Origin of the sequence: Pyrococcus sp. ST04 (assembly GCF_000263735.1) — an archaeon.
Lineage (GTDB): Archaea > Methanobacteriota_B > Thermococci > Thermococcales > Thermococcaceae > Pyrococcus.
Genome location: NC_017946.1, coordinates 1,137,163 through 1,362,232 on the forward strand (window position 1 = coordinate 1,137,163; position 225,070 = coordinate 1,362,232).

The 225,070-nt window shown below is 40.9% G+C and carries 238 protein-coding genes, 7 tRNA genes, 1 rRNA gene, 3 other RNA genes, 2 pseudogenes and 1 riboswitch (2 of these 252 running past the window's edge); of the genes and pseudogenes, 113 read left to right on the top strand and 138 right to left on the bottom strand.

The window, feature by feature from the left end; genetic code table 11:
* The 6 genes in view from PY04_RS05890 to shyB are tightly spaced (at most 53 nt apart) and all read right to left on the bottom strand, a layout consistent with a single transcriptional unit that may run on beyond the window.
* Window positions 1-1,093 carry the 5' portion of an MATE family efflux transporter gene (locus PY04_RS05890; RefSeq protein ID WP_014734226.1) on the bottom strand. Its footprint begins 257 nt before the window's first position, so only the first 1,093 of its 1,350 coding nucleotides appear in the window; its start codon is at window positions 1,091-1,093; its stop codon lies off the left edge, out of view.
* Window positions 1,094-1,146: 53 nt separating this feature from the next.
* Complete coding sequence (locus tag PY04_RS05895; RefSeq protein WP_014734227.1) at window positions 1,147-1,602, bottom strand: alanyl-tRNA editing protein AlaX; 456 nt, start codon at window positions 1,600-1,602, stop codon at window positions 1,147-1,149.
* Window positions 1,603-1,649: 47 nt separating this feature from the next.
* Window positions 1,650-2,888 (bottom strand): NAD(P)-dependent hydrogenase/sulfhydrogenase 2 subunit alpha, encoded by a 1,239-nt coding sequence (gene shyA / locus PY04_RS05900; RefSeq protein WP_014734228.1) that lies wholly within the window; start codon window positions 2,886-2,888, stop codon window positions 1,650-1,652.
* Between the two features lie 3 nt (window positions 2,889-2,891).
* A complete protein-coding gene (locus tag PY04_RS05905) occupies window positions 2,892-3,605 on the bottom strand; it encodes a hydrogenase (protein ID WP_048056221.1) in 714 nt (237 codons plus the stop codon).
* Window positions 3,606-3,610: 5 nt separating this feature from the next.
* Window positions 3,611-4,477, bottom strand: a complete 867-nt coding sequence (gene shyC / locus PY04_RS05910) for an NAD(P)-dependent hydrogenase/sulfhydrogenase 2 subunit gamma (protein WP_014734230.1) — start codon at window positions 4,475-4,477, stop codon at window positions 3,611-3,613.
* Window positions 4,474-5,478, bottom strand: coding sequence for an NAD(P)-dependent hydrogenase/sulfhydrogenase 2 subunit beta (gene shyB / locus PY04_RS05915; protein WP_014734231.1), 1,005 nt, complete (start codon window positions 5,476-5,478; stop codon window positions 4,474-4,476). Before shyB ends, shyC begins: the two co-directional genes overlap by 4 nt.
* A gap of 154 nt (window positions 5,479-5,632) precedes the next feature.
* Between shyB and PY04_RS05920 the strand changes: the two genes are divergently transcribed.
* The 5 genes from PY04_RS05920 (at window position 5,633) to PY04_RS05940 (ending at window position 9,829) form a co-directional block, all read left to right on the top strand.
* A complete protein-coding gene (locus tag PY04_RS05920) occupies window positions 5,633-6,469 on the top strand; it encodes a sulfide/dihydroorotate dehydrogenase-like FAD/NAD-binding protein (RefSeq protein WP_048056044.1) in 837 nt (278 codons plus the stop codon).
* Complete coding sequence (gene gltA, locus PY04_RS05925; protein WP_014734233.1) at window positions 6,470-7,897, top strand: NADPH-dependent glutamate synthase; 1,428 nt, start codon at window positions 6,470-6,472, stop codon at window positions 7,895-7,897.
* Window positions 7,898-7,960: 63 nt separating this feature from the next.
* Window positions 7,961-8,527 carry a thioredoxin family protein gene (locus PY04_RS05930; protein ID WP_014734234.1) on the top strand — a complete coding sequence of 189 codons (567 nt, stop codon included), beginning with the start codon at window positions 7,961-7,963 and terminating at the stop codon, window positions 8,525-8,527.
* A gap of 63 nt (window positions 8,528-8,590) precedes the next feature.
* Window positions 8,591-8,794, top strand: coding sequence for a hypothetical protein (locus PY04_RS05935; RefSeq protein ID WP_014734235.1), 204 nt, complete (start codon window positions 8,591-8,593; stop codon window positions 8,792-8,794).
* An 81-nt stretch (window positions 8,795-8,875) separates the two neighbouring features.
* Window positions 8,876-9,829: an inorganic phosphate transporter gene (locus PY04_RS05940; protein ID WP_014734236.1), complete on the top strand. Its 954-nt coding sequence runs from the start codon at window positions 8,876-8,878 to the stop codon at window positions 9,827-9,829.
* Here PY04_RS05940 and hflX read toward each other — a convergent pair.
* Genes hflX through PY04_RS05960 form a run of 4 tightly spaced genes read right to left on the bottom strand, consistent with a single transcriptional unit; the run spans window position 9,821 to window position 12,469 of the window.
* On the bottom strand, window positions 9,821-11,092 hold the full coding sequence (gene hflX, locus PY04_RS05945; RefSeq protein ID WP_014734237.1) for a GTPase HflX: 1,272 nt from the start codon (window positions 11,090-11,092) through the stop codon (window positions 9,821-9,823). The genes PY04_RS05940 and hflX overlap by 9 nt on opposite strands.
* A 31-nt stretch (window positions 11,093-11,123) precedes the next feature.
* Complete coding sequence (locus tag PY04_RS05950; RefSeq protein ID WP_048056045.1) at window positions 11,124-11,411, bottom strand: DUF3216 domain-containing protein; 288 nt, start codon at window positions 11,409-11,411, stop codon at window positions 11,124-11,126.
* 2 nt (window positions 11,412-11,413) lie between these two features.
* On the bottom strand, window positions 11,414-12,049 hold the full coding sequence (locus PY04_RS05955) for a class I SAM-dependent methyltransferase (protein ID WP_014734238.1): 636 nt from the start codon (window positions 12,047-12,049) through the stop codon (window positions 11,414-11,416).
* Window positions 12,050-12,052: 3 nt separating this feature from the next.
* Window positions 12,053-12,469, bottom strand: a complete 417-nt coding sequence (locus tag PY04_RS05960; RefSeq protein ID WP_014734239.1) for a DUF2240 family protein — start codon at window positions 12,467-12,469, stop codon at window positions 12,053-12,055.
* Between the two features lie 58 nt (window positions 12,470-12,527).
* On the opposite strand from PY04_RS05960, the gene PY04_RS05965 reads away from it, so the two are divergent.
* Window positions 12,528-12,917: a PaaI family thioesterase gene (locus tag PY04_RS05965; protein ID WP_014734240.1), complete on the top strand. Its 390-nt coding sequence runs from the start codon at window positions 12,528-12,530 to the stop codon at window positions 12,915-12,917.
* On the opposite strand, the gene rlmD is transcribed toward PY04_RS05965, so the two are convergent.
* The 8 genes from rlmD to PY04_RS06005 form a co-directional block, all read right to left on the bottom strand.
* On the bottom strand, window positions 12,903-14,129 hold the full coding sequence (rlmD, locus tag PY04_RS05970; RefSeq protein WP_014734241.1) for a 23S rRNA (uracil(1939)-C(5))-methyltransferase RlmD: 1,227 nt from the start codon (window positions 14,127-14,129) through the stop codon (window positions 12,903-12,905). The genes PY04_RS05965 and rlmD overlap by 15 nt on opposite strands.
* Window positions 14,130-14,150: 21 nt before the next feature.
* A tRNA-Gly gene (locus PY04_RS05975) sits at window positions 14,151-14,228 on the bottom strand.
* Window positions 14,229-14,269: 41 nt separating this feature from the next.
* The gene (locus PY04_RS05980; RefSeq protein ID WP_048056046.1) at window positions 14,270-15,619 is read right to left on the bottom strand and encodes a DNA double-strand break repair nuclease NurA; all 1,350 of its coding nucleotides are present in this window, start codon (window positions 15,617-15,619) and stop codon (window positions 14,270-14,272) included.
* A complete protein-coding gene (gene rad50, locus PY04_RS05985; RefSeq protein ID WP_014734243.1) occupies window positions 15,619-18,255 on the bottom strand; it encodes a DNA double-strand break repair ATPase Rad50 in 2,637 nt (878 codons plus the stop codon). Before rad50 ends, PY04_RS05980 begins: the two co-directional genes overlap by 1 nt.
* A 2-nt stretch (window positions 18,256-18,257) precedes the next feature.
* Window positions 18,258-19,535: a DNA double-strand break repair protein Mre11 gene (gene mre11 / locus PY04_RS05990; RefSeq protein WP_014734244.1), complete on the bottom strand. Its 1,278-nt coding sequence runs from the start codon at window positions 19,533-19,535 to the stop codon at window positions 18,258-18,260.
* Window positions 19,536-19,545: 10 nt separating this feature from the next.
* The gene (locus tag PY04_RS05995) at window positions 19,546-21,219 is read right to left on the bottom strand and encodes an ATP-binding protein (RefSeq protein ID WP_014734245.1); all 1,674 of its coding nucleotides are present in this window, start codon (window positions 21,217-21,219) and stop codon (window positions 19,546-19,548) included.
* A 34-nt stretch (window positions 21,220-21,253) separates the two neighbouring features.
* Window positions 21,254-22,426 (bottom strand): cation:proton antiporter, encoded by a 1,173-nt coding sequence (locus tag PY04_RS06000; RefSeq protein ID WP_014734246.1) that lies wholly within the window; start codon window positions 22,424-22,426, stop codon window positions 21,254-21,256.
* Window position 22,427: 1 nt separating this feature from the next.
* The gene (locus PY04_RS06005; RefSeq protein WP_048056047.1) at window positions 22,428-22,676 is read right to left on the bottom strand and encodes a DUF131 domain-containing protein; all 249 of its coding nucleotides are present in this window, start codon (window positions 22,674-22,676) and stop codon (window positions 22,428-22,430) included.
* Window positions 22,677-22,727: 51 nt separating this feature from the next.
* Here PY04_RS06005 and PY04_RS06010 point away from each other — a divergent pair, with 51 nt between their 5' ends.
* From PY04_RS06010 to PY04_RS06040, 7 genes are read left to right on the top strand one after another with little or no spacing between them, the layout of a single operon-like run.
* Window positions 22,728-23,414 (top strand): HAD family hydrolase, encoded by a 687-nt coding sequence (locus PY04_RS06010; protein ID WP_014734248.1) that lies wholly within the window; start codon window positions 22,728-22,730, stop codon window positions 23,412-23,414.
* Window positions 23,398-24,009: a diacylglycerol/polyprenol kinase family protein gene (locus PY04_RS06015; RefSeq protein WP_014734249.1), complete on the top strand. Its 612-nt coding sequence runs from the start codon at window positions 23,398-23,400 to the stop codon at window positions 24,007-24,009. Before PY04_RS06010 ends, PY04_RS06015 begins: the two co-directional genes overlap by 17 nt.
* On the top strand, window positions 24,006-25,154 hold the full coding sequence (gene mfnA / locus PY04_RS06020) for a tyrosine decarboxylase MfnA (RefSeq protein WP_048056048.1): 1,149 nt from the start codon (window positions 24,006-24,008) through the stop codon (window positions 25,152-25,154). Before PY04_RS06015 ends, mfnA begins: the two co-directional genes overlap by 4 nt.
* A complete protein-coding gene (locus PY04_RS06025) occupies window positions 25,151-25,978 on the top strand; it encodes a radical SAM protein (protein ID WP_014734251.1) in 828 nt (275 codons plus the stop codon). Before mfnA ends, PY04_RS06025 begins: the two co-directional genes overlap by 4 nt.
* Window positions 25,963-27,120, top strand: a complete 1,158-nt coding sequence (locus PY04_RS06030) for a magnesium transporter (RefSeq protein ID WP_014734252.1) — start codon at window positions 25,963-25,965, stop codon at window positions 27,118-27,120. Before PY04_RS06025 ends, PY04_RS06030 begins: the two co-directional genes overlap by 16 nt.
* Window positions 27,121-27,156: 36 nt before the next feature.
* A complete protein-coding gene (rbcL, locus tag PY04_RS06035) occupies window positions 27,157-28,419 on the top strand; it encodes a type III ribulose-bisphosphate carboxylase (protein WP_014734253.1) in 1,263 nt (420 codons plus the stop codon).
* A 40-nt stretch (window positions 28,420-28,459) separates the two neighbouring features.
* On the top strand, window positions 28,460-28,666 hold the full coding sequence (locus tag PY04_RS06040) for a PCNA-inhibitor (protein ID WP_014734254.1): 207 nt from the start codon (window positions 28,460-28,462) through the stop codon (window positions 28,664-28,666).
* Window positions 28,667-28,675: 9 nt separating this feature from the next.
* On the opposite strand, the gene PY04_RS06045 is transcribed toward PY04_RS06040, so the two are convergent.
* The 8 genes from PY04_RS06045 to cobB are packed head-to-tail and all read right to left on the bottom strand — an operon-like array spanning window position 28,676 to window position 33,142.
* Window positions 28,676-30,142, bottom strand: a complete 1,467-nt coding sequence (locus PY04_RS06045; RefSeq protein ID WP_014734255.1) for a proton-conducting transporter membrane subunit — start codon at window positions 30,140-30,142, stop codon at window positions 28,676-28,678.
* A complete protein-coding gene (locus tag PY04_RS06050; protein ID WP_014734256.1) occupies window positions 30,139-30,411 on the bottom strand; it encodes an NADH-quinone oxidoreductase subunit K in 273 nt (90 codons plus the stop codon). Before PY04_RS06050 ends, PY04_RS06045 begins: the two co-directional genes overlap by 4 nt.
* A gap of 2 nt (window positions 30,412-30,413) precedes the next feature.
* Entirely contained in the window at window positions 30,414-30,797 is a 384-nt protein-coding gene (locus PY04_RS06055) for an MnhB domain-containing protein (RefSeq protein WP_048056049.1), read from the bottom strand.
* Window positions 30,794-31,252, bottom strand: coding sequence for a hydrogenase subunit MbhD domain-containing protein (locus PY04_RS06060; RefSeq protein ID WP_014734258.1), 459 nt, complete (start codon window positions 31,250-31,252; stop codon window positions 30,794-30,796). The genes PY04_RS06055 and PY04_RS06060 overlap by 4 nt, the downstream gene beginning before the upstream one ends.
* Window positions 31,233-31,547 (bottom strand): monovalent cation/H(+) antiporter subunit G, encoded by a 315-nt coding sequence (gene mnhG, locus PY04_RS06065; protein WP_048056050.1) that lies wholly within the window; start codon window positions 31,545-31,547, stop codon window positions 31,233-31,235. The genes PY04_RS06060 and mnhG (PY04_RS06065) overlap by 20 nt, the downstream gene beginning before the upstream one ends.
* Window positions 31,540-31,812, bottom strand: a complete 273-nt coding sequence (locus tag PY04_RS06070) for a monovalent cation/H+ antiporter complex subunit F (protein WP_014734260.1) — start codon at window positions 31,810-31,812, stop codon at window positions 31,540-31,542. The genes mnhG (PY04_RS06065) and PY04_RS06070 overlap by 8 nt, the downstream gene beginning before the upstream one ends.
* Window positions 31,788-32,393 carry a monovalent cation/H+ antiporter subunit E gene (locus tag PY04_RS06075; RefSeq protein ID WP_014734261.1) on the bottom strand — a complete coding sequence of 202 codons (606 nt, stop codon included), beginning with the start codon at window positions 32,391-32,393 and terminating at the stop codon, window positions 31,788-31,790. The genes PY04_RS06070 and PY04_RS06075 overlap by 25 nt, the downstream gene beginning before the upstream one ends.
* Window positions 32,390-33,142: an NAD-dependent protein deacetylase gene (gene cobB / locus PY04_RS06080; RefSeq protein WP_014734262.1), complete on the bottom strand. Its 753-nt coding sequence runs from the start codon at window positions 33,140-33,142 to the stop codon at window positions 32,390-32,392. Before cobB ends, PY04_RS06075 begins: the two co-directional genes overlap by 4 nt.
* A 101-nt stretch (window positions 33,143-33,243) precedes the next feature.
* Here cobB and PY04_RS06085 point away from each other — a divergent pair, with 101 nt between their 5' ends.
* Together PY04_RS06085 and PY04_RS06090 are read left to right on the top strand one after the other, a co-directional pair.
* A complete protein-coding gene (locus PY04_RS06085; protein ID WP_014734263.1) occupies window positions 33,244-33,771 on the top strand; it encodes an ASCH domain-containing protein in 528 nt (175 codons plus the stop codon).
* Window positions 33,772-33,999: 228 nt separating this feature from the next.
* Window positions 34,000-35,202: a V4R domain-containing protein gene (locus tag PY04_RS06090; protein ID WP_014734264.1), complete on the top strand. Its 1,203-nt coding sequence runs from the start codon at window positions 34,000-34,002 to the stop codon at window positions 35,200-35,202.
* On the opposite strand, the gene PY04_RS06095 is transcribed toward PY04_RS06090, so the two are convergent.
* Both PY04_RS06095 and PY04_RS06100 read right to left on the bottom strand, forming a co-directional pair.
* Window positions 35,195-35,668, bottom strand: a complete 474-nt coding sequence (locus PY04_RS06095; RefSeq protein WP_014734265.1) for an LEA type 2 family protein — start codon at window positions 35,666-35,668, stop codon at window positions 35,195-35,197. The genes PY04_RS06090 and PY04_RS06095 overlap by 8 nt on opposite strands.
* The gene (locus PY04_RS06100; RefSeq protein WP_014734266.1) at window positions 35,658-36,116 is read right to left on the bottom strand and encodes a single- stranded DNA-binding family protein; all 459 of its coding nucleotides are present in this window, start codon (window positions 36,114-36,116) and stop codon (window positions 35,658-35,660) included. The genes PY04_RS06095 and PY04_RS06100 overlap by 11 nt, the downstream gene beginning before the upstream one ends.
* 58 nt (window positions 36,117-36,174) lie before the next feature.
* Between PY04_RS06100 and PY04_RS06105 the strand changes: the two genes are divergently transcribed.
* Genes PY04_RS06105 through PY04_RS06115 form a run of 3 tightly spaced genes read left to right on the top strand, consistent with a single transcriptional unit; the run spans window position 36,175 to window position 38,981 of the window.
* Complete coding sequence (locus tag PY04_RS06105) at window positions 36,175-36,837, top strand: adenylate kinase (RefSeq protein ID WP_014734267.1); 663 nt, start codon at window positions 36,175-36,177, stop codon at window positions 36,835-36,837.
* Between the two features lie 42 nt (window positions 36,838-36,879).
* On the top strand, window positions 36,880-38,631 hold the full coding sequence (gene tgtA / locus PY04_RS06110) for a tRNA guanosine(15) transglycosylase TgtA (protein WP_048056051.1): 1,752 nt from the start codon (window positions 36,880-36,882) through the stop codon (window positions 38,629-38,631).
* Window positions 38,632-38,681: 50 nt separating this feature from the next.
* Entirely contained in the window at window positions 38,682-38,981 is a 300-nt protein-coding gene (locus PY04_RS06115; RefSeq protein WP_014734269.1) for an FUN14 domain-containing protein, read from the top strand.
* Here the strand turns inward: PY04_RS06115 and PY04_RS06120 are convergent.
* A complete protein-coding gene (locus tag PY04_RS06120; RefSeq protein ID WP_014734270.1) occupies window positions 38,978-40,087 on the bottom strand; it encodes an alkaline phosphatase family protein in 1,110 nt (369 codons plus the stop codon). The genes PY04_RS06115 and PY04_RS06120 overlap by 4 nt on opposite strands.
* A 99-nt stretch (window positions 40,088-40,186) precedes the next feature.
* On the opposite strand from PY04_RS06120, the gene PY04_RS06125 reads away from it, so the two are divergent.
* The 3 genes from PY04_RS06125 to PY04_RS06135 all read left to right on the top strand — a co-directional run bounded on the left by PY04_RS06125 (window position 40,187) and on the right by PY04_RS06135 (window position 44,243).
* Complete coding sequence (locus PY04_RS06125; protein WP_014734271.1) at window positions 40,187-41,200, top strand: radical SAM protein; 1,014 nt, start codon at window positions 40,187-40,189, stop codon at window positions 41,198-41,200.
* Window position 41,201: 1 nt separating this feature from the next.
* The gene (locus tag PY04_RS06130; protein WP_014734272.1) at window positions 41,202-41,543 is read left to right on the top strand and encodes a DUF192 domain-containing protein; all 342 of its coding nucleotides are present in this window, start codon (window positions 41,202-41,204) and stop codon (window positions 41,541-41,543) included.
* Window positions 41,544-41,651: 108 nt separating this feature from the next.
* Window positions 41,652-44,243, top strand: coding sequence for an ATP-dependent helicase (locus PY04_RS06135; RefSeq protein ID WP_014734273.1), 2,592 nt, complete (start codon window positions 41,652-41,654; stop codon window positions 44,241-44,243).
* A gap of 138 nt (window positions 44,244-44,381) precedes the next feature.
* Here PY04_RS06135 and PY04_RS06140 read toward each other — a convergent pair whose 3' ends face one another.
* Genes PY04_RS06140 through PY04_RS06150 form a run of 3 tightly spaced genes read right to left on the bottom strand, consistent with a single transcriptional unit; the run spans window position 44,382 to window position 45,993 of the window.
* Window positions 44,382-44,813, bottom strand: coding sequence for a CoA-binding protein (locus tag PY04_RS06140; protein ID WP_014734274.1), 432 nt, complete (start codon window positions 44,811-44,813; stop codon window positions 44,382-44,384).
* Between the two features lie 33 nt (window positions 44,814-44,846).
* A complete protein-coding gene (locus PY04_RS06145) occupies window positions 44,847-45,296 on the bottom strand; it encodes a hypothetical protein (protein WP_014734275.1) in 450 nt (149 codons plus the stop codon).
* The gene (locus PY04_RS06150) at window positions 45,286-45,993 is read right to left on the bottom strand and encodes a hypothetical protein (RefSeq protein ID WP_048056052.1); all 708 of its coding nucleotides are present in this window, start codon (window positions 45,991-45,993) and stop codon (window positions 45,286-45,288) included. The genes PY04_RS06145 and PY04_RS06150 overlap by 11 nt, the downstream gene beginning before the upstream one ends.
* Before the next feature lie 59 nt (window positions 45,994-46,052).
* Here PY04_RS06150 and mtnA point away from each other — a divergent pair, with 59 nt between their 5' ends.
* Window positions 46,053-47,123 (top strand): S-methyl-5-thioribose-1-phosphate isomerase, encoded by a 1,071-nt coding sequence (gene mtnA, locus PY04_RS06155; RefSeq protein ID WP_014734277.1) that lies wholly within the window; start codon window positions 46,053-46,055, stop codon window positions 47,121-47,123.
* A 74-nt stretch (window positions 47,124-47,197) separates the two neighbouring features.
* Entirely contained in the window at window positions 47,198-47,923 is a 726-nt protein-coding gene (locus tag PY04_RS06160; protein ID WP_148266020.1) for a hypothetical protein, read from the top strand.
* A 72-nt stretch (window positions 47,924-47,995) separates the two neighbouring features.
* Here PY04_RS06160 and PY04_RS06165 read toward each other — a convergent pair whose 3' ends face one another.
* On the bottom strand, window positions 47,996-49,873 hold the full coding sequence (locus tag PY04_RS06165; RefSeq protein ID WP_014734279.1) for a threonine--tRNA ligase: 1,878 nt from the start codon (window positions 49,871-49,873) through the stop codon (window positions 47,996-47,998).
* A gap of 119 nt (window positions 49,874-49,992) precedes the next feature.
* On the opposite strand from PY04_RS06165, the gene PY04_RS06170 reads away from it, so the two are divergent.
* From PY04_RS06170 to PY04_RS06180, 3 genes are all read left to right on the top strand, one after another.
* Window positions 49,993-50,505 (top strand): KH domain-containing protein, encoded by a 513-nt coding sequence (locus PY04_RS06170; RefSeq protein ID WP_014734280.1) that lies wholly within the window; start codon window positions 49,993-49,995, stop codon window positions 50,503-50,505.
* A gap of 26 nt (window positions 50,506-50,531) precedes the next feature.
* Complete coding sequence (locus tag PY04_RS06175; RefSeq protein ID WP_014734281.1) at window positions 50,532-50,951, top strand: hypothetical protein; 420 nt, start codon at window positions 50,532-50,534, stop codon at window positions 50,949-50,951.
* 96 nt (window positions 50,952-51,047) lie between these two features.
* Window positions 51,048-54,068, top strand: coding sequence for a glycoside hydrolase family 38 C-terminal domain-containing protein (locus tag PY04_RS06180; protein ID WP_014734282.1), 3,021 nt, complete (start codon window positions 51,048-51,050; stop codon window positions 54,066-54,068).
* On the opposite strand, the gene PY04_RS06185 is transcribed toward PY04_RS06180, so the two are convergent.
* Entirely contained in the window at window positions 54,040-54,510 is a 471-nt protein-coding gene (locus tag PY04_RS06185) for a type II toxin-antitoxin system VapC family toxin (protein WP_014734283.1), read from the bottom strand. The genes PY04_RS06180 and PY04_RS06185 overlap by 29 nt on opposite strands.
* Window positions 54,507-55,874: a serine--tRNA ligase gene (gene serS, locus PY04_RS06190; protein WP_014734284.1), complete on the bottom strand. Its 1,368-nt coding sequence runs from the start codon at window positions 55,872-55,874 to the stop codon at window positions 54,507-54,509. Before serS ends, PY04_RS06185 begins: the two co-directional genes overlap by 4 nt.
* Before the next feature lie 132 nt (window positions 55,875-56,006).
* Here serS and PY04_RS06195 point away from each other — a divergent pair, with 132 nt between their 5' ends.
* Window positions 56,007-57,104, top strand: coding sequence for a 26S protease regulatory subunit (locus PY04_RS06195; protein ID WP_014734285.1), 1,098 nt, complete (start codon window positions 56,007-56,009; stop codon window positions 57,102-57,104).
* On the opposite strand, the gene for is transcribed toward PY04_RS06195, so the two are convergent.
* Window positions 57,096-58,955 carry a tungsten-containing formaldehyde ferredoxin oxidoreductase gene (for, locus tag PY04_RS06200; protein ID WP_014734286.1) on the bottom strand — a complete coding sequence of 620 codons (1,860 nt, stop codon included), beginning with the start codon at window positions 58,953-58,955 and terminating at the stop codon, window positions 57,096-57,098. The two genes, PY04_RS06195 and for, sit on opposite strands and share 9 nt — an antisense overlap.
* A gap of 164 nt (window positions 58,956-59,119) precedes the next feature.
* Here for and PY04_RS06205 point away from each other — a divergent pair, with 164 nt between their 5' ends.
* The 3 genes from PY04_RS06205 (at window position 59,120) to PY04_RS06215 (ending at window position 59,824) form a co-directional block, all read left to right on the top strand.
* The gene (locus PY04_RS06205) at window positions 59,120-59,617 is read left to right on the top strand and encodes a DUF2118 family protein (protein ID WP_014734287.1); all 498 of its coding nucleotides are present in this window, start codon (window positions 59,120-59,122) and stop codon (window positions 59,615-59,617) included.
* A 47-nt stretch (window positions 59,618-59,664) separates the two neighbouring features.
* Window positions 59,665-59,742 (top strand) — tRNA-Glu (locus PY04_RS06210).
* A 4-nt stretch (window positions 59,743-59,746) separates the two neighbouring features.
* Window positions 59,747-59,824: transfer RNA gene (locus PY04_RS06215), tRNA-Ile, on the top strand.
* A 63-nt stretch (window positions 59,825-59,887) separates the two neighbouring features.
* Here PY04_RS06215 and PY04_RS06220 read toward each other — a convergent pair.
* The 4 genes from PY04_RS06220 to PY04_RS06235 form a co-directional block, all read right to left on the bottom strand.
* Window positions 59,888-60,895 (bottom strand): histone deacetylase family protein, encoded by a 1,008-nt coding sequence (locus PY04_RS06220; protein ID WP_014734288.1) that lies wholly within the window; start codon window positions 60,893-60,895, stop codon window positions 59,888-59,890.
* A 289-nt stretch (window positions 60,896-61,184) separates the two neighbouring features.
* Window positions 61,185-61,436, bottom strand: coding sequence for a 50S ribosomal protein L14e (locus PY04_RS06225; protein ID WP_014734289.1), 252 nt, complete (start codon window positions 61,434-61,436; stop codon window positions 61,185-61,187).
* Window positions 61,437-62,015, bottom strand: a complete 579-nt coding sequence (gene cmk / locus PY04_RS06230; protein ID WP_014734290.1) for a (d)CMP kinase — start codon at window positions 62,013-62,015, stop codon at window positions 61,437-61,439.
* An 11-nt stretch (window positions 62,016-62,026) separates the two neighbouring features.
* Window positions 62,027-62,296 carry a 50S ribosomal protein L34e gene (locus PY04_RS06235; protein WP_014734291.1) on the bottom strand — a complete coding sequence of 90 codons (270 nt, stop codon included), beginning with the start codon at window positions 62,294-62,296 and terminating at the stop codon, window positions 62,027-62,029.
* Window positions 62,297-62,391: 95 nt separating this feature from the next.
* Here PY04_RS06235 and PY04_RS06240 point away from each other — a divergent pair, with 95 nt between their 5' ends.
* Entirely contained in the window at window positions 62,392-62,637 is a 246-nt protein-coding gene (locus PY04_RS06240) for a hypothetical protein (RefSeq protein ID WP_014734292.1), read from the top strand.
* 1 nt (window position 62,638) lies between these two features.
* Here the strand turns inward: PY04_RS06240 and PY04_RS06245 are convergent, their stop codons facing one another.
* From PY04_RS06245 to PY04_RS06255, 3 genes are all read right to left on the bottom strand, one after another.
* Window positions 62,639-64,489, bottom strand: a complete 1,851-nt coding sequence (locus PY04_RS06245; RefSeq protein WP_014734293.1) for a prolyl oligopeptidase family serine peptidase — start codon at window positions 64,487-64,489, stop codon at window positions 62,639-62,641.
* A 91-nt stretch (window positions 64,490-64,580) separates the two neighbouring features.
* Window positions 64,581-65,270, bottom strand: coding sequence for a diphthine--ammonia ligase (locus PY04_RS06250; protein WP_014734294.1), 690 nt, complete (start codon window positions 65,268-65,270; stop codon window positions 64,581-64,583).
* Window positions 65,271-65,330: 60 nt separating this feature from the next.
* Window positions 65,331-65,528, bottom strand: a complete 198-nt coding sequence (locus PY04_RS06255; protein ID WP_014734295.1) for a C2H2-type zinc finger protein — start codon at window positions 65,526-65,528, stop codon at window positions 65,331-65,333.
* Window positions 65,529-65,626: 98 nt separating this feature from the next.
* Here PY04_RS06255 and PY04_RS06260 point away from each other — a divergent pair, with 98 nt between their 5' ends.
* Window positions 65,627-66,280, top strand: coding sequence for an MBL fold metallo-hydrolase (locus tag PY04_RS06260; RefSeq protein ID WP_048056053.1), 654 nt, complete (start codon window positions 65,627-65,629; stop codon window positions 66,278-66,280).
* Here PY04_RS06260 and PY04_RS06265 read toward each other — a convergent pair.
* On the bottom strand, window positions 66,277-66,678 hold the full coding sequence (locus PY04_RS06265) for a NifB/NifX family molybdenum-iron cluster-binding protein (RefSeq protein ID WP_014734297.1): 402 nt from the start codon (window positions 66,676-66,678) through the stop codon (window positions 66,277-66,279). The genes PY04_RS06260 and PY04_RS06265 overlap by 4 nt on opposite strands.
* 113 nt (window positions 66,679-66,791) lie before the next feature.
* Here PY04_RS06265 and PY04_RS06270 point away from each other — a divergent pair, with 113 nt between their 5' ends.
* Together PY04_RS06270 and PY04_RS06275 are read left to right on the top strand one after the other, a co-directional pair.
* Complete coding sequence (locus PY04_RS06270) at window positions 66,792-67,373, top strand: NifB/NifX family molybdenum-iron cluster-binding protein (RefSeq protein WP_048056223.1); 582 nt, start codon at window positions 66,792-66,794, stop codon at window positions 67,371-67,373.
* Window positions 67,374-67,378: 5 nt separating this feature from the next.
* Window positions 67,379-67,609 (top strand): hypothetical protein, encoded by a 231-nt coding sequence (locus tag PY04_RS06275; RefSeq protein ID WP_048056054.1) that lies wholly within the window; start codon window positions 67,379-67,381, stop codon window positions 67,607-67,609.
* Here PY04_RS06275 and PY04_RS06280 read toward each other — a convergent pair.
* Genes PY04_RS06280 through sufC form a run of 3 tightly spaced genes read right to left on the bottom strand, consistent with a single transcriptional unit; the run spans window position 67,562 to window position 70,267 of the window.
* Entirely contained in the window at window positions 67,562-68,164 is a 603-nt protein-coding gene (locus PY04_RS06280; RefSeq protein WP_048056055.1) for a class I SAM-dependent methyltransferase, read from the bottom strand. The genes PY04_RS06275 and PY04_RS06280 overlap by 48 nt on opposite strands.
* Window positions 68,165-68,190: 26 nt before the next feature.
* Window positions 68,191-69,531, bottom strand: a complete 1,341-nt coding sequence (locus PY04_RS06285) for a SufD family Fe-S cluster assembly protein (protein WP_014734300.1) — start codon at window positions 69,529-69,531, stop codon at window positions 68,191-68,193.
* Window positions 69,524-70,267, bottom strand: coding sequence for a Fe-S cluster assembly ATPase SufC (sufC, locus tag PY04_RS06290; RefSeq protein WP_014734301.1), 744 nt, complete (start codon window positions 70,265-70,267; stop codon window positions 69,524-69,526). The genes PY04_RS06285 and sufC overlap by 8 nt, the downstream gene beginning before the upstream one ends.
* Before the next feature lie 133 nt (window positions 70,268-70,400).
* Here sufC and PY04_RS06295 point away from each other — a divergent pair, with 133 nt between their 5' ends.
* Together PY04_RS06295 and PY04_RS06300 are read left to right on the top strand one after the other, a co-directional pair.
* Window positions 70,401-70,820: a NifB/NifX family molybdenum-iron cluster-binding protein gene (locus PY04_RS06295; protein WP_014734302.1), complete on the top strand. Its 420-nt coding sequence runs from the start codon at window positions 70,401-70,403 to the stop codon at window positions 70,818-70,820.
* Window positions 70,814-71,620 (top strand): MBL fold metallo-hydrolase, encoded by an 807-nt coding sequence (locus PY04_RS06300; protein ID WP_014734303.1) that lies wholly within the window; start codon window positions 70,814-70,816, stop codon window positions 71,618-71,620. Before PY04_RS06295 ends, PY04_RS06300 begins: the two co-directional genes overlap by 7 nt.
* Here PY04_RS06300 and PY04_RS06305 read toward each other — a convergent pair whose 3' ends face one another.
* The 3 genes from PY04_RS06305 to PY04_RS06315 form a co-directional block, all read right to left on the bottom strand.
* On the bottom strand, window positions 71,621-72,037 hold the full coding sequence (locus tag PY04_RS06305) for a translation initiation factor IF-5A (RefSeq protein WP_014734304.1): 417 nt from the start codon (window positions 72,035-72,037) through the stop codon (window positions 71,621-71,623). It abuts the gene before it with no gap.
* 61 nt (window positions 72,038-72,098) lie between these two features.
* Complete coding sequence (locus tag PY04_RS06310) at window positions 72,099-73,472, bottom strand: sodium-dependent transporter (RefSeq protein ID WP_014734305.1); 1,374 nt, start codon at window positions 73,470-73,472, stop codon at window positions 72,099-72,101.
* 109 nt (window positions 73,473-73,581) lie between these two features.
* A complete protein-coding gene (locus tag PY04_RS06315; RefSeq protein ID WP_014734306.1) occupies window positions 73,582-74,256 on the bottom strand; it encodes a 16S rRNA methyltransferase in 675 nt (224 codons plus the stop codon).
* A gap of 61 nt (window positions 74,257-74,317) precedes the next feature.
* On the opposite strand from PY04_RS06315, the gene PY04_RS06320 reads away from it, so the two are divergent.
* The 5 genes from PY04_RS06320 to PY04_RS06340 are packed head-to-tail and all read left to right on the top strand — an operon-like array spanning window position 74,318 to window position 77,785.
* Window positions 74,318-74,887 carry a metallophosphoesterase gene (locus PY04_RS06320; RefSeq protein WP_014734307.1) on the top strand — a complete coding sequence of 190 codons (570 nt, stop codon included), beginning with the start codon at window positions 74,318-74,320 and terminating at the stop codon, window positions 74,885-74,887.
* Complete coding sequence (locus tag PY04_RS06325; protein WP_014734308.1) at window positions 74,887-75,792, top strand: hypothetical protein; 906 nt, start codon at window positions 74,887-74,889, stop codon at window positions 75,790-75,792. Before PY04_RS06320 ends, PY04_RS06325 begins: the two co-directional genes overlap by 1 nt.
* Window positions 75,793-75,830: 38 nt before the next feature.
* Window positions 75,831-76,151: a hypothetical protein gene (locus PY04_RS06330; protein WP_048056056.1), complete on the top strand. Its 321-nt coding sequence runs from the start codon at window positions 75,831-75,833 to the stop codon at window positions 76,149-76,151.
* A gap of 13 nt (window positions 76,152-76,164) precedes the next feature.
* On the top strand, window positions 76,165-76,854 hold the full coding sequence (gene rpiA / locus PY04_RS06335; RefSeq protein WP_014734310.1) for a ribose-5-phosphate isomerase RpiA: 690 nt from the start codon (window positions 76,165-76,167) through the stop codon (window positions 76,852-76,854).
* Window position 76,855: 1 nt separating this feature from the next.
* On the top strand, window positions 76,856-77,785 hold the full coding sequence (locus tag PY04_RS06340) for an RsmB/NOP family class I SAM-dependent RNA methyltransferase (RefSeq protein ID WP_014734311.1): 930 nt from the start codon (window positions 76,856-76,858) through the stop codon (window positions 77,783-77,785).
* On the opposite strand, the gene PY04_RS06345 is transcribed toward PY04_RS06340, so the two are convergent.
* Together PY04_RS06345 and PY04_RS06350 are read right to left on the bottom strand one after the other, a co-directional pair.
* Window positions 77,782-78,516 (bottom strand): hypothetical protein, encoded by a 735-nt coding sequence (locus PY04_RS06345; RefSeq protein WP_048056057.1) that lies wholly within the window; start codon window positions 78,514-78,516, stop codon window positions 77,782-77,784. The two genes, PY04_RS06340 and PY04_RS06345, sit on opposite strands and share 4 nt — an antisense overlap.
* Before the next feature lie 156 nt (window positions 78,517-78,672).
* Entirely contained in the window at window positions 78,673-80,232 is a 1,560-nt protein-coding gene (locus PY04_RS06350; protein WP_048056058.1) for a sodium-dependent transporter, read from the bottom strand.
* A gap of 209 nt (window positions 80,233-80,441) precedes the next feature.
* Between PY04_RS06350 and PY04_RS06355 the strand changes: the two genes are divergently transcribed.
* Window positions 80,442-81,611 carry a pyridoxal phosphate-dependent aminotransferase gene (locus tag PY04_RS06355; protein WP_014734314.1) on the top strand — a complete coding sequence of 390 codons (1,170 nt, stop codon included), beginning with the start codon at window positions 80,442-80,444 and terminating at the stop codon, window positions 81,609-81,611.
* On the opposite strand, the gene PY04_RS06360 is transcribed toward PY04_RS06355, so the two are convergent.
* From PY04_RS06360 to PY04_RS09680, 8 genes and pseudogenes are all read right to left on the bottom strand, one after another.
* A complete protein-coding gene (locus tag PY04_RS06360) occupies window positions 81,603-82,595 on the bottom strand; it encodes an ABC transporter permease (RefSeq protein ID WP_014734315.1) in 993 nt (330 codons plus the stop codon). The two genes, PY04_RS06355 and PY04_RS06360, sit on opposite strands and share 9 nt — an antisense overlap.
* Before the next feature lie 4 nt (window positions 82,596-82,599).
* On the bottom strand, window positions 82,600-84,807 hold the full coding sequence (locus PY04_RS06365) for an NEW3 domain-containing protein (protein ID WP_014734316.1): 2,208 nt from the start codon (window positions 84,805-84,807) through the stop codon (window positions 82,600-82,602).
* Window positions 84,804-85,727, bottom strand: coding sequence for an ABC transporter ATP-binding protein (locus tag PY04_RS06370; protein WP_014734317.1), 924 nt, complete (start codon window positions 85,725-85,727; stop codon window positions 84,804-84,806). Before PY04_RS06370 ends, PY04_RS06365 begins: the two co-directional genes overlap by 4 nt.
* A gap of 6 nt (window positions 85,728-85,733) precedes the next feature.
* Entirely contained in the window at window positions 85,734-86,705 is a 972-nt protein-coding gene (locus PY04_RS06375; protein ID WP_014734318.1) for an ABC transporter permease, read from the bottom strand.
* A gap of 146 nt (window positions 86,706-86,851) precedes the next feature.
* Window positions 86,852-88,000 carry an FAD-binding oxidoreductase gene (locus PY04_RS06380; protein ID WP_014734319.1) on the bottom strand — a complete coding sequence of 383 codons (1,149 nt, stop codon included), beginning with the start codon at window positions 87,998-88,000 and terminating at the stop codon, window positions 86,852-86,854.
* A gap of 4 nt (window positions 88,001-88,004) precedes the next feature.
* Window positions 88,005-89,483, bottom strand: coding sequence for an FAD-dependent oxidoreductase (locus tag PY04_RS06385; RefSeq protein WP_048056059.1), 1,479 nt, complete (start codon window positions 89,481-89,483; stop codon window positions 88,005-88,007).
* 99 nt (window positions 89,484-89,582) lie between these two features.
* Window positions 89,583-91,199, bottom strand: a pseudogene (locus PY04_RS06390) (sodium/proline symporter).
* Window positions 91,196-91,363, bottom strand: a complete 168-nt coding sequence (locus PY04_RS09680; protein WP_167884985.1) for a hypothetical protein — start codon at window positions 91,361-91,363, stop codon at window positions 91,196-91,198. Before PY04_RS09680 ends, PY04_RS06390 begins: the two are co-directional and overlap by 4 nt.
* 110 nt (window positions 91,364-91,473) lie before the next feature.
* Here PY04_RS09680 and PY04_RS06395 point away from each other — a divergent pair, with 110 nt between their 5' ends.
* The 4 genes from PY04_RS06395 to PY04_RS06410 are packed head-to-tail and all read left to right on the top strand — an operon-like array spanning window position 91,474 to window position 94,456.
* Window positions 91,474-91,932, top strand: a complete 459-nt coding sequence (locus PY04_RS06395) for a hypothetical protein (protein ID WP_014734322.1) — start codon at window positions 91,474-91,476, stop codon at window positions 91,930-91,932.
* A gap of 28 nt (window positions 91,933-91,960) precedes the next feature.
* On the top strand, window positions 91,961-92,239 hold the full coding sequence (locus tag PY04_RS06400; protein WP_014734323.1) for a hypothetical protein: 279 nt from the start codon (window positions 91,961-91,963) through the stop codon (window positions 92,237-92,239).
* Entirely contained in the window at window positions 92,240-92,506 is a 267-nt protein-coding gene (locus tag PY04_RS06405; protein ID WP_014734324.1) for a hypothetical protein, read from the top strand.
* 21 nt (window positions 92,507-92,527) lie between these two features.
* A complete protein-coding gene (locus tag PY04_RS06410; protein ID WP_014734325.1) occupies window positions 92,528-94,456 on the top strand; it encodes a molybdopterin-dependent oxidoreductase in 1,929 nt (642 codons plus the stop codon).
* Here PY04_RS06410 and upp read toward each other — a convergent pair.
* Both upp and PY04_RS06420 read right to left on the bottom strand, forming a co-directional pair.
* Window positions 94,425-95,123, bottom strand: coding sequence for a uracil phosphoribosyltransferase (upp, locus tag PY04_RS06415; RefSeq protein ID WP_014734326.1), 699 nt, complete (start codon window positions 95,121-95,123; stop codon window positions 94,425-94,427). The genes PY04_RS06410 and upp overlap by 32 nt on opposite strands.
* 5 nt (window positions 95,124-95,128) lie before the next feature.
* Window positions 95,129-96,412: a uracil-xanthine permease family protein gene (locus PY04_RS06420; protein WP_014734327.1), complete on the bottom strand. Its 1,284-nt coding sequence runs from the start codon at window positions 96,410-96,412 to the stop codon at window positions 95,129-95,131.
* A 153-nt stretch (window positions 96,413-96,565) separates the two neighbouring features.
* Here PY04_RS06420 and PY04_RS06425 point away from each other — a divergent pair, with 153 nt between their 5' ends.
* From PY04_RS06425 to PY04_RS06455, 7 genes are all read left to right on the top strand, one after another.
* Entirely contained in the window at window positions 96,566-97,012 is a 447-nt protein-coding gene (locus PY04_RS06425) for a hypothetical protein (protein WP_014734328.1), read from the top strand.
* A gap of 58 nt (window positions 97,013-97,070) precedes the next feature.
* A complete protein-coding gene (locus tag PY04_RS06430; RefSeq protein ID WP_048056060.1) occupies window positions 97,071-97,829 on the top strand; it encodes a sulfide-dependent adenosine diphosphate thiazole synthase in 759 nt (252 codons plus the stop codon).
* Between the two features lie 125 nt (window positions 97,830-97,954).
* Window positions 97,955-98,962, top strand: a complete 1,008-nt coding sequence (pdxS, locus tag PY04_RS06435; protein WP_014734330.1) for a pyridoxal 5'-phosphate synthase lyase subunit PdxS — start codon at window positions 97,955-97,957, stop codon at window positions 98,960-98,962.
* Window positions 98,963-98,995: 33 nt separating this feature from the next.
* Window positions 98,996-99,589 carry a pyridoxal 5'-phosphate synthase glutaminase subunit PdxT gene (pdxT, locus tag PY04_RS06440; RefSeq protein WP_014734331.1) on the top strand — a complete coding sequence of 198 codons (594 nt, stop codon included), beginning with the start codon at window positions 98,996-98,998 and terminating at the stop codon, window positions 99,587-99,589.
* Between the two features lie 137 nt (window positions 99,590-99,726).
* A complete protein-coding gene (gene fdhF / locus PY04_RS06445; protein WP_014734332.1) occupies window positions 99,727-101,688 on the top strand; it encodes a formate dehydrogenase subunit alpha in 1,962 nt (653 codons plus the stop codon).
* On the top strand, window positions 101,685-103,253 hold the full coding sequence (locus tag PY04_RS06450; RefSeq protein WP_014734333.1) for an iron ABC transporter permease: 1,569 nt from the start codon (window positions 101,685-101,687) through the stop codon (window positions 103,251-103,253). Before fdhF ends, PY04_RS06450 begins: the two co-directional genes overlap by 4 nt.
* A complete protein-coding gene (locus PY04_RS06455; RefSeq protein WP_014734334.1) occupies window positions 103,247-104,236 on the top strand; it encodes an ABC transporter ATP-binding protein in 990 nt (329 codons plus the stop codon). The genes PY04_RS06450 and PY04_RS06455 overlap by 7 nt, the downstream gene beginning before the upstream one ends.
* Here PY04_RS06455 and PY04_RS06460 read toward each other — a convergent pair.
* Entirely contained in the window at window positions 104,226-105,281 is a 1,056-nt protein-coding gene (locus PY04_RS06460) for a thiamine ABC transporter substrate binding subunit (RefSeq protein WP_014734335.1), read from the bottom strand. The two genes, PY04_RS06455 and PY04_RS06460, sit on opposite strands and share 11 nt — an antisense overlap.
* Window positions 105,282-105,416: 135 nt before the next feature.
* Between PY04_RS06460 and PY04_RS06465 the strand changes: the two genes are divergently transcribed.
* The 4 genes from PY04_RS06465 (at window position 105,417) to PY04_RS06480 (ending at window position 108,340) form a co-directional block, all read left to right on the top strand.
* Complete coding sequence (locus PY04_RS06465) at window positions 105,417-106,418, top strand: formate--phosphoribosylaminoimidazolecarboxamide ligase (protein ID WP_014734336.1); 1,002 nt, start codon at window positions 105,417-105,419, stop codon at window positions 106,416-106,418.
* The gene (gene guaA / locus PY04_RS06470) at window positions 106,419-107,345 is read left to right on the top strand and encodes a glutamine-hydrolyzing GMP synthase (RefSeq protein WP_014734337.1); all 927 of its coding nucleotides are present in this window, start codon (window positions 106,419-106,421) and stop codon (window positions 107,343-107,345) included.
* Between the two features lie 42 nt (window positions 107,346-107,387).
* Window positions 107,388-107,954, top strand: coding sequence for a GMP synthase subunit A (locus PY04_RS06475; RefSeq protein ID WP_014734338.1), 567 nt, complete (start codon window positions 107,388-107,390; stop codon window positions 107,952-107,954).
* Between the two features lie 116 nt (window positions 107,955-108,070).
* Window positions 108,071-108,340, top strand: coding sequence for a hypothetical protein (locus PY04_RS06480; protein WP_048056061.1), 270 nt, complete (start codon window positions 108,071-108,073; stop codon window positions 108,338-108,340).
* On the opposite strand, the gene PY04_RS06485 is transcribed toward PY04_RS06480, so the two are convergent.
* The 12 genes from PY04_RS06485 to PY04_RS06540 form a co-directional block, all read right to left on the bottom strand.
* The gene (locus tag PY04_RS06485) at window positions 108,295-109,017 is read right to left on the bottom strand and encodes a DUF2101 family protein (protein WP_014734340.1); all 723 of its coding nucleotides are present in this window, start codon (window positions 109,015-109,017) and stop codon (window positions 108,295-108,297) included. The two genes, PY04_RS06480 and PY04_RS06485, sit on opposite strands and share 46 nt — an antisense overlap.
* Before the next feature lie 24 nt (window positions 109,018-109,041).
* A complete protein-coding gene (locus PY04_RS09390; protein WP_014734341.1) occupies window positions 109,042-112,248 on the bottom strand; it encodes a DUF2341 domain-containing protein in 3,207 nt (1,068 codons plus the stop codon).
* A complete protein-coding gene (locus PY04_RS06495; protein ID WP_048056062.1) occupies window positions 112,248-114,410 on the bottom strand; it encodes a hypothetical protein in 2,163 nt (720 codons plus the stop codon). The genes PY04_RS09390 and PY04_RS06495 overlap by 1 nt, the downstream gene beginning before the upstream one ends.
* Window positions 114,407-116,119, bottom strand: a complete 1,713-nt coding sequence (locus tag PY04_RS06500) for a hypothetical protein (RefSeq protein WP_014734343.1) — start codon at window positions 116,117-116,119, stop codon at window positions 114,407-114,409. The genes PY04_RS06495 and PY04_RS06500 overlap by 4 nt, the downstream gene beginning before the upstream one ends.
* Window positions 116,116-116,568, bottom strand: a complete 453-nt coding sequence (locus tag PY04_RS06505) for a hypothetical protein (RefSeq protein ID WP_148266021.1) — start codon at window positions 116,566-116,568, stop codon at window positions 116,116-116,118. The genes PY04_RS06500 and PY04_RS06505 overlap by 4 nt, the downstream gene beginning before the upstream one ends.
* Window positions 116,569-116,581: 13 nt before the next feature.
* Complete coding sequence (locus PY04_RS06510; RefSeq protein ID WP_014734345.1) at window positions 116,582-117,037, bottom strand: hypothetical protein; 456 nt, start codon at window positions 117,035-117,037, stop codon at window positions 116,582-116,584.
* Window position 117,038: 1 nt separating this feature from the next.
* Window positions 117,039-117,656: a class III signal peptide-containing protein gene (locus tag PY04_RS06515; RefSeq protein WP_014734346.1), complete on the bottom strand. Its 618-nt coding sequence runs from the start codon at window positions 117,654-117,656 to the stop codon at window positions 117,039-117,041.
* Window positions 117,657-117,745: 89 nt separating this feature from the next.
* A complete protein-coding gene (locus PY04_RS06520) occupies window positions 117,746-118,339 on the bottom strand; it encodes a hypothetical protein (RefSeq protein ID WP_014734347.1) in 594 nt (197 codons plus the stop codon).
* The gene (locus PY04_RS06525; RefSeq protein WP_048056228.1) at window positions 118,332-119,426 is read right to left on the bottom strand and encodes a tubulin/FtsZ family protein; all 1,095 of its coding nucleotides are present in this window, start codon (window positions 119,424-119,426) and stop codon (window positions 118,332-118,334) included. The genes PY04_RS06520 and PY04_RS06525 overlap by 8 nt, the downstream gene beginning before the upstream one ends.
* 26 nt (window positions 119,427-119,452) lie before the next feature.
* A complete protein-coding gene (locus PY04_RS06530) occupies window positions 119,453-121,516 on the bottom strand; it encodes a prenyltransferase/squalene oxidase repeat-containing protein (RefSeq protein WP_014734349.1) in 2,064 nt (687 codons plus the stop codon).
* A 61-nt stretch (window positions 121,517-121,577) separates the two neighbouring features.
* Window positions 121,578-123,668: a hypothetical protein gene (locus PY04_RS06535; protein ID WP_048056064.1), complete on the bottom strand. Its 2,091-nt coding sequence runs from the start codon at window positions 123,666-123,668 to the stop codon at window positions 121,578-121,580.
* A 69-nt stretch (window positions 123,669-123,737) separates the two neighbouring features.
* Window positions 123,738-126,479, bottom strand: coding sequence for a DEAD/DEAH box helicase (locus PY04_RS06540; protein ID WP_014734351.1), 2,742 nt, complete (start codon window positions 126,477-126,479; stop codon window positions 123,738-123,740).
* A gap of 52 nt (window positions 126,480-126,531) precedes the next feature.
* Between PY04_RS06540 and hjc the strand changes: the two genes are divergently transcribed.
* The gene (gene hjc / locus PY04_RS06545) at window positions 126,532-126,900 is read left to right on the top strand and encodes a Holliday junction resolvase Hjc (protein ID WP_048056065.1); all 369 of its coding nucleotides are present in this window, start codon (window positions 126,532-126,534) and stop codon (window positions 126,898-126,900) included.
* On the top strand, window positions 126,897-128,462 hold the full coding sequence (locus PY04_RS06550) for a CARDB domain-containing protein (protein WP_014734353.1): 1,566 nt from the start codon (window positions 126,897-126,899) through the stop codon (window positions 128,460-128,462). The genes hjc and PY04_RS06550 overlap by 4 nt, the downstream gene beginning before the upstream one ends.
* Here the strand turns inward: PY04_RS06550 and PY04_RS06555 are convergent.
* The 4 genes from PY04_RS06555 to PY04_RS06570 are packed head-to-tail and all read right to left on the bottom strand — an operon-like array spanning window position 128,442 to window position 130,248.
* Window positions 128,442-129,038 carry a DUF447 domain-containing protein gene (locus tag PY04_RS06555; RefSeq protein ID WP_048056066.1) on the bottom strand — a complete coding sequence of 199 codons (597 nt, stop codon included), beginning with the start codon at window positions 129,036-129,038 and terminating at the stop codon, window positions 128,442-128,444. The genes PY04_RS06550 and PY04_RS06555 overlap by 21 nt on opposite strands.
* An 8-nt stretch (window positions 129,039-129,046) precedes the next feature.
* Window positions 129,047-129,325: a PRC-barrel domain-containing protein gene (locus tag PY04_RS06560; protein WP_014734355.1), complete on the bottom strand. Its 279-nt coding sequence runs from the start codon at window positions 129,323-129,325 to the stop codon at window positions 129,047-129,049.
* Window positions 129,326-129,369: 44 nt separating this feature from the next.
* Window positions 129,370-129,822 carry a 30S ribosomal protein S19e gene (locus PY04_RS06565; RefSeq protein WP_014734356.1) on the bottom strand — a complete coding sequence of 151 codons (453 nt, stop codon included), beginning with the start codon at window positions 129,820-129,822 and terminating at the stop codon, window positions 129,370-129,372.
* A gap of 3 nt (window positions 129,823-129,825) precedes the next feature.
* A complete protein-coding gene (locus PY04_RS06570) occupies window positions 129,826-130,248 on the bottom strand; it encodes a YhbY family RNA-binding protein (protein ID WP_014734357.1) in 423 nt (140 codons plus the stop codon).
* A gap of 105 nt (window positions 130,249-130,353) precedes the next feature.
* Here PY04_RS06570 and PY04_RS06575 point away from each other — a divergent pair.
* The 3 genes from PY04_RS06575 (at window position 130,354) to PY04_RS06585 (ending at window position 130,666) form a co-directional block, all read left to right on the top strand.
* Window positions 130,354-130,430: transfer RNA gene (locus PY04_RS06575), tRNA-Thr, on the top strand.
* A gap of 59 nt (window positions 130,431-130,489) precedes the next feature.
* A tRNA-Ser gene (locus PY04_RS06580) sits at window positions 130,490-130,576 on the top strand.
* 15 nt (window positions 130,577-130,591) lie between these two features.
* A tRNA-Cys gene (locus tag PY04_RS06585) sits at window positions 130,592-130,666 on the top strand.
* 58 nt (window positions 130,667-130,724) lie between these two features.
* Here PY04_RS06585 and PY04_RS06590 read toward each other — a convergent pair.
* Window positions 130,725-131,921: a pyridoxal phosphate-dependent aminotransferase gene (locus tag PY04_RS06590; protein WP_014734358.1), complete on the bottom strand. Its 1,197-nt coding sequence runs from the start codon at window positions 131,919-131,921 to the stop codon at window positions 130,725-130,727.
* Between the two features lie 70 nt (window positions 131,922-131,991).
* On the opposite strand from PY04_RS06590, the gene PY04_RS06595 reads away from it, so the two are divergent.
* Together PY04_RS06595 and PY04_RS06600 are read left to right on the top strand one after the other, a co-directional pair.
* Entirely contained in the window at window positions 131,992-133,014 is a 1,023-nt protein-coding gene (locus PY04_RS06595) for a transglutaminase-like domain-containing protein (protein ID WP_014734359.1), read from the top strand.
* A gap of 20 nt (window positions 133,015-133,034) precedes the next feature.
* Window positions 133,035-134,114 carry an NOG1 family protein gene (locus PY04_RS06600; protein ID WP_014734360.1) on the top strand — a complete coding sequence of 360 codons (1,080 nt, stop codon included), beginning with the start codon at window positions 133,035-133,037 and terminating at the stop codon, window positions 134,112-134,114.
* Here PY04_RS06600 and PY04_RS06605 read toward each other — a convergent pair.
* Together PY04_RS06605 and PY04_RS06610 are read right to left on the bottom strand one after the other, a co-directional pair.
* Entirely contained in the window at window positions 134,082-134,648 is a 567-nt protein-coding gene (locus PY04_RS06605; protein ID WP_014734361.1) for a DUF996 domain-containing protein, read from the bottom strand. The genes PY04_RS06600 and PY04_RS06605 overlap by 33 nt on opposite strands.
* 63 nt (window positions 134,649-134,711) lie before the next feature.
* Window positions 134,712-135,173, bottom strand: a complete 462-nt coding sequence (locus PY04_RS06610; RefSeq protein ID WP_014734362.1) for a DUF2284 domain-containing protein — start codon at window positions 135,171-135,173, stop codon at window positions 134,712-134,714.
* Window positions 135,174-135,243: 70 nt separating this feature from the next.
* Between PY04_RS06610 and gcvH the strand changes: the two genes are divergently transcribed.
* Window positions 135,244-135,648, top strand: a complete 405-nt coding sequence (gene gcvH / locus PY04_RS06615) for a glycine cleavage system protein GcvH (protein ID WP_014734363.1) — start codon at window positions 135,244-135,246, stop codon at window positions 135,646-135,648.
* Here the strand turns inward: gcvH and PY04_RS06620 are convergent.
* Window positions 135,645-135,848: a 30S ribosomal protein S17e gene (locus tag PY04_RS06620; RefSeq protein ID WP_014734364.1), complete on the bottom strand. Its 204-nt coding sequence runs from the start codon at window positions 135,846-135,848 to the stop codon at window positions 135,645-135,647. The genes gcvH and PY04_RS06620 overlap by 4 nt on opposite strands.
* Window positions 135,849-135,924: 76 nt before the next feature.
* Here PY04_RS06620 and PY04_RS06625 point away from each other — a divergent pair, with 76 nt between their 5' ends.
* Complete coding sequence (locus PY04_RS06625) at window positions 135,925-136,575, top strand: PHP domain-containing protein (RefSeq protein WP_048056067.1); 651 nt, start codon at window positions 135,925-135,927, stop codon at window positions 136,573-136,575.
* Here the strand turns inward: PY04_RS06625 and PY04_RS06630 are convergent.
* Both PY04_RS06630 and PY04_RS06635 read right to left on the bottom strand, forming a co-directional pair.
* The gene (locus PY04_RS06630) at window positions 136,561-137,109 is read right to left on the bottom strand and encodes a hypothetical protein (RefSeq protein ID WP_048056068.1); all 549 of its coding nucleotides are present in this window, start codon (window positions 137,107-137,109) and stop codon (window positions 136,561-136,563) included. The two genes, PY04_RS06625 and PY04_RS06630, sit on opposite strands and share 15 nt — an antisense overlap.
* A 59-nt stretch (window positions 137,110-137,168) precedes the next feature.
* Window positions 137,169-137,837, bottom strand: a complete 669-nt coding sequence (locus PY04_RS06635) for a TIGR00703 family protein (protein ID WP_048056069.1) — start codon at window positions 137,835-137,837, stop codon at window positions 137,169-137,171.
* Window positions 137,838-137,925: 88 nt separating this feature from the next.
* Between PY04_RS06635 and PY04_RS06640 the strand changes: the two genes are divergently transcribed.
* Complete coding sequence (locus tag PY04_RS06640; RefSeq protein WP_048056070.1) at window positions 137,926-138,849, top strand: tRNA 4-thiouridine(8) synthase ThiI; 924 nt, start codon at window positions 137,926-137,928, stop codon at window positions 138,847-138,849.
* On the opposite strand, the gene PY04_RS06645 is transcribed toward PY04_RS06640, so the two are convergent.
* Both PY04_RS06645 and PY04_RS06650 read right to left on the bottom strand, forming a co-directional pair.
* Complete coding sequence (locus tag PY04_RS06645) at window positions 138,830-139,234, bottom strand: DUF555 domain-containing protein (protein ID WP_014734369.1); 405 nt, start codon at window positions 139,232-139,234, stop codon at window positions 138,830-138,832. The two genes, PY04_RS06640 and PY04_RS06645, sit on opposite strands and share 20 nt — an antisense overlap.
* Window positions 139,235-139,244: 10 nt before the next feature.
* Window positions 139,245-139,538: a DUF357 domain-containing protein gene (locus PY04_RS06650; protein WP_014734370.1), complete on the bottom strand. Its 294-nt coding sequence runs from the start codon at window positions 139,536-139,538 to the stop codon at window positions 139,245-139,247.
* 57 nt (window positions 139,539-139,595) lie between these two features.
* Here PY04_RS06650 and PY04_RS06655 point away from each other — a divergent pair, with 57 nt between their 5' ends.
* From PY04_RS06655 to PY04_RS06685, 7 genes are all read left to right on the top strand, one after another.
* Window positions 139,596-139,994 carry a ParB N-terminal domain-containing protein gene (locus tag PY04_RS06655; RefSeq protein ID WP_048056071.1) on the top strand — a complete coding sequence of 133 codons (399 nt, stop codon included), beginning with the start codon at window positions 139,596-139,598 and terminating at the stop codon, window positions 139,992-139,994.
* A gap of 102 nt (window positions 139,995-140,096) precedes the next feature.
* Window positions 140,097-140,174: transfer RNA gene (locus PY04_RS06660), tRNA-Lys, on the top strand.
* Window positions 140,175-140,197: 23 nt separating this feature from the next.
* Complete coding sequence (locus PY04_RS06665) at window positions 140,198-140,893, top strand: metallophosphoesterase (RefSeq protein ID WP_014734372.1); 696 nt, start codon at window positions 140,198-140,200, stop codon at window positions 140,891-140,893.
* Between the two features lie 105 nt (window positions 140,894-140,998).
* Window positions 140,999-141,120 (top strand): 5S ribosomal RNA (rrf, locus tag PY04_RS06670).
* 164 nt (window positions 141,121-141,284) lie between these two features.
* Window positions 141,285-142,025 (top strand): Rossmann-like domain-containing protein, encoded by a 741-nt coding sequence (locus PY04_RS06675; protein WP_014734373.1) that lies wholly within the window; start codon window positions 141,285-141,287, stop codon window positions 142,023-142,025.
* Between the two features lie 138 nt (window positions 142,026-142,163).
* Entirely contained in the window at window positions 142,164-143,852 is a 1,689-nt protein-coding gene (locus tag PY04_RS06680; protein WP_014734374.1) for a methylmalonyl-CoA mutase, read from the top strand.
* A 239-nt stretch (window positions 143,853-144,091) separates the two neighbouring features.
* A complete protein-coding gene (locus PY04_RS06685) occupies window positions 144,092-144,418 on the top strand; it encodes a PadR family transcriptional regulator (protein ID WP_014734375.1) in 327 nt (108 codons plus the stop codon).
* On the opposite strand, the gene PY04_RS06690 is transcribed toward PY04_RS06685, so the two are convergent.
* The gene (locus tag PY04_RS06690) at window positions 144,419-144,574 is read right to left on the bottom strand and encodes a 50S ribosomal protein L40e (protein WP_014734376.1); all 156 of its coding nucleotides are present in this window, start codon (window positions 144,572-144,574) and stop codon (window positions 144,419-144,421) included.
* A gap of 85 nt (window positions 144,575-144,659) precedes the next feature.
* Between PY04_RS06690 and PY04_RS06695 the strand changes: the two genes are divergently transcribed.
* Window positions 144,660-144,953: a hypothetical protein gene (locus PY04_RS06695; protein ID WP_014734377.1), complete on the top strand. Its 294-nt coding sequence runs from the start codon at window positions 144,660-144,662 to the stop codon at window positions 144,951-144,953.
* A gap of 3 nt (window positions 144,954-144,956) precedes the next feature.
* Here the strand turns inward: PY04_RS06695 and PY04_RS06700 are convergent, their stop codons facing one another.
* On the bottom strand, window positions 144,957-145,607 hold the full coding sequence (locus tag PY04_RS06700) for a serine/threonine protein kinase (RefSeq protein WP_014734378.1): 651 nt from the start codon (window positions 145,605-145,607) through the stop codon (window positions 144,957-144,959).
* 62 nt (window positions 145,608-145,669) lie between these two features.
* Between PY04_RS06700 and PY04_RS06705 the strand changes: the two genes are divergently transcribed.
* On the top strand, window positions 145,670-146,821 hold the full coding sequence (locus PY04_RS06705) for an alanine--glyoxylate aminotransferase family protein (protein ID WP_014734379.1): 1,152 nt from the start codon (window positions 145,670-145,672) through the stop codon (window positions 146,819-146,821).
* Here PY04_RS06705 and PY04_RS06710 read toward each other — a convergent pair.
* Entirely contained in the window at window positions 146,813-147,397 is a 585-nt protein-coding gene (locus PY04_RS06710) for an ATP-binding protein (RefSeq protein ID WP_048056072.1), read from the bottom strand. The genes PY04_RS06705 and PY04_RS06710 overlap by 9 nt on opposite strands.
* A 112-nt stretch (window positions 147,398-147,509) precedes the next feature.
* Between PY04_RS06710 and PY04_RS09785 the strand changes: the two are divergent.
* Window positions 147,510-147,641, top strand: a pseudogene (locus PY04_RS09785) (RNA-guided endonuclease TnpB family protein); the annotation flags it as partial.
* 98 nt (window positions 147,642-147,739) lie between these two features.
* Entirely contained in the window at window positions 147,740-148,891 is a 1,152-nt protein-coding gene (locus PY04_RS06720; protein ID WP_014734381.1) for a radical SAM protein, read from the top strand.
* Here the strand turns inward: PY04_RS06720 and PY04_RS06725 are convergent.
* From PY04_RS06725 to gatD, 5 genes are all read right to left on the bottom strand, one after another.
* Window positions 148,881-150,158: a dicarboxylate/amino acid:cation symporter gene (locus PY04_RS06725; protein ID WP_014734382.1), complete on the bottom strand. Its 1,278-nt coding sequence runs from the start codon at window positions 150,156-150,158 to the stop codon at window positions 148,881-148,883. The genes PY04_RS06720 and PY04_RS06725 overlap by 11 nt on opposite strands.
* Before the next feature lie 314 nt (window positions 150,159-150,472).
* Window positions 150,473-150,527, bottom strand: an RNA gene (locus PY04_RS09510) — C/D box small nucleolar RNA.
* Window positions 150,528-150,553: 26 nt separating this feature from the next.
* Window positions 150,554-152,446, bottom strand: a complete 1,893-nt coding sequence (gatE, locus tag PY04_RS06730; RefSeq protein ID WP_014734383.1) for a Glu-tRNA(Gln) amidotransferase subunit GatE — start codon at window positions 152,444-152,446, stop codon at window positions 150,554-150,556.
* Between the two features lie 67 nt (window positions 152,447-152,513).
* Window positions 152,514-152,678, bottom strand: coding sequence for an antitoxin AF2212-like protein (locus PY04_RS06735; protein WP_148266023.1), 165 nt, complete (start codon window positions 152,676-152,678; stop codon window positions 152,514-152,516).
* 244 nt (window positions 152,679-152,922) lie between these two features.
* Window positions 152,923-154,239: a Glu-tRNA(Gln) amidotransferase subunit GatD gene (gene gatD / locus PY04_RS06740; protein ID WP_048056075.1), complete on the bottom strand. Its 1,317-nt coding sequence runs from the start codon at window positions 154,237-154,239 to the stop codon at window positions 152,923-152,925.
* Between the two features lie 61 nt (window positions 154,240-154,300).
* Between gatD and PY04_RS06745 the strand changes: the two genes are divergently transcribed.
* The gene (locus PY04_RS06745; protein WP_014734385.1) at window positions 154,301-156,025 is read left to right on the top strand and encodes a glycogen debranching N-terminal domain-containing protein; all 1,725 of its coding nucleotides are present in this window, start codon (window positions 154,301-154,303) and stop codon (window positions 156,023-156,025) included.
* On the opposite strand, the gene PY04_RS06750 is transcribed toward PY04_RS06745, so the two are convergent.
* Both PY04_RS06750 and PY04_RS06755 read right to left on the bottom strand, forming a co-directional pair.
* Window positions 156,006-157,454 carry an L-fucose/L-arabinose isomerase family protein gene (locus PY04_RS06750; protein WP_014734386.1) on the bottom strand — a complete coding sequence of 483 codons (1,449 nt, stop codon included), beginning with the start codon at window positions 157,452-157,454 and terminating at the stop codon, window positions 156,006-156,008. The two genes, PY04_RS06745 and PY04_RS06750, sit on opposite strands and share 20 nt — an antisense overlap.
* A gap of 11 nt (window positions 157,455-157,465) precedes the next feature.
* On the bottom strand, window positions 157,466-158,485 hold the full coding sequence (locus tag PY04_RS06755; RefSeq protein ID WP_014734387.1) for a TrmB family transcriptional regulator: 1,020 nt from the start codon (window positions 158,483-158,485) through the stop codon (window positions 157,466-157,468).
* Between the two features lie 62 nt (window positions 158,486-158,547).
* Here PY04_RS06755 and PY04_RS06760 point away from each other — a divergent pair, with 62 nt between their 5' ends.
* Window positions 158,548-159,483, top strand: a complete 936-nt coding sequence (locus tag PY04_RS06760) for a carbohydrate kinase (RefSeq protein WP_014734388.1) — start codon at window positions 158,548-158,550, stop codon at window positions 159,481-159,483.
* Here the strand turns inward: PY04_RS06760 and PY04_RS06765 are convergent.
* The 4 genes from PY04_RS06765 to tes are packed head-to-tail and all read right to left on the bottom strand — an operon-like array spanning window position 159,469 to window position 162,592.
* Window positions 159,469-159,996: a GNAT family N-acetyltransferase gene (locus PY04_RS06765; RefSeq protein WP_014734389.1), complete on the bottom strand. Its 528-nt coding sequence runs from the start codon at window positions 159,994-159,996 to the stop codon at window positions 159,469-159,471. The two genes, PY04_RS06760 and PY04_RS06765, sit on opposite strands and share 15 nt — an antisense overlap.
* Window positions 159,977-160,528 (bottom strand): nitroreductase family protein, encoded by a 552-nt coding sequence (locus PY04_RS06770; RefSeq protein WP_014734390.1) that lies wholly within the window; start codon window positions 160,526-160,528, stop codon window positions 159,977-159,979. The genes PY04_RS06765 and PY04_RS06770 overlap by 20 nt, the downstream gene beginning before the upstream one ends.
* Before the next feature lie 34 nt (window positions 160,529-160,562).
* Window positions 160,563-160,823, bottom strand: a complete 261-nt coding sequence (locus PY04_RS06775) for a DUF3213 domain-containing protein (protein WP_014734391.1) — start codon at window positions 160,821-160,823, stop codon at window positions 160,563-160,565.
* Window positions 160,824-160,828: 5 nt separating this feature from the next.
* Entirely contained in the window at window positions 160,829-162,592 is a 1,764-nt protein-coding gene (gene tes, locus PY04_RS06780) for a tetraether lipid synthase Tes (RefSeq protein ID WP_014734392.1), read from the bottom strand.
* 243 nt (window positions 162,593-162,835) lie between these two features.
* On the opposite strand from tes, the gene PY04_RS06785 reads away from it, so the two are divergent.
* Genes PY04_RS06785 through nuoI form a run of 13 tightly spaced genes read left to right on the top strand, consistent with a single transcriptional unit; the run spans window position 162,836 to window position 172,486 of the window.
* A complete protein-coding gene (locus PY04_RS06785) occupies window positions 162,836-163,342 on the top strand; it encodes a Na+/H+ antiporter subunit E (RefSeq protein WP_014734393.1) in 507 nt (168 codons plus the stop codon).
* Window positions 163,339-163,593: a monovalent cation/H+ antiporter complex subunit F gene (locus PY04_RS06790; protein WP_014734394.1), complete on the top strand. Its 255-nt coding sequence runs from the start codon at window positions 163,339-163,341 to the stop codon at window positions 163,591-163,593. Before PY04_RS06785 ends, PY04_RS06790 begins: the two co-directional genes overlap by 4 nt.
* Window positions 163,590-163,961 (top strand): monovalent cation/H(+) antiporter subunit G, encoded by a 372-nt coding sequence (mnhG, locus tag PY04_RS06795; protein ID WP_014734395.1) that lies wholly within the window; start codon window positions 163,590-163,592, stop codon window positions 163,959-163,961. Before PY04_RS06790 ends, mnhG (PY04_RS06795) begins: the two co-directional genes overlap by 4 nt.
* Complete coding sequence (locus PY04_RS06800; RefSeq protein ID WP_014734396.1) at window positions 163,958-164,242, top strand: DUF4040 domain-containing protein; 285 nt, start codon at window positions 163,958-163,960, stop codon at window positions 164,240-164,242. The genes mnhG (PY04_RS06795) and PY04_RS06800 overlap by 4 nt, the downstream gene beginning before the upstream one ends.
* Window positions 164,243-164,244: 2 nt before the next feature.
* Entirely contained in the window at window positions 164,245-164,952 is a 708-nt protein-coding gene (locus tag PY04_RS06805) for a Na(+)/H(+) antiporter subunit B (RefSeq protein WP_014734397.1), read from the top strand.
* Window positions 164,949-165,293, top strand: coding sequence for an NADH-quinone oxidoreductase subunit K (locus PY04_RS06810; protein WP_014734398.1), 345 nt, complete (start codon window positions 164,949-164,951; stop codon window positions 165,291-165,293). The genes PY04_RS06805 and PY04_RS06810 overlap by 4 nt, the downstream gene beginning before the upstream one ends.
* On the top strand, window positions 165,290-166,771 hold the full coding sequence (locus PY04_RS06815; protein ID WP_014734399.1) for a proton-conducting transporter membrane subunit: 1,482 nt from the start codon (window positions 165,290-165,292) through the stop codon (window positions 166,769-166,771). The genes PY04_RS06810 and PY04_RS06815 overlap by 4 nt, the downstream gene beginning before the upstream one ends.
* Complete coding sequence (locus tag PY04_RS06820) at window positions 166,768-168,624, top strand: proton-conducting transporter membrane subunit (protein ID WP_014734400.1); 1,857 nt, start codon at window positions 166,768-166,770, stop codon at window positions 168,622-168,624. Before PY04_RS06815 ends, PY04_RS06820 begins: the two co-directional genes overlap by 4 nt.
* Before the next feature lie 3 nt (window positions 168,625-168,627).
* The gene (locus PY04_RS06825) at window positions 168,628-169,557 is read left to right on the top strand and encodes a respiratory chain complex I subunit 1 family protein (protein WP_014734401.1); all 930 of its coding nucleotides are present in this window, start codon (window positions 168,628-168,630) and stop codon (window positions 169,555-169,557) included.
* Window positions 169,558-169,567: 10 nt separating this feature from the next.
* Window positions 169,568-170,146, top strand: coding sequence for an NADH-quinone oxidoreductase subunit B family protein (locus tag PY04_RS06830; protein ID WP_014734402.1), 579 nt, complete (start codon window positions 169,568-169,570; stop codon window positions 170,144-170,146).
* Complete coding sequence (locus PY04_RS06835) at window positions 170,143-170,667, top strand: NADH-quinone oxidoreductase subunit C (protein ID WP_014734403.1); 525 nt, start codon at window positions 170,143-170,145, stop codon at window positions 170,665-170,667. The genes PY04_RS06830 and PY04_RS06835 overlap by 4 nt, the downstream gene beginning before the upstream one ends.
* A gap of 11 nt (window positions 170,668-170,678) precedes the next feature.
* Window positions 170,679-171,854, top strand: coding sequence for an NADH-quinone oxidoreductase subunit D (locus PY04_RS06840; RefSeq protein ID WP_014734404.1), 1,176 nt, complete (start codon window positions 170,679-170,681; stop codon window positions 171,852-171,854).
* Window positions 171,855-171,859: 5 nt separating this feature from the next.
* Window positions 171,860-172,486 carry an NADH-quinone oxidoreductase subunit NuoI gene (gene nuoI / locus PY04_RS06845; RefSeq protein WP_014734405.1) on the top strand — a complete coding sequence of 209 codons (627 nt, stop codon included), beginning with the start codon at window positions 171,860-171,862 and terminating at the stop codon, window positions 172,484-172,486.
* Here the strand turns inward: nuoI and coaBC are convergent.
* Window positions 172,475-173,683: a bifunctional phosphopantothenoylcysteine decarboxylase/phosphopantothenate--cysteine ligase CoaBC gene (gene coaBC / locus PY04_RS06850; RefSeq protein ID WP_014734406.1), complete on the bottom strand. Its 1,209-nt coding sequence runs from the start codon at window positions 173,681-173,683 to the stop codon at window positions 172,475-172,477. The two genes, nuoI and coaBC, sit on opposite strands and share 12 nt — an antisense overlap.
* A 74-nt stretch (window positions 173,684-173,757) precedes the next feature.
* On the opposite strand from coaBC, the gene PY04_RS06855 reads away from it, so the two are divergent.
* Both PY04_RS06855 and PY04_RS06860 read left to right on the top strand, forming a co-directional pair.
* Window positions 173,758-174,102 carry a DUF4870 domain-containing protein gene (locus PY04_RS06855; RefSeq protein WP_014734407.1) on the top strand — a complete coding sequence of 115 codons (345 nt, stop codon included), beginning with the start codon at window positions 173,758-173,760 and terminating at the stop codon, window positions 174,100-174,102.
* A 49-nt stretch (window positions 174,103-174,151) separates the two neighbouring features.
* Window positions 174,152-176,065, top strand: coding sequence for a S16 family serine protease (locus PY04_RS06860; RefSeq protein WP_014734408.1), 1,914 nt, complete (start codon window positions 174,152-174,154; stop codon window positions 176,063-176,065).
* Here PY04_RS06860 and PY04_RS06865 read toward each other — a convergent pair.
* The gene (locus PY04_RS06865) at window positions 176,052-177,335 is read right to left on the bottom strand and encodes a phosphoadenosine phosphosulfate reductase family protein (protein WP_048056229.1); all 1,284 of its coding nucleotides are present in this window, start codon (window positions 177,333-177,335) and stop codon (window positions 176,052-176,054) included. The genes PY04_RS06860 and PY04_RS06865 overlap by 14 nt on opposite strands.
* 80 nt (window positions 177,336-177,415) lie before the next feature.
* On the opposite strand from PY04_RS06865, the gene PY04_RS09515 reads away from it, so the two are divergent.
* Window positions 177,416-177,473, top strand: an RNA gene (locus tag PY04_RS09515) — C/D box small nucleolar RNA.
* Here the strand turns inward: PY04_RS09515 and PY04_RS06870 are convergent.
* From PY04_RS06870 to PY04_RS06935, 14 genes are read right to left on the bottom strand one after another with little or no spacing between them, the layout of a single operon-like run.
* Window positions 177,464-177,877 (bottom strand): 4Fe-4S dicluster domain-containing protein, encoded by a 414-nt coding sequence (locus PY04_RS06870; protein WP_048056076.1) that lies wholly within the window; start codon window positions 177,875-177,877, stop codon window positions 177,464-177,466. The two genes, PY04_RS09515 and PY04_RS06870, sit on opposite strands and share 10 nt — an antisense overlap.
* Complete coding sequence (locus PY04_RS06875) at window positions 177,874-178,839, bottom strand: respiratory chain complex I subunit 1 family protein (protein WP_014734411.1); 966 nt, start codon at window positions 178,837-178,839, stop codon at window positions 177,874-177,876. Before PY04_RS06875 ends, PY04_RS06870 begins: the two co-directional genes overlap by 4 nt.
* Window positions 178,836-180,128 (bottom strand): nickel-dependent hydrogenase large subunit, encoded by a 1,293-nt coding sequence (locus PY04_RS06880; protein ID WP_014734412.1) that lies wholly within the window; start codon window positions 180,126-180,128, stop codon window positions 178,836-178,838. Before PY04_RS06880 ends, PY04_RS06875 begins: the two co-directional genes overlap by 4 nt.
* Window positions 180,125-180,646: an NADH-quinone oxidoreductase subunit C gene (locus PY04_RS06885; RefSeq protein ID WP_014734413.1), complete on the bottom strand. Its 522-nt coding sequence runs from the start codon at window positions 180,644-180,646 to the stop codon at window positions 180,125-180,127. The genes PY04_RS06880 and PY04_RS06885 overlap by 4 nt, the downstream gene beginning before the upstream one ends.
* The gene (locus PY04_RS06890; RefSeq protein ID WP_014734414.1) at window positions 180,643-181,164 is read right to left on the bottom strand and encodes an NADH-quinone oxidoreductase subunit B family protein; all 522 of its coding nucleotides are present in this window, start codon (window positions 181,162-181,164) and stop codon (window positions 180,643-180,645) included. Before PY04_RS06890 ends, PY04_RS06885 begins: the two co-directional genes overlap by 4 nt.
* A 4-nt stretch (window positions 181,165-181,168) precedes the next feature.
* Window positions 181,169-181,516, bottom strand: a complete 348-nt coding sequence (locus tag PY04_RS06895) for a hypothetical protein (RefSeq protein ID WP_014734415.1) — start codon at window positions 181,514-181,516, stop codon at window positions 181,169-181,171.
* Between the two features lies 1 nt (window position 181,517).
* Window positions 181,518-183,050 carry a proton-conducting transporter membrane subunit gene (locus PY04_RS06900; RefSeq protein ID WP_014734416.1) on the bottom strand — a complete coding sequence of 511 codons (1,533 nt, stop codon included), beginning with the start codon at window positions 183,048-183,050 and terminating at the stop codon, window positions 181,518-181,520.
* Window positions 183,047-183,400, bottom strand: coding sequence for an NADH-quinone oxidoreductase subunit K (locus PY04_RS06905; RefSeq protein WP_014734417.1), 354 nt, complete (start codon window positions 183,398-183,400; stop codon window positions 183,047-183,049). Before PY04_RS06905 ends, PY04_RS06900 begins: the two co-directional genes overlap by 4 nt.
* Window positions 183,397-183,843 carry a Na(+)/H(+) antiporter subunit B gene (locus PY04_RS06910; RefSeq protein ID WP_014734418.1) on the bottom strand — a complete coding sequence of 149 codons (447 nt, stop codon included), beginning with the start codon at window positions 183,841-183,843 and terminating at the stop codon, window positions 183,397-183,399. Before PY04_RS06910 ends, PY04_RS06905 begins: the two co-directional genes overlap by 4 nt.
* Entirely contained in the window at window positions 183,833-184,135 is a 303-nt protein-coding gene (mbhE, locus tag PY04_RS06915) for a hydrogen gas-evolving membrane-bound hydrogenase subunit E (protein ID WP_014734419.1), read from the bottom strand. The genes PY04_RS06910 and mbhE overlap by 11 nt, the downstream gene beginning before the upstream one ends.
* Window positions 184,132-184,389, bottom strand: coding sequence for a DUF4040 domain-containing protein (locus PY04_RS06920; RefSeq protein ID WP_014734420.1), 258 nt, complete (start codon window positions 184,387-184,389; stop codon window positions 184,132-184,134). The genes mbhE and PY04_RS06920 overlap by 4 nt, the downstream gene beginning before the upstream one ends.
* Window positions 184,379-184,750 (bottom strand): monovalent cation/H(+) antiporter subunit G, encoded by a 372-nt coding sequence (mnhG, locus tag PY04_RS06925; protein WP_014734421.1) that lies wholly within the window; start codon window positions 184,748-184,750, stop codon window positions 184,379-184,381. Before mnhG (PY04_RS06925) ends, PY04_RS06920 begins: the two co-directional genes overlap by 11 nt.
* The gene (locus PY04_RS06930; protein WP_014734422.1) at window positions 184,747-185,001 is read right to left on the bottom strand and encodes a cation:proton antiporter; all 255 of its coding nucleotides are present in this window, start codon (window positions 184,999-185,001) and stop codon (window positions 184,747-184,749) included. The genes mnhG (PY04_RS06925) and PY04_RS06930 overlap by 4 nt, the downstream gene beginning before the upstream one ends.
* Window positions 184,998-185,501: a monovalent cation/H+ antiporter subunit E gene (locus tag PY04_RS06935; protein WP_014734423.1), complete on the bottom strand. Its 504-nt coding sequence runs from the start codon at window positions 185,499-185,501 to the stop codon at window positions 184,998-185,000. Before PY04_RS06935 ends, PY04_RS06930 begins: the two co-directional genes overlap by 4 nt.
* Window positions 185,502-185,736: 235 nt before the next feature.
* Between PY04_RS06935 and trxB the strand changes: the two genes are divergently transcribed.
* The 7 genes from trxB to PY04_RS06970 all read left to right on the top strand — a co-directional run bounded on the left by trxB (window position 185,737) and on the right by PY04_RS06970 (window position 193,802).
* A complete protein-coding gene (gene trxB / locus PY04_RS06940; protein ID WP_048056077.1) occupies window positions 185,737-186,729 on the top strand; it encodes a thioredoxin-disulfide reductase in 993 nt (330 codons plus the stop codon).
* Window positions 186,730-186,824: 95 nt separating this feature from the next.
* Window positions 186,825-188,189 carry an acetyl ornithine aminotransferase family protein gene (locus PY04_RS06945; RefSeq protein ID WP_014734425.1) on the top strand — a complete coding sequence of 455 codons (1,365 nt, stop codon included), beginning with the start codon at window positions 186,825-186,827 and terminating at the stop codon, window positions 188,187-188,189.
* A 252-nt stretch (window positions 188,190-188,441) separates the two neighbouring features.
* Window positions 188,442-189,716 carry an ABC transporter substrate-binding protein gene (locus PY04_RS06950; protein WP_014734426.1) on the top strand — a complete coding sequence of 425 codons (1,275 nt, stop codon included), beginning with the start codon at window positions 188,442-188,444 and terminating at the stop codon, window positions 189,714-189,716.
* A 12-nt stretch (window positions 189,717-189,728) separates the two neighbouring features.
* Window positions 189,729-190,607, top strand: coding sequence for a carbohydrate ABC transporter permease (locus PY04_RS06955; protein WP_014734427.1), 879 nt, complete (start codon window positions 189,729-189,731; stop codon window positions 190,605-190,607).
* Window positions 190,604-191,449, top strand: coding sequence for a carbohydrate ABC transporter permease (locus PY04_RS06960; RefSeq protein WP_014734428.1), 846 nt, complete (start codon window positions 190,604-190,606; stop codon window positions 191,447-191,449). Before PY04_RS06955 ends, PY04_RS06960 begins: the two co-directional genes overlap by 4 nt.
* Before the next feature lie 12 nt (window positions 191,450-191,461).
* Window positions 191,462-192,700 carry a glycosyltransferase gene (locus PY04_RS06965; protein ID WP_014734429.1) on the top strand — a complete coding sequence of 413 codons (1,239 nt, stop codon included), beginning with the start codon at window positions 191,462-191,464 and terminating at the stop codon, window positions 192,698-192,700.
* Window positions 192,701-192,716: 16 nt separating this feature from the next.
* The gene (locus tag PY04_RS06970) at window positions 192,717-193,802 is read left to right on the top strand and encodes an ABC transporter ATP-binding protein (protein ID WP_048056078.1); all 1,086 of its coding nucleotides are present in this window, start codon (window positions 192,717-192,719) and stop codon (window positions 193,800-193,802) included.
* On the opposite strand, the gene PY04_RS06975 is transcribed toward PY04_RS06970, so the two are convergent.
* Complete coding sequence (locus PY04_RS06975; RefSeq protein WP_048056079.1) at window positions 193,799-194,485, bottom strand: phosphoglycolate phosphatase; 687 nt, start codon at window positions 194,483-194,485, stop codon at window positions 193,799-193,801. The genes PY04_RS06970 and PY04_RS06975 overlap by 4 nt on opposite strands.
* A 117-nt stretch (window positions 194,486-194,602) precedes the next feature.
* A riboswitch (Fluoride riboswitch) is annotated at window positions 194,603-194,686 on the top strand.
* Between the two features lie 20 nt (window positions 194,687-194,706).
* Here PY04_RS06975 and PY04_RS06980 point away from each other — a divergent pair.
* Genes PY04_RS06980 through PY04_RS06995 form a run of 4 tightly spaced genes read left to right on the top strand, consistent with a single transcriptional unit; the run spans window position 194,707 to window position 197,287 of the window.
* Entirely contained in the window at window positions 194,707-195,570 is an 864-nt protein-coding gene (locus tag PY04_RS06980) for a prenyltransferase/squalene oxidase repeat-containing protein (RefSeq protein ID WP_014734432.1), read from the top strand.
* A complete protein-coding gene (locus PY04_RS06985; protein ID WP_048056080.1) occupies window positions 195,561-195,875 on the top strand; it encodes a hypothetical protein in 315 nt (104 codons plus the stop codon). Before PY04_RS06980 ends, PY04_RS06985 begins: the two co-directional genes overlap by 10 nt.
* On the top strand, window positions 195,872-196,276 hold the full coding sequence (locus PY04_RS06990; RefSeq protein WP_014734433.1) for a hypothetical protein: 405 nt from the start codon (window positions 195,872-195,874) through the stop codon (window positions 196,274-196,276). Before PY04_RS06985 ends, PY04_RS06990 begins: the two co-directional genes overlap by 4 nt.
* A gap of 9 nt (window positions 196,277-196,285) precedes the next feature.
* Window positions 196,286-197,287, top strand: coding sequence for a class I SAM-dependent methyltransferase family protein (locus PY04_RS06995; RefSeq protein WP_014734434.1), 1,002 nt, complete (start codon window positions 196,286-196,288; stop codon window positions 197,285-197,287).
* On the opposite strand, the gene fen is transcribed toward PY04_RS06995, so the two are convergent.
* The 19 genes from fen to amrS form a co-directional block, all read right to left on the bottom strand.
* Window positions 197,274-198,299 (bottom strand): flap endonuclease-1, encoded by a 1,026-nt coding sequence (fen, locus tag PY04_RS07000; protein ID WP_014734435.1) that lies wholly within the window; start codon window positions 198,297-198,299, stop codon window positions 197,274-197,276. The two genes, PY04_RS06995 and fen, sit on opposite strands and share 14 nt — an antisense overlap.
* Before the next feature lie 6 nt (window positions 198,300-198,305).
* An RNA gene (locus PY04_RS09520) (C/D box small nucleolar RNA) lies at window positions 198,306-198,363 on the bottom strand.
* 29 nt (window positions 198,364-198,392) lie between these two features.
* On the bottom strand, window positions 198,393-198,773 hold the full coding sequence (locus PY04_RS07005; RefSeq protein WP_014734436.1) for a phosphate-starvation-inducible PsiE family protein: 381 nt from the start codon (window positions 198,771-198,773) through the stop codon (window positions 198,393-198,395).
* Between the two features lie 27 nt (window positions 198,774-198,800).
* A complete protein-coding gene (locus PY04_RS07010) occupies window positions 198,801-199,781 on the bottom strand; it encodes an ABC transporter ATP-binding protein (protein ID WP_014734437.1) in 981 nt (326 codons plus the stop codon).
* 11 nt (window positions 199,782-199,792) lie between these two features.
* A complete protein-coding gene (locus PY04_RS07015) occupies window positions 199,793-200,773 on the bottom strand; it encodes an ABC transporter ATP-binding protein (RefSeq protein ID WP_014734438.1) in 981 nt (326 codons plus the stop codon).
* On the bottom strand, window positions 200,766-201,917 hold the full coding sequence (locus PY04_RS07020) for an ABC transporter permease (protein WP_014734439.1): 1,152 nt from the start codon (window positions 201,915-201,917) through the stop codon (window positions 200,766-200,768). Before PY04_RS07020 ends, PY04_RS07015 begins: the two co-directional genes overlap by 8 nt.
* Window positions 201,918-201,928: 11 nt before the next feature.
* Window positions 201,929-202,927 (bottom strand): ABC transporter permease, encoded by a 999-nt coding sequence (locus tag PY04_RS07025; RefSeq protein ID WP_014734440.1) that lies wholly within the window; start codon window positions 202,925-202,927, stop codon window positions 201,929-201,931.
* Between the two features lie 107 nt (window positions 202,928-203,034).
* Complete coding sequence (locus tag PY04_RS07030) at window positions 203,035-205,185, bottom strand: ABC transporter substrate-binding protein (protein ID WP_014734441.1); 2,151 nt, start codon at window positions 205,183-205,185, stop codon at window positions 203,035-203,037.
* Window positions 205,186-205,455: 270 nt separating this feature from the next.
* Window positions 205,456-206,133, bottom strand: a complete 678-nt coding sequence (gene pyrH, locus PY04_RS07035) for a UMP kinase (protein ID WP_014734442.1) — start codon at window positions 206,131-206,133, stop codon at window positions 205,456-205,458.
* Window positions 206,134-206,147: 14 nt separating this feature from the next.
* Window positions 206,148-207,467: a pyridoxal-phosphate dependent enzyme gene (locus tag PY04_RS07040; RefSeq protein ID WP_014734443.1), complete on the bottom strand. Its 1,320-nt coding sequence runs from the start codon at window positions 207,465-207,467 to the stop codon at window positions 206,148-206,150.
* Between the two features lie 4 nt (window positions 207,468-207,471).
* A complete protein-coding gene (locus PY04_RS07045; RefSeq protein WP_048056081.1) occupies window positions 207,472-209,418 on the bottom strand; it encodes a beta-CASP ribonuclease aCPSF1 in 1,947 nt (648 codons plus the stop codon).
* A 15-nt stretch (window positions 209,419-209,433) separates the two neighbouring features.
* Window positions 209,434-210,057, bottom strand: a complete 624-nt coding sequence (gene psmB / locus PY04_RS07050; protein ID WP_048056082.1) for an archaeal proteasome endopeptidase complex subunit beta — start codon at window positions 210,055-210,057, stop codon at window positions 209,434-209,436.
* A gap of 81 nt (window positions 210,058-210,138) precedes the next feature.
* Window positions 210,139-210,747, bottom strand: coding sequence for a tRNA (pseudouridine(54)-N(1))-methyltransferase TrmY (gene trmY / locus PY04_RS07055; RefSeq protein ID WP_014734446.1), 609 nt, complete (start codon window positions 210,745-210,747; stop codon window positions 210,139-210,141).
* A 3-nt stretch (window positions 210,748-210,750) separates the two neighbouring features.
* Window positions 210,751-211,647 carry a hypothetical protein gene (locus PY04_RS07060; RefSeq protein ID WP_014734447.1) on the bottom strand — a complete coding sequence of 299 codons (897 nt, stop codon included), beginning with the start codon at window positions 211,645-211,647 and terminating at the stop codon, window positions 210,751-210,753.
* A gap of 32 nt (window positions 211,648-211,679) precedes the next feature.
* A complete protein-coding gene (locus PY04_RS07065) occupies window positions 211,680-212,504 on the bottom strand; it encodes a peptidylprolyl isomerase (RefSeq protein ID WP_014734448.1) in 825 nt (274 codons plus the stop codon).
* Window positions 212,505-212,569: 65 nt separating this feature from the next.
* On the bottom strand, window positions 212,570-213,325 hold the full coding sequence (locus PY04_RS07070) for a hypothetical protein (protein ID WP_014734449.1): 756 nt from the start codon (window positions 213,323-213,325) through the stop codon (window positions 212,570-212,572).
* Window positions 213,326-213,381: 56 nt separating this feature from the next.
* On the bottom strand, window positions 213,382-215,217 hold the full coding sequence (locus tag PY04_RS07075) for an S-layer protein (protein WP_014734450.1): 1,836 nt from the start codon (window positions 215,215-215,217) through the stop codon (window positions 213,382-213,384).
* A 187-nt stretch (window positions 215,218-215,404) separates the two neighbouring features.
* Complete coding sequence (locus tag PY04_RS07080) at window positions 215,405-216,208, bottom strand: hypothetical protein (RefSeq protein WP_014734451.1); 804 nt, start codon at window positions 216,206-216,208, stop codon at window positions 215,405-215,407.
* Window position 216,209: 1 nt separating this feature from the next.
* Window positions 216,210-217,256, bottom strand: coding sequence for an AmmeMemoRadiSam system radical SAM enzyme (amrS, locus tag PY04_RS07085; RefSeq protein WP_014734452.1), 1,047 nt, complete (start codon window positions 217,254-217,256; stop codon window positions 216,210-216,212).
* A gap of 64 nt (window positions 217,257-217,320) precedes the next feature.
* On the opposite strand from amrS, the gene PY04_RS07090 reads away from it, so the two are divergent.
* The 3 genes from PY04_RS07090 to PY04_RS07100 are packed head-to-tail and all read left to right on the top strand — an operon-like array spanning window position 217,321 to window position 219,774.
* Window positions 217,321-218,238 (top strand): 2-dehydropantoate 2-reductase, encoded by a 918-nt coding sequence (locus PY04_RS07090; RefSeq protein WP_014734453.1) that lies wholly within the window; start codon window positions 217,321-217,323, stop codon window positions 218,236-218,238.
* Window positions 218,216-218,854: a TIGR00153 family protein gene (locus tag PY04_RS07095; RefSeq protein WP_014734454.1), complete on the top strand. Its 639-nt coding sequence runs from the start codon at window positions 218,216-218,218 to the stop codon at window positions 218,852-218,854. The genes PY04_RS07090 and PY04_RS07095 overlap by 23 nt, the downstream gene beginning before the upstream one ends.
* 5 nt (window positions 218,855-218,859) lie before the next feature.
* A complete protein-coding gene (locus tag PY04_RS07100) occupies window positions 218,860-219,774 on the top strand; it encodes a D-2-hydroxyacid dehydrogenase (RefSeq protein ID WP_014734455.1) in 915 nt (304 codons plus the stop codon).
* Here PY04_RS07100 and PY04_RS07105 read toward each other — a convergent pair.
* A complete protein-coding gene (locus tag PY04_RS07105; RefSeq protein WP_014734456.1) occupies window positions 219,763-221,661 on the bottom strand; it encodes a 1,4-alpha-glucan branching protein in 1,899 nt (632 codons plus the stop codon). The two genes, PY04_RS07100 and PY04_RS07105, sit on opposite strands and share 12 nt — an antisense overlap.
* A 181-nt stretch (window positions 221,662-221,842) precedes the next feature.
* Between PY04_RS07105 and rqcH the strand changes: the two genes are divergently transcribed.
* The 3 genes from rqcH to PY04_RS07120 form a co-directional block, all read left to right on the top strand.
* Entirely contained in the window at window positions 221,843-223,783 is a 1,941-nt protein-coding gene (rqcH, locus tag PY04_RS07110; RefSeq protein WP_048056083.1) for a ribosome rescue protein RqcH, read from the top strand.
* Window positions 223,780-224,223 (top strand): hypothetical protein, encoded by a 444-nt coding sequence (locus tag PY04_RS07115; protein ID WP_014734458.1) that lies wholly within the window; start codon window positions 223,780-223,782, stop codon window positions 224,221-224,223. Before rqcH ends, PY04_RS07115 begins: the two co-directional genes overlap by 4 nt.
* Window positions 224,224-224,362: 139 nt before the next feature.
* Window positions 224,363-225,070 carry the 5' portion of a hypothetical protein gene (locus tag PY04_RS07120; protein ID WP_148266024.1) on the top strand. The gene runs 66 nt beyond the window's last position, so the window shows 708 of its 774 coding nt (coding positions 1-708); it begins with the start codon at window positions 224,363-224,365; its stop codon lies off the right edge, out of view.

Consider the following 225,070-nt stretch of genomic DNA (forward strand, 5'->3'; position numbering starts at 1 on the left):
CAAAATACTTAACAACCTTTTCGCTCTCTCTTAATATTCCAGGGTCATGGGTAAACACCATAAAGATTTTCTCCCTGAAAACTATGAACAGTATTGTTCCCGTCGATAATATTGCAAAGTTAATCAGCATGGCCTTTTCAGCAATTTTCTTGGCCCTTTCATATTTTTCAGCTCCAACGTTTTGCCCAATCATAGTTCCCATTGCCTGACTTATCCCATTTGCAAAAGCGAACATGAAGTTTGTTAGCCTATTTGTAATTGTATAGGTAGCAAATGCTACTGTCCCAAACTCATATATTATCCTAGTTAGGAGAACAAAGCCAAACGAGTTGGCAGAATCCCCAAGGGTTGCCGGAAGACCTATCTTGAAGGTTTTCCAGTAGAGGCCAAGATCTGGCTTCATATCCTCTAGGGTCAGATGGACACTTACCTTCCCTGTAAAGAGAAGGTAACCTCCTATGACTGAACCTACTCCCTCAGAAACAACGGTTGCTAATGCAGCCCCAAGCACTCCAAGTTTCAGGGGAAATATGAATATCGGATCTAAGACCATGTTGAGTATTATTGTTAATATGTTCACTGCAACAGGAGTTTTAGTGTCCCCGACAGCTCTCAAAATGAAATTGAAAGCGTAAAGTGTGAGTGCTATGGGAATTCCTGCAAATACTATCCTCATGTATCTCAGGGCAAATGGATAAACTTCTGGGGTCACCTTAACAAACCTAAGCGCATATGAAGAGATTAATATCCCAAAAACTGCCAGAATCGATGACAAAACTAGAAGAAGAGCATAGAGAGAACCAGCAACTCTGCTCGCCTTTTTGAAGTCTCCAGCACCCACATATTGGCTCACCATTGCAAACCCAGCAACGACAAAACCGCTTCCAAGGCTTGTCATAAACCAGAGAAGAGGCCAAACGGTTCCGGGAGCGGAAAGTTCAGCTCTACCAAGCTTTGCTAACCAGAACGTGTCAGCAAGGTTATACATAACCTGAACTAAATTGTTAACTATCAGAGGGAATGCAAGCTTTAAAAGTGTCTTCTCAATGCTCCCGTGAAGTATCTCCTCTCTGGCCTTTTGAAGAGTTGACATCAGATATCCATCGAAGCGTTATAATAAAAAGTTTATTATGGGAATAATAACCATCACAGAACATCAAAGCTTATCTCAAGGAGCCCTTTGCTTTTTCTAAATCTAACCTTTCTAATTCTTATCTCTCCAACTTCTCCCGTCGTCATCGTGTGCTCCTTATTGCAAGCATTAATATTCCACCCTTTTATTTCAACGACTTTCAAGATCTTAATGTCATCTGGAACCGGGAAAAGATCGTACATATCTTCACCAAACATTTCCTCAGCCTTTTCTCTCGGAAGCTCATGCACAATTATTGGAACGTTCTCCCTAACCTTTTCATTCGCAAGTCTCTCGATCTTTCTGATTTCCTCTTCCGTTGGCTTTCTATTGAATTTAACAACAAGAACTCCTCTGTTTCCCTTGACATAGGTTGAAGCTGTCCATTTAGCTTCTTTCCCAAGAACTTTAACAACAGCTCCCTTAACTACATGAAGGGCAGTATGCGCTCTTACTTCTTCTGCTGTCATGCCTTATCTTAAGTCTTATCTGAGATATAAAGTTTAAAGGAAAAACACTACATTTTAACGAAATGAACCGAGCATGAGATGCAAGGATCGAAAGCTCTAATGACCTCCTCAAGTTTTGCTTTTAATGAATCCTCGGGTAGTGAACCATACATTCTCCTTGCATCCTCAAGAAGACTAAGCTCCATTATTCCCTGATTGAAAGCCGTGGGCGTTATTGTGTTGGACCACACAATTTTCCCATCCTCTATCCTGTAGTGATGAACTAGAACTCCTCTCGGTGCTTCCACGTATCCTACTCCTTCCCCCTCCTTCTCCTCAGGCTCAACTATCACTTTCTCAATGCCCTCACATAACAATTCCTCACAGATCTTAGAAACTTTCTCAAGGGCATAGACAAGTTCTATCGCTTGAGCTAGATTATTATAGATAACATACCTGCTCTCAATTTTCTCCCTATGTTCCCTTAACAATCTCTCAGCTTCTCCGGATTCAGCAATGCCCTTCAAGAGCACTCTAGCTAGTGCACCTACAAAGATAGGGCTCCCTTTATAATATGTGTGTTTAGCAAAGCTATAACTGACTGGCACTTCCTCTAGATCTTCATACTGAATCCTTTCTCCTTCAATAATTAATTCATCACCCCATAGGTATTCACTAGTCGTCATTGCTGTTTCAGCTTTTGCACCCCTGGGTTCCTGGGATGCAAATATTCCAACAACTCTCCTAGCGAACCTGACAAGAGACCTTGCATGTTTCGCTATGTTCTCAAGCTCCGCCTCACTTGGGTACCTACCAAATCCCCCTGGCTTTACGTTTATTCCATGTATCTCTCTTCCTCCTATCACCTCTCTAATCGTGTTTCCCAATGCCTTAATTGCTAATCCCTCTTTGATAATCTCTCCGTGCCTTTGAACCATTGAAATGGCATCAGGGTACCCTAGAACATCTGGAAGTGCTAGGAGGTACAGGTGTAGAGAATGGCTTTCAATGATCTCCCCCCAAAGACCAAGTTCCCTGAGTTTATTTACGCTCTCAGGTACATCAATTTTAAGAGCATTTTCTATGGCTCTAACCGATGCTATTGAATGGGAGAGGTAACAGATTGCACATATCCTAGCTTCTAAATCGGGCACATCCCAGTAATTCCTTCCTAAAGTTAAAACTTCGAAGAATCTTGGTCCTTCTAGTATTTTAACCCTTGCCTCTTTTATTGTCCCGTTCTCCACTACTATCTCAGCTTTTCCCACTCCTTCAACCCTCGTAAATTCATCCAATTCTATAATCATCACTCACCACCTTGCAAAAGTCCTAAGCTTTTTGCTAATCTCCTCTTCTGGAAGGATATTTTTCAGAACTTCAACCATTCCTGGAATGTTAGCATCCATAGAAGGGCCCCTACATCCAATGCATCCTAACCCCAACGCCGGACATTGGGCATTGCATCCACCAGCAGTTACAGGACCAAGACATGGGATGCCTTTCTTTAAGAGAACACACTCGTACTCATTAAGCTTACATTCTAGGCACACGGGATAGTCCTTTGCAACTGGTTCGACTCCTCTTGCTAGTTCCATGAGAACTTGAAAGAGCTCCTCCTTGTTATACGGGCATCCGGGAATAGCAAAGTCCACTGGAACATGGTCTACAACAGGTCTTGGGTCAAATACCTTTGTTGGACCTCTTATATCCCCATAAATTCTCCGAAAGGCTGCTTTGGTATCATCTACGCTCCCCTGAACGCTTCCATGTGTTGCGCAGGTTCCTAGAGCTATTAAATATTCGCTTCTGTTTCTAGCATCTTTAAGAACCTCCAAATCCCTCTGAGTTGAGACCGTTCCAGTAACTATTGCCACATCAAGCTTTTCTCTGCTCCGAGATGAACTTGCCATATGGAATTCCGTTATCTCGTAGAACTCAAGAATGTCGAAGAGTTTTTCGTATAAGAACAGTATGTTGAGAGCACAACCTCCGCAGTCGGTAAGCTCAAAAACTCCTAGTTTCATCTTCATCATATCAACCCCCTCGTAGAAAGGGCATCCCAATACGTGAAGACGGGACCGTCTTTGCAGATATATTTCATAGAGACGCTGGTTCCAACGACGCAATGCCCGCACTTTCCAATTCCGCACTTCATCCTTCTTTCTAACGTCATGTAAATTCTCCCGGGGGAAAGACCCCTGTCCAAGAGCTCTTTTATCACGAACTTGTACATAACAGGCGGGCCACATATGAGGGCATAAGAATTCTCCACATTGAACTCTTCACCCCTAAACAAATCCGTGACAACTCCTTTACACACTTTTTCTGAAAATCCTTTCTCGAGGTATATACATGAAGGGGTTTCAACTTCGTACGCAAGCTTAACGTGGCAGTTTAGCTTCTCTCCATGCTTAAGCAGGTATATTATCTCATCACGAAACAGAATATCTTCGTAACTCTTTGTTCCATAGAACAGGTAGATTCTCTCAAATTTTCCTGTATCTATGGCATACCATAGGACAGAGCGAAGAGGGGCCATTCCGAGACCGCCAGCTACTAGAATAAGGTTTGATCCTTCCATCTTCTCAAGAGGAAACCCATTTCCATAGGGGCCCCTTATTCCTATACTATCACCTTCGTCGAACTTGTGAATTAACCTCGTTAGTCTCCCAACCCTCCTTATGCATAGCTGAATAGGCTTTCTTGTAGGAGGAGAGCATAGGCTTATTGGAAACTCTCCATAGCCCCTCAAATCAACAATGACAAACTGACCAGGCTTAAATGTGAATGTACTCTCAAGTTCTCTATCGGTAAATCGAAGTGTGAAGAGTTTTTCTCTGGAAGTTAGTTCCCTAATTTCAATTATCTTCGCTTCATAACTCTCATAGGGGTTCATATTAACCCCTCCCTAATCTCCTCGAGAACCTTAACGTGTTCTATCCTGGCGGGACAGAACTCATCACACCTTCCACACCCAACGCAGTTAAAGCCGGCAGATGGATCAAAATAGCTCTTACAGTAGTAGCGATGCCTAAAACGGTCTAATCGAGTTGGTCTAAAGTTATGACCCCCCGCAACTAAGCCATGAGTTGGCATGAAGCATGAGTCATATCTTCTTTCTCTTACCGCCTCATATGCCCTTGTCCAGTTATCACAGACCTCGTAACATCTACACGTTGGACATACAAGTGTACAGTTCCCACAGCCTAAACATTTCTCAGAATATTTCTTCCATACGGGGCTATTAAATGCCAAGTCAAGTATATCTGCCAGACCTTCTCTATTTATTTCTCTTTTGAATGCCTTTGCCCTTTTTTCTTCAAATTCCTTGAAGTTCTTGAGATCTTCATCGGTAACTTCATCAAATAATTCTTGATTCTCCCACACGATCTCATGTCCTTTTATGCTTCCTACCCTCACTAGCCAGCCGTCTGGAAGCTCGTGAAGGAAAAGGTCAAACCCATCCATTGCAAAGTCTGTACCTAGACTCTTACAGAAGCAGTATTCATCAGGCATACAGCTAATTCCCACAATGAAAGCGTTATCTCTCCTCGCTTTGTAATATGGGTCTATAGGATCCTGGAGGTATACTCTGTCAAGTATCTTTAATCCGTGAATATCACAGGAATGCACTCCAAACAATACGAATTTTTCTACATCCTTTACTTCCTCCCATGTATTCTGCTTCAGCCTGAATAACTGATCTCTCGGTTTGACAAAGAACTTTTTTGGTGGAAGTATTGTTCTCCTGTACTTGAGTGCTAAATCTTTAACATTGTCAACATGTTCAAATGTATACGTTGAGTTATGCTTCACTGGACCATATATTTTGCCAATCTCCTTTAAGCTCTCAAAAAATTCAGAAAAGTTTTCGGATGAAAGCTTAACGTATCTCATGAATCTTCCCTCCTTGATATTTTGTAATGATAAAATGAGGTGATAAGAATTTCCAAAACGCCATTTTGACAACTTAAAGTTTTGAACAAATGGTGGAATACATCGAAAGAAATTTTTATTATACCCAAAATAGAAATTTACCAAGGTGATGCCAGTGTACAAAATTTTACGGAAAGAACGACTCGCTCCTGGCATTAATCTTTTTGAGATAGAAGCTCCCAGAGTTGCAAAACATGCAAAACCAGGACAATTTGTGATAATTAGGTTACATGAAAGAGGAGAAAGAATACCCTTGACAATTGCCGACGTTGACATAAGTAAAGGTTCAGTTACAATAGTTGCCCAAGAGGTAGGAAAGACAACACATGAGCTGGGAACTTACAATGAAGGTGATTACATACTTGATTTTCTAGGTCCCCTGGGAAAGCCAAGCCATATAGACAAATTTGGAACAGTTGTAATGGTGGGAGGTGGGGTTGGAGTTGCAGAGATATACCCCGTTGCAAAAGCCATGAAGCAAGCTGGAAACTATGTGATATCGATTTTAGGATTCAGAACCAAGGAACTAGTCTTCTGGGAGGACAAACTCAGGGAAGTAAGTGATGAGGTAATAGTAACTACAAATGATGGAAGTTATGGAATGAAGGGATTTACGACACATGCACTTCAAAAACTAATAGAAGAAGGAAGAAAAATCGATCTTGTGCATGCAGTTGGCCCAGCAATTATGATGAAAGCTGTAGCAGAGCTAACAAAGCCTTATGGAATAAAAACCATGGCAAGCCTCAATCCCATTATGGTAGATGGAACGGGAATGTGTGGTGCCTGCAGAGTGACTGTTGGGGGAGAAATAAAGTTTGCATGTGTTGATGGGCCTGAATTTGACGCACACTTGGTTGATTGGGATGAGCTTATGAAGAGACTCACATACTATCGCGACCTTGAATTGATAAGCTTTGAAAAATGGAAGAGGGAAAGGGGGATGGTTTGAATGCCCAAGCTTATCAAGGAGAGGGTTCCTACTCCTGAGAGGCCTGTTGAGGAGAGGGTTAGGGATTTTGGTGAGGTTAATCTTGGTTATACTTGGGAGTTGGCTTTGAAGGAGGCTGAGAGATGCTTACAATGCCCAAAAGAATACGCACCCTGCATCAAAGGATGCCCAGTTAACATAGACATCCCAGGATTCATTGGAGCATTGAGGAAATATAGAGATGATCCAGATAAAGCAGTTAAAGAAGCATTAAAGATAATTTGGGCTTGTAATTCTTTACCCGCAATTACTGGTAGGGTTTGTCCTCAGGAGGATCAGTGTGAGGGTGTTTGTGTTGTCGGCAAGGTTGGAGATCCAGTAAACATTGGAAAACTCGAAAGATTCGTAGCAGACTACGCAAGAGAAAAAGGAATAGAAGATGAACTTCTCAGAGAACAAGTTGGTGAAATTAAAAAGAATGGGAAGAAGGTGGCTGTTATTGGTGCTGGGCCTGCAGGCTTAACCTGCGCAGCAGAACTAGCAAAAATGGGCTACGAAGTAACAATCTTCGAAGCCCTCCACAAGCCTGGGGGGGTTCTCATTTATGGAATTCCTGAATTCAGACTACCAAAGAAAATCGTTGAAAGAGAATTAGCTAAGCTCAAAGAGCTTGGAGTAAAGATAGAAACTAATGTTCTTGTTGGAAAAACGATAACCTTCGAAGAGCTTAGAGAGGAATTTGATGCAATATTTATAGGAACTGGAGCTGGAACTCCTAGGATATTCCCCTGGCCAGGGGTCAATCTTAATGGCATCTATTCAGCTAATGAGTTCTTGACTAGAATTAATCTCATGAAGGCTTACAAATTCCCAGAATATGATACCCCCATAAAAGTTGGGAAAAAAGTAGCAGTTATTGGAGCAGGTAACACAGCAATGGATGCTGCTAGATCAGCATTAAGACTTGGAGCTGAGGTGTGGATTCTTTACAGAAGAACAAGGAAAGAAATGACTGCGAGAGAAGAAGAAATAAAGCACGCTGAAGAAGAAGGAGTTAAATTTATGTTTTTAGTTTCTCCAAAGAGATTCATTGGGGACGAGAACGGCAATTTAAAAGCCATTGAACTTGAAAAGATGAAGCTTGGAGAGCCAGATGAAAGTGGAAGAAGGAGGCCAATACCAACTGGAGAAACATTCGTAATGGAATTTGATACTGCAATTATAGCCATAGGCCAGACCCCCAATAAGACTTTCTTAGAGACGGTTCCTGGACTTAAAGTGGACAAGTGGGGAAGAATAGTTGTTGATGAGAATTTGATGACTTCTATTCCTGGGGTTTTTGCTGGTGGGGACGCAATCAGGGGAGAAGCAACAGTAATCCTAGCAATGGGAGACGGAAGAAAAGCAGCAAAAGCAATCCACGAATACCTAACACGAGAGGCCTCTTAACTTTTCATATTTTTTGGGAAAACTACTTAAAAGATCAATTTCTGGAGATTATAGGTGGATTAAATGAATAGAGTTCCCATAATCCTACTAGTCTTTGTGCTCCCAATTGTCATCTCGGGGTGCATATCTTCACCACCTTCAACACAGACAATTTCTCAGCACGCCTCAACGACTCCAACCTCCCATCAATCAACGACGATAACAGAAGATTGGTTGGAGGGGCTGGATAAATCAAAGTTCCACTTCTACATCTATGGACTGGACACATGCCCTCACTGTCAAAGAATGAAGGAGTTACTGCCGGAGTATTTTGGTGAGGGAAGTCTAACCTTCTATGAGGTAAGAAAATCTGAAAAAAACTTTGAAATTTACCAGAACTTCTCTAAAATGATTGGAGTTACTGGAGTTCCTCTAATAGGAGTGTTCTATTCTGGCAAACTATATGCTATAATCGAGGGTGAAATAGATCCAAAAGTAATCCCTAAAATTGTCAAAACGGCAATGGAACACAATAGTGTTATACTAATTTTAAGTTCTGGCCAGTATATTTTGCCATTAAACAACACAAAAGCTGAAAGCGCAGTTACTAACATGACGAAGTGGTTCCTTATGGGACAACCAGAACCTTAAATGGACACTTATGTCCAAAAATATTAATTAACCTCCGCTTCAATTTATTATTTGGTGTTCTGCATGCATTCCAAGGAGTTTGTGTATAAAATTTTGGCCACAAAGAAGAAGGCCGTGAGTTTAAAGAAGTTGAGTTCTGAGCTTGAGACTTCTATGCCAAGGCTTCTCCAAACATTAAAGCAACTTGAAGATGATGGTCTTGTTGAAATTTCATATAAGAGTGAAATCACAGTTAGGGCAAAAACTCTCGAGGATTATGGGAGCTAGTTGCCTCAAAATTTATTAACTCTTTTTTGCCTTTTCTTAATGTTGTCTAAATATGCTATATAGAATATATAGGTGATAGCAATGATTGGCATTGTCTTACTAGCGATGACCTTTTACATAGCGTGGAACATTGGGGCTAATGATTCAGCAAATGCCATGGGAACCGCAGTTGGTTCAGGAGTTTTAAGCTTTAGACAAGCAACACTAACTATCGCAATATTTACACTTTTGGGAGCATATTTTCAGGGATATAAGGTCATGAAAACCGTTGGAGAGGGAATAATCTCAAATCTAACTCCTGAAATGGTACTCATAATAATGCTAGCCGCAGGAACATGGGTCACGATAGCTACTATAAAGGGCCTCCCAGTTTCAACCACCCAGTCGATAATTGGAAGCGTTGTTGGGGTTGGATTAGCCCTAAATAAGCCAATAAATTGGGGAGTTTTTGAAAAAGTAGTTTCTGCTTGGATTATCTCGCCTCTACTAGCGGGTCTCCTTGGATTTTTATTGTACAATCTATATTCGAGGATATTCAGACGAATTAAGAGTGTAAGGACGATTGAACTCCTATATAAATGGATGGCGATAGCTGGGGGCTCTTATATGGCATTTAACTTTGGAGCAAACGAAGTAGCAAACGCAGTAGGGCCACTTGTAGGTGCTGGAGTCATGGATCCTCAAAAAGCAGGAATATTCGGAGCAATTAGCTTAGCTATTGGGAGCCTAACATTCAGTTACGCCGTGATGTATACGGTTGGAAAGAAAATCACCGCTTTGGGACCATTAACGGCGTTTTCTGCACAATTTGGCTCTGCAATTTCAGTAAGTCTTGCAAATTATCTGGGCTTTCCAGTAAGCTCAAGCCAAGCCATAATTGGGGGTATAGTTGGCGCAGGTCTTGCAGTTGGCGAGAAAGTGAAGAAAAAAACGATAGCCGAAGTAGTTCTAGGGTGGATCGCAACGCCGATAATCGGGATAATCCTAGCTTACATCGTGGCAATGTTGTTCTTCTATGTGGGAATGCTATCCTAGCCTCCTCACCTCAACACCTAACTTTGTTAGCTCCTTAATGAGACCCGTCTGAATGTAGGCTTTAATTTTGGTTTCCTCCTGGAATTCAACATCTAGAAGCTCTCCCATTGCATGTATCATAGCCAAGACCTTTCCAACTTTCCCTGGATCTGTGACTTTAATCTCAAATCTCTGAAACTTTGGTAAGTACTCTATAGCCCTTTCAATGGCATTATACAGCTCATTAAGCGTTTTAGTTTTTGCCGAAATCTTCACAATCTCAACGATATTTGCCCTACCATCAACGAGTTCTCTAAGTAGGATTGCTTTTTTCTCTATATCTTCTCGATTCGTAAGATCCATCTTATTTAGAGCAACTATCATTGGCCTATCTAGTGCCTTAAGTTCCCTTAACACATCAAGAGAAGCAAAGAACTTTCTTCTAATTTCTGGCCAAGGTTCACTAGCATCGAGAACTAGGATTATCACATCTGCCTTTACGATCTCTTCAAGAGTAGAGTGAAAGGCTTCAACTATGAAAGGAGGAAGATCATCAATAAAACCAACAGTATCAGTTATCAACATTGTCTTTCCTCTAACTTTGAACCTTCTCGTCGTTGTGTCTAGGGTCGTAAACATCTGATTCTTAGCATCTATACTCTCACCAGTCAGAGCATTTAAGAGCGTTGATTTTCCAGCATTTGTATAACCTGCAAGGGCTATTAACACAAATCCCTCTTCTTCTCTTTTTTTCCTCCTAATTTCTCTTTCAGCTCGTATTTTCTCAAGCTCTTCCCTTATCTTCCCCATTCTATATCGGATGTGTTTGAAGTATTGATGAACCTGATACTCACCCATTCCTTTGAATCCCGCTCTATCACCCATCTTTATCCTTCTAATTGCCTCCTTGACTAAAGGTAGTTCATACTGCAAATTCGCTAGCTCAACTTGCAACTTTGCTTCCTTTGAGTGGGCTCTCTTTTCAAATATCTCCAAGACAAGCTGCCACTTATCTATTATGTCTACTCTAAGTTCTTTCCACAGATTATAAGCCTGTGAGGGGGTGAGCTTGTTAGCAAAAACAACCTTATCAGGATTAAGCTCCTTCACGAGTCTCTTTATTTCTTCAAGTTTTCCTGGCCCTATGTTGTATCTCGGGTGCTCTTCTCTAACCTGCTCAACTATTGCAAGAACTTCGTACCCCGCACTCTTTAACAGTTCTTCAAACTCCTCCCTACTCACCCTCTCTCGCCTTGACTTTCTAATTACCCCAATTGCTCTCATCATGATAAGCTTTATATGTGAGGTTTATAATCTATTGGCCTTCTGCTATTGGAGGTTTAGCTTTTCGTAAATATACCTCCTCTCTGGATCTAGCCTCTCTAACAATCTCTAAAAGCGAATTAACTTTCGGATTATTGTACTTGAGCTTGAGGGTAGTTAGTATGCCTTCAAGAAATCCATAAATCCCAGCCTTAGCAAAATGCTCTCCTCTTGTTTTTTCAATACCCTTGTTGAGGAGGATGAACCTATCTATCGCCTCTACTAGGGAATTTTCGTTTAATTCTTTACACAATTTTTTGACTTCTTCAACTAAATCCATTCTTACCTAACCTCCTTTATAGCCCTGATAACCACAAAGCTCCCTTCTCCCCACCCTTCTTTTACTGGCTCAATCTCTTTAATTTCTTCGAGCCTGTGAAAGAGTGTTTGAACGACCTTGTCGATTTTGAATCCAACTCTCTCCAAAAGTTTGATGAGTTCCTCAGTTGAAAAGAAGTTTGCATCTTTGTAGAAGACGCTTTTGTCCTTTTTCCTCTCATATTCCCTACCTATTGGGCTTTCCTTATCAACAAATCCTATTATTACAAACCCTCCCGGTTTTAAAACTCTGTGAATCTCCTTAAGCGCTTTTTCAGGATCATCAACAAAGCATATAGTCGTTACCATTAAAATACACTCTACAGAGTTATCTTCAAAAGGCAGATCTTCAGCTACTCCTGGAATTACCTTTATTCCCCTCTTTTCTGCAATTTCTGCCATTCTTCTTGAAGGCTCAACCCCAACCTTTATCCCAAGAGGAGCTGCAAACCTACCAGTTCCGACCCCAACCTCAATGCATTCGTTATCTGGAAGAACAGCCTTTACAGCGTTGAGTTCACTTTGATAAGCATGCCAGTTTCTCTCAAACCACATTTCATACCTGTCCCTATGCTTCTCAAAAGGTTCAACTTTCGGCATTATTTAACCCTCCAGCTCGTCTTTAAACCTGGCCATGTCAAGACCTTTTTCAAGTCCATAGAGATAAGCGAGAATTCTCTTATCAAGATTACCGTACCTGTTTCTAAGTTTCTCTATCTCTTCAAGTACTTCTATTTCACTAATTCCCAAATTCTTTGCTATGTATTCGACCATTTCACCCAATATATCCTTCTTTTGCTCTTCGTCTTGGATCAAATCAACGTGAACAATTAACCCATCAGGGGTTTCCTCAATTATTCCTTCTTCCATAGCATCTTCTATTAACTTTTTAGCTTCAGACACGGTGAGCTCACCTAAGTTGTATGCGAGTATTCCGATAATTTCGCTCTTAGTTGCAAACACCTCGCCACCCTTAAGCTTGACAGCATCGAGGAGGGGCTTATACTTTCCCAAAGCCATCCCCAAGATACATTTCCTTTTTTAAGCTCAAAAGCTTTATCTACTTTTGGTGAACGAAATGGAGCAGAGAACACATAAATTAACATCCGAAAGACTTGTTGGAAAACCAGTAAGGATAGAGCCGGGATACGCGGAAGTAGAGCTTATAACCACAGAGGAAATGAAAGTTGATGAATTTGGTCTTGTTCATGGCGGATTCACGTTTGGATTAGCAGATTATGCCGCAATGCTTGCCGTGAATGAGCCAACAGTTGTCCTTGGAAAGGCAGAGGTAAGATTCACAAAACCCGTAAGAGTTGGGGATAAATTACTTGCAAAGGCAAAAGTTTCTGAAGACTTGGGAAGGAAGAAAATAGTTGATGTCAAAGTGTATAGAGGGGATGAAGTAGTCTTAGAAGGAACGTTCCATTGTTATGTCCTGGAGAAACATGTTTTAGAGTCTCCTTAGCTTGGCAACAAGCTCAACATGCGGAGTGTGAGGGAACATGTCAAGTCCAATTATTTCTTCAATTCTATAATTATTTAATTCAACGATGTTTTGATGAAATGTCTTTGGATTGCAGGAGACATATACAATATACTCAGGCCCTCTCTCGTTAAGCCTCTTTATTAGCTTTGGATGAAGCCCTGCCCGTGGCGGGTCAACTATAACGGTATCATATCCGGAAATCTCAACATCTCTATCTGTCCCCACAAAGAATTCTGCATCAACGTTGTTCAAAGCAGAGTTTTTCCTCGCCATCTCAATCGCGAATTCATTTGAATCGAATCCTGTAACTTTAGCTCCTTTCTTTGCTATATATATCCCAAACGTTCCTACCCCAGCGTACATATCAAGAATCCTATCCCCTTCCACATAACTGGCTACAAACTTAACTAAGTTGACAGCCTGATAGCTGTTTGTCTGAAAGAATGAATTTGGATGAATCAAATATTTAACACCATCAAGCTCTTCCATTATATACTCTTTTCCCCAAAACCTTTCTACATCTCCATAGGATACGTCACTTTTACTTCTGTTTATGCTCCAGTATATGGAGGTTGCAAAATCGAAATACCCTTGAGGATTCGGTAATGTCCCTTCCTTGGTTACCAGGTTCACCATGACTTCTCCAGTAAACTTACCTTCTCTAAGAACCATATATCTCATAAATCCAGAGTCCTGCCTTATGTTCCATACGGAAATGTTCTCCTCTTCTATGAACTCTCTAAGCCTTTTTATAGCTTTCTTGGAAGTCTTGCCAAAAACGGGGCACTCGTCTATATCTACTACTTTCCACCATTTTCCTCTCTCTCTAAACCCAATCCCCTCCACTGTTACAGCCAGATCAATTCTATTTCTATGACCGAAGATTCTTGGAGAAGGAATGACCTTTACTGATATACCAAGAATTTTTTCAAGTTTTTCTTCTTTGAACGTAATCTGATATGAGTAATCTAAATGCTGGAGAGTACAACCTCCACATTTTCCAAATACTTTACATCTCGCCCCTACTCTAATAGGAGAAGATCTTAAGAGCTTCCATTTAGTTGCTATCCTTGTCTTTTTCCTTTTATCTACGTTTTCTATTAGAACTTCATCCCCAGGAGCAGAAAATGGCACAAGAACTCTGCCCACAACACCAAATCCATCGTCATTAAGTTTCTTAATTGTTACCATCTTTTAATCCCTCAAAAATTGTGGTGCGGTGGCCGGGATTTGAACCCGGGTCGCCGGCTTGGGAGGCCGGCGTCCTAGACCAGGCTAGACTACCACCGCACTTCCAAAGTTTAGGAATAAATGGGTCTTTAAAAACTTTATCATTCTAAGGGGGCCCTTCCATATTTTACAAAAACTTTCAACGCAGGCTCTTTACTTCTTAAAGAATTTACTAATATATCAAGGTTCGTTCTGGCTTCTTTGTAGCTTATCTTGACTCCATGGTGGGCTAGTTGGAGCGGTCTTATATAACCCCCAGCCTTATGGGCGAGAATTAGTGGAAGAACGTCACTTATGTTCCTTTTTGACTGAACCATATAAATTACATCGCCCCTCTCAAACCTGACATATGCCATGTAGATACCTTTTTTCACGAGATTCTCTATGTTTCTGAAATGTTTGAGCAGATACTCGGGAATCGTATGAGATGGTGTGATTGGTTCAGTGAATTCCAAGTATCCTTTCTCTTCCACTCCAAGAGCCTTCCTCATGACGGCATCCAACAACGCCGTGTCGACGATTGGCAGGCCTAATTCAGATGCTAATTTTTTAGTGTAAAAGCTTTTTGCAATATAAACAACGTTCTTGTGAGTTAGGAGCTTGTCGAGGGAATATAGGTATTCAACATATGCTAGAATAACGTGAATGGCGTCTTCTATATCATCTCTGCTGACCTTGACTTTTAACCTGTCTTCTTCAAAATCCTTTAATACCTCCAAGGCACTCTTTCCTTCCTCTGCGGCCTCTCTCAAAACACTCAGTGGTATACCTTCCCTTTTTACAAGAGATCTTGGAAGTTTTACCTCTATTTTTTCGTTTAAATATCCCAAAAGCATATTATCTAAGTATTTACTCCTAAATTCTTCAGCGAACTCGTCAGCTAGAATAGGAGCACTATGCTCTTTTTTCCCTTTGAGTGCATCACTTACCCTTGAATAGTGTGATTTCAACTTAGTAAGAAACTCTAAGATTAGCTCTTCAAAGTTATCCTCCCCAAGAATATATCTTACCGTCTCTATACTTTGGATATCCTTTGGATAAACGGGCGGCCTTATTATCGAGCCTGTTAATGTTCCGTCCATTAGAATTAGTTTCTCTTTACCGTTTAACTTCTCACCTGCTAGATATCCAAGCATGTTTTCAAGGGTTTCCATCTGCATTCTTATAAGCTGATCAGAGATGTCGTAGTTGTATTGCATTGCATTTGCGTAATTTAGCCTGTATGATTTCCCACTCCCCACTGCGTAGGAGGAGAGAAAGTAAATTATCGTTCCACTAAGCCTCGACGTAGCCCTGCTACCATCAACTGCATAAACCTTTGAGGGCTTTTCTGGGGGTAAGGGTTTCCAAAGAGACATTATTTTGTTTAAATCCACCTGGTTTAGCGTTTCCTGGAAATTTTTCATTAGAATACTCCCAATTCTTTCCAAGCTCTCACGAGAAATCGCCATTAGGACACCACCTCCACTTTGGAGGCACCGTTCTCGAGGTTTATTCTTATCACGTAATCTGCGGCATCTTTAAGCTCCTCATCGTGAGACACTATTATTACCTGAGATATTTTCCTTAAATGCCTCTCCATTATTTCAACGAGTTTTCTTCTTCTCTCATCATCTAAATAGGGGGTTGGTTCGTCTAATATCAGCAAGCTCATTCTTCCCGTTAGATACATAGACATTGCAAGTCTGAAAGCTAGTCCGAGGGCTATCTTCTCACCACCACTCAAGAATGTTAGAGGTCTCCTTTTTCCATCATATACGACATAGAGCTTAACTTTCTTTTCTTCAGCTTCTACCACAACTTCAGAGTACTTTCCATCTGTGAATTCTGAGAATATTTCACTTGCTATCTCACCTATTCTCTTTAAAGCATCTTCTCTAATTAAGGCCATATACTCTTTTATCTTGTTTTTAAGCTCCTCTGCGTTCCTTAGGGCTCTTTCTAGTCTTTTTATCTCTTCTTTAGCTCTCTCGACTTCATCCCTTTGTTTTTTCATTTCCTCAATTGATTCCCTTAGGTCAGCTTCCCTCTTCTCAAGCTCCCCGAGTCTGGCCTTGAGCTCACTCAGTCTTTTCTCTGCTTCAATTATGTCCTCTTGCCTCCTCTCATGCAATTCAGGGTCGTATTTTTCCTTTAGTTCTCTTAGTTCTTTGTTGACATCTTCGATTTGATCTTCGACTTCCGCAAGTTTTTCAAATGTATCGTCTAGCTCTTTTCTTTCCAAGTTGACCTGGTTTTCCAACATTTTAAGCTCGGCGTTTGCTTCTTTAATCCTAACGTACTCATTGTGAATGTTTTCCAGCTCTCTTATCCTCGCATCTAGTTCCTCAATGGACGAGAAGCCTAGAGACTGTAAATTATTATCTAATTCATTAAGCAGTCTTGTTATTACCTTTTCCTTTTCTTTTAAGTCATTTAACCTTTTCTTGTAATCCTCTAACGCTTTTACATCTGTTTCAAGCTGGTGAATTATTCCGAGGAGTTTATTTAGTTCCCTCTTTGTATCTTCGTATTCTCTCTTCTTTTCTTTGAGCTCCTCTATATTTACATCCTTTATTTTCTCCTCAAGCTCCTGCAACTGTCTGGCAATTCCCTCAAGTTTTGAGAATTTTCTGAGCTGGATATCAGCTCTAGATATTTCATCACTCAGTTTCTTTTCTTGTTCCTTTATCTCTATGTATCTTCTTTCTATCTCCACTATCTCTTTTGAGTATTTTTCAATGAGGGATTTCTTGTGCTCTTCAGTTAGTTCCCTTCCACAAACTGGACACTTTCCTCTGGCCCTTTTTAACTCTGCTATTGCTTTCTCCCTATCCTTTCTCTTTTGTGAAAGCTCTCCAATCTCCCTTCTAACTTGAGATAACTCTTCTTCGAGCTTTTTCTTTTTCTCAACTAGCTCATTTATCCTTATGTAAATTTCTTCAGGTTTTTTACCTTCCAGCTTGTCCTTTAACCTTTTAATTTGCCCTAAAATCGCTTCAACATCTTCAAATTTCTTTGCATACTTTTCCAGCATTTCAAGAGTATTACGAAGTTCTTTTTCTTCCTCTTTAAGTTTTTTGAGTTCCTCTTCCTTGTTCTCTAATTCTTGTATCTTCTCTTCGATTTGAGTTATTTGATTCTGAATACTGAGGAGTTTCTTCTCTAGCTCATGTCTCTCCCTGATATATTTGTCCCTGAAACCTTTCAGTTTCCTAAACTCGTACTCCTCCTTCTCGAGCTCTGGAAGTTTTTCTACCTCCTTTTTTAGTTCTCCAATTCTCTTTCTTTTTTCTTCAATGCTTCTTTCTAGGTTTTCTATCCTTTCTTCAAACCTCGCTTTTTTTGATTCTAGGCTAGCTAAGATTTTCTCCAGCTCATTTATTCTGTCTCTTATTTTCTCAAGTTCCTTTAGCTCCTCCTTTATCTCCTCAACTTTTCTCTTGGCATCAGGGAGTTCTTTATTGACTTCTTTTATTTCTTTGATTACATCAACGAGCTTCTTCTCAAAATCTCTAATTTTTTCTTCAATTCCCTCATATCTTGTAACGAATTTCTTCTTTTCCTCTCTTCTTCTTTTAATATCTCGAATTACTCTACCTAAATTGTCTAGGGCTCTCTCATATTTCTCTATGTTAAGTATCTCTCTGACCAGCTTTCCTCTGGCCTCATCGCTCTCTAGTATTGCATCTATTTCTCCTTGTCTCACGTAGACTGCATTAACGAAAACGTCAAAGGGAATTATCCTCTCCATGAAAGATCTAACAGCTAAAGAGGTAGGTTCACTTGCATGTTTCCAAGTCCCGCTTTCTAGCCTTTTTATAAAAGATACGTCCCTGGCAAAGTCCCTTACAACCCTATACTTTGTTCCGTCATGTTCAAACTCAATTTCAATTCTAGCTCCTCTGCTCCCATCCCTTGTGAATTCTTCTTTTCTAAGGCCGATTCTACCCCTAATTGGCCAGTATAAGCCTACTAAAATTGCATCTAAGAGGGAACTTTTCCCTGACCCATTTTGCCCAATTATAAGGTTTATTCCATTTTCGAACTTTACTTCAGTATCTTTATGAGAGCGAAAGTTGTGAACAATGACTCTTTCTATTTTCATCCTTACTCACCTCTAATCCAGGCCAATAGATCCCCACGCTTCTTTGGTAGTTGTTTTAATTTTTTCTTAGCTTTATTTTTCTCTCCATTCTCTGTTGTCTTGACAACAGAAAAGCCAGCCTCTTTTTGGGTTTCTTTCTTATACTCTCCCGAGAGAAGAGATATCACGAGTTCTAGATTCTCGATGTCATTTTCACTCAGTAGCTCTATTATTTCTTTCTCAACTTCTGTGAAATAGTTTTCAAGTTTTGTTCTAGCAACAACTTTATCCTCGCTTGCCTCTGTTTCAGTATGGATTCTCACAAGTTCTGACTTTATAAAGTCCTTGATCCAGTCAACATCAAACGGCCTTCTCCACTTTATCACTATTCTCACATAGGCCTCTTTTGGAATTGGTGGAGTATAACCCCTAATCGCTTTCTTTATCTCAGACTCAGAACCTTTGATATGGATATCTATGAAGGGCCTCACTTTCAAGGGGATGAACTTAGGCTTGAAGTTCTCAACTATATAAAATCCTTTATCCCACCCTTCTATTCTCTTGAACTTTACTCCATCCCAAATGTACCTAACTTCAAAATCCCCAAAATCCCATCTCTCCAGTGATCCAGGGTATACTACAGGAGATTTTTCATAGGTAGTTTCATATCTCTTATGAATATGGCCCAGTGCATAGTAAGCGTGACCGCGAGGTAAATCTGATAGGGAAAGTTCACTCGCAGCTGAAGAGTACATAACGCTGTCCTCAATTTCTCTTATTCCCTGATGGAGAACTAGAATTGAATTCCCTGTACCCGAGAATATTCTTTTGAATTTTTCCAAATTTGCCTCAAACCATGCTCCCGTCATATACTTCATTCCAAAGATCTCAATTCCACAACATTCTCCATAAGAGAGCCACTGATCTCCGACGTTTCTACTCGTTATATATTCATTCTCAAATTTTTCCTTTCTTAATCCCAAAACGTTAAGTAAGCCAAGATCTTCCAGGAGATTAAGAATTGACGGTCCTCTCTGGGTTCTGTCGTGATTCCCCTCTATTGCGAAAACTGGAATATCATTATCTTTTAGAATTTGAAGTATCCTTATTGCTTGCTTTATAGTTCCGGGAGAAGGTCGGCTTGTATTAAAGAGGTCTCCTGCAATTATGACAAATTCTACTTTCTCTTCAACACTCTTCTCAACGGCTCTCCTAAATGTTTCAGCAAACTCGTCCATCCTCTTAGGTCTACCAAACTGCTCATAACCAAGATGAACATCCGCCATATGGGCAAACTTCATGATTCCACCTCTAGAAATCTATCTCATAATCAGGTTCATAATTCGAAGAATTCATTTCTTCCCATCTCTCCACAATGCTAATGTCCTCTCCTCCATACTGGCCCTTTCCTGCTTTACCTTCAAGTTCCTTGAAGTTATATATCCTAACAAGAGCGGGAAGCTTTACTGCCTGACCTACTATCACCGCTTCACCTTTTCCGAGGCCAGCGATGTCTTCCATTAAATCGCTACTGATCTGTTCACTAGCTTCAAGAACGTACCTCTGATCTCTTGGATTGATTATCCTCAGAATTATCTTAGTGTTCATCTGGCTCAATATGTCCTCGTTAAGCTTGCTAGGTCTTTGGGATACCACCCCTAGGCCAACTCCAAACTTTCTTCCTTCTCTTGCGATTCTACCCATTATCCTGGCCGTTTCATTGTGCTCCCCCTGGGGAGCAAAGATATGGGCTTCCTCAACTATTATGAGAATTGGATATGCAAGAGCTGGATATCTTTTCTCGATATCTTCCATAATTTTCTTGTACTCCTTGTTTCCAGTTCTTGAGAGATTCTTTCTCGCTTTTTCATACCCAACCCTGTTCTCAAAAACCTCTTGGAGGAATTTACCAACAATTACCTTCATCTGAACTTCATCTAGTGGTCCAAGGTCTATGACGTTGACCATTCCTGGCTTTATTGAGGCTAGTAGATCCTCACTTGTAACAAACTCGCCATAATTTCTAAGGAATCTTCTTATCCTGAATATTAGCCCTCTCACGGTCTCGGTTCTTTCGCTTTTTAATTGTTCGGTAACGTATCTTTCTTTTTTCTCATCCCAATAAGTTATTGATCTTTTTCTTATCCAATCCTGCAACTTTATTTCAAGCATTTCTAAAAGAGCAGCGCCTCCAACTTCTTTATTTTCCCTTTTCACTGTTTCCCAAGCTCTTGCTAAGAACTCTCTCTGAATTGAAGCATTTGGATGAACCTCTAGAAGATTTGCCAACTCCTCAGAGTCCAACTCGTCAATTTTTATCCTAGCCTCAATTATGTTAACTTTTTTATCTCCCGTATCGGGTAGTCGCAGATTCACATAGTCACCGTGGGGATCGAGGACAACTACTGTCCCTCCTATATCTTCAACAATTCCCTTAAGCATTACGGCAACTGCATTGCTTTTTCCAGCTCCGGTAACAGCAAGAACAGCAAAATGCCTCAAAACAAGCTCATTTACGTTTAGCTTTATTGGAACGTTTGGCCTCAATAATAACGTTCCAATTTCTATACTTGCTCCCTCTGGCTCATAAATGGTTTTCAGTATTTCATCTGGAGCCCTATAGACTACTTCTCCATTCCTAATTGGAACCCTATTTGGTTGGAGTTCGCCGTTTGCTACCTTCCCCAAAATCTTAACCGTCGCAACTATCTCCTCATTTTCAGCTAAGCTCTCTCCATATTCTTGGATATCTAAACTGAGAGAATTAAAATTGCTTTTTGCACTTGTCAGAAGCCAATTAACATTTTCTACGCCCCTCACGATTCCAAGAACAAGCTCGCCAGCTCTGTTCTTTGTTACAACGAACTCACCAAATGAGATTTCAGCATCAGGGTTAACAGAGAATTCAAATGTTGCATAGCTTGCCTCTCCTCTTACTATACCCAGGGGATCCTCTGATATTGGAATCTCCTCTCTTCTCGCCATATTCCAACCCCAAACACATTATTAATGACTACCCTTAAGAAAGTTTTCTAACGGCATGTCTAAAGAATATAGGGGTTGTGAGAGCTGTAAGCATTGAAACAATGACTATCATTGCAAAAAGGCCTTCGTCTATTAAACCGCTCTCAAGACCAAACTTCAATATTGCCAATTCGAGACTTCCTCTTCCTCCCATTCCTATCCCAACAAGAATTGCATCCCTCCAAGAATTTCCAAAGACTTTCATTCCAAGACCACATCCAATGAGCTTTCCTAACACGGCGGAAGCATATAGCGTCATTATCATTGGTATACTGATTTCAGAAATTTCTGGATTAAACATTAGACCAACGAATATAAAGAACAAGGGAATGAAAAACTCTGTAAGCACTATTTCAAGGTCATTTATTAGTTCATTAAGCTTTATTCTACTTATTATCAGCGGATCTTTTCTTTCTCTAAGTCTACTTATTGTTAGTCCCGCCAAATATGCTCCAATTATTTGATTGAGTCCTATATTTTCTGCTATAACAGCAAGAGCAAATGTTAGAACTATTGTAAATGTGAAAAATATGTGAAGGTCTTTAATCACTTGATAAAATCGTTTTGAGCGTTTAAATACGAACTCAGATAAAAGGAGAACTCCCAGGATAAATACCACTATCTTGAACGTCAAAATGAGCATGGGAATCAATGAAAACTCTCCCTGAGTCAACCCAGTCAACAGACCTATGAGGTAAACTGCAATTATATCATCAGCAAATGCCGCACCCATGAGGACAGATGAAACCTCTCTCTTGACCCTCTCCCTTACCAGAACACCACTTGTAACTTCAATTGCGGTATTTCCTAGCGTTATTCCAACGAATAGGGCTGCTGTAACTCCTTTACCAAAAAGATACACAGTTAAGAATCCCAAGATAAAGGAAAAAGCCACCCCAAGAGATGCAACTACAGTAGCCTTTAACTTGTTTTGGGCTATAGCAGAGAAATTGCTCGTTAGTCCCATATACAGCATCATCATTAAAAGCCCAAACTCACTCAAAACCCTTAGATCTTCAGTTGGCTCAACGATTCCCAGAACGAAAGGGCCAAGAAGTATTCCTGTAAGTATGTGAGCTATTATTGGATGAATATCTTTTTTCTCAAATACCCACTCGAGTATTTTCGCCACAACGAGAAGAATCGATAGGTGGAGAATGTAGCTCATCTCATGCCCTCCTTAGTAGGGCCAGGATTACCCAGAGAGCCATTAGTACTATTGCAAGTATCATCGCCAAAGTTGCCCCCTTCTTTGTTCCAAAGACTATTGGAATTGGTCCTATCATAATAACCCCTCCAGCTTCAACGTCGCTTTCGGAGGGGTGGCTAAAGCTCATGATTATTGTACCAAGGAAAACAAGCATGAAGCCTATTATTATCATTGCTATGCCAACCATTATTAAGAGCTCTCCCCTCATGGTAGGAAGTTAGAGGAGGCTTTATAATAGTTTGTCTCTTCATACCTCTCGATGCTCGTGATAATTGACCTTGATGATACTCTTTGCAACACATGGGATGCTGCTAGAATAGCTGTTATCAGGTTAATCCCCACAATGCTAAGGCTAAGAAAGTTTAGGCTTTTTGCATATATAATAACCCAAAGGTATCGGGAACTCGAGGAATTGAGAGAGTTCCATTTAATGGACTTTGAGGAAATGTTTGATAAGATTTTGCAGAAAATTTACAAGAATGTTGAGAGGGAAGAACTAGAAGAGATGACTAATCTCTTTGATAGGACATTTTTTGCAAATTTAAAATTGTATCCCGATGTTCTTCCATTTCTGAGTAGTCTTAGAGCTATGAACGCAAAGTTAGTTTTGGTTACAGATTCTTCATCTACATGGCAGAGAAGAAAGCTCGAGGTTCTTGGAATTCAGAGATTCTTTGATGAGGTGATAATAAGTGGAGAGACAGGACACAGTAAGCATGAACCTTACAACTTCTTCTTGGCAAGGAAGAAGTTTCCCAAGGAAGAACCAGTTTTTGTTATAGGGGATAGAGACGAAACTGACATGAAAGGCGGAAAGGCTATACATGCAACGACGATACTTGTGAGAAGGGGATACTTCAAGGGTAGAAGGGCTAAATATGCCGATTATGTAGTTAATGATCTTTTTGAAGCTTTAGAGGTGATAAAAAATGAGCTTAAAGCTTGAAATTAAAAGAAAGGCTCTCCACATGACGGGACTTTCTGTTCCTCTTGTATATCTCCTCTTCGGGAAAGAGATTGCACTGATCTTTGTCACTACATTCCTAGTAATATTTATACTCCTTGAACCTTTCAGGATTGTAGAGGATCTTAGAAACAAAGTTAAGAAAAAACTTGGTCTTCCAAATGGCGTTGTTGAAAGACTTGAAAAAGAAATCGACAGCATAACAAGAGAGCATGAAAAAAGAAACATTGGAGCCCATATATACTTTACAATAGCAGCCTTGTTGATAGTCTTTTTCTTTCCAAAGGAGGTTGCTATAGGTAGCATAGCCGTGGCAACGCTAGGAGATGCCATGGCCGCAATCATAGGGAAGCCCTTCGGAAGGCATAGGTTTAAAAATGGAAAGAGCATTGAAGGAAGCTTAGCATACTTTTTAACTGGTTTGGCAATTTTAACACCCCTAATCGGGATTAAAATGGCCGTCTTGGGTTCTCTTGTGGGGACACTTGCAGAACTTTATGAGTTGCCCCCTGATGATAATTTTTCAAACCAGCTCGCTATAGCTATAGCCCTTTATCTTGCGGGGGTGAGAGGGTGAAGTTTCCTAGAGAAGGACGCCCAAGGGAAGAAGTGCTAGAAATGCTCGAAAATATAACATCAATTGACCTATCATTCTCCTCAGATAGGATACTCGGATCAATGTGCACCATGCCACATCCTTTGGCCATTGAAGTGTTTTGTAGATACATAGATAGAAATCTCGGAGACCCTGGCCTTCATCCTGGGACAAGAAGAATAGAGAAAGAAGTAATTGAGATGCTCTCTGATCTCCTACATCTTGAGAAAGGCTATGGGCATATAGTATCTGGAGGAACTGAAGCAAACATACTCGCTGTAAGGGCATTTAGAAATCTCTCCGACTCTGAGAGGCCTGAGCTAATACTTCCGAAAAGTGCTCATTTCTCCTTTATAAAAGCTGGGGAGATGCTCGGAGTTAAGCTTATTTGGGCAGAGTTGAACCCGGATTACACCGTAGATGTAAGGGATGTTGAGGCCAAAATAAGTGACAACACAATAGGGATAGTTGGGATAGCCGGAACTACAGGACTTGGAGTTGTTGATGACATTCCCGCTCTAAGTGATTTAGCAAGAGAATATGGAATACCCTTACATGTCGACGCAGCTTTTGGAGGCTTTGTTATCCCCTTTGCCAAAGCCTTGGGATATGACATTCCAGACTTCGATTTCAAACTAAAGGGAGTAGAAAGTATAACGATAGATCCCCATAAAATGGGGATGGCTCCAATTCCGGCTGGGGGAATAGTATTCAGAAGGAAGAAGTATCTAAAAGCAATAAGTGTGCTGGCCCCTTATCTAGCTGGTGGAAAAGTTTGGCAAGCGACTATTACTGGAACAAGACCGGGAGCAAGCGTTCTCGCAGTTTGGGCCTTGATAAGACACCTAGGGTTTGAGGGATATAAGGAGATAGTCAGAAGAGCAATGGAATTATCGAGGTGGTTTGCGGGAGAAATTAAAAAAATGCAAAATGCATGGCTTGTGAGAGAGCCTGTACTGAACATAGTGTCTTTTAAAACTAAAAACCTTTCAAGAGTTGAAAGGGCACTCAAGGCAAAAGGATGGGGGATAAGTGCTCATAGAGGATACATAAGGATAGTTTTTATGCCCCACGTGACAAAAAGCATGCTTGAAATGTTCTTAAAAGACCTGAGGGGAGTTTTATGAGAAAACTAAAAATCTACATCCCAGGTATTAAGTTTCCTTCGATATCGGTTACTGGGAATTATTGCTTTTTGAACTGTGCCCATTGTGGAAGGCACTATCTAGAAGGAATGATGAAGGTAACAAAAAGGAACATATTTGAAAAGTGCTTGGAAATGGAGAAAGAGGGGTATATAGGATGTCTTTTAAGCGGAGGAATGGACCACAGACTCAAAGTCCCCCTAGATAGGTACAAAGAGGAGATAAAAAAGATTAAGGAGAGAACAAACCTAAAGCTTAACGTTCATGTAGGATTTATTGACGAGAGTGATCTAGAGTGGCTTAAATACGTGGATGTTGTATCTCTGGATTTTGTGGGAGATGATGAGGTAATAAAGAGGGTTTATAAGATAAACAAAACAGTAAAAGACTACCTAATGATTCTTGACATTCTGACATCCAATGGTATAGCCGTTGCTCCTCATATAACGATTGGTCTAGATTTCGGTAAAATACATTGGGAGTTCAAAGCAATAGACATGCTTATAAAGTACCCAATCAAGGTTCTCGTCCTTGATGTATTAATTCCGACTCCAGGAACTGAAATGGAAAGCGTGCCTAAAGTGCCCGTAGAAAAAGCCCTTGAAGTTGTAAAATATGCAAGAGAAAAGTTCAACGGGGAGCTAAGCATAGGATGCATGAGACCATTTGGAAAGTGGAGGGAGGAATTCGATAGGGGGGCTATATTGCTAGGTGTTGACAGAATAACCAATCCCCCAAGAAAGGTCATCGAATGGGCAAAGACGATTAGAGATGTAGAGGTGTACTATGAATGTTGCGTGATGTAACTAGAGAGGAGCTCGCTGAGATAATAAAGGAGGCTGCTCTAGTCTCACTTCCTGGGTTAGTTTTTGCCATGTTCATTGATTTTTTTGCAGGGATTTTCATGGGGAAGTACTTTGAGGATTTAATGAAGTATGCCGTGTTGCTTGTAATTCTTCCAGGATTAATGGGACTGAGGGGGAATATCTTCGGGGCTTTAGCTTCAAGATTCACAACAATGCTCCACTTAGGTGAAATGGAGCCAAGTTTAAAAGATAAAAATGTCAGGAAGAATGTTATACTCTCAATAATTCTCTCGATGATTCCTTTGTTTATCCTTTGGACAATAGGAGCTCTTAAAATTCGAGATCACGCCCTTGCTTCCCTGGCTGTTGTTGTAACATCTACCTTATTCGCAACCTTAATCCTAGCATACACCACAGCAGGGGCCACGATAATTCCATTTAAAAAGGGAATAGACCCAGATGCCATAGCAGTTCCCCTCGTAACAGCAACTGCAGACCTAATCACCATCCCTCTCTTAGTCACGTTTCTTTATATCTATGAGCACGACAAGCCAATATTTTTGGTGTTATCTCTCCTGGGTATCTTCTTATCCACAGTCGTTGGTATTAATGTTAGATACAGCAGGGAAGATCTTGACCTGATAAGGGAGATCCTCGGAGTGATAGGAGCTCTGGCAATGATTTCAAGTATAACTGGTTCACTTCTCCAGACATACAGTTCGAGAATCCAAGGAACCGTATTCACAATAATGTACCCAGTAGTCCTAGCGAGTTTGGGAAATATTGGCTCTATAATTGGCTCAAAGACATCCACAAGAGTTCATCTCGGAGAGATTGAGGGATTACTTGATCTAAAGACGCTCATTGAGATTGTAGTATACTCAGGCTTGAGCCTACCTCTTGCAATGCTAATGAGCATTGTAGGAAAATATCTCTTCACATTCACAACAAAACAACCAGGAGAGATATACTTTAGATTTATACTTTCATATCCGTTGGTTGCCATGGGCGTAATGTTCCTTGCATACTTCCTAACAAGAAGCTTTGAAAAGATGGGACTTGATCCAGATAACGTAACCGTTCCCACGATAACGACACTCTCGGATATAATTTCAACTCTCTTTATTGTCGCGATAATCTAATTAGTATCCATGCCCTAGAGATAGTTGGTGTCCTAAATGAAAGTGGAGTGGTATCTTGATTTTGTTGATTTGGAGTATTCCCCAGGTAGAGACGAGCTTATAGTTGAATACTATTTTGAACCAAACGGGGTTTCACCAGAAGAGGCCGCTGGAAGAATAGCAAGTGAAAGTTCTATAGGGACATGGACAACTCTATGGAAAATGCCCGAAATGGCAAAGAGAAGTATGGCGAAGGTATTTTACTTAGAAAAGAAAGGGGATGGATATATAGCGAAAATCGCATATCCATTAACTCTTTTTGAAGAAGGAAGCTTGGTTCAGCTTTTTAGTGCCATAGCAGGCAACATATTTGGTATGAAAGCCATAAAGAACTTGAGGCTCCTAGACTTTCATCCCCCTTATGAGTACCTGAGGCACTTCAGAGGCCCGCAATATGGAGTCAATGGAATTAGAGAATTCATGGGAGTTCATGATAGGCCACTCACGGCAACCGTTCCAAAACCGAAAATGGGATGGAGTGTTGAAGAATATGCCGAAATAGCTTATGAACTCTGGAGCGGTGGAATAGACCTTCTAAAGGATGATGAAAACTTCACGAGCTTTCCATTTAATAGGTTTGAAGAGAGAGTGAGAAAGCTCTACAGAGTGAGAGATAGAGTGGAAGCTGAAACAGGAGAAACTAAGGAGTACCTAATAAACATAACAGGTCCAGTTAACGTCATGGAGAAAAGGGCAGAGATGGTGGCCAATGAGGGAGGCCAGTACGTCATGATAGACATTGTAGTGGCTGGATGGAGTGCTCTGCAATATATGAGGGAAGTTACAGAGGATCTTGGCCTAGCAATACATGCTCACAGGGCTATGCATGCTGCATTCACTAGGAATCCGAAGCATGGCATTACAATGCTTGCGTTGGCAAAAGCCGCCAGAATGATTGGAGTGGATCAGATACATACGGGAACTGCCGTAGGGAAAATGGCCGGCGATTACGAGGAAATAAAAAGGATAAACGACTTCCTCCTAAGCAGATGGGAGCATATAAGGCCCGTATTCCCCGTCGCTAGTGGAGGGCTTCATCCTGGACTGATGCCTGAATTGATAAGGCTGTTTGGAAAAGACCTCGTTATTCAGGCTGGAGGAGGAGTTATGGGACATCCGGATGGCCCTAAAGCAGGTGCTAAGGCTCTCAGAGATGCTATTGAGGCTGCAGTAGATGGAATAGACCTAGAAGAGAAAGCGAAATCTAGTCCAGAGCTGAGAAAAGCCCTGGATAAGTGGGGTTATCTTAAGCCAAAGTGAGCGAAAATTACTTTAACCACTTTCCCTCTTATTTTCCCTCATGGACAGAAAGCTCGATGACTTCTTTGAATTAGGGCCTAAGAAACGAAATAACAACAAAAGTAATAATTCAGACAGCAAGAAATCCAGAAAGAAACTGAAATCAACGAACTTAGATGAATTTTTGCCAGAGGAGCACATAAACTTTTTCAAAAATTTAAGGATTGGATCAAAGAGAATAGCAAGAAAAAAGATCGAAGAAGTGTAGAATTTACTGTCATACAAAGAATATTACAAAAGATAGCACCAGAGAGAAAATAGCAACTGCATCACCAATCTCCAGGCTTAACAACTTGTCTTTCTTTGGTAGAATATCTTTTATCAGGAAAAATATTGCTATGCCTCCAATTATAAGGAGATCACTCACGCTTGGCTTACCTCCTAAAAGCAATCCAGTTAGTGTAACTAGGAGAGCCTGAATTGCCGATGGGAGTATGGAAGAACTCCTCGGCTCAACTCCATACCCCCTCCAAAGGTAGTAATTCAGCTTTGAGAAAGATGTTGCAGTTCCCAGGGATACTCCATATATGAACACTTTATCGATAATGTCCTTCCCAATCATCCCCTTTGCAACACCACCAATTGTGACGCCAAGCCCGGCTATGGCAAGGCTTAGTGTGGCTATTACTAATAAAAGGAGCGGTCTATCCCTACATCCGAGGAACTCTAACTCCTTCTTTTTTCGTACGTCCACTATAGACCCAACTCCAAGAAACAGGCCGGACTTAAAGAGAGCATGAGCCAAAGAATATATAGCAGCTCCAAAGATTGATGAATTTGAAACGGCCAGTAGAACGTACCCCATCTGGCTCACGGTATGATAGGCAAGCAATCTTTTTGCATTCCTCTGCATTATTGCCATTATAACTCCAAACACCATGGAAGATAGTGCGAATGCCTTGAGAAAAGACAAATCTCCCAAGGTAGAGATTAGCAACAGTCCATATATAGGAGCTTTTACTGAGATTCCTGAAAGAATCGCACTAATATGGGTTTCTGCCTTTGAGTGTGCATCAGGTAGCCATACATGGAAAGGAAATATTCCCGCCTTTACTATAAGAGCGAGAGCTGCTACCTTTATTGGAAGGGTGTTTTTAACTCCCTTACTTGCAGCTAGCTCAACATTAAGATACCCCGTTTCAAAATATATCATCCCCAGAGCTACTATTAGGAGATATGAAGCCACCATAGATAACATTAAATATTTGAACGCAGCTTTTCTACTTTCTTTATCCCTTGAGAGGGCTATTAAGCCAATTGAGGAAACAGTAGCAAGCTCCATAAAGACATAAAAGTTGAAGAAATCCTTTGAAATAAAGGCACCTATTAAACCCGAGTGCATAGTTAAAAGTAAGGAAAGCTCCTTCCAATTCGTTGCTTTGGTTATTAGATACAAAGAAGAAGCTCCGAATACAGAAAACTCTGCCAATAGAAAAACTGTTGAAACTTTATCAATCCCAACTTCAATTCCCAGGATTCTGGGATAACCTCCTACAACTCCCCCTTCTGCTTTGGGAAATATTATCATTGGAATAAAAACTCCCAAAAGATACAGGACTTTAATTTCAAGTGTCAAAGGAAGTCTAAACCTAGCTCTTAAGCTCCCTTCGATTTTTAGGGCTCCAACTATATATATTAACGCAGAGAATACCAAAGGAACTAAGGAGAGCAAAGATGCGTTCATTCTTCACTCCCTCCTATGAGAAGACCCAAAGCCAAACCAGTGACTGCCACATCAACTACTAAGGTAGTCAACATTAAAACGGCAGGTAGAGGATCAACGGGTCTAATAAAACCCTTGAGTGGAGGTTCACTCCCCATTAAGGAACCTGTCCTGATTAGGAATAGTACAACCCCCAGAGCCATTACATTAAGTGATAGCACCTGTTTTAGTCGGGACTTATTCACGATGATCCCTAGTAATCCAATTGCAATGAGAATTATCCCTATCATACTCAGTCCCTCTCCATAAACGCTGTAAGGGAATAAAATATCAGAGTAAATGCTGAACCCACCTTTATCCCTACAAAAATATTAAACGGTAGGGTTATGCTCTCGGATGGAAGAGGGGTAAGTATAATTGCTATCCCAAGAATTAACGATATTATAACTCCTGAAAATCCTTCAAGTCCGCTAACAAGTTTCTTCTTGAATCTTTTTCTCACCCTCTTGTACCCATGAGATGTTATTAGAAGGATTATAGCAACTCCAAGTATAACTCCAGCTTGAAATCCTCCTCCTGGAGAAACTGAACTATAGAGAATAAGGTAAGCTGCATATGTGACTAAAAATGGACTTATGAGCTTTGTAGTCGTTCTTGCAACTATGCTCATCCTCACCTCCTTCCCCTCCGCAAGGCTATGCTAAATCCCAATGCCGCTGCAAATAAGATGAAAGCTTCTCCAATGCTGTCATAAAGTCTCCATCCTGCGAGTATTTCTGTGACTAAATTCCCCATACTCCAGACAGATAGATACGCCCTATAAGTTTCTGATGAAATTCCCATACTGTTTGTCGCTAAGGCAAATAGAAGTGGTAATACTGTGAATCCTTTTAATAGAGAAAGCTCAACATTTTCGTTAAGTTTCTCATGGGCAAATATAAAAAGCCCTGTTATCAGAGCTCCAACCACAATTCCCGAAAGGGCAACGTCTGGAGCCTTATACATCAAGAGAAGAAGAACAAAGACAAGACCCACTAACCCATACAAAATAAGCGAAGCCAGAAAATCCTTGTGAAACACTACAAATAATGCCAGCCAGATGATCGTTATCTCAAGGATTATCCCAAGCATACATGTCCACCCTAACCTCTGGTTTTACTCCCATTTTATATGCTCCTCGAGCTATTGCATGGCTTATCATTGGATTTATCAGGGCAATGAGGACAAGAAGAAATAAGAGCTTAGCTTTTACAATATTTGGGACGTAATTCATAAGAATCAAACCAAAAACAATGCCCATTATTCCGCCAGTATCACACTTCGTTGCCGCGTGAAGCCTAGTATAGACGTCTGGAAATCTAATCACGCCTAATGATCCAAAAAACATTATCGAATATCCAAAAAATAAAGGGATTATCTCAATCACTTTTTCCCCTCCTTTCCATATATTTGGCAAGTATTAATCCACTTACGGAGTTTACCATTAAAAGGACTATAGCAGCGTCAATTAAGTACCATTCCCTCCACAGCACTGCCAATATTGCTATTATTCCAACTACCTTGGTCGTTACAGTATTAAGCCCAACTACCCTGTCAGCTAAGCTTGGTCCAACAATAACCCTGTAAGTTGCCATTAGAGCAGTTATTAACAGAACTCCTATGCCAGCTACCAGAATACTTTCTTGAGCCATTCTTCTATATCCCCCTTAATTATTTCCCCAGCTTTTTCAACGTTTAAAGTTTCAACGTCTATCCAATGAACATAGAGATATGTTCCGTCTAATTTTTTCACAACGTCCAAGGTTAGTGTTCCTGGAGTTAGGGTAATTGAGTTCGCCAGTATAGTAACCCCTGTATTGGAGTGAAGGTCTGTCTTTATCCTTATAATCCCCGGATTTATGTCCATTAATATAGCATGTTTAGCTACCTTTAAGTTACTCTCAAGCAGCCTGAAAGCCATTATTATTAAATACTGAGGGAGATAAATGAAAGCAAAATACAGAACCTTCCAAGCCAGATGTTTTGAGTGTCGAATATCATCAGTTAGAAAGTCTTTCATATATGTTGATATAATCCCAGTAGTTATCATTCCAAGAAGAAAACCCCTCAAACTAAAATCCCCTGATATGCCAAGCCAAAACACAAATAGAATAATCCAAGTTAGCACTATTCTCTCCCACACAGGTAATTTCTGTCTCTCATATATCTCATATAGGTACCTTTCTCTAACCTCTTCAAGCCTCTTCCTTAAATAGAGGTGAATCCTTGTCATTCAATAATCCTCCTCACTTCATCAACAAGTTTTGGAAGTATTACCCCAGCTTTCCCTCTTAAGAAGAAATCCGCTATCGGTGTTATTCCAGACTCTTGAACATTAATTTCAATTACAGTTCCATTGTTCTCCTTTACAATATATGGGATGTAGGCTGCTGGATATACTACTCCACTTGTTCCGACGACTATCACTACATCCGCTGTCTCGGCTAGCTTGAATGCTTTAGAGAGAACTTCTTCAGGAAGAGGTTCTCCAAACCAAACAACATCTGGTCTTAAATAGGCACCACATTTTGGACACCTTGGAATATCCTCTTGCAAGACTTCCTCTATTCTACCACTTTCTTTCAAGTACTCCTTATAATTACAGGATGTACATCTAACCCTGAAAATATTTCCATGTAATTCAAGTAAGTTTTTGGTGCCAGCTTCTCTATGAAGGTCATCAACATTCTGAGTTATAACAGCCTTCAAGATCCCCATTTTTTCCAACTCTACTAGCGAGTAATGAGCTGGATTTGGCTTTGCCTCGAGTATTTTCTTGATTCTCCACTTATAGAATTCCCAAACGAGCTTTGGATTTGTTCTAAAAGCTTCTGGAGTAGCAAGCTCCTCAGGTCGATATCTCTTCCATAGCCCATCTCTTCCTCTAAATGTTGGGACTCCACTCTCCGCACTTATCCCTGCACCAGTAAATGCTATGGCACTCTTGGAAGATGCAAGAACTCCAGCTACCTCGGCTATCATCGAATACTATCTAGACAATGGTCATTAAAAACTGTTTCTGATCTGCCCTCAACACTTTTATAACTTAACAATTGATGTGTTGAGGGAGGTTGAGGGATGCCATGCAACACGTCATAGCACTTCATCAAGTGTATGGGGAATTAATATTCAGAGGGCTTAAGTGGCATGAGATAAGGAGGAGCAGGGTGTTTGAAGAAGGAGACATTGTGTTCCTTTATATAGCGAGAGGTGACCTTTATACACTTAAGAAGACAATGAGAAGACTTGGGCTCACTGAAGAACAAACTTTGACAAAGAGAGGTACAATTGCTGGTGGATTTGAAGTGGGAGAAGTTATAAAAGCTGATTTTGAAACACTTTGGGAACTTACAAAGGATACTAGCGGATTAACATTTGTTCATGGAGAAAATGAGGGAAAGAAGTGGCTTAAGGGATATATAAATGAATATGGATATGCCTTTACAATAGAGAAGCCATTCTTATTTAAAGATCCTGTAACTAAAGAAGAACTTAAAGAAAAGTATGGCGTCCACGTTGAGGGAATAATACATCTTTCTTTAAGAACAAGGAGGCCTTGGGTAAAAGCTCTTCTTGAGGATCTTATGACAAGGGAATTTGAGTATATTTGACGTTTTGTTTGTTCTTGTCTTTCACTCTTCAGTAGTTTAGTCACTAACCTTTTCTCTGCCCTAAAGGGGAGGCTTTCAAAAGAAAAAAGTAATTATAAAAAGTAATTGTTTTGAAAATCCTGACATTCATACCTCACTAGGAGTGTCACATTACTAGTAGTATTTGGTTATAGTTCAAGAGCGTTTTAGTAAAATTTTTTAAGAAATACTTTCAGCATATGTGTTGATATGCCACTCAGAAGTAATATTACTGTACTTGATCAAATTTTAGGAGGAGGATTCGAGAAAGGACACAACATTGCCCTAGTTGGTGGTATTGATAATGACTATGTGTTACTTCTTCATCAACTAGTTATGTCATTTTTAAACCAGGGGCTAAAAGTCCTTCTGATAGAGTTCAGACAAGATGTTAGTACCCTAGTGAAATGGTTAGCCTCTTATGGAATTGACTACTCTAAGTATATTGAGAAAGGAAAATTAAAAATACTTGACGGTTTCTCAAACCTCTATTCCCCAACACATGTATCTGGAACAAACATCCTCCCAAATCCGATGGACTTAAGTATAACAACAGCTATAATCAGAGATAGCGTCGTTAAGGAAGCTTACGACTTTGTCGTTATTGACGACCTTAGTTCGCTGTATGCCCTTCAAACGGACCAGAAGGCATATGTGAGAATCATAGTCAGGTTAATAAACTCCATAAAAAGAATGGGAGCTTCCTCTCTTGTCGGCATAAATTCAGACGTTTTAACAATCCAGGATCTCTCTATGATGCTAATTCCATTTGAGTACCTCTTCGAAATAAAAGATAGTCAAATTAGAATAATTAGATCACTGAGGCCACTAATGATAAACCAGAGAACGATTCCATACCTTAGAACGAAAACTGGTATTATCCCGATGGAGGACGCGTTTAAGAACATAGAACATGTAAAAGGGGCACTAGTACTTGATAAGAATGGAGTCCTCTTAATGGGAAATGTTAGAGTTCAGATAATCGAAGAATACTCAGAATCAGCCCTCATTGAGTTTATATACAACTTCCTTGGCCCCGAAAAAGGAAGGGAGTTCCTATATAACTGGGGAAAATATGAAGTAGGAAGGCTACAGATAGAGAGAAGCTTATTTGAAGGACTTTCTCAAGAAGAGGCTATGAAAAAGATCTTAGAAGACTCTTTTGAATTTACAAAAGCTACCGGAGGGGGAGAGCTTAAGATAGTGGAAATAACAAAGGATAGAGTTGTCATAGAGGGAAAGAATCTATTTCCCGGTTTGAGAAGTTTTCCTTATCCAGTTCACATGAATTATGCCGGAGCATTTGCTGGGCTATTAGAAAAGATCACTGGAAAAACGTGGAAAGGAGAAGAAATCCAATGTGAAGGGCAAGGACATAGAAAATGTGTATTTCTACTTAGGGTAGCTACCTAAATGAAGCCTCAAATGGGACTTCCAGCGTTCCAAAAATTGAATTTGCATATAACCCTCCCCTGATTGTCCAGTTTACTTTAGTTGTTTCATTTTCTATCAATATTCTCACGAACTCCGTTGGAATGTTCGAATAGTAAATTGTAAAGTTTATTGGTATTGTAATATACTTTCCGGCTTCCAAAGTTATGGTCTTGTTTACTGAGAACTCTCCAATATATACATCTCCAGCATATATATCCATTCTTACCCCATCCATCTTGACGGTCTTTTTTGTGGGATTGTGAATTTGAATAGTGAGAACAACATCAGCACTATCAGTTCTCATTTCCTTTACATAGACATCAAGTATTTTAACCTGACAGTCATTTAAGGGTCCTAGAGCAATATACCTAAATATAAAGTACCCGAGATTGAAGAGAGGCACCGAAATCAAAAGTAATATGAGTATTGTAACGCTACGCCTCATGATGTTCCACCTTTAACTTTAATCCTGTGTGCTCTTGTTTAATTCTTTCAACGATGTTTATTATGCCGTCCGTCACCTCTTTCAGTTTATTTGCAAGCTCTTCCAGTTCTTTCACAACCTCCTCAAACGTCTTTTCCATAACTTCAATTTCTTCCATTGCGAGAGCAAGCTTTTCTTCCTCTTCTTTCCTATACACTTCAATTGATAATGAATTTAAATCCCATTTTATTTTTCCATCTTCAATCTCAAAATCCACAGTCACTCTGATAACGTCCTCTTTTTTCACATTTAGCTCTTGGAGTTTTTCAAAAATAAGCTTATTGATTTCTGCACTCGCTCTCACAACCTCTTCTGGATCAACTTTTCCTCTCGTTGCTGCAAATAGTACTCGCCTAACTTTATTTGCATATCCACTCGCCCTCACGAATCCTGTCATAAGTCTTGGCATAAAGCTCACCGTATTATTTTTAGTCTTTTGAGATATAAATCCTTGTTGGTGTTCTAAGATGAATATCCTCATATTTGGCCCACCTGGCAGTGGTAAGTCAACACAAGCAAGGAGAATAATAGAGAGGTACTCCTTAACCTATATAGCCTCCGGAGATATCATAAGAGCCGAAATTCAGGCAAGAACTCCTCTAGGAATTGAAATGGAATCTTATCTCTCTAAAGGGGACTTAATTCCAGATACAATCGTTAATACCCTTATAATATCAAAACTAAGAAGGGTAAGGGAGAATTTCATCATGGATGGCTATCCAAGAACTCCAGAACAAGTGATAGCCTTAGAGAACTATCTCTACGATCATGGGATAAAAATAGACGTTGCCATTGACATATACATAAGCAGAGAAGAGAGCATAAGAAGAATATCGGGTAGGAGAATTTGTAAGAAATGTGGGGCTGTGTATCATGTAGAATTCAATCCCCCTAAAGTTCCTGGAAAGTGTGATATATGTGGAGGAGAGTTAATCCAGAGAGAAGATGATAGACCAGAAATAGTCGGAAAAAGATATGATATCTATGTTAAAAATATGGAACCAATCATAAAGTTCTATCAGAAGCAGGGAATATATGTGAGAATAGACGGGCACGGGACAATAAATGAGGTTTGGGAAAGGATAAGACCTCTCTTAGATTACATTTATAACCAAGAAAAACGGCGATGATTTGACTCCGGAAAATCTGAGTGATGATGAAGTCCAGCCCGAATGAGCCGAGGTGATTTTATGTTCCGGTTTGAGATAAAGGCTAGAGACGCAGCAGGTAGAATAGGAAAGCTAGAAGTCAATGGTAAGAAAATAGAAACCCCTGCAATAATGCCAGTCGTTAATCCAAAGCAACTGATAGTAGAACCAAAGGAGTTAGAGAAGATGGGTTTCGACATAATAATCACAAACTCATACATAATATACAAGGATAAAGAACTCAGAGAGAAGGCCATTGAAATGGGAATACATAAACTATTAGATTACAACGGGATTATAGAGGTGGATTCTGGCTCATTTCAGCTAATGAGGTACGGAAACGTAGATGTTTCTAACAAAGAGATAGTCGAGTTTCAGCATAAAATTGGGGTTGATATAGGAACATTCCTAGACATTCCAACCCCTCCCGATGCCCCCAGGGAGAAGGCCGAAAAAGACCTAAAAATAACCCTAGAGAGGGCTAAGGAAGCAGAGGAAATAAAGGAGATTCCAATGAACGCAACAATTCAAGGCTCAACATACACTGACCTAAGAAGAAAAGCTGCCAGAATATTAAGTGGGATGAACTTTGAAATTCACCCGATAGGGGCAGTAGTTCCTCTTCTAGAATCATATAGGTTTAAGGAACTAGTTGATATCGTCATCTCTTCCAAAGTTGGACTGAGACCAGATAGGCCCGTTCATCTTTTTGGAGCAGGTCACCCAATAATTTTCGCACTAGCAGTTGCGATGGGGGTAGATTTATTCGACTCAGCGAGCTATGCATTGTATGCAAAGGATGACAGATACATGACCCCTAACGGAACCAAGAGGCTTGAGGAGCTTGAGTACTTTCCTTGCTCTTGTCCAGTTTGCTCAAGGTATACCCCTCAGGAACTTAGAGAAATGCCAAAAGAAGAGCGAGCCAGACTTTTGGCTATCCACAATCTCTGGGTGATCAAGGAGGAAATTAATAGAATTAAGCAGGCAATTAGAGAGGGAGAGCTTTGGAGACTAGTTGATGAAAGAGCTAGAGCTCATCCTAAGCTCTATGCAGCCTATAAAAGGCTATTAGATCATTATTCCTATCTCGAAGAGTTTGAACCCATAACAAAGAAATCTGCATTTTTTAAGATAAGTGAAGAAAGCCTAAAGTGGCCTATAGTAAGGAGGGCACAAGAAAGGGCACGGAGAGTGAAGGAGAAGTTCCCTGAGACAATTAAGCATCCAATATTTGGAGACATACCGAGATACCTAAGTCTTACTTATCCATTTGCCCAAAGTGAGGGGGAGGAAGACTTTCCAATAGAAAAGCCCACAAATGAAAATGCCCACCTTTACATCCAAGCCATAGCTGAATATCAGTTTGGGAAGGGCTCTAGCGAGGCATTTAAGGATGTTAAAGTTGAGATATCAAAGACAGGAATGCCAAGGCAGGTGAAAGTGAATGGAAAAAGAGTAGCCACTGTAAGAGCAGAAGATGGACTTTTAACACTTGGAATTGAGGGAGCAAAGAGGTTACACCAAGTACTTCCATATCCTAGAATGAGAGTTGTCGTCAATGACGAAGCTGAACCCTTTGTAAGAAAGGGGAAGGATGTATTTGCTAAATTTGTGACATTCGCTGATCCCAACATAAGGCCATACGATGAAGTTCTCGTTGTAAACGAAAATGATGAGCTTTTAGGAACTGGACAAGCCTTGCTTTCTGGAAGAGAAATGATAGTTTTTCAAGTTGGAAGAGCAGTAAAAGTTAGGAAGGGTGTTGGAAAATGAACCGCAACTGTTTTATCTCCCTGGACTTAGACATCGAGGGGTGAACCGTTATGGATCTCAACATTGCTGGGATAACTGGAGATGTTGGTGTTGGCGCAGTTGTTGGTTTTATAGTCGGATACGCCTTAAAGAAATTAATGAAAATAGTTATAGCCCTTATAGGAGCATACGTGTTGAGCTTATTCTGGCTTCAGCAAAAAGGTGTCATCACAATAAACACTGACGCTCTCTTCAACTTAACAAAACAGGCGACTACAGCAACACTAAGCTTGGCAGATAAAGTCATGGGAATACTTCCAGGAAGTGCAGCCTTTGTAGCAGGCTTCTATTTGGGGTTCAAGAAGGGTTAAATTAGTGATATACCCTTCATTTCCGCTCTTTTTTGTATTCCAAAGAACTCCAATATAGTTGGGGCAATATCATAAAGGGTAGCTTCGTCCCTCTTAACATCCAACCCCCATATTATCAGGGGTACCCTCAAAACCTTCTCGTTCAGAGAGCCATGCATACCCTTAACCCAATAGCTTTTACCCTTTATACCCCTGCATTCTCTATGATGGCAGAACCAGTAGCCTTCCTTAGCTGAAACTATTAGATCGCCACTTACAGGAGCATTCAAATGAGGTAAATCCTCCCTAAAAAACACGGCCTTTACTCCTGGTGCTCTTCTTAATAAAAGGTATGCATCTTCGCTCTCATTAGGATCTTTTAAATAAACATGAACGCCTCCACCAGAGGAGATCCTCAGAACTTCAATTCCATGAGACTTTAGGTATTCCCTGAGGTTAACCCATGTGTGAACTTCCTCCTGTCCATGATCTGCAAATATTATGAAGGCATATTCCCTTTTTAACCTCTCCCAAAGAGTTCTAATTGCTGAATCGACAGTTTCAACAGCTTTTAGGGCCCCCTTGCTTTCTGGTCCATGATCATGTTGCATTCCATCAACAGATGCAAAGTGAATGAGAAGCAAATCTGGCTTACACTCTTCATACAGATATAGAGCAGAGTTCAGAACCCAAATATCCTTCTTCCAATCCCTACCATGCTTCCTATAAAGCTCGTCTCCAGAGAAAAAGGGAGGAAATATTCTAACATCAACATTGCTGAATGGTGGCATCGTATATCCCGAGACGCTCGCTATTCTAACTCCCTTCTGTCTTAATAAGTCCTGAATCAATGGTGCTTTTATCACCCTATGCGGGTTAAATGCAACTTCATACTCGTAAAACTTAACTCTCACTCCACTAAGCCTATCATAATACCCGTTCTCAACAACCCAGTGAATTCTTGGCTCCACACCAGTCATGACTGTTGTATGAACTAAATCCGTAAGAGTGGGAAATATTGAATCAACAACAAAATAGTGTCCTTCCTCCGCGAGTTCACTCAAGAAGGGCATATGCTTAAGATTGTAAACCCCATTTCCATCGATGCTAATCAGAGCCAGCTTCATGTTTCCACCTCAGCCGGTAGGTGGCTCATCACTCTTCAGCCGGGAGTAGCTCATCATCGACAGGAAAGAATATATTGGGCTACTCTATAAACTTAACCGATGGGGGCAAGGGAGGCATTACCGAAATACTTTGCAATTTTAGAGGGAGAAGATATACCAAACTTCTTCATTACTCGGAGAATAAAGCTTAATTTTAATGAAAACTTAGACTTAGCAGATCTATGGAACATCCATGATGAAGGAATGGATAAGCTTAGAGAGAATGATCTTGACGGAAGTGGGCATAAAAATTTGCTTGATCTAAAGGCTGTAATAGCAGATAAAATTCTCGAGAACTGCCATCTTTGTGAGATAAGATGCGGGATAAATAGGAAGAAAAGTATAGGATACTGCAGAGTTAAGGAAAGCCTCATTGCAAGTGATTTCCTCCACTATGGAGAAGAACCAGAGCTCGTACCATCATACACAGTATTTTTCTCAGGATGCAATTTCAGATGTGTGTTTTGCCAGAATTGGGATATAAGTCAATTTAGAGTGGGAGTAGAGATTATTCCAGAATATATGGCTCTCAAAATTGAACGTGCATATAGATTCGGAGCAAAAAATGTTAATTTTGTTGGAGGAGAGCCCACACCTAACTTACCCTTTATCCTACAAACGCTTAGACATGTAAATGTTCCAATCCCAGTTATCTGGAACTCAAACATGTATATGAGCACTGAAGCAATGAAACTCTTGGATGGAGTTGTTGATATCTACCTTGGGGACTTCAAGTATGGAAATAACGAATGCGCCAGAAAATACTCAAAAATTCCAAGATATTGGGAAGTTGTGACTAGAAACTTTCTTCTGGCAAAAAACCATTATAGGGCCGAATTTCTGATCAGGCATCTTGTTATGCCGAACCATTTGAAATGTTGCACAAGACCAGTACTCAGATGGATTGCAGAGAATCTTGGAAAAGACGTTAGGATTAATGTAATGTTCCAATACCGACCAGAATACAAGGCAATGGAATACCCAGAGATAAGCAGAATGCTGACATTGGAAGAGATGGAAGAAGCTGAAAAAATTGTAAAGAATATGGGATTTAAAAATGCTTTGGTGGGTTAAAATGCTAAGAAACGTCACAAAAGGGAAGATTTGGAAAGGAGAAGTAAAGTTTGCCGATACATTTGTAAAAAGATTTCTCGGTCTAATGTTCAGGAAACCAAAGTATGCTCTAATCTTTATTCTACCGACGGAGACAAGAATCAATGCTTCAATTCATGGCTTTTTTATGAGGGAATCAATCGATGTTATATTTTTAAACTCTTCTAAGGCTGTAGTAGACTTTACAGTGCTAAAGCCTTGGAGGATTTACATCCCCAAGAGTCCCTCAAAATACGTAATAGAAGGACCTAGAGGGCTCAAAGAAGACCTTGACATTCAAATTGGAGATATAATTGAATGGTAGATAATTATGTAATTACTTAATTACCTTTTTAATTAGCGAAAATCACACCTTTTATATTTGTATATCAAACCAAATAGTTTAAAAATTTGAATCATCCATGCTAAGGTGATGGAAAGGATTAGATGGGCTGAGAGGGAGTATAGTGACGAAGAAATATATGAGATTTTAGATCCGTTGGTTAGAGCGTGGTTTAAGAGAAAGTTTAAATCGTTTACACCTCCTCAAAAGTATGCAGTCGTTGAAATCCATAAAGGGGAAAATGTTCTCATTTCTTCACCAACAGGATCTGGAAAAACTCTCTCGGCATTTTTATCAATAATAAGCGAGCTAATTTCACTAGGAAGAAAGGGGAAGTTGGAAGATAAAATATACTGCATCTACATATCCCCACTCAGAGCACTCAATAACGACATAAGGAGAAATCTAGAAGAACCACTTGAGGAGATCAAGAAACTTGCTAAGGAAACTGGAGAGGAATTGCCAGAGATAAGAGTTGCAGTAAGAACAAGCGATACCAGTAGCTATGAAAAAAGCAAAATGATAAAAAAGCCTCCCCATATTTTAATCACAACGCCAGAAAGTCTTGCAATAGCTCTAAATGCACCAAAGTTTAGAGAAAAGCTAAGAGACGTCAGTTGGGTCATCGTTGACGAAGTTCACGCACTTGCTGAAAACAAGAGAGGATCCCATCTGGCTCTGACTTTAGAGAGGCTTAGAGAACTAACAGGAAGAGAGTTCGTAAGGATTGGACTAAGCGCCACAATCCATCCACTGGAAGAAGTTGCGAAGTTTGTATTCGGATTTGATGAAGAAGGAAAACCAAGGCCAGGTGTTATTGTCGATGTCAGCTTTGCTAAAAAGACAAAAATAACAGTTGAAAGCGTCGTTGAAGATTTAATATACACACCAGCAAATGTCCTAAGTGAGGCTCTCTACAGGAGGATAGGGGAGCTAGTTCGCAACAGAAAGACAACACTAATATTTACAAATACAAGGAGCGGTGCTGAGAGGGTAGCGTATCACCTTAAGAAAATGTTCCCGGAGTGGGAGGATAAGATAGAGACACATCACTCATCGTTATCCAGGGAGGTTAGACTTGAGGTCGAAGAAAGGCTGAAGAAGGGAGAACTAAAGATAATAGTCAGCTCAACAAGTCTAGAGCTCGGGATTGATATAGGAAGCATAGATTTAGTGATCTTAATAGGTTCTCCAAAAAGTGTCAATAGGGCCCTACAGAGAATTGGAAGAGCAGGACACAGACTACACGAGGTAAGTGAAGGTGTAATTCTTGCCCTAGACAGAGATGATCTCGTTGAAGTCACAGTTCTTGCTCATAATGCAAGAAATAGGAAACTTGACAGGGTAAAGATACCAAAAAACCCGCTAGATGTTTTAGTTCAGCATGTTTTGGGAATGGCTTTGGAGAGGGTTTGGGATGTAAAAGAGGCTTATAAGGTGGTTAGAAGGGCGTACCCTTTCAGAGATTTGCCATTTGAAGACTTTATGAACGTGCTTAGATATCTTGCCGGCGAATATGTGGGGTTAGAGGAGAGAAAGGTGTATGCAAAAATATGGCTTGAAGAGGGTAAATTTGGTAAGAGAGGAAAAATGACAAGAGCAATTTATTATATGAACACAGGAACAATACCAGATGAAGCCAAAATTGACGTGTTCACAGTTGACAAAAAGTATATTGGCACTGTAGAAGAAGAGTTCGCAGAGCATTTAATGCCAGGAGATATTTTCGTCCTTGCAGGGAGAACATATGAATTTGTAAAGAGCAGAGGAAACAGAATATATGTAATTCCAAGAGAAGGGGCCAAGCCAACGATTCCCTCCTGGTTCTCAGAAATGTTGCCATTAAGTTTTGATTTAGCACTTGATATCCAAAAGTTCAGGGGAGAGTTAAAGAAAATTCTCAATAGCAAGAGAGCAAAGAGATTTTTGATGCAAAAATACGGAATCGACGAAATAACGGTAAAGGCAATAATTTCATATTTTAGAGAGCAGGAGAAATACTCAACTATTCCAGATGATGAAACTGTCCTCGTTGAAATAGTTAGAGAAGGAAACACAGTAAAATACTTCTTCCACACCCTTATTGGAAGGAGAGCTAACGATGCCCTAAGTAGGGCTTTTGCATACCTTATAAGTAGAAAAAAACGGTGTAACGTAGGGGTCGCGATTACTGACAATGGCTTTATGCTCAAAGTTCCTTCCGATAAAGCCTTAACGAAAGAGGATATACTGGAACTTTTCAACATCGAAAACTTTAGAGAAACTTTAAGAAATGCTCTAGACAACACGGAGCTCCTTAAGAGGAGATTTAGACATGTAGCAAATAGGGGGCTACTTGTCTTAAGAAGATACATGGGAAGGGAGAAAAGCCTAAGCAAACAGCAAATGAACGCCCAAACTCTGTTGAATTTCCTGAAAAGGAATTATCCCGACTTTCCACTTTTAAAAGAAGTGTACAGGGAGATAATGGAGGATAAGATGGATGTTGAAAGTGCAGAACTATTCCTCTCATGGGTCAGAGAAGGTAAGGTTAAGATAATCATTGAAGAACATAGCTATCCAAGCCCATTCGCATTCAATCTCGAAGTCGTTGGAGCGAGTGACGTAGTTTTGATGGAAGACAGAAGAGAGCTTATAAAGGAACTACACAGAAAGATCATGGCAATAATAAAGGCAACGTAACCTTCTCACCTTAAAAAGGGTTTCCAGCACGCAAAATGTTATGAAAAAGTGTCCCCTCCCCGACCGCCCCCCGTTCACTTCTCGCGGGGGTGTGAGAGGGGAGGGGCGTTGATATAGTTGGCATTTGAATTTTAAAACCTATCTGCCAAACAACCTCTCATGTTCCCTCTTTATACATCTGTGAGCAACAGCGATTAAACCTGCATCTTTAGCTTTTCTAAATGCTTCTCTATTGTAGGTGTTGAATTGAAACCAGACAACTTTGGCCCCTTTCTTTATTGCCTGCTCAACGTACTCCATAGTGAGCTCCGGCCTGACAAACAAATCTACGATCTCAACATCATCCGGAATATCGAGCACACTTGGATAGCACTTTCTCCCAAGAACTTCATTATATTTTGGGTTTACAGGATAGACTTCATACCCATGCTCTAGAAGATACCTCATAACGTCATTTGAATCTCTTTCGGGTTTTGGAGAGGCACCAACAAGTGCTATCTTCTTATATTTGGTTAGGATTTCCCTAATATCATCGTCACTTAACCTATCAACGGGCATTATCCTTACCATTTGGCAACACCCTTTTCTACTCTACTTTGATCCTTAAGAAGCTTTAACATATCCGATTATTAGATACTGTATTAGTTTCGAAACGTTCATTAGAATCAAGAATATGAGAAGTAAAACAGCAGTTGCAGTCCAAAATGAAGACCTTTTTATAAAGCTTAACATTGAGTACAAGAGAAACGCTGTGATTAAAGCCATTATGAGATGTATACCTTCTTCCGCCTTTTTACTATAGATAAGTCTCCAAAGCCCACGTGCATCTTTAACCCAATAAACTTCTCCAATATAAGCACAATCCTCGGACAATAGTATTTTTCCTTCGCATTTAATGAGACATAATTCCTTTCTGAACTCCAGAAAAGGTTCTATCTTGAGGTAAATATCATATTCATCCCCACTTATTTGAACATAGCTTCCCTTGACTAATTCCCCACAAGGCTCATTTATATCTAGTACTTTTACAAGGTATTTCCCCCTAAACATCATTCCAGACACCTTTGACTGGGAATCCTCCCTGGAAACTTCCAGGAATAGGTGTTAGAAGTGACTTTTCTAGCTTAATTTCAACATTGTTGATGTTCTTAAGAACAGGATAAATTGATTCATAAAAATCTTTCATCCATTTTCCGTCTCTCCTCGCTATTATATGGTATCCTCCTTTCGTTTCGGAAATCCAAACGACTGGAACCGAATATTTCCTCAATTGTTCAGTTATATATTCAATTAGGGAATTATCCTTCGAGTCAACATCAATTAAGAAGTAGGGCTTTCTGCTAGGAGATTTTTGCAAGTTAGAAAGCATTATCCTACAAAATCCTTTAAATTTAGAGCTATCATTTTCAAATGCTAAGATTCTTATAAACTTCTCAATCGTCTTGACTACTCCTTTCTTGATATCTTTGGGGATTATATCAACGTATATTGCCATTGCACTCTTTGGAATACATTTGCCACCTCTGCTCGTATAAGCACAATCTTGTGGGATTAACCTAAGGACAGCACTGTAGAATTCTTCAAAGGAGCTCTCTTTCACTACTTCATAATCAAGTAGTTCATAGTTTGAGGGCAATTCCTTAAACCATTTTCTTCTGGAGATAAGGAAGAGAGTATATACCTCATTTTCCCCTAAAGATTGCACCACCCTCTCAAAGAACTTTTTCATGATATCAGTATCATATATCATGGAAGAACTTACGAGAAAACTAATTTAAGGGCTTCGGTGAATCAAAACTGGTGAAGCTAATGGAAATCAAGTATAAACCTGAAGAGCTTACAAAGCTTCCAAGAAGCGTGGACTATAAAAACGGAAAGGTTTACATGATTGACCAGAGGTTACTCCCCAAGGAATTTAAGATAGTGGAATTCACGAAAGTAGAGGACGTAGCTACGGCAATAAAAAATATGACAGTAAGAGGAGCCCCAGCTATTGGAGCTGCGGCTGCATTTGGATTAGCTCTTTATGCAGAGACAACGAAGGCAAAGACAAAGGAAGAATTCTTTGAAGGATTTGAAAAAGCTTATGAAACCCTAAAAAACACAAGACCAACAGCCGTCAACCTGTTTTGGGCACTGAATAGGATTAAAAAACTCGTAGAAGAAAACAGGGAAAGCAGCTTGGAAGAGATAAAAAAGCTGATCGTTGAGGAAGCGAAGAAAATAGCAAATGAAGATGTTGAAGCAAATCTAAGAATGGGCCATTATGGAGCTGAAGTTCTCCCTGAAGGTAACTTACTTACACACTGCAATGCGGGAAGTCTAGCTACAGTACATTTAGGAACTGTAGGAGCTGTAGTAAGAGTTATGCATAAGGAGGGAATCCTCAAATTGCTTTGGTTAGACGAAACTAGACCAGTTCTCCAAGGTGCTAGGCTTTCTGCATGGGAGTACAGTTATGATGGATTGAATGTGAAGCTAATTGCCGATAACGCGGCAGCATTTGTTATGCAACAAGGCATGGTTGATGCAATTATAGTAGGGGCAGACAGAATAGTTGCCAATGGAGACTTTGCGAACAAAATAGGCACATATATGCTTGCAGTTTTGGCAAAGGAACATGGTATACCCTTCTTTACTGTTGCCCCGCTATCAACTATAGACATGAATTTGAAGAGCGGAAGAGAGATACCAATTGAAGAAAGATCTCCCGAGGAAGTTCTCACATGTGGGGGCTGTAGGATAGCTCCAGATGTGCCGGTATACAATCCAGCATTTGATGTCACTCCTCATAGATATTTGACCGGGATAATCACTGATAGAGGGATTGTTTGGCCTCCATTTAAAAGGAATCTCAAAAAATTGTTCTCCTCTCTTTAATTTGAAATTTTTACAATATTTTCAAGCTAATTTTGGAAAAATTTTAAATTTTTTGATAATAACAAAATTACTAGATGATCCCCATGGAAACATTCAAGATAGTTCCAAGTGACGGAGCAGTTGTGTCAATAATTTACGATACATACTCCTCAGGGTGGCAACTGTTCTTTGGTGCGATAGCTGAGCTACTAGAGCAAGGGAAATTTGTTGTCTTGTCAAACTATAATCAGCCATTACGTACACTTTTCAAATTAGCATCGGCGGTAGGAATTGACATTGAAGAAGAGCTGAAAAACGATAATATGGCTATAATAGATGTTTTTGGTTCAAAATATGAGACCTACTTTGATATCCCCAACGTCTATTACCTTCAAGGAGTTGTGGATGTTGACACTATAAATCCGAAAATTCTCCTAATATTTGAGAAACTTGAGCCTAAATTTAAGAAAAGAGGATTAGTTAGGGCAATATATGCCCTTGAAGGAGCAACGTTCATGTTTGGGGAGGAAGAGACCCTTAAGCTCCTCAATGCCGACTTAGCTCACAAATCAAGATACCATCCAGACACGATTTTCATGTTTCTAATGAACAGTGATATACTTTCTAGAAAGTTTATAGCATGGGTCTCCGAGGTCAGCGACTATGTAATAGTAACAAAATCAAAACTTGAGCCTGATGGAATTATTGAAAGACTATATGTAGTTAGAAGCCCTGATGAAGGCTTTAGGCCATTAGCCTTTAAGCTCCACATTTCAGACGAGTTAACAAAGGAAAGAATCAAGATAGAAAAAATAATCTAGAATATCCTCATTTCTAAACGTAAATTTTTCTATGTGAAACTTCATAAGGTATAAAATAAAGGTTAAAGAGGCTCAGCCACGGAATTTTGGTCTCTGGCTCAAGAGTAAAGGTAGAGGCCTTGGCTTGTAAGGGAAGCCCTCTGTTTTTGCTTTTATCTCTTTTACTAGCTCTTCAATTCTTGTTTCATACTGTTTTCCATCCTCCCTTCTTCTTACCGTTATTGTCCCTGTTTCTTTTTCCTTTGCTCCTACGACAACAATATAGGGTATCCACTCCTTCTCAGCTCTTCTAATCTTCTTGCTTAGTCTCTCGTCCTCGTCATCAACATCAACTCTTATCTTGGCACCTTCAAGCTTCCCAGCGACATATAGGGCGTAGTCAAGGAACTCTTCACTAACTGGAATAACCCTAACCTGGATTGGGCTCAGCCAAAGTGGGAACATTGGCTTCTTTCCTTCCTGCATAAGCTTTGCCTGCTTTTCAAGGATGGCATACATTACTCTCTCAATAGCTCCACTTGGAGAGCAGTGAAGAATTAGTGGATATTTTTCCTCACCGTTTTCGTCGTAGTAAGTTATTCCAAATCTTTCAGCATTTTCAACATCAATCTGAACAGTGCTCAAAGCGGCAGCTTTGTCAAGGTTGTCAACGAAGTTGAACTCAAACTTTAATATGAAGTAGAAGAACCTCTGCTTCCACATCTCGATTAGAACTGGTTTTCCAATTAGCTTTACTAGCTCTATTATGAAGTCTTTGTGTTCTTTCCAAAAGTCCTCTGTAAATCTTATAGCGACCTCATAGTCTTCTGGATTCAGGCCAACACCTGCAAGGACTTCCATACTGAGTTTGAACTGTTTTTTGAATTCATCTTTTGCCTGCTCTATATCTTTTGCTAGGGTGTGCATATCGGGCATTGTGAATGCCCTTAATCTTCTAAGCCCTGATAATTCTCCCCTCTTCTCTCTTCTAAATGAGTACCTCGTCAGTTCATACATTCTAAGGGGCAAGTTCCTGTAACTTATTATGGCATCTTTCTTTATCATGAACTGGCCAAAACATGCCGCAAACCTAAGGAAGTATCTTTTATCACCGCTTAGGACTATGTACTGTCTAGCTGGGAATCTGTTGAGATACTTCTCGAGAGCAGGATGCTCGAAGTCATACATAATAGGTGTTTCAACCTCCATTGCTCCGTATTCTATAACTTTCTCGGTAACGTACTGCTCAAGGAGGGACTTTATGAGTCTTCCCTTTGGATAGTATCTCAGGTTTCCAGGATCACTTCCGGGCTCATAGTCCACTAACTCATGCTCAAGCATTAGTCTAACGTGAGGAGGTTCCTTGTCAGCTATTCTGTTCTTTGCTATCTCATAATTTACGAACTTCTTTAAGTTTTCATAACCTGTAAAGTCGAACTTGTCAACCTCAATCAGCTCTCCTTCTGGAGTTAAAATATACCAGTAGCTAATGAGCTCTGTCTCTTCTTTCTTCAGAGCCTCGGGAACTTCTTCTTCCCTGGCTGCCTCTGGGACTATGGTTCTGCTGAGCTCTGCTAAGGGATGGCCCTTACAGCTTATCTTAAAAGCTTTGTAGTAACCGAAGGGTGCTCTCCCAACGTTGTATCCTTTTTCCTTTATCTTTTCATAAATCTTCTTTAGAACATCCAATGCAACTGAAGGCTTTGCAAGTTCGCTACTTAAATGAGCGAATGGGTAAATGAATATGTTCTCGGCTTTAACTTGTTCAGCAACATTAGTTATTTCATCAACCGCCTTTTCAACGACTTCATCTGGATTCTTTTCATCTACTTTCTCAACGCTTATAAATGCTACAAGAACTTCTTCCATCCTTCCTTTTTTCATATCCTCAGTTATTGGCTCGGGATTCTTGAGGGCCTTGTCCTTAACTTCGTACTCAATATAGTCGCTGTGTATTAGGAGAACCCTCATGCTATCACCTCATTAGACTTCTAAAGCTTCTGCTTATAAGGTCTTTTATAAGGATAAGGTTTTTAAATAATCTCCTGTAAGAGCTCTTAGCTTTCATTTCGAATTCTGGAGGTGAGAGCATGAAGGCCCCGATCTGTGAGGTTTGTCTTAAAACAGATGGCATTCTCTGTCCTGCTGATGAAAAAAAGCTTGAACAGGGAATTATTACTGAACTAGACGTTAAAATATCAAGGATGCTTTACAAATTGCTTGGAGATGCAGATGTTGAGTTCAAGAAGGCAGTTGAGGCTGGAGACCTTGTAGTTCTCATAGTGGGAGAAGGGGATGTGCCATTAGTAATAGGCAAGGGAGGAAAGAACATAAAGTTCCTTACTAGGGAACTTGGAAAGAGGGTGAGGGTAATAGAAGGGAGAGATATTAAGGGAACAGACGACGTAAAGAAATTAGCAATGGATCTACTTTACCCAGCAGGAGTATTTGGTGTGAACGTAGTTTACAAGCCTGAGGGTGGCCAGTATTACAAGATTCTCGTGTTCAGCAGGGATAAGAATAAGTTGCCTGAGAAGGCAGAAGTCCTTGAGAGCATACTCTCTCAGATTACTGGTGTTGAGACAAAAATCTTTTTCATCTGATTTTTATACCCTTTTGTTGGTGTACAATGATTAGGGTAGTAATAAAGCCCAACAAGGGATTTGGGAAGATTAAAGCTGAAATTAGTAAAGACCTTTATTCTGAAATCCTAAGTATATCTGAAAAATTTGGAGTTTCTCCTGAAGAAATAATTATCCTTGCACTCAAAGGTAACTTTAAAAAACCGGAAAATGTCGATCTAGAAAAGCTTGAGAAAGAAGTGCAGAACCTCGAAAAAAAGGTTTGGGAGCTAGAAAAAAGATATGCTCCCTTGAAATTCAAAGCGTACAACTTATTTGAAGAAAACAAACTGCTTGCAATAGAGCTTTCAGGATTGATAGCAGAGAATGTCCAGCTGAGAAGATTCTTAAGAAAGAAGGTTGAAGTGAACAAAGAGCTTAGGAAAATAGTGAACTACTACCTAGGATTGGGGGCGGATGATGAGTAACTCCTGCTGAATATGATGTTGATCCCTATGAGCGCTGACGCTCTCCACCCGAAATTCTCATATTCTAGTGTAATTAAAACTCTAATGGGGAATACCATGTTAAGTCTTGCTGAGGTAGAGAGAAAAGCTTTTGATTTAATGGCGACTTCAATTAGAAAGCACAAAACCATTTCTTCATGGGAGCTTGAAGGGAAGAAAATATCCCTCCCCCTTCTCCTTGAGGCAAAGCCAGGAGATCTTATAGTACTCAAAACGAGAATAGAAGTCCCAAAGGACGGACTGAAGTGGTTTTTAAAAGTGTGTATGGAGGGAAATGCCCTTGTAAGACTCGATGGAATGGCTTATGGAACCATAGACGATGTCCACACTTACATTCCAATTCGACCAGGGAAACATGAACTTGAGCTCATAATTTCACCCTTAACTATGTTCGGATATCACAAATGGAGGATAAAAGTTGACTACACGATGCTCGTTGGAATAATGTGGGAACCCTATGTCCTGGCTCAGAGGCTTCTTGACCTTGTAAGCTTCATAGAGGTTATAAAAGAAGAGGACCTCAAAGAAGCTTTGTTAAAAGAGCTTTCAAACATCCTTATATCAGTTAAAACGGTGCCAAGTTTGAGGCAGATAACTCTTCTAAGGATGCTTCTTTACGATGGTGGTTTGGGTATTAAAGAATTAAAACTCGGCAGGTTTGACGTAAGAGAGGTAAGAACCGATTATATGTTCCTTTCTGCTGTTTACGGAATCGGGGAGATGAAAGGCATAGTGCACGATATTCCAAAGCCGACTAAGGAAGAGTATTTAGAGGAAATTAAAAGAGTCGAAAGAGATTTGGAGAGGGCTTTAGCTAGATTAAGAAAGGCATTTCCAAAAGTTGGAAAAGCATACGCTTTTGCACACTCCCATATAGATGCAGCATGGCTTTGGACTTATGATGAGACTAAGCAGAAAATTCTGAGAACATTTTCAACAATAGAGAGACTAATGAGAAGATATGGAATAACCTACGTTCAAAGTTCTGCCCAATATTATGAGTGGTTGGAGAGCCTCGATAGGGATCTCTTTGAGAAAGTTAAGAGATTCATTGAGGAAGGAAAGTGGATAATAGTTGGTGGAATGTGGGTCGAAAGTGATGTCCAGCTAGTCGATGGAGAATCAATAGCTAGACAATTTCTTTATGGTCAAAGATATTTTTACAAAAAATTCGGAAGAACGGCAAAAATTGGATGGCTACCAGATACCTTTGGATTTCCAGCTTCTTTGCCTCAGTTTTTAAAGAAAAGCGGAATAGAAATGTTTGCAACGTACAAACTTCTCTGGAATGAGCGGAATGAATTTCCATACCATGCTTTTATATGGAAAGGAGTCGATGGAACAGAGATACCAGTGCATCTAATGATGAGCTACAAATCTTCGATGACTGCAAAAAGCCTATACAAGCAATGGAAAAGATACAAGAATAAGTACGAGGTCCCATTCCTCCTCTACGCCTATGGATATGGAGATGGAGGAGGAGGGATAACCTGGGAAATGGTTGAAATGATGAAACACATGAATAAAGTACCCTATATCCCGAAACTCGTCAAAGGAACCGAAGAGGAGTATCTAAGAGAACTAAAGGCACATATTAAAGATATGCCGACTTGGGAAGGAGAATTATATGTTGAGGTTCATAGAGGGACTTACACAACAAATCTAAGAGTCAAAAAGCTTATGGCAGAAGCGGAATCTATACTGAGAAGTGCCGAGATATGGGCATCGATAGCACATTCCCTAGGGGTTATGGAATACCCCAAGCAGAAACTTGATAACCTATGGAAGAGAATCCTTCTTCATCAGTTTCATGACGTTTTGCCAGGTTCTTCGATAAGAGAAGTATACGATGAGGTCGAAAAGGACCTAAATAAGGTAATCGAGGAAGCAAATTCAATAGTTGAAGAAGCCCTCCAAAAAATTTCACAGGGAGAAGCACTTGTCTTTAACGATCTCCCATGGGAGAGAAAGGAAGTAATTGAGATTGATGGTAGACCCATGCTTATCAAAGCGGAACCTCTTGGATGGAAACCGATTGAAGAGATAAAAGAGGGATACATAAATGCTCAAGAGAAAAATGGGAAGATAATTATTGAAAATGAGTTAATTAGTGTGATTATTAATGAGGAAGGTGAGATAATATCGCTGTACGACAAAGAAAGTAAATGGGAAGCAATAAGAAGCCCCAGTAATGTGATAATGGCCCACATAGACACTCCAGGAACATGGGATGCTTGGGACGTCAATGAAGACTTCTTAATTCAAGGGCAAAAGCTCGAAACAATTGAGAAGGCAAAGATAACTAGAAACGATGGTTACATAGTTGAAGTTGAAGTTAAAAAGAAATACGGGAATTCAAGGCTAACTCAAAAAATAAGGGTCAAAAGAGGATCTAAGCTAGTGGAATTCCATACAGCTGTTGATTGGTGGGACAAAGAAGTCTTCCTCAAAGCCTGGTTCAACTTTAACACTCATAATTGGAGTGCCTACTATGACATACCCTATGGAGTTGTTAGAAGACCTGCAGTTAGAAATACTCCATGGGAGCAAGCAAAGTTCGAAGTCCCAGCCCTTAGGTGGGCAGACGTCAGTGATGGAGAGCATGGAGTTGCTATAATATGCCCATCTCGCCATGGATATACGAACTGGGATTCAAAGATTGGGCTGAGCTTACTAAAATCTCCAATATATCCTAACCCCTGGAGTGATACAGGAAAGGGAGAGTTTTCGTACTATCTATACCCCCACACTGGCTATTGGTTCGAAGGGGAGGTATACAAGAGAGCTCTTGAAGTCTGGTCTCCCCTCAGAATAACTCAAGGAAAGAAGGGCAAAAAGAAATTCTCACTGATGAGAGGAGATGCCGTTATTGGAGCAATAAAGCTATCAGAGGATGGAGATGGCTATATAATAAGATTGTATAATCCTTCCAAAGGAAGCCTAACGATAAAGCTACCGGAAAGTGGTGTTGAACTGGACATTCCAGAGCTTAATATTCTTGGAAAAGTTGGAGAGGTAATAAAACTAAACGCTTTCGAGATAAAGACTGTTAAAGTTTCCTCCTTGGTAAAAGCTTGAGTGGGCTACCGCAATCGGGACAAACTCCTCCAGGAGGGAGTTCCTTAAACTTCCTACCACAACCTATGCAGACATATACCCACTTAATTTTCCTCTTTATCCCCCTCTTCGTTGTTTTAAACTTAAGACCAAGAAAACTTGCAACATTCTGAACGTTGTAATCATCTGAGAAAACAATTGCCCTAAGCTCATACGCTAGTGCAAGAACCTCTATGTCAGCCTCACTAAGTTCCTCAAGTTCACCAGTTTCTCTTGCTACTGACTTAACTTTCTTAACAGACTCTTTTGATGGTTCAACAATTTTAACCTTTCCAGATGCTATTAGCCCTTCTAGGAAGACTCTAGATTCCCTATCTTTAATCTCCTCAACGACCTTTGGTGTAGTGTATCCCTCGACATCAATACCTTGAATAAAAACTGAAGAGTCAAGAACGAGAATCAAGTCTTACAACACCCCTCTTTCTTATCAACCGGGACAATCTCCTTGAATCCCGTGTACTTCCAAAGAACCTTCGGTATTTTTACTGTCCCATCTTCTTGCTGATGATTTTCCAATATTGCGACAATTGCCCTCGAAGTTGCTATTGCCGTTGAGTTCAAAGTGTGGACGTACCTTGGCTTTTCATCAGTTCTGTCCCTGAATCTTATATTAAGTCTCCTAGCTTGCCAATCTGTACAATTACTTGCAGACACTACTTCTCTAAATCTCCCTTGACCTGGCATCCATGCTTCTATATCGTACTTCTTTGCCGCAACATATCCAAGATCCCCAGTACATATATTAACGACCCTATAAGGTATCTCAAGCTCCTGGAATAGTTCTTCTGCATTTCTTATTATTCTCTCATGCCACTCCCAACTTTCTTCTGGTCTTGAGTATACGAACTGCTCAACCTTGTGGAACTGATGAACTCTGAATATCCCCTTCGTGTCTTTTCCAGCGGTGCCTGCTTCTTTTCTAAAGCATGGACTGAAGGCCACATAGAGAAGGGGTAAATCTTTTCCGTCAAGAATCTCGTTCGCATGAAGGCCAGCTAATGGATGCTCTGCCGTTGGAATGAGATATAGATCTTCACCCTCAACCTTGTATATTACATCCTCAAAATCCTCAAATGTCGTTGCACCTTCTTCAACGAATCTCCTAACCATGTAAGGAGGAATAACTGGCGTGAACCCCTTCTCTATAAGCCTATCAAGGGCAAATCTTATGAGGGCCAGGTCAAGGATCACTATCTCATTAAGGAGATAGTAGAATCTTGAACCACTAACTTTGGCCGCTCTTGCAAAGTCGGCCCCTCCAAGGATCTCCAAAAGATCAACATGAAGCTTTGGTTTCCATTCAAGAACTTCATACTCCATTTTTCCTTGGCTCTGCTCTAAAAATCTCTCCAAATGACCTTTCCAAACTCTAGCCTTTCCCCAGAACCTTATTGGAACGTTGTCATTTTCGTCCTTTCCAACAGGAACACTCGGATGTGTTATGTTGGGCAGTCTCCAGAGATAATAATCTATTCTCTTCCTCAGCTCTTCAACTTCTTTTTCTAGTGTTTCTATCTTTCTGACTATTTCTTTACTCTTAGCCAAGAGATCATCAACAGGTTCTCCTGCCTTTCTTCTCTTCCCTATCTCAATTGCTATCTTGTTTCTTTCATGTCTCAGCTTGTTGATTTCTTTCAACTTTGTTCTCCACTCTGCATCAAGTTTTAGTATCTCATCTATCCACTTAACTTTCTCAAGCTCTCCCCTCTTTATCAGATCGTTCTTCACTAACTCTGGCTTCTCACGTATAAGCTTGATATCTAGCATGACTATCCCCTAAACCTCAAAGCAGCTTTTACTTAAAATAGTTGCTCTTGTGGTCACCAAACAATTTAAATTAGAGTACCTTTATAATATTCTCTTGGATGTCAGAAAATTTCCAAGGAGGATGAAAAATATATGGATAGGCTGCAACTTCTACAAGTTCAGAAATGCGAAGAAGAGTTTGAGAAGGCCCTCGCATTAGGGCAGTATGATAAGGCTAGGCTAATAGCTCTTAGATGCTCAGAACTTTTGAGAAAACTAGCAAGTGAGAACCTATCATTGTCCCATATACTCCTTGAACAGGCCAAAGATTGGGAAAAGAAAGCAAAAAATGTACATAAAAGAAAGGCCAAGGGAAAAGATGAATACATTGAAAGGATAAAGCTGTTAATAAAAAGAAGTAATGTTACGTGGAGTGATATTGGAGGGTTACATGAGGCAAAGAAAATGATTTCACAAGCCGTTGGTATAAGTATTGCAAAAGCTCCAATAGAGCCTCCCCAGGGAATTCTACTTTTTGGCCCTCCAGGAACTGGTAAAAGCCTACTTGCAAGTGCTGTAGCTAGTAGTTTGAATGCCACATTTTTCAGTGTAAAGGCTAGTGACTTGCTAAGCAAATACTTTGGTGAATCTTCAAAGCTTGTTTCAGCGTTATTTTCTCTGGCAAGACAGCTAAGCCCAAGTGTCGTGTTCATAGACGAAGTTGACTCACTAACGATCAAAAGATCTTCTCTCGATGATGCTGCGAGGAGAATGATAGGAACTCTACTTGCTGAAATTGATGGGTTCAAGGAGAGTAGAGGTAAGGTAATTCTGCTAACGACAACTAATGCACCTTGGGATCTTGATGAAGCAATGCTTTCTAGGCTACCTATAAGGATCTACGTGCCACTACCAGATACTAAAGCTGCAGAAGAAATTTTCAAAATTCACCTAAGAGGGATACCTTACCGTCTAAACTTGACAAAATTAGCTAGAGAGGCTGTGAAAAGGCTTTATTCGGGGAGAGAGATAGCCAATGTGGTAAAAATTGCAACGATGAAAATGCTTGAAGACATGAACCCAGAGCTAAGTGACCCTCTTAGAGTTTCAACACTCACTGGGAAGAACTTGGCAATGAGGCCACTGGATCTTAATGACTTTAAAGAAGCTTTCAAGAAAATTAAGAGCCCAATCACAAAGACAGACATAAGGAAATATGAAAAATGGGCAAAAGAGTTTGGACTAAGTTAATTTGGTAACCTTTTCGAGTTCTGGAATAACGAAGTCAAGGCCAAGCTTTTCAAGTGTCTCTTTCTTGGGAATTCCTCTTTCATCCCATCCTCTGAGCTTATAGTACTCTGAAAGTAATGCATCATACTTCTCCTTGTCGAGGTGTTGTCCTTTGTATGGACCGCTCTTAAGTCCCTCAATGAACCACCTCTTGGGTGGATAATCCTTTGTTCTATCCCAGTTCCCGTTGAACTCTCTAACCCAATAGGCTCTGATGAGGGCATAAACTCTGTCTGCTGCCGTGTACAAGTCATCCCATGTGTAGTTAACTCCCGTAATTGCCTTGAGGAGCTTTGGATAGTAGTCCAAGCTTAATCCTATCTCGACCCATGGTAACCTACATGCAGTAAGCATCTCGAATAGACCGCCTCTCAACCTCTGAAGCTCAACAACCTTTTGGGCCTTTATGGGGTCATAGGTTATCTTGTACTCTACTTTCTTTGCCTTCTCCCCCTCTATGGGTGCGGTACCTATCTCCCACGCTATGACCCAAGCTTCTTTATGGTGAGCACCTATTGAGCTCGTTCCATATGCGAGTGCCATTGCTGGGTAGATATAGCTGTTATAACCGCTAACTTCAAGGCCCTTGACATGCATTGCAAAGCTGTCGTCACCCAGCTTCTCAGCCATCCTCATAACTCCCTCAGCCGCAAAGTTTCCAAGCTCTCCTCTGCGGTAAGCTATGTCATAGGCAAGCTCTCTAGCTCCCTTGAAGTCTCCAAACTCTGGGCCCTCCTTAAGTAATCCTCTCTCTTTGGCTTCCATGACAAAGCCTATGGAGACACCAAGGCTTATCGTATCCATTCCCATGTCGTCAGCTATCCTGTTAAGAACTGCGACCTCGTTAAGCTTCCCGATTCCAAGATTTGAACCGAGCAAAGCGACGTTTTCATAATCAAGTTCACTCTCCTGACCCTCAGCGTCAAGGACTACGTTTCCACAAGGCATGTTACAATAGGGACAGCCTCTCTGCTTGATTTTCATTCCTTCTAGCGTGTATCCATCAATTGATCTTGCAAATTCGAACTGGCCATCCTGGAAGTTTCTTGTTGGAAGTGCATAGTTCTCATTTGTCCATTCTACTGCTGCCATAGTTCCCTGTCTCTTCCAGAATGGATATCCTGGAGCATTGAGTATTGCCTCATAGGCTTCCTGGCTAAGCTTTCTGAGTTCTTCCTTGTCTGCAACTGGAATTTCTTTCGTTCCCCTGATTACAACTGCTTTTAGCTTTTTACTTCCCATAACTGCTCCCATTCCTGGTCTTCCCGCAGCTCTTCCTTCTTGGGACATTACAACAGCGTATTTGACTAAGTGCTCTCCAGCAGGCCCTATGCTTAGAATTCCAACGTTCTTTCCATGTATCTTTTTGAGCTCCCTTTCAGTCTCAAAGGTTCCTTTGCCCCACAGCCCTTCAGCACTCAATATGCTAACGTTGTCATCCTCAATATAAATGTATACAGGCTTCTTAGCCTTTCCTTCAACGACGAGAGCATCGTATCCAGCTTTCCTTAAATGTACAGTGGCCATTGTTCCAAGGTTCCCATCACCGTAACCGCCAGTGAGTGGACTCTTCGCAGCAACTACCATTTTTCCACCACTAGGGGTTGGAAGACCATTAAATGGACCAGATGCAAAGACTAGCTTGTTTTCTGGACTTAGAGGATCTACGCCTTTGACTTCATTCCACAGAATCCACGCAGCTAGTCCTCTTCCTCCAATGAACTTTTTGGCGATTTCTGGAGAATATTCCTGAACTTTAACTTCCCCCGTGGTCAAGTTAACTCTAAGAATCCTTCCCCACCAGCCTTTCATTGCAATCCACCACTTGACGTTTGTTAAAGAATTCTAATAAATGTTTTGTAGTCAGAAAATATTTACAATTGAATAGAGTTTTAAATGTAGTTGTTTACTATGGCAATATCAGGCACATTTAAGCTTAAAAGTGTCAAGAGGTTTTCCGTGTAATGGTGGACAAAATGGCAAGGATCCCTCAACTTTTCGTTGAGGCAACATATGAAGAGTGCTTTGATGATAATGGTAAGGCAAAGTACGATTGTATTGTAATACAGGGAAACATAGAAGTTAAGTTGAAAAAAGGGGACAAGTTGCCAGAATTCATTGAGAAGGAAAAGGCAAAGTTTTTAGCAAAAGAAGTCTATGATAGGTTTCACTTCTATGTTGACCAGTACGAACACAAAATGAGGGTAGACGCCATAATAATATACCCAGATAGAAGGACTAGGATTGAGCTGAAGAAGGGAGATGAACTACTCCTACTACCTGTCGAGGGATACGTCGTAACTTTAATTGCAGATGTTGGAAATAGGGTCAGAAAGGGGGATGCATTTGCTGCAGTAACAACCAAAAAGGGGGAAGTACACTATATGAAGCCTCCAAAACCAGGAACAGTCGTTTACATTGACGAATTTACTAATAGACCAAACTACGTCTACTATATCCTCCCAGAAGAGTGAACCGAAAATTTTATAAAAACCATTCTCTCCCTCAATATCGGCGGTAAGCCCCGGTGGTGTAGCCCGGTCAATCATGCGGGACTCTCGATCCCGCGACCCGGGTTCAAATCCCGGCCGGGGCACCAGCATGGGCCCGTGGCTCAGCCTGGTTAGAGCGCCCGCCTGATAAGCGGGAGGTCCGGGGTTCGAAGCCCCGCGGGCCCACCAGAATTCTTATTAATTAGTTAATTATTAACAAGCCAAATACTCAAATTACATGTTTTTAAGAGCTTAAAAAGGCCACCAAGGACTCAAAATATCCTTAACAGACTCAACTAATTTCAAAGTTTCATAGCTTGGGCTACCATCGTCCCTGATCTTTTCATCCGAATACCCTCTTATAAAGGCAGGAAAACCTTTTCTAAGCCCAATATCGTACCCTCCCTCCAAGATAAAGGCTATGGGATATTTTCTTAATGTAGCACCTGCATAAGAGAAGAACCTTTCTGTTAACTTCAGTGTAGTTAGACCATCCCCCTTGAATCCATCAAAACCTGCAGAAATAACAATAACTTTTGGCTTAATTCTATCTAAAATAGGAAGAACAATTTCATTCCATACATATATATAGTCAGGATCTTCTGAATAGTGAGGCATTGGGAGATTTATTTTTGTCCCTTTAGCTAATCCCCCACCAATTTCCGTTTCATAGCCAGTCCAAGGATAAATCTCCTTTTCATGAAGGTCTATATGGATAACGTGCGGGTCTTCCCAGAATATTTCCTGTGTACCATTACCATGATGAGCGTCAAAGTCTATCACAACAACATTCTCACATCCTTCTTCTTTTAGTGCAATAACGGCAGAAGCAGCATTGTTGAATATGCAGAATCCCAATGTTGGAGCTCCCATAGCCCTACCATTTTTTCCTGCATGATGGCCAGGAGGTCTCACAAGGGCCATATTGAGACCTCCATAATGTAAAGCCGTAAGTGCTGTCTGCCTAGCCGCACCAAGAGCTAGAAGGGCTGCCTCCCAAGTACCTGGAGAAACATATGTGTCAGGATCTAGATATCTTCTTCCCTCTCTCACTGCATTTTTAACTAAATCTACATATCTAGGATCGTGGATCTTCCTCACATAGTCCTCGTCTACTGGATGAGGCTCTAAAATATGGTTATCTAGGCCGAGATCTCTAATAGCTGTTATTGCTACCCATAACCTCCCAGGATTCTCTGGATGATATGTCGATGGTCTATGTTCAAGGAACTTTCTTGAGTAATATATTTCCCCTATCATAAAAGCCCCCTCACGAGAATTAAAACCTAAGGAATTCATTGAAAAACTAACTTATAAGAGTTTTGAAGGGAACAATATTAGGAGAGTACTATCCCACATACTCATTAATTGTGTGTAGAATTTTGTAATGGATAGAGATCTGCCCCTTCTCCTTCATTGGGTAGCTTTTAAGGGAATAGTTTCTCTTGTCCTCAAGAGCTTCAATGCACCAAAGGTGACAAAACTTAGTACCTTTGACCATTCATAGAATTAGATCATAAGGAATTTAGAAAACAATATTAAAAGGGGGTTAGGCAAGGCTTATCCCTGCTTGCTCAAGAGCTTGCCTAACTTCTTCGTCGCTTGCTCCCCTTGGGATGTTAATTTTCTCAGGGAGTGGCTCAATGTGCTTTATGTTCATTCTTCTTCTCTTTACCTTATTAAGGCCAGCCCCAGTAACTAAGACAAAGTTCTTGTCAATTATGTCAACAACGACTACCTTCTGCCCAGCTCTTCTTCCTGCAATTACAACAGCAATTCTACCAACCTCTATAGCAGGCATTCATCCCACCTCCTTCTCCTTTTTTGACCCCGCGTCGCCGACGGGGTCCAGGTGGTCTATAGCGGCCTTCACAATTGCGAAGACCCCATCCGGCGACCATTTAGATGTGTCAATTATTAAATCATATATTGAAAGGTCGTTAATGTCGATACCATATAGGTTTAAATATCTTTTCCTGTTCTGCTTTTCTCTTTCGGCTATCTTCATAAAGGCCTCTTCAACACTAATTCCTTCCCTTTTTGCAACTCTTTCAGCCCTAACCCTTATTGGAGCATCAAGCCATATCTTAAGATCGGCGTTTTTTACCATCCACCCTGCCAATCTCCCCTCAATTACAACATTACACTCCTTCGCAGCTTCAATTTGTCTCCTATCAACTTCCCTATCAATCTCCGGATGAAGTTCAGCGTATTTCTGGAATTCTTCGAGCGTCATTCCCATTTCCTTAGCCATTTGTCTAAATATCAGCCCTGCATAAATATGCTTTAGCCCATAATGTTGGGCAAGCTTTCTACACAAAGTGGTTGTCCCCGAGCCTGCAAGGCCACTTACAGTAATAACGAGGCACCCCTTTGGCATGGGGCACCCCTTCAGGCAAGCTGAGATCTAATCTGCTCCTTCATAACCCTGCGCATACACCTTGGACAGAGGTGTGGCATTGGCCTCTCCGGTCTCTTCTTAGTCTTTGGAAGCTTTCTCATTTCAACAGGTCTCCCCCTTGGAATACCATTTAGGGGTCTTCCGCAGATGGCACAGTGGGCTATTTTTGGCTTTCTTCTCTCAAAGTGCACAACGACTCTTCCACCAGGGGTTCTAACGTACTTCCTTCTCCATGACCTTGACCTGTACATTGGCTTCATTCTCTCCACCTCGCTTTAGGCATAAAAAAGAGCATTTTTAAATTTAACCAAGGCTTAACTTTAAAAGCATGCACTCAAACTGGTGGCTGATGGAGATGGAACCCAGACCAATGATACTTGATAGTGATCCCGAAATACCAGCGGGAGGAGAGGAAGAGGTCGAAGCCGGAGAGGAGACTGTAGAACAGTTCTTTGCCCATAGTAAGGGTAACACCGTATACGTGTCGTTTGCGACAACGGATATGAAAATAACAATAGGGATAACCCATGACAAAGCTAGTCTTGAAGAACTCGTAAAGGCAGTTAAAGAGCTGCTAGTAGAGGTAAGAAAAAGAAAATGAATCAGGATAAAGTTTTCAAAACAAAGGCTAGCAAATCAGTTATTTCCCTCGCCCTAGTTTCAGGAGAAGCCCCCATGTGGCCACTCTTCATTTCAACTCTTAAATACACCGAAGCCCCGACCTCCCTGAGTTTCATGAAGAACTTCAAGGCATGGGCAGGATGGACTCTGTCATCGTGGAGACCTGTATATATAAGGGTAGGAGGATAATTCTGAGGTTTCACATTGTGGTATGGGCTATATTTGAGTAGGAACTCCCTATCCTTTGGATCGTCTGGATTTCCATACTCTGGAATCCACACACTGCCTATGTATAACTTATGGAACTTCAGCATATCTATTACAGGATATCCTATCAATGCTGCATCCATAACATCTGGTCTTTGAACGAGAACGGCAGAAACTAAAAGTCCCCCATTGCTTCTACCCCATGCCGCCACCTTATACCCCTGGGACTTGAGCTTACTTAAAACGGCTATGAAGTCATCAAAGACGTTCTGCTTGTTCTCTCTCATTCCAGCCTTATGCCACTCTTCTCCGTACTCACTTCCACCCCTGAGATTAGCCATGACAAAAGTGCCACCTCTCTCCAGAAAAGGAATCATCTGTGGGAAAAATCTTGGAGTTAGTGAAACATTGAAGCCACCGTACCCAAAAACCCATGCTTTCTTCTCATCTTTTTCTCCTTTGACTATGAAGTAGTGAATCTTTGTCCCATCTTTTGATGTTGCAAAGTCTTCTTCAATCCTAAACTCTCCCTCCACTACCCTCTCTTCAATCACTCTAAGCTCTTCATTGGTAATTTCATAGATTCTGTAGGGAACAGTAAAGCTTTCGTATCTGATAATGGCTCTTTTATCATTCTTGTGCAGTGGGTACACACTTCCTGGAACTTTAAACGTAATTTCCTTGAGCTTTCTGCCTTCGAGGGAGTAAATTTCTATCTTGTGGCTTGCATGAACAAGCCTTCCAGCTATTATCTTATTGTCAACTATTATCGCCCACTCGAGAGGAAACTCCCCTTCTGGGACTATCTCCTCTTTTCCATTTTCTCCAACCCTAATTATCTTTCCAAGACCCCTTCCTTCTTTTGTTAGAACATAAAGATATCCATCAATGAAGTCTATTGGCTCTACTGGAACCTCTGCAGAATAAATCTTCTTCCATTCTTCGGGGGAATCTATGGGACCAAGCCACACCTCTCCCTTATTCCACCCATAGGTTACTGTTACTATGGCAAACTTTTCATCAGAACTCTTGAATAAAGACATGAAATATCCCGACTTAAGGCCCTCTCCAAAGACCATTCTCTCTCCATCTTTATCCTTCCAGAAAAGCCTTTCTGCAGGGGGATCTACGCCATCAGGTGTCTTCTCTTTCCTATAGAACCGTGCAAAGTAATAGCCATCCTTGTGGAAGACTATGTTCCATATGGATGGTTTTATCTCCTCCAATATTTCCCTAGAGTCAACATCGATAATCCTCGTTATTCCCTCATCAGCACCGCCTATGGAGAAGCTGTAGGCCAGTTTCTTACCAGTTTTATCTGTCGTGAACCCCTGAAGTAGAACTTCATCTCCTACCTCTTTTTCAAGCTCCTTTGAGTCAACTATGACATCTCCATTAAGCCACTTTATAACTTGTCTGTCCTTCTCTCTTAAGGCAACTATAATTCCCCTTTCGGTTATTCTTGCCTGATAAATTGTTGGTATTGAGAAGTACTTCCAGACTTCGGGAAACAGTTCCTCGCTGAGTTTGCCGATGAACTCTCGAAATCTTCTATTTTCGTCTTCAACGAGCTTCAAAACCCTCTCATCATTGAGATTTTCCATCCATTCATAGGGATCATGCATAGAAAACCACCATTTTAACGTTAAAACTAGGATTTTTATAAAAGTTGTTGCTCTCCTTTTTCAGAGTATCACCTTCAGAAGGAGGAGAAAGTCATTTTCTTTCAAGATGGGCCTCTTTTATTATAAGCCTTCCAGAATTTGTGTAGGGATCCCATATTTTTTCGGCTTTGTCTATAACTATCTTGTATTTGAACAATGGCATATCAAGGACAAATGTCTCAAACTCTCCCCCTTCCCCAGCAACATGAATACCAAATTTATTTTTAAGCTCTATAAGATCTTCAATTACTTTCTCATCAATCCTTCTTCCAAGCCAAGTTTCATCTAATCCATAAGCGGAAACCCCAACAAATATAACTTCAAATCCTAAGTGGACAATATCTCTCATATACTCCTCTGGATCCCTTCCCCATGCAGGGGCATAAACCCTTAGACCAAGCTCCCTAGCAACTTTTTCAATTCTATCTTTTTGGTATCTACTGGCTAAGGCGCCTGCAACTATTCCCTCTATTTTCAGACTTTCGAGGACTTTTTTTAAGTCCTCAACTTCTTCCTCTTTTTCTCCCCTTGTAAATCCCTTAATAATGGGTATACCAAGAGATTTGGCCTGGAGATCTGTCAACTCTATGTTTGGAGTATGATACATGTAACTCTCTTCGTTCTCGCTTACCATAGAAACAAGATAACGAACGTTAAACCCGCTCTTAATCGCCCAATAAAGAGCATAATTCGAATCTTTTCCACCAGAATAGAGAACCACTACATCAGCTAAGCCCACCATTCATCATCCCATTCAGGGTCCTGGCTGTTTCATCATCAAAAATAATTATGAATCCAAGATTCACTTAGAAAGCTTCTTTGCATACTTCTTTTGAAGTCTCTTACCCTTGGGCTTACCCCTGCCAAATAGCCATCCATGAGCCTTGTTAACGTGCTTTATGTAATCCTTTCTTCTTTTGAATACCATACCACATCTGGGGCATCTAAGGAATTCCTCACCATCTCTATCTCTAACGATGATCGCCCTAAGCCTCACCATTTTCCTCCCTCCGATGGTTGAGAAATTGGGCACTTTATAAACCTTTTTATGGTCTCATGCATAACCTTTTAAATATTAGGTCACCCTAATCCCTTTTCATGAGGTTGGTAGTTCTAAATGATAATGTCCCCGCTAGAGGATTAATTAATGAGTGGGGATGGAGCATTCTAGTGGATCGCGTGATATTCGATGCCGACACGAATCCCCTTGTTCTAGCCCACAATGCAAGGATCCTTGGGGTGAGTCTAAAAAATATAAAGTTCGCTTTCCTAAGCCACTGGCACTATGATCACTATGGGGGAATGCCATATATAGCTGAGCTTAATCCTGGAATAAAGTTGTATGCTCCAATAGAAGGAATGGCCATGGCTATGAGATGGGGATTTGAACCGGTTCCAGTAAGGGACGGAGGAAAGATTGAAGATAAGTTCTATACCTCAGGTGTTTTAGAAGGTATTGAGCATGCAATGGGCGTTGAAACTAGTTCTGGTCTTGTGATAATCGTTGGCTGTAGCCACCCTGGAGTTGACAGGCTTGTGGAAGAAGTTTTGAAAGTTTCTGGCAATGAAAAGGCATATTTGGTAATTGGAGGATTTCACTCTCCTCCCATATGGAGATTGAACAGACTTGCAGAACTATCTGAATTAATAGCACCTGCCCACTGTTCCGGAGATGTAGCAAAAGACTACATAAAGAAAAAATTTCCAGATAAGTTCGTAGAGGTCAGGACTGGAACAATAATTGATGTTTAGTAGGACATATTAGCTTTTTTCTTTTCTTGAACTTGTCTCCACAGCTCATCAAAGTTTTCTAAAACCCTTTGAAGGGCCACATTTAGATCTCTAGTTCTCGTAAAAAATGCAACTTTATCGCTCTGATCTCTTATTCTAAGAAAGTTGGGCCCCATTCTAAACGCTGCAAGAACATCAACGTCTTTTAAGAGTTCGATTATTGCCCTGAACTTCCTTGGATCGCCATGACCCTCATCTTCTTCCTCCATATCTCTTGCTTTATTGTGCCTTTTCTCTAATAATCTGACCTCTCCATTTTCACAAACTTCATATATTGCAAAGAAATTTGAATCACCGTAGTGAGCGTCTATTAGCTTATCATCACTTTCCATGCCGAAAGCAACTTTCAAACACCTCATTTTTCCCCACCTCCAAGTTAGGCTACCCTAAAATATTTATAAAGATTGGCGTTAGGCTAACCGAAAAGTTTATATTTATGAGCATATGCACAAAATATTGGTGAGGGAGTATGGTGAGGGTTGCTGTTCCGACAAATGGTGGAGGATTAGAAGACACCGTTGCCCCCGTATTTGCAAGAGCTCCGGCATTTTTAATTGCTGACATAGATGAAAACGGGAACATAACGAGCACAAAAATCATTCAGAACCCAGCTGCAACAGCTGCTGGCGGAGCAGGCCCACTTGCTGTGCAAACGCTCATAAATGAAGGTGTTGAGGCAATAGTTGCTCCTCAGGTTGGACCGAACGCGTTGGGTGCAATACAGGCCGCAGGAATAAGACTATACACAGTTGCACCCGGGACTAAAGTTGAAGATGCAGTTAAAGTTGTCACCCAAGAAACTCCAACACCATCACAAGTTCCAAGAGTATTTGGTCCAGCGGTAACTGCCCCAGTTGCCCCGCAAACTCCAGTTGTACCTGCCTACTATTGGGGGCCAGGATGGGGATGGGGAAGAGGAAGAGGCTGGGGCAGAGGTTGGGGACGTGGTTGGGGAAGAGGTGGAAGAGGCTGGGGAGCAAGACTCGGCTACTGCCCATGGACTGGAATGCCAAGTAGAAGAACCTTAAGATGGCTTTATGGCTGGTGGTGGTGAAGTAATTGCCCAGAGGTATGGGAAGAGGGTACGGCAGAAGATTTTCTCCCTTTTATCCCTTTGGAGGAAGCCTCTTCTGGCTACTTGACATACTCCTATTGCTAGCAATGCTTTACATACTCCTCAAGCTGTTTCTTGTTGCCGCACCCTATGTGATTGCTCTTATCGTAATAATGATTATTAGAGCCCTAATAAGGCCTAGAGGGCCAAGAATGTGGTTTCCTCCCTATTATTAACCTCACAACTCCCTTGTAATGTTTTTCTTCTTTTTCAACTTCAAAGAATTTTCTCACAAGCTCATGGGTCTTTCGCGTTGTCTCATCATCAAGAAGAGGCTTTAATAGGAACTCTAAGGGCCTTAAGAGTAAGTTATTTATAGCTTTACTGTCGCTTAAAGTGTGCTCTAGGAATATAGCCCTTCCACCAGGTTTAAGAACCCGTTTAATCTCAAGCATACCTCTTTCCGGATTTGGAACAGTACAAAAGACGAAAGAAGAAACGACATAATCAAAAACATTGTCGGGAAAAGGAAGGTTCTCAACATCTGCATGGAAAAAGTTCACATTAATTCCCAAGCTTTCTGCCTTTTTCTTAGCTATTTCAAGCATTTTAATACTTCCATCTACTGCGTAAAGTTCTATGTTTTTTGGATAATACTTCAGAGTCTTTCCAGTTCCTATTCCAACCTCAAGAACTCTGCTTCCAGGTTGAATATACCTTATGGCTTTTTCTCTAAGCTTTTCAAAAAATTTGTCAAGGGGAATTTCGAGTAAGTCGTACTTTTCTCCTATTCTATCATATTTTTCCCTGTACGTAACTACATCCCCCCACTCACTGCGAGCTCTATTATCTTTCTTATCTCTACAAGGAACTCAACAGGAATGTCCTTTAGCATGGGCTCAAGGAAGCCCTTCACTATAAGTTGAGTTGCCTTTTCCTCGCTTAAACCCCTTGACATTAAATAGAACAGTTCTTCTTCCCTGATTTTTCCTATAGCAGCCTCATGACTAAGTTCTGCATCATCAACGAGGCTTACTAATCCCGGATATGTTTCCATCCTGGCTTTATCACTCATTAATAAAGCATCACAGCTTATATGACCTTTTGTTTTCGGAGCAATGGCCACTATCTTTCCCCTAGTGATGACAGTGGACTCATCCATTATGACGGATTTACTTGCATTTATGCCTTTAGACCCTTCCCCCTCAAGGTACATCTCACCGCCCAGGTCTATGTACCAGTCCTTTTGACCCAGGATTATTCCATTTAACTCCACGTAACCACCTTCCCTTACCCAATACTTTGGATTGGCAATATTGCTTTTTCCGGCTCCAAGACTTACTGTCGTGTTCAAGAATTGGGCATTTTTTCCGACCTTGGCCCTTGTCATGGGTCTCGTATGAACGTATTCAGGCCAATTCTGAAGAACCGTGAGCCTGACCTTTGATCCCTCATGGAGATAGGCTTCAGTCATGTCAAGATGAAGCGAGTGTCTAACCAGTATTGGAGCAGTACATCCTTCAATTAGGTGAACTTCACTATTCTTTTCGGCAATTATAACGATATGAGGAGCTTGAGCCAGAGAGCTCTCCTGAATTAAGAAGAATAAATGAAGTGGGAAAGGAACCTTTAAGTTCTCCTTTAGATAAAGGAAAATTCCACCATTCCACACTGCTGTATGATATGCAGTTAACTTATTCTCACCAGCCTTGAAAAGTTTTAGGAAGTGCTCTTTCATGACCTCAGGGTATTTCCTTACGGCTTCTTCAGTTGGCATTACAATGAGACCCTTCTTAGCCCACTCCTGAAGAAACTGGTTATATATAACTCCTGTATCAGTTTGAACGGCTAAACCTGCTATATACTTTTGCTCAACTTCTGAGATCCCAAGCCTGTCAAGTAAAGCCTTCATCTCAGGTGGCAAGTCATCTAAACTTTCAATTTTCTCAGGAAGACCTTCAACCTCAGGCTTTGCTATGAACTTCAGAAGAGACTCTTCATCAATTATTGGATCAACATGAGGAGCCTTCATAAATTCATCGAGAGCTTTGTATCTTAGTCTCGTCATCCATTCAGGCTCTCTATTTCTTTTTGCTAGCTCCTCTATTTGATTCTCAATTATTGATCTTGCATCCATCAAAGTTAGGGTTTCACTCATTAGAATCACCTCCAAGAACAGCCTTAAATCCCTCGGCTTCAATTATATCCACAAGCTCGGCTCCACCACTTTTTATTATCCTTCCACTCTCCATTACATGAACAATGATGTTCTCTCTGTCTATATGCTTCAGTATTCTGCCGTAGTGAGTTATCAGGACTATTGATATCCCCTTCTTATGAAGTTCTTCAATTTTTCTGCTTATTACGCTTAGAGAGTCCACATCCACTCCACTATCCGGTTCATCAAGTATCAGAACCTTTGGTTCGATCAAGAGAGCCTGAAGAAGTTCTAGTCTCTTTCTCTCACCGCCCGAAAAACCTACATTTATGCATCTCCTTAGATCTTCTTCTTTGAACCATAGTTCCTGGGCCTTCTCTTTGATAATATCGTACGCCTTCATTACATCTATTCCTTTAAGTTCGCTGAGAACTTGGGTGAGGAAGTCTATTATTCTAACCCCTTCAACTTCAGGAGGAACTTGAAATGCTAGGAATATTCCTCTTTTAGCCCTCTCATCCGGGGGTAAATCTGTTATGTCTTCACCATTTAGCTTTATCTTTCCTCGAGTGATCTTATACTTTGGATGACCTGCTATTGTAAGTGCAAGAGTTGATTTTCCTGAGCCGTTAGGGCCCATAATTATATGGAACTCGCCAGGGTTTACGGTTAGATTTACTCCCTTAAGTATCTCCTTCCCACCAGCACTCACATGGAGATTCTCAACTTTGAGCATTAGACCACCTCCGTGTGTATCTGAAAGGTTCATTTTTTAAGCATTTTGGGACATTTATGTGGAATGCAATATTCTTTATAGGTTACTTAAGGTTTAAATTAGGTTCGCCTAATTGTTACTGGAGGTGAGGTAAATGAGATTCATAGTGGCAACTGTTAGAGGGGGACTTGACGATAGGGTAAATCAAGCCTTTGGAAGAACCCCAACGTTCACCATAGTTGATGTAGACGAAAATGGAAACATACTCAACGTGCAAGTTGTTGAGAATCCTGGCTACTCACAGCCAAGAGGAGCAGGAGTAACTGCGGCCCAGTTCTGCATTGACCAAGGAGCTGACGTGGTGATAGCTGGTCAGTATGGTCCAAACTCCTACGGAGTTCTCCAGGCGGCAGGAATGAGGTTCGTCTCAGCTCCGCCAACGATGACCGTTAGAGAGGCCATAGAGGCCTACCTAAGAGGAGAGCTAACACAGGCCATCATGGGCCAGGGTGGAGGAGAAAGAGGTATGGGCAGAGGAATGGGTAGGGGAAGAGGGTGGGGGAGAGGATGGTGAGGGTTGTTATAGTATTTGAAAATCATGCTGGGTACAGAAAGGGGCTTATAGGATATCATGGCTTTTCAGCATTAGTTGAGAACAATGGATATAGAGTCCTTGTCGATACAGGAACAGATGGAAATATTTTACTGAACAACATGAGAGAGCTCGGAATAAATCCAGATTCCATAGATGCCCTATTCATAACACATGGTCACTATGATCACACGGGAGGATTAAAAGCTCTCTTAGAAGCCAGAGAAAAGCCCTTAGATATCTATGCCCATCCCCAGATTTTTGAAAAGAGGATAGCCTTGAAGCCAAGGAGAAGGGACATTGGAATACCCTTCGAGAGAGAGGAGCTTGAGGAGCTAGGCGCTGTCTTTCACTTAAGTGAAAAGCCAAAAGAGTTCTTACCAGGATTCTTAAGTTCCGGAGAAATTGAAAGAACAACATGGGACAGAGCCGTTGGATACTTCCCTGATGGAAGAAGGGATCCCGTTAAAGATGACATGGCTTTAATAGTCGATGCAGGAGATGGATTGGTTGTTATAAGTGGATGCGGACATAGCGGGATAATAAACATTGCTAGACACGCAATTAGGATTGCTAACAAAAGGATTGCGGCTTTAATCGGGGGATTCCATCTAAAAGGCGCGAGTAGGGAAATATTGGAAGATGTAGTTGATGAAATGAAGAAGCTTGAAGTTGAAAGGCTATACCCTGGGCATTGCACTGGAATAAGAGAATTTGCATACCTCTACAGCAAACTCGGAAACGTGGAAGAAATATATGTAGGAAAGGAGATAAAGATTTAGCTACTCTCCCTCCCCCTTTATCCTCATTATCTTGATTCTTCCAAGGGTCTCCCAGTATTCTACGTTTATTCCTTCTTTGAGCTTGTCCCTTATTTCCTCGTCAACACCAGTGTCTAAGGGAACTTCGAACATCTCATAAGTTTCCATGTCCATTATCTGAACGGTGTCTGGGGTTATTGCGATAACTTGGGCCGTTTTCTTGTCTATTATTGGAACGTCAACTTCAGCGCTTGTTGGCTTAACTATGCTCCTAACTTTTCCATCAAATATTCCTACTGCCTCAATTCTTGCCTTTGCTGATCCGTGCTTCCCTGGGGAGGAGACGGTAATGTTTACAATCCTGCATGGCTCATCGTCAATAATTATGTATCTCCCAGGCTTAAGCTTGCTCACCTGAACCTTTGTCTTGTCGCCCATTTCGATCACCCCTTTCTCTTTTTCGTGGGGTTTTGAGGGGTTTAACTTATTAGTTTTTTCATCATCTTGTTGTTTTTGCAAACATCCTATTAAATGCCAGTGGTACTAAGAGCATAAGTCCCACTATAATCCCAAGTATCTGAACGTCTTTTCCGCTCTGTATTCCCATGAAAACCATTGGTATCCAAACGATTACCAGTATAGCAGAAAGAACTAACACCCATATTCTTTTCTCTTCCGCAACTCTAGCTATTGGGAATAGCTCAACTAAAGCATAGAGAGGTACCATTAGAACTATCGTAGCAAGAAGTGTTGCCCTAAGGGGGCCCAAATATGAGAGACCAGCCAATATTGACGATATTAAGCTGATCATTATTAGACTATTTTTCCTCGTTGTTTGAAATACATCCATCGCTAGCTGAGCTCCGCTTTCTAATAATACGAGAATCGTTGTAAATCCTGCAAAGAATATTGAGAGCATAAGAGCTATAGTAAAGCTGTACCACCCTTTAACCTTAAGCTTGGCAAGTATTTCTGGTATTCCAAATACTGTCTCTATTAAAGGCTTGACGTCTATGTCCTCTGGCGAAGTATACTCTCTCCATAATGGTCTGAAGTATTTATTGTAGACATCCATAGCTTCCATAGCTTTACCACTTTCAAATGCTGTCCAATAAGCTTGATGGGAAATTCCAATTGAATAGGTTATTATCAATGCCGAGAGCATTGATAAAACAATCTGGAGCAATATTACTACAAGTAGAATTCTTTTCATATCAACGTTTATAGCTGCAAGGGAAGATCCAATTACATAATAGAAGCCCACTCCTAGCCCAAATATCAGTAAAGTTACCAAAAATGTTTCTACTACTATGGTAACTGGAATGTTTGTTTGGAAAGAGTGTAGTTTATCGAGTGTTGTTGAGATGAACTGATAGGATGACTCCTTAGTTACAAACTCCTCTGCCTTTGAACCAAGGAAAAACGCTGCAAATACAGTTAGTATTATCAATAATATCGAAAAGATTACAATCAGGTCTAATGATTTTGATTTTGCTAACAGTAATAGGCCTAAGGCTAATAAAACAGTTATTATTCCAATTCCTGGTATAGAAATTCCAAATATTTTCTCAAGGGCAATTCCAGTGTAGTGGCCAATTATTCCAGTCATTATAAAGAGGAATACTAACATTACAATCGAGACAGTTGGCATTCTGCCTACTTTCGTCATGAATTCATGAACTCTGTATCCTCTTCTAGATATTTCTCCTGCTTCAAATACTATCATAGCACCAACAATTCCTGAAAAAATCAGCATCATTCCGAGGCCTGTCAACCCTGTTGTCATTAGGATCTTTGGAACCAAAGAAAATGTCCATATTCCAATCGTGTATGCAATTAAAATGAACACAAAGTATAGCGTTCTCCCCCTCATTACATCCTTCCCCCATTAATGTTTTAGCCTTTTATTAGACTGTGAAAGAATATAATTATAAATTTACCCCATCTCTAACAAAACATCAGACATGAATTCATGAGAGATGTTAATCAATAACTTCCCACTCATAAGGGATTATTACCTCATTGACTATCGTCCAAGCCATAAGAGGTTCCCCATAAAGGCTAATTTTAATTCCATCAATTTCACTCCTGAAATCTCCATGTGGAAATCCGCCAACTACAACTACAGGTCTTTTGAATTTAGAGAGTAGTTTACCAAAATGCTTAGGAATCATAAATTCCCCCTTCTCATGCATTATAAATACGGCATCTGGATTTATTTCTGAGATTAACTGGTTAAGCGTCTTCTCTTCTAATCTCAAAAGTTGCAAATCTTCTGGTACTACCTTTTTCTCAAACAACCTCTCCATTAATCCAATAAAACGATTATAATTCCTAGGGAGTCTAGTTTCAGGTTTTATGTATATTACATAATCATTCCTTGTATGGACATAAACCCTTAATCTATCTTTTTTATTTAATATGCTCTCAAGGGCGTTTAAAAGGCATAAATGTACTATATCTGGCCTACCTCTTCTATCACCATCCTCAAGCTGCCTTAAAGCTGCATGATGATAAGTAGAGTCCAAAATTACCTGCTCAGGTTTTTTCTTCCTCCTCCTCGCATAGTTGACTATTGCAGGATGATCTACTATTTGTTTTGGAACTAATTCTAGCTCTGAATCTGCAATTATAAGATGTAGTCTTTTCTTTTCCATTCTTTACTCCCCTCATAACCATGGAAACATTTTATAATAAAAACGTTAACTCTCTAGCAAAATGTTGTGGCCATTCAAAAGAAAAATAGACTTACCAAGAGAAGCCCTTGAGCCCAAGAAAAAGATACTTCACATAAGTGACACCCCTGAAAGCATCTATAACTTTATTTTTGAACTTGTCCAAACTATAGAACCGAGTATAATAATTCATACGGGAGACCTAGTAGACAATTTAAAACTAGAAAGGAAGCCATGGCTTAGAGATAGTTACGAAAAAGCAGTCCGAAAGCTTCTCAAATTGGCATCATACAGTACACTCTACATAGTTCCTGGGAACGAGGATGATGAAGACATAATAAAGCGGATATTTGGAAATTTTGCTATAATAGTGAGGCCTGGAAGTGTAATGAGCATCTGTGGAAGAAAAATAGCCTTAGGACACAAGCCAGAAGATGTGAAAGGAGTTAAAGCAGATTTATACATGTATGGTCACGATCCAAAATCCAAATTTGGGCTTAACGGAATACATTTTGCTTACATAATCATATGTCCAGATTGGAAGATATATAAAGTTCCGTATCCACCCGGAACAAACTTTGACAGGGGATACAAAATGCTGAGGGGATTATGATGAGATTGTTACGACTGGGCCCAGGAATATTTTTTGCTAAAGGCAAACTCATACTTAAAAAAGGAATTTCAATGGAACCTGAAAAGGCCTTTGAAGAAGCACAAGAACTTGATACAATAATTATTCATGATGATGGAGCAATTTTAATCAAAGAACACCCTTGGAAAGTTCTCTCGGAATTAATAAATTCAAACCAAAACATCACGATAAAACCCTCAGCTCCTCTAATTTTAATGAGATCCCCTAATCCAAGAAAAATGCTCGAGCTAATTAAGGATAGAGTTGAGGGAAGAATACTAGATCCAAAATCAGCAATATTAAATTCTACACCAGATGAAACAGTTATTCTAACAACTAAATCCCCTCTGAATAGGCCAGTCCCTTTTACAGCTATAGAGGGCGGGATAATAGTTGAAAAGGAGTTTCAAGATGTTTACAGGTTTCTGATTCTTGAAGCACCAATGTTAATCTCGGAAATAGAACCTCACTGGAACGAGATTACAATAAAACTTTATGATTCTACCAACCATTACAAAGAAAACATAGAGAGACTAATAATAACAATAGAAGATTTAGACATTGGGTTCATAGTATCCGAGGGATGGGATTGGGATTATCCTAGACCCTTACTGAGAGTTCCAGTATATAGGCTTAAGCTCTTAACATGGGAAAGTCCAGAGAGAATAAAGTTTCTCCTCAAAGGACTCGAATACTCAAATTATAAGAGACTGTGCGATATAGACGTTATAGTGGAAGGCAGAAAAATTGGATGGTTTGAAGTTGGAAAATTTAAATCAAAGTTTGAGATAGCTAAAGCCGCCCGAAAAGAGTTGGAAGAACTCTTAAGCGACACCACCCTTGCAAGACTAAGGGAGATCGAAGAGAAGCTAGCAAAAACTATTTAAAATGAATTCCAAAATTTGCTGCAGGCTGGTGAGGAACAGTGAATCCAGAAAACAAAATGATGCTAATTGCATATGGGATATTTACACTCGCTGGGATAGTGAGTGGTATCCTTTCAGCTTATGCTCCTTTAGGATGGATCGTTGGATGGGCAGTTTACATAATCTCACCAAAGATATTGATAAACGCCGTCAAAGATATTCCAGAAGAATTAAAAAACGAGAGAGTTCTACTAAAGAAAACATTTTGGAGCTTTTTCTTCTTCTGGCTGTACTTCACGGGAATGACATATACAGTAGTTACCAACTTCCAGCCAGTCGCGTACTATAATGGGACAATTTACTATAATATGACAAGGTAGTGGGGGCTTAAGGATGAACATTGAAGATATGAAGAAAGCTGTCGCAAAAGAGGCCCTAAAATATATAGAAGATGACATGGTGGTTGGGTTAGGGACAGGGTCAACTACGGCATATTTCATCAGATTTCTAGGTGAGAAAATCCAAAAAGGAGAACTTGAAGAGATATATGGCGTTCCAACCTCCTATCAGGCAAAAATTCTTGCAATGGAAAGTGGAGTTCCAGTGTTAAGCCTAGACCAAGTTGATGCAATAGACATTGCAGTCGATGGAGCGGATGAAGTAGACCCAAATTTAAACCTGATTAAGGGAAGAGGAGCAGCGCTCACAATGGAGAAAATAATAGAGTACAGAGCCGGGACATTCCTAGTCCTAGTTGATGAAACCAAACTTGTTGAGTATTTGTGCCAAAAAATGCCAGTCCCAATTGAAGTAATTCCTGCAGCATGGAGGGCAATTCTCGAGGAACTTAGCATATTCAATGCAGAAGCAGAGCTAAGAATGGGCAAAAAGAAGGATGGCCCCGTGGTAACTGAAAACGGAAACTTCATTATAGATGCAAAGTTTCCTAGGATAGAAGATCCCCTCGATATGGAGATAGAGCTTAACACAATTCCGGGGGTCGTTGAAAACGGTATATTTGCAGATATAGCTGACATAGTTTTGGTAGGAACGAAAGCTGGAGTAAAGAAAATGGAAAGGTAAAATGCTAGAGAAATTAATCTCCCTAGGCTATTCTAAAACTTTTGCAGAGAGATACTACGAGCTTTGGGGCGAAAGAGCCGTAAAGATAGCAGAAGCGATGGAAAAGCCTCTTCCAAGGTGCTTTAGGGTAAACACCTTAAAGACAAGCATAGCAGAACTGACTAAGAGACTCATGAAAAAAGGTTTTCAATTTAGAAAAGTTCCATGGGCAAGAGAAGGCTTTTGCTTAACACGGGAACCCTTTTCCATAACTTCAACTCCTGAATACTTAACGGGTCTGATTTACATCCAGGAAGCTAGTTCAATGTATCCTCCCGTTGCCCTAGAGCCGAGGCCAGGAGAAATCATAGCAGATATGGCGGCAGCCCCTGGAGGAAAAGCGAGCTACATTTCCCAGCTTATGGAAAACAAAGGTATTATTTATGCATTTGACGTTGGGGAAGAGAGGCTAAAAGAAACGAGGCTCAATTTGTCAAGGCTCGGAGTTATTAATACAATACTAATTCACAAATCTTCTCTATATATCTCCGAACTTGGTATTGAATTTGACAGGATACTCTTAGATGCTCCTTGCACTGGTAGCGGAACGATTCACAAAAACCCCGAGCGAAAAAGCAACAGAACTATGAAGGACGTTAAGTTCTGTCAGGGTCTTCAAATGAAAATGATAGAAAAAGCACTTGAAGTTCTCAAACCCGGGGGCATTTTGGTCTATTCAACTTGCTCTCTCGAACCCGAGGAAAATGAGTTCGTAATCCAATGGGTACTCGAAAATTTTGATGTCAAGTTACTCCCCCTCAAATACGGGGAACCCGCTTTGACAAGACCCTTCGGAGTAGAACTTAGTGAGGAAATAAAAAATGCAAGAAGGTTTTATCCAGATACTCACAGAACGAGCGGTTTCTTTGTTGCAAAGATAATGAAAGTCTAGAGAAATGCATGTCTGTGCTTTGTTAAAGCGTAGATCCCATAAGTAAGGAGGACAAAATCAACTATCGACAGAATTATAACTATGTAACTGTAAGCCACAACAAAACTCTCGCTTTTCCCAAGTAACTCTGCCGCCTTCTTTATGGCCTCTGGGTTTGTTACAACAGAATAGAACATCCTAACGAGCATTGCGCTTTGGATTATAGGTATTGGAGCTACTGCATATGCGAGCATTAATCCTGTGTATCCTCTTCTCTGAAGGCTCAACATTGATAATATCGCAGGAATCGCTAAGATTAGTGCCGTTATGGCAAGCTCAGGCCTAGTTGACAAACCAGCAAGAACAAAGTATAAAGCCATCCCATAAATGAACATTCTATACGCTTTTTTAAGCTTCTTAAGCATCGTAGGTTTGAAGTCATAGAATGCAGTCTTTGAATATAAGTTCATCCTCTCAATATCTTTTAGATACTTCTTCTCTCCAATCCTTTGAATTACTCTGTCGCTAGTGTTGTTTTTTATCTCAACTGACCTTTTCCTCAAAAACTCTGCCATCTCAACGTTATCTTTCTCGACTTCCCCACTAAGTTTTAGAAAATTTTCTGAGGCTTCATTCAGCAGTTTTATTGCCTTTTCCTTTTTCTTTGGGTCAAGGATCTTAACCTTAGTGAGCATGTCAGAGGCTCTCTTTAAGTTTTCAGAAACCTCTCTAAGAATATCAGGACTCTTCACTTCAGCACCCCCAAGGTTAAAAGAAAAGAGAAGGGGTATAAAAACTTCAAGTCTTAGCCTGTTCAGCCTTGAGTAACTTGTTTATGCTCCACCCCATCATGATGAAGATTACCAGCCATGCTATTATCATGTATACTGCCCACATTTTTTGTCACCTCAGACTCTTATGATTACCTCGTTCTTCTCTAACTCCTCTCCGTACTTCTTCTTAATGGCATAGTATGTTTCTATTGCTCCAATGAGGAGCATTGAAACAATTGCTATTTTTGCAGGAGCTTCTAGGGTCTTGCTAACAAGGTCGCTGAAAGTTCCAAAGAGTGGAAGAGCTATGAATATTGGTGCAATTATTACAGTAATCCACTTGTAGATTGATGGGACATTTATGTATGCGCCCTCGTGGAGCTCTCTCCAGAAGTTGTCTGGCTTGAAGAGCCATACTCCAACTATGATGTCAAATAGCGCCAAGAGTGCTAACTGGAAGCTAATCCATGCATCTACTTGGTCAAGGTAGCCACTTATGTATACGACCGGTATTCCAAGGAGGAAGTATATGACAAACACTATCCAGGTTCCAGTCTTCCTTGGAATTCCTAGGTCTTCTTCAAGTAATGCTGTTAGGTAGTTGTACATTGCTATTGCCGAGGTGAATCCAGCGAACCATAATAGGAGGAACCACAAGGCTCCAAAGAATCTTCCTGCAGCTCCCATTTGAACGAATATGTTTGGCAAGCTCGTATATGAGAATCCAAGACCAAAGTTCTTTGAAATCCACTCTAGTGCAGCATCACTGCCCTTTGCCAAGACATCTGCTGGAACGATCTTTGGAGCATAAGCTACTGCAAGTGGGACTGCAATTGAACCACCAAGGACAACTTCAGCAAACTCGTTGAGTGAGACTGTGGCTAGTCCCGAAAGGGCTACATCATCCTTTGGACCCAGATAACTAGCATAGTTCTGAATGATACCCATTCCAAGGGACAGAGTGAAGAATATCTGACCACTTGCAGCAAGCATGACCTTCCAGAGGTTCTGCTTGAGGTATGCCCAGTTTGGAGACCATATGAACTCAAATCCCTTTATCGTTGACCAGTTCGGGTCTCCCAGTGGTGAACCCAGCGTGAACACGTAAATCACTAGGATTATTGCAAACACGTACAAGAGGGGCATCATGACCTTGACCCATCTCTCGATACCCTTACTGACACCCTGACCGACGGCTATTCCAAGCAACACTACCGTTATACCCCAGAACAGGAATACTAGTCCATGGTTGCTTAAGTACTGACTGAAGAACTCACCGGTGTTCTTTCCAAAGTAAGCACCTGTTATGCTAAACCATGAATATGCTGCTGACCATCCTATGAGGTGGAGGTAGTAGCTGTTAAGCAAGGTTGTCGTTGCGAAGGCTAACGCACCACCAATGAGTCCGAATATTAAAGCCGTCCTTGGTTTAAGCGATTCTCTTGCCATGAGGTAGAACGTTGGACCAAGTGTACCGTGACCGTACTTACCTCCATACCTTCCCTGAACCCATTCGACCCACATCACTGGAATTCCGAGTAGGAATAGTGCCAAGAAGTATGGAACCATGAATGCTCCTCCACCGTTTCCGGCTACCTGGGTTGGAAATCTGACGAAGTTACCGAGACCAATGGCATTTCCTGCCATCGCTAAAATCAATCCAATTTTAGTTGCCCATTTTTCTCTTTGTTCCATATCGATGTCACCTCCAGTTTAATCCTATTTTAAAAACTAAAAACACATTTACGGATATATTACCAAGTCTGAAATTTATAAAGGTTATCTGTGGCTGGAATGAACAATTGCCAAACAAAAACATTTACAAGCTTGTAAAACATAAAGAATTCATTTGAATATAAATTATTAAACATTTCAATGCAAATTTTAATGGGGGTGATTGGTGAATGGCCCTTAGTGATAGACTTAATCTTGTAAATCCTTCAGAGATAAGAAAGCTTTTTGACATTGCTGCTGGAATGAAAGACGTAATATCTTTGGGGATAGGAGAGCCGGATTTTGACACTCCGGAACATATAAAGGAATTCGCTAAAGAGGCACTAGACAAAGGCCTAACACATTATGGTCCGAACATAGGACTCCTTGAGCTTAGGGAGGCCATAGCTGAAAAATTGAAGAAGCAAAATGGGATTGAAGCAGATCCAAAAACGGAGATAATGGTTCTAGTTGGAGCAAATCAGGCTTTCTTAATGAGTCTTGCAACGTTCCTCAAGGATGGAGAGGAAGTTCTCATACCAAGTCCAATGTTCGTTAGCTATGCCCCCGCTGTAATCCTTGCCGGGGGTAAACCCATTGAAGTTCCAACATATGAGGAAAATGAATTCAGATTGAGTGTAGATGATTTAGAGAAGTATGTTACCGAAAAAACAAGGGCTTTAATAATAAATTCACCTAATAATCCAACAGGAGCTGTTTTGACAAAGAAAGATCTCGAGGAGATAGCAGATTTTGCAGTAGAGCATGACTTGATTGTTATAAGTGATGAAGTTTATGAGCATTTCATATATGACGATGCAAAGCACTACAGCATAGCATCACTAGACGGCATGTTTGAGAGAACGATAACAGTAAACGGATTCTCCAAAACGTTTGCGATGACAGGATGGAGACTCGGATTTGTCGCGGCTCCTTCCTGGGTAATAGAGAAGATGGTAAGATTTCAAATGTATAACGCTACATGTCCAGTAACTTTCATCCAGTACGCAGCTGCCAAGGCATTGAGAGACGAGAGGAGCTGGAAAGCCGTTGAAGAGATGAGAAAGGAGTACGACAGGAGAAGAAAACTTGTATGGAGAAGGCTAAACGAAATGGGCCTTCCAACGGTAAAGCCAAAAGGAGCGTTTTACATATTCCCAAGGATAAGAGACACGGGGCTTACAAGTAAGGAGTTCAGCGAGCTAATGCTAAAAGAAGCAAGGGTAGCAGTAGTTCCGGGGAGTGCGTTTGGAAAAGCCGGAGAAGGCTATGTAAGAATAAGCTATGCAACCGCCTACGAGAAACTTGAAGAAGCAATGGACAGAATGGAGAGGGTATTAAAAGAAAAAGGCCTAACGTAAGTCGGTTGTCATGAATCTGGCATAAGCTACTGAGAATGGAAACAGTAACTCTACGATGAGAATTGCTAGGTCATTAATTCCATGGGCCAAGCTTTCGCCCAGTGGAAGATAGCTATGTCCCCCTTCCTCACCGCTAAAAGTATATATCATCAGCTGAGCGAAGTGTGTTGCAGGATTCAGTATGTTTATCCGCCTTTCCCACATCCTTTTCTTTTCACTCCATTCTTGATATATTTCCTCACAGTGTTCCATGGTTGTCTCAGTAACTCTGACGACTTTCCCGTTAATGACTTTCTCTTCGATGATTGTAACTGGGCTACATTCAGGAGGTTCTCCTACTATGGACTCGGAAATCATGCTGGAGACTATTGGATATAGAATCGCGAAAAACACCGCTACTCCAATTGCCACAATTATCGCTGTTTCTGGGCTTTTTAAGAGGGAAGAAATCATTATTCCAAGGCTAAGAAAAACCAAGGTATACAGGAGTATTAATAGGGAAAGCACTAGCAACCGAACTACAGAAAGACCTTCCATTGGAATCCCAACTATAAGCATCATCGCTATTGTGAATGCAAAGCCTATGAACACTACTATCGCAAGTGCAATTGCATTCCCCAAAAACTTTCCAAAAACCACTTGATCCCTATAAATTGGGTGACCTAGGAGAACTTTGATAGTCCCGTCTCTAACTTCTCTGTTTATAGAATCGGCTCCAAGTAAGATCCCTAGAAGGGAACCAAAGAATATCCATAGCATTGAATTTCCCATGAATATCATTGCAACGGGAGTCATGTACACCCAACCACTTGCTCCGAACATGCTTTGTCTCCCCACACTAGGACTTTCGTATAGTGCAGAGTTTTTACTGAAGTAAATAGCAAGCCCAAGGAAAATTAAATAAATTGAAAGTAGGATTATGAATCTTTTGGTCTTTACTGCTAGATACAGCTCTTTTGAGGCTATGTTCCACTCTTTTTCCATGAACCTACCTCCTGCCTATTCTTCTCATCATATATATCACGATTCCAAATGCCAAAACAAGTATCAGAAGGCCTATGTATGCCGAAGTAGACTTTTGCTTTACAACGACCCTAATACTATCCTGCCACTCCTGCTGGTCAGACTTTACCTGTATCCTTACCCTGTAGTCCCCGGCTGGAGTTCCCTCGGGAACTTTGATCGTTATCATAACCCTCACACTATCCTTTGGATCAAGGATCGGTATTGAGGGTTCAGATACCTTAATATCCCATCCCTGGGGACCTGAAGCTGTTATTTTGATATTCGTAATTGGAGCCGTTCCAAAGTTGACAAGGGCTATAGTAGTGCTCTTTTCTTCTCCTGCCGTTATTGACATTCTATAGTTGGGGATGTTAACGCCCAAGCGGTACGAACCTATTAGCTTGACCTTAATTGGAACTCTCTTGATTATCCCACTAGAGCTCTGGACTACTATTGTCAAATTATAAATCCCTGGCTTTGAGTTCAAGGAGGGATAAATCCTTAGGTATACGTTTTCTGCCTTTCCTGACTCTACCCTTATGGTCGTTATCTCTATTGAACCCTCAGGGGTTTGGCTAAACATTGCATTCCACGCTTCAGGCAGGTTCTCAACCTTTAGCTTATACTCATCATCATTTCTTCCTAAGTTCCTAATTGTGACCGTGAGTGGTACTGACACTTCTCCGAGAACTATTGAGTACACATCTGACTCCGTTTCAACATCAAAGTAGTAGGCCTCTTTAATAAGCATGACTTTCAACTCTTTTATTTCTCCATCTTCTAGCTTTACTATTTCTTCCTTCTTTTCGTATCCCTCCTTGCTTACTGCTATTCTGTATTCTCCAGGATCAAGTTTTACCTCAAGCATCCCATTACTATCTGTTCCGTAGGTCTCCTCATTTATTTGAACATTTGCTCTTGGAACCGGCATTCCTGACTCATCCACAACAATAAGTTTCAACGTTGCTTTTTCTCCTTTATAAGTCTTGTATATGTTGACCCAAAACTCCTTAGTTATTGATTTGAGAAGAGTTCCATCAGTATCGTAGAACTTTAACTCAACTGAAACCTTATGACTACCGAGTTCGGCATTCCTGGGCACTTCTACTTCAATGCTCAAGGATCCAGCCTGACCTTTGTTGAGCATTATCTTGGAAACCCTAACTCCTTGGTATAGAGCGTAACCTCTCCATCCCTCTGGAGCTTTCACGCTTATTGTTACTAGAACATCCCGCGGAGGAAGAACTACCATAGGAAACGTTAGTAAGATCCCTGCTTCAGCTTCTTGGGATAAAATTGGTGTTTCAATTTTGAATTCTTCAGCTTTCTCCGGTTTGTGTTTAACGTCTATTTCTAAGGTGACTACCTCACTATTTATTGTAAAAGAAACATAATGTCTTCCCTCTGCCTTTTGAGGAATTGAAACAGTAAGTAACAACGTTATATAGGATTTTGGCTCAATTTCAAGACTCCCAACCTCAACATTGTTGTAAGTAAAAGTTGCATTCCAACCTTCTGGAATAGAAAGGGGTGACACCGTTATTACCGTGGAATTCGTCCCATTATTGAATATTGTCAATGGAAGAACAACAGACGATCCAGGATTTGCAAAAATCTCCTTGTATGGAAACTTAACGACAATATACCCTTCAGATTTTTCACTCCTTAAGAGAGACACTGTTGGAAGTCTATAGACGTAGATGTAGTCACCGTCAAATTTCAGAAGATATCCATTTATCCTAATGCTTCTGTTTGTTGGCAATTTTATGACGTTCCCATTATATTTCAGCTCTACTGATGTGTTTGTGACAGAGAATATTGAAAATCCTTCAAAGTAAACTCCACTTTTTGCTTGATACCTCTCTCCTTCAACCTTATAAGTTACAACAAGGAAGAGGCCCTTATCGTCAAAATACCTGCCAGTTATCACATTGACACTTCCAAGGACCAGTTTAAGGCCAAAATCTGCCCTAGCAAAATTTCCACCTTCTGGACCTTTAACGAATAGATATGGATAACCATCAACACCTATTTTCACTTCAATTTTATATTCGTCAACCTTTAGAGTCTCACCCGGTTTTAGGTATCCGCTGTATACAGTTATTTCTTGAACGATTTCATTTGAGAATACGAAAGTAGGAATTAGGGAGATCATAAGGATAAACAAAACTGGAACTGCTATTTGCCTCATTCTTCTTCCCTCCTGTATATGGTCTTTAAAAACACATCCTCAAGACTTGGCTCTTCAATTTCTAAGCTGAGAATAGTTATACCTTTAGAGGAGAGAACTTCACTAATATCTTCTCTTATATCCTTCTTTGCAAAGATGATTGCCTTATTTTCACTAACTTTTTCCATCCTTATGATCTCAGGGTGCTCTATCTTCGGAATTGGTTGCTTTGTCTCAAGCTTTATCTCATACCCTTCAAGCTCCATAAACTGTTTCTTTATATCCTCAAGGGTCCCCACTGTTCTTAGTTTTCCCTTAACTATTATCCCAACTTTATCGGCAAGTTCCTCAACTTCACTTAATATATGAGATGAGAAAAATATTGTCTTTCCCTCTTTTCTCTGCTCTTTTATTATGTTTTTGACGAGATAGGCCCCCTCGGGATCAAGTCCGCTAGTTGGTTCGTCTAATATTAAAAGTTCCGGATCATTTATGAGGGCTTGGGCTAACAGAAGTCTCTGCTTCATTCCCTTAGAAAACGTCTTAACCCTTCTATATCTCACATCCCAGAGGCCCACAAGCTTTAATAGTTCTTCAATCCTTCTCTCCTTTTCTTGTCTTGGCATGTTATAAAAACTCGCAAAGAAATCCAAATTTCTCCAAGCCGTAAGGTCTTCATATATTGTGGCATTTTCGGGAAGAAAGCCTAGTCTCTCCTTTGCCTTTATTGGTTCTCTGAATATATCATAGCCAAGTATCCTTATACTTCCGCTATCGGGAATTATCAGCCCCAACATACTCAGGATAGTCGTTGTTTTTCCAGCTCCATTTGGCCCTAAAAATCCAAAAACTATGCCCTTTTCCACTTCGAGTGTTAGATTGTCAACGGCTTTAAGTCTTCCATAACTTTTTGTCAAATTTTCAATTTCAATGACATTCATATCATCTCACCTCAAATCAATCTTTGCAAACTTTACATAGCTTGGAACTAGGAAAAGGAACAACCCGATGAGCAATACAACAATATCATTCACAACTAGACTTAGTGACTCGAGTATTGACCTATCCTCGACAAAGCTTATTTCATTACCGCCACTCTCTTCAATCACCCCCGAAAGAGATGAGAGTATGTCCTCAGTTGTTTTCCTGCCAAATATCATCTCACATATCTCTTCAAAATGGTATGGCAATGAGATCGCAATTACCTTGATATAGGCAGAATAATACCTATCCATCCACTGTTGGTATTCCTGACTTTCCAATACTGTAGTTGAATTATCCATAGGGGCCTCACTGAAGTGAGGAAGTCCTGCTATTGCAAGTGCTATAATTGGAGCTATGATGGAGGGAATTATTATAGCCAAGAATAAGAATGCAAATATTCCTGCTAAGAGGCTGTTTGTTGGACTTTTTATTATCACAGAGAATAATAGGCCCAGAGAGTACATGACTATGCCATAGAGGATTGTAAAAGGGTATATCACCAAAAGCCTCGAGATATCATATGACGTAATAGGTTTTCCAAAGATAAGAGCTAAAGCAATCATGAAAGCATAGAACAATCCAACTACAAACGCTATTGAAATGACTCCCCCAAGAACTTTCCCAAATATAATCGTATCCCTATATATAGGCTTTGAATACAGAACCTTAATTGTCCCATCCTTTATCTCCTGATTTATCGCCGTTGCCCCCAAGAGGATTGCAAATAAAGATAATCCATAATTAAAGGCCGTAGAGAGTGAGGAGAAGAACAATGCTTGGAAGGGTGTTTTATAACTTCCAACCTCCTCAACAAAGACACCCATCATTTTTGTCATAACCACCGCTATCACAAGAAATAGTGCTAGGGTTGCATAAAACCTCTTTGTCCTTACACCAACTTCAAACTCCTTTATTGCTATATTCAGTAAGCTCATTTTATTTCACCTTGTGGAAAATGTTATAACAAAGTTAAAAATCTTCCTATACACAATGTTGTTAAACTAAATGTTAAGGAGACTTTACCTTGTTTTGAAAAAATATGAAAAAAATCAGGAATACTGAATTAGAAAAAATTCAAAAATCAGCCCATCTGAAGAGCAGTACTTCTGAGTTCTCCTCTCTCAAACCTATAGGGATCATACCACTCCACTGGTAGCTTTGACTTTCCTTTAGTTATCAAATCAGCCACCATTTCAGCAACCGCCGGAGCCATCATAAATCCATGCCCAGAAAAGCCTGCAGCTATGTAATAATCGCTTATCTCCTCTATCCTTCCAATAGCTGGATTGCTATCGGGAGTTTTTGCATAATAGCCAGCCCACGTTCTAAGAATAAGCAGATCTTTAAGGGCTGGAATTATTTTTGTGAAGTAATAACTGACTTCGCGAAGGAACTCATACGTTGATTCTAAATCGTAAGTTGGTCCAACTTCATAGCCAACCCCGCCAATCACACCTCCATGAGAAGTTTGAGTGAGATATGCATGTCCATACTTAAATGAGATAACCATGGGCTTTATTGTTCCCCTCTTTATCGGCTGTGTTATAACGGCTTGATGTTTGTAAGGTTCTATCGGAATGTCTATAGGAATCCCTATCATAGCATTAATGAGCTTGGCCCATGCATTTGTCGCATTAACAACTATACCAGTCTTTATTATTCCTCTGTTTGTTTTAACTCCCCTAATTTCGTTGTTTTCAACAATGAACCCTTTTACCTCAGTATACTCCATTAGTTTTGCCCCATATTCCCTCGCCTTTAGGGCAAAAGCTGTTGTTGAAGCAAAGGGATCAGCCTTACCGTCTGTTGGATTCCAAGATGCAGCAATTACTTCGCTGATGTCAAGGAGAGGGACTATCTCCTTCGCTTCCTCTGGAGTTATAAGCCTTGTAGGAACACCAAACTTATTTTGGATCGCTATATTCTTTTTGAACTCCTCAACTTCTTCCTCATCGTACAGCAAGAACAAGTATCCGGTCTGCTCAAATGAAAATCCATACTCCTCACTGTACTTCTTCCACAGCTCTACAGATCTTTTCATGACCTTAACATTTGCTTCATCATTGAATTGCTGTCTAATTCCAGTTCCACAACGGAAAGTTGAGCCTGAACCTATGAACCTCTTCTCTAAGAGTGTGACGTCTTCACCCCTCTTGGCAAGCTCATGTGCAATAGTGACTCCTACAATTCCTCCACCAATAACAACAATCTCACTTTTCTCGGGAAGCATAATATCACCTCCTAGCAAGAACACCCATTCTAACGTTCTTAATCGGGGGTCTGGCTACTGGAAGATCTATCTCACTGAGTTTAACTCCAGTTCTCTGTGAAACGACTACTGCCCCATTGAAGAGACAGTATCTCCCTTGACAGAACCCCATTGCTAGGTGAGTCAGCCTCTTTATTATCTGTAAGTCCTTTATTCCCCTTCTAACAACATCATCAACCTTCTTCAAGGAAACATCACAACCACAAATTTGAACATCCGCTAGATTGAACTTTTCAAAGGGGATTTTTGGAACCTGCAGAGCCTCAGGCTCAAACTCTTTGAGCTTCTCTTCATAAACACATGGTTCTGATTCAAAACCAAACTCCCTAAGGATATAAGCTCCAGCTAGCCTTCCCTCAATGTAATTCGCATAATGTGGCTTTATACTCACGGCACTTCCAGCTACATAAATCCCTTCCTTTATTCTGTGAAGTGAGTCAATAACAGGTCTGTAATATCCTCTCCTGAAAAAGAGCTTTCCTCCTGCCTGTGTTATCGGATTTATATCGGGTCTTCTCCCATCAGAGAATATTAAGGCGTCAACTTTGTATTCATTTCCGTTCATGTCTATTACCTTTTCCACCTTTTCACTTCCTTCAACTCTTTTAACATTTGGAATATGGACATAGTCTATTCCCCATCTTTCTAGCTCGATTATGACTTCCTCTGCCTTACTTCCCGTTACAGCCACGTTCCATCCTGGGGCAACTTCCCATACATTCATGACTTCAAGGGCGAAGTCTCTCCTAAACACACCAGGCATATCATTGTTCTCAAAGAGCATTATGCTATCGACTGCCCCAGTTGCCAATATAACTCTCTTAGCCATTATCTCAATTAGCTCATTTCCCCTAACCGCAGGCACTAAGAAATACTCTCCCTTTTCAAATACTCCCAGAGCTGAGGTTCCTAAGAATGTAGTAACATTCTCATTGAATTCTGAGGTCAACTTTTTGATTACTTCTTGAGGACTTCCCTTAAATCCTTCCTGCTCAACCCCCTTAATCCACATATCTCCTCCTAGCCAGCCCTTTTCTTCAACAAGGGCTACAGTTAAGTAATCCTGAACCTCCAATGTTGCCCCGATTCCAGCTGGACCTCCTCCAACTACTGCCACATCAACCACAACTTGTTTCGGTTTACCTGAATATTCTCCCACTGGTTCTTCTTGGAATTCACCATACCTCTGCCTCTCAACCTTCATGCCTTCCCTAACTTTTGTCTTTCTGGCGTCAACGTTTTTGATGCCGTCAACTACCATCGGTACTGGGCCGAAGGTAAATGCTCCCCTCTTTCTACCTTCTGTGCTCGTTGTTAGCCAGTAGATTCCATTTGCCAGGAGAGCAACGGTAAGCTTTTCTCCTTCATAAGCTTCGAGCTTCTTACCTTCGAAGAATATTTCCACTTTCTTACCTTTCTTTTCTGTTAAATCAAGAGGCCTCAAACCTCTCACCCCAGAATAATAGTTTACATGCATAAAACTGAAACCAATGCTTATAAAATATTAGGTTTACCAAAAAATGTTTGAAACAAAATGTGAAAATCAAATAAGGCCCGAGGAAAGTGCATGTTCAAAGACGTTTTCAACTTGGCTCTTTGCTCTGACCTCCCTGACTTCTTTCTTCCCTTCCTGAATAGGGACTTTCCTGAATAACTCCTCATGAAGCTTAACAACGTCTTCTGGAGGTTTTGTCAAGAGACTAACTATTATTATGATAAACAGTGTGACGAAGAAGTTTATGAAGAATACTGGAACCCCTTCAAATATCCTTCCCAAGGTTCCAAAGAATCCTGGAGCGTTTGGATTAAATGCCCAACCATAGATCTTCGCCTCGAGGATAACTTCACTAAACAGGCCATAAGCCATTCCAATTATTCCAGCTTCTTTAGTCACTCTCTTCCACCAGAGACTTAGGGTCAAGATTGGACCGAATCCTACCGCCAAGCCTCCCCAAGCCGTGGCCACCATCTGATATATAACACCTGGCCCCTTGATGGCAAACACTAGCGCAACAAGGGCAACAGCTGCAACAACTATTCTGGAGATGTTGACCATTTGCTTCTTCCCTAGTTCCTGGCCAAGAACCTTATGATAAATATCCCTGGCTATTGCCGAAGAGGCTACCAGAAGTTGTGAGTCCGCAGTACTCATGACTGCTGATATGATACCCGCTATTACAAATCCCGCAAGCCATCCTGGTAGGAAGTGAACTGCCATTGCCGGAACTATCTTTTCTGGATCATCTACCTTTATCAAGCCCTTAACAACCATTGCATACCCTAAGAAACCTGCAAAGAATGCTCCCCAAAGGACTATCGTTGTCCAAATTCCGCTAATAAAGATTCCTGGTCTCCTAAGCTTTCTCGGATCCTCAACGCTCATGTATCTGGTTACTATATGAGGCTGGCCCAGATAACCAACAATCCATGAAGCGTACCCTATAGCAAAGATTAATGCAGCAAATCCCGTTTTACCTCCAAATGGATGGAGTTTTGTGGGATCAACAGATGCTATTGCAGCAGTTGCTGAATCTAGTCCTCCTACTTCGATTAATGCTAATATTGGAACTATTATCAGAGTCATCAGCATAAACATCGCTTGAACAACATCCGTCCAAACAACAGCAAAGAATCCTCCAGTGATAACATATGCAGTCAGAATTATCACGGTGATTAGAATTCCAGTAGTTACGCTGACTCCAAATCCCTCCGCAAAGGTCTTCCCACCGGCCGTGAACTGAGCGGCTACATAAGCGGTCATGAACACGAGGATTATTGCAGCGCTTAGAATTCTTATCAGCTTTGTGTTGTCCTTCAGCCTTGCCTCTAGATAATCTGGCAGAGTTATTGCCCTGAACTTTCCAGCATAGATCCTAAGTCTAGGGCCTATCAGGAGATAATCTGCTAAAGTTCCGAAAAGACATCCAATTGCGGCCCAAAACGCTCCAAGGCCTGCCTTAAACGCGCTACCGGGATATCCCAGCATCAATCATCCAGAGAAGTCACTTGCCTTATCGGAGAGCGTTGCAGCAAGAACATGGACTTTCCTACCGCCGACAAAATACTGATCCTCGGTTCTAGTGAACCTGTTTGCCCACCAGCCTATATATGCGAGGAGGGCCAAGTAAATCAAGAATCCGAAAAGCACGCCGGCGTTCATTTTTCTCCCTCCTTAACCAGCTCTTCGTCATATGCCAGAATCTCCTCGTCAACATAGTACTCCTTTCCAGTAATTTTGTCCCAGAAGCCATAAAGAACCATCACAACAAAGGCCAAAAACGTCGGCACGAGCAACGTTGCCCATGCAGCACCACTAAGCCCCACCTCATCCACCCCCGTTAGGTTTACAAAATTAATTAAATGTAAATTCAGCTTATAAATGTTAAGTAGAAGATATAATACGGAGGTGAAAAAACTTGGTAAAAGTAAAGGTCATGAGGCCAATATTTAAGCCGAATGAAAACATAAAAGTTGAATCTAGGTTCATACTTTATCCATATTGGATATTTCACCTTCGTTTATTTTACAAACGTATAGGAATGAAGGACAGAACCTTTGATTACTTCGCCTACATAGACGCATACCGGTATGGGGCGGAAAGAGGAGATGGCTTTATAGATGTTGAAGAGTGGGATGTTGATGAAAGACTTCTCATGGATTACCTAGTAGATTTTGAAGAAGCAAAGCAAAAGGCAATAGAGAGTGCAATAATCTGGGGAAACTCTCGAGTAATATCCTGGTGGTATCCCAGGGTAGAGGTAGTTCGATGGGAGAAAGCCTACAAAGTGTTCTGGATAACTGAGAACAAAATAATCGACAGCTTAACTGGAGATGAGTACGACGTAGAGGTTCTCAGAAAAGTATATAAATCTACGAATAATAACCCTAAATAGTCAGAAAATCGAACTTAAGGTGAACGAAATGGCAACTATTGGATTTGCAAAAATAGATGGAGGTCCCGAGGAGGCTCTAGATTTCATTCTAAAGGAATTAAAGGAGAGAGGATTTGAAATTGAGTTTTATAGACACCACTGGGCCGGAGACATGCCATTTGGATTGGTTATAGCCGAAACAAACAAGGGAAAGGTTGCAATAAGATGGTACTTGGGAAATGGCTTCTCCTTTAAACTTGAAGAGGTCAGCGAAGATGCATTCGAGGACTTCATAGATGAAACTCTCGACTATATTGGGGGTGATTAAATGGAGAAACTTGAAAAGGCAATTCAGGAATTTAACAGACTCCATGGATCAGAAGCTCAGGCTAGAGTAATCAAAATCGAAGAGAATGAAGTTCTAATAGAGTTCCAAGGTACATTTTGCAAAACCTGCGGTCTTTATGACTACTTTGAGGACATAACCTGGGAAGCAATCGATCTGGGCTTAAAGATAAAACCCGTTGAAATCGTCGAGAGCGAAGAAGACTTTGAAGAGGGAAGATATGTAGTTAGATATAAAATTGAACAGTAAGTTCCCATATTGGTGTTGTGAATGGTGTTTTCAGCATGCATGAGAGACTGTTACGATACATGCTCAATAATCTCTGAATTCAAAGAAGGAAAGCTGACAGTTAAGGGAAATCCGAATCACCCAATAACTAGAGGATTTTTGTGCCCAAAAGGAGCCCTTCTTCCAAAGTGGTTTCATTCAAGGGACAGACTTAAGGCTCCTCTAGTTCTCGAAGGTAAGAGGGGATCTAGAGAGTTTAAGCAGGTATCTTGGAACACCGCCCTAAATATGATTGCAGAAAAAATTGAAGAAGCAATTAGAGACTATGGGAGTTATAGCGTCTTAGTGTATAAATATGCAGGGGATAGAGGCGTTGTAAGCTATTACTACCCTATGAGACTATTCCACTACCTTAATGCTTCGACTATTGAAGGAGGGATATGCGACAGAGCCGGCCAAGAGGCCCTTAAAGATGTATATGGAACTGCCGTTGGACTTGATCCAGAGGATTTGAGAAATCACAAATTGATAGTATATTGGGGAATAAACGCATTCTGGACAAACTTACACGGCTTCATGCTAGCAAAAAAGCATAATCTTGAAATATGGACTGTTGACGTTTTAAGAACTGAAACAGCGAAAAGAAGCAATAAGTTTTTCCAAATAAAACCAGATACAGACGTTCTCTTTGCACTAGGAGTTGCGAAGGTGATAATAGAGGAGGGACTTTATGATGCCAAGTTTATCAAGGAGCATGTCTATGGATTTGAAGAATTCAAGAATTATGTAAAAAGATTATCACTTAATTACATAGCCAGTGAAACCGGAATTAGCGTGGAAAAAATTGAAGAGTTTGCAAGAGAATTTGCTGAAAAGAGAGGGATAATACACATTGGCTATGGCTTCCAAAGATCCCTTGCGGGAGGAGAGGCAATAAGGGCGATAAGCATTTTGCCCGCCCTTGTTGGACATAAATTCGGGTTTATCTACGACATGAAAACCCTCGATAAGAGCTACGCAGAGGGAAAGTTTCTGAGGAAGAAGCCAGAAAACAAAATTCCCCAAATGGAACTGACCGAAGCAATTGAAAGTGGGGCAGTTAAGTTTCTCTACATTTATAACACGAATCCTCTTGCAAGTTATCCAAACCAGAATAGGCTGAGAAGGGCTATAGAGAAGAATAATGTTTTCGTTGTAACCCACGATATCTTTCTAACAGATACCGCTCTATACTCAGACATAGTTCTCCCAGCAAACACATTCTTTGAAAGACTGGATATAGTAGATTCATACTATCATCGGTATGTTCTCCTTAATGAGCCTGTAACTCAAGGACCAGGAAAAAGCAATAGTGAGGTTACGAGACTAATCGCAAAAGCCCTCGGAATAAGGAACAAGTACCTCCATGAGAGCGATGAGAGTGTGATAAGAAAGGTACTCAAGGACAATGGAATAAGTTGGGAAGAGCTTAAAAAGAAGGGATTTGTCAAGATTCCAGAAAAAAAGAGAAGTTGGGAAACGCCAAGTGGAAAGATAGAGTTCTATTCCCAGAGAGCTGTCAAAAGAGGTCTAAGTCCATTCCCAGAATACAGAAAGTTTAGAGGTAACTTCTCCCTAAGGCTACTAAGTCCTACCTACAGGATGACTATAACGAGTCAATATCACAACACTCATGGACTCATAGATCCAAACCTTTACATGAATCCCAAGGATGCAGAGAAAAGAGGAATAAGGAGCGGGGACTTAGTTAAGGTGTTCAACGACAAAGGAGAAATCAAAACACGTGTCAAGATAACTACGGATGTCCCCGAAGGAGTAGTGGTGTTGTATAAGGCATTCTGGCCTTCAATTTTAGGATGGAACGTTAACTTTCTCACAACGGATGAAAAAGTGGAGAAATACGGAAAGGGTTCAGCGTTCCACTCAACCTGGGTAGAGGTTACTCGATGTAATGAACCTGAGGAAGTGTAGTTATCTTCAAGGGCTCTCCAAAAGCTCTATCTCCTGCATCTCCAAGGCCTGGAAGGATGTACCCTTTGTCGTCAAGTTCCCTGTCTATCTTGGCTACGAATATCTCAACCTCTGGGAACTTACTCTTTATCTTTGTTATCCCTTCAGGGGCTGCCAGAACACCGACTATAATTGTTCTCTTGGGCTCCCCATACTTTTTAACCTCTTCAAGAACTCTTGTCAACGTTGAACCAGTAGCTATCATAGGATCTGCAACTATAACAGTATCCTCCGGCTTTATTTGGGGAATTTTGACATAATCCATCTCTATTTCAAATTTTGGAGCCTTTCCTCTAACTGCAGAAACTATTCCAACTCTTGCATGTTCGAACACTTTTATCAAACCTTCCATGAGAGGTATGGCCGCCCTGAGTACGGTTATTATCACAACGTTTCTCCTGTCCTTAATTATTATCCCCTCTGTTTCCTCCAGCGGAGTCTCAACCTTTATCGTTTCAACATCCATAGTCTTAGTTATCTCATAGGCCATATACCTTCCAAGCTTCACCAGTCCCTTTCTAAAGGCTATGCTGTCGGTATTTTTGTCCCTCAGCTGGGTTAGTATTTCCATAATAAACGGGGAGTCCTCGAACGAGTACACATTTTCCCATCTCTTATCTTCAATCATTCCAATCACCTCAACACTTGGTCAAGAACTATGGCAGTTATGGCCCCAACCGCCATACCCGATTCAAGTATGCTTGCCACTATTTTGGGGAAGTGAGCAAGGAACTCCGGAGGTAGCTGAGGAGCTCCAAGACCTGCTATAAGGGATGCTGCGAGTATGAGTGTATTTCTATCATCAAGTTCGACCTTTTCCTTAATTAGCCTTAGCCCCGTCACGCTTATCATTCCATAGAGGGCTAAGGTTAGTCCACCGAGAACCGGGGCAGGCATCGAAGCAAGTATTCCGGCAAATTTTGGAAACATTGCAATAATTATTAGAATAACACCCCCAACTTGAACAACGTACCTACTCGCAACCTTTGTTAAAGCCACAAGCCCTATGTTTTCTGAATAGCTGGTAGTTCCACAAGCCCCAAGAATTCCCGCAATTGAACAGGCAATTCCTTCACTCATTATTCCTCTGTTTATGTGGTTATTTGTGATTGGGGCCTCTGCAATGGCAGATATTGCATGGTAATCACCTACGCTTTCTATTATGCTTACCATGAATGCGAAGAGTAGTGTAACTATGGCCGTCATATCAAACACAGGAGTGCCCCAAGGAAATATTTTAGGAATGCTGACTAGGGGAAGTTCATGAACTAGCTGAAAATTAGTAAGGCCAAGCGGAATGCTTACTAAATAACCTACGAAGGCTCCTACTATAACAGGCATAGCTCTAAGAGCTCCCTTAGCTTTTAAAGCTACGTATACAGTTGTTCCAAATGTAATTAGTGCAACTAAAGTTGCTTTTGGTATGCTAGAACCAGAAGGATCGGCATAATAGTTGAAAAAATACTTAACAGCAACATCAGCCAAGGAAAAGCCTATCAGCATTATAGTTACTCCGGTTACTAGTGGAGTAAAAAGCTTCTTGACTTTCCCCACAATTCCTAGACCTCCAACTAAGGCTTCTATTATTCCTCCGACTATAAGGGCTCCCTGTGTGGCGGCCATTCCAATGCCCTTCCCAATGCTTATCAATCCAGGAATGAAGGCAAAACTTGATCCTTGGACTATTGGGTATCGAGAACCAATCGTGGTTTGGAGTAGAGTTGCTATCCCCATAGCCAGTAAGACAGCTTGAATCATTAAAGCTATCTCGTGCTTTGAGAGACCTACTGCCGTGCCAACAACAAGTGGAACCGTCACTGTGGCTCCAAACATTGCAAGAACGTGCTGAAGGCCAAAGAGAACTGCCTTTTTTGGCTCTACCTTCTCATCTATTTTAACCCTAACACCTGGACCCATGAAAACCCGCCTAAAGTGTGTCCAAGGCTCCTTAAAAATTTTTAGAAAGATTTTTAACATCAATATCGGGACGTCGAACATTGGTTGATGTCATTATTAAGTAAGTTGGGACTTACCAAAACTTATTTTAATTAGAACTCTGAAAAGAGATTCATGCTTTATGAAGAAGAAATAAAGAGTAAGGCACTAACGGCTGTTCTTGCACTCAGCATCCTCCCAATGATTATAGCTATATACGCCACTAGGAACATTCCTCAAGCCTCGATTAGCCTTTCAATAGGATTAATTGTCTTACTTGGATTAACTTGGGATCTAACTGGGATAAGGATAGTCATAACAGACAGGGAAGTAAAAATACGAGGAAGATTGGGGCTTATAATAAGAAAAACCGTGAGATTGGACGAGGTAGAGGGATACATGGTCGGTCATCACTGGATGGCGTGTCAGCTTAAGGCTAAGGTTCTCCATTTTACGCTACCGGCAAAGGGATGCATTGTTCTATTTAGAAGGAAGGGACTGGCTGTATCCTTCTCAACAAATAATCCCGATGAAATTTCGGCGATACTCTCAACCCTCGGTATACCAAGAAGTAACATATAATACCTTGTTATAACAAAGTTTTTAATTGATAAAACTTAGTTTTGGAATGGTGAAGAGCATGCTTAGGGACGTCACAATTAGTAGGGCCATAATAGAGAGCTATTTCCATGACCTCCTGTCTAACCTCGAACTTGATGTTGCCATAGTGGGAGCAGGGCCTTCAGGAATGGTTGCTGCATACTATCTCGCAAAGGGAGGAGCAAAAGTGGCAATATTCGAAAAGAAGCTTTCAATCGGAGGCGGAATTTGGGGAGGTGCAATGGGCTTTAATAAGATAGTGGTTCAAGAGGACGCTAGAGAAATACTCGATGAGTTTGGGATAAGATATGAGGAATTTGAAAAGGGTTACTATGTCGCGGATGCAATAGAAGTTGCAAGCACCATAGCCAGCAAAACAGTAAAGGCGGGGGTTAAGATATTCAACATGATAGAGGTTGAAGACTTAGTGGTTAAGGACGGTAAGGTTTCTGGAATAGTTATAAACTGGACTCCAGTTCACATGACTGGACTCCATGTTGATCCTCTAACAGTTGAGTCTAAATTCGTTGTTGATTCCACCGGTCATGGAGCCCAAGTAACACAATACTTACTCAAAAGAGGATTGATTAAAAACATACCCGGCGAAGGGCCTATGTGGGCAGATCAGGGAGAAAAGCTGACTGTTGAGAACACCAAAGAAGTATTCCCAGGTCTTTATGTTACCGGAATGGCGGCAAATGCCGTTAGTGGAGCCCCAAGAATGGGACCTATCTTTGGAGGAATGTTTCTAAGTGGCAGGAAGGCTGCAAAAGAAATCCTATCAAAATTGAAAGTTTAATGCTTCTTCTCCCTTCATATCTACTTTAATTCTTCAACTGCTTAATTACATAATTAAAGATAACAAACCTTATATGCAAGTTTTAGCTTGATATAAATTGAAAGTTTAGACTTGAGGTGATGGCCATGGATAAGCTAAAGGTGATTATGGAGAAGGGAACGGAGAGGCTAAAGAGAGGATTCGCAAAGATGGTTAAGGGCGGAGTTATTATGGATGTAACGAACGCCGAACAGGCAAGGATCGCAGAAGAAGCAGGAGCAGTTTCAGTAATGGCCCTTCACAAGGTTCCTGCCGACATAAGGAAAGCTGGTGGAGTTGCCAGAATGGCCCCAGTTGAGAAGATTCAGGAGATAATGGATGCAGTCACGATTCCAGTAATGGCGAAAGTAAGAATAGGACATGAGGCAGAGGCAAGAATCTTAGAGGCCCTCGGAGTTGACATGATAGATGAGAGTGAGGTTCTAACACCAGCAGATCCATTCTTCCACATATACAAGAAGAAGTTTACCGTGCCATTCGTCTGTGGTGCCAGGAACCTTGGAGAGGCCGTTAGAAGAATATGGGAAGGGGCGGCGATGATAAGAACTAAGGGTGAGGCAGGAACAGGAAATATAATAGAGGCAGTTAGGCACGTTAGATTAGTTAATGAGAACATAAGGCTAATCCAAAGAATGACAGATGAAGAAATTTATGGAGTTGCAGAAAAGTTTGCAGAGCCCTATTTGAGACTCGCATTTAGTGTCAAGGAGATAAGCGGCCTTCCAAAGAGAGTTCTAGAAAATGAGCCCATATATGAGGGCTTCACATATAGGGAGATTGTTGAGGGCCTCTATAAAATACTCCTAGAGATAAAGAAGCTTGGTAGACTACCAGTAGTTAACTTTGCAGCTGGTGGTGTTGCGACACCTGCAGATGCAGCCCTAATGATGCAGATGGGAATGGATGGAGTCTTTGTCGGTTCTGGAATATTTAAGAGCTCTAATCCGCCAGCAATGGCGAGGGCAATAGTTGAAGCCGTAAACCACTGGGATGAGCCGGATGTCCTGGCAGAGATAAGCAGAGAAATTGGAGAGCCCATGAAAGGGCAAGATATAGCGGAACTTGAAGTCAGGATGGAAGAGAGAGGAGTTTGACTTTTCTTCCTAATAACTTTTGGAGGAGTTACCATGGTCAAAATAGGAGTCATAGGGCTTCAGGGAGACGTGAGTGAGCATATAGAGGCAACAAAGAGGGCATTAAAAAGTCTCAGCATTCAGGGAGAGGTATTCTGGCTAAAGAAGCCAGAGCAATTAGAGGAAGCTGATGGAATAATAATTCCAGGAGGGGAAAGCACCACGATCTCAAGGCTAATGCAGAAAACTGGACTTTTTAAACCTCTTAAGAGCCTCATAGAAAATGGACTTCCAGTTATGGGAACATGTGCTGGGTTAATAATGCTATCCAAAGACGTTATTGGAGCAACACCCGAGCAGAAATTTTTGGAGGTTTTAGATGTTAAGGTGAACAGAAACGCTTATGGGAGGCAAGTGGACAGCTTTGAGGCTCCCGTAAGATTGGCATTTGATGACAAACCATTCATTGGAGTTTTTATAAGAGCCCCAAGGATAGTAGAGCTTCTAAGCGAAAACGTTAAGCCGATAGCATGGCTTAATGATAGGATAGTAGGGGTCGAAGAAGGGAATATAATTGGCTTAGAGTTTCACCCAGAACTAACGGAAGACACAAGGATTCATGAGTATTTCATTAAAAAGATTGTTTGAGGTAGTTTTTCCTCTACATTATTTAACATAAATGGGTCAATTTTGGCCAAAAATCTTTATATTTTTAACTTGTTTATGTTTATTTAGGTGGTGTTGTGCTAAAGGTCGTCTGCCCCTATTGTGGATTCGGGTGTAAAATGCTTATCGACCCAAAAACCCTCATGATCAAACCTTACAAAGGTGAGCCCAACAGGGGGAAGTTATGTCCAAAGGGATTGCATGCATTGGAGTTCGTGCTCTCAAAAGACAGGTTAACCCACCCACTTAAGAAGGTTGGCGAGGACTTCGTGAAAGTTTCATGGGATGTTGCAATTAAGGAGATAGCCAATAAGCTCCTTGAAATAAAGGAAAACTATGGACCAGATGCTATCGCCTTTATAGCCTCCTCAAAAGTCAGCAACGAGGAAAATTATCTCCTTCAAAAGATTGCCCGGCTTCTTGGTACTAACAACATAGATAACTGTGCAAGGCTGTGCCACGAAGCAAGCGTTCACGCTTTAAAGATGACAGTGGGAACAGGAGCCCAAACAAACCCCTACTCCGACCTCGAAAACTTCAAGGCGATAATGATATGGGGATACAACCCAGCAGAGACACATCCGGTAGTTATGGACTACATCATCAGGGCAAAGAAGAATGGTGCCAAGATAATAGTAATAGATGTAAGAGAGACAATAACAATGAAATTAGCCGATTATAAAGTTATGATAAAGCCAGGAACAGATATAACCCTGGCAAACGCCATAATGAACGTAATAATCGAAGAGGAGCTCTACAATAAAGAGTTCGTTAAAAACAGAACTACTGGATTCTCAGAAGTTAAGATGGCAGTAAAGAAGTACACTCCAGAGTACGCAGAAAAAGTTACGGGGGTTAATGCAAGATTAATCAGAGAAATTGCAGAAGTCTTTGCAAAGGCTGGAAGTGGAGCAATAATGTGGGGAATGGGGCTGACCCAGCATGTCTCTGGAGTTGAAAACGTTCTCGCGGTTATAGACATTGCACTGCTTTTAGGGTACATAGGGGACAAGGGCGGCCTATATCCGATGAGGGGCCAGAACAACGTTCAGGGAGCCGCATACATGGGGGCATTAAGCGAATTTTTACCAGGTTATGTTCCACTAACAGACTCAAACTTTAGGAAGAGAGTGGCAAGATTATGGGGAGTTGAAGATCTCCCAACAGAAAGAGGGCTGTACCTAACTGAATACTGGGATGCCATACTCAAGGGAGATGTAAAAGCCCTGTACGTTGTTGGAGAGAACCCAGCGGTGAGCGAAGCAAATGTATTAAAGGTGAGAAAAGCACTGACAAAGCTGGAGCTCTTGGTCGTTCAGGATATATTCATGACAAAAACGGCGAGATATGCCCACTATGTGCTCCCAGCAGCGGCTTTTTGTGAAAAAGATGGAAGCTATATGAACAGTGAAAGAAGAATTCAGTGGAGTTCTAAAATCTGCGACCCGCCAGGTGAAGCAAAGCCAGACTGGATAATACTAACGGAACTTGCTAAGGCTCTAGGACTTAAGGGCTTCAACTACTCAAAGGTTGAAGAGATAACTGAAGAGTACTTCAAGATGTTCCCCGAGCTTGAAGGAAGGGATGCTGAAGAGCTTAAAATGTCGGATGGAATAATAATTCCTTACAAGAGACTTCACACCATCCAATTTTCAACCCCAGATGGAAAGGCAAGGATGATAGCCGTCGAACAAATAATGCCTTGGGAAGTTCCCAATGGAGAGTATCCCTTGATATTAACGACTGTTAGAGTCGTCAGCCACTATAATACGGGAGAGATGACAATGAGAAGCCCATCCCTAGTTAAGCTGATGAGTGAACCAGTCCTCTATATAAGCAAAAAAGATGCTGAGAGATATGGAATCAAAGACGGAGACATTGTAAAGGTGGAAACAAGAAGAGGAAGCCTAAAACTAAAGGCAAAGATTGCCAATGTGAAAGAGGGAGTTATAGTTGTTCCCTTCCACTTTGACGCCAATATTTTGACCAACGATGCTTTGAACAAGGCAGGAACACCAGAGCTAAAGTTCTCGGCAGCAAGAATAAGCTTGATAAATGAGGGAGAGAATGAACGAACATGAAAAAGCTCGTCATAATCCCTTCACTAGTATTTCTACTTGTGTTTTTCTATATGCCAGTAATGTATGTAATAAGACTCGGACTGAACTTTGAGAGTTTGAGGGATGTATTAACCAATGAGTATCACCTCAGGGTTATAGGCTTCACATTTATCCAGGCAGCTCTCTCCACACTCTTAACGCTTGCAATAGGGCTCCCTGGAGCCTATATTTTTGCAAGATACGAATTTCCCGGAAAAAGCATACTAAAGGCGATAATGACAATACCATTTGTAATGCCAAGCGTCATGGTAGCCCTCGGATTTATAGTCCTCTTTGGAAAATCTGGGCCACTAGGATGGATGAATGTTTTATATTCTTGGAAGGCGATAATTTTAGCCCACGCATTCTATAACTTCCCCGTAGTCGTCAGAATGGTTTCAGCCTTGCTAGAAAGAGTTAACCCCCACTATGAAGAAGCGGCAATGACTTTAGGGGCTAAGGGTTTAATACTTTTCAGAAAAATAACCCTACCTCTAATCTTACCTGGAATCCTTTCCTCTGCACTTCTAACGTTCACGTTCTCCTTTATGAGCTTCTCGATTCCACTAATTCTCGGTGGGTACAAATACACAACGCTAGAAGTTGACATATTCACCTCAATAATGGTTCTCTTAGACTTTAAAACAGGATCCTCTCTAGCACTACTCCAGATGATCCTTAGCTTAATATTCATATATGCCTATCTGAAAACTCTAGACCTTTATGCGAAAAGAGAAGAGCAGAAGATCTTTAGAAGGTGCGAAAAACCAAAAGGCTTAGCACTCATTGGAACTCTTCTATACTTTTTGCTGACCTCACTATTCATCTTAGGCCCTCTCGTTGCCGTTCTCTATGACTCTTTAGCTTTCAATGGAACGATTTCCCTAGAATGGTATAGAAGAGCATTCTCACCGAGGTATAATCCAATGTTCGGAACGTCTGTTCCTAGAACAATTGTGAATTCACTTTTCTTTGGTATAATAACGGTAACTATCTCCTTATTGGTCGCAATTCCCCTAAGCTACTCTTTAACGAAGTGGAAGTTTAGAGGGAAATCTCTTGTGGATGCCTTAGCAACACTTCCTCTAGCCTCATCCCCTGTAATTTTGGGACTTGGCTATCTCCTCCTCTTCAGAAAAAGTTCATTATATGGAAGTTGGATTTTAGTTGGAATAGCTCACTCGATAGTGGCATATCCATTCGTTCTCAGGGCAGTCTCTTCTTCGCTGGTTAAAATAAGAGAGAATCTTTTTGAGGCTGCTCTAACGCTTGGCGCTAAAGAATTCATTGCATTCTTTAAGGTCGAACTTCCTCTAGCTTTGAGGGGAATAATTGTTGGGGCAATATTTGCATTTGCCATAAGCATTGCAGAGCTTGCAACAACTTACATGCTGGCAAAGCCTGAATACACCACCTTAACATTGGCAATATACAAGTTTATATCTTCCAGGCAATTTGGGCCAGCATCGGCATTGGCGACCATCCTAATGATAATATCGGGGATATCCTTTATCCTGATAGAAAAAACGGGGGAAGAAGTATGGTAGATGTAAGGTTAGAAAACATTAGGAAGTCCTTTCCTGGATTTGAGCTAAATCTATCCCTCAAAGTTAACGATGGAGAACTGCTGACTCTTCTGGGCCCCAGTGGATGTGGAAAAACAACAACTCTCAGAATAGTTGCTGGACTCGAAAAGCCAGATGAAGGAAAAGTGTATTTTGGGGAAGAAGATGTTACAAACAAAAAACCCTATGAGCGAAACATTGGAATGGTGTTTCAAGATTATGCTCTCTTTCCTCACATGACGGTTTTTGAAAATATAGCCTTTGGATTGAAACTCAGAAAAATTCCAAAAAGTGAGATAGAGAGAAGAGTGCAATGGATTTTAGAGTTAGTCGGGCTAAAAGGTCTAGAAGAGAGATATCCAGAACAACTTAGCGGTGGCCAACAACAGAGAGTTGCCCTTGCCAGAGCTTTAGTAATTGAGCCAGAAGTTCTGCTACTTGATGAACCACTAAGTAACCTAGATGCAAAGGTTAGAGAAAAGCTTAGGGGAGAGATAAGAAGAATACAAAAAGAGTTAGGAATTACAACAATCTACGTTACCCACGATCAGGAAGAGGCCATGGCGATAAGTGATAGGATAGCGGTGATGAATGAAGGGAGGATAGAGCAAATAGATGACCCAGTAACCCTATACTTTAATCCAAAAACAGAGTTTGTCGCAAAATTCCTTGGAACAGGAAACCTGATAGAGGTGAGAGCCAAAGATGGAAAGGCTTGTCTAAGAGAATTATGCTTTTCCACATCTAGAAATGGAAGGGTTAAAATATTCTTTAGGCCAGAAAACGTTTTGATTGGGGATAAGGGAGCAGAGGCAGAAGTTTTAGATTATGAAATTCTCCCTGGGAGGATTAGAGTAAGACTCCTTATCGAAGATAGGGAGATAATCGCCGAAAGGCCACTTGAAGAAATTGAAAAGTTAGGAAAGAAAGTCAAAATAACCGTGAACAAGTACATTATCCTTTAACTTCTTCAGGACTCTTTCCCTGAACAACAACCTCAGTCCACTGCTTAAGCCACTTGTCTAAGTTTTTCTCAACTTCTTTTGGATCTATGGTCACTGGCTTCTCAACCTTTAAGGCGTATTTGTAAACTTCTGGAAGCTTAACATTCTTGTTAACAGGATACATCCACTGGGTAGTTGGGAGCTTCTCCTGAGCTTTTTCACTTAGGAGAAACTCTATGAACTTCTCGGCAAGTTCCCTGTTTTTCGCACCTTTGACTATTCCAACTCCTTCTATCTGAAGAAAGTTACCCTCCTTGAACTCGACTGCCTTAACGTTCGTTTTGTTGTCATAATAAACCGTGGCAGCTGGTGAGGTCGCATAGCTTAGGACAACAGGATATTCTCCCTTGCTAAATGCCTCCCATGCGGCGCTCCAACCCTTAACTATTTGGACATTATCTCTAAGCTTTGCCCAGTAATCCAGCCACTTATCTTTGTAAACTGCAATCGTCCACAACATAAAGGCCAAACCCGGAGAACTTGTTCTCGGATCCTCAATAATTATCTTACCCTTCCACTCAGGTTTAATTAAATCACCAAGGCTCTTTGGGGGCTCACTTATTAAATCAGTCCTGTAGTTGAACGCTATATATCCATAGTCAAACGGTGTTAGGTAAAAATCCGGATCAAAGCTATTGATGATCCACTCCGGGATAACATCTGCATTCTTAGGTTTGTATTTTTCGAGAACCCCCGCATCCAAGGCCTTCGCCATGAACGTATTGTCTATTCCCACAACAACGTCAGCTTGAGGATTGTCCTTCTCAAGGATCAATCTATTGACGAGCTCACCGGTACTGCCAATGAGAACAAGGTTCACTTTAACGTTGTACTCTTTTTCAAACTCTGGAATTACTTCCTTAAGCCAGTACTCTAGACTGTCATATGCATAAACTGTCAGTGTCCTCTCTTTCTCTGCCTGTGACGATGTTTCTGTTCCACCAATGCATCCAGCTACTGAAACGAGCATTGCGATGAAGATTGCAAGTATTAACTTCCCCCTCATTTTACAACCACCAAGGCAGATTTCACAACCGACTTTTTAAGTTAAGCCATTCGAAAGCCAAACTTTATAGGCATAAATTTGTAAAAATAAACCTTAAAAGTTCAGAAATTTTAACACAAACGTGGTGAGATCGGGGTGGTTAGAATAGCAACTTACGCCTCCCACTCAGCACTTCAAATCCTGAAGGGGGCAAAAGATGAAGGGTTCGAAACAGTAGCATTTGGAAAGAGCAGGGTTAAGCTCCTCTACACCAAATACTTTCCAGTAGCAGACTACTTCCTCGAGGACACTTATCCCGAGAATGACCTACTAAGGCTTGATGCGGTAGTTATACCAACGGGATCCTTCGTTGCTCATCTCGGAGTTGAGCTCGTAGAAAAAATGAAAGTCCCCTATTTTGGAAATAAAAAAGTCTTAAGATGGGAAAGCGACAGAAATCTCGAGAGAAAGTGGCTTGAAAAAGCAAAGCTCCGTCTTCCAAGGGTTTACGATGATCCCGACGATATCGATGGGCCAGTCATAGTTAAACCTCATGGAGCGAAGGGTGGAAGAGGATATTTTCTAGCTAAAAACCCCGAAGACTTCTGGGAAAAGGCAGGAAGATTTTTGGGTATAAAGGACAAAGAAGACCTCAAAAACGTACAAATTCAGGAATACGTTATAGGGATACCCGTGTATCCTCACTACTTCTACTCTAGGATAAAGGGGGAGCTCGAGCTAATGAGCATAGATAGGAGATATGAGAGCAACGTGGATGCGATAGGTAGAATCCCAGCAAGGGAGCAACTTGATCTTGATATTGACATAACCTATACGGTCATCGGAAACATACCCATAGTCCTAAGGGAGAGCCTTCTAATAGATGTTCTGGAGGCTGGAGAAAGAACCGTTAAGGCAGCTGAAGAGCTTATGGGCGGTCTTTGGGGGCCGTTTTGCCTGGAAGGTGTGTTTACCCCAGAAATGGAGTTCGTTGTTTTTGAAATATCGGCGAGAATAGTTGCTGGAACAAACCCATTCATCCACGGCTCACCATACACATGGCTTAAATATAATGAGCCAATGAGCACCGGAAGGAGAATAGCGAGAGAGATTAAAATGGCCATCGAAAATGATGAGCTAGAAAAGGTGGTGACGTGAATGGTTTGGGAGAAGTTCATAGAGGAGAAGGTTAGAGAAATTAGAGAGACCGTTGGAGATGCTAAGGCAATAATAGCCCTTTCTGGGGGAGTTGACAGCTCAACGGCTGCAGTACTTGCGCACAAGGCGATAGGAGATAGACTACATGCTGTCTTTGTTAACACAGGGTTCCTCAGAAAGGGTGAGCCTGAGTTTGTTGTAAAAACGTTCAGAGATGAATTTGGAATGAATCTCCATTACATAGATGCCCAGGATAGATTTTTCTCAGCTTTAAAAGGAGTAACAGATCCGGAAGAGAAGAGGAAGATCATAGGAAGAGTCTTTATAGAGGTCTTTGAGGAAGTGGCTAAGGAAATCGGGGCCGAGTATCTTATTCAGGGAACAATAGCTCCGGACTGGATCGAGAGTAAGGGGAAGATAAAGAGCCACCACAACGTCGGCGGCCTCCCAGAGAGGCTAAACCTGAAACTGATAGAGCCCCTTAGGGACTTGTACAAAGATGAAGTCAGACAGCTAGCAAAAGAACTGGGGCTTCCAGAGAAAATATACAACAGGATGCCATTTCCAGGGCCAGGATTGGCCGTTAGGGTTATAGGAGAGGTCACCCCAGAGAAGATAGCAATAGTTAGAGAGGCAAATGCTATTGTAGAAGAAGAGGTTGAAAAGGCCGGTCTAAGACCCTGGCAGGCCTTTGCAGTTCTCTTAGGGGTTAAAACTGTTGGAGTTCAGGGAGACATAAGAGCTTACAAAGAAACGATAGCCGTCAGAATAGTTGAAAGCCTTGATGGAATGACTGCAAATGCAATGAACGTTCCATGGGAAGTTCTCCAGAGAATAGCGTTCAGGATAACAAGCGAAATCCCGCAGGTCGGAAGGGTGCTCTATGATATAACAAACAAACCCCCAGCCACGATAGAGTTTGAGTGAAGTTTATCTACTCCAAACTTCAACTTTCAGGTGGGGCGAGAGATGATAGTTATCATGGATAATGGAGGCCAATACGTCCACAGGATATGGAGGACGCTCAGATACCTTGGGGTTGAGGCAAAGATAATACCAAACACAACTCCTCTAGAAGAAATAAAGAAGATGAATCCCAAGGGGATAATATTCTCAGGAGGACCAAGCTTGGAGAACACAGGCAACTGCTCAGCAATCCTAGAGAATTATGATGATTTTAACGTGCCAATTCTGGGAATATGCCTAGGCCACCAGCTTATAGCAAAGTTCTTTGGAGGAAAAGTTGGGAGGGGAGAAAAGGCCGAATACAGTCTTGTCGAGATTGAGATAGTAGAAGAGAACGACATATTCAGGGGAATTCCAAAGAGGCTCAAAGTGTGGGAGAGCCATATGGACGAGGTAAAAGAGCTACCTCCAAACTTCAAGCTCTTGGCAAAAAGTGAAACCTGCCCAATAGAGGCTATGAAACATGAAAAGCTTCCCATATATGGTGTTCAGTTTCATCCCGAGGTTGCACACACCGAGCATGGAGCTGATATTCTAAGGAATTTTGCCGAGATTTGTGGGGAATTTTAATCAGCTAGTCGGTCCTTTCATCATCTTTTTCTCAGCAACGGGTTTCTTCATCATTCATTTAATGCACCAAAGGCAAACTTTTTAAAATTTAAGTTATTACTATCTAGGGTGAGATTTTGGGATACACAGTGTACTATAAGACAAAAATTGATAAATGGAGAGAATTTATAAAACTTATAGAAAGAATAAGCGGGGGGTTAGGAATTGAGATTAAAATTCGCGAAAATGAAGTTATTCTAAAAGGAGAAGATGTTGAGGAGTTGAGAATAAAGAAAGAAGGGTATAGCTCTGTGAAAACATATGGAAGAGAACCTTACACTTCAATATACCTTTTGATCCTCTACTCCATATCCTCCTTTGGCTCCGTTGAAGTCTGGGAAGATTGAAGGACTTCGATAATAGCCTTTGGAACAGCTCCCCTGAAAATTCTATCTTCTACCACTATTTTAACTAGATCCCCTTCATTAACGACATTCTCACCTTTCTCAATCCAATAATATCCCGGCTTAACATTTGCCGCAATATCATCGTGCACAAAAACCTTCACTAGATTATTTTTAACTTCTTCTACTATCCCATAAGTGTATTCTCTGCCAAATTTCATTTTGAAATAATTTCTAAATCCTAAAACAAGAAGTGTTATTGCGATAATAAACACATAGAGGTAGAGAATGCCAACATTGAGATTTCTCAGAATCTCATATCCCACTAGAGCAATTGCCGAAATAAAAACAAGCCCATGATAGAAATATCTGTAAGCTTCAATATTTATTATGTAGTCAGACCCTCTAACCAGAGTATACCTAATGAAAAGAAACTCAAAAATCGAGATTGCAATTAGTAGTAGAATAGAAGTGTTGAGAATTATCAAGATAACACCTACAATTAGGTATAAGATAAAAGAAAGTTGCAATTGAAGACTGAAAGTTTCATGCAGTGTATATTTTTTGAGTCTTAGTATAGGAGGCTTGTTAGTGGGCTTTGGAAATAAAAATGACTTTAAAATTCTGAAAATTTCCTCGGTCTTCTGCCCTATTTTATCTAAGAGTTCTATTATAGCCATTTTGCATCACCCATGACTATATGCTTATCTCTGTAATAAGTCTCTAGCCCCCGTTACTCCGAACATCGTAGATGCCGTATTTTCATCTATGAAGAAGTAAACACTATCCCTATCTGGGGAATCTGATATCCCGTAAACTCTATATGTTTGTAAATCACATATTGGATTATCAACTAGGAGCTTTCCTGGGAAGTAGTGATCTAAGAAGCAGAAGTCAACACTACTGACATTTTCCTCTGGTGCCCTTTGAAGCACTGTTAAGAACAAGTTGTTAAGCTTCTCATCAAAGTAATAAGTTAGACTATCCGTGGGTACCATAAAGCTTACGAGTCCTATTGGATAATACATGCCATTCTTAGCTAAACCAACTTCATTTTGAATTTGTTCAGACAATCTAACGTATTTTTCATGATTAACCGTGCTACCCTCGAGTCTCTCAAAGAAAGACATTCCCCAGGACACGCCAAAGTATCCTATCTCCCCCTCCCTGTTTCCAACCCTCTCTTGCTCATTGATACAGAGCAGGAAAGGTTCAAGATCATAAGCCCTCGCAAGGTTCTCAGGTGGCTTGGTTTCTTCTTGAGAGAGAAGAGGAGTATAGGTTATGTAAGAATCCCCCCATATTACCCACGAGAAGAATCCTCTGTTACCAACGGTATTATTAACCACAAGGTAAACTGAAATATCACTAGTAACATCTCCGGAGAGTGTTACTTGGGAAGTCTCAGAAGAAACCCGTGGTTCATGAATGTAGGTTAAGTTTAAGCCATTGGCGGCATTGAACTTGACCTCATACCTGTTTGGATTGGATATGAACCACGTCCCTGGGGAATAACTTGCCAGCTTATCCTTCCAGTCCTTGAGGATCAGAAGTTTCTCAGTAGTCCAGTTGTCGACGAACTGGAAGGTCACGGGAGTTCCAAGTATCGTGATTTTTTGAGATAAGTCGCCGATATTGATGTACTTCCTTATGAATATCCAATCAAAGATTGCCCCTCTCGATGAAGATCCACTATCTATAAATATATACAAATAGTATAAGGGGAACTTAAATACCCAATCTTTAACAGTTTCTTGTCTGTTTTGAGCAGTTAAATCCTTAAATTCAAAAGTTCCAGATAAATAAGAATAGTAACTTAGCTCAACAGAATATACATGATAGCCATAGTCTCCCCTAGGACTTGAACTAGAGATCAAAACCCACCCCCAAGCATAATATTGAGCCAAGAAATTTTTTGAGATGTCATCAGTAAATAATAATGTTATGTTTAACTTAAATATCTTATATTGGAGCCCAATTCCTGCATTCCACTTCCCTTCGTATTCAAAACTTGGCCTCATTCTAAATTCAACAACAAATTGATTATTTATATTGAGAGGTTTTCTTGTTCTCAGGGCATACACTTTATCTCCACCAAAAATAGTTAGGGTGCCATTTCCACTAGGATTCAAAGAAACCACCCCATTAATTATCCAATTTTGCTCTAGCTCGGTTCTGCTTTCATTAAAATCATCAAAGAACAGAAACACTGAATTCCCATCTCCCCTCGTGTATTGGAAGGAGTCAGAGTAAGCTATGTAAACGCTTCCAGGGAGGTCAGTTCTAACCCATATTAATGCTCCCCCATCGCCCCAATACTCTATCCAGAAGGGAACTTCTTTAGTAAGTGAGCCGTCAGCATACACCTTAATTTTCGCCTTGTTTGTCGTGGAATCATGGGGAATCAAGCTGGCAATTGTGGAGTTCAGGTATATTGGAACCTGAACATCTGTAATGGTTTTAGGATAACTTAACTGCACTTCAATAATACTAATATCCGGGATCCCAGTGGCATTCAAACTTATCTCCACCCCTCCATTGAAATCATTATTCCATGATGCCGAAAGATTGTACCTAACAAAGAATTCTCTTTGAGCTGTGGTAAAGAGTGGAAATACAGTCCCAGGGGATAAAGTAACATTCTGAGTATAGTTCGCTCCAAACACAGACAGCAGACTTCCTCTCTTATATGGAACATCGGAAGATTTAGAATAATAGATATAATAAGTGGTTGTAGTCGGTCTCAGCCATATTAGAACCTTTTGATCATCCCAGCTCTCTATCCAGTAACTAGCCTCAACACAATCTGGGGTATAAAGTACCAAAGCCCCAGATGCTCCCGAATGAGGAATTGAGCTGAAAGGATAGTCCGTTGCATTGAATTCAAGAAGAACGAGCTTTCCAATATAGCTTGCAGGAACAGTAAAAGATACACGGTAGGGATAAGTATAGTTACACCAAGTGACAGCACTACCAAATACAAGAACACCCATATCGCCTTCTTTAAACACATCGGCCGGATTTACGAGTTCTCCTCCTACCGTTGTGTTTACAATGATTGGAGCTGTTGTTTCAGAAAAGTCACCTTCCTTTAAGACATATGCCAACGCTCCATCACCCGGATACTTTTCTCCAATATATATTGTATCCGACGTTACTGCCGTTGAATATCTGCCAATTACTGGAGAAGTACTACTAACTCCAGACCCCTCAATAACTTTAACAGGTTTTGCAAAGATCTCCGGGTAGGCATATTTACATGCCCTTACAATCCTTTGATATCTTCCCCCAGTAACCGCTGAGAACATGGGATCTTCAAGACCATTTAAGTCAACTATTGAATAAACGTAACCTTTCTCTGGAATACTCCCTTTGTAAACTATCTTACCCGCGAGATCTTTAATTACTATACTGTTAATTCTTCCCTTTATTACAATCCTGAACGAGTCTAAGGGAGCAATCAAAATTGTAGTGTTCCTAATAATGCTATCCCTATTGACCCCAAAAAGTAACCCCTGTTTTCTTAATTGTTTTTCAACTTCACCCAACCAAGCCTCAATAGTTTGATTCCCCATAATTCTTTCTACATCGTAACCAGCTAACGGAGGAGAATTTCCTTTTAAAATAAGATCCCTTATTGTATTGTTCGCTCCATAAGTTGGAGAAATGAACTTACCAGTCACGGCAACATAGTCAATTGCAGCTATTAGAGCCCTCTTACCAGATATCTCCAGGGCTCTTTTAAATTCTAATTGAAGCGATGATATAACTTGATAAACTCTTTCAGAATAAGCCCTCTCACTTTGACTAAGAATTACCTGGGATGATATTTCCTCATATGTTGCTAATAGTAATAAAATTGGAATCAACATCACGAGAATTGAAGCATTGATTATAAAACCCCTTCTCATTATCTCTCCCTCCAAATTCTTAGAGTTACCATTATTGGGGTGAATAATCCAGGAATACTACCCATACTCGCCGTTTGAATACTAACTCCCTTAGGCAAGTCTATGTCGATAGGATTAGATCTAGACCCATCATAAGGTACAGTTCTCCAGTCGTTAGGATTCAAATCGTCTAAATAATTGAGCTTGTTAAATAATCTCAGGACAGCATCATCAACTGCATACTTTGTTGGATCAAGTTCATCAACTGAGATCTGCTTATACGGCGGATCACCAACTATTATGCTCCTCCTTTCAACGCTACTTCCATCAAAGTAATAATAAGTTAAGTTGTATCCCTTATATGTTGGATATCCTTGGAGGAGATAGGGAAAGATATCACCATACCCGGCGTATCCCTGAATAAAATATCTTATTATCCCTCTTGTTTCACCATCTCTTACATATGATGACCCATCAGTCATTCTTATTTCAAAGGTATTCTGCTGCCCTGGAACCATCATCCAGTCGTATAATCTTGTGTAAGCGACCCTTATTGCATACCTTCCCAATGGACCAGAATAGAACTCTCTGTTGTTCTCATACAAGTGTTGAACTGTAGAATAATCAGCAAATGAATATCCAACCCACCAATCGGCATACCATGGCTCAGCTGTAGGTGGTAGGGAATATCTAACCTGAAGTCCTGCTCCATTGTAGCTGACTCTTGGATCTCCATAGGGAAAATATATTGCCAATGGAATACTATACATTGTCAGTGCAGTTTTTGGTATGTAATCAATTTTGACATAGGAATCGGGGTACCCATATAGCACTCTCTGTCCTACCCCCCCATAAGTAGAGCTAGTTGCCGTACAATTAAAACCATAACATCTTGCCCCTCCATATTTCCACCGACCATTTGCTGGATTAAACTCCGCATCAAATCCTACAACAAAGTCAAAAACCATTTTGCTTATATTACTAAGAAATTCTGCATAGCAATCCCTACCGCCACATAATTTACTGTTTACAGCATTCCTGATTTCGCTGTCTGTGAATTCCACAATTCCATCCACAGAAGGATGTTTCCATAAGAGTAGAGTTAACTTACCTCCAAGTCCGTAATATAAATTTACTCTATGAACACCATTCACTTTAAATTTCATTGTTATTCCCGTTATGTTGCCAGGAACAAACATCTCTAACAAGTAGAAGAACCCAGTATATTTCGAAGTTACGCTATAAATTTTCACGAGTCCTGGATCCTCAACTGCAAGAGAATTCGATTTGTATTTAATATATAGTGTTGTACCACTGGCAGAACCTATACCATCTTGCCTATATGGGTAGGTAGGAAGATAGTATATTATAGTGACGTTATTTGAACCTGACTTTAGACAATTTGTCAAATCCTCGTTTATTGTTCTAGCAGTTGGACCAAATGTACATTCATAACGAGAGCCTACATTTATTTTTAGAAGTTGGTATTCCCTATATCTCTTTACAAATTTTCCATCTGCTTTAATTATTTCCGCATCTTCTGGGAGATTAATTTCTCTGGTAATAGTAAGAATATTGTAATCATCATATAAATTATATGGACCAGCGAGGACTCTAAACCATCCATACAATTCCTCTCTTATAACAGTAGCCTTAGTTAAGTAAGCCCTCGCTATGTATCCCCTAGGGGTTCTATTATATGAGTAACCACTCAGAATCATGCTTGAAGTTGAAATATCAAACCTTTCCTTAATCCCCTGAACTTTTACGAAAGATTGGTTATCAACTATGAACTCATATCCATAGCCAGGCAATAACCTTGACAAAACATATCCTATTATTGTCCTCGCTCTGGCCTTATAGTCAATCGAAGGATAAAGTGGCTGAACAGCCCAATACGTCGCAAGAATGTCTAGGGGGGACATGTCAGGAGTCACAAGGGTCATGTTCAATGTTCCATTCCGAATCCACTCCTGGATTACATCTCCAGGAACCAGCTGATTAAGGGGAACAGTTCTTAGGATAGTAAGGACGTCTTCCGCACTCTTCATGCTTTGCTCCCTCATGTATGTCTGATACAGGGCTTGTGTGTTAATTTCCATAGTTACAACTCCCACAATAACAGTAGATACCAAGATGAACGCTAACAATGCGTCAAATGTAAATATAAACCCCCTTCTCATCTCTCATCCCACACCCAAAGCTTTACCAAGCCCAGCTCATACCTTTTATCAAGTAATAGACCAATATTGTACTCATCTATTAAATATACCGGACCATTGAAATTTGTTTCGTAAATCCACATCTCAACGGGTTTTCCTCTTTCACTTGAGACTTCTGAAAATACATCGATCCAGGGAATTATTATGGAAGTTTCGTTTCCTACATAAGTTTTTTGAAGGATAACTCTCCCAGTAGCATTTACTTTCCAAAGATACGCTTGGACATTTGGAGAAACTGCACTCTTAGTTACTCCCAGTAATTTAGTCTTTTCCCCATCTAAGATTATAAATAGGGCGTATCCAGTTTCATTTGGAACAGTTATCTCAAACCTTGCATAAGCAGGAGGAGTATATTTAAGAACACCTGAAATAAGCCTCGTATAGTTGGAGGAAACCTCAATAGTCATATTGTATTTTTTAATATCGACAGTTACAGCTCTGCTGGCATATTCAACCCAACTAGCATTCTTTGGAATTTGAATTAATACTGTTGTCAAATTATCTTTGTAATAAACAGCTCTGGCCCAAGCCTGAGATCTCTCTAAGACTTGGGGGTACGTATAATCCAAGGAGGCAGAACTAACTGAAAGAGGCAGTTCTCCCAAAATGAAACATGGTGGGGGAGACGGAGGAGTCCAATCATCTGGAAGTGGATAACCATATATGTTTAGTGTAAAGCTCGAGGTATAGGAGATAACCTGAGGCTCATTTACTCTCTCCCATCCACTCCCTGTCCATTCATACCATTCTCCAGTTCTGTTTGAAGCATACCAAATGTTTCCAACTTTGATGTAAAGGTTTCCTGGTAAATAGTTTTGAATACCAATATTTACTGTTGCAACACCTGAGACGTCAATAAGGTAAGGATTTATCGTGTCTCCGAATATTACCAAGTCCCTGGCGATATCTATTTGCCTACTGCCTTGTCCCCTAATTATTAAAGCCCTATCTATGTAGACACTACCACCTACTCTTACAGTAACTGACCCATTAATTGTCCAGTCTCCATCTATTGCAAGGTAAGGATAGGGTCCTCCAAGTGTGGGGGGATAATGACCAACCGTTATATCTAATGAGCCATCTGTATTTACGTCTCCAAGGATACAAAGAGGAGAATCGGATGTTATACTAGCGGATCCCCTTATTATTAGAGGAGAACACTGAATTATAGTTGGATTACCAAATTTTAAGGACTGGGTACCAGTTACTGTACAGCTTCCAGAATATACATCAAAATTCCCGGAGATTCCGCCTGCATCTGGGTTCCATGTGAAGTTCACCGTGAAGTTCCATATACCAAGATAAAATTCAAGGCAGAAGGGCTTTCCAAGGCTCAAGTTTCTGAGGAAGTCAAGAACTTTGGAATCATCTTTTTTGATTAGATCAAAGAAAACTAGAGCCTTTTCGTAAGATACAAATGGAGAATCCTCCTCTTTCAGTCCAAAGCTCTTAGCATTGGTAATATTATCATTCCAATTTGGAGGCTCTCCAGGAGTTTTTAACAAGACATCTAACATGTTATCTGGAATGTTAACTCTCTCATACCACTCAACAATAGATGATATAGCCTCTCTTATTGAATCAGATGTGGTGGATATTGTTCCGAGGAGTATTATTGTCATGGTTAAAGCAACAAAGGCATCTAGTGAGAATATCTGGCCTTTTTTCATCTTATCACACTCCATCCATTATTAACCGTTATATTCATTACAATTCTTTTCTCTCCAATATATATACCATCACCCCTTAAGCTCGTTATCCGGAGATTTTTCAGGGAATTTTTCAAGAATTCACCGAGTAGCGTCGCTATTCTAGAATTCTCTTCAGCAGTCAAGTTATTCAAATTATGGGAGAACCCCAGGTAGATAACTATTTCGCTTGAGTTTTCCTTAGTAACTTTCAGGCCAATAAAAGAAAATCTAACCCCATAGTACCCAGTATAACTTGTTATAATCTCATTCAATGGAGCGAGTTCGCTCTTGTTTACCACAACGCCATTGGTTATATAGGAAGAAGCATATCCAGCAAAATCTTTGAGTTCAACCAGAACTGAGATATCACCTGAGCTTTTTAAATAAACGATTGATACACTAATAGCGGATAAGACTATTATCCCCACTAATAACAGGCCTTCAACTGAAGTTTGGGCTCTTTGAGACTTTGACATCTAGTCCTCCCTCACTAGCGTTATAGAATACAATTATCCAAAATTCAGGAGATTCATTCGTCAGTATCACAGAACTAGTTGAAATGACATTGACGGGAAGTTTTTGTTGCGTATAGTACATTGCTCCACCAATGGTGGAATATATCTGAACTAAATCACTTGTTCCATTTATCGTTACCTTAATAGAGTCACTGGGAGATACAGAGAAGGGCAAATTAAGTCTAATTGAGTATCCTGGACCCATACTATAAGCCTTCGTAACGCTATCCCTGACTGTTATAGATAGAACCTTTATTTTTGTTGCCATTGAGAAAGTGTTTGCCATTTCATTTTCCTGTAATCCAATACTAATTATCCCAACAGAAAGCACACTTATTAGTGCTATAGCAAAAAGAAAATCAATGCTTAACTGACTCCTCACTCTAACCACCTGGATTAATGTTTATCACAATTTCTTGAGACGTTGAATTGTACTGCCAAATATTTTCAATCTCGGGATTCCATTCAACTACTATTTTCAACATTTTGGGGAGGTTCGCCGGTGATAATTTAACACAAGCAAGATTTACAAAGGTTCCTCCAAAGTTCACATTCAAAATTTGGTCAGGAAATACCGTTGTGTTTGTAAGGAAGTCCCTCCTATATAGGGACATTGCAAAGAAAGCATTCTTATTAACACCTTCGAAGTTGACGCTTATAGGCTCAGTTCCATTTAAAAGCATTACATAAGTTCCGTTTCTGTAGGATATGCATATAATGGGATTATTTATGAAAAAAGCTTTCTCTATGTAGTTAGGATCTCTAAGGTATGTTAACCTATAATACGTGGTAACCTTCGCCCCCGGACCTTGAGCATAGACCTGGCTTATTGCATTCGATATAGAGCTTGCAAGGCCTTTCGCCTCAACACCAATTTGAGCAGCGAGAACATCTTGAGAAGGAGAACTAGAAAAACTCGTTAACTTCAAAGAGTACACTAACATAAGGACAAATATCATAAATAGGAACATGAACTCTAGGGAAATTTGACCCTTCCGCATAATCCCCCCTGGTTAGAGATTTAACAAAACCATTATTTAATCATTACCCACTAAATTTTTCATAATGACCCTCAAATATGTCTAAACAGTTACTCAACCCTAGCCCTTCCTCTGTGGTCAAACAGAACTCCTTTGTAATCTGAATTGTATAAATTGAACTTATATTTTTCCTTATCTAGATCAAATCTTTCCAAAAGGGCTTTCAGCTCATACACAAAGAACTGAACAAGTTCATAATACTTCATATCCACTTCACTCTTCTGGCGGTCGAAGATGTAAATCGCTAGGGGAAGAACTCCAAGTGCAATGACGAATGTTGGGTATCCCGTAATGAAGGAGAGGATTATCATAAGAAGTGCAAAACCCGAAAGGGCTATTATTGAATAATATATTATCCTCATGCTTCTTTTTGCCTCCTTAACTTTTTCCTCCCAAATATCCATGAGAAATGGGTTGTAAAAATCGAAGACCGTGTGCCTTTTTCCTTTTCTTATCCTCTCCCTAATTAGAAGATCCCAATCATCCTTATAATAAACTTCAATGCCTCTCAGCTTTGCTCTCTCGGCATCTATTGCAGAAATTATTCTTATGATATCTTCAGCACTCTCGTGGGCAATGTGGGAGTAAACCTTCTTTTCATCCAGTTCAAGAGCGACTTCAACAGAATCTTTAACCTTAATCATCAACCTCACCAGGGTATATATCGTCAAAGTCTGGAAGACCACTTAGTAATTCTTTTTTCTTTATCTCACTTTCCTCTTTAGCTTTCATAAAATCTCTGGCATATTTCTTTGCGGTCAAGATTATCTCTTCTATACTCTTACTTTCGTATATCCCACTTAACAGTGTAACAACCTCAACTTCCCTCTCCCTAGGATCTGGGTAGAATCCCCTAAATATCTGCTTTCCCTTTATCCTTTCCGTGAGCTCATTTAATGCCTCAAATATGTCTTTAGCCTTTAAGGCTTCAGGAGGCCCATGGATAGCTACAAGACCGTAAAGTGCCGACTCTATGTTAACATCAAGGTAGAGTCCCTCTGTCTCGAACGATCTTATTATCAGCCTTGACAGGCTTTTGATCTTTGAAGCATCTGCTTTTGCATATCCAATTGTAGCAAAACTGCCCATTGCCCTAAGAACAAACTTCAAATCACTTGCATCCAACGTTTGTTCTCCAGGAACGTCGATCAAAGCCAACAAAGAGGCTATTCTTTCAACAATTGCATAGTTTATCTTTTCATAGGCCTGGCTTATATCTTCACCACTCTCCTTGAGCTTATTGTTGTCTATTGCTATTATTGAGTCAACTATCTTTGAGAGCTTGTCTATAGTTATTGCGGCATTTATAGTTGGCCTTATTCCCTCCTCCTTTAGTGGCAGTGCTCCTACTGCAACAACAAGGGAATCAGGGTACTCCTCTTTGAGTGCTTCTGCCAAGACTGGAGTGCCGCCGGCTCCAGTCCCACCTCCAAACCCGAAAGTCAAGAAAAATATATCAACGTCCTCGTACCCAACTAGGGAGTTTATTTTTTTCATTACCATCGGAAGATCTCTTTTCATTGCCTCTCTCCCGAGAACGGGATTTGCATTTACCCCTTTACCCCCAACTATGCTCTCGCCTATCAGGATCCTCCTTTCTGGAGGGATATGCTTCAGATATTCAAGATCTCCTCTTGAAGTGTTTATGGCCAATGCCTCAAAATCAACTAAAGAAAATATGTCTGCTATCTTTGTCCCGCACTGGCCTATTCCTATTATTATTGCCCTCACTCCAGGTTCACCCCCGTAAAAATAAATCAAATGAAGATCACAGATATCTCATTTTCCTGAACCTCGTCATCTCTGTTTTCATCAACCCAAGATGCCACGATAGCTTTTCCATGCAGGTACTTGAGTATTGGTGTGTTGAAGAGGAGGTTTGCTATGTCTTCAGTATTTCTACCTTTGTATAGAACGAAAAGCAACTCTCCATCCCTGTTTCTGCCAGGAACTATAAGGAGAACCCCATCGCCATATAATGGAATACCATTTACAGCAAGTACTCCCTTCATAATTCCAATTTTGACATCAGCGTTGTATTTAGACACATCGACCCTTCCCAAGGGATAGATTAAGATATAATTGCCATACTCTGGGATCTTAATCAGAACTGTAGTCCTTATGCTAGTATTGGTGTGGAATATTTCCTTTAACCCATCTGAAACGACACCAGCTATGCTTGGACTCGTTGTTAGTATCTTAACTTTCTTTCCTTTTATGCTTGTTAGTACCGTGTATATATTCACTTTTGGAACTTCAGGGAAGAGTGTGTAGTACATAATAAAGGTTGCGTCAAGCAGTGGGCTCTCGTAAAAGTCTTCCACCTTTGGAATTTCCCATGTTGGCTTAAAGCCGAGTTTTGACAATAAGACGTAAAGATAAAGTTTCTCCCACTCTTGCGAGGGTGGGTTATTTAGGATATATTCTATTGTATCGTGGAGATCATCCAGACGAGCCACGTTTAAGAGAGAACTAAAGATTATGGTAGTCTCTGGGTACTCTGGGGCAAAATACCAGTAAGTTATTGGGGTTCTAAAGACGTAACCCCATCCCCCATCATTTTTCATAGATAATAACCACTCAACGTTTTCATGTATAATTGGATCATACTTAGATACACCCAATCTCCATAATGCTTCAACTGCAAGAGCCACTATTAATGGTTGTCTCCCAAAACTATCTCCCCAATATGTACTAAGAATTAATTCTTTAGCATGTTGTTTTTCTTCTAGTGAGAGAGCATTATACTCTAAAAGGGATAGAAGAGCAAATAGATATTCTTCTCTCATATATCTATCCCTGAGAATAAGTTGTTCTTCTCTAAAGAGAACCTTTCTCATAAATTCGAGTCCTCTCTGAGCGGCATCGCTACTGGGGTTGCATATCTTTACAGCCTTTAAAACGAAGTATGTTGTTGAAACACTTGAAGGAGATCCTCTATATATTCCCCATCCACCATCTTCATTTTGAAGACTCTGGAGAATACTACAGGCCTTGCCTAAGACATCTTCTTGAGGGCTCACTAAGTTCTCTGAAACTAAAGAAAATGCCATCGTTGCATATAAGGGGTAGTATTTATCAGGCCAATCCTCTTTCTCCTCCTCGACCTTTGTTAATAACTTTGCCGCTTCAAAATTTAAACCTTTAAGAGAAAGAATAGCATATGCCCCTAGGGCGGTGTTTAGGGTTGCTAATTTTTCAAGGGCATCCGAGGGTGTTTCACCTGTGACTTTTCTAGTTACAATTATCCAGAGATAGAGATGATAAGGATCGGAAGGCATTTTATCCCTTATTATTGAATATGCTTTCTCAACTAGATCAAGCTTAGTTTCTAAGAATACCAGAGCTGCAGAAGCTAATAGGGTACTTCTATAATCGGGCTTCATACCTTTTAAATATCCCCATCCGTCTCCAGTAAAAGACTCCGTAAGAAAACTAATTCCTCTATTTATAGCCTCTACTATTTTCCTCTCCTTATTTTTATCAAAAGAAAATGCTTTTTTAGCTTCTGCAAGAGCTATTAGTGCATATCCGGTATCTGGAACTGAACTCACACTCCCATAAAAGTATCCCCACCCACCATCTGGATTTTGCCAAGATAGTAGCTCCTCGACTCTCTTCCAGGCTTCATCTACAGACAAATTCTCGCTCTTATTAAGGGCTAGGCTAAGTGCAAATACTATCAAGCTAAGATTTTCTGTTTTATTATCATCGGGAAAGTCCTTCGAAATATCCACGGAATAGTCAAGTATTTCTAATGCTGACATCGGAAGCAATAAAATATTAATGAATATCAGGGCTACTGCAATCTTCATCCTCATGTAATTTCCCTCCCACAGAATTTAGGCTGGGTGTTAAATAAAATTTATGATAGGGAAGAAACTACTCCGTTAATACTTTAATTTCAGAAATCTCCTCTTCCTCTTTCTTTGGAAGACCTCCTGGTCTTGGCTGTTTTCTCCTAGCTTTGAGTTTTTCTAGTTCATTTTTATATTTGACCATGCTATATCCAGTCCATCCGGATACTATTACAAGAGCTATTACTATGAACGTCAAGACATCTACCAAACTGACTCCTTTTGGACTTTCTTTGTTACTTTCTTTCAAGTATTCCTTAGTTATGTTTGCTATTTCCTCTGCTAAATACGTTGCATTCTCCTGGGAAGCCAAAACTTCCTTTATGAACTCTGGTAATTCCTCCGGGGATGGATATTTCTCGATAACTTTAGTATTTTCTTTAACTATTATCCTCGGTGGAACACTGTTTATCAGGACAGTATTAGGATACTCTATCGTGTGCCATCCTCCTAAGGGATCTTGGAACTTTAGAACGACTTTTAGGGGGTAGACTCCCTGTTTAAGAACAAGATATTGGGAGTCCACAACCTTCTCTTCACCAGCCTTTAGTGTCCCTATCTCAATTACATCTTTTCCATCTAAGAAATCTCCAAGAGATACAAGGAGCGAAGCATTCTTTATGAACTCGTATTCATTGTTATTTCCGTAAGCCTTTATTGTAAACCTCAATTTTACTGTCGAGTTTTCTTTTGCAATCACGTAGTTGCTCCAGGAGGAATTTGAAAATCCTTCAACATTTAGGCTTATTCTGGGAACTGCATAGACATTTATTTTCTCTATAACATTTGATTTCACCGTTATCTTTCTTCCAGCTTCGTCATAGTACTCAACGATAACGGGACCCAACGTATATGTCCCAACTGCCTTTGGCTTTAAGGTGTACACTAAAACTGGCATCTCGGAAAATGCCTCTAAGGTATTTAATGTCCATGCTCCGATTCCACTCCTGAGCTCGAAGTTATTTGGAACGGGGGCAACTACTCTAACTTGAAATGCATTTCCTCTTCCTTCATTCTTTACTTTAATGAAAACTATAAGCTCGTCACCACCAAGCAAGAGATCCTTTGTGCTAACCTTGAGTTCGGCTGTGACTTTTGCAGATCTTATTATTGGCTTTGCTATGGCCCCCAAAGGAGCGTACACCTTTACATAAGTCCTGTTGTAAGTCATGTCAACGGAATTTGGAGGAATTTCAATCCTGAGAGGTGCTTTCGTGCAAAGATAAATGTTTCCTTCTCTAACGGAGAATTCTTCTAAGGTTTTTCCTTTGCTGTCTAGTACGGCAAACCTAGAGTAATATCCAACGCTTTTTAGCAAAATATTGTATTTTGTATTATTGTACTCTATAGTTAAGTTCTCCCCCACGTAAAGTATATCGCTATACACAAGCTGAGTTGCTTCAGTAGGTGTTAACTGCTCTTCTTCCTCGGTTTCTTCTGGGGGCTTAATTACTTGAGGATTTGAAAATACAAATTTTGGAACGTATATATCAACTACTGCCTCATCATCTTTTTTTGCACTAACGAGGGTTATCACTAAGAAAGGAGACTGAACAAAGTCGGAATTCAATCTATATGGTACTTTTATTGGGGAGTCTTTTTCTAGGAGTTTATCGACAGTCTCTCCATCCGGATATGTTATCCTAAACTTTGCTTGAGTATCGGAGGGAACGTCAAGAAGTTTTATGGAGAACTTTGGAAAGAGTTTTGGAAGAGTGTAGGAGTCACCTTCATTTAAGACCATGTTATCTTCGAGTAGTTTCATAGGAGTTGAGAGCTTCACATAAACTACGCCTTTATCCTTCCATATCCCGCTAATTTTAATTGCCAGAAGGATATTATCTTGAGATGGATAGTATCCAGTTTCGTCTTCTGCTAATATGAACGTTTTCATTGGATTATTATTCTCATATACCCTTATCTTTACCTTTGTCCAGTCAACGTCAACGTCTTCAAATTTCACAAGGTATTTCTCTGAGAACTTTATCCCCCAACCTAATTTTAACCCAATCGTTGTCAGACTTGAATACATTGTTTCTTCTCCCTTCACTTTTGGTATAAACAACATTGAAGAGCCAATTAGGATAAGTAGAATTAGTACACCCGCTTTTCTCATCCTCTCCCAACCCCCATTATTTGATGATTCTTAAGTTTAGAATTTTTGATAAGTATAAAGCTCTTTTGGTTAATCCCAAAACTTCCTTGTCCTTATATATTTCTTCTCAAGCTCCATTAATTCGGAAATAAGTTGTGATCTTGGAATGCTTGCAAGAACCCTACTCGCTGTTTTAACACCAACACCATAAGTTGCCAATGCCAAAACTGCATTTTCTCCATAAGTTCTATACAAGTCTGAAGCCTTTAGTCCTCTAAGGTAAACCCTTTCCTCCTCTGCACTAAGTCTCATTTTATTCTTAACTTTTTTAAGAACCTTTAAGAATTCCTCAGCATCTTTGGGATGAAGAGGAGCTAACATGAGTGATCCACACTTTGGACATGTTACATTCCCTCTCCCAATCACTCTCCCAACTTTTGTTCTCCAATGCCATCCACAATTGGTACAAACCATGACAATATCTTTTTCAAGCAACTTCTGATAGAACATTTCTCTTAGATCCTCTTCTGTGAACGGGCCAGAAATCAAAAATTCCCCAAGGAAGTTCATGTATGGGAGAGCTAAAATGCTTGGCTTTTCATTAATTGTAGTTTTTATCCTTAAGAATCCCTCTCTTATGCTTCTGATAATTTGTATACTCGTTGGAATGTCAACTTTTTCTTGAAATATCTCATTTAGAGTTTCTTTTTCAATAATAGTCCCTTCAAACAACTTTTCTATGCTTTTAACCTTTGCTCGCTTCGAGAGTGCCCCAATCCTTTTAGCAACATTGATCATCTTCCATCTATATATTGAGCTAAACTTAGCCCCTTTTATCACAAGCTCAGGAATTCCTTCTGGGGGAATAACGGAGATAAAATCTGCGATTTCTTGTGGATTTAATTTGAAAGGTGCTTTTATAACTATTGCATGAGCATACGCTTTCATTGAAAATATGTTCCCATATTTTGAGGAAAGAAGAACCCAGAGAATCCTCGCTAGAGTTTCATTAACTTTATTCCCAAAGCTTGCATGAATTATTGCTATCTTTCCCACCACCTCAATAACAATATCCCTATCTGTGGAGAGCAAACTTCCCTTGAGCTCTTCTACAACCCTTCTAATATCTTCATCTTCAAACTCAACTCCCTCTATTAGTTTGACTCCCCTAGAAATATCATATAAGAGTTCCCTTTTGAGAACGCCCGTATCTCTAGCAACCTCATAGGGGACGGGTATTAGTTCCCCCTCCCAGCTAGGTATGGCACCTTCGATATTCCCAGACTCTCTGACCTTAACTATCTCCCCGTCCCTATCGATTTCTAGCACAATCCAACTCCGCCCATGCATTATAAATTCAACACCTTCTTCAAGCTCTATCACGAAGTTTTCGTCTAGTCGACCAATAATTTTTCCAGATACAACGTCTAATACCTTGTAGCTGATCTCGTCCGGTATCATTGATAGGTTATCAAAATAGTATTTATACGATCTCCTACCAAGCTTTAGTTTTCCTTCCACGATTTTTATTATCCCTGCCTCCTCAAGAAGTCTCAGAACTTCTAGGTAATCCTCCCAAGAGAGATTCTTGTAAGGATATGTTGATTTTGCAATTCTATATGGTTCACTAATGCTAATTTCCTTATACTCTATTAATAATCCAACCACAAAGTGGGCCAAAACATCCCTAGCATTCATATAAGGTCTTACGGGTTCGAGTTTTCCTTCAAGTGCCCTCTTCGCAATGACAAGGCTTTCAAGGTAGTCTTCCGGACTTGTTGTAATTATATAAGCCTCGCTAGTCTCACTAAGCCTATGTTTACTTCTTCCTGCCCTCTGAATCAACCTATTGACTTGTCTTGGGCTCATATATTGAACAACAACGTCAACGTCCCCAATGTCAATGCCTAACTCCATTGAAGATGTACAGACCAAAGCCTTTACTTCTCCATTCTTAAGTTTCTTCTCCGCTTCTATTCTAGCATCCCTTGAAAGACTACCGTGATGAACTTCAACAGGTTTTCCCCATGCTTTAAGTCTATGTGCCAAAACTTCAGCGAACTGCCTAGTGTTTACAAAAATTAGTGCCCTTCTGTAGTTCTCAACTATATTCCACAACGTTCTTAACCTAGCAGCGACATCTGAAGGAATCTTTAATCTCTCAGCGAGCTTTTCATCTTCCTCAGATATTCTCGGATATAGGACTTTAAACTTGTACTTCTTCTTTAGCCTTGGCCTTACAATAACATCAGCCTTTAACCATTCTCTAATTTCTTCCTCATTACCCACGGTAGCCGATAATCCAATCCTTATGAAATCAGAAATTAGCCTGAGCCTTTCTAGGTTTAGAATCAGCTGAACTCCCCTTTTATTGTCAACGAGTTCCGCAATTTCATCTATTATCACAAATTTCACGTTTCTAAGGAATGGTCGGAGAGATTTCATTGTCAATATTATTGGCAAAGTTTCTGGCGTTACTATCAAAATATGGGGAGGATTCCTTACTTGCCTTGCCCTTTTTGACTGTGGTGTATCTCCATGCCTAACATCGACCATAACCCCTGTCCTTTTCCCCCACCACATAAGTCTCTCTAAGAGATCCCTATTAAGAGCCTTGAGAGGAGCTATATAAAGGGCAGATATCGGAGGTAAGTTCTCCTCAAGAATAGAATTTATTACAGGGAGAATTGCGGCCTCAGTTTTACCACTACCTGTCGGGGCTATTATTAAGGTACTTTTTTTCTCTCCATAGATCCTTCTAAACGCTTCAATTTGAATTTGATTCAGTCTGCCAAATTTTTCTTTGATGGCCTTTCTGATTAAGATGTGCATACCAAGTTACCCAATAAAAACTCACTTAAAAGTATATGGTAATTATTTGTGTATGTACAGGAAAGGTGCAAATAGCGAAAGGGAATTAATTAAGATGCTCGAAAAACATGGATTTGCAGTAGTTAGATCAGCAGGAAGTAAGAAGGTAGATCTTGTAGCAGGGAATGGGAAAAAATTCCTCTGTATAGAGGTTAAGTCTACAAAAAAGGATAAGATATACATAAAGAAAGAGGACATAGAAAGACTCGTTTCGTTTTCTAGAAAATTTGGAGGAATTCCAGTATTAGCGGTAAAATTCATCGGAAATGGGTGGAAGTTTATGAATGTGGAGAAAATTGAGACGATTAGGTTTAGCATTAATGATGGAGATCCTCTAGAAGTATTTTTGGGAATTCAAAGAAAGTTGGGGGATGAAAGATGAAAAAACATCATGTTGTGGCTCTAATGTTCTGGATTGGGATTATGATTTGCTCAACAATACCTTCCATCTCTGCGCAGCCTGTGCTAATTGTAAAAGTGTCTCCAGATAAAATAGAAGCTCTCCCCAATCAAACCGTTACCATTAATGTCACGATAACTAACCTTGGAAACGCTTCTGCAAGTAATGTAACGGTTTTTGCACTTGACGATATAAAGGGCGTAATATTCACTCAAGGCTTTATAAAAGAAATACCCCCTAACGGCACCGTAACACTTCCCATTACTATATACATCCTAAAAGCTGAAGCCGGAGTATATACGGTTAGAATTGGAGCAAGAGTCGGTAACCAGCTTAGTATTGGAGAGTTCTCTATTAAAGTTAAGTCAGTGATAAATTATACCGTGGATATCTTGGGAGATAAGAAATTTCTTTATGGCAAAAATGTAACTTTGACAGCAAAAATCCTCTCAACTTCGAATGTACTGTTATATGGAAATGTTGAGATAGTAGTTAGGAAGGGAGAAGAAACTATTAGAAAGTTTTCCGATAAGGTTATGATACAACCCTGGGGAGAATGGAAGAAGAAAATAGCGTTAGGAAATCTTCCTCTAGGCGAGTACAGAGTAGAGATTAAAACCGATTTTTATGGAAGAAAAGAAGCCAAGGTTTTTATGTTTGAAGTCTATAGAAGGCCCCTCACCTATACAGCTTATTTTGAAAACGGAGAGATATTAGTTAAGGTTTACAGAAAAGACACGAAGGAACCCGTAAGTGGAATAAAGGTTGTTATTGGAAATTCGACTTTCTTTACCGACTACAATGGACTTGTTGAATATAGTGTAAAAGCCCCTGGTCTATATATGATTCGAGTATATCTTGACGGTGTAATAAGTGAGAGTATAGTTAGGGTTGAGAAGCCGATAATAGTTGCATACACAGAAAACAATAGTTTAATTGTTAAAGTCGTTGACTCTTTAGGTTATCCGATAGGAAATATCACGGTGAAGGTTTCCAGTATAAGGGGAGTGTTCTACAATGTAACAAACTCTGAGGGAATCTGTGCATTTAATGTATCAAGAATCGGAAGTGGAAAGATACAGATATCTGTGGAAAGTTTGAAATATCTGCCTTCGTCAATCGAAATAAATGTGCTACCACAAAAAAAGACGATGACAATACCAAAAACTACAGAGTTAACGAAAACAGAAACTAAGAAGATAGTGCATACAATAACAGTAACTCAAGAAATCAAGGGTAAGACCATAATAGACAGATGGATAGTAATTATTCTCGGCCTGTTCTTTGTCACATTAGGAGGAAGTTCATATCTCGCGTTCTTTAGACCAATAATCACAGAGGATAGAATAGAGAAGTATTACTTCATTAAAGTCAAAGCTCCCAGACTAATCCCCCTGAAAAATTTCAGCTACGAAATTCTTGCAAGTGCAAAAGAGGCTTGGACAAATAAGGGAAAAGTCAGAATCGAAGATAGCAGAATAATCTGGGAGATTGAGGAATTAGAGCCAGGAGAAGAAGCCATATTACAAATAGTTCTTGCATAGATTATAAATTTCTTCTGCTATTTTTGATTTACCTCCAAGCCTCCTATATTCCCAATACAATTTCTCAACTTCTTTAAAGAGCCTAGTACCAATAGGGAGGTTCTTTTTTAGTGCATATAGGGCTCTACTCCCAATAACCCCCAACTCAATAAGATAGTTATCTGCCCTACTTATTGGCCTAGGGGTTTTTTGTGTGATTCCAACATAGATAGGGGAAACTTTACATTTTCTAGCTAGACTTTCTCCTAGGGAATCTTTCACACTTATAACTTTACAGTCAGCATGTCCCTCTACCCAAGGATATCCTGCAACTCTATTCAGCTCCAATTTCTCACACTTTTCAAGCTTTAGGGATATGGGAAAATTAAAAGCAAGAGCAACTAGAATCTCTGGGTCATCGATTATTTGAATTACAACAGAGTTATCCTTTTTGAGGTCATCAAAGCTTTTACCTTGGAAAATTTTAAAATATAAAAATTTCCCAATCCTTGTAATACCCACTGGAGTCATGTTTGACCTTGTTATTAAAAGGACCTCGTACACCTTACTTTCTTCGGGAAATAGCTTTTCTATCATCGCCAGGATTATCTAGCAATTCTAGCAAGTTCAGCCGAATCTACAACTATTACTTCTCCTATGCTTTTGATGGCTCTCATCGGGATAACTAATAAACCATCGTCAGTAACTGTGAAAGAGCTTAAATCAAGATCCTCATCTGGATCGACGAGAATCGCTAATATCTCTCCCTTTTCACCCTGACTACCATCCTCATCAAATAGGATATCATAAAGCCATCCAAGTCTTATCCCAGTGTCAGTGATTAGCTCAACATCCCTCAGCTTTGATGCCCTTATCCTAACCATAGCTCATCCCTAAAATTTGTTAAAATGAGAGTATAAAAATGTTGTTAATATTTCTTGAGCTCAGGAATGACTTCTTCGAGCTCCTTCTTAAGTTCAGTTGCGATCTTGTCTAGAAAGCTTCTACCTTTTGGAGTTACTACCCTACCCTTTCCTGGAACCTTTTCAACGAATCCTGCAGCCTCTAGTTGCTGGAGAGCCTTCCTTATTATGCTACCTCCAGCCTTATAGAATTTCTCTGGAGCGTGACCCCTATTTTTCCTTCCACCATAGTACGTCCTAAGCCTCTCAATACCAACCGGGCCATCAATGTAAACTCTCCTCAATATTGAAGCCACCCTGTAGTACCACCAGTCCTCCTGTTCTGGAAGCCTCTCCTTGTGCCTGCCGGTCTTGACGAACGGTGCCCATTCTGGAGGCTTTATCTCAGGGATTTCCTTAAGCCTCTGAGCAACCCTCTCAACTAAAAGATCACCAGGAACATCATAAACTGTTGCCATCTTTCAACCCCTCCTCCCTCTTTTGAATTTCTTTCTGAACTCGAGGACATCGAGCTTGATCTTGCGAATTGGTTCTTCCTTAACTTTTTTCTTTGATTGCTCCTTCATTTGGAGCCTCTTTAAATACCTTTCCCAACCCTCTCTCGGCTTGAATAATATAAACCTTTTGCCCCTAACCTCAAGCAACTCGCTATCAGTCAGCTCCGCCACTTTCTCCGCAATTTCCTTTCTTGTCATCTTGGTCGCTATAAGCGCGCCCTTTCTTATTTCAACTTTTAGCACACCTGTTCTGGCTAGCTGAGTTTCGATCTCCTTGATTACACTATCTTCAAGCCCTCTCTTTCCAATCCACGCCCTAGGCTCAATATCATAATATCTCGCCCTAAGAGCTCGCCTAATTTTTCCTGGTAGCCTTTTAGTGACCATAACATCTCACCCTTGTTTCAACAATTTCTAGTTGGCTTTTAAAGGTGTCGGAGTTGGGAATAAAATTTATAAGGTTATTTCAGATTTAGCCCAAAATGGACACGAGCCGGGATAGCCTAGCCTGGTGGGGCGGGGGACTCGTAATCCCCAGGTCCCGGGTTCAAATCCCGGTCCCGGCTCCACAGTTTTCCCTCGACAAAAACTTTAAATATCCTCCATGAACTCAAACCCTATCGGGAGTGCCGCGGTAGCCTAGCCTGGTAGGGCGCCGGCCTGCTAAGCCGGTGGGCGTGGTCCCGCCGGGGTTCAAATCCCCGCCGCGGCGCCATTCTATTACTGCAATGCCGGGATAGCCTAGAGGCCAGGCGGGGGACTGCAGATCCCCTCTACCCGGGTTCAAATCCCGGTCCCGGCTCCATCCTATTCTTTATTAAGTAAGCCATGAGAAGAGCAAAGGAGGTATAGAAAAGAGAAAATCATGAAGATAGCTTCTCCTTCATGAACTTCTCAAATCTATCCATAGCTTCTTCAAGAACTTCGATTGGAGGTAAGAATACCGCTCTAAAGTGGCCTTTACCGTATTCTCCAAATCCTGAACCATGGACAAAGAGCACATGAGCATTGTGAAGAACATCGAGAACAAACTCTTTATCACTCTTCCAAGGCCCTTCTTCAATCTTGGGGAATATGTAGAATGCTCCCTGAGGTTTAGTTGTACTAATCCCGGGAATCTCATTAAGTCTCTTGTAAATGAAGTCCCTTCTTTCCTTAAGCTTCTTCATGTACTCTTCTAGGTAATCCATTGGCCCTTTCAACCCTGCTATTGCAGCAAACTGTGCCGGTGTGTTTGGACAAAGTCTTATTCTGGCCAGTTTGTCAATGGCTTCTTTAACTTCAGCCAGCTTGTTTTCTGGATCTACAAAGTACATGTATCCCAATCTCCACCCAGTAGCAAAGTACACTTTGGAAAGGCCGTTCATAACTATAACGGGAACATCTTTTGTTATGGATCCAGGAGAAACGTGTTTTCCTTCATAGGTCATTAAGTCATATATTTCATCGCTTATTACTGGCAAATCATACTCTCCTGCAACATCAAGAATCTCCTTTAAGGTTTTCTTTTCATAAAGAGCCCCGGTTGGGTTATTTGGATTTATAACAGCTATAGCTTTTGTCTTCTCAGTAATTTTCTTTCTGAGATCATCTATGTCTGGCTGCCATCCGTTTTCTTCAACGGTTCTATACTCTATAGGAACTCCTCCTAGGAACTTAACTAGGCCAGTATATGGAGGATAGCTAGGCCCAGGGATTAACACTTCGTCCCCAGGATCCAAAAGAGCCCCAAACAACAGCTGTAAAGCTTCTGTAACTGCCGCAGTTACTCTCACGTCATCTGGGGTTATATCAACTCCATTTTTCTTCTTTTCTCTTTCTACTATAGCCTCTCTAAGCTCCAAGAGGCCCTCACTATCTCCATAGTAGTTATGACCCTCTTTTATTGCCCTACAGTATGCCTCCTTCATGTGTTCGGGTGGTTGGAAGTCAAATTTTACTGGATCACCTATGTTAAGTCTTATTACTTTAATTCCTTTCTTTTCAAGTTCTCTGGCAGGTAAAACAACGTCTCTAATCGCATACTCAACAGAGAGAGCCCTTTTAGAAGCCCTAATCATATTCCCACCATGAAATATTATGCATAAATTAGTTAAATCCTTTGCCATGAAATATTTTAGGTAGTGAATTGTGGAAAATGGAAAACATAGGAAAATTCTAGAAGAATGTTCTAGAGAACTTGAGGTGTTGGAACCTAAAATAGCCAAAAAAATTAGAGAGCTGCAGAATTTAACTCCAAAGGACGCTTTCTTAGAATACCTTAGGCTTCTCGATGAAGTTAGTAGGATGAAAATAGGAAAGAGAAAAAAGAACTCAATCCTCCTTACATTATGGAAATATGGAGAAAAATTGGAGACAATTGTTAACCCTGAGCAAAAACATTTTTTGAAATTCCAGTATAAGTTTAGGAGGTTTAGGTTCATAGACTTTAATATTCTCGGCCTATTCTTTATTGTCTTTCTATTGATGCCTGCACTATCTTCATTTCTCTGGAATTTCCAAAATGATCATGTTATTATTAACAAGCATGAAGTTGTAACTTTTAATGAGAACTTATGCAGGTACAGAACTGCATGGCTCTACGATTTTAGAGCTTCTATGGTATGTGTACTGATCTACAGATATGGAAACGTAAGAATAAAGCTAAATACCACGAATCCTTGGGAGGCAGCAATGGAAGTAGAAAAATTGATTTCTCGTATTCCATATGATTATGGTAGGCTAAAAAGCGTCGTTACATATATACAAACACCAGAAGAAACTATTGGAAGAAAAATAGGGGTATGTAGTGATTTTGCTCTGTTAATCGCCCAAATTTTCTTATATAACAATATAACACCCGTTTACATCGTTCACACGGTATTCAAGGGGGATGAATCAGGAGGCCATGCAGCTGCGGCCATAATGTACAATGGAACCCTTTGGATAGTTGATTGGGGGTCTAACCCAACAAAGTTCGAAACGTTTGTCGAGAAAATTGGAAGAATATGGGAAGTAAGAGAAATCAGGATCTACAAGATCACAAAAAGTGCGATAATTTTAGATAGAATTTATAAAGCAAAGCTTGAGAACGACCAGTGGAGATTCGCATACTTCCTTACTATCGCCATCGGAATATTCCTAATGAAGAGAAAGGAGTGGTGGTTAATTTAACGCGAGAGGGGGTGGTTGTAATGAAGAATCCTTTTGAAAGAATGCCCACAGTACTTACCGCTGATGAATTAATAGACAAGGCGTTTAGAAGAGCTGAGAGAGCAGCATCAGCCTTTAAACCTAGAGGAGATAAAGTTAAGAAAGCAAGACAGAGAGAAGAGCTCAGAATAAGAACTGTTAGCAATGTTATAAGGGACAACTTAAAAAAAGTGCTCGAAAGAACTCCTGGGTTATCAACCCTTCCCAAATTCTACCAAGAGCTTGTGGATGTTCTGGTTGACAGGGATACATTTCATAAAGCAATGGCTGGAATTGATTGGGCTATAAGAATGGTGAGAGAGCTAGAGGAGAGATATGTGGAGAGGATTAGACACTCCAAGGATCCAGATGAGATGGCTCAGTTAAGAAGACAGTTTTACGGGAGGGTTGCAAGTGTCCTAAGGGACATAGATGACAGGCTCAGATACCTTAACAAAGCCAGGGAAGTCCTTAAGGATTTGCCGGTAGTAGATTTGGAGATCCCAACCGTTGTCATTGCTGGCCATCCAAATGTTGGTAAATCAACCCTCCTAAAGGCCTTAACCACGGCAAAGCCAGAGATTGCCAGTTATCCGTTTACAACCAGGGGAATTAACGTTGGTATTTTTGAAGATGGCTACTTCAAGTACCAAGTGATAGATACCCCTGGCCTACTGGACAGACCTCTTAGTGAAAGAAATGAGATAGAGAAGCAGGCCATATTGGCATTGAAGCATCTTGGAAAGCTTATAGTTTACATTTTTGATCCCAGTGAATATTGTGGATTTCCAATAGAGGAACAGATGCACTTATTCGAAGAGATATATTCTGAATTCAATGAGTTTCCATTCATAGTTGTTCTTAACAAGATAGACATTGCAAAAAAGGAGCAGGTAGAAAAGATTGAGGAATTCGTTAAGAGAAAGGGGCTGGAAGTTTTCAAGATATCGGCCGCAAAGGGAGAGGGGGTTGAAGAACTGAAAAAGAAAATTGTTGAAGTTCTAAGACCCTTGGCTCATGAAGTTGCAAAAAAGAAAATTGAGGAGGAACTAAGAAGATACAGGAGTGCTCTCAACCTTTGAAACTTCCTCCGGTAGAGAGAAGAATGCAACTATCTCCAGTATAGCCGCCACTAGAATAACGATGAGCCCTATCCCTATTATTAACAATATTCCTCCTATGAAGTACAACAGACCTGCAGTCTTGAACATGTCGACACTAGTGTACTGGGCGACCAGCTCGTAACTCTTCTTCCTGAAATATGTTGAAACAACGAACAGTATCCAGAATATAAGGAAGCCTATCAGGATAGAGCCTATGATTGACATCATTTTTGCTGGATGAAGAAGTTCCGATCCTTTTAGTACTGCAATTCCGACACTACCGATCAGTATTCCTATGAAGAGTACGACCCCAATTATCGCTGTTATGAAAGCCTTAAGGAAGTTGTTGAAAATATCCCTGTCACCAGTTTCATCGCTGATTATCTTTATTGCCAAAAATACTAGTACAAGGCCAACTATGGATAAAACAAATCCTACATTGGGGACTAATGGACCAACCAAGTTTAGAATTGCCCCAATACCACCATACAACTTGGCATTGCTCAGTGTCATGCAAATCACCTAGCATCATTACATGCATCTCCTTATAAATATTTACGACTAAAATTCTAAACATTAGTCAACCAAAATTAATCCATACAAAACAGATTCACGGAAGTTTATTGTTACTAGATTTGATAGTTCAATACCAATTGCATCTATGCTTGGTCGAACTTTTTCAGGCATCTTACACATTCCGCTCTCCTCAAATGTGCAAACATCACATAAGTTGCAATTTCCGGGGAATAATGCAATTGCATAAATATTCCCCTGATTGAACAGCTCCTTCTCCTTCTCAAGCAACCATAAAAGCACCTTCCTTTTCTCTTCCTCAAATTTCTCCATGTTGATTTCAAATTTTATTAGAAGGGCCTTTTTATAGTGTTTCACTAGCTCCTTAGTTTCAACCCAACTTGGAACATGAGGAGGACAACTAGGACGTTTTCCATACATAGGACATGTTCTGCACTTCCAAACCGGCCTTGGAGAAACGACAATTTTTGAAGCATCTATCTCCTTTACCCACACCACTTTCATTGCCTATTCCCCTCCCTTTTTATGCAAGGCTTTAAAAAGGATATTTTGTAATCCTAAAATGGTGGTTCACATGATTGAGGTTGGGGAGTACAAAGTAAAAGAAGGATTGTACTACACAAAAGATCATGAATGGGTAAAGGTTCTTGAAGATGGAACAGTACTTGTCGGAATTAGTGACTACGCTCAGAAGGAGTTAGGAGACTTAGCTTACGTAGAACTCCCAGAAATAGGGAAAGAAGTCAACAAGGGAGACGTCCTCTGTGAAGTAGAGAGTGTTAAGGCAGTTAGTGAAGTTTATGCCCCAGTCAGTGGTGAGGTTATTGAAGTTAATGAAGAACTTAGCGATAGTCCAGAAAAAATAAACGAAGATCCCTACGAAGCTTGGATAGCAAAACTGAAGCCAAAGAACTTAGAAGAAGAGTTGAAAGAGTTAATGGACGCTAACGCATATGCGGAGTATCTAAAAACACTTTAAAGTATCTTTCCTTCTTCCTTCATCCTCATAAGCTTTGTAACGTATCCAGCAATCCTGTTCCTTATCCTCTTGCTGGTAACGTTCGTTAGCTCCTGAACCTTCTTCTTGTTGTGCTCAAAATCCGTGGTGAACTCATTCGGATACTTGTTAACCAGTTCCCTCGCAACCCTCTTAATGAAACCTTGCCTTATCTTACCCATTTCTCACCACCCCTCTTATTTATCCAAACTCCGCTTGACCGTAGCAGTTTTAAACTTTTACCTATATGCACCGAGCATGATGGATTTACACACCCACACAAGATACTCAGATGGGCTGGGTTTGGTTCAGGATAACGTCTCCTGGGCAGAGAAAAGAGGCCTCAAGATAGTTGGAATAAGCGATCATATTCATTTTTTTACTCCATCCACGTTTTCTAAATATATAAGGGAGATAGAAGAGGCCAAAAAGGAAAGTGAAATAACAGTCCTAGCTGGGATTGAAGCCAATATAACGGAGTTTGGTACGGACATAACAGATGAGTTCGCGAAGAAGCTTGACTATGTTATAGCAAGCGTTCATGAATGGTTCAGAGAGGGGGAGGTGCACAAGTACTTGGAGTATGTTAAAGCCGGAATAATGGATGACAACGTTGACATAATAGGACACTTTGGTAATACATTTCCCTGGATTGGATATCCCACGTGGGAGGATGTCCTGGAAATAATAAAGCTTGCCGAGGAACACGGGAAGGCTTTTGAAATAAGCTCAAGGTACAAGGTTCCAGATCTTGAATTCATAAAAGAGTGCATCAAGAGAGGGGTTAAACTTTCACTAGCTACAGACGCCCACAGGCCAGAAGATGTTGGAAAAATTCAATGGAGCCTAAAGATGTTTGAAAAAGCAGGAGGAAAAAAAGAGGACTTAGTATTCTCAGAGTATCTCTAAAACTTCCTTGGCTATATCTCCAATTTTGACCCATTTTCTTCCCTTGAAAGGTAGTATTACCTTATCTTCAACCTCAACAAACTCTGAGATTTTATCCTTAAATTCTGAAAGTCTAAGCTCCTTTATTATTAGTAAAGCGAATGCAACTAGATTCTTATCCCCCTCACTGATCATTCTTTCCACAACTCTCTTGAATTCATTCTTAAATTTTTCACCTTCTTTACTTGCTATTTCCATTGAAAGGCCCATTGCCCCTTCTCTTACGTAGGGGTTTTTTGAAAATAAGAGGGAGAGTACTTTCTCAACTAATTCTGGTGTAATGTTTATCGAAGTAGGGCTCTCCCTAAGGACAGTCATTAGAACAAACAGTGAATCCCCGACTGTTCCAGGATTTTCATCCGAAAGAAGTTCTATTAAGTATTGGACTGTCTTTTTATCTTTTATAGCCTTCTCAACAACCTCGTCCATCTTGTTGTCTTCCATGAGCTTTTTTATTTTATCCCTCCCTTTTTTACCAAATGAAAATATTACCACGTTCCCCCACCTTAGTTTCAAGAATAATAAAAAGAAAATTTAAACCTTGTTCCATAAATTTAATCAAGCATCCCTAAAACCTTGTCGACTTCATTGGCAACTTCTACATCGAAGAGATGAAGTGTTGGCAATGTCCAGTAAAGTCTGTAATTGTGCACTTTGTCTTCCTCACCAAAATACTGGAACACAAATCTTCCAAACCCCATTAAATCTCTGTGAATATCTCTAACTTCCCTAAGAACTCTCCTAACCTTTGGAGGATATTCTTCGTAGGGTAGGGGAATTGACTTCACAAAAACATTGTCCTTGTAAAAGTCCGTTGTCAAACCAACAGCTCTTACGGATTTCAATAGTTGGGTGAGCTTTTCCTTCTCCCAAAATCTCTTAAGTATTATTCTTGGATCCTCTTTAGCAAGTGGAAACTTTGTATCTTCTTCCTCTAGCCAAAACTCTAAGTAAGGCTGTCCTTTTTCAATAACTATCCTCGCAAGTAGCCTTGCATTCTCTGGTATCTCTGTCTGAGTTTCTTCAATGTGATACTCCTTTCCTCCGACTGTATATGTTTCACCTTCCTCCCTCTCTCCTATGCCAGAAACGAAGTATGCTCTTTCTCCTTCTATTGTTCCTAAATGGAGATCATATCCCCATGCCTTGAGATCCCTCATCTTAAACCTTCTCTCAGACGGAACAACTCCTGGGTTCTCAATAATATAGTAACCCTCCAGCATCTTTTCTTCACCAATAGTTATTAAAACATTGAACCTTTTAAATGTTTGGGCCAATGCGTTTTTATACCCCAAAAATCATCCAAAACCCATGAACACAGTTATAGTGAGGTACGGTGAGATTGGAACAAAGTCAAGACAAACCAGGACTTGGTTCGAGAGGATACTAATCAACAACATTAGGGAAGCCCTAACTACCGAAGAAATAGAATATAAGAGCGTGTTTGCAAAACATGGAAGAGTTATAGTTAGAACGAACAATGCCGAGGAAGCCTCAAAAGTGTTATTAAGGGTTTTTGGAATAGTGTCACTCTCGCCAGCCTTAGAGGTTGATGCATCACTCGACAAAATAAACAAGACTGCACTAACCCTATTTAGGAGGAAAAAGAGGCAACTAAATATAGACAAGCCAAGATTCAGGGTAACCGCAAGAAGAATCACAAAGGAGTTTCCCTTGAACAGTATAGAGCTACAAGCTAAGGTCGGGGAGTTTATACTAGAGAATGAAGAAAGTGTGGTAGATCTCCATAATTACGATATAGAGGTTGGCATAGAAATTATGGAAGGGAAAGCATACATATTTACTGAAAAGATAAAGGGATGGGGAGGGCTTCCAATAGGAACCCAAGGAAAGATGATTGGATTATTAAGCGGAAAAAATTCAGCGCTAGCAATGTTTCTCATGATGAAAAGAGGTGTAGAGATAATACCAGTTCATATAAGAGAAAGCGAAGAATCTGTCGAAAATGCAAGAAAACTATGGAATATTCTTGAGATGTACAACTATGGAGGGAAAGGAAGACTGATAGTTGTGGACACCATTACCTCAGTAAAAAAGATTATTAGAGAGTTTGGAGCCAAAGGGATAGTAAAAGGGAGCAGAAAGGAGCTCAATGAGGAATTTGAAAATGAAATAATGGAAGATAAAAGGCTTTTCAGTGTTCCTGTATACTACCCATTAGTCGCGCTTCCAGAAGATTATATTAAGGACGTTGCTAGGCGGATTCCTCTGTAGCATCACTCTCCTCAGCTACAATTCCCCCCTCCTCTCCTCCATTATGGAGCTCATGGATTTCAAATAACTTCAGAGGAACTTTTTTTAGGGCCTTACCTACAACAGCCTTGGCTATCCTTTCAGCATGCTCAAGACTCTGAGCATTAAAGACCTTAAGGGTCAAGTATATGCCCACGAGTCCAACGTCCCCAACAACAAATGCACTCTCAAACTGAGCTCCACATACAGGACACTTTGAGTAACCAATCTCAACCTTCACAAAATCAAGCTTTTCTCTCTCAAGGGCGCTCATAACTTTATTGGCAGCCATCTCTATAGCCTCTTCAACATTTCTCACGTCCTTAACAATTATTGGAGCTTCTAAAACAACTATGTAGTCTCCCATGGCTCCCACCTCACCCAAAGGCAAACAGTCTGTTATCATCTCCCTTAAACACACCAAGCCTCACTCCAGCATCTATAAAGCCGTGTGCATAGTTTAATGCTGCAAAGGCTGTTACGTAATCTCCCTTTTCATAGTAGTATTTTGCATCCTGGAAGTAGCTCCTGGCCATTGTTAAAAAGTCTTTCGCGACTACATAAAGATGACTTCTCTCATCTACTACAATTTCGAGCTTCTTTAGAGCCTCTTCAGTTATTCTGAAGTATTTTTCAAGCTTCTCTTTTGTGATAATGTTAACAACCTCCATGGACAAAAATTGCAAAATGAGAATGGTTAATAACTTTTGCTCACAAATATCCCATATATGGTGAAACTGATAACAAGAGAAGAGGCATTTAAAAGGGCTGAGAGGATTAAAAGAGAAAATGAACTCCTCTACAATACCCCATTTGAAATTATACACACAATGGTGCCCCTAGAAGCTCTAATACCAACACAAAAAGAGCTAAATAGGAGAAAGTTCGAGATCGTTTTTGAAAAAGTTATCCATGGGTACGATGCACCGTTGATAATTCTTGAGTATAATGAAAAGTTATACATACTTGATGGCCACCATCGAGCTTATGTGATGAAAATTCTTGGATTCAAATATGCCGAAGCCCTGATACTCAAACCCCTTAAAGACGTTGAAATTAAAATTGCAAAATCTGTAGAAAAGCAGGGTTTAAGAAAAATCGAAGATATGAAGGTTGTTAATTACTAATTATTCACAAAAAGCAAGATAGGGAAGAACAAGATCAACACAAAATAATAATTAAACCGAAAAGCTTATAAAATATATTACAGCCAACAAAAATCGGGTCATGGGCCGGTAGCTTAGCCTGGTTAGAGCGGCGGACTCTTAATCCGCAGGTCGGGGGTTCAAATCCCCCCCGGCCCGCCAGTTCTTCTTATGAGGGAGCGTCAATGAAAGTTAGGTTTCTTCCCTCAAAGGGAGTTTTAATAGGAAAAGCCCTGATAATTGCTGACACTCATATAGGATTTGAAGAGAGTATGATAAAAGAAGGAGCATACATCCCCAAGCTTCTTAGAGAGATGATAGCATCTATTGTAGATCTTATAAAAACAACAAATGCCAAAACCCTCGTAATAAATGGAGATCTAAAGCACTCCTTCACTCCTGAAAGACGAGAATTCATAGAACTGTCAACATTCTTTGAAAGCATATCCTCCTACCTTGAAGAGATAGTCTTAGTGAGGGGCAATCACGATACTGGGATATCATGGATAAAAAGGTTTGAAGTTGAGATAGTGGATAGGATAACTGTTCATGGATGGGACGTATTTCATGGACACTTAAAGCTTGATTACAACAAAGCAATAATTGGGCATGAGCATCCATCTATAAGGCTTAGAGACGAAGTTGGAGCTACATTAAAGGTCCCCATATTTCTAAAAGCCAAAGACCTAATAGTCCTACCCGCCTTCAGTCCTTGGGCTTATGGAAATGATTTGACTATTAATGAGCCAATTTCTCCAGTTCTAAAAGAAAGAAATCTTGACAATTTTGAAATCTTAATTCCCGTAGACGATGAGATATTGAATTTTGGAAGGTTCAGAGACTTAATTGAAGCAATAAGAAAGCTATCAGGTAATCCCTAAAGAAAAAATCCTCACTTTTTTCTAATTTTTAGGCAATACTTTTAGGGTGCCTCACTTATACAACACCGAAAAGTTTTTAAGTTGGGGTTGGGGAGGTTATTTCGGCACGGCGGCCATAGCGGGGGGGCTACACCCGGTCTCATTTCGAACCCGGAAGTTAAGCCCCCCAGCGATCCCGGTTGTACTGCCCTCCGAGAGGGGGCGGGAAGCCGGGGACGCCGCCGGCCACTCAAACTTTTTTGAAATTAACAATATTAGAGAACAGACGTTCTTAATCTTCAACAATACTACAAATGACACCTAATTCTCGACAAGTTAATCTCCTAAGGGTATGCTTTTAGAAGAAAAGTTATCAAAATTAAAATTGGAAGTGAATCTAAGGGGTGGGTTCATGTTACTATCAGAAATTAAGGAAAAAGCCCTTGAACTTGTAGACAACCTCAAACTAGTTGATTTTGGCTTTGCTCTGCCATATACATGGGTTCTAGTCCAAGGACCGAAGGGAAAAGCACTTGGAGTTGCAATGACTCTGCCTGAAGAAATTCAACGATACACAAACTCAATAAGCGAACCATCCCTGGAGAAATTCATAGAGAAAGCTGACAGTCTAAACGTGATCGAGCGCACCCTCGGTCTTGCTGCTATCAACGCAGTTTCCCAGTACCACATAGATCTTAGCAATGCTGAGTGGGTCGATGTCCTTGAGCTTCTTCCAGAAACTTCTGGAAAAGTTGCTTTAATTGGCAATATGCCTCCTCTTACTAAAGAACTCAGAGAAAGAGGTTATGATGTTTATGTCTTTGAGCGAAACGCCAAGCTCTGGGATAGAGACACCTATAGCGATGCTCTCGAGTATAACCTCCTTCCAGAAATGGACGCAGTAATAGCAAGTGCAACATGTCTTGTAAATGGGACAATAGACATGCTCCTCGATAGAGCAAAGAACGCCAAGATCTTCGTTTTGACGGGCCCCACTGGCCAGCTACTACCAGAATTTCTGAAGGGAACGAGAGTAACTCATCTAGCCTCTATGAAAGTTGTTGATATTAAAAAGGCCTTATTAGGGCTTAAACTCGGTTCTTTCAAGGGTTTTGAGAAAGGAAACAGAAAATATGTTTTAAAAGTTGTGTGATAAATAAACACCACAAGCTCTCTTCCCAAACGAAACATTGAAAATCTGGACAAAATGTCCAAATTTCTTCCCGAAACCTTTAGTTTTGTAAAGTTTTTTATAGGTAAAATACCCATATAAACAACAGGTGGAGCAGGAATGACTTTCGATAAAGAGAAATTAAAAAAGATTAGAGAGGAAGAAAAGAGATGGGAGGAAACTACTGTCACAAAGTTCTTACAAAAAGCCCCAGAAAGAAAGGAAAAGTTCATGACAGATGACGGCTTTGAAATAAAGAGGATATACACCCCAGCTGATCTCGGAGAAGACTGGGACTATATGGAAAAGCTCGGCTTCCCAGGTGAGTATCCCTTCACGAGAGGAGTTTATGCAACGATGTACAGAGGAAGATTCTGGACAATGAGACAATACGCTGGATATGCTACTGCAGAAGAATCAAATAAGAGGTACAAGTACCTCTTAAGCCAGGGACAAACGGGTCTAAGTGTAGCCTTTGACCTCCCAACGCAACTAGGATACGACAGCGACCATCCTCTCGCGGAGGGAGAGGTTGGAAAGGTTGGTGTTGCTATAGATTCCCTCTGGGACATGGAAATCCTGTTCGACGGAATCCCGCTAGATAAGGTATCAACCTCAATGACGATAAACTCTACCGCCGCAAACCTTCTAGCAATGTATATCCTGGTTGCCGAGAAGCAGGGAGTACCTCAAGAGGTTTTGAGAGGAACAGTGCAGAATGACATCCTCAAAGAATACATCGCCAGGGGAACCTACATATTCCCACCACAACCCTCCATGAGGTTGACCACAGATATAATAATGTACTGTGCAGAGAACGTCCCCAAGTGGAACCCAATAAGCATAAGCGGTTACCACATCCGTGAAGCAGGAGCAAATGCCGTTCAAGAGGTTGCATTTACGTTAGCAGATGGGATTGAATACGTAAAAGCTGTAATAGAGAGAGGAATGGACGTGGATAAGTTTGCACCAAGACTAAGCTTCTTCTTTGCAGCCCACAACAACTTCCTAGAGGAGATCGCAAAGTTTAGGGCTGCAAGAAGGCTCTGGGCTTATATAATGAAGGAGTGGTTTAATGCAAAGAATCCAAGATCCATGATGCTAAGGTTCCACACTCAGACAGCAGGATCAACCTTAACGGCCCAACAACCAGAAAATAACATTATTAGAGTTGCAATTCAGGCATTGGCCGCTGTTCTCGGTGGAACTCAATCACTTCACACCAATAGTTATGATGAAGCTCTAAGTCTGCCTACCGAAAAGAGCGTTAGGATTGCCCTTAGAACTCAGCAGATAATAGCATATGAAAGCGGAGTTGCTGACACAGTTGATCCACTTGGAGGCGCCTACTATATAGAGTGGCTCACTGACCACATTTATGAAGAGGCGTTGAAGTACATCGAGAAGATTCAGAAGATGGGTGGAATGATGAGGGCAATTGAAAGGGGATACATTCAAAAGGAAATTGCAGAAGCCGCTTACAAGTATCAGAAAGAAATCGAAGAGGGGAAGAGAATAATAGTTGGAGTTAACAAATTCGTTACAGATGAACCAATTGAAGTTGAAATACTTAAGGTAGATCCAAGCATCAGAGAGAAACAAATTGAAAGGCTGAAGAAACTGAGAAGCGAGAGAGATAACAAGAAAGTCGAAGAAGCTTTAGACAAGCTTAGGAACGCTGCAGAGAAGGATGATGTGAACTTAATGCCATACATAATAGAGGCACACAGACACCTTGCAACTCTCCAAGAGGTTACAGATGTTCTCAGAGAGGTGTGGGGAGAGTACCGTGCACCATTGATATTCTGATCAGACTTCTTTATCTTGAATTTTATAATTTTGGTTGATTTTATATATTTTTGTAATTTCAGAAATTGTCATTTTTTGTAAATTAGTATTTAATTTTTATAAAACTGCTGTCTTTTATCCAAATGTATGCCCACTTTTTGGCATATTTTTTCAAAAAACATAGGGAACCAACCGAAAAATATTTTAACAAGATATGTTTTATGTTGAAAGAATACATCAGCATATGCGGGGGATTTAATATGGAGGAAATTGTTGTGAGGCTTAGGGATAAACTCACTAAAGAGATGCTCTGGATGTACATTCTGAAACTGCTAAAAGAAAGACCAATGTATGCGTATGAAATCAGGGGGCAGTTAAAACGGAGATTCGGCTTTGAACCAGCAACAGTTAGTTCATATGTGGTCTTATATAAACTTGAGGAAGCTGGTTATGTGACTTCAGAGTGGCACGAAAGTGAGAGTGGGAGGCCTTCGAGAAAATACTATAAACTTACAGAGAAGGGGGAAAAGCTGTTTGAAGAGGGGATAAAGACAATAGAGAACGTACTCGAAATGCTTAGAGAGTGATCAGCGGCCTCCTCCTCTAGGCTCTCTAGCTTTTGGCCTGAGTCTCTTGTAACCACACTTTCTGCATTTCTTTGCTCCCCATGGGTTAGTGGCACCACACCTAAGACAGACGTACTTCTTGAAAATCCTCGCCTCGGCCTCTGGAAACCTCGCCATTTTTATTCCCCCGCCTAAACTTATGAATGTGTTTTTTAAACTTTATTGTCAAACTATATATAGGGGGAGAAACAAGCCTTATACCATGAGAAAAGAAACAATTGTAGGGGTGTTATTCACGCTTGGAGTTAGCTTAACAATACTCTTTAGGGATTACATATTCCTTGTGCTTCCATCTTTTGGTATTCCAATTGCACTTGCCTATATAGAAAGGAAGAAGAATATTCTGTCTCATTCTAAACTTTTTGATAAGGATACTCTCTTAATTATAGGAGCTATAGTGGGGGTAACGATTTTATTTAACTACATAGCCGATCCAAGGCTCGGCCTTCTTCTCTTAGGTATTATAGCTCCAGTAGCCGTAGCGATGAATTCTTAATAATTATAGCAACATTAGAATGTCAAAAACCTTTGAAGGATTTCCAGTTTTTTTGTACTCTCTCAATGCAGACTTGAGGAGACCCTTAAAATCTTCTGAAATATTGAAAGTGGTAACTACTCTCCTAGAGATAATATTCTCGGCAAGAAAGAGCATGGCAATGGCAGATGTTAAATTCTTTACCCTTCTCTGTGTGCTAGCTTTTTCAAAATCTATTATCCAAACATCCCTTCCTATCAAAATGTGCTTGCCCCCTTGAATCTGGCCATGATCTATACCAAGTTTATCAAGCGCATATGTTTTTCCAGCTATCCTAATTATGTGCCATTTCCTAATCTCCTTAAGATCCTTTAACAGCGTTCCCTCAAGGTACTCCCTAACGAGAACCTCTCTATTATCTATAACCGTATAAAGAACGATATCCCCTGTAATTCCTCTATCTTTAAGCAACTTCAATATCTCTGCCTCTCTCCATAATGTCTTCCTGGGAGAATCCGGTCTTTGGAACTTAACAATTACCTTTTTTCCCTCGTACTCGCCAAGAAAAATAAAGCTAGTAGTTCCTTTACTCAAGAATTCAAGGACAGAAACACCAAAAGGTGACAATTTATCATTAAGGATTCTTATTTCATCCTTAACAATTTCTTGGAACATATACATCCCCAGGGGCAAATCATTTTTATAGCTATAAAACTATAGTGGGAATGGTGAGAAATATGGAGTATGAAGAAGCCTTTAAAGAAGTTTATGAGATGGTAAAGCCAAAGTACAAGCTTTTTACAGCCGGTCCAGTAGCATGTTTCCCCGAAGTTCTTGAGATAATGAAAGTTCAGATGTTTAGCCACAGATCAAAGGAGTATAGAAAAGTTCACGTTGATACAGTTGAGAGGCTTAGGGACTTCCTAGAAGTCAAAAAGGGAGAAGTACTCCTGGTTCCAAGTTCTGGAACTGGAATAATGGAAGCAAGCATAAGAAATGGCGTCAGCAAAGGTGGAAAGGTTCTGGTAACAATCATTGGGGCATTTGGGAAGAGATACAAGGAGGTTGTAGAAACCAATGGTAGAAAAGCAATAGTCTTGGAATACGAGCCAGGAAAAGCTGTTAAGCCTGAGGACTTGGACGATGCACTTAAGAAGAATCCAGACGTAGAGGCCGTCACGATAACGTATAATGAAACATCAACCGGTGTCTTGAACCCACTTCCCGAGCTTGCAAAGGTTGCAAAGGAACATGACAAGCTCGTTTTCGTTGATGCTGTCTCGGCAATGGGTGGTGCTGACATAAAGTTTGACAAATGGGAACTTGATGTAGTCTTCTCAAGCTCCCAGAAGGCATTTGGAGTTCCTCCAGGACTAGCAATTGGAGCCTTCAGTGAGAGATTCATTGAAATAGCCGAGAAAATGCCAGAAAGAGGTTGGTACTTTGACATTCCCCTGTACATTAAGTATCTAAAAGAAAAAGAGTCAACTCCCTCAACTCCACCAATGCCTCAGGTGTTTGGCCTAAACGTTGTCTTAAGAATAATTGAGAAGATGGGCGGAAAGGAGAAATGGCTTGAGATGTATGAGAAGAGAGCAAAGATGATCAGAGAAGGAGTAAAGGAGATGGGACTTGGAATCCTCGCCGAAGAGGGCTACGAAAGTCCAACGATTACGGCAGTTCTCACACCAAAAGGAATTAAGGGAGACGAGGTTTACGAAGCAATGAGGAAGAGAGGGTTTGAACTTGCCAAGGGGTATGGAAGCGTCAAAGAAATAACCTTCAGAATAGGACATATGGGTTATATAACATTCGACGACATAAAAGAGATGCTCGACAACTTAAGAGAAGTAATAGAAGAGTTAAAGAAAGAGAAGGGACTAACATAGCTTCTCTAACTTCTTGTTTCCTCTAATTTTGTATATGGCGTTAACCCTTCTATGTCCTGTTTTTACATCCCTATAAAGTTCTATTACCAGTTCAAATTCCTTTAAAAGCTCGTCTGAAATTCTCAACCAGTGGGAAATTTCATCCCACAAATCCCTTGAAAGGACGAGCGATGTGACTATGAATCCATAGTCACCTATTAGTGTCTCTAAAATTCTAGGAACATCAACGGTATGTATTGTGTCAATTATAACATAGTCGGGGTTTATTTTTCTTATCTCGTCAATAACATCTTCAGTTCTACTTTCTAAACTCCTGCCGTCAAACTCAGTATTGATAACATGGATGTTGTCTTTAAATGGCTTAAATTCATTATAGGCAGTTATAACAGCTATCTTCCATTCTTCAGGTATCAAAAATGTCAGGGCTTCAACAAGCTTTGTTTTTCCTGTTCTTGTTCCCCCAACAATCAAGATATCCTCTTTTTTCACAAGACTATCCTTTATGACACTGAGACACTCTTCGGAGACAATTTCATACCTGAGAAGGTCTTCAGGAGTGAAGATGTATATGCCCACATTCAGCCACCTCACATCCCATAAAGAGATTGTAAAATAAAAACTTTTCAAAATCATGAGTAGGTTACATTAGGGGGTTCAACATGGAGAATAAACTACCAAAATTTAGTTCAACAAGAGTAGGAGACAAAACTTCATCCTCTCACACGTTTGGCGTTTCAATCACGTCATCAAACGGCTCAAAGAAGTCTCTGAAGAGTATGGCATTCGGGTTGTTGTGGATGTTGAGGCTTTCACTTCCAAAGCGGGCTTTAATGAAGCTCCTCAAACCTCCCCGTCAATGGTGAGGGGTTAATTCGTTGGAACCCTCGCCCTTCAGGGCGGGGAGGAGGTCAGAGTAGGATGAAAAGGCTTGAGAGAGCAATTATAGGCCCCAGTAGTCACGTGAGTGCACTTTGCCATAGCATAGTTAGGGGGGAGCCCTTTTCAACTTGCTCAGTTGGTTGTATATATTGCTATGCAAGGTGGTATAGAGGTCCTCACGGAGAGGCCAAGCCAATATGGGATGTCATAAAGGTAGTTAAGGCACTTGGTTCCATAAAAAGGGAGAATCTGCTTATACCACCAATAAGGTTCTCCACACTCAGTGATCCATTTCAAGGCAAGGCAAAAGTCACGCTTAAAGCACTTAAGGTAGCCTTCAAGGAAAAGATTCCCGTTATTATTAACACAAAACTTATTCCTGGACAAAAACATATTGATGTCATTGAAAAACTTGCAGATGAGGGCTTGTTAATTTTTCAAATTTCAATTTCAGCAGTAAGAAACGCAAAGGTTTTAGAACCATTTGCACCTTCACCAGAGGAGAGAGTTGAGCTAATAAGGAAGTTATCAGAAATGGGAATCCCAACAATTGTGAGACTTCAACCATTTATTCCGGGAGCAATTCCAAGCATACATGAATTTTTAGAAAGTCTAGCATGGGCAGGGGCCAAAATGGTTATTCTCGAGTTCCTCAGAATAGAACGACAGCTTCTGAACGTATTCAAGAGGATATTTCCAGAGGAAAAGGCATACTCCTTAAAATGGGAGTCATATCTTCCAGGAACTCCAAGTGAAAAAGCCCCAATATTGCAACTCCCTCTGGAGTACAAATATGAGATAGCAAGGGAAATATCAAATACTGCCAAGAAACTTGGAATGGCATTCTCAACATGCAAAGAAGGAATGTTCGATCTCCATCATCCACTAACACTTGATTGTTGTGGCATGGGCTTTTTGGAAGTGGAGTACTCCAGGAGACCAACCTTATGGGACTTATATGTAGAAATTCTTGAAAAAGGAAGTGCTAGAAAAGATGATTTGTGGGAGAGGTGCAAAAGGGAACATCTGCTCTGCAAAGAAAACTTAAATCCATATCCGAGATGGTTTAGAAGGGGTTTTATTGCCCACGAAAAAAGGCTCGAGAGCATTCTAAAAAAGCCCCATATTATAGAGAGAATTGCTCCTGCACTAAAATATGATAAAGAAAGGGGAGAGTACATCAAGCGATAACTCCTTCTTTGAGCTCTCCTTCTGTCTTTGCAACAATTGCGGTTCCAGTGAGATCTCCAGTAACGTTGACCATCGTTCTTCCCATATCAAGAATTGCATCAATTCCAAGTATCATCGCATAAGCTGCTGCAACGTTTGGATCAGTCAGGGGTAGACCAACACTTTCAAGAACCATGGCCAACATTATCGCACCGGCTCCAGGAACTCCAGCAGTTCCAATGGATGCGAGCACTGCTGTTAGAACTATCGTTAGCTGCTGACTAACCGTTAAGCCCATACCAAGGGCATTCGCTATGAAGAACGTACAAACACCTTGATAAAGAGCCGTTCCATCCATGTTTATCGTTGCACCAAGTGGAAGTGTGAAGGAATAAATACCTTCCGAAATCCCCATCTCCTTTGCTACCCTCATGGTTACCGGCAGGGTTCCACTTGAGCTCCTAGTGACGAAAGCTGTGAGCATTGCATCCTTGGCCTTACTGATGAACTTTATTGGATCTATGCCGAATACCTTAAGCAACACGAAATACACGAGGAGTATCTGAAGGGCTAGGCCAACATAAACTGCAACCGTTACCTTGGCTAAATCTCCCACGACCTTGACTCCTTGGCTTGCCATCACGTAGGATATCAAGGCAAAGACACCTATGGGGGCGTACTGCATAACTCCTGCAACTATCTTGTACATGGCCTCTGCAAGACCGTTAATTGCGTTGAGAAGTGTTTCAGCGCTCTTCTTAACTTTCTCATCCTTGCTATTCATGAGATAAGTCAAGGCGATTCCTAGGATTATTGCAAAGAATATCGTTGGCAACACCTTCCCGTTCGCTAGAGCACCAAAGGGATTTGTTGGGATTATGTTGAGTAAGGTCTGAACAAGAGGTGGGGCCTGCTTTGGCTGGAATTCATGACCCCCAACAGCTAGCTGAATCCCTGCACCTGGGTTAAACACTCTGGCCATTATTATTCCTAACGTTACTGCAAAGGCTGAGGTTAGGAGGTAATAAACAACGATCTTAACTCCAACTCTTCCAAGTCTTGCTGGGCTTATGCTTGCAGCACCTACAACGAGTGATGCAAACACTATTGGCATAACAAGCATCTTCAGTAGTCTTACGAACAAGTCACCGAAGGGCTTGATGTATGTTTTTACAGCGTCTGCGTACCCATAGTGGCCTGCAATTAGTCCAAACACTGCACCGAGTATTAGACCGATGAGAATCTTCTGCAGAACTGGGAACTCTAAATATTTTTTAAGGATGCCCATCTATGCACACCTCCGCACAAATGTATATCGAAGCCAGATATCGACCGAAGAAGTTATATAAATTGTTAAACACGAACAGTTAAATATTCGGCATTTGCCTAATAATATTTCGACAAAATTTTTTCAAAATATTCTAGAATTGGAAATCAAAAATTATTAATGGTAACAAAGAATGCACAATTGCATTAAGTTTCAGCTAGCTCACCCACTCATCATCACATCAGAGGGGTAGGCTTCATCATCTCCAATAAAACTAACAAAGAAGAGATAAAAAGATTTAACTTCTCCCCAAAGGCAAAGTTTGAAAAAGGAAAAGGTCAGATACCCTAGGGCTCATCACAGCTCAGGTCTAGCGAACCTCATCATCCTATATGCATATTCTCTAAGCATATTTATTAGGATTGACTCTGGACTTCCTGAATCTTTTTTCTTACTATCTGACTTACGAGCTTTCCGTCTGCTTTTCCTCTCAGCTTAGCCATTGCCCTACCCATTATCAAACCCATTGCTCCCATTCCCTTGGCCTTGATGACATCTATATTCTGCTGGATAACTTCCTCAACTATTTTTTCCACTTCTTCCTTACTAAGCAGGGTGAGACCTTTTTCCTGAGCAACTTGCTCTGCAGTCTTTTCGGGATGAAGAGCAAGCTCCTTGAATATTTCCTCAAAAGCCTCCTTCGCTATCTTGCCCTCAAGGAACAACTTGAAGGCCCCTTTTATGTGCTCGTCAGTAATGTTCTCAATTGGTACTTCCTTCCTTAAACCCTTAAGAACAACCACGAGTATCGAGGCTGCAAGAGAAGGTTTAGCCCCCATTTCTATTAGCTCTTCAAACAGCTCATCCCTCTCATCATCCACTATAGTTTGAGCCATGCTCCTGTCTATTTTGAACTCTTTGACATACTTTTCAACCTTTGCTTGAGGAAGCTCGGGTAAGTTTTCCTTTATTTTTCTCTTAAGTTCATCTGGTATCCTTAATGGTGGGATATCAGTCTCTGGATACATTCTAGCCTTCCCTGGAAGGGGTCTCATGTATTGAGTGTTACCGTCTGGTAGCGCTCTCCTTGTTTCCTCAGGTACCCCCATTATTGCCTCCCTTGCCCTTATTATAACTTCTCTGAGTGCATTCTTTGCAGTAGTCTCCTCAGCAGCAACTAGAACGAATGCATCCTCTTCTCCAAGTTTCAGCCTTTCAACAACTTTGTCAACTTCTTCCTGTGTAATTCCATAATTAGGTAATTCATCGATGTGGAATATCCCTGGAACGTACTTTCTTGCTCTGTCTGCAAACTCAGTCCCTAGCCTTCTCCCTGGCTGAATCTCTCTTCCTATTAGTCCTCTAAACTTTGGCAACTTTATCGCTAGAACTTTACCTCCCTTCTTTATTGTTCTGGCTATTATTTTTGATTTCGTGTTCTGGAATATGTCAGTCACATCGTAGAATTCTTCTTTTATGTCCTCGGGCTTAACACCCCTCCTCTTCAACTCGTCCCGGATTTTGAGAAGGTTCAACTGCCTTTGGACTTCTCTCTCAATTATAAGTGGAATCATGTCAAGCTCTTGAACACCCTTTATCTCTATTCTGGCTCCTCCCTTGATTGAAACATTTAAATCTTGCCTTATTGTTCCAAGACCCCTTTTCACTTTCCTTGTTGCTCTCAAAGCATCACCTATAAACTTAGCAACGACTTTGGCCTGTTCCGGATGGTGGATGTCAGGGGTAGTGCTTATCTCTACTAAGGGGATTCCAAGCCTATCTATCCTATACACTACTTCTTTCTCTTTTTTCTCAATGATCCTCGCGGCGTCTTCCTCAAGGCATATAGTTGGTATTCCAACGGTTCCCCAGGGAGTTTCTACCTTCCCATCCGTTGCTATTATGGCAGTTCTCTGAAAGCCTGAAACGTTAGATCCGTCGATGACTATTTTCCTCATATAATAAACTTCATCCACTGGCTTCGCGTTCAACAAATACGCGATCTGCAACGCAACTTCAAGTGCTTCCCTATCAGGGCCTCTTGGAGGCTCCTCGTCCATATAAACGAGGTCACTGAGTTCATTATTCCCTTCATATATGTAAACTCTCCCCTTCTTAAACTCCTCAAGTGCAGCTGGATCTACTTCTCCAAGCTCACTCATAGTTGGTCTCAGCCTTCTCTGAAACGTGAAGTCTACCTTGTCGCTGAGCTCACTTGGAACAGGAGAAAACAACTTTTTAGTGTCCAACTGACGGTGAATTTCAAGCCCAACTTTCAACCCGATTTCCTCATAGTTTATATTTTCCATCTTACATCCCAAAACAATAAGAAAAGTAGAGGGTTAAAATGGATTGCGTTGGATAAAAACCAAACCCTCACTCTGCCCAGGTAAGATACTCGTAGTAGTCTTCGTCCCAGCCCTCTAGTTTCTGCTCCTTAATTTCATCCCTAACTACTACCTCCACCTCAACTCCCTCCTCCAACTCTGCTGTATCAAGTGGCTTGAATACTCCATCCACGTAAACTGCTCTAATTCTCATCTCCCTCACCTCGATTTTACCGAATGTCATTCTGGAACAACACCCTATCTCAGGAAATTCTTAGATAAATATGACAAAAAACCTTATAAATGTTTTGGTATTTTACAACAATAAATCAAATGTTATCGTCAAATGTTATCAAAACTTTAGACAATTGGTCAAATATACAAACAAGTTCAGGGAGAAATACTTGAACACCATTGCAATTAAGAATGTAAAAAGGACAGAAAGGTACATTAGGATTTCAAATTAGATAAGTATTTGGCTTAGTGTAAGGAGTTATCTCACCGGCATAGTTCTTTAGCATCATTTCTCTGACTTCTTTGAGATCTTGAGTATGTCCAAGAACCCACATCAGCTTCACATAAGCAGTTTCAGGTAACATGTCTTCACAGGGTATAACACCAGCTTTAAGAAGCCTTCTTCCCGTGGCATAGACGTTCATGTTAACCCTTCCATATAAACATTGACTCGTCATGCACACCGCAACACCTTCCTCAACGGCCCTCTTTATAGCCGGAATCATGTCATTAGGGGTGTGTCCAAGTCCAGTTCCCTCTATAACTATCCCTTTGTATCCCTTGTCGACGAAGAAGTCTATTATCTCCGAGCTAATCCCAGGGTATATTTTCACGAGAGCTACCTTTTCTTCAAGCTTATCGTCAACCCAAACTTCCCCATCCCCTCTCCTTCTATAATCTTGCCTAAGAAACTCAACTCTACCATTGCTCCATATCTTAGCTATGGGAATGTCATTTATACTCCTAAAGGCATCTCTCCTACTTGTATGCATTTTCCTAACCTTCGTACCCCTATGTGCAAGACAGTACGTATCTCCTGTTTCCCCATGCATGACTACCATCACTTCAGCAACTTCACTTGTCGCCATTTTAACAGCACATATCAAATTCATAGCTGCATCACTACTAGGCCTATCGCTACTCCTTTGGGCACCTACTAGAATTACGGGCTTTGTTAGATCTCGGAGCATGAAACTCAAAGCGGCTGCCGTGTAGCCCATAGTATCTGTTCCATGTGCAACTACAACTCCATAGTCCCCAGAATTTAAGGAGTTTGCAACCTCGTGAGCTATTTTAACCCAGTGCTTGGGCTTCATGTCCTCACTAAAGATATTAAACAAAAGCTTTGGCTTAACGTTGGCTATTTCAAATATTTCTGGAACAGCTTTAGCGAGCTCCTCTGCAGTAAACGCTGGATAGACTGCTCCTGTTTCATAATCTATCCTACTCGCAATTGTTCCTCCAGTGCCCAAAATTGTTACGTTTGGAAGTCCCTCTTTAGGTTCAAGCTCTGCTTTAAAGTGAACCTCAGGTTTGGCCTTGGCTTTTTCAAGAACCTCAATTATCTTTATCTTTTTCAGAGCTATACCAATGTTATACCCATTATCCAGCTTTATAACGATAGTATCTCCTTCAGAGAGCTCATAGGGGGGCATTACGATTCCCCTATACTCAACTTCCTCTCCTTCTTCCTCCTTAATTATCCTGACGTAGTCGCCAATACTGATTCCCTTTTCTCTCATGAACTCCTCAGCTTTCATACTGATCCCCCATGAAGAAAAATGGGGTAAGGATATAAAGGTTTGTAGCCGAGAGGTTATTATGAAATTGTTCGGAGGTTCGTCATTTGCAATCGTTGAGAATGATTCAGCTAGAATATTTATGCACGATACAGAATACTTTTCCATTAAAGTGAGAATTCTAGGAAATGTTCTCGTGAAGAGAAAAAAGGCACTTAGAGGAAATTTATATAGGGAAACAATAGTAGTTGCTAACCCAACAAAAAGCAAAGTTCAATACGAGGCAAACCTCTATGTGAAACCAAAATTTAGAGATATCTTCGAGGTCAGAGGAATTCACCCCAGTATTGATAGAATTCCTGAAGCCTCAAGAGGTACATTTAAGTATAGAGGAATTGACGGTATAGTAAGGGAATTTTCCATAAGTATAAGAAAAGGAAAGGGGGAGCTATCCCCATACTCCTGGGAAAAGATAGTCGTTGAAGGAGAGATCAAAAATATCTTTAATCACATCCCACACTCTCCTAGAATTTTCGCAAAGGGATTGTGGGGTCTTTTAGAAAAGGCCTTGCAAGATATAAGGGCCCTAAGTGTTCTTATAAACTCTAATCCAATTTTATTCGCTGGAATCCCTGACTTTTTCTGTGTTTTTGGTAGAGACTCTATAATATCCTCTCTGTTTCTCCTCCCTTATACCCCAGAATATGCCAAAGGGACTCTCAAGGTTCTCGCTAGTCTTCAAGGTAAAAACTTTAACAGCCATACTCTCGAAGAACCTGGGAAAATACCCCATGAATATAGGGTTGGAGAGCTTTCACTATCAGGAAAGTTACCGTTCTCCCCCTATTATGGGTCAATTGATGCAACACCTCTCTTTCTAATACTCGCGGAGGAATATCTAAAGTGGACTAATGATGAAGAGACAATAAAAGGGATTGGAAAAAATATAGAAATGGCCTTTGAGTGGGTTCTGGGAAAGCTTAGAGAAGGGTACATATATTATGAGTATTCAAATCCCTTCAGACCTATGAATCAGGGATGGAAAGATTCTGCAAATGGGATTCCGGACGAAAATGGGATACCAGTGAAACCTCCAATAGCCCTCGTTGAGGTGCAAGGATATGCGTATGCAGCTCTGGTCAACTCGTACATTTTTGAGGATATAGTGGACGTTGACACAAAGAAACTCATAAATGAGGGGAAAAAGCTCAAAAAAAGGTTCAATAAGGATTTCATTGCTAGGAAGAAGAAATTTTATAAACTTGCTAAAAACTCCAGCGTGCTTGCATCTAACCAAGGGCACCTACTGGTTAGTGGAATAGCGGACTATCCTAACATTATAGTAGACTCTTTATTTTCAGAAAACATCATGACTAGATGGGGAATCAGGACGCTAGCAGAGTATGAAAATGCATACGATCCGTTTAGCTATCACAATGGTAGCATATGGCCTCATGATAACGCCATAATAGCCCTTGGCCTTCAAAAAAGTGGATTTCATGAAGAGGCAGAAGAACTTAGCTTGAGAGTTCTCTCGGCTCTTAGGGAGCTTAACTCAATACCTGAACTTTATGCAGGTCTAGATTCCGAACTTCCTTTTGAAATCAAAAGAGCTAACAACCCACAGGCATGGAGTGCTACGTCAATATTCGCTTTTATCACGGCCTCTCTCGGAATTAGTCCCAATGAGATCGAAGAAGAGAAAACACTACTTCCGGATTTTAAGGTTTATCCAGTTTATATTGGAGGGAAAAAGATAAAGGTTGAGGTAAAGAATGGGGAAATTTTCACTTCAAGAATTCCCTAACATCTAAGGGATCCGTTAAATCTACTGGTTGTATTCCCCAAATTTTTGCCACAAACTTAATTTCCTCCGTAAAGTCTCCTGGAACGAGTGATAGGTGATTTGCTCCCATGACTTGGATGAAATCCTGTGCATCTAATGGGTTTTTGATTGCCGTATGAGGCCACTGCTTTCCCCACTTGAGCTTTTTCTCAAGTTCTTCAGTTATTTCTACGCCCTCAGCCAAGAAATACAGGAGGTAATACTCCCCGTTTCTTCTTATGAGCCTAGCAACCGTGAACTCTGCAGGAGGTGTTCTGTAAGTTAAGGCCCCTCCACTCTTTCCTTGGCACTGGCCCTGGATAGTGACTCTTCTTAAGTTCTCCTCCGGATCATCACTAAGCGCAGCATAATAAAGGGACGATGCTCCACAGTTTGCTATTATAACCACATCATCATCAACATATTTTATATCCCCGAACAATGGAGGTTTTCCGCTTAGGTAGTAGAGAAGGGAAGAAGAGATAGTCCCTTTTATGTCCCCTTCACATGTAGCTGGAACTACGGGCTTTTTCCCGAATGCATCCATATTAAACGGGAAGAATGCAGGAATTAAACAGGCAGTAACACCATAAATTTCACTAAGCTCTGGTTGGCACTTTATAGATAAGCCAATCACTTTGTCTTTGTATCTCTCCCACACTCTCTTAGCCCCAAGGTACAATCTTATTTGCTTCCTAAGTGACTCCTTTGTAAGCATGGTATCATCAAACTTTACTTCGGCTTTTTCAAGAAGCCAGGAATAAAATCTATCCACTTCCTCCTCTGAGGTCGCCTCCCCTTCTTTAATGATCACATACTGATCAAGCATTATGAAGTCTCCAACAAATCTCTTAAGCATTGGAAGATCATCCATGAGATGCTCCATTCCGAGGGTATAAGTTCCTCCCAGCAATAGTAGAGATCCCTCAGAAATCCTTTTAACTGCTTCGGCTGCTCTAACCCATGCCTTCACCAGCTCAACATCCCCTATGACCCTTGAATGCCTAATTGCATAGTTATTGACTGCTGATTCCCAAAGTGAAGCTCCTACAGAAGTAACACAAGTTGCACCAGCCCATGCAGGGTCTCCATCTGTATATAAGAGCACAGGAACGTTTGCTTTCCTTAAGAAGTAGGTAACGAGGTTGCTCTCTGTCCAGTGCCACAAGCCGATGACAACACCACTGAGGCCTATTTTTTTCACAAGCCTCCCAGCCCTTATCGCCTCATCAACAGAGTGTATTCCAAATATCTCCTCTCCATACTTTCCCAACTCAGCATTTATGTCAACAACTTCAAATTCATTCTTTAATTCATCAATTAAATAATTATGCTTTTGTTTAATTGCTTCCTCTCTTTCTTTGGAAAGCGCGGTAGGCCGTGGATCCGTAAATGTTACGACCCCAATCATTTTCCCACCTCCTATATTAGGGTAAGCTTCAATTTTGTACTTTCATAATCTTCTAGAACAGCAAACATCCCTCCTATCTTAAAAACCCCATTTTCTGTCTCTAAATCAAAGTTATCTATCCCCTCCTCAACTGCGAGAGTATATCCAACGACTCTACCATGAAGCTCTTTAGTTTCGCCTGTTTTTAAGTTCTTACCAATTATGCTTGCGATAATCTCTCTGCTTGAAATATACCTTCTTATTAAGTCAACTGCATGGAAATTTGCAAAGAACCTTATTTCTTTTTCATTCTTTATGACCTCTAGAACTAATGGAGAATCCCTAAAAGCCTCCCGAATAAAGCTATATTGGGCAAATATTATTTCCGGAAAAGTAGCTTTAAATGCAGGAGGATTTTTTTCATTGAACCCTATGTTCTGAATATTTATAACTTCGTTTCCATCAAACATCCCAATCAAGTGATTAAGCTTTCTGAACTTACGCACAAAGACGTTTCCTTCAATTTTCATATCCCCAACTACCTCAGGATTCTCTGTGTATATAGAGAGAGTTACTCCTCTCTTCAACGCACCCTCAAGAGATTTTTTAAACTCTTCCAGAAACTTTGCAGGGAGAATAAGGATAACTTCGTATTCCGAGTTTGAAATTGATGATCGTATCATTTCAAATGCGATTTCAATATCATTTGTCCTCCAAATTCCATGCCTTTCAACTTTCTCTATTTTTGCCCTTGTTAGTTCCTTTTCGAGTTCCTCTTTTATTTTGTCAATCTCTTTTTTTAGGTTTAGGAATGCTATTGATGGAGGATAAGCAACGTAGACTTTCGGATTACCTTCGATTTCACTCACAAATTTCCTAGATTTTAGGGATGCTATTGTGTCATATATTCTATTATATGGGACACCACTTCTCTCAGAGATTTCCCTGGCCGTGCTGGGACCACTTATAAGAAGTGTCCAGTAAACAAGAACTTCATACTTTGTAAATCCTATCCTTGTTAACATCCCAATAATTTTATCCTGCGTCTCCATAGCTTTAGCACCTCTACCTTTATTTGAGCTTAGGGTAAATAATTATTTTGAGGGAAACAAAGATGATAACGGCATTTGGAGAGGTGCTCATAGACTTTATAGCAACTGAAGAGGGCGAGCTAAAAAGAGTCAAAACTTTTGAAAAACATCCAGGAGGCGCTCCGGCTAATGTTGCTGTGGGTGTGAGGAGATTAGGGGTAAACTCAGCACTAATCAGCAAAGTTGGAAATGACCCTTTTGGGGATTTCCTTTTAGAAAAATTAAGAGCAGAAGGAGTCAATACAGAAGGTGTTGTCGTTGATAAGGAGAAGCATACAGGAGTAGTCTTCGTTCAGCTTAAAGGGGCAAAACCATCCTTCATTCTATACGATGGCGTCGCATACTTTAACTTAACTCCAAAAGACATCAACTGGGAGATACTGAACGCTTCTCATATAGTTCACTTTGGCTCAGTCTTGCTTGCAAGAAGGCCTAGCAGGGAAACCACCATAGAAGTTATGGAAAGGATCCAAGGGTATTCACTGATAAGCTTTGACGTGAATTTAAGGCCTGATCTGTGGAAGGGCCAAGAAGAAAAACTCGCAGACACATTAAGGGCAGTTATTGAACTCGTTGATATACTGAAAATGAGTGATGAAGAAGAAAAAATTTTGAGGGAAATGGGAATTGAGGCAGAGGGAAAGTTGATAACAGCAATAACACTTGGAAAAGAAGGGTGTATTTTGAAAAGTAGAGAAGATGAAGTCAAAGTTCCAGGATATCCAGTAAAGCCAGTAGACACTACTGGAGCAGGGGATGCATTCACAGCGGCTCTACTAGTTGGAGTATTAGCTTTTAGGGAGTACCTAACATGGGCAACTCTTGAAAAGATTGGAAAATTCTCAAACCTTATCGCCGGGCTCTCAACCCTTAAGAGGGGTGCATGGAGTGTTCCTAAGAGAGAAGAAATTGAAAAGTATAGAGAAGCCAGGGAAATCCTTAAACTACTCAAGTTTTAAAATAGCAAACTCTCCAAACCTCATTATCTCTTTGAACCCCCTCTTCAAGTAGTACTCGTAAGCTTTAAGATTTGGAAAAGTCACCACATGTGGAACTTTTCCAATCTTTCTCAACCTCTCTATAGCAATTGTCAATAACTTTCCACCAATTCCTTTGCCTCTGTACTTTTCATCTACCATAAAGAATTCTATAAGCCCAACAGCTTCGCTCTCCTTAAGGTCATCTGGTATCCACCATATGTTCTTTCCCTTCAGATTGTAAACAAGCGCTACTGTCCCAACAATATTTTCCTTATCCTTTACTATGTACAGTTCGTCAAACTCCTCTCCAAGCCTAAATTTAAGGAAGGGCCTATACACCCGACTAAATCCTTCAAAATCATCTACACTTGGCTTTCTATCGACCCATTCAAGAGCCGGATACTTTCCGTTAGTGCTCTGATATATTCTAAACACAAATCTCATAAGTTCAGACTCAAGCTTCTCTGGCTCATCAACTTTTAATATTTCCATTCCATCGCCTCCCATAGAAGTTGTGATGAACTTTCCACCATTCAAACACCTCTTCTCCATGGGGAGGCTTTTTCTCACCTGGAAATCCAATTGCAATTATAAATGGAACCCTTAGATGAGAGGGGATACCTAAGATTTTTCTGACATACTCTTCGGAATCTTCTCCCTCAAAGGTCTTTCTTTTCATAATTTGTATCCACACGCTTCCTAGGCCTAGAGCAAACGTAGCAAGATGAATATGTTCCGCCACTATGGAAGCATCTTCGAGCCAGACATCACTCTTTCTTTCATCTGCGATTATTGCTATTGCTAAAGAAGCTCCAGCTAAAGGTTCGACCCCAGGTTTAGCTTTTGACAACTGTTTAAGTATCCTCTTATCATCTATAACTATAAACTCCCATGGTCTCCTATTGTGAGAACTCGGTGATAAGAATGCCGCCTTCAAAATAAGTCCAACTACTTCCTTTGGAATCTTTTCACGTTTAAAATTTCTAATGCTTCTCCTTTTTCTTAGGACTTCGAAGAACTCCATACAAAATGTAATGAAAATTAAAGAGCTAAAAATGTTAAGCTCTAACTACATTGTTCCAACTCATGCTTTTCTCGATAAGTTCCTCCAAAGTTATGTCCCTCTCTTCAATTTTCCTGCCTTTCAACTTTTCGGCAATTTGCTCTGCAGATATTTTTGAATCATCGAAAATTACTTTTGCAATTTTCGCATAGGGATTTATGAACACCCTGTATATTGAATCTTCCTTTGAGAGTTCATACTGAATGACCATTGCTTCCTCTGGGGTTAGAGCTATCTCAAACTTGCCCTCTTTCATTCCAATCACCTTGCAAAGTAGTTTTCTATCTCGATGTAGGTCTTCCTGTAAAGCTCGCTTCTCTTCATTTTTTCAACGAACTCCTTGGTTCTCACATACTTGTCCTTCATGTAGTCCCAGTCTGGATGTAGCTTCTTCCATTCTTCCCAGGAATAGCTGAACTGCCTCTGCACCTTATCCCTGTATATTTCTGGGATAACGTTAAAGGTACAGAAGGGCACTATTCTACCATCGGGCATTGCATAATGGATAACACACCTCTCAACTCTCTCGACGTCGTAGTTATACTCATCCATGAAGTGCATCATTCCAAGGAAGAGTGTTCTCGTATGGAACTTACCAAGGGCGTCGTAGTTACCATACATAAAGGCATTTTTTATCAAACCAAGTACATCCAAGCCCTTTGGAGCATTTTTCTCATCATAGAATTGCTTAAACTTCAAGAATACTGTTTCTCCTATGGCCTTTAACTTTGCAAGTCCTTTAAATCTTGCTTTTTCTATTTCGTCTGCTTTCTCGAGTAAAAACTCAACGAACCCCTCAACGTCGAGGAATCTTGGAATTGGGATTACTTTCTTTTCTTCTTTATCTAAGAATACATAAGTAGCCGCCCCACACGCGAAATGACTTGTCATGTAGTATTTACTTCCTGTAAACACTTCAAAGAACCTAGCAATGTGTCCGGCTATCGGAATTGGATACCAGTCTTCCTTTGCTATGGCACCGTTGGTTTGCTCCTCGATTTTCTTTATTGCCCCTGCAATAGTTATCCTGAACCTCTGCCTCTCCTTTTTTGGAACTCTTCCAACTAAGGAGATCGGCTGGAAGTTTACTCCCCTGACTATATCGAGGTGATTGAGACCAAAGTTTATTATGGCTCCAGCTTCATGATCGTTAACGTTTCTTATAAGCGTTGGAACAAGAACAATTCCCGGACCTCCCGCTTTCCTGACGTTTTCGAAGATCAGAGGAATTTCCCAATGGTTCTTCCAGTTTGTCTGGGGAGTCATGCCATCATAACTTAAGTAGAGAGTATTAACTCCAGCCTCCCTTATCTTCTTTACAAGTTCCGGCTCGAATGCGAGTCTTATTCCATCGGTATTTAGCTGTACATGATCATACCCTTCTTCTTTAGCGATTTTTATTATCTCTATTAGATCATCCCTGAGCGTTGGCTCCCCTCCTGTGAATTGAACTGCATTTGCCCCTATTGGATGCTCCTTCTTTGCATTCCTCAGCATCATTCTAATTTGCTCTAGGGTGGGCTCGTATATTGGCTCTCCTTCCCTTGCATAGAAGAAACAGTACCAACAGTTAAGATTGCACCTATTGGTAAGGACTATGTTCAAAAGGCTTGTATGTGACCTATGCCTAGCACAAAGGCCACAATCGAAGGGACAATTGATACCTGTGTTTTCAACATTTACTGAGAAGAGCTTTTTCTCTTCAAACTTCCATCTTGAAAATCTGTAATATAGATCAACATCTTCATAATACAGGTCAGTTATCATGCCCTCTGGACACTTCTTCGTTATCCATACCATACCATCTTTTTCCCATACTACGGCAGGAACTACTCTTCTACTTTCGGGGCATAGTGAATACGTTCTATGAGGAAGGGGAGAGCCATATCCTCTACTCGCAGTTCTTAGCATTTTTTCAAACTCTTCTTCAGAAATTTCGGGAAATTCTATAATTTCCCGCATTTTTTTGGTTAGAGTTTCGAATTCTTTTTCACCACTAGGTACCTCTCCCACGTTTTCAGCCATAACACCACCTGCCGATTTTTCTTGTTATAAGTATAAAAAGTTTTGCGTAAATATGAAGATACACATTCATAGGTGTGCAAAATTCTATTATCGAACACTCTTCCAAGTTTTGGTCATTAATGTCTTCAACTTTTGGTTGTAAACTTTGAGGTTCGGGGCAAACATTTATAAAAGTTTGTTCTAAACCAATGGTGTATTTAGTGGAAAAAAATTTCATACGAAACTAGTTTTGGAGGGTCCAAAATGGCTGAGGCCAGCCGAATTAGCAAGTTCCTTTATACGTTCATAGTCCTCTTCATTATATGGCTTTTCTTAACGGCAAGCGTTGATCCTCAGGAACTAACAATTGGTCTCGTATTCTCGTTCATAGTGGCACTGCTTACCCACGACATCTTCACCACTAGGGGCCTTGCTAATCTCCATCCAAGAAGAGTTGCATACTTCATAGCCTACATCCCATACTTTCTATGGGCTATGCTAATGGCAAATTTAGATGTCGCTTACAGAGTTCTACACCCCAAGAGACCAATAAATCCGGGAATAGTAGAATGCAAGACAGAACTTAAAAATGAAGTTGGAAAACTGGCCCTAGCAAATTCCATAACTCTTACCCCAGGAACAATAACGCTAGATGTGGATGGAGACAGGTACTTCATTCACTGGATAGATGTTAAGGATGCCTCCGTAGAAGGAGCATCTGAGAACATAACGAGACCTTTTGAAAAGTTCCTGAAGGTGATTTTCGAATGATAGGAATTAACATTTATCTCCTAATCATAGCGATAGCAACCTTACTTAGTATGTACAGAGTTTTCAGGGGACCAACAACCGTCGATAGGCTTGTTGCTGTAGATATTATGACAACAATCACAGTAGGACTAATGGTTCTCTTTGCCCTATACTATAAGAGGGCAATATTCTTGGATGTTGCACTTGTATACGCAATACTATCCTTTGCGGGAGTCATAGCATTTGCGAGATACTTGGAGGGAGGCCTATGAGTGCCTTAGCAGGAATTGGAGAGTTCTTGGTATTATTTGGAACGGTATTCTACTTTCTCTCAACATTAGGTCTCATTAGAATGCCTGATGTCTATAACAGAATGCAAACAGCAACCAAAAGTGCAACCCTCGGGTCACTTGGAGTTATCATCGGAACAGGTATTTGGGCAATTGGAGAGGGATTGAGTATAGCCTGGCTGACCAAGACCCTAATAATAGCGGTATTTCTCCTACTTACTAATCCAATAAGCGCCCATGCACTCATTAGGGGAGCTTACAAGTCAGGAATACCTCTCTGGGAAGGAAGCGTTGTTGATAAGTACAAAGAGCATCTTGAAAAGAAGTCCCAGGAAGGTGGTGAGGAATGAACTGTATAGCTTGTATTGAATACATAATAGTAGCCCTCATGATAATTTCAGCAATACTGTCAGTGGAGTGGAGAGACTTACTTGCGGCCGCAGTTGGAATGGCCGCAGTGAGCTTGTTTGCATCAATACTGTTCTTCTTCCTTCAAGCTCCAGACGTGGCTATGACAGAAGCCGCTATAGGGGCAGCTCTCAGCGGAGCAGTGTTCATCTTTGCAATTAAGAGATCCTATAGGTATGAAACTGAAGAAGAGGAGAAGCCTGGCTGGTGGGTGAGGTGGTGAGTATGCTAAAGAGAATCCTCGCAATTATTGCAATCCTTATCATTGGATATTGGCTTGCCCAAGGTCTTGCAAATGTCCCATTTGGACAAGACAAAATGTTAGTGGGGAAGTATTACCTAGAGCATGTAAAGGATCAAACAGGAGCCGTTAATGCTGTCACTGCCGTTGTCGTTAATTATAGAGGGTTTGATACCCTTGGTGAAGTTACCGTACTCTTCATAGCCTCAACTGGAGTTGGAGCTCTCCTTTGGAGGAAGAAGAGAAAAAGGACTGCAAAGACTGAGGGATCTGTTGTTCTAACTACTGGCTCAAAGCTTCTGTTCCCATTCATAATGCTATTTGGGATGTACATATTCATTCACGGTCACCTCACCCCAGGTGGAGGATTTCCAGGCGGGGCAACTATAGCAACGGCGTTCTTGCTGATGTACATGGCATTTACAATATATGAAATACCACACAAGGAATTTGAAGTCACGGAAGGCTTTGCGGGAATGGGGTATGTTCTCGTAGGTTTACTTGGCCTAGCAATAGGAGGGTATTTCTTATTCGACTGGATATGGCAGACATGGCATCTCGGGACAAGTAACATAGGCAGATTGTTCAGCGGAGGATTCATCCCGATAATATACACGATAATCGGAATAAAGGTAGGAACCGAGCTCAGTGGAATCATAGATAACATGCTCAAAGAGGAGGTGAAAGAATGATATCAGCGTATTACTTTGGAGCAATAGCCCTTGTTCTAATTGGCCTGTACGCAGTACTAGTAAAGAAGAACCTTCTTAAGATCCTGATAGGACTAAGCATAATGGAGACAGGAGTAAATCTGCTATTGATTAGTATTGGATATGTTTCTGGCAGATCTGCACCAATTCTTAGCGAAGGAATAACCGCAAGTAAGGCTGTAGATCCAATTCCACAGGCTCTTGTCCTGACGGCAATAGTTATAGGTGTTGCAACTACTGCAATGGCTCTTAGCGTTGCTATAATCTTGTATGAGAAGTATGGGACACTTAATATAGAAGAAATAAGGAGGTTGAGAGGATGAGCCAAGTTGCGGCTCTCTTAATAGCTCTCCCTCTCATCAGTGCATTCTTCGTTCCAGTACTAAAGCAAATAAGTAAGAACTTGATTAAACCGTATTTAGTCCTGATAACATTAGTTCAAACAGGCATAGCTGCATGGGTGTTTAACGAAGTTTACTCAACAGGAAAGCCCATTTTGGTCTATGCCGGTGGATGGAAGCCTCCAGTTGGAATAAACCTCTACATAGGACACTTCGCTGCCTTATTCGTTCTAATAATCGCAATAGTAAGTTTCCTGATGGCAATATTTAGCTTTAAAGCTGTTAATATTGAACCAATAGACAAATACGCAATGCTATTCCTCCTATTGATGCTCGGAGCAACAGGAATGATTGCTACCGGTGATATCTTTAACCTTTTCGTATTCATGGAGATCACAGCAATAACGGCATATGCACTAACAGCATATAATAAGACAGGAGAGGCAGCTGAAGCTTCGATGAAGTATATAGTTTTGGGAGGAATTGGATCCAGCTTTTTCCTAATAGGTGTAGCACTCCTTTATGGTGCAACTGGAACGCTGAACATGGCCCAGCTTGCAGAATTCGCTAAAAGTATAAATCCAGTAGTTGCTCAGGTAGGTCTAGCATTGATAGTGTTTGGCCTGGCCGTAGAGGCCGAGCTATTCCCATTAAATGCATGGGCTCCTGATGCGTACCAAGCAGCTCCTCATCCAGTCACCGTTATGTTTTCAGCATTTGTCGTGAAGGCTGGAATTTATGCCCTAGCAAGGCTACTTTATCTGCTACAAAAGGCAAGTGGATGGTCTTCTGTCCTCAGGTTGCTTCTGATAATGGCAACCTTAACGGTAATCTTCGCGGAGCTATCAGCTCTCAGACAGAAAGATGTGAAAAGAATGATAGCCTATTCAAGCATTGGACAGATAGGACTTGTAGCACTTGCATTCTCTCTAGGAACGCAGGCAGGTGTTGACGCAGGAGTATTCCACATGGTTAATCATGCAATAGTCAAAGCTCTCCTCTTCCTTGGAGTCGGATACGTTGGAATAACGCTTGGAGGAACAAAGCTGGAGAACTTTGAGGGGCTGGGAAGAAGAATGCCCCTGACAGCCCTTGCAATCACAATAGGAGCTATTGCAACAGTAGGAGTTCCACTATTCAACGTATTTTGGAGCAAATTAAGGATAATACTAGCAACTCTAAACGCCGGATTCTTGTGGCCTGCCATCCTGGTGCTATTTGCAAGCGTTGTTGAAGCCGTTTATTACTTCAGATTAGTGCATAGAATCTGGTTCATGGGAACTGGTGAGAGAGCCAAAGAAGGTGTTATAGCCGGAATACTCATAGTGCTGGCAATCATCGTCGTTGCTATTGGAATTGACCCAACACCATTGTGGAATATCGTGACGAAGGCTGGGAATGATTTGTTTAATGTCGCTACCTATATTAAGAACGTTCCTCTAATGGGGGTGGGACCATGAATGAGCTCCTGCTTATAGTATTTTCACCATTAATTGCAGGATTCCTCGCCTGGTTACTAAGGGTTAAAGGAGTTAAAGAAGCTGTAGGAATTATCGGCTCTTTAATTCCTTTGATACTACTAATCAAAGCTTACCCTTCACTCTCTCAGAATAATTTAACATTCACACTCAATGTAGCAGGATTCGAAGTTGGCTTTATGCTTTCACGTCTTAGCTGGGTATTCTCCATGATAGCAGCTGTTGTTGGTTTCACGGCAATCCTGGGTATGGCATCTACGGCAAAAGATAGCTATGAATGGCTCTTTGCTTTGATGAGCCTCACTGGAGTCCTCGGAGTGTTTACTGCCAATGACCTCATAACGTTCTTTGTATTCTGGGAAGTCATGACCTTTGCCAGCTTCATGATGGTCTTCAAGTTTAACAGAGGTGCCTCACTAAAGTACTTTGTGCTTAGCATTATTGGAGCATATGCAATGCTCGTTGCGATAGGAATTATCTATGCAAAGACTGGGAGCATAACATTTGCAGATATATCCACAGCATTCTCAAAGGATGCAATGAGTAAGATGCTTGGAGGTTCTGGAATATTCACGAAAACCGAAACAATGTTGATTTATGGGCTCTTCTTGCTGGCTTTTGGAGTTAAGGCAGGAATGTTTCCACTCCACGTCTGGGCCCCAGATGCATATAGTGAGACCAATCAAAGTTATACCGCAATGTTCAGCGGAGTCCTAAGTAAGGCAGGAGTCTATGGTTTCATTCTCTTGTACGTCCTCATGTATGGAAAGCTGATAGTTGAGTTTGGGCACTTCAGAAGCGCTCCAGCGTTTGGATACATAATAGCCTTCCTAGGAGGTCTAACGATAATCGTAGGAGGTATCCTTGCGGCGTTACAAGAGGATATAAGGAAACTCTTTGCATATTCCAGTATAAGCCAGATTGGATACATCCTAGTAGGAATTGGCGTTGGAACAGCTCTAAGCATAGAGGCCGCTATCTACCACGCAATAAGCCATGCACTCTTTAAAGGGTTGTTCTTCCTTATAGTTGCTACCATTATCTATAGGACAGGAAAAACAGAGTTCAAAGATTTTGGAGGGCTAGCAGAAAAGATGCCATTTACATTTGCAATGGCATTCATAGCAATATTAAGCCTGGCCGGAATTCCTCCACTAGTTGGATTCGCAAGCAAATGGCTTATCTTCGAAGCAGTTATCCATGAAAATCTGCCCATTCTCGGAGGCATGGTTTTCTTTGGAAGTGCAATTGGATTCGTGTATTTGATAAGATTCACCTATGCGGTATGGTTCGGCCAAAGGCCAAGTGATATAGAGAACACGAAGGATGCCCCACTTCCACTTGCAATAGCTATGGGAATTCTAGGAACACTAAACGTTATCTTTGGAGTTGCACCTGGTCTCGTAGCCCAAGAGCTGAACAAGCTGTTCGGTCAGCAAATTATTGGGGGGAACATTTGGGAGTTAGATCTTGGCTTCGGAAGGTACAACGGATTGCTATTAACTATTTGGATGACGATAGGTCTTCTAATAGCCGCTATAGTATACTTCCTTGGTGCTAGTGTAAGAAAGGTACCAGTCACAGACACATACCAGTCAGGTAACCCTGTAACGATGGAGTACAATCTAACTATAAGAAGGAACTTCTTCCTTCCACTTAAAGAGGCCATGGCATTCTGGTTAAGGATAAGCTTTGACAAACTGTACCACGATATCTGGAAGAGCATGGAGGACTTTGCAGAAACTGCGAGAAATTACATCTATAATGGTAATGTTCAAGCTTATGCTTGGTATCTGGCAATAATCTTAATAATATTAGCTGCAATGGGGGTGTGAAGGATGTTTGGGACTTTCCTTAAAGCCCTCCTCATAATTTTGTATGCCACCTTTGTGGGCTTCATGTTCATGGGAATCATTAGGAAAGTTACGGCAAGGATTCACAGAAGAATAGGCCCACCAATATATCAGCCCATAATAGACACTATAAAGTTCCTTAGCAAAAAGGAAAACATAACACACGGCATAATTTACGACTTCGGAATAATATTCGCCCTCGGAGCTACAATTTTAGCCTTGATGTTCATTCCACTTGGAAGTATAAGCATAATGAGGGCATATGGAGATTTGATCCTGATTACGTTCTTGCTTGAAATTCCAATGCTCGGAATAATGTTTGCTGCAATGAGCTCAGGAAACCCATATGCAGGGATAGGTGCCCAGAGAGCTCTGTTAACTCTCCTTGCAATTCAAGTACCATTAGGATTTGCCATTGTGGCACTCGCTGAATTCTATGGAACATTTAGCACTTACGAAATAGTTATGGCTCAGCAGACGAGCGGATGGAGCATATTCCACCTACCATTACTCCTGGCTGCAATAGCTTATGACATAGTCCTCCAAGCGATGTTCGGAAAAGAACCATTCGACATCATGATAGCACCTGGAGAAATATCATTAGGTCCAATGGTCGAGTTTGGTGGAAAACATATGGGAATACTCCAAATACAGCATGCAATGGGTCTATTTGCAGAGACCTTATTCTTCTCGAACATATTCCTGGGAGGAGCAGTGATAACGACGTTTTCAAGTCCAATACTCAACACCCTTGCAACCCTTGCAGTCCTATTGGTTAAGCAACTAGCAGTTCTTCTAATTGCAATATTTGTCAGCACGATATTCCCGAGGTTCACAATTGACCAAGCAGCAAAGTTCTACTGGAAGTGGCCGACAATAATAGCCGCTTTAGGAGCAATATTAGCGAGCCTGTGAGGTGGTGGGTATGGTAGATTGGAGGTTGTTTGAGCCACTGTTCAATTGGGCGAGAAAGAAGAGCCTTTGGATTGTATCATTTTGTACTGGGTGCGGTGGTATAGAGATGCCACCTCTCATGACTTCAAGATACGACATAGAGAGATTCGGTATAATACCAGATCCAAGCCCGAGACAGTACGATCTCTTCCTAATAACCGGATACGTTACTCCAAAGACTCTCAAGAGAATAATCATAACTTACGAAATGGCTCCTGATCCCAAATGGGTTTTAGCTCACGGTTCATGCCCTCTCAACGGTGGAATTTACTGGGACTCTTACAATGCCATAAAGCACCTCGATAAATACATCCCAGTTGATGTGTTCATAGCAGGGTGCATGCCCAGACCGGAAGCAGTTCTCGACGGAATACACAAGCTAATGGAGATGATCGAAAACGGAGAAGCCGATGGCTGGAAGAGATACAAGGAGAATTACGAATGGTATAGAAAGAATCAGGAAGAACTTCTTGGCGAGGGATGGAGAGAAAAAGAGGCAAGAAAGTGGATTCCATGGTTAATGGACAAGAAAAAGGAGGTTAAAGAATGACATGGGAAGTTGGAGAGAACTTAGTAAAGTCAATACTCGAAAAGGCACCATATGCAGAGGGTAAGGTAAGAAGAGAGAGAAGGCTTGAGTTTAAAGTTCCAGCCGAAAGGATCAGAGAATTCCTCATGATAATGAAGGAGCATAACTTTCCATTAATGCTGCAAATAACGGCCGTCGACTGGCCCAAGGAAGGAGAGATTGAGCTGGTATATCATTTAATGAACATTGAACTTGGCACCCATGCAATGGTCAAGACCAGAATACCAAGAGATTTAGATAAAGCAAAAATGCCAACAGTAAGAGACCTATACCCAGCCGCTGAAACGTATGAAAGGGACGTTCATGACTTCTTTGGAGTGTACTTTGAAGGCAACGAGAAGATGGAAATGCCCTGGATACTAGATGACCCAGAACAAGGGCTATATCCCCATAGGAAAGATTTCGACATGTTAGGCTATGTAAAGAAGAAATACAAGATCTTAGACAGATTTGACGAAAATAAGGACAGGTATGTAATTTGAGGTGTTGGGTTATGGTCACCCAAGAAGAGCTAATTAGAGAAGCGAGAGAGAATGGTATGGAATTGTTCCCCATAGATAAGGATACATACGAATTATTCTTTGGTCCACAACACATGGCAACTGAAAACTTCAGTATAATCCTAAAAATGGACGGAAACAGAGTTGTTAAGGCTATTGCAAATCCAGGTTTTCTCCACAGAGGGTTCGAGAAACTTGCAGAGTTTAGACCTTGGTACACAAATATAGCACTACTCCTAAGAATATGTGTTCCCGAATCTGACGTTCCTGAAGCAATTTATTCAATGGCAGTCGATGAAATCATAGGATGGGAAGTCCCAGAAAGAGCGCAATGGATAAGGACAGTAGTGCTTGAGATGGCTAGAGTCTCTGCATACCTCTTCTGGATTATGGGACTAAGCTTTAAGTTAGGTGTTTACACGGCAGGACAATGGGCAGCTGCCTATAGAGAGAGATTTATGAGGCTCTTTGAAGAGCTAACGGGAGCAAGAGTATACCACATCTACACAATCCCAGGTGGAGTAAGAAGAGATATCCCAGGTGACAAATGGCTCAGACAACTTAGAGATACCGTGGAGTACGTTAAATCAAAGCTACCCGACTTTGACAACCTAGTCTTCGAGAACTACATAACATATAGGAGAATGGAAGGAATTGGAGTCATGGACAAGAAATTCGCACTCAGGGAAGGTGTTACCGGGCCAAACCTCAGGGCAACTGGGGTCGCATATGATGTTAGGAAAGATGACCCCTATCTCCTTTATTCAGAGCTGGACTTTGAAGTTCCAACGATGAAAGAGGGAGATGCCCTAGCCAGAGCTCTTGTGAGGAGATATGAGATCGAACAAGACCTTTACATACTAGAACAACTCCTCGAAATGGGGCCACCAAGCGGACCATATAAGGTGGAAGACCCAAGACTCAAGAACTTACCCAGATTTAAAGTTCCTGCAGGAGATGCATTTGCTCATGTAGAATCAACGAAAGGAGACTTTGGTGCCTATGTTGTGAGTGACGGTGGAAATAAACCCTATAGGGTTCACGTGAGAGGGCCGAGCATAGCTCATGGTATTAGGGTTCTTGAGCAGTTGTTGGTTGGAGCTAGAATAGCCGATGTTCCCGTGATATTGATGAGTCTCGATAACTGCCCACCCGACATAGACAGGTGATGGTAATGCCGGCTAAGGTTGTGGGGGAAGAGAAGGTTAAAAAGAGTCCATCCTTTGTAAAACCCTGGCTTGGCCTTAAATATCTCTTCAAAAAGCCCGTAACGATAAAAATACCCGAGGAGAAGATAGAACCAGCACCCAAGTACAGAGGATTTCACACACTCGACTGGAAAAAATGTGTAGGCTGCAACTTCTGTGGCCAAATATGTCCAGCGAGAGCTATTGAAATGACGTGGATAGAAGTTGATGGAAAGATGGAAAAGAGACCTCATCCAAAGATAGATTATGGTAGATGTACATTCTGCCAGTTCTGTGTCGATGTATGTCCGACTGGAGCACTCGGGTTTATTGAAAGTTACATACTCACAACAACAGGAGACGAGGAAGAGCTACAACTCTATGACTGGGTACCAATACACCCAGACAAGTTTAAAGAGATTCAAGATCAGTACAGGGACTGGAGATTCCCCGTAGAGAAGATTGAGGTTAATGAAGAAACTAGAGAGGTAACTTATTATCTGAGAAACGGAGAGACATTCAAGTTTAAGATAGTAGGGTATGGCATAAGACCTCCAAAGCCTCCAACAAAGCCCGCTCCAAAGAAGGAAGAGAAAAAAGATTCAAAACAGTAACTTCTCTATCTCATCCCATATTTTTTCGGCCACTTCGCTCTTTTTCATCCTTGGTAATTTCTTCACGCCATCTCTAGTTACAAGAATAACTTCATTCTCATCACTACCAAAGGCTTCCAATGTGTTCCCCACTACCAAATCAACACCTGCCCTTTCAATTTGCTTTTTGGCCTCTTCAACTACTCTGTCAGCAGAAGTTTCTGCCTTAAATCCAACAAGGAGTACATCTGGCTGCAATTCCTTTATCCTGTCTATGATCTTTGGATTTGGGACAAGTTCAAGAGTTACTGTTCTATCACTCTTTATCTTTTCACTAGAGACTATCTTTGGCCTGAAGTCACTTACAGCCGCTGCCATAATCACGACATCATACTTCTTCTCACTAAGCTCTCTTTCTATTACCTTAAGCATCTCTTCAACGGTCTCCACGATTATTTGGTTCTCGACAAAGCTCTTGACGCTACCTTTCGTTTTTATTAAGGTAACCTCTGCCCCTCTGAAGTCTGCCTCCTCCGCAAGAGCTACCCCCATTTTGCCGCTACTCGCATTAGTTATAAAGCGAATAGGATCTATGTACTCCCTGGTAGCTCCAGCGGTTACAAGGACTTTTTTTCCTTTTAGACTTTTTGGATGAAGCTTTCTAATGACATTATAGACAATCTCATCAATTGTCGCAACTTTTGCCTTTCCTTCTTCAATTCTCGGACCTATAAATTCTACACCAAGCCTCTTTAGCTTCTCAATGTTCTCTCTAACTATCGGATGCCTATACATGCTCTCATGCATGGCGGGGGCTATCATTATTGGAATATGAGAAAAGGCAGTAGTAACCACTGTTGTTACTGGCGTGTCATCTATACCACATGCAATTTTACTTATCGTGTTGGCAGTAGCAGGACATATAAGTATTAAGTCTGCCTTGTTCTCATGCTCTCCGGCAAGCTCAACATGCTCTATGAATCCCGTGATTTCAGTTACTACAGGATTTCCTGTCGCGAATTCCATTGCGTATGGGTGAATTATTTTCGTCGCGCTCTCGCTCATCACCGCATGAACCTCAGCACCGTGCCTAATTAACTCCCTAGCAAGCTTAACACACTCTACAGCTGCTATACTCCCCGGAATTGCAAGTACTATCTTTTTGCCAACCAGCTTTCTACTCTTCGTTGCGTAGATAAGCTTCACATGATGAAGCATTTTCATCCACCAAAGAAAGCTTTATTTAGAATTGTTTTTAAGTTCCTCGAATTTCTCATATAAGGTGGATACATATGGAAAAGAAGAGAACATCTTTGGGATTGGAAGAAAATGTTGAAGCTGCTTTGTCTTATATAGCAGGATTTATAAGTGGAGTAATTCTACTCGCTCTCGAAAAGGACAGTGAGTTTGTTAGATTTCACGCAATGCAGTCTACTGTGACATTTCTTGGATTATTTATACTTTGGGCATTATTTTCTTGGATACCCTTCTTTGGATGGTTTTTCGTCGTGATAATAAAGATAACTGCTCTAATAGCTTGGATCATTGGGATAATAAAGGCATACCAGGGAGAGATGTTTAAATTCCCAATAGCAGGGGAGTTAGCAGAAAACCTGCTCCCAAAGGTAAAGTTATAAGCGAAACCCGTATATAATCTTCTGTCCCTTTTATTTTTGGTGGCTGAAAATGAGAAAAACTGCTATAATTCTTATTTTTGCGATTCTTGGTCTCATGCTACAACCAATTCTCGCACAGTGTCCATGTGAAGGCAGAACAGTAATATTAAAAGCCCCTGCAGTTTCAATGACATCAACTGGAGAAATGGTTGGAGTTCCCACTGAATTCGTAATTACTGTGGCTCCAGGAAGTGGGCACGTATATGTCGAAACATGGCCATTAACAGAGGTTGACATGCAGGCATCAGCGAGACTAGCAGCAGAGGTCGCTGGTAGGGTTTTAGGAATTAACATGGATAAATATGATGTGTTCATTCAAGTAAGAGCAGACTCTCCAATTATTGGCGGACCTTCAGCAGGAGGAACAATGACTGTCGGAATAATAGCAGCACTAATGGGGTGGAAGGTAAGGAGCGATGTCATGATGACTGGAATGATAAATCCGGACGGAAGCATAGGACCAGTAGGGGGTATTCTTGAGAAGGCTTCAGCAGCTCACCAAGCAGGAGCAAAGATATTCCTGATTCCAGAGGGTCAAAGAATTCAAATTGTTACGGAAACCCAAAAGAGACAGATAGGTCCAATAACCCAGATAACAACCACCGAAAGAAAAGTTGATGTGGCAAAGTACGCTGAGGAAAGGTGGGGGCTAAAAGTCATAGAAGTTAAGGACATATACGACGCGGTTTACTATTTTACGGGACATAGAATAGAAAGGCCTAAACCTAAAGGTCACGTCATAATAACGACAACATTTCTTGAGAAGGATGCAAAAGATGACTACGACTCAACAATGTCGTACTATGAGAAGATCGAGAACAAGCTCAAGAACAGCGATGTTAGTTATTCCACATACAGCTACCTAAAATCGGCCCTTGATGATGCATATAAGACACTCCAAAATGCGAAATCTGCTTTGGATAGTGGTAAATATTATACCGCAATGAGCCTCGACTTTCAAGCCAGGATAATAATAAGGCACGTAGACTGGTACATCGACGTGTATGAGGGAAAAGACATAGAGGAGATATTTCTAGAAGTTAAGAGGGAAATAAACAACGTCGAGTCCTATGTCTCAAATCTTACAATAAAAGGAGTTACAATGCTTCAAGCAGTTGCGGCTAGTGAAACTAGGATAGAAGACGCAAAGGAATATCTCAAGAAAGCACAGGCAGCTTACTACAAGCAAGACTACTGGGATGCAGTAAGCAATGCAGCATACGCCTATGAGAGGGCCAAAACAGCCGAACTCTGGGCAAAGCTAGGTGAAAGATATGCAAGAGGCCAAGTAATCTCTCGAGAAGCAATTAAAAAGGCTGCAAGGAACCAGCTTGACAATGCTAGGCTTATCGTGACATACATAACTTCAATGTTTGGCCAACAGAACCTGCAGGATCTTGTTGATACCCTTAATAAGGGAGAGCAGTATTACGAAGATGGCAAATACTCTGCCGCCTTGTTCTCAGCGATGGAAGCTAGAATAAGAGGAGAAGTTATTCTGGACACAATAGGCATTGACAATGTTACTGTCCTTGAGGACAAGCTCAAGATGATGAAAGAAGAGGCTAAGACTGCAATAGGGCTAGCCCAGGAGGGAGGAACAGTTCCACTACTATCAATGGCATACTATGAGTTCGCAGAGAGTTACGAAGCCAAGGGAGACGTCCAGGATATAATAACTGCGATGGTCTTCTATCAATATGCAAAGGAGACAGCCCTTGTATTCCTTGGATGGAAGTCCTACAATACTACAACGACAACCACAATATCATCTCCAATTAAGACAACAACCTCGACTCCTACTCAACAACCCTCAACAACAACCACAACTTCAGCAGAGAAGGGGGAGAAAACCCAAAGCGTGTGTGGACCAGTAGCTTTGCTTCTCTTAGCCATAATACCCCTTGCCTTTAGACGTCGCTAGCCCTCTTATTTTTCATTATTTCTGGAAGGTAGCCAAGTCTATCAAGAAGGTCTATTTCCCATTGGGCCAAGCTGGGACACACTGTACAGCCTAACCTGTAGAAGCCTTGATAGTAGAGAGGATGTAACTCCAGGCCATTCATAAGTATATAGAGCTGAACCATTGCACCACTCCAGAACTTTATTGGCATAACCTCGAGCAATTTTCCAAATGGAGTGTGTCTTTCAATTACAGGAGGCTTTAACCTTCTCTTAGCACTTTCAGCATCTCTATCCCCAACTACGAGAACTGGATTTTCAATTTCCTTAACGGCATTATAAAGAGCCTCAACTTTCATTCTTGTACACCATCTATTAGCATGGGTGGGCATTCCATGCTTTTCTATGGGCATCGGAACATCTACTTTAACTACATTGACCCTAAGCTTCTTAGCTACCTTTTCCACGTACTCATCAGTAAGGGGCATCTCATACTCCATTTTTACATAAACAGCAGTGACATCGTCAAAGACTTTACTAGCAAGTATCAAGGCGGCCGTAGAGTCTTTACCCCCGCTCCAGGGAACCACAACATTCTTGTCCTTAAACTTTTCTAAGAATTCAATGCTTGCCTTTTCAAAGGCTTTGATATATCCTTCATTTGCCTTTACCGTTTTTTTGAGAGATACATTTTCAAGCGCAGGAATCTTCCATCTAACATCTGTCGGCCTACCAAGTATCTTCGCTATCTCTGCTATTTTATTGGGTCCTGAATAATACTCTTCAACATTCATAGTTTTCCTCAAAACTAATGCAACATCTCCCGGATCAACATCCAGTAATGCCTTCATGTTGCGTCTGAACCCTTCTCCAAATGCCAGGTATATGTCATAGTCAGGATTTATTTCAACTCCCAATTGGTTTTCAGGAGTTAGAATATAATGATCATTATCCCAAGATACTCCCAACCTAAATCTTGCCTTTATCTCCTCTATGTGAGAGTACAGCTCGTCAACTCTCATGTTCCGCACTTTCTTTGTTCTAAGTATCCTAATGAAGAATGGTTCCTTAATTTCAGCCATTATGTCCTTGGCAAGCTCCTTTTCTTTTTCCCCGAAGAGAAGTATTGGAATGTAAGAACTCTCCAACGCTTCCTCTAAGCTGTCTCTTACCTCCTCTAGTCTCCTCCCCCCACCCAGAGTAGATACCTTGAGGTAACCTCCATAGTTCCTTTCATTTATGTATTGGATAGCCTTTGCATCTTTTCTTGCTCTAACTATTATGTTGAACATCAATATTTTAAAGAAAGGGTGCAATTAAAAGGATACCGGAGATAACCTTTACACCAAAACAAAAATGTAAGGAAATGAAGGAAGATGATGAAAACTCCCTGACCTGAAAAAAGATGATGAAGACCGGTTCACTGACTCTTCTTTGCTTTTGCCTTTTTGAGCTCTTCCTGCTTTCTCTTTATCTCCTCAGCCTCCTCAGGGGTTAGATAGATAAACTTGTCATCATATTTATCGTAACTTGCGAGTAGAAATTCATCGCTCATTTGAAGTGCGCCTGTTGGGCATACATCAACACACTGCTTACAGAACACGCACCTTCCCGTCCAGAGAGCCACCTTCCTTATCTCTGGAAGATAAACAAAGACTCCAGCAGGACAAACCGTAACACACATCCTACACCCAACGCACTTATCGACATTATACACTATTTTTCCTCTAAAGCCTTCTGGAACAGGAACTGGTTCAGTTTTTGGGAATAAATTTGTTGCTGGCTTTTTGAACATGTTTTTAATCACTGTGGATAGGAGAGGAAGGCGAATCATATTATCACCCCCATCGCCAAGATCAGAGATCCAATAACACTAGCAGCAAAAACTCTCGTCCAGAGAATGTTTATTGCTTGGCTAATCTTTAGCCTTCCAGTTACTGCCCTAAAAACAGTCTTAGCAATGAGCAATACTATGAACACCTTGGCAGTATGGAGGAGTAGATTAACGATATACCCTACAACACCTGGAATTGGGACTTGCCACGGGAATAATACAGCGACAACTAATGAAGCAGCTATGAATTCCTTTATTGATTCTGCAAGCTTTATTATTGCCAAATATCTCCCACTATACTCTACGAGTGTTCCTTCAGCTATTTCCTCCTCAGCCTCTGGTATGTTGAAGAATCCTGTCTCTATCTCACTGGCCAACCAAGCCATGAACACGTACACAAGTATTGCCCCTGCTACCCATGCCATTGGTCCCAGCTCCCAGATATTATGCTCGTAGAGACTCGACAAGCTGAAAGGCTTCTGGACACCAAGCTTTGAGATACCCCACATGATTGCAAATACCCCAAGCATCATGGCCGGTTCTCTAGATACAAGCATTGCAACTTCTCTTGATGCTCCTATTCTCCCATAAGGACTTCCAGAGCTCATAACACCGATAACCAAGAAGAAGTCCGCCAATGTTAGGAGGTATATAAATACTATAATGTCGCCCTTTGTTGCAAACAATGGAGCAAATCCCATAGGTGTGTAAGCTAAAAGGGCTATTGTGGTTGCCAGCATCAAAACTGGTGCCGCTTTGAACATGAAGTTTGCTGTATTGGGAATTATAGTTTCCTTACTAATGAGCTTTAAGAAGTCATAGAAGGGCTGAAGTATTGGAGGCCCTACCCTTCTCTGCATCCTGGCAACTAGTTTTCTATCTATACCGCTGAAGAGTAAGGAGATTATAGAGACATAAACATAAAGTCCTATCACTCCCAGTAACGCATAAACAGTGTTCATAGTAACACCCCCCTTGAGCATCCAACTCCAGCAGGCGTTGGATCGCCTTTAACCTCCGGGTTAATTTCCCTGGTCTTCTTTATTGACAGCCTGAGAAGGTCTTTCTCAGTTAGAACTATCCTCTCTCCCTCTTTTATCACAGCAACTCTATCCGTACAGCTTAAACAGGGATCTATTGAGGCTATAGCAACGACAACATCAGCCAGTTGGTTGCCCTCAAGGCCTTTTGCTACTGCAAAGAGGTTTGGAAACGTTGGTTCTCTCATCTTCCACCTAACTGGTCCATCCCTTCCTTTCTTGCCCTTCACATAGTGAACCAGTTCTCCTCTTGGGGCTTCATATCTTCCAACTCCCTCTCCATCTCCAAGAATTTTGAGTTTGGCAACTAGAACATTATCCTTCGGAAATGTCTTTATTTTTCCTTCTGGCATTTGGTCTAGGGCATGTTCAATTAACTCCAAGCTCTGCCAGAGCTCTCCAATTCTTACGGCCATTCTATCGTACACGTCCCCTCTAGCCTTTTCTCCAGTAACATCCTCGGGCATCACGGGCTTTATGCCTAGCTCTGGATAAACTCCAAGCTGCTCACTCCATCTAGCATCATCTTTAACTCCTGAACCCCTAGCCGTTGGACCGACAGCTCCAAGATCCCTCGCAACCTTCTTAGATATGATGGCTGAATTCCTAAGCCTAGCTTCTATTGTTGAATCGTGTAAGAATACATCCTCTATCTGTGGCAGAACTTCCCTGTAGTATTTTATCATGTCTAAAAGAAGCCTCTTGTGCCTCTCTTCTATATCCCTTCTTACACCACCAATAGTCATCATAGAGTAATTAACCCTATTTCCTGTTATGGCCTCCAAGACATCCATGACTCTCTCCCTGGCCAGCCATGTTAAATGCAAAACCGTATCATAACCTATATCATGGCCAACCACACCAAGGTTCAGAAGGTGTGAATGAATTCTTTCTAGCTCCCCAATGATCACCCTAATATATTCAGCTCTCTCTGGAACCTCAATGCCTGCCATCTCCTCAACAGCTCTAACATACGTGTGATTATGGGAGAAGGAGCAGATTCCACATATTCTCTCTGCAAGGTACATTACTTGAACATAATTCCTTCTCATTGCTATCCACTGAATTCCACGCAAGTTATACCCAAGCTTGACATCAACGCTTACTATTCTCTCTCCATCCAATGTGAGAATGAACTTCTCAGGTTCCTCTAATCCTGGATGAATTGGACCGAATGGAACTTTAACCCAATATTCCACTTTTTTTGTCATTTTCCTCCCCTCCTCAGGAGATAGGGATGGCCAGCATTCTTAACCATCTCTTCTGGAATACCTTTCTCGTCAAGCCTGAGCGGATATATCCCTTCTGGAAAGTCGTCTGGAAGGAACAACCTTCTCTTATCTGGAGCATTTTCGAAATCTATGCCGATCATTTCCATTGCTTCCCTTTCAAACTGAAGGGAAATTGGGAAGATGTCGCTGATGTCTGGAAGAACTGGATCATCCTTTGGGACTGTCGTCTTAACTAGCAATGAAATCCCCGGAGCATCTTCAAATTTTAAGAGGAAGTGAATTGTGAAGTCTATACTATCTCCAATGTCTTCTTCTATCGCTATGGAGTAATGAGTATCTTCATCAAACTCTTTTAGGAACTTCATGAAAGCTCTGAAGCTTTCTCTAGGTATTTTAACCCAGACTCTCTTTCTTCCCCATTTATTCTCCTTTATTTCAACATCAGCATTTGGAAACGTCTTTTTTACAAGTTCAACAAAGTACTCTTCCTTGCTCATTCTTCTCCCTCCTCAGGTGGAATCTCACCTTTTATCATCTTAGCGAGCTTCTCCAATGCCAAAACAACACCATAGAGAATAGCCTCTGGCCTTGGTGGACAGCCTGGAACAAAGACATCGACAGGAATAACGTTATCTAGCGGGGCGTTGGTGAAGGGACTTTCATAGAAAACGCTTCCTCCAGTAGGACATGCTCCTACTGCAATCACAATCTTTGGATCTGGCGTTTGTTCATAGACAAGTTTAACCCTTTCAAGGCTCTGATTTGTCACAGGACCTGTTACAAGTAGTATGTCAGCATGTCTTGGACTTCCTACAAGCTTTACTCCAAACCTTTCAGCATCGTACCTAGGGGTTAGAGCAGCTATTATCTCTATGTCACATCCATTACAGCTACCGCTATTTACATGGAACACCCATGGTGACCTTCCGATGAAGCGACATAGTTGAGCTATCCTCTTTTCAAGCTTTTTCCTCTCGTTTGCTTCTTTTTGATCTGCAGGAATCTTAATCGTCATTTATTCACCCCCTGAGTATGATGATAACTAGTATAAATGCAGTCGTCATTAGAAGGTAGCTAACGTAGTCAGTTAGAAGGCCAGTGTGGTCTGCTTTTAGAGTTACAAAGAATTTTCTGACTCCATTTATTAATCCCCACATGGTGTTCTTTCCGGTATGAAACCCTTCCAAGTGCTCAAATCCAGGAATAACTTTGTCGGGATCTTCACCACTAATAAATATCTTAGTTCCATCGCCAACCTCTCTCGTTCCCATACCTACACTCTTAGCCCATCTCTCGAGTAAGTAAGCTAAGATAAGACCAAGTATGAATACTAAAACGAAGTAAAGAGCATCCCAATAACCAAACACTTCAACCACCTCCCATGAGGGAAGCTATGTACCCCATAACATCCCATAACGCCCTTGCAGCTGGAACCATGAACTTGTCACTTATTTGCCATGGGAAGAATCCCATCACTACTATCGCCAACACCAAGATGAACATTGGAAGTAACATTGCAATCCCTGGATCTTTCGCATTCATTACTTTTTCACTGGGCCTGCCAAAGAATGTGAAGAGAACCCTAACGTATGCTGCAGTACAAAAAGCTGTTCCTATTATTGCTATTGCACCTATTATTGGATTGAAAAGTGCTGAGCTCTCATATATTAGCCACTTGCTTGCGAATCCATTAAGTGGGGGCATTCCAACTATCGCCGCAGCTCCAACTAAGAATGCAAAGGAAGTTTTAGGCATAGTTTTCGCGAGTCCACTAAGTTCGTTGAGATTTCTAGTTCCTAGCTCGTGAATAACTGCACCAGCGACAAGGAAGAGAAGGGCCTTCATTATGGCATGATTAACTGTATGATATATAGCTCCAGCCAAGGCAACTTCGCCAATTTTTGTTCCGTAAGCAACCATACCAATTCCAAGACCAAGGAGAATGTATCCTATCTGGCCAACTGAAGAATATGCCAAAAGTCTTTTCATGTCCTCTTGTACAACCGCCATTGCGTTTCCAACTATCAGTGTTATGCAGGCGAACAAGATGATTATCCACCCAACTGTGGTCAAGTTCACCGCTGGGGAGAAGATACTGAACACTACTCTGGCCATCGCGTATATTCCACCTATCTTTATCACGAGACCCGAAAGCATTGCCGAGATGGAACTTGGAGCTGCTGGGTGCGCGTCTGCAAGCCACATGTGCACTGGAGATGCACCGCTCTTGAAGAGCAGGCCACCGAGGAAAAGAGCCAGTGCAATCTTTGCAACGATGGTTGGGTTCTCCGACATCTTTACTGCAAGATACCCCATTGTGAGTGTTCCGTACTGACCGTAAAGCAGCGTTATCCCAAGTAGGATAAAGCTACTGGCTAAAGAGCCTACAAACATATATTTTATACCTGCCTCAATTCCCTCCCATGTATCATTTCTGAAAGCTACTAGAGCGTAGCTGGCTATGCTCATTATCTCAAGGAATACGTAGAAGTTGAAGATATCTCCAGTTATCGCAATACCAAGCATTCCCAGCTCGAGTATTAGAATTAGTGTGTAAAACTTTTCAAGTCCAGTATCATGCTTCATGTATTCAATCGAGTAAATTATTGCAAGGAAGCTAACGAAAGTTACTATTAGAACCATTATTGCCCCAAACTTGTCCACTTCCCACACTATCCTAATTGGGAACGTCGCTTTTCCAAATGGGTTCTTCGCTCCAAGAGTGTAGACTATAGTACCGCCATTCCAGACCTCCCTAAAGACATCAATTCCCACTATCAACGTTGCAAAGCTTACTATTGTGGCCCACGCCTCTTTAGCTTTCCCTCCTATTAAGCTCACTATTGGCATTGAGAATGCTCCAAATAAGGGGATGATTATGAGGAACGGCAACCACGTCATCCTCTCAACCTCCTGAGCTTTGTTACATCAAGCGTTCCATAATGCTTGTATGCATTAACCGTGAGGGCAACCGCAAGCGAAAGCACACACACTCCAATTACTATGCTCGTCAGAACGAGAGCCTGGGGAATTGGTGCCACCATCGCTCCTCCTTCATAGCCAGTATAGATTGGCGCTGTGGGAGGGAGACCGTTCTCCATCCTATAACCTTCACTTATTAGGAGAAGGTGAATTCCGGAGTCTATCAAATCTAAGGCAAGTATTAGCTTGATTAGGTTTCTCTTGTACAGGAGGGCATAAATTCCTAGGGCCACCATTATTATAGCCGTTAGATACTGAAATGCTATCATTTGTTCCACCTCCTAAATAATGAGAGAGCAAATACTGCAGAGACTAGACCAGTGAACACTTTAAGACCAACTCCAAGATTCATTATTGGTAGAAATCCTGCGGAGAGCAGTGTTCCTGGTTTTCCATTGAAAAGCGGACCATTATGCCAGAGTGTATTATAGAAGAATGCAACGCTTAAGCCAAGCATTGCAGCCCCCAAAAACACTAAACCTCCAACGCCTTCCAATGCAGAATATAAGTTCTTGTTTATTTTCTCCTTTGCAGCCTTGATTCCAAAGGCTACTAGAAACAATATCCCTGCCCCAGCAATTGTCGCACCACCCTGGAATCCACCGCCAGGGGTAAGATGACCGTGCATAACTACATAAGCTCCAAATATTCCTATGAATGGAATGAGAGCCCTTGCATTTGTTCTCACAATAACTCCCATATCATCCCTCATTTTTCTCCCTCCTCCACGGCCTTAGAAGGGCAATTGCTCCAGCTATTGCAGTAAATAGAACAGTCGCTTCCCCCAGGGTATCATAGCCTCTATAGTCAAACACTATATCGGTCACTATATTGTTCCCACCTACTTCCTCAACACCATGCTGAATGTAGTAGTTGTCTGTATACCTGTATTTCAACCAGTCATCTCCCCCAAATCCAAATTTTATTCCATATTTAGGAGTAAGAGCTAGCATTAGCCCAGCAAATATAACCAGTAATGACAGGAATCCTAAGGCTCTCTTCATGGGGCTTCACGCTCCCACCTTTCGGTTTTTGCAATAGCATAAATTACGACAGCCGTGACAACACCAGCACCAACAGCTGCCTCCGCTATTGCCACGTCAGGAGCATGGAGCATATAGAACTCCAGACTCAAGAGCAGACTCATAGCTGCAGCTGCAACAGCCGCTGCTAAGAGATCTCTAAGAGTTATCATTAGAACTGAAGACACTATAATGCCAAGTAGGACCAAAAACTGGATGATCATATCAACATTCATTTTCCTCCCTCCTCTTTAGATAAGCATCAACAACAGCTCTCTTTGGCATATAGCCACTAATGTGAGCAGCTTTTGCAATTGCATGAGCTCCCACCGGGTTAGTCATGAGAAGTGCAAACAGTGCAACAAAGCTATGAATTGCCATTTGAAGGTATTTGGGATTTCCAGTTTCCCTAAGTCTAACGAGTGAATGCACTATCACTGCAAACACTGCGAAGATCGTCCCAAAGGTTGTACATTTAGTTGCTCCATGTAGCCTGGTATAAACATCCGGGAACCTGTGAAGGGCTATACTCCCAAGAAAGTTGAAAGTCACGCTTATTGCAAGGAATGCCATTATCAAGTAATCCGCAGTACTCATGATAATCCCCCCTGGAGGTATTTTGCAATAATCAGCGTTCCAACATAGCTTAAAAGAGCGTACACTATTGCAATGTCAATGTAAATTGCCCTTTCATAAGCTGCTCCCAAAAGAACCATCGCTGCAACCACGAGGGTATTCATAGTGTCCAATGCAACAACCCTGTCTGGAACAGAAGGGCCCAGGATCAGCCTGAGCAGGGTTATCAATCCCGCGATTCCTATTAAGAGAGTGGCATAGAAGAACATCATTTTCCCAACCTCCTCGCCCACTTTTCAAATGGTCCAGAAACTGGCTCAGAAGTCTGTGGCCATTCTTGCCCCTCAGGAATGTTTATCCAGTGAACGTAGAGAGCTTTTTCATCTGGACATGCTTCAACTGTAAGCGTTCCTGGGGTTAAGGTAATTGAATTGGACAAAATTGTATACTGTGCATCGTTCTCAAGATCAACTGGAACTCTAACTATTCCCGGTCTTATCTTTCCTGTTATAACCCTATAAGCAACATCGAGGTTAGCTTTAACCATTCCCCAAAACAATACCGGGAAGTAAGCAACAAAGAGTACCCATTTTCCTGGATTCAGGAACCTTGATGCTTTTTCCCCAATTATGTCCCTCGTTGCATACGCTACTATCAATGAGAACACTAGACCAGCCACGAGCTCCTGCACGCTCCATAGCATCCCCTTGCTTCCCGCCGTTAAGACGAGCCATAGGAAATATGCCCACACAAACGCTGTAATGAATGACATTACCAAACCCCCTCAACTCTTGGTTTGAAACAGTATTTTACACGCTTAATTCGTTCTCTTCCAAGAGAAGTTGCCCGCAAAATCTTAAAAGGGTTTTTTAAAGCGATGAATTGAAAATAAAAGTCCTTAACTTTTGGTTTACGAGCTTAAGTTTAGCTATGTTACACATGACTGTCCCAAAATGCTTTTAAATATTCACCAGCTATTTTGTTCCAGCAAAAGGAGGTGAGGTGAGATGTTTAGCCTGGGGGGATTAACAAAAAGTACAGTTGACGAAAGCAAGGTTTGGGATGTTATAATCATCGGAGCAGGTCCAGCCGGTTATACGGCTGCAATTTACGCGGCGAGATTTGGACTTGACACTATAATAGTAACCAAGGATCTAGGAGGAAACATGGCGATAACAGACCTAATAGAGAACTATCCAGGCTTCCCAGAGGGAATAAGCGGAGCCGAGTTGTCTAACAGGATGTATGAGCAGGTCAAGAAATATGGAGTAGATGTTGTTTTTGATGAGGTTGTGAGGATTGACCCAACTGAATGCGCATACTATGAAGGCCCATGCCACTTTAGCGTTAAAACGGCAAATGGCAAGGAGTACAAAGCAAAAACAATAATAATTGCTGTCGGTGCAGAGCCTAGAAAGCTTAACGTCCCAGGTGAGAAAGAATTTACAGGAAGGGGAGTTAGCTACTGTGCAACATGTGACGGCCCGCTCTTCGTTGGAAAAGAGGTTATTGTAGTCGGAGGAGGCAACACTGCACTTCAAGAAGCCCTATACCTACACAGTATTGGAGTAAAGGTAACGCTTGTACACAGAAGAGACAAATTTAGGGCAGACAAGATACTCCAAGATAGGCTCAAACAAGCCGGAATACCTACTATACTTAACACAGTAGTCACCGAGATAAAAGGGACAAATAAGGTCGAGAGTGTTGTTCTTAGAAATGTGAAAACAGGAGAAACATTTGAAAAGAAAGTTGATGGTGTGTTTATATTCATTGGGTACGAGCCAAAGACAGACTTCGTAAAGCATCTTGGGATTACAGATGAATATGGTTACATAAAAGTTGATATGTATATGAGGACTAAAGTCCCTGGAATATTTGCAGCCGGGGATATAACCAATGTATTCAAACAGATAGCCGTGGCAGTTGGACAGGGTGCCATTGCTGCAAACTCAGCTAAGGAGTTTATAGAAAGCTGGAACGGAAAGAGTATTGAGTGAACTCTTCTTTTCTCTGAAAATTTTTCGAACAAAGATGCTCAATTTCGAGCTTAAAGTTAAAAGTATGTCCCCCAACTTTCTCCGGGTGAGAGTACATGGAGCTTAGGCCAAACGTTAAGGAAATACCGGGACCAAAGGCTAAGAAGGTTATAGAGGAGCACCACAAGTACATGGCAACAACTACCAACGATCCTAATGAATACTTCCTCGTTATTGAGAAGGCAGAAGGAGTTTACTGGATTGACGTTGATGGGAACGTTATCTTGGACTTCTCCTCTGGAATTGGAGTAATGAACGTAGGCCTTAGGAATCCAAAAGTAATTGAGGCTATTAAGAAGCAACTAGACCTTGTCCTACATGCTGCTGGAACAGACTACTACAATCCATACCAGGTTGAACTCGCGAAAAAGCTTGCAGAAATTGCACCAGGAGATGTCGAAAGGAAAGTTTTTCTCAGCAATAGTGGAACCGAGGCCAATGAAGCTGCCTTAAAGATAGCAAAGTGGTCAACTAACAGGAAAATGTTCATCGCATTCATCGGTGCTTTCCACGGAAGAACGCATGGAACTATGAGCCTTACGGCAAGCAAGCCAGTACAGAGAAGTAGGATGTTCCCAACAATGCCAGGAGTGGAACACGTTCCTTATCCAAATCCATACAGAAACCCCTGGCACATAGACGGTTATGAGAACCCAGACGAACTTATCAACCGGGTCATTGAGTACATTGAAGAGTACCTCTTTGAGCACTACATTCCCGCAGAAGAAGTTGCAGGAATATTCTTTGAACCAATCCAAGGAGAAGGAGGATATGTGGTACCTCCAAAGAACTTCTTCAAAGAACTCAAGAAGCTTGCAGACAAGTATGGAATCCTTCTCATAGACGACGAGGTCCAGATGGGTATGGGAAGAACTGGAAGGATGTGGGCAATCGAGCACTTTGGTATAGTGCCAGACATAGTTACCGTTGCCAAAGCTCTTGGTGGAGGCATTCCCATAGGAGCAACGATATTCAGAAAAGACTTGGACTTCCAAGTGAGCGGAGTGCACAGCAACACTTTTGGAGGAAACGCCGTTGCGGCTGCAGCAGCCCTTGCAGTTATAGAAGAGCTTGAAAACGGCTTAATTGAAAACGCTCAAAAGCTTGAGCCACTATTCAGAGAGAGACTCGAGGAGATGAAGGAGAAGTACGAGATAATAGGAGATGTAAGAGGACTCGGACTTGCGTGGGGAGTTGAATTCGTCAAGGACAGAAAGACCAAAGAATACGCAACTAAGGAGAGAAATGAAATAGTAGTTGAGGCACTAAAGAGAGGACTAGCACTCCTTGGATGCGGAAAGAGTGCAATAAGGCTGATTCCACCATTGATTATAAGTGAAGAGGAAGCAAAAATAGGCCTAGACATATTTGAGGAGGCAATAAAAGTCGTTAGCGAAAAGTATGGATATAAGACCTATTGATTATATCTCTCTTCCCTTTCATTTCATTTTCAACTGACATCTTCCCTGCCTCAAAAGGCAAGGTTTTCAAAAAGTGAATATAATCTGAGGTTGATCCTCGAAGTACTTCTCCTACAGCTTGTTAAATCTTAAGAGAGTCCATCCCTTCGGATCTTTTTGTATGTATTTTAAGTATCAACTAAAATGACATATTTAAAAATATCCCACAAAGCATATATACTTTTAGTACAAACTACTAACTAGGTGACCTCAATGAAGTTAAGCGCAATTTCCCTACTCCTTGTTGCAGTTCTATTGGTAGGTTTTGTTGGAGGATGTATTGGGGGACAAACAACCACTGTCAAGGAAACTGTAACCCAAAAAGAAACTGAAACTATAACAACGACAAAAACAGAGAAAGTCATAACACTGAAAGTAATAGGACCATGGTCAGGGGCTGAATTGGAGGCATTTATGGAAGTTCTAAAAGCCTTCGAGGCAAAACATCCAAATATAAAAATTGAGTATAAGACATATAGAGCGGAGGATCTTGCAACAATACTACCCTTACAATTTGAATCGGGAGACACACCTGCAGATGTAATCGCTATGTGGGGATGGTTCATAGCAGAGATGGGGAAGAAGGGCCATCTTCTAGATTTCACAGGAAAAATAAATCCAGATGACTATGTACCTGGCATCCTAGATCCAATAACAGTTAATGGGAAGATATATGGAGTACCCTTCACCGCAGCAGCAAAACCCGGTTTCTGGTACAGAAAATCATTCTTCGAGAAACACGGCTTGAAACCACCTCAAACCTGGGATGAATTTGTAGCTCTTCTGGAGCAGATAAAGAAGATACCAGGGATAAAAGCACCAATAGCTAGTGGGGATAGTGTTGGATGGCCACTATCCGATGTTACAGAGCACTTCATTTTAACATTTGGAGGGAGAGACCTCCAGCTTAAGTTGATAAATGGGGAAGTCAAATGGGAGGATCCACAAGTTAGAGAGATTTTCGAAAAGAGATTAGTCCCACTATTAAAGAAGGGATATTTCAGTGATCCCATAGAATGGACTTCTGCCGTAGACTTATGGTGGAAAGGAGAGTACGCCTTATACTTCATGGGAACGTGGATAACCGGAATGGTTGATGATCCAAATGATCTCGGCCTAATATCCCTACCAGGAGTCAAAGCAATGGTAATAGCCCCCGACTATTTCATGGTTCCAAAATATACCAAACATCCAAAGGAGGCTATGGAGCTTGCCTTATTCTTGGCAACTGAAGGTCAGAGGATACACGTAGGAACAAAGTCAGGAAAGTTAGCAACCTGGAAGAAAGTTAGCATAGAGGATTACTGGGAACCAATGAGAGACGTCGCAAAGATAGTAAGTAAAGTAGAATCTGCCCCCGATCTAGACGATAGTGTTGGAGGAGAGTGGCAGAAAGTATTCTGGGACCAATTAAAGCTTCTATGGGTTCAGCCAGACAGATTAGACGAAGTTCTAAAGACATTGGATGAAAAGTTCCCTAAAAAATAGCGGTGGGGAATCATGAATAGAAGGCTTACCTTCTTTTATTTTCTTTTGCCGGCTTTGATCCTTATGATACCCTTCGTTATTTATCCTGTCTTTAAAACTGTGTATTTGAGCTTCTTCTTGGATGACAAATTTGTAGGTCTTGAGAATTATAAGGAAGTCCTCTTTAGTAAAGACATAGTAAACCTTGATAGGTTTCCTACAAAGTCCCCACCTTGGGGAGCTTTAATTCACAATGCAGTCTTAATAGCGATTCATCTGCCAACAACAGTTTTTCTTGGACTAGGAATAGCCATTGTGCTCAGGAAAAAAGAGGTAATTGGGAGCTCTATAATAAAATCGATAGTATTCCTTGGAATGGTCATTCCAATGGTCGTCGGTGGTTTGATAATTAGATTTCTGTTTGAAGAGGGAGCGGGAGTAATTCCTGCTATATTTAAAATCCTCGGAATAGAAAAACTATCAATAACCTGGACAGCATATCCAGAAACTGCACTCTTTGCAGTTATACTAGGTTCAATATGGATATGGACAGGGTTTAGTATGTTAATGTACTCTGCAGGGTTAGCTTCAATACCTAAAGATTATATTGAGGCAGCACTAATAGACGGAGCTTCAAGTTTTCAAATTTTCAGATACGTAATATGGCCACAACTTAAGCCCATTACAATCGTCGTTGTAGCAATGACGCTTCTTTGGGATCTTAAGATATTCGATGTAGTCTACGTAGCAACTGGAGGGGGTCCAGGAGGTGCATCTACCGTTCTAGCCCTTCAAATGTGGGATTACTTTGCAAGATCCCTTAATTATAATTATGCAGCTGTAGTTGCAGTATTATTAACTCTTCTAACTCTAATCCCCGCAATTTGGCTAATTAGGAGGAGAGCAACATGAAAATCAAGAGATATAAACTAAAAGATTACCTTATAAGTAATGGAATCGCATGGCTAATTGGAATAGCATGGCTAATTCCATTCATTGGAGTTTTCATGGCCTCGATCAGGCCCTATGAGGAGATAGTTAGCGGATGGTGGCACTTTCATCCACTGACAATAACACTTCAAAATTATATAAACGCACTAAACCACCCAATGTTTCCAATAAGCCAGGGATTAAAGAATTCTCTAATAGTAGCTATCCCCTCTACAATAACTCCAGTTCTGGTTGGAGCTTTAGCTGCATACTCATTTGCAAGGTATAGTTTCCCAATAAAGAACTATCTGTTCGCCTCAATAGTGTTTCTCATGGCCCTCCCTCAGCAGATGACCGTAGTTCCATTGTACTTCCTGCTCAGACAACTTCATCTTCTGAACAAGTTTACCGGAATAATTTTAGTTCACTCAGCTTGGGGATTAGCTTGGATAATATTCTTCATGAGGAACTACTTCTCAATGTTGCCCACGGATGTAGAAGAGGCAGCGAAAATCGATGGAGCATCAGATTTTCAAGTCTTCAGAATGATAGTTCTTCCAATGGCACTCCCAGGGATAATATCGGCATCAATTCTACAATTTACCTGGGTTTGGAGTGATTTCTTCCTGGCTTTAGTTTTCCTACAAAATCCAGAAAAATACGTTGCTACTCAGAGATTACCCCTTCTGAGAGGACAATATTTCGTAGACTGGGGCCTTCTAACTGCAGCTTCAATTCTAGTTATGATAGTCCCTCTACTTGTGTACGCCGTGTTCCAGAAGTATTACATTAGTGGTATGGTTGGATGGTCAGTTGAAAAATAGGGGGGATCCAAGATGTTTGAAGTTAAAAAATTTGAAGGAGAAGGGAAAAAGTTGGAGGATTATAGAGAAATAATTGGAGAACAGTCATACCTGAGAATACTCGAAAAAGCTGAAAACTTGAAAGATAAAGAAGTCGTGCATATAAATTCAACATCATTTGGCGGCGGCGTTGCAGAGATACTCCACAACCTCGTTCCACTAATGAACAGCATTGGAGTTAACACCAAATGGTTCGTAATAGAAGGCTCACAAGAGTTCTTTAACGTGACCAAAACCATCCATAATGCCCTACAAGGCAATATGGAACTTAAATTTACGGAGGATATGAAAGAAATATATCTGAAAACTAATGAAGAAAATGCCAAGGATAGAGATTTAGAAGAATTCGATTTTATAATTGTTCATGACCCCCAACCACTCCCCCTCATAAGGTTTTATAGAAAAACAAAACCTTGGATCTGGAGATGTCACATAGACGTTAGTGAACCAAATCCCGAATTCTGGAATTATCTATACCCAATAGTTGAAATGTATGACAAATACATATTCCACCTTGAAGAATACATTAGACCAGAGCTCACAAGGGACAAAGCAGTTGTAATGCCACCTTCAATAGATCCTCTGAGTGAAAAGAACAGAGAGCTAAGTTACTCAGAGGTAATAAGGATATTAGAAAAATTTGACGTAGATCCAGAAAGGCCAATAATAACTCAGGTATCACGGTTTGACCCATGGAAAGGTATTTTTGATGTAATACAAGTATACAGAAAAGTTAAGGAAAGAATTCCAGAAGTACAACTCCTTTTAGTTAGTGTAATGGCCCATGATGATCCCGAAGCATGGACTTATTTTGAAAAGGTTCTAAGGAAAATTGGAGAGGATTATGATATCAAAGTGCTCACAAATTTGATAGGTGTCCATGCAAGAGAAGTTAATGCATTCCAAAGAGCTAGTGACATAATCCTTCAGCTTTCTACAAGAGAAGGGTTCGGACTCGCCGTGACCGAGGCTATGTGGAAAGAAAAGCCAGTAATTGGTAGAGCTGTTGGAGGAATAAAGATACAAATAATAGATGGAAAAACAGGTTACCTTGTTAAGGATGTTAAAGAAGCAGCCGAAAAAACTGTCTATTTACTAAGGCACCCAGAAATTGCAAAGGAAATGGGCAAAAATGCAAAGGCCAGAGTATTGCAAGAGTTCATAATAACTAAGCATTTAGAGAGGTATCTTGACTTACTATCTTCTTTATAACCGGGGGTGCTAAGTTTTGGCGGGTGTTGTTTTGGTTGGTGTTTGGAAGGTTTTTGGGGATTTCGTTGCAGTGAGGGATTTAAACTTGGAGGTAAAGGATGGGGAATTCCTAGTCCTCCTCGGCCCAAGTGGGTGCGGAAAAACAACAACACTAAGAATGATTGCAGGATTAGAGGAACCAAGCAAGGGGAGAATATACATTGGAGAAAAACTAGTGGCTGATGCTGAAAAAGGAGTATTCATTCCACCAAAGGAGAGGGACGTGGCAATGGTCTTTCAAAGCTATGCCCTCTACCCCCACATGACAGTGTACGAGAACATAGCCTTCCCACTAAAACTCAGAAAAACTCCAAAACAAGAAATCGAGAAGAGGGTTAGGGAAGTGGCGGAAATGCTCGGACTAGAAGAACTACTAAACAGGAAGCCAAGAGAATTATCAGGAGGACAAAGACAAAGAGTCGCACTAGGAAGGGCCATAATTAGAAGACCAAAAGTCTTCCTAATGGACGAGCCGTTAAGTAATTTAGATGCAAAGTTGAGGGTGAGGATGAGGAGTGAGTTGAAGAGGTTACAGAGGAGGTTGGGGGTTACTACAATTTACGTTACTCATGATCAAGTTGAGGCAATGACGATGGGGGACAGGATTGCAGTCATGAACAAGGGCATCCTCCAACAAATAGGAACCCCCGAAGAAATCTACCACAAACCAAAAAACACCTTCACAGCAAGCTTCATAGGAACACCACCCATAAACCTTATTCCAGGAACTGTGACGGAGAACCTTGATATTGACGTTGGGGAATTTATTATCACCTTACTAGATGAACAAAAAGAGCTTCTAAAAGACTACATTGGAAAAGAAGTTATACTTGGAATAAGGCCAGAAGATGTCTATCCATCTCCCTCTGGATTCTCAATGAAAATTGATCTCATAGAGAACCTCGGTGGGGATGTTATTCTACATCTCACAAGAGGAGATGTGGAAATATTAGCGAAACTAACTAAGAGCAGAGAATTTAAGGAAGGAGAGACAATAAAAGTTGTATTTAACAAAGAGAGAATCCATGTTTTCGATAAAAGCTCTGGTGAAGCAATCTTCTAAAGAAGCGAAAGCACGTGTCTTATACCTTCAGCTCCTCCTTTTCCGTATGTATTTTTTGTGACATAGTCAGCACTTGCCTTCAAAGACTCTGGAGCTTGGGCTACAGCAATTCTATAACCAACAACCTTGAACGCATCTAGATCATTTTCCCCATCTCCTATATGGGCGACCTCCTTAGGGTTTATCCCCAATAACTCGCATGCCTTTTCTATTCCAAATCCCTTATTTATCCATGGCTTCTTAACGTGTATAGCAAAACCAGAATCCACCGCAACTAAGTTAAGACCAAGTTCCTTTATAATGCTCCTAACTGTTTCAACATCTATAGTCTCTCTCATTATCACCAAACCTGCCCTCCTATCAGGCATGGTGTGACTCGTTCTAGCGTTTGGGTATCTCTTTTTGATTTCGTTCCATAGCACCCACTCCTCGTCCATTGTAGCTAAAAATATCCTCTTCTTCTTGTAAGAAAGAGCACCTCCATCTTCAGCAACTACAGGTCCAGAAGTGCCCAGGAGTATGCTAGCGGCTTCGGCAAACTGAACTGTGTTGCCAGTAACAAGCATTATAGGAATTCCTTGAGATTCAGCTTCCCTTATAGCTTTCAGGGCCTCCTCATCAACCTTTCTATCGGGATATGTTATTGTTCCATCTATATCAATTGAGATTGCCCTTATTCTCACTTTACTCCCCATTATAGGGGTGTGAAATTAAGGTTTTTAAAGTGAGTGTTTTAACTTGAACTGACCGGAGCCGAGGAGATGAACCGAAACCGGCAACGGGAGTAGGCAATCCTTTGGCTCCGTAGGGGCGATGGCGCCCGCCCGGGGCAGCTTCGAGCCCGAACCGCCTCCCGTCGGGAGGCTGATGGCGCCTGTTCTGAGAACTTTCGGGAGGCGAGAGTATGGGCTCGAAGCTTGATGAACTCAGCAGATTTGTTAATGTTCAAAAGGTTTTGGAGTATCTAGAAAAAAGAAGGCATGAGGATGGAGGATACTGTTTCGTTTCCCAACTCGCAGATACCAATATAAACGACACATATTACGCAGTAAAGACATACTTACTCTTAGGTCTCGAAGTCCCAGAGAAAGAGAGGACAATAGAATTCCTATACAAATCCGCTCAGATGCAGACAGCAGCTGTCGGTGTAGCAATAGCCATTGAAGCCCTATCCCTCCTGGGGGCTAAGGATTTAGCCAGAGAGAAATTAGAACTACTATTTAAAAAGTACAACCCAACCGAGAACAAGTTCGCAGTTGGACTTGGTGGAAGTGAGGAATTTGGAACTGCAACCCCCCTAGAGGCTACTTATTGGGCCTCAAAGGCCATGAAGGCACTTAACTATAAGCCAACAAGGGAAATGAGTGAAAAGATGATTGAATTTATAAACAGCTTCAAAATGGGGGATGGCTTTGGAGTTGAACATCCAACAACAACAATGACGTATCAGGCAATATTCTCATTGAGATTTCTTGGCAAGAGAATAGAAACGAAACACTTCGAAAAATGTGAGGTTTGTGGTGACTGGGGAGGATTCACTGAGGTGCCAAATTCTCTTCCCCCCTACATAGAACCAACATTTTACGCTCTAAGGGGATTGGAGTTACTCGGCAAGAGGGCAACATGTGTCAGAAGGCATATAAGATTCATCAGATCACTGCAGAATCCAAATGGAGGTTTTAGAAGAAGCTACGAGCTTGGAATTTCAAATTTCCAGAACACATACAGAGCAATGGCCAGCTTGGAGGTTCTACTTAAATGGCTGTGAGAGAATATTGGGTCTCATATGAAGACATTGAAAGTATAAAGGCCAAAAAGAAAGTCATTAAGAAAATCCTATCCAGCGAAGAACTCACTAGAAAGGCTATACTTTTCTTTCATTATTCTTTCCTTATCAGAAAGAAAACTGAGCTAGAAAATAGATTAGCTCTCGTAAAGGGTCAATACCAGCGGTTTTTAAAGCTAAAAAAGAAGGCAAACAACGATAGAGAATTTCTGAAAAGAGTGAGATTAGAACTACACAGAGAGAATGAGAGGCTAAGAGAAAAGCTTCTTAGAGGGAAGTTAAAATGAAAGTAATATTCAGAGCTAGTAGGATTAAAAAGGTTACCATAGAGATACCCGATAATGTTGTCAAGTTAGTTGAAGAGAGTGGCTTTGATATCAAAGAGTTCGTGCTCAATCTTGCAAAAAATGAAACCTTTGAATTTGAAAATATCTCGGAAGAGGACATTGATACAGTAAAACGAGAAATTTCAAGGCTTGAGAGAGAGCTCTTCAATATTGAAGGCAAATGGGCATCTCTAAAATTTCAAACATACGGCCTAACTAGGGACAACAAAAATCTCAGCATCCAGATCTCCGGAATGATAGCAGAGAATAAGAGGCTGAGGGAGATGCTGGGATTGCCACCAAATGATTACACTCAAATTAAGGAGCTGATAAGATATTATTTAAATATCCGTCAGGAATAATGGAAAGAGATGGCACTTGGAGTGAAAGTTCCCAAAAAGGATGGAGAAAAGATAAGGAGGATGCTAATTGATATTGGAGCATATAATCCAGAATATAAGATAAAAAGAGAGGGAGACTTCCTTATAATACCAGTAAAGTATCCAGTAGAGGGATTAACCGTAATTGAGGCCGATCTCGAGAGAGTGAATAGAAGGCCAAATAGTTACAAAGAGATTGTTAATATTCCCCCCTCTCTCAAGACCCTCCTCCCCACATCCTTTGATATAATTGGGGACATTGCAATAATAGAGATACCAGAGAAGCTGCTGGAGTACAGAAAGGAGATTGGAGAGGCAATACTGAAAGTTCACAAGGGAATAAAAGCCGTTTTTATGAAGGGAAGCAAAGTTCAGGGGAAATATAGGGTCAGAGAGTTAATTCACATAGCAGGAGTTAGAAAAACCGAGACAATTCACAGGGAAAATGGGATAAGACTAAAACTTGATGTGTCAAAAGTCTACTTCTCCCCAAGACTGGCAACGGAAAGGAGAAGAATTTATGAGAGAAGTAAGGAAGGAGAAATAGTATTCGACATGTTCGCTGGAGTTGGCCCATATTCAATTCTTCTAGCAAAGAAGGTAAAGATGGTGTTTGCATGTGATATAAATCCATGGGCCATTATTTACCTGGAGGAGAACATCAGAATTAACAAAATTAACAATGTTGTTCCAATTCTTGGGGACGTTAGAAAAGTTGCAGGTAAGTTAAAGGCGGACAGAATAATAATGAACCTACCAAGATATGCAGGTGAATTCCTCAGAGAAGCATTTATGAGCATAAAAAATGAAGGAGTTATCCATTATTATGGCTTTGGACCTGAACATGATCCATATGGAGAGCATATAGCAAGAATTGAGAAAATTTCTGAGGAATTCGACGCCAAAATAAAGATTCTAGATAAAAGAATAATAAGGAACTATGCTCCAAGACAGTACAACATCGCCCTGGACTTCCAAGTCATCTTTTCATAAACCAACTTTCAAGCGTAGATTGTTTTCCAGCTTTTACTGCCTTTTTGAGCCTTTCTAAACCATTTTTCACTCTTTCTTCACTGAAGTCATGCTCATCGCACAAGAACCTTAGAATACCCTCTTCATCCGGCTCTCTCCATTGCAATTTATAATCATCCGTGACGGGAGGGTTCAGAAAGAACTCCTTTATTGCATAAAGATCTACATCACTCTGTCTCTGGAACTTTGCAAGTGGATCCTTAGAGTGTCTTACTATTTCTAACGCCTTCTTTGGTCCTATGCCTTTTATCCCGCCAGGATTGTAGTCAGTGCCGACTAAGATGGCAAGCTCAATTAACTTCTCTCTTGTTAGCTTGAGCGAGCTGAGAACTTCATCAAGAACTATCAGCTCAGGTTTTATCTCAACGTAGATGTTCTTGCCAGGAAGTTTCCTCTTTCCAGTTATCGTTAAGTTTCTGACTAGTCTTGGAGCACCAAAGAGGAGAGAATCGTAATCTTGACTTGCAGAGGCATAAACCTTTCCCTTTGATGCCATATATGCCGCTTGGGCCTCTCCTTCACTGGGGGCCTGAATCACGGGAATTCCCATTAGCTCAAGCAACTTTTTGGCATCCTCTATCAGCATCTCATTTACTCTAGTTGCTCTCTGGGCATATTTCCGGGCCTCTTCGATGTCCCCCTTAGCTAACGCTTCTTTCCATTTGATTTCCGCTTCTTCTCTCGCCTCTTTTCTTTTCTCTAGCTCCCTCTTTTTGAATTCTGGAGGCTTTCCATCAAAGACGTATGCAGGCTTTATACCAGCTTCCATAAGGTTAATTGTCCTGTAAAACAGTCCACTCAAGTGTGATGTTATCCTTCCCTTAGAGTCCATAAGAGGAGTCCCATCCCTCTGTCTTATTGTTGAAAGGAATTGGTAAATAGCGTTAAGTGCATCTATAGCTACTTTTCTTCCATATAAACTCTCGAGTTCAATCTCCTTCCTAGGAACCAGCTCTCCTATGGGAACTCCCATAATATCACCTCAGCCTACCGGTGTGCTCATCACCATTCAGATGAGGGGAAGGATCATCATCGAAGAGAATATCTTGCAAAGTTAGTTATTAAATTAATCTTCCCCATGTAACCCTTTAGTTAAGTTAACATATATCCATCCAAGGACTAAAACTATAGCTGCAAGACCAAATAGCGTTAATGGTTCTATACTTTTAACAACCATTATCTTTCTAACTATCGCCATTATTCCCAGCTCAGCAACTCTTCTCATGCTCACATGATGCTCTTTAAGATATAGGGATAGGAGCTCATAAAGCTCAAGGAGTATTAGGACTAGGAGAAAGTTTTCGAGGGCAACTTCAAGATTACTCAATATCAAGGAGTTAAGAACCTTGTAAAGAGCTAGCCCTATAAAGCCTATTATAATAACCTCAAGAATGCCCACTATCACATCAAACACTGATTCTAAAACTGAAATTATCCCATCTCTCATATCAAAATAAGAAAAGAGAAGGGATATTTAAGCTTTGGCATAAAGCCAGCACGCAACGTAGTGATCCTTTTCCACTTCTACCATGGGAGGTTCTTCTTTGTCACAGAGACCAGCCTTGGCAAATGGACATCTTGGATGGAATCTACAGCCTTTTGGTGGGTTAATTGGACTTGGTGGTTCTCCCGTAACTTTCATCCTTTTCTTCTTCATTTCCCTTGCTATGTCAGGATCGGGAATTGGAATCGCCGAGAGCAACATCTTTGTGTAAGGATGCAAGGGATTTTCGAATATTCTGTCAGCTGGCCCAACCTCAACTAGCTTACCTAGGTACATGACGCCTATCCTGTCACTCATGTATTTTACTACACCCAGATCGTGGCTTATGAAGAGATATGTAAATCCGTGCTTCTCTTGAAGTTCCTTTAATGTGTTGAGGATGTTAGCCTGGACAGAGACATCTAATGCTGATGTTGGCTCATCCAGGACTATGAACTCAGGTTTTAATGCAAGTAACCTGGCTAGAGCTATCCTCTGTCTCTGACCGCCAGAGAATTCATGGGGATAACGGTAGAGGTGCATTTCATTAAGTCCAACGCTTTCAAGTAACCTTACAACGAACTCTTCTGGGTCATCTACCTGAATGCCATGAAATCTAACTGGTTCCATTATTATCTGAAAGACAGTTTGTCTAGGATTGAGTGAAGAATAAGGATCCTGGAACATTATCTGAGCTTTTCTTCTAAACCACTTCAGCTCTTCTCCTTTGAGCTTTGTCACATCCTTTCCCATGAAGAGTATCCTGCCTGAAGTGGGCTCGATAAGCCTAAGTATTGTCCTTCCAGTTGTTGTTTTTCCACACCCACTTTCCCCAACCAGACCAAAGGTTTCTCCCTTGTAAATTTCGAAGCTTATGTCATCAACTGCCTTAACCCATCCAACGGTTCTGAATAGACCCCTAACAGGGAAATACTTCTTCAGATGTTCAACTTTAAGTACAGGCTCGGTCATCTTCTCTCACCTCAGTATAGGTGGCACGCAACAAAGTGTCCAGGCTCGATTTCCTTAAGCTCAGGCACTTTCTCCTTACAGATCTGCATGGCCTTTGGACACCTTGGATGGAACCTACATCCACCTGGAGGTGTTATTAGATTCGGCACCGTTCCAGGAATTGCCTCTAGCTTTTCTATCTTGGTCATTGGATTCGGAACAGCCTTCAGTAATCCCTGGGTGTATGGGTGAAGGGGATTCTTGAAAATCTGATCCACAGAACCTATTTCGACTATCTTTCCAGCGTACATTACAGCAACCCTATCTGCGGTTTCAGCAACGACACCAAGGTTGTGGGTGATTAGAATTATAGTGGCTTTGTACTCTTTCTTCATTTTTTCAAGCAACTCCAGTATCTGCGCCTGAACTGTAACATCAAGAGCCGTTGTTGGCTCATCGGCAATTAAAATTCTTGGATTATTTGAAACTCCTATTCCTATCACTACTCTCTGCTTCATTCCACCTGAAAGCTCGTGGGGGTAATTATTTACTCTCCTTTCAGGGTCTGGTATTAGAACTGATCTTAGAATGTCAACTGCCCTCCTTATTCCTTCCTTAATGCTCTTTATCTTTCCATGAACCTCCATTGCCTCGGCTATTTGATAGCCCACCGTGTATAGTGGATCTAATGAAGCATGAGGATCCTGGAATATGTAGGCTATTTCATTCCCTCTAATCTTCCTGATCTCCTCTTCGCTGAGTTTGAGTAGATCTACAACACTTCCATCATCCCTATAATAAAGCACTTGACCTTCAACAATTCTCCCAGGACTTTCTATTAGCTGAGTTAAAGCTCTTGAAGTAACACTTTTCCCACAGCCTGTTTCTCCAACCAAGGCGAATGTTTCACCCTTGTAGACGTCGAAGGATACTTTCTCTATTGCCTTAACTATTCCAGCATAAGTGTAAAAGTGAACGGTGAGGTTTCTAACTTGAAGTATGGGTTCAGGCACCCTCCTCACCCTCCTTCTTCTTTACCTTAAATTCTATGCTCCTTCTTGTCTTAGGATCAAGGATATCTCTAAGTCCATCTCCCAGAAGGTTCCATCCTAAGGCTGTTAATAGAACTGCCAGACCTGGGTAGAACACCAACCACCACGAGGCTGGGAAGTACTGGGCTCCATCGTAGACTATTCTACCCCAGTCTGCTATTGGAGGCGTAGCACCCAAACCAAGGAAGCTTAAACCAGCTTCCATCAGCACTACTCCACCGAAATCCAAGGTTATGTAAACTAGGATTGGTCCTATTATATTTGGCAGTATATGCTTGAACAATATTGTCCTAGTCGGCAGGCCTATGGCCCTGGCGGCCTCCACATAGAGTTTTTCCCTCTCAGTTAGCGTTGAACCTCTAGTTATCCTCGCATATCCAGGCCACCACACGATTATCATTGCAACTATTACTGCAAGTAATCTTCCAAGGTTACCAGCTTCTCTTTTATCAAGAGCGAAGATCACTAAGACTAGCTTCTCAAGTAAAGGATGACTTGTTATAAGAGCCTGTAATCTATCGGGCAATACTGCCGAAAATGCTATTGCAAGAATCAATGCCGGAAATGATAGGAACATGTCAGTTATACGCATTATCAACTCGTCAACTTTTCCTCCATAGTATCCAGCTATTAGTCCCAGGATTATTCCAAGAGGAACGCCTAGAGCTATAACTATTATTGAGATAACGAAACTTGTTCTAGCACCTTGGAGAATTAAGCTCAAAAGATCTCTCCCGTAATGGTCGGAGCCTAGTGGATAGTGTATCACAGTATTGTTGTAGTACTCTAACACCGCTTCACTACCTGGAGGAACACGGACTACTGCCGAATAATTAGCCGTATAAAGTGCTGGAAGGAAGTTATATTTCCATGGTGCAAGATAAGGTCCGAATATTCCAACAAATATGAATATTAAGACAAGGAATAGACCAATTAACGCGGGGGGAGATCTATTTAGTGCATACAACATTAATCTCCATTCTTCCAACTTTGACTTATTTTTCTCCATCCAACCTCTCTTAAACAGGCTAATGAATTTACCTAAACCAAAGACTATTTTATCAGCGAGCTTGTCAAGTATCGTCTTCTTGTACTCTTCCCTCATGACTAATCACCTCAGTATCTAACTCTTGGATCAATTATTGCATACAAGATGTCTACGATCAAGTTCATAATCACGTAGATTAGGGCATATATGAACGTCACAGCAACAACAACTGGAAAGTCCAGGTTCTGGATCGCTTGAACTGCATATCTACCCATTCCTGGCAAACCAAAGACTGTCTCCGTTATTGGCGTTCCACCAAGAAGTCCACCAAATTGAAGTCCTAGAACGGTAACTATTGGGACAAGGGCATTCTTTAGGGTGTGCTTGTATATTCTCATCTTGGGAACGCCCTTAGCTTTTAAAAACTGCACAAAGTCCGAACTTAAAGCCTCCAAGAAGCTGTTTCTTACGAATCTGGCAGTAACACCCATCCCCAAGAATCCTAAGGTGAATCCAGGGAGCCAGAATCTTGCTAAGTGCTGCTTGAACAACGTAAAGTCTCCTCTCAGCAGAGCATCTATTATTGGAACACCAGTTATCTTTGGAGGGAATGGAGGAACTCCCGCAATTGTAGTTACCCTGTACTTTACGAAGAATATGTACAGCATTAGGTAACCCAACCAGAAAGCTGGGGTAGAGACTCCAAGAAGTGCAAAAATTCTAACTGCAGTATCAACCCAACTGTTTCTCTTTAGAGCTGAGATTATTCCAAGAGGTATACCAATTATCACCATAAACGTGAACGCTATTATAGCTAGCTGGAAAGTTATTGGAAATCTCTTTCCAACGTCTTCCATTACAGGGTTAGAAGTCCTTGGATCAATGATCGTATTAGTTAATAAGCCCTTCATCAAAAACACATACTGATCATACCATGGCTTATCAAGATGGTACTGCTTTATTATTAGTTCCATTGCCTCTTTAGTTGCCTTTTCACCACCGGCCCATGCCTTTACTGGATCCGCAGGTATTTTGTATGCAATTAAGAATACTATTAGCGTAACTCCAATTATTGTTGGTATAAATGTCAACATCCTCCTTATTAGGAACTTTTTCAGATTCGCCATCTTTGTCCCTCCATGAACATTGTCACATTTAAATTCGCATCTGAGAATATGACATTTCCAAATAAAAATAATTTGGTCTCAAAAGTATAAAAGAAAATAGGAAGAAATCAGCCAGATACGTTTATGTTAACTTCTTTGAATTCAGTAGCACCATAGAGGAATGGGCCAACCCAGTTGTCTGAGTCAAGGTAATCTGGAACCCAACCGACGATGTAGACGTCGAAGTCACCCTTTTCAGTCTTTCCAAGGTATACTGGCCATTCATAGCTCTCAACTGTAACTTGGAAGCCCAACTGGCTCCAGATATTTTGAATTAGTGTCATTACCTTCTCACGCTGTGTGTTACCAGCGTTGTAGATCAACTTAATGCTGTACTTCGTTGGATCAATTCCAGCCTCATCTAACATCTGCTTGGCCTTTGCAATGTTGTAGGTGTACTTGATTATGCCGTACTCAGTATAACCTGGCCATGGTTTTGGTATTGGACCCCAGTTCCTCTCAAGCAGTCCATTATAAACAACCTTTGCAATCTGGTCATATGGAATTGCATATGCTAGAGCCTGCCTAACTTTTACATTGTCGAATGGCTCTTTCTGGGTGTTGAAGACTATGAACGTGAGTATTGGTAGTAATAGATCTGTCTGGACAACGATCTTGTAGTTGCCCATTGTGACTCCCTTAACGTCTTCAATCTTATCTGTTGGTATTGCAGCAACATCAGCTGTACCAGTTGTCAACAATTGAACTCTCGCGACAGCATCGTTGTTGATTATGTAGATAACTCTCTTGTGACCTGGGTTCTTAGTTGCGTTCCAGTAGTATGGGTTGTACTCAAGTACTATGTAGCTGTTCTCTTGGTAATCCTTAACATAGAATGGTCCAGTTCCGACTGGCTTCTTGTGCATTAGCTGGTGGGTTGGATCATTCGCACCCTTCTGAACATAAGCTTCCCAAGCATCTGGGTTCTTTCCATAGTTGCTGGCCTTTAATGCTTCTTCATACTTATCTCCAAGGAGGTACTCCATTGGAACTACACTGAGGAATGGATCGGCGAGTATGTTAAGAACAGCTGCATATGGGTGTGGTAGTACAAGCTTGAATACTCCTGCAGTCTCTCCCTTGTATCCGAAGAAGTCGAGTAATTCTTGTAATGACTTAACCTCCTTGGTCTTTCCATGATATTCGGCAATCAATGGGTGGCTCTTGAGGTACTCATTGAACTCCTCTTCGGTTAGAGCCTGGGAAGCTGAAACGTTCATGAACGTAGTAACCATCCAGCTAACTGAGTGTCCTAGCCTTGCAACACGCCAGAACGTGAAGACAACGTCAGTTGCATCAATTGGATAAGTCTTGTCGTTCCATGGATCGTAGGCCTTAACCCCTCCCCTGATAACGAAGTACCACTCAGTACCCTCCTTGTTGTGAGCCCATGCAACTGCCAGGTCTGGTGTTACTTCTTCAGTTTCTTCCTTCCAATATGTTACCAATGTATCACCAATCTCGTGCCAGATCTCCCATCCAAATGTTTCATAGGTCCAAGCTGGGTCAAAGCTCTCTGGCCATCCAATTGTTGCTATGACATATGTTTCTGGATCATTCTTGTATTCTCCAATTCCAGTATCGACAACTGGGGCGTTCTTGTCCTCCCATAGGAGGTCATACCTCTCTGGGAGAGTTGGGTGGTAGTATCTTCCCTTGACCCAGTCCCAGTAGACACGTAGCTGCCTGTTTTGTCCTAATATAACCTCTGGCACATAGTAGTTGCCCAGGATGTAGAGGGCCTTAAATAGTTCAGTTCTTATCTCCGGGTTTGTCTCCCTTCTTGCGGCAATAACTAGTGCATCAACGTTTGTATTCCTGAAGAATGCTGGGTTAATTGCACCGAAACCTTGGCCTTCCTCCATCAACTTCTTCACGGGAACAGTTTTCTCCTCATCAACGACATATGTGACAGTTATTACCTTCTTTCCGCTGGGGATTGAAACTGAAGGCTTTGATCCCTTTGGACCTACAACAACTATTGCAGTACCAGTATCGATGACAGTAACCTTTCCTAGTTCAAGAATTGCTTTTGTCACTCCAGTAGGCTGTGTCTGCGTTTGTGTCTGTGTCTGAGTCTGTGTTTGTGTCTGCGTTTGAGTTTGGGTTTGAGTTGGGGACTGGGTTTGTGTCTGTGTGCCCCCTCCTATACATCCACTGGCAAATGTACCAAATACAAGTATTCCAACCAACAGAAGAGTCAACAACGCCCTATTCATATCTCCATCACCTCAAGAGTTTCACGAATGAATTTAAGGGGACATTTAGCTAATAAACTTTTCGTCAATTTTAGACCATTTTGGGGACATTTTAAAGAAAAATGTAGCTATAATGTGCTATTAGTTAATATAAATTAGAACATATAGACACATAAAATTTCTCTACTTTAAAGATATTTACACAAAGCATTGAATTTTTATGACTAAAAATATACGCCACTCTAAGTGACTAAAGTAATGAGCAAACAAAGAATATTGAAACAAGAAGTATCAAGGCTCTATTACTGTTCCACTATGTCTACCTTTAACGACATCAAACAAATTCTTCGCGTCTTCTTTTCCAATTACATACGTTTTTATACCACTCCTCAGGATTATTTTTGCAGCTAAGGGATCTATAACAGTACTTGCCCCTGCCTTCTCAACCCCCCTACTTACGAGCTCTACAAGCTCGATAGCCTTCATCTTTTCAATCTTCTTAGCATTCGGATTCTTACGTGGATCATCAGTGTAAACCCCGTCAACATTTGTAACCACAATCAACAGATCGGCCCCCAGAAATTCGGCGAGTAATGCTGAAACGGCATCGGTAGTATGCCCAGGATGAGTTCCGCCCATGACTGGAATCTTCTTTAGATGAATAGCCCTCCAAGCCTCCCAAAAGTCTTCCACAACCTGAGGATAAGCTCTCTCCCTTAACGCCGCTATCAAAAGCATTGCATTAGCTCTCGTAATTTGAATCCCAATATAATCCTTAAATGCCTCGCTGGCATTAAATTCTGAAGCCACCTCAATGTATTCCCTAGCAGTCCTCCCACCTCCAACAACTATAGCAATTTCATGATCTTCACTAACTTTAGTCAGCTCATAGCTAAGCTTCTTTATGAATTCAATATCAGGCTTATCTGGAACCAAAACAGAGCCACCTATATCAAAGACTATCCTCATACATTTCCACCCCCTTACAAGTTCTCAACAAGTCTAGCTCCTTTTTCAGTAAGCTTGTAATAAATCCTCTTTCCAACCCTGTATGCTTCCTCTATCAAGCCAAGCTCTATAAGCTCCTTTATATGCTGATGAACAGCCTGATACTTTAACGGTTTGCCTAGTGCCTTCCAAATCTCATAAGCGTACATTTCCTTTTCCCTAAGTATCTTGAGTATCTCAAGCTTCGTTCCTCCTATGGAGAATTTCTCCCTTCCACCCTCACCTGTCTTCAGCCCAGATCCAGTCACGACGAGAACAACTTTATCTCCCCTCTCTATTATACCTGATTCAACGAGTTTCAATAATGCTGGCATAACTACAGCCGAAGAGAGTTCTGCAAATATTCCTTCATTTGCCAAAAGCTTTTCCCCACTATCGATCTCACTTTCCTCCACCACAACGGCGGTTCCATTGCTATCTCTAATAGCTCTTACAGCCTTTGATTTCATTAGGGGATTCTTAACAAACAATCCAAGAGCTTTCGTTTCCCTGCATTCTTTAGTTATTCCAAGAATCTCAGCAGCTATAGGATTGCATCTATCTACCTGCACTGCAATCAGTCTGGGGATATCTTCAATGGCTCCTATTTCAACGAGTTCCTTGAATCCCTTATAGATTGAGTAGAGGTAACTTCCACTACCCGTTGGTACTATGATATGGGTAGGCTCTATTTCTTCCCAAAGTTCAAATGCTATCGTTTTCTGTCCCTCCAGTCCTATTATGTTGTCCTCAGGAGTAACATTATAGAGACCGTTAAGCTTTGCAACTTCCCTTGCATAATATATGGCATCATCGACACTTTCACCATATCTGAGTATTCTTGCCCCAAAAGCTATCATCTGAATAAGCTTTCCTTTGTCAACTTTCCTGGGAACTACGACGAAGGCTTCCTTCCCCGCCCTTGCAGAATAGGCAGCAACAGAGGCAGCAGCATTCCCATCACTCGCAACTATAAAGCCGTTACTCGCATAAGGTAGACCGTAAGATATCGCCACTGTCGCAAGCCTATCTCTAAAGGATCCCGTCGGATTCCTTGTCTCATCCTTAATGTAAACTTCAACTCCAAGTTTTTCACTGATTCTTGCCTTTATTAGAGGAGTTCCTCCTTCTCTCAAGCTTATTATCTTCTTCACCTTGGGCAAAAGTTCCCTATATCTCCAAACACCAGGAATTCTTCTCCTCCACTTCTTAACATCAACGTTTGAATACTCATATGTAATCTCAAGCTCCTGGCCACAAATACAGAAGGGGGGAATTATTTCCTTATATTCCCTTCCGCACCTAGGACACTTCATATAGTCACCTCAGCCTTATAGTGTCTAAGTTGTTTGGAGCCCTTGTTGATATGCCAAACTTCTTATGAATACTCGTGGCAAGGTCAAGACACTTCTGAGGCTCACCATGAACCGTGATGACTCTCTCTGGTCTTGGTCTGACCTTTGCAACATAGTTCATCAGCTCTCTCCTGTCAGCGTGACCGGAAAATCCATCTATTGTATGGACATCCATGTTGACTTTTATAACCTCCGTCCTTCCTCCCTCGCCTATCATTGGAATTTCCCTAGCTCCATTCTGCACTTGTCTTCCTAGAGTACCTTCCGCTTGGTAGCTAACGAAGATTATTGCATTCTTAGGATCTGGAGCCAACTGCTTAAAGTATTCAACACTCGGACCCCCAACCAGCATGCCTGAAGACGCAATTATTATTGCGGGCTCCTTGCTGTCAATGATATCCTGTCTCTCTCTTGAATTTGCCACAGGATGGAATATCTCACTAAGGAAGGGGTTATAGCCCTCCTTGAATATCTGCTCCCTAAGCCTTCTGCTCAAGTACTCAGGGTAAGCGGTGTGGATTGCAGTTGCCTCCCAAATCATGCCATCTAGGTATATGGGGGCATCTATTCCCCCTATTCTCGCGTATTCTTCAAGTACCATCATGACTTCCTGTGCCCTTCCAACGGCCATTGCAGGGATTAGAACCTTTCCTCCCCTCTTTATTGTGTGATGGATTACTTCAATAAGCCTTTTCTCAGCTTCTTCTCTTGGCATCTGTATGTCATTGCTACCTCCGTAAGTGGACTCCATAACAAGCGTCTCAAGCCTTGGGAACTTTGCATTTGCAGGTTCAAGAAGCTTCGTTGGAATGAACTTGAAATCGCCTGTTATGGCTATATTGTGGAGGCCATTTCCTATGTGGAGGTGAACTATAGCAGATCCCAATATGTGGCCAGCATTATGAAGAGTTAACCTTATGTCTGGAGAAATATCCCTTACTTCTCCATAGTCCAAGGTTATTGTGTGCTTTATTACTTCTTTTATATCCTTTGGCCTGTAAAGTGGATCCTGACCATTGCTCTGCTGAATTTCTATGAAATCCTTCTGGAGAAGAACCATTAAGTCCCGTGTCGGAGGGGTGGTGTATATGGGCCCATCGAATAGGTTGTACCTGAATAGGTAAGGTAACATGCCACTGTGATCAAGGTGAGCATGAGTGATTATAATAGCATCTAAGAGCCCCTCTTTTAGGACGTATTGAAACTCGGGAGCGTCAAAGTGGGGGAACGCTTTATAGGGATCATTCATTGCAGCCACATTAACTCCAAAGTCGACAAGAACAAAACTTTCATCTGTCTGAACTAGAAGAGCACTTCTCCCAACTTCTCTAAATCCTCCCAATCCCGTTATTCGTATCCATCTGCTCTTATACTCCGGTTTTCTGTAGATGTTCCTTCCAACTTGTCTCAAAAACTTTCTCCTATCTTTGCTTTCAGTTTGAAGTATCTGCCTTATTGAATAGATCGTCTGGCTCTGGAGAGGAGGAGTTCTAACAACCCTCGGTGCCCATCTAACCTTCTGAGTTATTAACCTCAATGTTTCCCCATTCTTCCCAATAACAAGACCCGGCTTCTTAGCCTCTATAAGAACTTCACCAACTGAGGGATCAAAACTTATGTTGGTTATTTCCGCCTCCTTAGGGACTATTTCGAAAATCAGCTTTTCAGCTTCCTCAGGAGGGAGAAGAACCTCAGGATCAGGTCTTATGCTTATCCTTTTTTTCAAATCTTTTGCCAAGTCTTTTATTAGCTCCCCATCTTTCATTATTGCTTCAGGATTTTTTACATAAATAACAAGTTCAGGACCTTCAAACTCTATCTCGGTTATCTTAGCTTCCCTTGGAATCCTTTGGCTTACTCTTTGCCTAATGTCCTTTAGTATTTCATCAACCTGTGTCTCTCTTTTTATCAAGAATATCACCTCCGCTCACTGCCTAAGAATAGCCTTTAGGGTAGAATTTGAGTACTCCTGGTATCCTTCTCTGGTAATTGTGACTACTAGGATACCATCACCAGAGAATACATCCCTTTTAATAGCGACATTTATTGCCTTAACGGCTAGCTTTATTCCTTCCTTCACACTCAGATCCTCCTTATATTCTGAATCCAAAACAGAATATGCAAACTCCATACCACTTCCAGCCGCTACATACTTATCTTCAGTCACTCCTCCTGCCATATCTACAGAAAACATTCTCGGTTCTTCGTCATAGCCACCAACCAGGAACCATACAAAATATGGGAAGTACTTTGTGCCATTTAATATATTTGCAAGCAAAGTTGCTAACGCTTTGACACTCATTGGTTTTCCTACATTTGCCTTGTAAAGCCTCGCCTCAGCCCTCAAAAGCCTAACAAGACTCAGTATGTCTCCAACATCTCCTGCCCCTGCTATTGCCAAGTGTTCATCCACTTTGTGGATCTTTGTCACATTCCTTGCATAAACCATACTTCCAAAGCTTGCCCTTCTGTCAGCTGCCAACACTACTCCATCCTTACATACAATGCCTACTGTTGTTGTGCCCTTAAGTTTCTCAGTCAAGTGCAACACCCCTTGCTAGAGCTGTTTCAGAATAGAAGAAGCTCTCTTAGACATGAGGGAATGGAGTAAAATATTATATAAAGTTTTCGGCTATGGGATTCTCAGACGGTCTAAGAATATGTTCACAAAGGCTATCACGTGAGATGTCAAATAGGCTCTAGGACCAATGCTAATTCTCTCAGCAACTGACTCTAAAAGTCTCAAATCCTCCTCACTCAAACCTATATGATCCCCAAGAACAAATGCCACATTATCCTTTGGAAACTTCACCTCGAATATATCTTTTCCCCCTTCCTCAAGAACATAAAGGTTCATCCGAACGTTTCTCCTCACTACATCTTCAAACGTCATCCTACTTACAAAAACTCCTGGAAAGACTTCAACCTCTTTGGTAGGAGAATTAAGCTCTCTTCCAGCTTTCAAAGCCTTTCCAATGATCTTTGCCGTGGAAATTTCATCCGGATTTAACAGCCTTGGTATTATCCTCGGCCCTTCAAATCTTATTGTCTTAGGAGGATCTGGAGGGCCTAAAAATGTAACGTAAACCCTAACGTTCTTTCTAAAAGAATGGGATAAGTGGAAAGCGGCATTTAATGACCTACATATTAGATCTATTCTTCCACTTGTGCCAGGAAGATCTTTTAAGCTAAAATCATAGTCAGTATGAGCTTCGTTAGCCTTAATTATGAAAACCCTCATTGTTTACACCAACAAGCTTACATGAGCCCTGTTTATTCTCTCAACAACATCTACTCTTCCTTCTCGAAATACAATCCCTAGCTCTAATGGTCTCTCTGGCCTGGATCTTCTCCTGATTAGTATTCCAACCTCATTTTCAATTCTGTCCAAGTTCATTCTTGACAAGTGGAAGTATAAGAGCTGAAGGAAATTCCTATAATCGTGCATCTCTTCCAAGAACTCTCTATGTTCAGGTGGCAACTTGGGGAAGATATGCCTCATAAAAAATTCATAGAAGTGCCCAAAGGTGTCAAGGGAAGTGGCAAATAGTAACCTATAAAATGCAGCATTCTTTGAGTGAAAGAGAGAGTCCAGTACAAAAGTCGCTCTCCCCAATATTCTGGAGAGAGTTGAAAGGGGAATATTAAATGTATCAATCTCTAGGGTTGATCCGATCATCCTAAGCTTAAGGTACTCATTATGATCAAACCTGATATATATCTCCGAGTTAAGGGAATATACCTTAGATGGGAGGACTCTCATAGCCGGAAGGATATTGGAAAGAATCTGACGAACACGCCTAACATTTTCAGGACTTCCAATGAATAACGCTTCAATGTTCCCAATTTTGGTTATCTCCACGACATCTCTATCCAAATGAAACTCAAACAATCTCTTCCACGCGGGCATATTTGCATTCGTGATTATCACAAGATCCAAAGGAGACACAATGACCTCTTTATCAATCCCACCAAGCCTTTTCCTAATCCTTAGAAGAGGATGGAAACCTCTCGGATAAAGAGGAGAAACAGGAACTGTACAAAGTTCTCTAAAAGCAAGTATAACTTGACCTGCTCTTTTTATATCCCTCTCAGGCAACCTTATTGAAAGGTCAGCTAATAATCTTTCCAGCCTTGTCATGGTAGAAAATAGAAGGGGTTTAGTTTAAGAGGTTATTGATTCTCACTAGTGTCATCATTTGAGGAAGTACTAGTTTCTTTCTCTTCTGCTACCTTCTTGTCTTCTTCACTCTCATTAGTCTCTTCTTTCTTAGCTTCTTCGGATTCTTGATCCTTTGGTTTTATTAATTCTTCAATCGTTGGCTTGAATTCAACTTTCTTATATCCCAAGAACTTTATGTCACTTTCCAGAATGATTTCCCCAAGGATTAATGTTTTAGGATCAGCTTCAACTTTTGTGAAGTCTATTTTTACTTCATCCTCCCCAACCTCAATTATGACTCTATCCTTGTCTATCATTGGAAGTCTAAGTTCAATTAATCCCTTTATTTTCTCTATTGGATCTTCAATCTTTTCTAAGATCTCAACTTCATAAATCAAAGTCTTTCCAGCCAGTGGATGATTGAAATCAACTCTAACTCTCCCGCCGCTTACAGTCAGAACCCTACCTCTAAGTTTTTTTCCATTTTCGGTTGTTACTTCGACTTCAAGCCCAGGATATGGGATGATCCCCTGCCTTTTAAACTGTCCTAGGGTAAAGACTTTTATTAGCTTGGGATCTCTCAGCCCAAATCCTTCCTCAGGTGGAACTTCAATTGTATATTTCTTTCCAACTTCAAGTCCTATAAGCCTCTTATCAAGGCCAGAAATAACGTGCCCAGCGCCAACTGCGATTGTAACTGGGCCATAAATCCCATTTGGATTATAAATTCCAGCCTCCTTAGCTATGTTTTCATAAGTAGTATCAAATATCTTTCCTGTATCTTTAACTTTACCAACATAGTGGATTCTTATGACATCTCCCTTGTTCACTTTCATTTTCCCTCCCCCATTGGCGTATCAAATTGCGATTTTAAAGCTTTCCCTAAAACTTTCCTTAGGCATTAAGAAGAGATCGTCACGTTAAGTAGCTTCTCGATTAATATAGCCTCTGCTCTTAATACTTCGTCCCTTTTTCCTTCTAGTATAATCAAACCAGGTCTGGGGATTATTATCTGGTTTGAAGATGCACCTTCTGCGGGTCCTAGGATAACAACACAAAGATGATCCCTGTTTCCTATTTTTCCCAATCCAATAAGAGCCTTAGTCAAAAAACTTAGGTACCTGATATTTTTCCTCTCCATTGTCTCCTTGTAAGCATACTCTTTAGCTGATTCATTGCTCAACCCCTTCTTTATAGCTTCCCAATAGTAATATCTCTTGAAGAGCATCGATGTAACTACTGTTATTTCAGATACAGCTAATGCTCTACTTTCACAGTCGCCATAAAAACTGGAAGGGTTTTTAGAACACGCACTAACCTCAGGTGAACCAACGACAATTGTGAACTCATCATACTTTGATAAAAAAACTTGGGCCAGATCGATTTCGGGAATGCCTGTAATGTATCCTCTAATTTTTATCAGATATGCCCTAGAACCTCTCGGAGGACTCCAACCATGGGCCGTTAAATTTACATATTCAATATCCCTCAAAACTAAGTATCTAGAATCTGGATACCTAATTACAACATAAGAATGCTCAATGGTTTTCTTTTGTGGATTTATTTCATCGTCAAACTTTAGGTACCCATAAATTGGATAGAAAAGTCCTCCAATAATTATAGCAATTATCACAAAAAGAAAGACTTTCTTCCGCACTCTCTAACCTCCACAAGGTAATAATTTTTTAAATAGAAGAGAAAGAAGTTAAGAAATCAGAGCTTTGAGAGGTACTCAAGCAATGCCTCTGCAGCTGCCCTGGTTCCCTCTCTGTCAGTACCTGCGACTAGGACTACTCCGTATCCTCCGATCTTGCTGCACTTCTCCTTGTAGATGACCTGACCACTCTCGGCACCAGTGCCGTACTTCTCCTTCCACTCTTCGTAGGTCGTTGGAATTCCAAGGCTGTCCGCTAGTGCAGCAGTTACCTTGTTAACTACTGGACCACCAACGAGGATGAGGTTGCTGTCAACGTTCTCAAGTCCCTGCTCCATAATCTCAGTGTCAAGGACTGTTATTGGTTCAGTGAGCTTGCTTGGTATGTATGCCTTGTCTGGGTTGACCTTAACCTTGATGTCAGTAACTTCATAGCCGTCTATTGAGTCTCCGATTGAGGCCTCAACTGTCTCGTATTCGTGCTCTGCGGGTTCAATGTATACATAAGCCTCCATTGCATAAGCCTTCTTCTCATCTGAAGTCTCCTTTGGACCGTAAATCGTTGACTTGTAGTCCACTACGTAGGTGTCAAAGAGCTTGACCGTGTCTCCTGAGAGGGCTTCCTTGTTCTTGACGGCGATCCACTTAATTGCTCCATTTTCAATGGCAAATTCTGCAACCCATCCAGGAATTACCTCATCGCCACTGCTGAATGTCTTGAGATCAGTCCACACGTGGAGCTTAACAGTGTTTGTTCCAGCGATACCTACGAAGGTGTCAAGGAGTTCAATCCTAATTCCACCATCAAATAGGACTACTGGAGCCGATGTGTCAACGGTAACAGTCTCAGTGTCTCCACTTGGGCTGGTGACCTCGAGTAATGCCTTGTCTCTGTTTATGTCAATGTCAAGTATCTTAACTTTGTAACCATCGAATTCAGGGGTTGCTCCTTGTTCGTAGTAGTCTACGCCCCAGTCCTTACCATAGGTGAAGCACGCGTCACAGGACTCTCCTGTAATTAGGTTCTCTCCAACGGCAATTACTGAGAACTTCTTACCGAGAAGTGTGAACGTTGTTTTATCAGTTATTCCAGTGCCTGAGACTACTGAGACTCCAGTAATCTTCCAACCTGAATATTCTGGATAGTAGATTGGTAAGGTGCTGTTGTCAAGCACTAGGTTAGTGACCAAGTTAGTGGTTGGAGTAGTTGATTCTTTTGTAATTGGGTCAACCTTAGTTGGGCCCTCAAGTGTGTACTTGTATATTACAAATGATATGTTTGCAGTTACCTCAGGGATCTCAACCTTAAAGTCCTTAAAGTCCTCGATCTTGCCCTCAGTCTCATTAATTCCGACGAGCCTTATGCCAGAGAGCTGAACCTTAGCAGCAAGCTCTTCATCTCCAAGTGATGCAAGGTTATCAACCCTAAGCTTTAGGTAGTTGTCTGTGTCCTCTGTGGTGTTGTAAATCGTGTCAGCCCATACTGAGTTATCAAATGTAGCTGAGAACGCTGCTCCATTCCACCAAGCTGGGACATCAGTAAGGTTCATATCCTCTGTGTAAAGGTGACCTGAATCTGTATCGTAATTGTCGAATACCGGGATCTCAGCAAGTGGTGAAGTTACATCCTTCTTAGCAACGACGGTGACTCCGCTAACCTCAACATCCTTTTCAGTGTAAAGGAGGCTTCCAATTGCAGCTGCAATGTCTGCAGCACTCACAACATCCATGGCAGCACCTTCACTACCAACAACGATCTTAACATTTGGCTGGCCATCCTTGACGAAGAACTCCTTTGGAATCTCTGGAACTTGAGGCTGAGCTGATGCTAGGCCAAGTGTTGCACCGGCCATTGCGGCACCCACAACGAGTGCCGCGATCTTCTTCACCTTCATTCCACACACCTCCTACTGGTTGTAGTTTCCGCCCTAGGTGGGCTCACTTAATTCCTGCCTCCGTCAGGTATAAATACTTTTCGGTTCCAAACCCTTTCTTATGATTAAAAGAGCTCGCTAATTGCCGTAATAAATAATAGGGGCTTCCCCTTGTGCCTAGAGACATTTCGGTGTTTGCCGATAATATCTAACTACTTGACAAAATAAGTGGTCTATGAACTAGCTCATTGATTATTGCAGCTAATTCTGAAAGAGAGTTTTGAAGCTCATTTGGGGTAATCTCGATATATTCAGGTTCAATAATGACTATAGCTATAGGAGACAACTTTGCTGTAAATATAAACAGTGTTTCTAAGTTTGATAGAAGTTCTAAAGCAAATAGCAGCTTTACTCTTCTAACTCCATTTATATCTTCTTCATTAACAATCTTTGAGGCAAATTTGTTGATAAATGCCCCTTCTAAGCTTAATGCCCTAATGAAGTTTTCCTCTATCTCCTGTTGAGATTTTCCAAAGAGTTCAACAACCAATCTATACCTTATTAAGCCTTTGTCAATTATCATTTCCTCAATTTCTTCATCAGAGTACCCAATTTTTGGCCTTGGAAGTTTTGACAAATCAGGGTATGCAGCTAGACTTCCAAAAGCATCAATTAATTTTCCCATAAATGCTGAGACTTTGGCCAGAATTTTAACTAGCTTTTCTGCATGGATTTCATTACCGGAAACATCTTCAATTTCCACAATACTAGGCCCGTATCTAAGCAATACATCAACTATGTTTTCTAGATCTCCCCTGATTTTAGCCTCAAGAACTGCTGAATACTTTAACTTTGGGTCTTCGGTCTCAATAATATCCTCCCTTACCACCTCAAGAACTTCAACGTTTTTCTCCCTTTTTATCTTACGTTCAATTTCCAAAATAGAAGTTTCTACGGCTTTCTTATCGTTTCCTAGAGCCTCAATATAAAAAGTAGATGTTATCATCACCATATTACCACCACATTCCTCTGTATTTTTTTCTTTGGAAAGTTCCAACTATAGGTATTTTCTCGCCACAGTATTTACATTTTCCGTTTTCAATTTCAAATTTTAACACTTCAAATCCCCATCTTTCTATTAGCAGGTTACCACACTTCGGACAGTATGTGTTTTCCCCTCTATGCCCTGGAACGTTTCCTAGGTATACGAACTTTAACCCTTCCTCTCTTGCTATTTTATAAGCTTTTTCCAAAGTTTCCACTGGAGTTGGAGGAAGGTGAAGCAACTTGTAATGAGGGAAGAATCTTGAGAAATGGACGGGAGTGTCATCACCCAACCTCTCAACTACCCATCTCGCAAATGCTCTAATTTCTTCCTCCCTATCATTTAGCGTTGGTATTATAAGGTAAGTTAGCTCAACGTGGATATTAAACTCCTTCTTTGCTATCTCTGCAATTCTTCTACTCGGCTCACCGCTTGGAACGCTTGCGATTTTCATGTAAAATTTGTCATCAAAAGCCTTGATATCGATATTCATCGCATCTATGTAAGGGGCAAGCTCTCTGAAGGGTTCTTCATTTATATACCCATTTGTCACCAGAATGTTGTTCAAACCTTCCTTTTTAGCCAACTTCGCCGTATCAAGAACGAACTCATACCATATTGTTGGTTCGTTGTATGTATATGCTATGCTCTCACACTCATAGTGCTTTGCCAATCTCACTATAGCCTCAGGCGTGGCATCCTGGAGATAAGGAAATGTTTCATCAGCCTGACTTATTTCCCAGTTCTGACAGTGTTTACAGTGCATATTACATCCAACTGTCCCTATAGAGAATGCACATGAACCAGGCCAAAAGTGAAAAAGGGGCTTCTTTTCTATTGGGTCTAGGGCCACTGAAGATACTTTTCCATAGTTGAGAGTGTATAGCTTTCCACCAATATTCACCCTAACCCTGCAAGAGCCCCTCTTTCCTTCGCTAATTATACAATTAAGAGGGCACAATTTACATCTAACTTTACCATCCCCTAGTGGTTCCCAATACTTAGCTTCTTTCATGGCCACCTAATTATTCTCGCTCACTTTTTAAATCATGATGCTGATATATAAAGTGGGAAAAGTTATGAAAATCTACATCTTGGGTGCAGGAGCCATAGGTTCGCTCTTCGGTGGCCTTCTAGCAGAGAGTGGGGAAGATGTGCTCCTAATAGGTAGGAAAGAGCATATAGATGCCGTCAATAAGCGAGGGTTGATTATCAAAGGAATAATCAACGAAACAATCAAGGTCAGAGGAACAACGAGTGTTCCTAAGGAAAAACCTGACTTGATAATACTCGCAACAAAAGCATACTCAACAGAAACAGCACTAAAAGAGGCCTCAGGTATAGTAAAGGATACCTGGGTACTTAGCATTCAGAACGGGATAGGGAATGAAGAGAAGATAATAAGATTTGGCGGAAAAGCAATAGGAGGAATAACTACAAACGGCGCAATTTTGGAAGAGCCAGGGGTAATAAACTGGAAAGGAAAGGGAATAACGGTTGTTGGCCTTTATCCAAGTGGTGAAGATCCTTTTGTCGAGAAGGTTGCAAGGACTTTTCGGAAGGCAGGTCTGGAAACACATGTCTCGAGGAACATAGTTGGATGGATATGGGCAAAAACAATAGTTAACTCTGCAATAAATCCAATAGGAACCCTGTTGGAAGTAAAAAATGGAGCTATAGAGGACAATGAGTACTTGATGTCGATAGCTATGGAGGTGGTAAAGGAAGGATGCAGGATAGCACTACAGAATGGGATAGAGTTCGAAGTTCCCCCAATGGAATTACTCTTCCAGACGCTGAAGGAAACTAGAGATAACTATAATTCAATGTTACAAGACATTAGGAAGGGTAAAATGACGGAGATTGATTATATAAATGGGAAAATAGTGGAATATGGAAAAGCCGTAAACCTCGAAGCGCCGATGAACTCACTATTATGGGCTTTAATCAAGGCAAAAGAGGAGATGAGTAAAAATGTTCGGGAGCAAGGAGGATGACGTATTTGAAAATATAAAGATGCACCTAAACGCCGTTGAGGATACGTTAGAGAGCTTTAGGAAGATGTTCATTGAGTATATAAATGGTAACATCTCGAGAGCTGAAACCCTTCTCCATGAAGTGGAGAAAAATGAAGGACGAGCAGATGAGCTCAGAAGAAAAATAGAGCTCATGCTTTATGCTGGAGCTTTTATACCTGCCAATAGGGGAGACTACATTAGGCTGAGTGAGTTAATAGATAACATAGCTGATGCAGCCGAAAGTGCCGCTCATACATTGATATTTGCCAAACCTACGATTCCCGAAAACCTAAAGAATAATCTAATTATGCTAATAGAAGAGTCCCTAAAGACATTCAAATTCTTGAAGGAATCGGCTCTAGCTCTAGAAAGAGATGTTGATGAAGCACTTAAGCTTGCAAAGGAGACGGAGATCCAGGAAGAAAATGCTGACAAAATAGAATATGATACTCTAAGAAAGATTTTCTCTGATGAAAATATTTCAACATACGCAAAGCTTATCTGGAATCAAGTTATCACAAAAATCGGAGATATTGCAGACAGAGCAGAGGATGCTTCAGACCATATAATGCTGATGGCTGTGAAAAGGAGGTGATTATAATGAAAGTTTTAGTTGCTGCACCCTTGCATGAGAAAGCAATCCAAGTCTTGAAAGATGCTGGGCTTGAGGTCATATATGAAGAATATCCAGACGAAGAAAGGCTCATAGAACTCGCAAGAGATGTCGAAGCTATAATAGTGAGGAGCAAGCCGAAGGTCACTAGAAGGGTTATAGAGAATGCTCCAAAACTTAAGGTTATAGCTAGGGCTGGAGTTGGCCTAGACAATATAGATGTTGAGGCTGCAAAGGAGAGAGGAATAGAAGTTGTCAATGCTCCTGGAGCAAGTTCAAGAAGCGTCGCAGAGCTTGCGATTGGGTTAATCTTTGCAGTAGCGAGGAAGATAGCCTTCGCTGACAGAAAAATGAGAGAAGGAGAATGGGTCAAAAAGCAGGCGATGGGCTTTGAACTGGAAGGAAAAACTATAGGAATCGTTGGCTTTGGAAGAATCGGCTACCAAGTCGCAAAAATAGCAAAAGCACTTGGAATGAATATTCTACTGTACGATCCTTATCCAAATGAAGAGAGAGCCAGGGAAGTTGGAGGTAAGTTTGTAGACCTTGAAACACTTCTAAAGGAGAGTGATATAGTAACATTACACGTTCCCCTTCTAGATTCAACATATCACTTAATAAACGAGGAAAGGCTCAAACTAATGAAAAAGAATGCAATTCTCATAAACGCTTCTAGAGGGGCTGTTGTAGATACAAATGCGCTGGTAAAAGCCCTCCAGGAAGGCTGGATAGCTGGAGCCGGCTTAGATGTGTTTGAAGAAGAGCCACTTCCAAAAGACCACCCACTTACAAAGCTTGACAACGTAGTCTTAACGCCACACATAGGAGCCTCAACGTATGAGGCTCAGGAGAGGGCTGGAGTAGAGGTCGCGGAAAAAATAGTTAAAATATTAAAAGGCTGACTTCAGCTTCCTAAATATCTTTTTTAGTCTACTTCTTGGTATTCCCGTTTTCTTTGAGAGTTCATTGACATCCCACTTTGATAACTCTCTAAGTGACCTTATTCCGGCCTTTTTCAATCTCTCAACGGTTTTTGGGCCAACACCCTTTATTGATAGTAGAAACTTCTCAAAGTTTACAGACTCCTCACTCTGTCCACTTAAGAACTTCCCAGACTCTTTATCTTCCTCCTCGGTAGGTATTTCAGGAGGTTCTATGTACGAGGGAACCTCCGGAGGAGCTTCGCTAATGTAAGGGCCTAGGATTATTGGCCTAAATGCATTGTCCACTTCCTCAACTTCTTCGAGCAATTCTAGTTCCTCGAATTTTCCGCTCCTAATGTATTCCTCCAAGGCATTTGCTAACCTGTGAAAAACATGTGCATGCTCTAATATTCTTCTCTTCCCATACTCCTTTGCCTGCCCAGTCGTCATTAAGAATTGCCAGTCACTGGCCTCTATTAACAGGAGCTCTCTCCCCAGTTGATCCAGCACCCTATCAGTGAGTTCATCTCTTCCTAGATATTTACTTACCAGAGAGACCATCCTTCTCTCTGCAGTGTGGATTATTGGCCATGTCCACTCCACCTCAGGGTTCCACCATGTGTAATGTGTTCCGAACATCCCCCACGACCCTTCTGGTAGTTCTATCTCGTACCTCTCCCCAGAATACTTATCAAGGAAATTACTTATTGTCGTTGTTTTTATCCCTTCTTTCTCAGCAAGTTCTAGAACCCTAGCAAGCCATCTGACCCCCTCGAACCACCAATGACCGAATAATTCAGTATCATATGGAGCAACAACTATTCCCTTCTCTCCTTCGGATCTCTCAAACTCTTCAAGAAGGGATCTAACTAGACTTATGAAGTGTCTTGCATGTTCATCTACTCTTTCCATTGCTTTTTCTGGTTCATAGGGTTCTTTAGCCCCAAGGTCTTTCGTGCCAGTGACTCTCCAGTATTGACCTCCACTCTCTTCAGCCTTTTTGTGGAATTCTCTGTACCAAAAGTCACCTGGATACCCAATATCAGCACTCCAAACTTGAATTCCAGTTTCTCTGTTTCTGGCAAAGACTGCAATTCCATTTTTTAAGAAATATGGCCTAAGAGTTGATTTTTTGGTTTTTGCTGGAAGAACTTTTCCATATTTAGATGTCGCTGGCCCCTCATCCACTAGATGGCTTTCAACAAAGAAGTACTCAATTCTATATTTCTTTAAGAAGTGCTCTATACCTTTCCTCCACCTCACTTCTCCATTACTGGGACTCTTCCAGAAGCCATCCGGCCTATATGCACACTCTGGAAGCCAAATTCCTCGCGGCTTTTTACCAAAATACTTCTCATACGTCTTTATGCCGTTAAGTATTTGTCCTTCTATTGCCTCGTCCCTGTCCAACAGTGGCAAATAACCATGCGTTGCTGCAGAAGTGATTACTTCAACATATCCTTCATCCTGAAGGCGTTTGAACCTGCCGAGGATATCCCCATTTATTGCCTTCCAATATGAATACACCCTCTCAAAGTATCCAAGCATATATGAAACTGCAGCCTTGAGCTTAACATCGTCAAACTTCTCTAAGTCTTTTGCCATTGTTCTTAGCTTTCTCTCCATGTACTTCTCAAACTCTCTTTTTATGTATTCGTCATTAAGTTGCTCCATGAGAACTGGAGTAAAACTTATGACAAGTTCGAACTTTACACCCTTGTCCCTAAGTTTTTCGAGCTCCATCAGAAGGGGAAGATAGCTCTCTGATATCGCTTCAAAAAGCCATTCCTCTCCAAAAGGCCACTTTCCATGCTTTCTAACATAAGGTATATGGGTGTGTAGAACAAATGTTAAATAACCTTTCATGGCTTTTCCCCTATTGGAAAGTTTACAGGGCGATATTTAACGATTTCGGAAATCTCCTGTCTTTATTTCCAAAAAAATGATTTATCTACATAAAACACCCTAATTTATGAACTAACCAATGTTTTACAAAATTGCTGAGATTTATAAAAATTCGTCACGTAGCCAATGGGGGGAGAGGGAGTTGAAGGAGAGTATGAGTAGTGTTGACATAAAGTACGTTGTTGAGGAGCTTCAAAATATCATTGGAAGCAGAGTTGATAAGGTATACCATCAAGATAATGAGCTTAGAATAAAGCTACACAAGGCCGGGGAGGGAAGAGTGGACCTCCTAATAGAGGCGGGCAAAAGAATTCACGTAACCAGCTACATAAAGGAGAACTTGCAACCAACGGCTTTTGCAATGCTTCTTAGAAAGAACTTGTCAGGAAAATTTCTTACAAAAATTGAACAGAGAGAATTCGACAGGATAGTTATCTTAGAATTTGGAGAATACAAACTAATAGCCGAGCTGTTTGGCAAAGGAAATATAATTCTAGTGGATAAGGATTGGAAAATTATTGGGGCCTTAAGGTATGAAGAGTTTAGGGATAGAGCAATAAAACCTAAAATACATTATCAATTCCCGCCCAGCAAAGAAAACCCACTCAAGATATCATTTGAAAGATTCAAAGAGCTCATACTAGAAGAAGACACTGAGATAGTGAGAGCATTGGCAAGAAAACTTAGCATTGGGGGGTTATACTCAGAAGAAACACTACTTAGGGCAAACATCGAAAAGACTAGAAATGTCAAAGATCTTAGTGAGGAGGAGCTTAAGAAGATATATGACACAATGATAAAAGTTCTTAACCTTGAGAAAAATCCAAACATAGTTTACAAAAACGGCTCAATGGTTGATGTACTCCCCGTGGATCTAGTTTGGTATTCAAACTATGAAAAGGTCTTTTATGATTCGTTCAGCAAAGCTCTTGACGAGTATTTTGGGAAGTTAACTATTGAAAAAGCAAAGAGAGAGAGGACAAAGGCGTTAGAAGAGAAAAGAAAAGCCTTGGAGATATCTCTCAAGAGAATTGAAGAACAGATAAGAGGATTTGAAAAAGAGGCTCAAGAGAATCAGGAAAGAGGAGACCTTCTATATGCCAATTATACCTTGGTCAAAGAGATCTTAGAAACTATAAGAAGGGGCATAAAAACTTTGGGAGTTGAAGAAGTAGTCAAGCGAATCGAAGAGGCCAAAAAGAAAGGATATCCCTGGGCCAATATTATCTCCAAGGTGTCAAAAGACTCTCTAGTTATTGAACTTGAGGGAAAGAAAATTAAGCTTGATATTAATAAAACACTCGAAGAGAATGCTGAGATTTTTTATGAAAAAGCAAAGAAGGCCCGACAAAAACTTGAAGGTGCAAGAAAAGCCTATGAAGAGACTAAAAAGAAGATTGAAAACATAGAACAGGAAATTATGGAAGAAGAGAAGAAAATAGCAGTTAAAAAACTCGAAAAAAGAAGGAAAAAGTGGTTTGAAAAATTCAGATGGTTCATAAGTAGCGAAGGGTTCCTAGTAATAGGAGGTAAAGATGCAACTACTAATGAGATTGTTGTAAAAAGGCACATGAGCGAAAATGATCTCTACTGTCACGCAGATATATGGGGAGCCCCTCATGTGGTAATTAAGGAAGGAAGAAAAGCTTCTGAAAAAACTATCTTTGAAGCCTGTCAGTTTGCCGTTTCAATGAGTAGGGCGTGGAGCGAAGGTTTAGCGTCTGCAGATGCTTATTGGGTTTACCCAGAACAAGTAAGTAAACAAGCTCCCGCTGGAGAGTACCTTCCCAAAGGGGCTTTCATGGTGTATGGAAAGAGGAACTGGCTCCATGGGATACCACTAAAGTTAGCGGTTGGTATAATCAATTATGAAGGTGACGAGCTTGTCATGTGTGGTCCAGTAGATGCCGTAAAAGCCCATACGAAGAGGTACATAGTCATAAGGCCAGGAGATACGAAGAAGAGTGAACTTGTCAAAAAGATAAAGAGGATACTTGAGAAATGGGGTTACAAGGTACCTGAAGAGGATATAATGGCTGTTCTTCCTCCTGGAGAGGGAGATATTGTGGAGGTGGTTGAATGAATATTATGAAACTCTATTCATTAGCCAGGGAACTTGCCAGAGACTTAGTGTTTGATGTGGATGGCCAAGTGATAACAATCTCGATAAAAGGAGTTATTATAGCCTCAATTCCGTCTAAAAACTATAACTTTTCGTTCTTCGAGGTAAGCGAGGACGAGTTTATACTTGCACTTCAGGCCTCAGGGTACGTAGTGTATCTAGGCCTCGAAAGTGATGAGGAGGTGGAAGAAGAGGCATACCCCTCAATAGTCCAGATCTTAATTTCTGAACTAATGCCCCACGTTAACTTGCTTATAGAAGAAGCCAAAAGGGAAGGGTATAGAGGAGCAGATTTACTCCTTGATGATGATATGTCCCCAACCCTAAAAGAGGCTATGTATGAGATACTACTAAAGCATAGAAAGGGCAAATCTCCCTACGAACAATTCGAAGTGGCTTAGTATTTTATCCAATATACATTGTAAAATTTCCAATATTTTAATAATTATGTTGTATATTTTCTAATTACTAATAATCATTGCAATAATTTGTTGTATTTTTTACAAAAAATTTAAATATTTTCCAAGATTATTTTCGAGAATGGTGAGGAGTATGATAACTTACAGCGGACCAAAAGATTATGAGTTCATTGTAATACCTCATGCAAAAGATCTTGTAGAGGGTCTCAAAACTTTAGGGGTGAGAGTGGAGGAGTTTTCAATTAAAGGACGAATTGTAACGGTAAATGGATATCTTGTCCTCCACCTTATGGGAGAGCTCATTATCTCAGAAGTTGGCTATATGTCAAAATCACTCCCCAACATTGTAAGTGAGCTATTGGTGGACATGAGAGATAGAATTCAAAAGGATCTAAAGCCCTTAGGGGTATTTATATACCTAAACCCAGAGGAATTCAAGATAACAGTAATTGAAGAAAAGAAAGAACTCGGAAATTTAGTTGTTGATGTCCCGGAATATACGGAAGAAGCAGCAAAAAGATTTGGAAAAGGACTGTTGTTGTATCTCAGGGAGAAGGGTATCGAAGTAGAAACCCTTGTAATTTCAGGATATACTGTAGGCAAGGTAGTGAAGTTTAGGATACTCGTTGTTCCTCACGGAAAAAAAGAAGTTGTAGAGAAATACATTAGAAATGCCATCGAGAAATACTCTAGTTTCTTGGCAAGATCCATTAAGACACATATTCCAAAAATAGAGGCAATTGAAGTTATTGACACAAAGATAAAGCCAATATTTGGAATTATTCTCAAAAGAAAGAGCTCAATAGATAGAGAAGCCAGTAAAATAGCT

What these genes read in the sequence shown, in the direction of transcription:
- PY04_RS05895 (WP_014734227.1), bottom strand. Translation starts at nt 1,602, where the DNA reads ATGACAGCAGAAGAAGTAAGAGCGCATACTGCCCTTCATGTAGTTAAG.
- shyA (WP_014734228.1), bottom strand. Translation starts at nt 2,888, where the DNA reads ATGATTATAGAATTGGATGAATTTACGAGGGTTGAAGGAGTGGGAAAA.
- PY04_RS05905 (WP_048056221.1), bottom strand. Translation starts at nt 3,605, where the DNA reads ATGAAACTAGGAGTTTTTGAGCTTACCGACTGCGGAGGTTGTGCTCTC.
- shyC (WP_014734230.1), bottom strand. Translation starts at nt 4,477, where the DNA reads ATGAACCCCTATGAGAGTTATGAAGCGAAGATAATTGAAATTAGGGAA.
- shyB (WP_014734231.1), bottom strand. Translation starts at nt 5,478, where the DNA reads ATGAGATACGTTAAGCTTTCATCCGAAAACTTTTCTGAATTTTTTGAG.
- gltA (WP_014734233.1), top strand. Translation starts at nt 6,470, where the DNA reads ATGCCCAAGCTTATCAAGGAGAGGGTTCCTACTCCTGAGAGGCCTGTT.
- PY04_RS05930 (WP_014734234.1), top strand. Translation starts at nt 7,961, where the DNA reads ATGAATAGAGTTCCCATAATCCTACTAGTCTTTGTGCTCCCAATTGTC.
- PY04_RS05935 (WP_014734235.1), top strand. Translation starts at nt 8,591, where the DNA reads ATGCATTCCAAGGAGTTTGTGTATAAAATTTTGGCCACAAAGAAGAAG.
- PY04_RS05940 (WP_014734236.1), top strand. Translation starts at nt 8,876, where the DNA reads ATGATTGGCATTGTCTTACTAGCGATGACCTTTTACATAGCGTGGAAC.
- hflX (WP_014734237.1), bottom strand. Translation starts at nt 11,092, where the DNA reads ATGAGAGCAATTGGGGTAATTAGAAAGTCAAGGCGAGAGAGGGTGAGT.
- PY04_RS05950 (WP_048056045.1), bottom strand. Translation starts at nt 11,411, where the DNA reads ATGGATTTAGTTGAAGAAGTCAAAAAATTGTGTAAAGAATTAAACGAA.
- PY04_RS05955 (WP_014734238.1), bottom strand. Translation starts at nt 12,049, where the DNA reads ATGCCGAAAGTTGAACCTTTTGAGAAGCATAGGGACAGGTATGAAATG.
- PY04_RS05960 (WP_014734239.1), bottom strand. Translation starts at nt 12,469, where the DNA reads ATGGCTTTGGGAAAGTATAAGCCCCTCCTCGATGCTGTCAAGCTTAAG.
- PY04_RS05965 (WP_014734240.1), top strand. Translation starts at nt 12,528, where the DNA reads ATGGAGCAGAGAACACATAAATTAACATCCGAAAGACTTGTTGGAAAA.
- rlmD (WP_014734241.1), bottom strand. Translation starts at nt 14,129, where the DNA reads ATGGTAACAATTAAGAAACTTAATGACGATGGATTTGGTGTTGTGGGC.
- PY04_RS05980 (WP_048056046.1), bottom strand. Translation starts at nt 15,619, where the DNA reads ATGGCGATTTCTCGTGAGAGCTTGGAAAGAATTGGGAGTATTCTAATG.
- rad50 (WP_014734243.1), bottom strand. Translation starts at nt 18,255, where the DNA reads ATGAAAATAGAAAGAGTCATTGTTCACAACTTTCGCTCTCATAAAGAT.
- mre11 (WP_014734244.1), bottom strand. Translation starts at nt 19,535, where the DNA reads ATGAAGTTTGCCCATATGGCGGATGTTCATCTTGGTTATGAGCAGTTT.
- PY04_RS05995 (WP_014734245.1), bottom strand. Translation starts at nt 21,219, where the DNA reads ATGGCGAGAAGAGAGGAGATTCCAATATCAGAGGATCCCCTGGGTATA.
- PY04_RS06000 (WP_014734246.1), bottom strand. Translation starts at nt 22,426, where the DNA reads ATGAGCTACATTCTCCACCTATCGATTCTTCTCGTTGTGGCGAAAATA.
- PY04_RS06005 (WP_048056047.1), bottom strand. Translation starts at nt 22,676, where the DNA reads ATGAGGGGAGAGCTCTTAATAATGGTTGGCATAGCAATGATAATAATA.
- PY04_RS06010 (WP_014734248.1), top strand. Translation starts at nt 22,728, where the DNA reads ATGCTCGTGATAATTGACCTTGATGATACTCTTTGCAACACATGGGAT.
- PY04_RS06015 (WP_014734249.1), top strand. Translation starts at nt 23,398, where the DNA reads ATGAGCTTAAAGCTTGAAATTAAAAGAAAGGCTCTCCACATGACGGGA.
- PY04_RS06025 (WP_014734251.1), top strand. Translation starts at nt 25,151, where the DNA reads ATGAGAAAACTAAAAATCTACATCCCAGGTATTAAGTTTCCTTCGATA.
- PY04_RS06030 (WP_014734252.1), top strand. Translation starts at nt 25,963, where the DNA reads ATGTTGCGTGATGTAACTAGAGAGGAGCTCGCTGAGATAATAAAGGAG.
- rbcL (WP_014734253.1), top strand. Translation starts at nt 27,157, where the DNA reads ATGAAAGTGGAGTGGTATCTTGATTTTGTTGATTTGGAGTATTCCCCA.
- PY04_RS06040 (WP_014734254.1), top strand. Translation starts at nt 28,460, where the DNA reads ATGGACAGAAAGCTCGATGACTTCTTTGAATTAGGGCCTAAGAAACGA.
- PY04_RS06045 (WP_014734255.1), bottom strand. Translation starts at nt 30,142, where the DNA reads ATGAACGCATCTTTGCTCTCCTTAGTTCCTTTGGTATTCTCTGCGTTA.
- PY04_RS06050 (WP_014734256.1), bottom strand. Translation starts at nt 30,411, where the DNA reads ATGATAGGGATAATTCTCATTGCAATTGGATTACTAGGGATCATCGTG.
- PY04_RS06060 (WP_014734258.1), bottom strand. Translation starts at nt 31,252, where the DNA reads ATGCTTGGGATAATCCTTGAGATAACGATCATCTGGCTGGCATTATTT.
- PY04_RS06070 (WP_014734260.1), bottom strand. Translation starts at nt 31,812, where the DNA reads ATGGCTCAAGAAAGTATTCTGGTAGCTGGCATAGGAGTTCTGTTAATA.
- PY04_RS06075 (WP_014734261.1), bottom strand. Translation starts at nt 32,393, where the DNA reads ATGACAAGGATTCACCTCTATTTAAGGAAGAGGCTTGAAGAGGTTAGA.
- cobB (WP_014734262.1), bottom strand. Translation starts at nt 33,142, where the DNA reads ATGATAGCCGAGGTAGCTGGAGTTCTTGCATCTTCCAAGAGTGCCATA.
- PY04_RS06085 (WP_014734263.1), top strand. Translation starts at nt 33,244, where the DNA reads ATGCAACACGTCATAGCACTTCATCAAGTGTATGGGGAATTAATATTC.
- PY04_RS06090 (WP_014734264.1), top strand. Translation starts at nt 34,000, where the DNA reads ATGCCACTCAGAAGTAATATTACTGTACTTGATCAAATTTTAGGAGGA.
- PY04_RS06095 (WP_014734265.1), bottom strand. Translation starts at nt 35,668, where the DNA reads ATGAGGCGTAGCGTTACAATACTCATATTACTTTTGATTTCGGTGCCT.
- PY04_RS06100 (WP_014734266.1), bottom strand. Translation starts at nt 36,116, where the DNA reads ATGCCAAGACTTATGACAGGATTCGTGAGGGCGAGTGGATATGCAAAT.
- PY04_RS06105 (WP_014734267.1), top strand. Translation starts at nt 36,175, where the DNA reads ATGAATATCCTCATATTTGGCCCACCTGGCAGTGGTAAGTCAACACAA.
- tgtA (WP_048056051.1), top strand. Translation starts at nt 36,880, where the DNA reads ATGAGCCGAGGTGATTTTATGTTCCGGTTTGAGATAAAGGCTAGAGAC.
- PY04_RS06115 (WP_014734269.1), top strand. Translation starts at nt 38,682, where the DNA reads ATGGATCTCAACATTGCTGGGATAACTGGAGATGTTGGTGTTGGCGCA.
- PY04_RS06120 (WP_014734270.1), bottom strand. Translation starts at nt 40,087, where the DNA reads ATGAAGCTGGCTCTGATTAGCATCGATGGAAATGGGGTTTACAATCTT.
- PY04_RS06125 (WP_014734271.1), top strand. Translation starts at nt 40,187, where the DNA reads ATGGGGGCAAGGGAGGCATTACCGAAATACTTTGCAATTTTAGAGGGA.
- PY04_RS06130 (WP_014734272.1), top strand. Translation starts at nt 41,202, where the DNA reads ATGCTAAGAAACGTCACAAAAGGGAAGATTTGGAAAGGAGAAGTAAAG.
- PY04_RS06135 (WP_014734273.1), top strand. Translation starts at nt 41,652, where the DNA reads ATGGAAAGGATTAGATGGGCTGAGAGGGAGTATAGTGACGAAGAAATA.
- PY04_RS06140 (WP_014734274.1), bottom strand. Translation starts at nt 44,813, where the DNA reads ATGGTAAGGATAATGCCCGTTGATAGGTTAAGTGACGATGATATTAGG.
- PY04_RS06145 (WP_014734275.1), bottom strand. Translation starts at nt 45,296, where the DNA reads ATGATGTTTAGGGGGAAATACCTTGTAAAAGTACTAGATATAAATGAG.
- PY04_RS06150 (WP_048056052.1), bottom strand. Translation starts at nt 45,993, where the DNA reads ATGATATATGATACTGATATCATGAAAAAGTTCTTTGAGAGGGTGGTG.
- mtnA (WP_014734277.1), top strand. Translation starts at nt 46,053, where the DNA reads ATGGAAATCAAGTATAAACCTGAAGAGCTTACAAAGCTTCCAAGAAGC.
- PY04_RS06160 (WP_148266020.1), top strand. Translation starts at nt 47,198, where the DNA reads ATGATCCCCATGGAAACATTCAAGATAGTTCCAAGTGACGGAGCAGTT.
- PY04_RS06165 (WP_014734279.1), bottom strand. Translation starts at nt 49,873, where the DNA reads ATGAGGGTTCTCCTAATACACAGCGACTATATTGAGTACGAAGTTAAG.
- PY04_RS06170 (WP_014734280.1), top strand. Translation starts at nt 49,993, where the DNA reads ATGAAGGCCCCGATCTGTGAGGTTTGTCTTAAAACAGATGGCATTCTC.
- PY04_RS06175 (WP_014734281.1), top strand. Translation starts at nt 50,532, where the DNA reads ATGATTAGGGTAGTAATAAAGCCCAACAAGGGATTTGGGAAGATTAAA.
- PY04_RS06180 (WP_014734282.1), top strand. Translation starts at nt 51,048, where the DNA reads ATGTTAAGTCTTGCTGAGGTAGAGAGAAAAGCTTTTGATTTAATGGCG.
- serS (WP_014734284.1), bottom strand. Translation starts at nt 55,874, where the DNA reads ATGCTAGATATCAAGCTTATACGTGAGAAGCCAGAGTTAGTGAAGAAC.
- PY04_RS06195 (WP_014734285.1), top strand. Translation starts at nt 56,007, where the DNA reads ATGGATAGGCTGCAACTTCTACAAGTTCAGAAATGCGAAGAAGAGTTT.
- for (WP_014734286.1), bottom strand. Translation starts at nt 58,955, where the DNA reads ATGAAAGGCTGGTGGGGAAGGATTCTTAGAGTTAACTTGACCACGGGG.
- PY04_RS06205 (WP_014734287.1), top strand. Translation starts at nt 59,120, where the DNA reads ATGGCAAGGATCCCTCAACTTTTCGTTGAGGCAACATATGAAGAGTGC.
- PY04_RS06220 (WP_014734288.1), bottom strand. Translation starts at nt 60,895, where the DNA reads ATGATAGGGGAAATATATTACTCAAGAAAGTTCCTTGAACATAGACCA.
- PY04_RS06225 (WP_014734289.1), bottom strand. Translation starts at nt 61,436, where the DNA reads ATGCCTGCTATAGAGGTTGGTAGAATTGCTGTTGTAATTGCAGGAAGA.
- cmk (WP_014734290.1), bottom strand. Translation starts at nt 62,015, where the DNA reads ATGCCAAAGGGGTGCCTCGTTATTACTGTAAGTGGCCTTGCAGGCTCG.
- PY04_RS06235 (WP_014734291.1), bottom strand. Translation starts at nt 62,296, where the DNA reads ATGAAGCCAATGTACAGGTCAAGGTCATGGAGAAGGAAGTACGTTAGA.
- PY04_RS06240 (WP_014734292.1), top strand. Translation starts at nt 62,392, where the DNA reads ATGGAACCCAGACCAATGATACTTGATAGTGATCCCGAAATACCAGCG.
- PY04_RS06245 (WP_014734293.1), bottom strand. Translation starts at nt 64,489, where the DNA reads ATGCATGATCCCTATGAATGGATGGAAAATCTCAATGATGAGAGGGTT.
- PY04_RS06250 (WP_014734294.1), bottom strand. Translation starts at nt 65,270, where the DNA reads ATGGTGGGCTTAGCTGATGTAGTGGTTCTCTATTCTGGTGGAAAAGAT.
- PY04_RS06255 (WP_014734295.1), bottom strand. Translation starts at nt 65,528, where the DNA reads ATGGTGAGGCTTAGGGCGATCATCGTTAGAGATAGAGATGGTGAGGAA.
- PY04_RS06260 (WP_048056053.1), top strand. Translation starts at nt 65,627, where the DNA reads ATGAGGTTGGTAGTTCTAAATGATAATGTCCCCGCTAGAGGATTAATT.
- PY04_RS06265 (WP_014734297.1), bottom strand. Translation starts at nt 66,678, where the DNA reads ATGAGGTGTTTGAAAGTTGCTTTCGGCATGGAAAGTGATGATAAGCTA.
- PY04_RS06285 (WP_014734300.1), bottom strand. Translation starts at nt 69,531, where the DNA reads ATGAGTGAAACCCTAACTTTGATGGATGCAAGATCAATAATTGAGAAT.
- sufC (WP_014734301.1), bottom strand. Translation starts at nt 70,267, where the DNA reads ATGCTCAAAGTTGAGAATCTCCATGTGAGTGCTGGTGGGAAGGAGATA.
- PY04_RS06295 (WP_014734302.1), top strand. Translation starts at nt 70,401, where the DNA reads ATGAGATTCATAGTGGCAACTGTTAGAGGGGGACTTGACGATAGGGTA.
- PY04_RS06300 (WP_014734303.1), top strand. Translation starts at nt 70,814, where the DNA reads ATGGTGAGGGTTGTTATAGTATTTGAAAATCATGCTGGGTACAGAAAG.
- PY04_RS06305 (WP_014734304.1), bottom strand. Translation starts at nt 72,037, where the DNA reads ATGGGCGACAAGACAAAGGTTCAGGTGAGCAAGCTTAAGCCTGGGAGA.
- PY04_RS06310 (WP_014734305.1), bottom strand. Translation starts at nt 73,472, where the DNA reads ATGAGGGGGAGAACGCTATACTTTGTGTTCATTTTAATTGCATACACG.
- PY04_RS06315 (WP_014734306.1), bottom strand. Translation starts at nt 74,256, where the DNA reads ATGGAAAAGAAAAGACTACATCTTATAATTGCAGATTCAGAGCTAGAA.
- PY04_RS06320 (WP_014734307.1), top strand. Translation starts at nt 74,318, where the DNA reads ATGTTGTGGCCATTCAAAAGAAAAATAGACTTACCAAGAGAAGCCCTT.
- PY04_RS06325 (WP_014734308.1), top strand. Translation starts at nt 74,887, where the DNA reads ATGAGATTGTTACGACTGGGCCCAGGAATATTTTTTGCTAAAGGCAAA.
- rpiA (WP_014734310.1), top strand. Translation starts at nt 76,165, where the DNA reads ATGAACATTGAAGATATGAAGAAAGCTGTCGCAAAAGAGGCCCTAAAA.
- PY04_RS06340 (WP_014734311.1), top strand. Translation starts at nt 76,856, where the DNA reads ATGCTAGAGAAATTAATCTCCCTAGGCTATTCTAAAACTTTTGCAGAG.
- PY04_RS06350 (WP_048056058.1), bottom strand. Translation starts at nt 80,232, where the DNA reads ATGGAACAAAGAGAAAAATGGGCAACTAAAATTGGATTGATTTTAGCG.
- PY04_RS06355 (WP_014734314.1), top strand. Translation starts at nt 80,442, where the DNA reads ATGGCCCTTAGTGATAGACTTAATCTTGTAAATCCTTCAGAGATAAGA.
- PY04_RS06360 (WP_014734315.1), bottom strand. Translation starts at nt 82,595, where the DNA reads ATGGAAAAAGAGTGGAACATAGCCTCAAAAGAGCTGTATCTAGCAGTA.
- PY04_RS06365 (WP_014734316.1), bottom strand. Translation starts at nt 84,807, where the DNA reads ATGAGGCAAATAGCAGTTCCAGTTTTGTTTATCCTTATGATCTCCCTA.
- PY04_RS06370 (WP_014734317.1), bottom strand. Translation starts at nt 85,727, where the DNA reads ATGAATGTCATTGAAATTGAAAATTTGACAAAAAGTTATGGAAGACTT.
- PY04_RS06375 (WP_014734318.1), bottom strand. Translation starts at nt 86,705, where the DNA reads ATGAGCTTACTGAATATAGCAATAAAGGAGTTTGAAGTTGGTGTAAGG.
- PY04_RS06380 (WP_014734319.1), bottom strand. Translation starts at nt 88,000, where the DNA reads ATGCTTCCCGAGAAAAGTGAGATTGTTGTTATTGGTGGAGGAATTGTA.
- PY04_RS06395 (WP_014734322.1), top strand. Translation starts at nt 91,474, where the DNA reads ATGAGGCCAATATTTAAGCCGAATGAAAACATAAAAGTTGAATCTAGG.
- PY04_RS06400 (WP_014734323.1), top strand. Translation starts at nt 91,961, where the DNA reads ATGGCAACTATTGGATTTGCAAAAATAGATGGAGGTCCCGAGGAGGCT.
- PY04_RS06405 (WP_014734324.1), top strand. Translation starts at nt 92,240, where the DNA reads ATGGAGAAACTTGAAAAGGCAATTCAGGAATTTAACAGACTCCATGGA.
- PY04_RS06410 (WP_014734325.1), top strand. Translation starts at nt 92,528, where the DNA reads ATGGTGTTTTCAGCATGCATGAGAGACTGTTACGATACATGCTCAATA.
- upp (WP_014734326.1), bottom strand. Translation starts at nt 95,123, where the DNA reads ATGATTGAAGATAAGAGATGGGAAAATGTGTACTCGTTCGAGGACTCC.
- PY04_RS06420 (WP_014734327.1), bottom strand. Translation starts at nt 96,412, where the DNA reads ATGGGTCCAGGTGTTAGGGTTAAAATAGATGAGAAGGTAGAGCCAAAA.
- PY04_RS06425 (WP_014734328.1), top strand. Translation starts at nt 96,566, where the DNA reads ATGCTTTATGAAGAAGAAATAAAGAGTAAGGCACTAACGGCTGTTCTT.
- PY04_RS06430 (WP_048056060.1), top strand. Translation starts at nt 97,071, where the DNA reads ATGCTTAGGGACGTCACAATTAGTAGGGCCATAATAGAGAGCTATTTC.
- pdxS (WP_014734330.1), top strand. Translation starts at nt 97,955, where the DNA reads ATGGATAAGCTAAAGGTGATTATGGAGAAGGGAACGGAGAGGCTAAAG.
- pdxT (WP_014734331.1), top strand. Translation starts at nt 98,996, where the DNA reads ATGGTCAAAATAGGAGTCATAGGGCTTCAGGGAGACGTGAGTGAGCAT.
- fdhF (WP_014734332.1), top strand. Translation starts at nt 99,727, where the DNA reads ATGCTTATCGACCCAAAAACCCTCATGATCAAACCTTACAAAGGTGAG.
- PY04_RS06450 (WP_014734333.1), top strand. Translation starts at nt 101,685, where the DNA reads ATGAAAAAGCTCGTCATAATCCCTTCACTAGTATTTCTACTTGTGTTT.
- PY04_RS06455 (WP_014734334.1), top strand. Translation starts at nt 103,247, where the DNA reads ATGGTAGATGTAAGGTTAGAAAACATTAGGAAGTCCTTTCCTGGATTT.
- PY04_RS06460 (WP_014734335.1), bottom strand. Translation starts at nt 105,281, where the DNA reads ATGAGGGGGAAGTTAATACTTGCAATCTTCATCGCAATGCTCGTTTCA.
- guaA (WP_014734337.1), top strand. Translation starts at nt 106,419, where the DNA reads ATGGTTTGGGAGAAGTTCATAGAGGAGAAGGTTAGAGAAATTAGAGAG.
- PY04_RS06475 (WP_014734338.1), top strand. Translation starts at nt 107,388, where the DNA reads ATGATAGTTATCATGGATAATGGAGGCCAATACGTCCACAGGATATGG.
- PY04_RS06485 (WP_014734340.1), bottom strand. Translation starts at nt 109,017, where the DNA reads ATGGCTATAATAGAACTCTTAGATAAAATAGGGCAGAAGACCGAGGAA.
- PY04_RS09390 (WP_014734341.1), bottom strand. Translation starts at nt 112,248, where the DNA reads ATGAGAAGGGGTTTTATAATCAATGCTTCAATTCTCGTGATGTTGATT.
- PY04_RS06495 (WP_048056062.1), bottom strand. Translation starts at nt 114,410, where the DNA reads ATGAGAAGGGGGTTTATATTTACATTTGACGCATTGTTAGCGTTCATC.
- PY04_RS06500 (WP_014734343.1), bottom strand. Translation starts at nt 116,119, where the DNA reads ATGAAAAAAGGCCAGATATTCTCACTAGATGCCTTTGTTGCTTTAACC.
- PY04_RS06515 (WP_014734346.1), bottom strand. Translation starts at nt 117,656, where the DNA reads ATGCGGAAGGGTCAAATTTCCCTAGAGTTCATGTTCCTATTTATGATA.
- PY04_RS06520 (WP_014734347.1), bottom strand. Translation starts at nt 118,339, where the DNA reads ATGATTAAGGTTAAAGATTCTGTTGAAGTCGCTCTTGAACTGGATGAA.
- PY04_RS06530 (WP_014734349.1), bottom strand. Translation starts at nt 121,516, where the DNA reads ATGAGGATGAAGATTGCAGTAGCCCTGATATTCATTAATATTTTATTG.
- PY04_RS06535 (WP_048056064.1), bottom strand. Translation starts at nt 123,668, where the DNA reads ATGAGAAAAGCGGGTGTACTAATTCTACTTATCCTAATTGGCTCTTCA.
- PY04_RS06540 (WP_014734351.1), bottom strand. Translation starts at nt 126,479, where the DNA reads ATGCACATCTTAATCAGAAAGGCCATCAAAGAAAAATTTGGCAGACTG.
- hjc (WP_048056065.1), top strand. Translation starts at nt 126,532, where the DNA reads ATGTACAGGAAAGGTGCAAATAGCGAAAGGGAATTAATTAAGATGCTC.
- PY04_RS06550 (WP_014734353.1), top strand. Translation starts at nt 126,897, where the DNA reads ATGAAAAAACATCATGTTGTGGCTCTAATGTTCTGGATTGGGATTATG.
- PY04_RS06555 (WP_048056066.1), bottom strand. Translation starts at nt 129,038, where the DNA reads ATGATAGAAAAGCTATTTCCCGAAGAAAGTAAGGTGTACGAGGTCCTT.
- PY04_RS06560 (WP_014734355.1), bottom strand. Translation starts at nt 129,325, where the DNA reads ATGGTTAGGATAAGGGCATCAAAGCTGAGGGATGTTGAGCTAATCACT.
- PY04_RS06565 (WP_014734356.1), bottom strand. Translation starts at nt 129,822, where the DNA reads ATGGCAACAGTTTATGATGTTCCTGGTGATCTTTTAGTTGAGAGGGTT.
- PY04_RS06570 (WP_014734357.1), bottom strand. Translation starts at nt 130,248, where the DNA reads ATGGTCACTAAAAGGCTACCAGGAAAAATTAGGCGAGCTCTTAGGGCG.
- PY04_RS06590 (WP_014734358.1), bottom strand. Translation starts at nt 131,921, where the DNA reads ATGATTAGGGCTTCTAAAAGGGCTCTCTCTGTTGAGTATGCGATTAGA.
- PY04_RS06600 (WP_014734360.1), top strand. Translation starts at nt 133,035, where the DNA reads ATGAAGAATCCTTTTGAAAGAATGCCCACAGTACTTACCGCTGATGAA.
- PY04_RS06605 (WP_014734361.1), bottom strand. Translation starts at nt 134,648, where the DNA reads ATGACACTGAGCAATGCCAAGTTGTATGGTGGTATTGGGGCAATTCTA.
- PY04_RS06610 (WP_014734362.1), bottom strand. Translation starts at nt 135,173, where the DNA reads ATGAAAGTGGTGTGGGTAAAGGAGATAGATGCTTCAAAAATTGTCGTT.
- gcvH (WP_014734363.1), top strand. Translation starts at nt 135,244, where the DNA reads ATGATTGAGGTTGGGGAGTACAAAGTAAAAGAAGGATTGTACTACACA.
- PY04_RS06620 (WP_014734364.1), bottom strand. Translation starts at nt 135,848, where the DNA reads ATGGGTAAGATAAGGCAAGGTTTCATTAAGAGGGTTGCGAGGGAACTG.
- PY04_RS06625 (WP_048056067.1), top strand. Translation starts at nt 135,925, where the DNA reads ATGATGGATTTACACACCCACACAAGATACTCAGATGGGCTGGGTTTG.
- PY04_RS06635 (WP_048056069.1), bottom strand. Translation starts at nt 137,837, where the DNA reads ATGCTGGAGGGTTACTATATTATTGAGAACCCAGGAGTTGTTCCGTCT.
- PY04_RS06640 (WP_048056070.1), top strand. Translation starts at nt 137,926, where the DNA reads ATGAACACAGTTATAGTGAGGTACGGTGAGATTGGAACAAAGTCAAGA.
- PY04_RS06645 (WP_014734369.1), bottom strand. Translation starts at nt 139,234, where the DNA reads ATGGGAGACTACATAGTTGTTTTAGAAGCTCCAATAATTGTTAAGGAC.
- PY04_RS06650 (WP_014734370.1), bottom strand. Translation starts at nt 139,538, where the DNA reads ATGGAGGTTGTTAACATTATCACAAAAGAGAAGCTTGAAAAATACTTC.
- PY04_RS06655 (WP_048056071.1), top strand. Translation starts at nt 139,596, where the DNA reads ATGGTGAAACTGATAACAAGAGAAGAGGCATTTAAAAGGGCTGAGAGG.
- PY04_RS06665 (WP_014734372.1), top strand. Translation starts at nt 140,198, where the DNA reads ATGAAAGTTAGGTTTCTTCCCTCAAAGGGAGTTTTAATAGGAAAAGCC.
- PY04_RS06675 (WP_014734373.1), top strand. Translation starts at nt 141,285, where the DNA reads ATGTTACTATCAGAAATTAAGGAAAAAGCCCTTGAACTTGTAGACAAC.
- PY04_RS06680 (WP_014734374.1), top strand. Translation starts at nt 142,164, where the DNA reads ATGACTTTCGATAAAGAGAAATTAAAAAAGATTAGAGAGGAAGAAAAG.
- PY04_RS06685 (WP_014734375.1), top strand. Translation starts at nt 144,092, where the DNA reads ATGGAGGAAATTGTTGTGAGGCTTAGGGATAAACTCACTAAAGAGATG.
- PY04_RS06690 (WP_014734376.1), bottom strand. Translation starts at nt 144,574, where the DNA reads ATGGCGAGGTTTCCAGAGGCCGAGGCGAGGATTTTCAAGAAGTACGTC.
- PY04_RS06695 (WP_014734377.1), top strand. Translation starts at nt 144,660, where the DNA reads ATGAGAAAAGAAACAATTGTAGGGGTGTTATTCACGCTTGGAGTTAGC.
- PY04_RS06700 (WP_014734378.1), bottom strand. Translation starts at nt 145,607, where the DNA reads ATGTTCCAAGAAATTGTTAAGGATGAAATAAGAATCCTTAATGATAAA.
- PY04_RS06705 (WP_014734379.1), top strand. Translation starts at nt 145,670, where the DNA reads ATGGAGTATGAAGAAGCCTTTAAAGAAGTTTATGAGATGGTAAAGCCA.
- PY04_RS06720 (WP_014734381.1), top strand. Translation starts at nt 147,740, where the DNA reads ATGAAAAGGCTTGAGAGAGCAATTATAGGCCCCAGTAGTCACGTGAGT.
- PY04_RS06725 (WP_014734382.1), bottom strand. Translation starts at nt 150,158, where the DNA reads ATGGGCATCCTTAAAAAATATTTAGAGTTCCCAGTTCTGCAGAAGATT.
- gatE (WP_014734383.1), bottom strand. Translation starts at nt 152,446, where the DNA reads ATGGAAAATATAAACTATGAGGAAATCGGGTTGAAAGTTGGGCTTGAA.
- PY04_RS06735 (WP_148266023.1), bottom strand. Translation starts at nt 152,678, where the DNA reads ATGAGAATTAGAGCAGTTTACGTGGATGGAGTATTCAAGCCACTTGAT.
- gatD (WP_048056075.1), bottom strand. Translation starts at nt 154,239, where the DNA reads ATGAAAGCTGAGGAGTTCATGAGAGAAAAGGGAATCAGTATTGGCGAC.
- PY04_RS06745 (WP_014734385.1), top strand. Translation starts at nt 154,301, where the DNA reads ATGAAATTGTTCGGAGGTTCGTCATTTGCAATCGTTGAGAATGATTCA.
- PY04_RS06750 (WP_014734386.1), bottom strand. Translation starts at nt 157,454, where the DNA reads ATGATTGGGGTCGTAACATTTACGGATCCACGGCCTACCGCGCTTTCC.
- PY04_RS06755 (WP_014734387.1), bottom strand. Translation starts at nt 158,485, where the DNA reads ATGGAGACGCAGGATAAAATTATTGGGATGTTAACAAGGATAGGATTT.
- PY04_RS06760 (WP_014734388.1), top strand. Translation starts at nt 158,548, where the DNA reads ATGATAACGGCATTTGGAGAGGTGCTCATAGACTTTATAGCAACTGAA.
- PY04_RS06765 (WP_014734389.1), bottom strand. Translation starts at nt 159,996, where the DNA reads ATGGAAATATTAAAAGTTGATGAGCCAGAGAAGCTTGAGTCTGAACTT.
- PY04_RS06770 (WP_014734390.1), bottom strand. Translation starts at nt 160,528, where the DNA reads ATGGAGTTCTTCGAAGTCCTAAGAAAAAGGAGAAGCATTAGAAATTTT.
- PY04_RS06775 (WP_014734391.1), bottom strand. Translation starts at nt 160,823, where the DNA reads ATGAAAGAGGGCAAGTTTGAGATAGCTCTAACCCCAGAGGAAGCAATG.
- tes (WP_014734392.1), bottom strand. Translation starts at nt 162,592, where the DNA reads ATGGCTGAAAACGTGGGAGAGGTACCTAGTGGTGAAAAAGAATTCGAA.
- PY04_RS06785 (WP_014734393.1), top strand. Translation starts at nt 162,836, where the DNA reads ATGGCTGAGGCCAGCCGAATTAGCAAGTTCCTTTATACGTTCATAGTC.
- PY04_RS06790 (WP_014734394.1), top strand. Translation starts at nt 163,339, where the DNA reads ATGATAGGAATTAACATTTATCTCCTAATCATAGCGATAGCAACCTTA.
- mnhG (WP_014734395.1), top strand. Translation starts at nt 163,590, where the DNA reads ATGAGTGCCTTAGCAGGAATTGGAGAGTTCTTGGTATTATTTGGAACG.
- PY04_RS06800 (WP_014734396.1), top strand. Translation starts at nt 163,958, where the DNA reads ATGAACTGTATAGCTTGTATTGAATACATAATAGTAGCCCTCATGATA.
- PY04_RS06805 (WP_014734397.1), top strand. Translation starts at nt 164,245, where the DNA reads ATGCTAAAGAGAATCCTCGCAATTATTGCAATCCTTATCATTGGATAT.
- PY04_RS06810 (WP_014734398.1), top strand. Translation starts at nt 164,949, where the DNA reads ATGATATCAGCGTATTACTTTGGAGCAATAGCCCTTGTTCTAATTGGC.
- PY04_RS06815 (WP_014734399.1), top strand. Translation starts at nt 165,290, where the DNA reads ATGAGCCAAGTTGCGGCTCTCTTAATAGCTCTCCCTCTCATCAGTGCA.
- PY04_RS06820 (WP_014734400.1), top strand. Translation starts at nt 166,768, where the DNA reads ATGAATGAGCTCCTGCTTATAGTATTTTCACCATTAATTGCAGGATTC.
- PY04_RS06825 (WP_014734401.1), top strand. Translation starts at nt 168,628, where the DNA reads ATGTTTGGGACTTTCCTTAAAGCCCTCCTCATAATTTTGTATGCCACC.
- PY04_RS06830 (WP_014734402.1), top strand. Translation starts at nt 169,568, where the DNA reads ATGGTAGATTGGAGGTTGTTTGAGCCACTGTTCAATTGGGCGAGAAAG.
- PY04_RS06835 (WP_014734403.1), top strand. Translation starts at nt 170,143, where the DNA reads ATGACATGGGAAGTTGGAGAGAACTTAGTAAAGTCAATACTCGAAAAG.
- PY04_RS06840 (WP_014734404.1), top strand. Translation starts at nt 170,679, where the DNA reads ATGGTCACCCAAGAAGAGCTAATTAGAGAAGCGAGAGAGAATGGTATG.
- nuoI (WP_014734405.1), top strand. Translation starts at nt 171,860, where the DNA reads ATGCCGGCTAAGGTTGTGGGGGAAGAGAAGGTTAAAAAGAGTCCATCC.
- coaBC (WP_014734406.1), bottom strand. Translation starts at nt 173,683, where the DNA reads ATGCTTCATCATGTGAAGCTTATCTACGCAACGAAGAGTAGAAAGCTG.
- PY04_RS06855 (WP_014734407.1), top strand. Translation starts at nt 173,758, where the DNA reads ATGGAAAAGAAGAGAACATCTTTGGGATTGGAAGAAAATGTTGAAGCT.
- PY04_RS06860 (WP_014734408.1), top strand. Translation starts at nt 174,152, where the DNA reads ATGAGAAAAACTGCTATAATTCTTATTTTTGCGATTCTTGGTCTCATG.
- PY04_RS06865 (WP_048056229.1), bottom strand. Translation starts at nt 177,335, where the DNA reads ATGTTCAACATAATAGTTAGAGCAAGAAAAGATGCAAAGGCTATCCAA.
- PY04_RS06870 (WP_048056076.1), bottom strand. Translation starts at nt 177,877, where the DNA reads ATGATTCGCCTTCCTCTCCTATCCACAGTGATTAAAAACATGTTCAAA.
- PY04_RS06875 (WP_014734411.1), bottom strand. Translation starts at nt 178,839, where the DNA reads ATGAACACTGTTTATGCGTTACTGGGAGTGATAGGACTTTATGTTTAT.
- PY04_RS06880 (WP_014734412.1), bottom strand. Translation starts at nt 180,128, where the DNA reads ATGACAAAAAAAGTGGAATATTGGGTTAAAGTTCCATTCGGTCCAATT.
- PY04_RS06885 (WP_014734413.1), bottom strand. Translation starts at nt 180,646, where the DNA reads ATGAGCAAGGAAGAGTACTTTGTTGAACTTGTAAAAAAGACGTTTCCA.
- PY04_RS06890 (WP_014734414.1), bottom strand. Translation starts at nt 181,164, where the DNA reads ATGACGATTAAGATTCCTGCAGATCAAAAAGAAGCAAACGAGAGGAAA.
- PY04_RS06900 (WP_014734416.1), bottom strand. Translation starts at nt 183,050, where the DNA reads ATGACGTGGTTGCCGTTCCTCATAATCATCCCCTTATTTGGAGCATTC.
- PY04_RS06905 (WP_014734417.1), bottom strand. Translation starts at nt 183,400, where the DNA reads ATGATAGCATTTCAGTATCTAACGGCTATAATAATGGTGGCCCTAGGA.
- PY04_RS06910 (WP_014734418.1), bottom strand. Translation starts at nt 183,843, where the DNA reads ATGAGGGATGATATGGGAGTTATTGTGAGAACAAATGCAAGGGCTCTC.
- mbhE (WP_014734419.1), bottom strand. Translation starts at nt 184,135, where the DNA reads ATGAAGAGAGCCTTAGGATTCCTGTCATTACTGGTTATATTTGCTGGG.
- PY04_RS06920 (WP_014734420.1), bottom strand. Translation starts at nt 184,389, where the DNA reads ATGAATGTTGATATGATCATCCAGTTTTTGGTCCTACTTGGCATTATA.
- mnhG (WP_014734421.1), bottom strand. Translation starts at nt 184,750, where the DNA reads ATGAGTACTGCGGATTACTTGATAATGGCATTCCTTGCAATAAGCGTG.
- PY04_RS06930 (WP_014734422.1), bottom strand. Translation starts at nt 185,001, where the DNA reads ATGATGTTCTTCTATGCCACTCTCTTAATAGGAATCGCGGGATTGATA.
- PY04_RS06935 (WP_014734423.1), bottom strand. Translation starts at nt 185,501, where the DNA reads ATGTCATTCATTACAGCGTTTGTGTGGGCATATTTCCTATGGCTCGTC.
- trxB (WP_048056077.1), top strand. Translation starts at nt 185,737, where the DNA reads ATGTTTAGCCTGGGGGGATTAACAAAAAGTACAGTTGACGAAAGCAAG.
- PY04_RS06945 (WP_014734425.1), top strand. Translation starts at nt 186,825, where the DNA reads ATGGAGCTTAGGCCAAACGTTAAGGAAATACCGGGACCAAAGGCTAAG.
- PY04_RS06950 (WP_014734426.1), top strand. Translation starts at nt 188,442, where the DNA reads ATGAAGTTAAGCGCAATTTCCCTACTCCTTGTTGCAGTTCTATTGGTA.
- PY04_RS06955 (WP_014734427.1), top strand. Translation starts at nt 189,729, where the DNA reads ATGAATAGAAGGCTTACCTTCTTTTATTTTCTTTTGCCGGCTTTGATC.
- PY04_RS06960 (WP_014734428.1), top strand. Translation starts at nt 190,604, where the DNA reads ATGAAAATCAAGAGATATAAACTAAAAGATTACCTTATAAGTAATGGA.
- PY04_RS06965 (WP_014734429.1), top strand. Translation starts at nt 191,462, where the DNA reads ATGTTTGAAGTTAAAAAATTTGAAGGAGAAGGGAAAAAGTTGGAGGAT.
- PY04_RS06980 (WP_014734432.1), top strand. Translation starts at nt 194,707, where the DNA reads ATGGGCTCGAAGCTTGATGAACTCAGCAGATTTGTTAATGTTCAAAAG.
- PY04_RS06985 (WP_048056080.1), top strand. Translation starts at nt 195,561, where the DNA reads ATGGCTGTGAGAGAATATTGGGTCTCATATGAAGACATTGAAAGTATA.
- PY04_RS06990 (WP_014734433.1), top strand. Translation starts at nt 195,872, where the DNA reads ATGAAAGTAATATTCAGAGCTAGTAGGATTAAAAAGGTTACCATAGAG.
- PY04_RS06995 (WP_014734434.1), top strand. Translation starts at nt 196,286, where the DNA reads ATGGCACTTGGAGTGAAAGTTCCCAAAAAGGATGGAGAAAAGATAAGG.
- fen (WP_014734435.1), bottom strand. Translation starts at nt 198,299, where the DNA reads ATGGGAGTTCCCATAGGAGAGCTGGTTCCTAGGAAGGAGATTGAACTC.
- PY04_RS07005 (WP_014734436.1), bottom strand. Translation starts at nt 198,773, where the DNA reads ATGAGAGATGGGATAATTTCAGTTTTAGAATCAGTGTTTGATGTGATA.
- PY04_RS07010 (WP_014734437.1), bottom strand. Translation starts at nt 199,781, where the DNA reads ATGACCGAGCCTGTACTTAAAGTTGAACATCTGAAGAAGTATTTCCCT.
- PY04_RS07020 (WP_014734439.1), bottom strand. Translation starts at nt 201,917, where the DNA reads ATGAGGGAAGAGTACAAGAAGACGATACTTGACAAGCTCGCTGATAAA.
- PY04_RS07025 (WP_014734440.1), bottom strand. Translation starts at nt 202,927, where the DNA reads ATGGCGAATCTGAAAAAGTTCCTAATAAGGAGGATGTTGACATTTATA.
- PY04_RS07030 (WP_014734441.1), bottom strand. Translation starts at nt 205,185, where the DNA reads ATGAATAGGGCGTTGTTGACTCTTCTGTTGGTTGGAATACTTGTATTT.
- pyrH (WP_014734442.1), bottom strand. Translation starts at nt 206,133, where the DNA reads ATGAGGATAGTCTTTGATATAGGTGGCTCTGTTTTGGTTCCAGATAAG.
- PY04_RS07040 (WP_014734443.1), bottom strand. Translation starts at nt 207,467, where the DNA reads ATGAAGTGTCCTAGGTGCGGAAGGGAATATAAGGAAATAATTCCCCCC.
- trmY (WP_014734446.1), bottom strand. Translation starts at nt 210,747, where the DNA reads ATGAGGGTTTTCATAATTAAGGCTAACGAAGCTCATACTGACTATGAT.
- PY04_RS07060 (WP_014734447.1), bottom strand. Translation starts at nt 211,647, where the DNA reads ATGACAAGGCTGGAAAGATTATTAGCTGACCTTTCAATAAGGTTGCCT.
- PY04_RS07065 (WP_014734448.1), bottom strand. Translation starts at nt 212,504, where the DNA reads ATGAAAGTGAACAAGGGAGATGTCATAAGAATCCACTATGTTGGTAAA.
- PY04_RS07075 (WP_014734450.1), bottom strand. Translation starts at nt 215,217, where the DNA reads ATGAAGGTGAAGAAGATCGCGGCACTCGTTGTGGGTGCCGCAATGGCC.
- PY04_RS07080 (WP_014734451.1), bottom strand. Translation starts at nt 216,208, where the DNA reads ATGGTGATGATAACATCTACTTTTTATATTGAGGCTCTAGGAAACGAT.
- amrS (WP_014734452.1), bottom strand. Translation starts at nt 217,256, where the DNA reads ATGAAAGAAGCTAAGTATTGGGAACCACTAGGGGATGGTAAAGTTAGA.
- PY04_RS07090 (WP_014734453.1), top strand. Translation starts at nt 217,321, where the DNA reads ATGAAAATCTACATCTTGGGTGCAGGAGCCATAGGTTCGCTCTTCGGT.
- PY04_RS07095 (WP_014734454.1), top strand. Translation starts at nt 218,216, where the DNA reads ATGTTCGGGAGCAAGGAGGATGACGTATTTGAAAATATAAAGATGCAC.
- PY04_RS07100 (WP_014734455.1), top strand. Translation starts at nt 218,860, where the DNA reads ATGAAAGTTTTAGTTGCTGCACCCTTGCATGAGAAAGCAATCCAAGTC.
- PY04_RS07105 (WP_014734456.1), bottom strand. Translation starts at nt 221,661, where the DNA reads ATGAAAGGTTATTTAACATTTGTTCTACACACCCATATACCTTATGTT.
- PY04_RS07115 (WP_014734458.1), top strand. Translation starts at nt 223,780, where the DNA reads ATGAATATTATGAAACTCTATTCATTAGCCAGGGAACTTGCCAGAGAC.